This is a genomic window from Pseudomonas sp. X4, assembly GCF_040784925.1.
Classification (GTDB): Bacteria; Pseudomonadota; Gammaproteobacteria; order Pseudomonadales; family Pseudomonadaceae; genus Aquipseudomonas; species Aquipseudomonas putida_Z.
In genome coordinates, this window is the sequence record NZ_CP160798.1 from 749,731 (window position 1) to 980,416 (window position 230,686).

General features: G+C 64.0%; 186 protein-coding genes and 4 tRNA genes (2 of these 190 running past the window's edge). 71 read left to right on the forward strand and 119 right to left on the reverse strand.

Annotation, left to right across the window (positions count from 1 at the left end):
* Positions 1-1,162, forward strand: the 3' portion of a protein-coding gene (locus ABX298_RS03300) for a mechanosensitive ion channel family protein (RefSeq protein ID WP_075045985.1). It extends 140 nt beyond the left edge of the window; only the last 1,162 of its 1,302 coding nucleotides appear in the window; the start codon falls outside the window, past its left edge; its stop codon occupies positions 1,160-1,162.
* A gap of 163 nt (positions 1,163-1,325) precedes the next feature.
* Here ABX298_RS03300 and ABX298_RS03305 read toward each other — a convergent pair whose 3' ends face one another.
* The 6 genes from ABX298_RS03305 to ABX298_RS03330 form a co-directional block, all read right to left on the reverse strand.
* A complete protein-coding gene (locus ABX298_RS03305) occupies positions 1,326-1,595 on the reverse strand; it encodes a DUF3077 domain-containing protein (RefSeq protein WP_019471426.1) in 270 nt (89 codons plus the stop codon).
* A gap of 97 nt (positions 1,596-1,692) precedes the next feature.
* On the reverse strand, positions 1,693-1,935 hold the full coding sequence (locus tag ABX298_RS03310) for a hypothetical protein (protein WP_075045986.1): 243 nt from the start codon (positions 1,933-1,935) through the stop codon (positions 1,693-1,695).
* Between the two features lie 470 nt (positions 1,936-2,405).
* Positions 2,406-3,782, reverse strand: a complete 1,377-nt coding sequence (locus tag ABX298_RS03315; protein WP_085704976.1) for a cytosine permease — start codon at positions 3,780-3,782, stop codon at positions 2,406-2,408.
* A gap of 72 nt (positions 3,783-3,854) precedes the next feature.
* Complete coding sequence (locus ABX298_RS03320) at positions 3,855-4,736, reverse strand: carboxylate/amino acid/amine transporter (protein WP_085589145.1); 882 nt, start codon at positions 4,734-4,736, stop codon at positions 3,855-3,857.
* A 325-nt stretch (positions 4,737-5,061) separates the two neighbouring features.
* Complete coding sequence (locus tag ABX298_RS03325) at positions 5,062-5,661, reverse strand: FMN-dependent NADH-azoreductase (protein WP_075045988.1); 600 nt, start codon at positions 5,659-5,661, stop codon at positions 5,062-5,064.
* A 109-nt stretch (positions 5,662-5,770) separates the two neighbouring features.
* Entirely contained in the window at positions 5,771-6,085 is a 315-nt protein-coding gene (locus tag ABX298_RS03330; protein WP_012051530.1) for a hypothetical protein, read from the reverse strand.
* Between the two features lie 48 nt (positions 6,086-6,133).
* Here ABX298_RS03330 and ABX298_RS03335 point away from each other — a divergent pair, with 48 nt between their 5' ends.
* The 4 genes from ABX298_RS03335 (at position 6,134) to ABX298_RS03350 (ending at position 10,329) form a co-directional block, all read left to right on the forward strand.
* Positions 6,134-7,057 carry a LysR family transcriptional regulator gene (locus ABX298_RS03335; protein ID WP_012273620.1) on the forward strand — a complete coding sequence of 308 codons (924 nt, stop codon included), beginning with the start codon at positions 6,134-6,136 and terminating at the stop codon, positions 7,055-7,057.
* 13 nt (positions 7,058-7,070) lie between these two features.
* On the forward strand, positions 7,071-7,883 hold the full coding sequence (locus tag ABX298_RS03340; protein ID WP_367394071.1) for an alpha/beta fold hydrolase: 813 nt from the start codon (positions 7,071-7,073) through the stop codon (positions 7,881-7,883).
* Positions 7,877-8,434: a peptidylprolyl isomerase gene (locus tag ABX298_RS03345; protein WP_354317083.1), complete on the forward strand. Its 558-nt coding sequence runs from the start codon at positions 7,877-7,879 to the stop codon at positions 8,432-8,434. The genes ABX298_RS03340 and ABX298_RS03345 overlap by 7 nt, the downstream gene beginning before the upstream one ends.
* A 62-nt stretch (positions 8,435-8,496) precedes the next feature.
* Positions 8,497-10,329: an ABC transporter ATP-binding protein gene (locus ABX298_RS03350; protein WP_075045990.1), complete on the forward strand. Its 1,833-nt coding sequence runs from the start codon at positions 8,497-8,499 to the stop codon at positions 10,327-10,329.
* Positions 10,330-10,454: 125 nt separating this feature from the next.
* Here ABX298_RS03350 and ABX298_RS03355 read toward each other — a convergent pair whose 3' ends face one another.
* Positions 10,455-11,582 carry a GNAT family N-acetyltransferase gene (locus ABX298_RS03355; protein WP_085691709.1) on the reverse strand — a complete coding sequence of 376 codons (1,128 nt, stop codon included), beginning with the start codon at positions 11,580-11,582 and terminating at the stop codon, positions 10,455-10,457.
* Positions 11,583-11,845: 263 nt separating this feature from the next.
* Here ABX298_RS03355 and ABX298_RS03360 point away from each other — a divergent pair, with 263 nt between their 5' ends.
* Positions 11,846-13,090, forward strand: coding sequence for a putative porin (locus ABX298_RS03360; RefSeq protein ID WP_015271304.1), 1,245 nt, complete (start codon positions 11,846-11,848; stop codon positions 13,088-13,090).
* A gap of 200 nt (positions 13,091-13,290) precedes the next feature.
* On the opposite strand, the gene ABX298_RS03365 is transcribed toward ABX298_RS03360, so the two are convergent.
* Both ABX298_RS03365 and hrpA read right to left on the reverse strand, forming a co-directional pair.
* Positions 13,291-14,412, reverse strand: coding sequence for a beta-ketoacyl-ACP synthase III (locus tag ABX298_RS03365; protein ID WP_015271305.1), 1,122 nt, complete (start codon positions 14,410-14,412; stop codon positions 13,291-13,293).
* A gap of 237 nt (positions 14,413-14,649) precedes the next feature.
* Complete coding sequence (gene hrpA, locus ABX298_RS03370) at positions 14,650-18,555, reverse strand: ATP-dependent RNA helicase HrpA (protein ID WP_367394072.1); 3,906 nt, start codon at positions 18,553-18,555, stop codon at positions 14,650-14,652.
* A 533-nt stretch (positions 18,556-19,088) separates the two neighbouring features.
* Here hrpA and ABX298_RS03375 point away from each other — a divergent pair.
* Both ABX298_RS03375 and ABX298_RS03380 read left to right on the forward strand, forming a co-directional pair.
* On the forward strand, positions 19,089-20,453 hold the full coding sequence (locus ABX298_RS03375) for a glutamine synthetase family protein (RefSeq protein WP_075045994.1): 1,365 nt from the start codon (positions 19,089-19,091) through the stop codon (positions 20,451-20,453).
* A 24-nt stretch (positions 20,454-20,477) separates the two neighbouring features.
* Positions 20,478-21,785, forward strand: a complete 1,308-nt coding sequence (locus tag ABX298_RS03380; RefSeq protein WP_075045995.1) for an FAD-binding oxidoreductase — start codon at positions 20,478-20,480, stop codon at positions 21,783-21,785.
* Between the two features lie 149 nt (positions 21,786-21,934).
* Here ABX298_RS03380 and fadD1 read toward each other — a convergent pair whose 3' ends face one another.
* On the reverse strand, positions 21,935-23,632 hold the full coding sequence (gene fadD1 / locus ABX298_RS03385; protein ID WP_025340179.1) for a long-chain-fatty-acid--CoA ligase FadD1: 1,698 nt from the start codon (positions 23,630-23,632) through the stop codon (positions 21,935-21,937).
* Between the two features lie 360 nt (positions 23,633-23,992).
* Positions 23,993-25,681: a long-chain-fatty-acid--CoA ligase FadD2 gene (fadD2, locus tag ABX298_RS03390; RefSeq protein WP_015271310.1), complete on the reverse strand. Its 1,689-nt coding sequence runs from the start codon at positions 25,679-25,681 to the stop codon at positions 23,993-23,995.
* A gap of 219 nt (positions 25,682-25,900) precedes the next feature.
* Between fadD2 and ABX298_RS03395 the strand changes: the two genes are divergently transcribed.
* Together ABX298_RS03395 and ABX298_RS03400 are read left to right on the forward strand one after the other, a co-directional pair.
* A complete protein-coding gene (locus ABX298_RS03395) occupies positions 25,901-26,845 on the forward strand; it encodes a lysophospholipase (protein WP_367394073.1) in 945 nt (314 codons plus the stop codon).
* 34 nt (positions 26,846-26,879) lie between these two features.
* A complete protein-coding gene (locus tag ABX298_RS03400; RefSeq protein WP_012273633.1) occupies positions 26,880-27,350 on the forward strand; it encodes a MaoC family dehydratase in 471 nt (156 codons plus the stop codon).
* Between the two features lie 126 nt (positions 27,351-27,476).
* Here ABX298_RS03400 and ABX298_RS03405 read toward each other — a convergent pair whose 3' ends face one another.
* The 7 genes from ABX298_RS03405 to ABX298_RS03435 all read right to left on the reverse strand — a co-directional run bounded on the left by ABX298_RS03405 (position 27,477) and on the right by ABX298_RS03435 (position 31,173).
* Complete coding sequence (locus ABX298_RS03405; RefSeq protein ID WP_286100336.1) at positions 27,477-28,715, reverse strand: RNA polymerase sigma factor; 1,239 nt, start codon at positions 28,713-28,715, stop codon at positions 27,477-27,479.
* Positions 28,715-29,200 carry an SRPBCC family protein gene (locus ABX298_RS03410; RefSeq protein ID WP_075045996.1) on the reverse strand — a complete coding sequence of 162 codons (486 nt, stop codon included), beginning with the start codon at positions 29,198-29,200 and terminating at the stop codon, positions 28,715-28,717. Before ABX298_RS03410 ends, ABX298_RS03405 begins: the two co-directional genes overlap by 1 nt.
* Positions 29,201-29,221: 21 nt before the next feature.
* Positions 29,222-29,566 carry a YciI family protein gene (locus ABX298_RS03415; protein WP_075045997.1) on the reverse strand — a complete coding sequence of 115 codons (345 nt, stop codon included), beginning with the start codon at positions 29,564-29,566 and terminating at the stop codon, positions 29,222-29,224.
* Between the two features lie 44 nt (positions 29,567-29,610).
* Positions 29,611-30,036, reverse strand: a complete 426-nt coding sequence (locus ABX298_RS03420; protein WP_367394074.1) for a nuclear transport factor 2 family protein — start codon at positions 30,034-30,036, stop codon at positions 29,611-29,613.
* 157 nt (positions 30,037-30,193) lie between these two features.
* A complete protein-coding gene (locus ABX298_RS03425) occupies positions 30,194-30,526 on the reverse strand; it encodes a type II toxin-antitoxin system HicB family antitoxin (RefSeq protein ID WP_075045998.1) in 333 nt (110 codons plus the stop codon).
* On the reverse strand, positions 30,523-30,777 hold the full coding sequence (locus ABX298_RS03430; protein WP_075045999.1) for a type II toxin-antitoxin system HicA family toxin: 255 nt from the start codon (positions 30,775-30,777) through the stop codon (positions 30,523-30,525). Before ABX298_RS03430 ends, ABX298_RS03425 begins: the two co-directional genes overlap by 4 nt.
* Before the next feature lie 138 nt (positions 30,778-30,915).
* Positions 30,916-31,173: a DUF2790 domain-containing protein gene (locus ABX298_RS03435; protein ID WP_004375752.1), complete on the reverse strand. Its 258-nt coding sequence runs from the start codon at positions 31,171-31,173 to the stop codon at positions 30,916-30,918.
* Positions 31,174-31,527: 354 nt separating this feature from the next.
* Between ABX298_RS03435 and ABX298_RS03440 the strand changes: the two genes are divergently transcribed.
* Positions 31,528-31,896 (forward strand): GNAT family N-acetyltransferase, encoded by a 369-nt coding sequence (locus ABX298_RS03440; protein ID WP_367394075.1) that lies wholly within the window; start codon positions 31,528-31,530, stop codon positions 31,894-31,896.
* Here the strand turns inward: ABX298_RS03440 and def are convergent.
* The 3 genes from def to ABX298_RS03455 all read right to left on the reverse strand — a co-directional run bounded on the left by def (position 31,851) and on the right by ABX298_RS03455 (position 33,741).
* Positions 31,851-32,387, reverse strand: coding sequence for a peptide deformylase (def, locus tag ABX298_RS03445; protein WP_013973724.1), 537 nt, complete (start codon positions 32,385-32,387; stop codon positions 31,851-31,853). The genes ABX298_RS03440 and def overlap by 46 nt on opposite strands.
* Positions 32,384-33,343, reverse strand: a complete 960-nt coding sequence (locus ABX298_RS03450) for a YihY/virulence factor BrkB family protein (RefSeq protein ID WP_025340186.1) — start codon at positions 33,341-33,343, stop codon at positions 32,384-32,386. Before ABX298_RS03450 ends, def begins: the two co-directional genes overlap by 4 nt.
* Positions 33,344-33,561: 218 nt before the next feature.
* Positions 33,562-33,741 (reverse strand): CsbD family protein, encoded by a 180-nt coding sequence (locus ABX298_RS03455; protein WP_015271319.1) that lies wholly within the window; start codon positions 33,739-33,741, stop codon positions 33,562-33,564.
* Between the two features lie 186 nt (positions 33,742-33,927).
* On the opposite strand from ABX298_RS03455, the gene ABX298_RS03460 reads away from it, so the two are divergent.
* Entirely contained in the window at positions 33,928-34,308 is a 381-nt protein-coding gene (locus ABX298_RS03460) for a hypothetical protein (RefSeq protein WP_085663929.1), read from the forward strand.
* Here ABX298_RS03460 and ABX298_RS03465 read toward each other — a convergent pair whose 3' ends face one another.
* Positions 34,309-35,145, reverse strand: a complete 837-nt coding sequence (locus ABX298_RS03465; RefSeq protein WP_013973728.1) for a S1 RNA-binding domain-containing protein — start codon at positions 35,143-35,145, stop codon at positions 34,309-34,311. It abuts the gene before it with no gap.
* 130 nt (positions 35,146-35,275) lie between these two features.
* Here ABX298_RS03465 and ABX298_RS03470 point away from each other — a divergent pair, with 130 nt between their 5' ends.
* On the forward strand, positions 35,276-36,136 hold the full coding sequence (locus ABX298_RS03470; RefSeq protein ID WP_367394076.1) for a DUF6279 family lipoprotein: 861 nt from the start codon (positions 35,276-35,278) through the stop codon (positions 36,134-36,136).
* Between the two features lie 129 nt (positions 36,137-36,265).
* On the opposite strand, the gene aceK is transcribed toward ABX298_RS03470, so the two are convergent.
* A complete protein-coding gene (gene aceK, locus ABX298_RS03475; RefSeq protein WP_367394077.1) occupies positions 36,266-37,981 on the reverse strand; it encodes a bifunctional isocitrate dehydrogenase kinase/phosphatase in 1,716 nt (571 codons plus the stop codon).
* A gap of 248 nt (positions 37,982-38,229) precedes the next feature.
* Here aceK and ABX298_RS03480 point away from each other — a divergent pair, with 248 nt between their 5' ends.
* Both ABX298_RS03480 and ABX298_RS03485 read left to right on the forward strand, forming a co-directional pair.
* Positions 38,230-39,105, forward strand: coding sequence for a DMT family transporter (locus ABX298_RS03480; protein ID WP_367394078.1), 876 nt, complete (start codon positions 38,230-38,232; stop codon positions 39,103-39,105).
* Positions 39,106-39,120: 15 nt separating this feature from the next.
* Positions 39,121-39,579, forward strand: a complete 459-nt coding sequence (locus ABX298_RS03485; RefSeq protein WP_084785242.1) for a DUF4265 domain-containing protein — start codon at positions 39,121-39,123, stop codon at positions 39,577-39,579.
* Between the two features lie 3 nt (positions 39,580-39,582).
* Here ABX298_RS03485 and ABX298_RS03490 read toward each other — a convergent pair whose 3' ends face one another.
* Entirely contained in the window at positions 39,583-40,464 is an 882-nt protein-coding gene (locus ABX298_RS03490) for a DMT family transporter (protein ID WP_041505660.1), read from the reverse strand.
* A 669-nt stretch (positions 40,465-41,133) separates the two neighbouring features.
* On the opposite strand from ABX298_RS03490, the gene ABX298_RS03495 reads away from it, so the two are divergent.
* Positions 41,134-41,994 (forward strand): formylglycine-generating enzyme family protein, encoded by an 861-nt coding sequence (locus ABX298_RS03495; protein ID WP_075046007.1) that lies wholly within the window; start codon positions 41,134-41,136, stop codon positions 41,992-41,994.
* A gap of 126 nt (positions 41,995-42,120) precedes the next feature.
* Positions 42,121-44,571, forward strand: coding sequence for a TonB-dependent siderophore receptor (locus tag ABX298_RS03500; protein ID WP_367394079.1), 2,451 nt, complete (start codon positions 42,121-42,123; stop codon positions 44,569-44,571).
* A 157-nt stretch (positions 44,572-44,728) separates the two neighbouring features.
* On the opposite strand, the gene ABX298_RS03505 is transcribed toward ABX298_RS03500, so the two are convergent.
* From ABX298_RS03505 to ABX298_RS03520, 4 genes are all read right to left on the reverse strand, one after another.
* Entirely contained in the window at positions 44,729-53,326 is an 8,598-nt protein-coding gene (locus ABX298_RS03505) for an amino acid adenylation domain-containing protein (protein ID WP_367394080.1), read from the reverse strand.
* A gap of 22 nt (positions 53,327-53,348) precedes the next feature.
* Positions 53,349-63,005 carry an amino acid adenylation domain-containing protein gene (locus tag ABX298_RS03510; protein WP_367394081.1) on the reverse strand — a complete coding sequence of 3,219 codons (9,657 nt, stop codon included), beginning with the start codon at positions 63,003-63,005 and terminating at the stop codon, positions 53,349-53,351.
* Between the two features lie 1,494 nt (positions 63,006-64,499).
* A complete protein-coding gene (locus tag ABX298_RS03515; RefSeq protein WP_367394082.1) occupies positions 64,500-72,353 on the reverse strand; it encodes an amino acid adenylation domain-containing protein in 7,854 nt (2,617 codons plus the stop codon).
* Between the two features lies 1 nt (position 72,354).
* Positions 72,355-78,822, reverse strand: a complete 6,468-nt coding sequence (locus ABX298_RS03520) for an amino acid adenylation domain-containing protein (protein ID WP_367394083.1) — start codon at positions 78,820-78,822, stop codon at positions 72,355-72,357.
* A gap of 517 nt (positions 78,823-79,339) precedes the next feature.
* Between ABX298_RS03520 and ABX298_RS03525 the strand changes: the two genes are divergently transcribed.
* Positions 79,340-80,746: a PAAR domain-containing protein gene (locus tag ABX298_RS03525; RefSeq protein ID WP_286100345.1), complete on the forward strand. Its 1,407-nt coding sequence runs from the start codon at positions 79,340-79,342 to the stop codon at positions 80,744-80,746.
* A gap of 1,141 nt (positions 80,747-81,887) precedes the next feature.
* Here the strand turns inward: ABX298_RS03525 and ABX298_RS03530 are convergent.
* From ABX298_RS03530 to ABX298_RS03540, 3 genes are all read right to left on the reverse strand, one after another.
* Positions 81,888-82,103 (reverse strand): DUF3077 domain-containing protein, encoded by a 216-nt coding sequence (locus tag ABX298_RS03530; protein WP_286100346.1) that lies wholly within the window; start codon positions 82,101-82,103, stop codon positions 81,888-81,890.
* Complete coding sequence (locus ABX298_RS03535) at positions 82,063-82,239, reverse strand: hypothetical protein (protein WP_286100347.1); 177 nt, start codon at positions 82,237-82,239, stop codon at positions 82,063-82,065. The genes ABX298_RS03530 and ABX298_RS03535 overlap by 41 nt, the downstream gene beginning before the upstream one ends.
* Before the next feature lie 96 nt (positions 82,240-82,335).
* Positions 82,336-83,319 (reverse strand): TauD/TfdA family dioxygenase, encoded by a 984-nt coding sequence (locus tag ABX298_RS03540; protein ID WP_367394084.1) that lies wholly within the window; start codon positions 83,317-83,319, stop codon positions 82,336-82,338.
* 181 nt (positions 83,320-83,500) lie between these two features.
* Between ABX298_RS03540 and azu the strand changes: the two genes are divergently transcribed.
* From azu to ABX298_RS03555, 3 genes are all read left to right on the forward strand, one after another.
* Positions 83,501-83,950, forward strand: a complete 450-nt coding sequence (gene azu / locus ABX298_RS03545; protein ID WP_025340201.1) for an azurin — start codon at positions 83,501-83,503, stop codon at positions 83,948-83,950.
* 33 nt (positions 83,951-83,983) lie between these two features.
* Positions 83,984-85,636: a cyclic peptide export ABC transporter gene (locus ABX298_RS03550; RefSeq protein ID WP_367394085.1), complete on the forward strand. Its 1,653-nt coding sequence runs from the start codon at positions 83,984-83,986 to the stop codon at positions 85,634-85,636.
* 154 nt (positions 85,637-85,790) lie between these two features.
* The gene (locus tag ABX298_RS03555) at positions 85,791-86,948 is read left to right on the forward strand and encodes an ATP-binding protein (protein WP_137164623.1); all 1,158 of its coding nucleotides are present in this window, start codon (positions 85,791-85,793) and stop codon (positions 86,946-86,948) included.
* A gap of 135 nt (positions 86,949-87,083) precedes the next feature.
* On the opposite strand, the gene ABX298_RS03560 is transcribed toward ABX298_RS03555, so the two are convergent.
* Positions 87,084-88,019 carry an aspartyl/asparaginyl beta-hydroxylase domain-containing protein gene (locus ABX298_RS03560; RefSeq protein WP_367394086.1) on the reverse strand — a complete coding sequence of 312 codons (936 nt, stop codon included), beginning with the start codon at positions 88,017-88,019 and terminating at the stop codon, positions 87,084-87,086.
* A 172-nt stretch (positions 88,020-88,191) separates the two neighbouring features.
* A complete protein-coding gene (gene cysK / locus ABX298_RS03565; protein ID WP_367394087.1) occupies positions 88,192-89,166 on the reverse strand; it encodes a cysteine synthase A in 975 nt (324 codons plus the stop codon).
* A gap of 134 nt (positions 89,167-89,300) precedes the next feature.
* On the opposite strand from cysK, the gene ABX298_RS03570 reads away from it, so the two are divergent.
* From ABX298_RS03570 to ABX298_RS03580, 3 genes are all read left to right on the forward strand, one after another.
* Positions 89,301-90,374, forward strand: a complete 1,074-nt coding sequence (locus ABX298_RS03570) for a DUF748 domain-containing protein (protein WP_367394088.1) — start codon at positions 89,301-89,303, stop codon at positions 90,372-90,374.
* Between the two features lie 228 nt (positions 90,375-90,602).
* The gene (locus tag ABX298_RS03575; protein ID WP_013973748.1) at positions 90,603-91,448 is read left to right on the forward strand and encodes a MoxR family ATPase; all 846 of its coding nucleotides are present in this window, start codon (positions 90,603-90,605) and stop codon (positions 91,446-91,448) included.
* 13 nt (positions 91,449-91,461) lie between these two features.
* Entirely contained in the window at positions 91,462-92,640 is a 1,179-nt protein-coding gene (locus ABX298_RS03580) for a VWA domain-containing protein (protein ID WP_013973749.1), read from the forward strand.
* Positions 92,641-92,754: 114 nt separating this feature from the next.
* Here the strand turns inward: ABX298_RS03580 and ABX298_RS03585 are convergent, their stop codons facing one another.
* The 4 genes from ABX298_RS03585 to ABX298_RS03600 are packed head-to-tail and all read right to left on the reverse strand — an operon-like array spanning position 92,755 to position 96,427.
* Positions 92,755-93,672 carry a biotin-dependent carboxyltransferase family protein gene (locus ABX298_RS03585; protein ID WP_075046020.1) on the reverse strand — a complete coding sequence of 306 codons (918 nt, stop codon included), beginning with the start codon at positions 93,670-93,672 and terminating at the stop codon, positions 92,755-92,757.
* Positions 93,669-94,355, reverse strand: a complete 687-nt coding sequence (gene pxpB / locus ABX298_RS03590) for a 5-oxoprolinase subunit PxpB (protein ID WP_075046021.1) — start codon at positions 94,353-94,355, stop codon at positions 93,669-93,671. Before pxpB ends, ABX298_RS03585 begins: the two co-directional genes overlap by 4 nt.
* Positions 94,352-95,131, reverse strand: a complete 780-nt coding sequence (locus tag ABX298_RS03595; RefSeq protein WP_025340208.1) for a 5-oxoprolinase subunit PxpA — start codon at positions 95,129-95,131, stop codon at positions 94,352-94,354. Before ABX298_RS03595 ends, pxpB begins: the two co-directional genes overlap by 4 nt.
* A 9-nt stretch (positions 95,132-95,140) precedes the next feature.
* Positions 95,141-96,427, reverse strand: a complete 1,287-nt coding sequence (locus ABX298_RS03600) for an MFS transporter (RefSeq protein ID WP_013973753.1) — start codon at positions 96,425-96,427, stop codon at positions 95,141-95,143.
* A gap of 128 nt (positions 96,428-96,555) precedes the next feature.
* Here ABX298_RS03600 and ABX298_RS03605 point away from each other — a divergent pair, with 128 nt between their 5' ends.
* Positions 96,556-97,467, forward strand: coding sequence for a LysR family transcriptional regulator (locus ABX298_RS03605; protein WP_015271343.1), 912 nt, complete (start codon positions 96,556-96,558; stop codon positions 97,465-97,467).
* 134 nt (positions 97,468-97,601) lie between these two features.
* Here ABX298_RS03605 and ABX298_RS03610 read toward each other — a convergent pair whose 3' ends face one another.
* From ABX298_RS03610 to ABX298_RS03620, 3 genes are read right to left on the reverse strand one after another with little or no spacing between them, the layout of a single operon-like run.
* A complete protein-coding gene (locus ABX298_RS03610) occupies positions 97,602-98,123 on the reverse strand; it encodes a DUF2937 family protein (protein WP_367394089.1) in 522 nt (173 codons plus the stop codon).
* Between the two features lie 9 nt (positions 98,124-98,132).
* Positions 98,133-98,906, reverse strand: a complete 774-nt coding sequence (locus tag ABX298_RS03615; protein ID WP_013973756.1) for a class II glutamine amidotransferase — start codon at positions 98,904-98,906, stop codon at positions 98,133-98,135.
* Positions 98,907-98,920: 14 nt separating this feature from the next.
* Positions 98,921-99,427 (reverse strand): MFS transporter, encoded by a 507-nt coding sequence (locus tag ABX298_RS03620; RefSeq protein ID WP_075046022.1) that lies wholly within the window; start codon positions 99,425-99,427, stop codon positions 98,921-98,923.
* Between the two features lie 199 nt (positions 99,428-99,626).
* Here ABX298_RS03620 and ABX298_RS03625 point away from each other — a divergent pair, with 199 nt between their 5' ends.
* Positions 99,627-101,669 carry a S9 family peptidase gene (locus ABX298_RS03625; protein WP_075046023.1) on the forward strand — a complete coding sequence of 681 codons (2,043 nt, stop codon included), beginning with the start codon at positions 99,627-99,629 and terminating at the stop codon, positions 101,667-101,669.
* 195 nt (positions 101,670-101,864) lie between these two features.
* Here the strand turns inward: ABX298_RS03625 and ABX298_RS03630 are convergent, their stop codons facing one another.
* A complete protein-coding gene (locus tag ABX298_RS03630) occupies positions 101,865-102,143 on the reverse strand; it encodes a hypothetical protein (RefSeq protein ID WP_367394090.1) in 279 nt (92 codons plus the stop codon).
* A 131-nt stretch (positions 102,144-102,274) separates the two neighbouring features.
* On the opposite strand from ABX298_RS03630, the gene ABX298_RS03635 reads away from it, so the two are divergent.
* Together ABX298_RS03635 and ABX298_RS03640 are read left to right on the forward strand one after the other, a co-directional pair.
* The gene (locus tag ABX298_RS03635) at positions 102,275-102,646 is read left to right on the forward strand and encodes a YajD family HNH nuclease (RefSeq protein WP_003259546.1); all 372 of its coding nucleotides are present in this window, start codon (positions 102,275-102,277) and stop codon (positions 102,644-102,646) included.
* A gap of 71 nt (positions 102,647-102,717) precedes the next feature.
* On the forward strand, positions 102,718-103,188 hold the full coding sequence (locus ABX298_RS03640) for an RNA methyltransferase (RefSeq protein WP_025340213.1): 471 nt from the start codon (positions 102,718-102,720) through the stop codon (positions 103,186-103,188).
* A 168-nt stretch (positions 103,189-103,356) separates the two neighbouring features.
* Here the strand turns inward: ABX298_RS03640 and ABX298_RS03645 are convergent, their stop codons facing one another.
* The 6 genes from ABX298_RS03645 to gabP form a co-directional block, all read right to left on the reverse strand.
* On the reverse strand, positions 103,357-104,847 hold the full coding sequence (locus ABX298_RS03645; RefSeq protein ID WP_025340214.1) for an aldehyde dehydrogenase: 1,491 nt from the start codon (positions 104,845-104,847) through the stop codon (positions 103,357-103,359).
* Positions 104,848-104,849: 2 nt separating this feature from the next.
* Positions 104,850-105,752, reverse strand: coding sequence for a dihydrodipicolinate synthase family protein (locus tag ABX298_RS03650; RefSeq protein WP_075046026.1), 903 nt, complete (start codon positions 105,750-105,752; stop codon positions 104,850-104,852).
* 74 nt (positions 105,753-105,826) lie between these two features.
* A complete protein-coding gene (locus tag ABX298_RS03655; RefSeq protein WP_075046027.1) occupies positions 105,827-107,155 on the reverse strand; it encodes an MFS transporter in 1,329 nt (442 codons plus the stop codon).
* Between the two features lie 182 nt (positions 107,156-107,337).
* Positions 107,338-108,657, reverse strand: a complete 1,320-nt coding sequence (locus tag ABX298_RS03660; protein WP_367394091.1) for an NAD(P)/FAD-dependent oxidoreductase — start codon at positions 108,655-108,657, stop codon at positions 107,338-107,340.
* Positions 108,658-108,718: 61 nt separating this feature from the next.
* Positions 108,719-109,435: a GntR family transcriptional regulator gene (locus ABX298_RS03665; RefSeq protein WP_367394092.1), complete on the reverse strand. Its 717-nt coding sequence runs from the start codon at positions 109,433-109,435 to the stop codon at positions 108,719-108,721.
* Between the two features lie 379 nt (positions 109,436-109,814).
* Positions 109,815-111,212, reverse strand: coding sequence for a GABA permease (gabP, locus tag ABX298_RS03670; RefSeq protein WP_025340219.1), 1,398 nt, complete (start codon positions 111,210-111,212; stop codon positions 109,815-109,817).
* Positions 111,213-111,486: 274 nt separating this feature from the next.
* Here gabP and ABX298_RS03675 point away from each other — a divergent pair, with 274 nt between their 5' ends.
* Complete coding sequence (locus tag ABX298_RS03675; protein WP_075046031.1) at positions 111,487-111,828, forward strand: DUF2892 domain-containing protein; 342 nt, start codon at positions 111,487-111,489, stop codon at positions 111,826-111,828.
* Positions 111,829-111,960: 132 nt separating this feature from the next.
* Here ABX298_RS03675 and ABX298_RS03680 read toward each other — a convergent pair whose 3' ends face one another.
* Positions 111,961-113,169, reverse strand: a complete 1,209-nt coding sequence (locus tag ABX298_RS03680) for a hypothetical protein (protein WP_286100355.1) — start codon at positions 113,167-113,169, stop codon at positions 111,961-111,963.
* Positions 113,170-113,210: 41 nt separating this feature from the next.
* Positions 113,211-113,660 (reverse strand): YcgN family cysteine cluster protein, encoded by a 450-nt coding sequence (locus tag ABX298_RS03685; protein ID WP_025340222.1) that lies wholly within the window; start codon positions 113,658-113,660, stop codon positions 113,211-113,213.
* A 144-nt stretch (positions 113,661-113,804) separates the two neighbouring features.
* Here ABX298_RS03685 and ABX298_RS03690 point away from each other — a divergent pair, with 144 nt between their 5' ends.
* A complete protein-coding gene (locus ABX298_RS03690; protein WP_367394093.1) occupies positions 113,805-114,398 on the forward strand; it encodes a nitroreductase family protein in 594 nt (197 codons plus the stop codon).
* A 131-nt stretch (positions 114,399-114,529) separates the two neighbouring features.
* Here ABX298_RS03690 and ABX298_RS03695 read toward each other — a convergent pair whose 3' ends face one another.
* The 5 genes from ABX298_RS03695 to ABX298_RS03715 form a co-directional block, all read right to left on the reverse strand.
* Positions 114,530-115,462, reverse strand: coding sequence for a D-2-hydroxyacid dehydrogenase (locus tag ABX298_RS03695; RefSeq protein WP_025340224.1), 933 nt, complete (start codon positions 115,460-115,462; stop codon positions 114,530-114,532).
* A 2-nt stretch (positions 115,463-115,464) separates the two neighbouring features.
* On the reverse strand, positions 115,465-115,758 hold the full coding sequence (locus ABX298_RS03700) for a YcgL domain-containing protein (RefSeq protein ID WP_015271354.1): 294 nt from the start codon (positions 115,756-115,758) through the stop codon (positions 115,465-115,467).
* The gene (gene rnd / locus ABX298_RS03705) at positions 115,755-116,888 is read right to left on the reverse strand and encodes a ribonuclease D (RefSeq protein WP_317409832.1); all 1,134 of its coding nucleotides are present in this window, start codon (positions 116,886-116,888) and stop codon (positions 115,755-115,757) included. The genes ABX298_RS03700 and rnd overlap by 4 nt, the downstream gene beginning before the upstream one ends.
* Positions 116,889-117,255: 367 nt before the next feature.
* A complete protein-coding gene (locus ABX298_RS03710; protein WP_075046036.1) occupies positions 117,256-118,893 on the reverse strand; it encodes a phosphoethanolamine transferase in 1,638 nt (545 codons plus the stop codon).
* A gap of 164 nt (positions 118,894-119,057) precedes the next feature.
* Entirely contained in the window at positions 119,058-119,423 is a 366-nt protein-coding gene (locus tag ABX298_RS03715) for a 5-carboxymethyl-2-hydroxymuconate Delta-isomerase (protein ID WP_075046037.1), read from the reverse strand.
* A 116-nt stretch (positions 119,424-119,539) separates the two neighbouring features.
* Between ABX298_RS03715 and ABX298_RS03720 the strand changes: the two genes are divergently transcribed.
* Positions 119,540-119,776, forward strand: coding sequence for a YdcH family protein (locus ABX298_RS03720; RefSeq protein WP_075046038.1), 237 nt, complete (start codon positions 119,540-119,542; stop codon positions 119,774-119,776).
* Between the two features lie 123 nt (positions 119,777-119,899).
* On the opposite strand, the gene ABX298_RS03725 is transcribed toward ABX298_RS03720, so the two are convergent.
* Entirely contained in the window at positions 119,900-121,081 is a 1,182-nt protein-coding gene (locus ABX298_RS03725) for a PLP-dependent aspartate aminotransferase family protein (RefSeq protein ID WP_367394094.1), read from the reverse strand.
* A 92-nt stretch (positions 121,082-121,173) separates the two neighbouring features.
* Here ABX298_RS03725 and ABX298_RS03730 point away from each other — a divergent pair, with 92 nt between their 5' ends.
* Positions 121,174-121,635 carry an Lrp/AsnC family transcriptional regulator gene (locus ABX298_RS03730; protein ID WP_015271359.1) on the forward strand — a complete coding sequence of 154 codons (462 nt, stop codon included), beginning with the start codon at positions 121,174-121,176 and terminating at the stop codon, positions 121,633-121,635.
* A gap of 127 nt (positions 121,636-121,762) precedes the next feature.
* On the opposite strand, the gene ABX298_RS03735 is transcribed toward ABX298_RS03730, so the two are convergent.
* Positions 121,763-124,093 (reverse strand): FdhF/YdeP family oxidoreductase, encoded by a 2,331-nt coding sequence (locus ABX298_RS03735; RefSeq protein WP_075046041.1) that lies wholly within the window; start codon positions 124,091-124,093, stop codon positions 121,763-121,765.
* Between the two features lie 348 nt (positions 124,094-124,441).
* On the opposite strand from ABX298_RS03735, the gene moaA reads away from it, so the two are divergent.
* Entirely contained in the window at positions 124,442-125,446 is a 1,005-nt protein-coding gene (gene moaA, locus ABX298_RS03740; protein WP_075046042.1) for a GTP 3',8-cyclase MoaA, read from the forward strand.
* A gap of 20 nt (positions 125,447-125,466) precedes the next feature.
* Positions 125,467-126,366, forward strand: a complete 900-nt coding sequence (locus ABX298_RS03745; RefSeq protein WP_075046043.1) for a bestrophin family protein — start codon at positions 125,467-125,469, stop codon at positions 126,364-126,366.
* Positions 126,367-126,496: 130 nt separating this feature from the next.
* Here the strand turns inward: ABX298_RS03745 and moaB are convergent, their stop codons facing one another.
* On the reverse strand, positions 126,497-127,036 hold the full coding sequence (gene moaB, locus ABX298_RS03750) for a molybdenum cofactor biosynthesis protein B (protein WP_003259533.1): 540 nt from the start codon (positions 127,034-127,036) through the stop codon (positions 126,497-126,499).
* A gap of 140 nt (positions 127,037-127,176) precedes the next feature.
* On the opposite strand from moaB, the gene ABX298_RS03755 reads away from it, so the two are divergent.
* A complete protein-coding gene (locus ABX298_RS03755; RefSeq protein ID WP_075046044.1) occupies positions 127,177-128,064 on the forward strand; it encodes a LysR family transcriptional regulator in 888 nt (295 codons plus the stop codon).
* Between the two features lie 151 nt (positions 128,065-128,215).
* Positions 128,216-129,061: a DUF6216 family protein gene (locus ABX298_RS03760; RefSeq protein WP_317409829.1), complete on the forward strand. Its 846-nt coding sequence runs from the start codon at positions 128,216-128,218 to the stop codon at positions 129,059-129,061.
* Here ABX298_RS03760 and ABX298_RS03765 read toward each other — a convergent pair.
* The gene (locus ABX298_RS03765) at positions 129,051-129,821 is read right to left on the reverse strand and encodes a helix-turn-helix domain-containing protein (protein ID WP_367394095.1); all 771 of its coding nucleotides are present in this window, start codon (positions 129,819-129,821) and stop codon (positions 129,051-129,053) included. The genes ABX298_RS03760 and ABX298_RS03765 overlap by 11 nt on opposite strands.
* A gap of 379 nt (positions 129,822-130,200) precedes the next feature.
* On the opposite strand from ABX298_RS03765, the gene ABX298_RS03770 reads away from it, so the two are divergent.
* The 5 genes from ABX298_RS03770 (at position 130,201) to ABX298_RS03790 (ending at position 136,870) form a co-directional block, all read left to right on the forward strand.
* Positions 130,201-131,817 (forward strand): APC family permease, encoded by a 1,617-nt coding sequence (locus ABX298_RS03770; RefSeq protein WP_015271365.1) that lies wholly within the window; start codon positions 130,201-130,203, stop codon positions 131,815-131,817.
* 148 nt (positions 131,818-131,965) lie between these two features.
* Positions 131,966-132,892 carry a 4-hydroxyproline epimerase gene (locus tag ABX298_RS03775; protein ID WP_367394096.1) on the forward strand — a complete coding sequence of 309 codons (927 nt, stop codon included), beginning with the start codon at positions 131,966-131,968 and terminating at the stop codon, positions 132,890-132,892.
* Between the two features lie 45 nt (positions 132,893-132,937).
* Positions 132,938-133,885 (forward strand): dihydrodipicolinate synthase family protein, encoded by a 948-nt coding sequence (locus ABX298_RS03780; protein ID WP_367394097.1) that lies wholly within the window; start codon positions 132,938-132,940, stop codon positions 133,883-133,885.
* Positions 133,886-134,042: 157 nt separating this feature from the next.
* Entirely contained in the window at positions 134,043-135,620 is a 1,578-nt protein-coding gene (locus ABX298_RS03785; RefSeq protein ID WP_367394098.1) for an aldehyde dehydrogenase (NADP(+)), read from the forward strand.
* Between the two features lie 2 nt (positions 135,621-135,622).
* Entirely contained in the window at positions 135,623-136,870 is a 1,248-nt protein-coding gene (locus tag ABX298_RS03790; RefSeq protein ID WP_085692564.1) for an FAD-binding oxidoreductase, read from the forward strand.
* Positions 136,871-136,994: 124 nt separating this feature from the next.
* Here the strand turns inward: ABX298_RS03790 and xenA are convergent, their stop codons facing one another.
* Positions 136,995-138,086, reverse strand: coding sequence for a xenobiotic reductase XenA (gene xenA, locus ABX298_RS03795; protein ID WP_025340240.1), 1,092 nt, complete (start codon positions 138,084-138,086; stop codon positions 136,995-136,997).
* Positions 138,087-138,136: 50 nt separating this feature from the next.
* On the opposite strand from xenA, the gene ABX298_RS03800 reads away from it, so the two are divergent.
* Positions 138,137-138,472, forward strand: coding sequence for a helix-turn-helix transcriptional regulator (locus ABX298_RS03800; protein ID WP_003259528.1), 336 nt, complete (start codon positions 138,137-138,139; stop codon positions 138,470-138,472).
* A 119-nt stretch (positions 138,473-138,591) separates the two neighbouring features.
* On the opposite strand, the gene ABX298_RS03805 is transcribed toward ABX298_RS03800, so the two are convergent.
* The 4 genes from ABX298_RS03805 to ABX298_RS03820 all read right to left on the reverse strand — a co-directional run bounded on the left by ABX298_RS03805 (position 138,592) and on the right by ABX298_RS03820 (position 142,271).
* A complete protein-coding gene (locus ABX298_RS03805; protein ID WP_367394099.1) occupies positions 138,592-139,209 on the reverse strand; it encodes a helix-turn-helix transcriptional regulator in 618 nt (205 codons plus the stop codon).
* Entirely contained in the window at positions 139,209-139,853 is a 645-nt protein-coding gene (locus ABX298_RS03810) for a hypothetical protein (protein ID WP_367394100.1), read from the reverse strand. Before ABX298_RS03810 ends, ABX298_RS03805 begins: the two co-directional genes overlap by 1 nt.
* A 260-nt stretch (positions 139,854-140,113) precedes the next feature.
* Complete coding sequence (gene mqo, locus ABX298_RS03815) at positions 140,114-141,751, reverse strand: malate dehydrogenase (quinone) (protein ID WP_075046052.1); 1,638 nt, start codon at positions 141,749-141,751, stop codon at positions 140,114-140,116.
* 328 nt (positions 141,752-142,079) lie between these two features.
* A complete protein-coding gene (locus ABX298_RS03820; RefSeq protein ID WP_003254720.1) occupies positions 142,080-142,271 on the reverse strand; it encodes a YhfL family protein in 192 nt (63 codons plus the stop codon).
* A gap of 256 nt (positions 142,272-142,527) precedes the next feature.
* Between ABX298_RS03820 and ABX298_RS03825 the strand changes: the two genes are divergently transcribed.
* From ABX298_RS03825 to ABX298_RS03845, 5 genes are all read left to right on the forward strand, one after another.
* Positions 142,528-143,145, forward strand: coding sequence for a LysE family transporter (locus ABX298_RS03825; protein ID WP_025340245.1), 618 nt, complete (start codon positions 142,528-142,530; stop codon positions 143,143-143,145).
* 330 nt (positions 143,146-143,475) lie between these two features.
* Positions 143,476-143,739, forward strand: a complete 264-nt coding sequence (locus ABX298_RS03830) for a hypothetical protein (protein WP_025340251.1) — start codon at positions 143,476-143,478, stop codon at positions 143,737-143,739.
* A gap of 136 nt (positions 143,740-143,875) precedes the next feature.
* Positions 143,876-144,148, forward strand: coding sequence for a DUF3077 domain-containing protein (locus ABX298_RS03835; RefSeq protein ID WP_025340252.1), 273 nt, complete (start codon positions 143,876-143,878; stop codon positions 144,146-144,148).
* A gap of 340 nt (positions 144,149-144,488) precedes the next feature.
* Entirely contained in the window at positions 144,489-144,797 is a 309-nt protein-coding gene (locus ABX298_RS03840) for a type II toxin-antitoxin system RelE/ParE family toxin (protein ID WP_274079743.1), read from the forward strand.
* Positions 144,794-145,144 (forward strand): addiction module antidote protein, encoded by a 351-nt coding sequence (locus ABX298_RS03845; protein WP_274079744.1) that lies wholly within the window; start codon positions 144,794-144,796, stop codon positions 145,142-145,144. Before ABX298_RS03840 ends, ABX298_RS03845 begins: the two co-directional genes overlap by 4 nt.
* A 97-nt stretch (positions 145,145-145,241) precedes the next feature.
* On the opposite strand, the gene ABX298_RS03850 is transcribed toward ABX298_RS03845, so the two are convergent.
* The 5 genes from ABX298_RS03850 to dapA form a co-directional block, all read right to left on the reverse strand.
* A tRNA-Ser gene (locus ABX298_RS03850) sits at positions 145,242-145,331 on the reverse strand.
* A gap of 91 nt (positions 145,332-145,422) precedes the next feature.
* Positions 145,423-146,133 carry a phosphoribosylaminoimidazolesuccinocarboxamide synthase gene (gene purC / locus ABX298_RS03855; protein ID WP_004375217.1) on the reverse strand — a complete coding sequence of 237 codons (711 nt, stop codon included), beginning with the start codon at positions 146,131-146,133 and terminating at the stop codon, positions 145,423-145,425.
* Between the two features lie 30 nt (positions 146,134-146,163).
* Positions 146,164-146,922 carry an MBL fold metallo-hydrolase gene (locus tag ABX298_RS03860; RefSeq protein WP_367394101.1) on the reverse strand — a complete coding sequence of 253 codons (759 nt, stop codon included), beginning with the start codon at positions 146,920-146,922 and terminating at the stop codon, positions 146,164-146,166.
* Positions 146,923-148,044, reverse strand: coding sequence for an outer membrane protein assembly factor BamC (bamC, locus tag ABX298_RS03865; RefSeq protein WP_004375223.1), 1,122 nt, complete (start codon positions 148,042-148,044; stop codon positions 146,923-146,925).
* Between the two features lie 15 nt (positions 148,045-148,059).
* A complete protein-coding gene (dapA, locus tag ABX298_RS03870) occupies positions 148,060-148,947 on the reverse strand; it encodes a 4-hydroxy-tetrahydrodipicolinate synthase (RefSeq protein WP_025340253.1) in 888 nt (295 codons plus the stop codon).
* Between the two features lie 259 nt (positions 148,948-149,206).
* Here dapA and ABX298_RS03875 point away from each other — a divergent pair, with 259 nt between their 5' ends.
* Together ABX298_RS03875 and ABX298_RS03880 are read left to right on the forward strand one after the other, a co-directional pair.
* The gene (locus tag ABX298_RS03875) at positions 149,207-149,767 is read left to right on the forward strand and encodes a glycine cleavage system protein R (protein WP_013973793.1); all 561 of its coding nucleotides are present in this window, start codon (positions 149,207-149,209) and stop codon (positions 149,765-149,767) included.
* An 11-nt stretch (positions 149,768-149,778) separates the two neighbouring features.
* Positions 149,779-150,252: a peroxiredoxin gene (locus ABX298_RS03880; RefSeq protein ID WP_003254742.1), complete on the forward strand. Its 474-nt coding sequence runs from the start codon at positions 149,779-149,781 to the stop codon at positions 150,250-150,252.
* A 112-nt stretch (positions 150,253-150,364) separates the two neighbouring features.
* Here the strand turns inward: ABX298_RS03880 and ABX298_RS03885 are convergent, their stop codons facing one another.
* Both ABX298_RS03885 and ABX298_RS03890 read right to left on the reverse strand, forming a co-directional pair.
* The gene (locus tag ABX298_RS03885; RefSeq protein WP_367394102.1) at positions 150,365-151,435 is read right to left on the reverse strand and encodes an AI-2E family transporter; all 1,071 of its coding nucleotides are present in this window, start codon (positions 151,433-151,435) and stop codon (positions 150,365-150,367) included.
* Between the two features lie 19 nt (positions 151,436-151,454).
* Positions 151,455-151,694, reverse strand: coding sequence for a sulfurtransferase TusA family protein (locus ABX298_RS03890; RefSeq protein WP_004375233.1), 240 nt, complete (start codon positions 151,692-151,694; stop codon positions 151,455-151,457).
* A gap of 122 nt (positions 151,695-151,816) precedes the next feature.
* Between ABX298_RS03890 and ABX298_RS03895 the strand changes: the two genes are divergently transcribed.
* Entirely contained in the window at positions 151,817-153,253 is a 1,437-nt protein-coding gene (locus ABX298_RS03895) for a M48 family metalloprotease (protein ID WP_025340255.1), read from the forward strand.
* 109 nt (positions 153,254-153,362) lie between these two features.
* Here the strand turns inward: ABX298_RS03895 and nadA are convergent, their stop codons facing one another.
* Complete coding sequence (gene nadA, locus ABX298_RS03900) at positions 153,363-154,421, reverse strand: quinolinate synthase NadA (protein WP_003254747.1); 1,059 nt, start codon at positions 154,419-154,421, stop codon at positions 153,363-153,365.
* Positions 154,422-154,694: 273 nt separating this feature from the next.
* On the reverse strand, positions 154,695-156,203 hold the full coding sequence (locus tag ABX298_RS03905) for a YdgA family protein (protein ID WP_367394103.1): 1,509 nt from the start codon (positions 156,201-156,203) through the stop codon (positions 154,695-154,697).
* 445 nt (positions 156,204-156,648) lie between these two features.
* Here ABX298_RS03905 and ABX298_RS03910 point away from each other — a divergent pair, with 445 nt between their 5' ends.
* The 3 genes from ABX298_RS03910 (at position 156,649) to ABX298_RS03920 (ending at position 161,245) form a co-directional block, all read left to right on the forward strand.
* A complete protein-coding gene (locus tag ABX298_RS03910; RefSeq protein ID WP_367394104.1) occupies positions 156,649-158,001 on the forward strand; it encodes an APC family permease in 1,353 nt (450 codons plus the stop codon).
* Between the two features lie 66 nt (positions 158,002-158,067).
* Entirely contained in the window at positions 158,068-160,131 is a 2,064-nt protein-coding gene (locus tag ABX298_RS03915) for a methyl-accepting chemotaxis protein (protein WP_367394105.1), read from the forward strand.
* A 154-nt stretch (positions 160,132-160,285) separates the two neighbouring features.
* Positions 160,286-161,245 carry a cation diffusion facilitator family transporter gene (locus tag ABX298_RS03920; RefSeq protein ID WP_075046059.1) on the forward strand — a complete coding sequence of 320 codons (960 nt, stop codon included), beginning with the start codon at positions 160,286-160,288 and terminating at the stop codon, positions 161,243-161,245.
* Positions 161,246-161,423: 178 nt separating this feature from the next.
* On the opposite strand, the gene ABX298_RS03925 is transcribed toward ABX298_RS03920, so the two are convergent.
* The 18 genes from ABX298_RS03925 to ABX298_RS04010 form a co-directional block, all read right to left on the reverse strand.
* A tRNA-Lys gene (locus ABX298_RS03925) sits at positions 161,424-161,499 on the reverse strand.
* A 60-nt stretch (positions 161,500-161,559) separates the two neighbouring features.
* A complete protein-coding gene (queC, locus tag ABX298_RS03930; protein WP_013973801.1) occupies positions 161,560-162,234 on the reverse strand; it encodes a 7-cyano-7-deazaguanine synthase QueC in 675 nt (224 codons plus the stop codon).
* Positions 162,235-162,251: 17 nt separating this feature from the next.
* Complete coding sequence (queE, locus tag ABX298_RS03935) at positions 162,252-162,899, reverse strand: 7-carboxy-7-deazaguanine synthase QueE (RefSeq protein WP_015271468.1); 648 nt, start codon at positions 162,897-162,899, stop codon at positions 162,252-162,254.
* A gap of 160 nt (positions 162,900-163,059) precedes the next feature.
* Positions 163,060-163,866: a tol-pal system protein YbgF gene (gene ybgF, locus ABX298_RS03940; RefSeq protein ID WP_286100374.1), complete on the reverse strand. Its 807-nt coding sequence runs from the start codon at positions 163,864-163,866 to the stop codon at positions 163,060-163,062.
* Positions 163,867-163,872: 6 nt separating this feature from the next.
* Positions 163,873-164,373, reverse strand: a complete 501-nt coding sequence (gene pal / locus ABX298_RS03945; RefSeq protein WP_003254755.1) for a peptidoglycan-associated lipoprotein Pal — start codon at positions 164,371-164,373, stop codon at positions 163,873-163,875.
* Between the two features lie 53 nt (positions 164,374-164,426).
* Complete coding sequence (gene tolB / locus ABX298_RS03950) at positions 164,427-165,698, reverse strand: Tol-Pal system beta propeller repeat protein TolB (protein ID WP_038408273.1); 1,272 nt, start codon at positions 165,696-165,698, stop codon at positions 164,427-164,429.
* A gap of 26 nt (positions 165,699-165,724) precedes the next feature.
* Entirely contained in the window at positions 165,725-166,822 is a 1,098-nt protein-coding gene (gene tolA / locus ABX298_RS03955; RefSeq protein WP_317409818.1) for a cell envelope integrity protein TolA, read from the reverse strand.
* A complete protein-coding gene (gene tolR, locus ABX298_RS03960) occupies positions 166,822-167,274 on the reverse strand; it encodes a protein TolR (protein ID WP_003254760.1) in 453 nt (150 codons plus the stop codon). The genes tolA and tolR overlap by 1 nt, the downstream gene beginning before the upstream one ends.
* A 14-nt stretch (positions 167,275-167,288) precedes the next feature.
* Positions 167,289-167,984 (reverse strand): protein TolQ, encoded by a 696-nt coding sequence (gene tolQ, locus ABX298_RS03965; protein ID WP_139657458.1) that lies wholly within the window; start codon positions 167,982-167,984, stop codon positions 167,289-167,291.
* A gap of 2 nt (positions 167,985-167,986) precedes the next feature.
* Entirely contained in the window at positions 167,987-168,439 is a 453-nt protein-coding gene (gene ybgC / locus ABX298_RS03970; protein WP_015271472.1) for a tol-pal system-associated acyl-CoA thioesterase, read from the reverse strand.
* A 125-nt stretch (positions 168,440-168,564) separates the two neighbouring features.
* Complete coding sequence (ruvB, locus tag ABX298_RS03975; protein ID WP_004375289.1) at positions 168,565-169,611, reverse strand: Holliday junction branch migration DNA helicase RuvB; 1,047 nt, start codon at positions 169,609-169,611, stop codon at positions 168,565-168,567.
* Positions 169,608-170,225: a Holliday junction branch migration protein RuvA gene (gene ruvA, locus ABX298_RS03980; RefSeq protein WP_015271473.1), complete on the reverse strand. Its 618-nt coding sequence runs from the start codon at positions 170,223-170,225 to the stop codon at positions 169,608-169,610. Before ruvA ends, ruvB begins: the two co-directional genes overlap by 4 nt.
* Positions 170,226-170,334: 109 nt before the next feature.
* Positions 170,335-170,859: a crossover junction endodeoxyribonuclease RuvC gene (gene ruvC, locus ABX298_RS03985; RefSeq protein WP_004375291.1), complete on the reverse strand. Its 525-nt coding sequence runs from the start codon at positions 170,857-170,859 to the stop codon at positions 170,335-170,337.
* Positions 170,860-171,052: 193 nt separating this feature from the next.
* Positions 171,053-171,799 (reverse strand): YebC/PmpR family DNA-binding transcriptional regulator, encoded by a 747-nt coding sequence (locus tag ABX298_RS03990; RefSeq protein WP_013973810.1) that lies wholly within the window; start codon positions 171,797-171,799, stop codon positions 171,053-171,055.
* Between the two features lie 114 nt (positions 171,800-171,913).
* On the reverse strand, positions 171,914-173,689 hold the full coding sequence (gene aspS, locus ABX298_RS03995) for an aspartate--tRNA ligase (protein WP_025340263.1): 1,776 nt from the start codon (positions 173,687-173,689) through the stop codon (positions 171,914-171,916).
* 95 nt (positions 173,690-173,784) lie between these two features.
* On the reverse strand, positions 173,785-174,006 hold the full coding sequence (locus ABX298_RS04000; RefSeq protein WP_003254776.1) for an FmdB family zinc ribbon protein: 222 nt from the start codon (positions 174,004-174,006) through the stop codon (positions 173,785-173,787).
* Positions 174,007-174,098: 92 nt separating this feature from the next.
* Positions 174,099-174,428, reverse strand: coding sequence for a ribbon-helix-helix domain-containing protein (locus ABX298_RS04005; protein WP_024087590.1), 330 nt, complete (start codon positions 174,426-174,428; stop codon positions 174,099-174,101).
* A gap of 273 nt (positions 174,429-174,701) precedes the next feature.
* A complete protein-coding gene (locus ABX298_RS04010; protein ID WP_025340264.1) occupies positions 174,702-175,175 on the reverse strand; it encodes a Dps family protein in 474 nt (157 codons plus the stop codon).
* Between the two features lie 279 nt (positions 175,176-175,454).
* Here ABX298_RS04010 and ABX298_RS04015 point away from each other — a divergent pair, with 279 nt between their 5' ends.
* The gene (locus tag ABX298_RS04015; RefSeq protein ID WP_025340265.1) at positions 175,455-176,048 is read left to right on the forward strand and encodes a cold shock domain-containing protein; all 594 of its coding nucleotides are present in this window, start codon (positions 175,455-175,457) and stop codon (positions 176,046-176,048) included.
* A 63-nt stretch (positions 176,049-176,111) separates the two neighbouring features.
* Here the strand turns inward: ABX298_RS04015 and ABX298_RS04020 are convergent, their stop codons facing one another.
* Together ABX298_RS04020 and ABX298_RS04025 are read right to left on the reverse strand one after the other, a co-directional pair.
* On the reverse strand, positions 176,112-176,318 hold the full coding sequence (locus ABX298_RS04020; RefSeq protein ID WP_025340266.1) for a SlyX family protein: 207 nt from the start codon (positions 176,316-176,318) through the stop codon (positions 176,112-176,114).
* 1 nt (position 176,319) lies between these two features.
* The gene (locus tag ABX298_RS04025; protein ID WP_286100375.1) at positions 176,320-176,739 is read right to left on the reverse strand and encodes an HIT domain-containing protein; all 420 of its coding nucleotides are present in this window, start codon (positions 176,737-176,739) and stop codon (positions 176,320-176,322) included.
* A 692-nt stretch (positions 176,740-177,431) separates the two neighbouring features.
* On the opposite strand from ABX298_RS04025, the gene ABX298_RS04030 reads away from it, so the two are divergent.
* The 3 genes from ABX298_RS04030 to ABX298_RS04040 all read left to right on the forward strand — a co-directional run bounded on the left by ABX298_RS04030 (position 177,432) and on the right by ABX298_RS04040 (position 181,547).
* On the forward strand, positions 177,432-178,697 hold the full coding sequence (locus tag ABX298_RS04030; RefSeq protein ID WP_075046061.1) for an OprD family porin: 1,266 nt from the start codon (positions 177,432-177,434) through the stop codon (positions 178,695-178,697).
* Between the two features lie 160 nt (positions 178,698-178,857).
* Positions 178,858-180,573 (forward strand): proline--tRNA ligase, encoded by a 1,716-nt coding sequence (locus ABX298_RS04035; protein WP_075046062.1) that lies wholly within the window; start codon positions 178,858-178,860, stop codon positions 180,571-180,573.
* Between the two features lie 20 nt (positions 180,574-180,593).
* Complete coding sequence (locus ABX298_RS04040; protein ID WP_084785247.1) at positions 180,594-181,547, forward strand: hypothetical protein; 954 nt, start codon at positions 180,594-180,596, stop codon at positions 181,545-181,547.
* Positions 181,548-181,714: 167 nt separating this feature from the next.
* Here the strand turns inward: ABX298_RS04040 and dinB are convergent, their stop codons facing one another.
* Positions 181,715-182,773, reverse strand: a complete 1,059-nt coding sequence (dinB, locus tag ABX298_RS04045) for a DNA polymerase IV (protein WP_162276788.1) — start codon at positions 182,771-182,773, stop codon at positions 181,715-181,717.
* Between the two features lie 220 nt (positions 182,774-182,993).
* On the opposite strand from dinB, the gene ABX298_RS04050 reads away from it, so the two are divergent.
* The 4 genes from ABX298_RS04050 (at position 182,994) to ABX298_RS04065 (ending at position 187,476) form a co-directional block, all read left to right on the forward strand.
* A tRNA-Met gene (locus tag ABX298_RS04050) sits at positions 182,994-183,070 on the forward strand.
* Positions 183,071-183,204: 134 nt separating this feature from the next.
* Positions 183,205-183,281 (forward strand) — tRNA-Met (locus ABX298_RS04055).
* Between the two features lie 260 nt (positions 183,282-183,541).
* On the forward strand, positions 183,542-186,184 hold the full coding sequence (mprF, locus tag ABX298_RS04060; RefSeq protein WP_075046066.1) for a bifunctional lysylphosphatidylglycerol flippase/synthetase MprF: 2,643 nt from the start codon (positions 183,542-183,544) through the stop codon (positions 186,182-186,184).
* Positions 186,184-187,476, forward strand: a complete 1,293-nt coding sequence (locus ABX298_RS04065) for a virulence factor family protein (protein WP_025340272.1) — start codon at positions 186,184-186,186, stop codon at positions 187,474-187,476. Before mprF ends, ABX298_RS04065 begins: the two co-directional genes overlap by 1 nt.
* A gap of 194 nt (positions 187,477-187,670) precedes the next feature.
* Here ABX298_RS04065 and ABX298_RS04070 read toward each other — a convergent pair whose 3' ends face one another.
* The 3 genes from ABX298_RS04070 to ABX298_RS04080 all read right to left on the reverse strand — a co-directional run bounded on the left by ABX298_RS04070 (position 187,671) and on the right by ABX298_RS04080 (position 190,296).
* Positions 187,671-189,581: a potassium transporter Kup gene (locus ABX298_RS04070; protein ID WP_286100376.1), complete on the reverse strand. Its 1,911-nt coding sequence runs from the start codon at positions 189,579-189,581 to the stop codon at positions 187,671-187,673.
* Between the two features lie 150 nt (positions 189,582-189,731).
* On the reverse strand, positions 189,732-190,058 hold the full coding sequence (locus ABX298_RS04075) for a helix-turn-helix domain-containing protein (protein ID WP_075046068.1): 327 nt from the start codon (positions 190,056-190,058) through the stop codon (positions 189,732-189,734).
* Positions 190,042-190,296 carry a type II toxin-antitoxin system RelE/ParE family toxin gene (locus ABX298_RS04080; protein WP_075046069.1) on the reverse strand — a complete coding sequence of 85 codons (255 nt, stop codon included), beginning with the start codon at positions 190,294-190,296 and terminating at the stop codon, positions 190,042-190,044. The genes ABX298_RS04075 and ABX298_RS04080 overlap by 17 nt, the downstream gene beginning before the upstream one ends.
* Positions 190,297-190,606: 310 nt before the next feature.
* Here ABX298_RS04080 and rimO point away from each other — a divergent pair, with 310 nt between their 5' ends.
* Positions 190,607-191,938: a 30S ribosomal protein S12 methylthiotransferase RimO gene (gene rimO / locus ABX298_RS04085; RefSeq protein WP_013973825.1), complete on the forward strand. Its 1,332-nt coding sequence runs from the start codon at positions 190,607-190,609 to the stop codon at positions 191,936-191,938.
* A gap of 200 nt (positions 191,939-192,138) precedes the next feature.
* Here the strand turns inward: rimO and ABX298_RS04090 are convergent, their stop codons facing one another.
* The 4 genes from ABX298_RS04090 to ABX298_RS04105 form a co-directional block, all read right to left on the reverse strand.
* Positions 192,139-192,888, reverse strand: coding sequence for a hypothetical protein (locus tag ABX298_RS04090; protein WP_024087593.1), 750 nt, complete (start codon positions 192,886-192,888; stop codon positions 192,139-192,141).
* A 55-nt stretch (positions 192,889-192,943) separates the two neighbouring features.
* The gene (locus ABX298_RS04095; protein WP_286100377.1) at positions 192,944-194,626 is read right to left on the reverse strand and encodes a DUF5666 domain-containing protein; all 1,683 of its coding nucleotides are present in this window, start codon (positions 194,624-194,626) and stop codon (positions 192,944-192,946) included.
* Entirely contained in the window at positions 194,623-195,468 is an 846-nt protein-coding gene (locus tag ABX298_RS04100; protein ID WP_274121081.1) for a DUF6502 family protein, read from the reverse strand. The genes ABX298_RS04095 and ABX298_RS04100 overlap by 4 nt, the downstream gene beginning before the upstream one ends.
* Positions 195,469-195,665: 197 nt before the next feature.
* Entirely contained in the window at positions 195,666-196,436 is a 771-nt protein-coding gene (locus ABX298_RS04105; protein WP_367394106.1) for a hypothetical protein, read from the reverse strand.
* 200 nt (positions 196,437-196,636) lie between these two features.
* Between ABX298_RS04105 and ABX298_RS04110 the strand changes: the two genes are divergently transcribed.
* From ABX298_RS04110 to tsaA, 4 genes are all read left to right on the forward strand, one after another.
* The gene (locus ABX298_RS04110) at positions 196,637-197,089 is read left to right on the forward strand and encodes a GNAT family N-acetyltransferase (protein WP_367394107.1); all 453 of its coding nucleotides are present in this window, start codon (positions 196,637-196,639) and stop codon (positions 197,087-197,089) included.
* Between the two features lie 77 nt (positions 197,090-197,166).
* A complete protein-coding gene (locus ABX298_RS04115; protein ID WP_013973831.1) occupies positions 197,167-197,877 on the forward strand; it encodes an rRNA pseudouridine synthase in 711 nt (236 codons plus the stop codon).
* 48 nt (positions 197,878-197,925) lie between these two features.
* A complete protein-coding gene (locus ABX298_RS04120; RefSeq protein ID WP_075046074.1) occupies positions 197,926-198,387 on the forward strand; it encodes a DUF1456 family protein in 462 nt (153 codons plus the stop codon).
* A gap of 6 nt (positions 198,388-198,393) precedes the next feature.
* Entirely contained in the window at positions 198,394-199,086 is a 693-nt protein-coding gene (tsaA, locus tag ABX298_RS04125) for a tRNA (N6-threonylcarbamoyladenosine(37)-N6)-methyltransferase TrmO (protein WP_289514571.1), read from the forward strand.
* Between the two features lie 204 nt (positions 199,087-199,290).
* Here the strand turns inward: tsaA and ABX298_RS04130 are convergent, their stop codons facing one another.
* The 4 genes from ABX298_RS04130 to ABX298_RS04145 form a co-directional block, all read right to left on the reverse strand.
* Positions 199,291-200,613: a dicarboxylate/amino acid:cation symporter gene (locus ABX298_RS04130; protein WP_075046076.1), complete on the reverse strand. Its 1,323-nt coding sequence runs from the start codon at positions 200,611-200,613 to the stop codon at positions 199,291-199,293.
* A gap of 410 nt (positions 200,614-201,023) precedes the next feature.
* Complete coding sequence (locus ABX298_RS04135) at positions 201,024-202,370, reverse strand: ATP-binding protein (protein ID WP_075046077.1); 1,347 nt, start codon at positions 202,368-202,370, stop codon at positions 201,024-201,026.
* The gene (locus ABX298_RS04140; protein ID WP_025340281.1) at positions 202,367-203,044 is read right to left on the reverse strand and encodes a response regulator; all 678 of its coding nucleotides are present in this window, start codon (positions 203,042-203,044) and stop codon (positions 202,367-202,369) included. Before ABX298_RS04140 ends, ABX298_RS04135 begins: the two co-directional genes overlap by 4 nt.
* Before the next feature lie 150 nt (positions 203,045-203,194).
* Positions 203,195-203,800 carry an outer membrane beta-barrel protein gene (locus ABX298_RS04145; protein ID WP_013973837.1) on the reverse strand — a complete coding sequence of 202 codons (606 nt, stop codon included), beginning with the start codon at positions 203,798-203,800 and terminating at the stop codon, positions 203,195-203,197.
* Positions 203,801-203,929: 129 nt separating this feature from the next.
* Between ABX298_RS04145 and ABX298_RS04150 the strand changes: the two genes are divergently transcribed.
* Positions 203,930-204,721: a dienelactone hydrolase family protein gene (locus ABX298_RS04150; RefSeq protein WP_367394108.1), complete on the forward strand. Its 792-nt coding sequence runs from the start codon at positions 203,930-203,932 to the stop codon at positions 204,719-204,721.
* A 190-nt stretch (positions 204,722-204,911) separates the two neighbouring features.
* The gene (locus ABX298_RS04155) at positions 204,912-205,613 is read left to right on the forward strand and encodes a 4'-phosphopantetheinyl transferase (RefSeq protein WP_367394109.1); all 702 of its coding nucleotides are present in this window, start codon (positions 204,912-204,914) and stop codon (positions 205,611-205,613) included.
* 3 nt (positions 205,614-205,616) lie between these two features.
* Here the strand turns inward: ABX298_RS04155 and ABX298_RS04160 are convergent, their stop codons facing one another.
* Positions 205,617-207,224 carry an ATP-binding protein gene (locus ABX298_RS04160; RefSeq protein ID WP_367394110.1) on the reverse strand — a complete coding sequence of 536 codons (1,608 nt, stop codon included), beginning with the start codon at positions 207,222-207,224 and terminating at the stop codon, positions 205,617-205,619.
* Positions 207,221-207,919, reverse strand: a complete 699-nt coding sequence (locus tag ABX298_RS04165; protein ID WP_085590720.1) for a response regulator transcription factor — start codon at positions 207,917-207,919, stop codon at positions 207,221-207,223. Before ABX298_RS04165 ends, ABX298_RS04160 begins: the two co-directional genes overlap by 4 nt.
* Before the next feature lie 829 nt (positions 207,920-208,748).
* Here ABX298_RS04165 and ABX298_RS04170 point away from each other — a divergent pair.
* From ABX298_RS04170 to ABX298_RS04180, 3 genes are all read left to right on the forward strand, one after another.
* Positions 208,749-211,628, forward strand: a complete 2,880-nt coding sequence (locus ABX298_RS04170; protein ID WP_025340287.1) for a ribonucleoside-diphosphate reductase subunit alpha — start codon at positions 208,749-208,751, stop codon at positions 211,626-211,628.
* Positions 211,629-211,874: 246 nt separating this feature from the next.
* The gene (locus ABX298_RS04175; RefSeq protein WP_024087598.1) at positions 211,875-213,125 is read left to right on the forward strand and encodes a ribonucleotide-diphosphate reductase subunit beta; all 1,251 of its coding nucleotides are present in this window, start codon (positions 211,875-211,877) and stop codon (positions 213,123-213,125) included.
* A gap of 196 nt (positions 213,126-213,321) precedes the next feature.
* Positions 213,322-213,858, forward strand: a complete 537-nt coding sequence (locus tag ABX298_RS04180; protein WP_367394111.1) for a Bro-N domain-containing protein — start codon at positions 213,322-213,324, stop codon at positions 213,856-213,858.
* Positions 213,859-214,434: 576 nt separating this feature from the next.
* Here ABX298_RS04180 and ABX298_RS04185 read toward each other — a convergent pair.
* The 13 genes from ABX298_RS04185 to tssK all read right to left on the reverse strand — a co-directional run.
* Positions 214,435-214,896, reverse strand: a complete 462-nt coding sequence (locus ABX298_RS04185) for a hypothetical protein (RefSeq protein ID WP_317410316.1) — start codon at positions 214,894-214,896, stop codon at positions 214,435-214,437.
* A gap of 31 nt (positions 214,897-214,927) precedes the next feature.
* Positions 214,928-215,368 (reverse strand): hypothetical protein, encoded by a 441-nt coding sequence (locus ABX298_RS04190; protein WP_367394112.1) that lies wholly within the window; start codon positions 215,366-215,368, stop codon positions 214,928-214,930.
* A complete protein-coding gene (locus ABX298_RS04195) occupies positions 215,365-216,258 on the reverse strand; it encodes an NAD synthetase (RefSeq protein WP_367394113.1) in 894 nt (297 codons plus the stop codon). Before ABX298_RS04195 ends, ABX298_RS04190 begins: the two co-directional genes overlap by 4 nt.
* A gap of 126 nt (positions 216,259-216,384) precedes the next feature.
* The gene (gene tagQ / locus ABX298_RS04200; RefSeq protein ID WP_075046086.1) at positions 216,385-217,290 is read right to left on the reverse strand and encodes a type VI secretion system-associated lipoprotein TagQ; all 906 of its coding nucleotides are present in this window, start codon (positions 217,288-217,290) and stop codon (positions 216,385-216,387) included.
* Between the two features lie 71 nt (positions 217,291-217,361).
* Positions 217,362-219,158 carry an SUMF1/EgtB/PvdO family nonheme iron enzyme gene (locus tag ABX298_RS04205; RefSeq protein WP_075046087.1) on the reverse strand — a complete coding sequence of 599 codons (1,797 nt, stop codon included), beginning with the start codon at positions 219,156-219,158 and terminating at the stop codon, positions 217,362-217,364.
* On the reverse strand, positions 219,151-220,353 hold the full coding sequence (locus ABX298_RS04210) for an FtsX-like permease family protein (RefSeq protein ID WP_075046088.1): 1,203 nt from the start codon (positions 220,351-220,353) through the stop codon (positions 219,151-219,153). Before ABX298_RS04210 ends, ABX298_RS04205 begins: the two co-directional genes overlap by 8 nt.
* Positions 220,353-221,057: an ATP-binding cassette domain-containing protein gene (locus ABX298_RS04215; protein ID WP_075046089.1), complete on the reverse strand. Its 705-nt coding sequence runs from the start codon at positions 221,055-221,057 to the stop codon at positions 220,353-220,355. The genes ABX298_RS04210 and ABX298_RS04215 overlap by 1 nt, the downstream gene beginning before the upstream one ends.
* Positions 221,057-224,074: a serine/threonine-protein kinase gene (locus ABX298_RS04220; RefSeq protein ID WP_075046090.1), complete on the reverse strand. Its 3,018-nt coding sequence runs from the start codon at positions 224,072-224,074 to the stop codon at positions 221,057-221,059. The genes ABX298_RS04215 and ABX298_RS04220 overlap by 1 nt, the downstream gene beginning before the upstream one ends.
* Positions 224,071-224,790: a PP2C family serine/threonine-protein phosphatase gene (locus tag ABX298_RS04225; RefSeq protein ID WP_367394114.1), complete on the reverse strand. Its 720-nt coding sequence runs from the start codon at positions 224,788-224,790 to the stop codon at positions 224,071-224,073. Before ABX298_RS04225 ends, ABX298_RS04220 begins: the two co-directional genes overlap by 4 nt.
* Positions 224,787-225,443: a type VI secretion system-associated protein TagF gene (tagF, locus tag ABX298_RS04230; RefSeq protein ID WP_075046092.1), complete on the reverse strand. Its 657-nt coding sequence runs from the start codon at positions 225,441-225,443 to the stop codon at positions 224,787-224,789. The genes ABX298_RS04225 and tagF overlap by 4 nt, the downstream gene beginning before the upstream one ends.
* The gene (gene tssM / locus ABX298_RS04235; protein ID WP_367394115.1) at positions 225,440-228,949 is read right to left on the reverse strand and encodes a type VI secretion system membrane subunit TssM; all 3,510 of its coding nucleotides are present in this window, start codon (positions 228,947-228,949) and stop codon (positions 225,440-225,442) included. Before tssM ends, tagF begins: the two co-directional genes overlap by 4 nt.
* Positions 228,946-230,253, reverse strand: coding sequence for a DotU family type VI secretion system protein (locus ABX298_RS04240; RefSeq protein ID WP_085619145.1), 1,308 nt, complete (start codon positions 230,251-230,253; stop codon positions 228,946-228,948). The genes tssM and ABX298_RS04240 overlap by 4 nt, the downstream gene beginning before the upstream one ends.
* A gap of 6 nt (positions 230,254-230,259) precedes the next feature.
* Positions 230,260-230,686 carry the 3' end of a type VI secretion system baseplate subunit TssK gene (gene tssK, locus ABX298_RS04245; protein ID WP_317410306.1) on the reverse strand. Its footprint extends 908 nt past the window's final position, so 427 of the gene's 1,335 nt are visible here — the last part of the coding sequence; the start codon falls outside the window, past its right edge — the gene reads right to left on this strand; its stop codon occupies positions 230,260-230,262.

Here is a 230,686-nt window from a genome sequence, read left to right on the forward strand (position 1 = left end):
GCTGCACGGCGCCCGCCTGCTGGCCCGCCAGCCAGCGCTGAAATGGCTGGACGACCTGCGCAACAACAAGGTGTTCCACCGCCTGGCACAGACCACGCCGTCACTGGTGCTGCAGTTCGGCCTGAAACTGGTGCCCGAGCTGTCCGACACCGCCCAGCACTTCCTCGGCAATGTCGCCCTGGCCTTTACCCTGCTGTTCATGACCATGGCGCTGTCGTGCCTGCTGGATGCCCTGCTCGACATCTATGCCCGCACCGAACACGCCCGCACCCGCTCGATCAAGGGTTACGTGCAACTGGCCAAGATGATGCTGTGGATCTTCGCCTCCATCGTCATCGTCGCCACCCTGATCGACCGCTCGCCGCTGTTGCTACTGTCGGGCCTGGGTGCCATGTCGGCGGTGCTGCTGTTGGTGTACAAGGACACCCTGCTGTCGTTCGTCGCCAGCGTGCAGCTGACCAGCAACGACATGCTGCACGTGGGCGACTGGATCGAAATGCCCCAGGTGGGTGCCGATGGCGACGTGGTGGACATCACCCTGCACACGGTGAAGGTGCAGAACTTCGACAAGACCATCGTCTCCATCCCCACCTGGCGCCTGATGAGCGAGTCGTTCCGCAACTACCGCGGCATGCAGCAGTCCGGTGGCCGGCGCATCAAGCGCAGCCTGTTCATCGATGCGGCCGGCGTGCGGTTCCTGACTCGCGAGGAAGAACAGCGCCTCACCCAGGTCAGCCTTCTGCGCGATTACCTGGCGGGCAAGCGCCAGGAACTGCAAAGCTGGAACGAAGCCCTGGGGCCGGTGGCCGAGCTGTCTGCCAACCGCCGCAAGCTGACCAACATCGGCACCTTCCGCGCGTTTGCCCTGGCCTACCTGAAGAACCACCCCAACGTGCACCCGAACATGACCTGCATGGTGCGGCAAATGCAGACCACCGCCGAGGGTGTACCGCTGGAGATCTACTGCTTTACCACCACCACGGCGTGGGCTGAGTACGAGCGGATTCAGGGGGATATCTTCGATTATCTGCTGGCGGTGTTGCCGGAGTTTGGCTTGAGCCTGTATCAGCAGCCGAGTGGCAACGACATGCGGGCGGGGTTGAGCGGGCGTGTATCGCAAGAGCCTGTGCCGCGTCGGCTGGAAGACATGAGCGAGGCTTGATATTGCCGGGGCTGCTTCGCAGCCCATCGCCGGCAAGCCAGCTCCCACAGACTCCGCGCAAAATTCGAGACATGTGCAGTACCTGTGGGAGCTGGCTTGCCGGCGATGGGCCGCAAAGCGGCCCCAAATTGTTTGACTGACTGGCATTACGCCTGAGAGTGGTTCAAGGGGTTTTCATCATGCCCAGTTCAGCATCATCCATGAGCGCCTTGGCCAAGGCACAGAGGTAGTGCGAAGCCCAGATTAGCTGGGGTTTGTCTTCCATCAAGCCGTCCAGGGTCATGTCTCGCGCGTAGCCCATCAGCTCCGAAGCTTGTTCGCGGGCGCTCTGGCAAGGGATGCCGGCCTCGATACGGAATAGCGGATGGGTCTGGTTTTCACCTTGGTAGAAGGTGGTTTTGCCGACGGTGAATTTGGTTTCTTCTGTAGACATCGTTCAATCTCCCCCGAAATCTCTAGTGCCTGGGCTGGCCCTATCGCCGGCAAGCCGGGCTCCCACAGAGGCAGCCCCAGGCGAATCATGATGCGGATTAATGCAGCGTCTGCGGATCTGCTGGTTTTTGGACCTGAGCCAGCGCTGATTCAAGCAACTTGCGGAGGGTCTCCAGCTCGTGCATTGACGCCATCATCAATACCGAGACGGGTGATCTCGGTTGCATCAAAACCGCTTGCTGAGCAACGGCTTCGGCGCATAGCGCGTAATCCGCGGCCATCAGCAGCGTGTCTTCCAGGGAGTGGAGGTTGCAGGGTGGATCGGGGACTATCTTCAGCATGGTGTAACCCTCAATTTGTAGTTGGGGACTACCGCCATTTGCTGTCAAACAAAGGGTGGCAGCTGTGCACGGGTTGACAGACCGGTCAAATTGAGAAACCCGGCGCACCCGAAGGCGCCCCACGCACAGCCGCCATTGAAGGCAAAGCTGAGGATTGTAATTTGAGTCGGCCTGTCAAAGCCGGTCGTTGGATCGCAACGACTAGCCGAGACTAGAGGTCAACTCAGAACACCACAATGGGTGGCAGTATCTTTGGGAAATGCCCTACAAGAAAGGGGCAAAATCTGATTTTTTAACCCTCAGGGATTCTCCGATCAAGTCAGCTTGATATTGCCGGCTGCTTCGCAGCACATCGCCGGCAAGCCAGCTCCCACAGGCTCCGCGCAAAATTCGAGACGTGCGCAGTACCTGTGGGAGCTGGCTTGCCGGCGATGGGCCGCAACGCGGCCCCTTTCTGTGTCAAAGCCAAGTCAGGGGTGCGCATTCATGGTTGTCGAAAGCCGGTTGCTCTCGCGCCCATGGACCATGCAATACAGCGCACCGGCCAGGATCAACCCCATCGCCCAACTGATATCCGCCCCCAGCCACTCGGCCACGAACCCCGTGTAGAACGACAGTTTCATGAACGGGATGGTACCGATGATCGACACGGCGTACACCGCCAGGCTTCGACGATTGAAGCAGCCATAACGCCCCTTGGAGTCATACAGCGCCCCCACATCATAGTGGCCTCGGCATACCCAGTAGTAATCCACCAGGTTGATCGCGCTCCATGGGATCAACAGGTACAGCTGGCCGATCAGGATGTCGGCAAAGAACGTATCGAAATTGTATTGGGTGGCGATGGCGATCACCGTTGCCGCTGCGGTCAGCCCAGCCATCACCAAGGCCTTGGCCGTCGCGGTTACGCGCCGGATGGTCTTGAAGGCGCCAAAGATCGTGACCGACGACATGTAGGCGCTGTACAGGCACAGGACGTTGTACTGGATCACCCCCAGTGCAATCACTGCCAGCGCCAGCGGCGCCCACGGGCCGAACAACGCGGCAATGGCTGTGGCCGGGTCATGCCCCAGTGCCGAGGGCAATTCCACCGCCACCAGCGCGCCGAGCGCCATCATGGCGAAGGAGCCCAGCGCGCAACCGCAATAGGTGGCCCAGAACGTGGCGCGTGGGTTGACGTTGGCCGGCAGGTAACGCGAGTAATCGGCTACATAGGGGCCATACCCCAGCGTCCAGGAGGCCGACTGGGCCACGATCAGGTTGAAGGCGGTGAACGAGAAGCCGGTACTCACTGCCGTCGTGGTTGCCATGTCGCCGGGGTGCAGCAGGATCAACACCAGGGCGCCGGCAAAAACCAGTGTGGACAACAGGCTCATCCACGCGCCCAGGCGGTGGATCAGCTCGTAGCCGACAAAGCCGATGACAAAGGTCAGCAAGCCGACCACCACGATGGCCTGGTCATCGCTCATGGGCACCAGCGCCTGCAGGGCATTGCGCATCAGCACGCCGCTGGCGGCGAGGAACAGGACTGCGGCCGTGACCATCACCAGCAGAGGGAGCGCGGCACCATGGACACCGAACTGGGCTCGGCTCTGGATCATCTGTGGCACGCCCAGGTGAGGCCCCTGGGCAGAATGCGCGGCCATGAACACGGTGCCGATCAGGTTGCCGACCAACAGGCCCAGCAAGGTCCAGCCCAGACTTAGCCCCGAGGCAGCGCCCAGGGTGCCGACCATCAGGGCGGTTATCTGGAAATTGGAGCTGAACCAGATGGTGAACAATCGTTTAGGCGTGCCATAACGCTCGGCGTGTGGGACAAATTCGATACTTCGCGTTTCTAGCTTCACGCCGGTCTCCCGATTTTGTTTTCCGGATTATCGGGTAGGTACCGGCGGGATTTGGGTTCAGTAACGAACGCGTCATAGCTGGCTGCGCCATGGCTTGCTTGATAACGTCAGGGTACCCAGGCGGCTCATCCACACCGACGCCAGGATCACCGCCGCGCCGATGAACAGCCTGCCCAATGGCTCGTCCTGGTTCCAGATCAGCAAATTGAGCAGCAACCCTACCGGCACATGCAGGTTGTTCATCACCGCCAGCGTCCCGCCCGAAACCATGCAGGCGCCCTTGTTCCACCAGTACAGCCCCAGCGCCGTCGGGCACAGGCCCAGGAACAGCAGCACCAGCCACTGCACATCGGTGGTCGGCAGGTGCTGGGCGTTGCCAAACAGCAGGAAGGCCGGCAATACCACGATCAACGCGCCCAGGTAGAAGTAGCCAAAGCGCTTGTAGTGCGGCAGGTCGCTGGGGTGGCGTGCAACCAGGTGGCGGTACAGCACCTGGCCGGCGGCGTAGGTGAAGTTGGCCAGTTGCAGCAGCAGGAAGCCGATGAAGAACTCGCCGCTGATGGTGTCGAAGCGGATCACCGCCGCGCCGGCCACCGCCACCAGCGCTGCCAGCAGCGCCCACGGGTTGAAGCGCCGGTTCATGGCGTCTTCGATCAGCGTCACGTGCAACGGCGTGAGAATGGTGAACAGCAGCACCTCCGGCACGGTGAGCACGCGAAAGCTCAGGTACAGGCAGACATAGGTGATGCCGTACTGCAGCGCGCCGATCAGCAGCATCGAGCGCATGAAGCGCGGCTCGACCTGGCGCCAGCGGGTCAGCGGCAGGAACACCAGGCCAGCCAGCACCACGCGCGCGAGCACGGCAAAGTAGCTGTCGACATGCCCGGCCAGGTACTCGCCGATCAGGCTGAAGGAAAACGCCTGGATCAGCGCGACGATAATCAGGTAGCCCATGGTTGCCTCTCGTGGATCAAGGCCGCGACCTTAGCGGGTTGCGGGGAATGAGTTCAACCATGAGGAATGTGGGGGTGACGGCACACGCGGTCTTTGTGGGAGCGGCCTTGTGTCGCGAAAGGGGTGCGAAGCGCCCCCGGGATCTCAGCACAGCAGCACATATTGCCAGGGCTGCTTTGCAGCCCTTTCGCGACACAAGGCCGCTCCCACACAGAGCAAGAGCAGACTGCATTGTGCAGAAACATAAAAAAGCCCGGCCATGCAGGCCGGGCAGGTACACCCAAAGGAGCAACAACAGGTGTCAGGGTTGGGAATTCGCTAAGCCTCAGGCCACCGCCGCCAGCTTGGCCTTGGCCTGGTTGACGCCCTTCTCGTGGAAGTCAGGGCTCATGTTCAGGCCTTCGGCATGGATGAAGTCGACATCGTGAATGCCGATGAAGGCCATTACCTGGCGCAGGTACGGTTCCTGATGGTCGCTGGTGGCGCCGGCGTGGATGCCGCCACGGGCAGTCAGGACGATGGCGCGCTTGCCGGTCAGCAAGCCCTGCGGGCCGGTGGGGGTGTACTTGAAGGTGATGCCGGCACGCAGCACGTGGTCCAGCCAGGCCTTCAGGGTGCTGGGGATGGTGAAGTTGTACATCGGCGCAGCCATCACCAGCACGTCGGCGGCGAGCAGCTCATCGGTCAGTTCGTTGGAGCGGGCCAAGGCGTCCAGTTCGGCAGCACTGCGCTGTTCTTCGGGCTTCATCCAGCCACCCAGCAGGTTGGCGTCCAGGTGCGGCACCGGGTTCACGGCCAGGTCGCGCACACTGATCTGATCGGCCGGGTGGGCGGCCTGCCACTGCTGGATGAAATCATGGGTCAGCTGACGGGAAACGGAATCCTGCTGGCGGGCGCTGCTTTCGATGATCAGTACGCGGGACATGGGGGGCCTCCATCGGCAAAAAGGGTTGCGATTCGATGGAGGTGAGATTACGGCTTGACCTATCGATAAAAAAGCGTAAAAAGTGGGTTCAATCTATCGATTTATCAGTTTATTCTGCACTGCAGTTCAAGGCGATCCGTAATTTGATGATCTGCCGGTTGAACTTGGCAGTGACATCGACGCTTTTACCGGCCGGTACGTTCACCCGTCGCACCCGTGGTGCCTCGGGGCCATTGCGGAAAGTCACCTTGCACGCGGCCGGTACCTGCCCATAGTTGTTGAGGGTGATGGCGCCAATGTCATAGGCCGTGTCATAGGCGGTGTAGTCGAGCTTTACCCCGGTCAGTTCCTTCTCAACGTCGATGGGATAAGCCATGGCCCCGAGGGGCAGGCACATCAGTATTGCCGCACAACATTTCTTCATGGGCCGCTCTCCTTGAAAGAGCGCAGCTTAGGACAACAGGAGCGAAAGATGAAAGCGCCGCGCGTAACCCTTGACCAGTGGCGAACCCTGCAGGCAGTGGTCGATCACGGTGGGTTTGCCCAGGCCGCCGAGGCACTGCACCGCTCGCAGTCATCGGTCAGCTACACCGTGGCCCGCATGCAGGAGCAACTGGGTGTGCCGCTGCTGCGCATCGACGGCCGCAAGGCGGTGCTCACCGAGGCCGGCAATGTCCTGCTGCGCCGTTCGCGCCACCTGGTCAAGCAGGCCAGCCAGCTCGAAGACCTTGCCCACCACATGGAACAGGGCTGGGAGGCCGAGGTACGCCTGGTGGTCGATGCCGCCTACCCCAGTGCCCGCCTGGTACGCGCCCTGGCCGCGTTCATGCCGCAGAGCCGTGGCTGCCGGGTGCGCCTGCGTGAAGAAGTGCTGTCTGGCGTCGAGGAAGTGATGCACGAAGGCATCGCCGACCTGGCCATCAGCAGCTACAGCATCGGCGGCTACCTGGGCGCCGAACTGAGCGCGGTGGAGTTCGTCGCCGTCGCCCACCCCGAACACAGCCTGCACCGCCTGGGCCGCGAACTGACCTTCCAGGACCTGGAAAGCCAGTTGCAGGTGGTAATCCGCGACTCCGGCCGCGCCCAGCCGCGCGATGTCGGCTGGCTGGGTGCCGAGCAACGCTGGACCGTCGGTAGCCTGGGCACCGCCGCTACCTTCGTCAGCAGTGGCCTGGGCTTTGCCTGGCTGCCCCGCCACATGATCGAGCGCGAGCTGCGCGAAGGCGTGCTCAAGCCGTTGCCGCTGGATCAGGGTGGCAGCCGCCACCCACTGTTCTACCTTTATTCGAGCAAAGAGAAGACCTTGGGCCCGGCTACGCAGATTCTCATCGACCTGCTGCGCAATTTCGACACCGCGCCACTGGACGTGCCCTTCGCAGCCCCCCCACAAGCCTGAGAGGACCGCGCCCATGGCCTATTTCGAACACGAAGGATGCGCACTGCATTACGAGGAATATGGCCAGGGCGAACCCCTGGTATTGCTGCATGGCCTGGGCTCCAGCTGCCAGGACTGGGAGCTGCAGGTACCGGTGCTCAGCCGCCACTACCGGGTAATCCTCATGGACATCCGTGGCCACGGCCGCTCCGACAAGCCACGCGACGGTTACCAGATCGCCACCTTCAGTGCCGACCTGCTGGCCCTGCTCGAACACCTGCACACCGGCCCGGTGCACTTCGTCGGCCTGTCCATGGGTGGCATGGTCGGCTTCCAGTTCGCCGTCGATCACCCGCAGTGGCTGCGCAGCCTGTGCATCGTCAACAGCGCCCCCGAGGTCAAGCGCCGCACCCGCAGTGACTGGGCATGGTGGCTCAAGCGCTGGGGCCTGGCGCGCCTGCTCAGTGTCGAAACCGTCGGCAAGGGCCTGGCCGAGCGGCTGTTCCCCAAACCGCAGCAGGCCGAACTGCGGCACAAGATGGCCCAGCGCTGGGCACGCAACGACAAGCGCGCCTACCTCAAGAGTTTCGACGCCATCGTCGACTGGGGCGTGCAGGAACGCATCGGGCAGATCCACTGTCCTACCCTGGTGATCGCCGCCGACCACGATTACACCCCGATACAACTGAAAAAACGCTACGTCGCCCTGATGCCCCACGCCAGGCTGGTGGTCATCGACGATTCCCGGCACGCTACACCCCTCGACCAACCCAAGGTCTTCAACCAGACCCTGCTGCAGTTCCTTGCAGCCGCTTCCACCTCTCAAGGATCTTTGAGCCCATGCTGAAAAAACTCCTGCTCACCGCCTGCTCGGTCGCCTTCGCCACCAGCGTCATGGCCTCCGACAAGACCCCGCACGTACTGCTGGACACCAGCTTCGGCCAGGTCGAAATCGAACTGAATGCCGAGAAGGCGCCGGTCAGTACCAAGAACTTCCTCGAGTACGTCGACAGCGGCTTCTACAACAACACCATCTTCCACCGGGTAATTCCGGGCTTCATGGTCCAGGGCGGTGGTTTCACCGAGCAGATGGTACAGAAGCAGACCCGTGACCCGATCCAGAACGAGGCCAGCAACGGCCTGCAGAATACCCGCGGCACGCTGTCGATGGCGCGCACTTCCGACCCGAACTCGGCCACCAGCCAGTTCTTCATCAACGTTGCCGACAACGACTTCCTCAACCCGGGCCGCGACCGTGGCTACGCGGTGTTCGGCAAGGTCACCAAGGGCATGGAGGTGGTCGACCAGATCGTCAACTCGCCAACTACCATCAAGAAAGGCATGCGCGATGTCCCGGCAGACCCGGTGTTCATCAAGTCCGCCAAACGCATCGACTGACCGCAGGTTTCACAGGGATGTGAAACCTTCCGGGGTCGGGTAGCACAGGAGTCTTGTCACCCATGCTGTACCGCCGTTTCGAGCAACTGATCGACATCTTCCGCGACGCACCCAGCGAGTCGCCACCCGGCCAGGTGTGGCCGTTCTACCTCTACTACCTGCGCCAGGTGTGGCCGAGCTTTGTCGCCCTGCTGGTGGTGGGCCTGGTCGCCTCGCTGATCGAGGTGGCGATGTTCAGCTACCTCAGCCGCATCATCGACCTGGCCCAGGGCACGCCCAATGCCAGTTTCTTCAGCGAACACAGCGGCGAGCTGATCTGGATGCTGGTGGTGATCCTGCTGCTGCGGCCGGTATTCTTCGGCCTGCACGACCTGCTGGTGCACCAGACCATCAACCCCGGCATGACCAGCCTGATCCGCTGGCAGAACCACACCTATGTGCTCAAGCAGAGCCTGAACTTCTTCCAGAGCGACTTCGCCGGGCGCATCGCCCAGCGCATCATGCAGACCGGCAACTCGCTGCGCGACTCTGCGGTGCAGGCGGTGGATGCGCTATGGCATGTGCTGATCTACGCCATCACCTCGCTGGTGCTGTTCGCCGAGGCCGACTGGCGCCTGATGCTGCCGCTGCTGTTGTGGATCGCCGGCTACATCGCCGCGCTGTTCTACTTCGTCCCCCGGGTGAAGGAGCGTTCGGTGATCTCCTCCGACGCCCGCTCCAAGCTGATGGGGCGCATCGTCGACGGCTACACCAACATCGCCACCCTCAAGCTGTTCGCCCACACCGACTTCGAACAGCAGTACGCCCGCGAAGCGATCCGCGAGCAGACAGAGAAAACCCAGCTGGCCGCACGCGTGGTCACCAGCATGGATGTGGTCATCACCACCCTCAATGGCCTGCTGGTGGTCGCCACCACCGGCCTGGCGCTGTGGCTGTGGAGCCAGTCACTGATCACCGTCGGCGCCATCGCCCTGGCCACCGGCCTGGTGATCCGCATCGTCAACATGTCGGGCTGGATCATGTGGGTGGTCAACGGCATCTTCGAGAACATCGGCATGGTCCAGGACGGCCTGCAGACCATCGCCCAGCCGGTCACCGTCACCGACCGGCCCAACGCACCGGCGCTCAAGGTAAGCCGCGGTGCGGTGCGTTTCGATGACGTGGACTTCCATTACGGCAAGGCCGCCAACGTGATCGAAGGGCTCGACCTGGACATCCGCCCGGGCGAGAAGATCGGCCTGATCGGCCCGTCCGGGGCAGGCAAATCGACCCTGGTCAACCTGTTGCTGAGGCTTTATGACGTGCAGGGCGGGCGCATCCTCATCGACGGCCAGGACATTGCCGAAGTGAGCCAGGCCAGCCTGCGCGCGCAGATCGGCATGATCACCCAGGACACCTCGCTGCTGCACCGCTCGATCCGCGACAACCTGCTGTATGGTCGCCCCGGTGCCAGCGAGGCGGCGCTGCATGAAGCGGTGCGCCGGGCCCGCGCCGACGAGTTCATCCCGCAGTTGTCGGACGCCCAGGGGCGCACCGGTTTCGATGCCCATGTGGGCGAGCGCGGAGTCAAGCTGTCGGGCGGTCAGCGCCAGCGCATCGCGATTGCCCGGGTGTTGTTGAAGAATGCACCGATCCTGATCATGGACGAGGCCACTTCGGCGCTGGACTCGGAGGTGGAGGCAGCGATCCAGGAAAGCCTGGAGACGCTGATGCAGGGCAAGACAGTGATCGCCATTGCCCACCGGCTTTCCACCATTGCGCGGATGGACCGGCTGGTGGTGCTGGACAAGGGGCGGATTGTCGAGAGTGGCAGCCACAGTGAACTGCTGGAGCAGCAAGGCTTGTATGCCCGGTTGTGGCATCACCAGACCGGGGGGTTTGTCGGGGTCGACTGACTCCTGTACTGGCCTCTTCGCGGGTAAACCCGCTCCCACAGGGACCGCACAAATTTCACGGTCTGTGCAGTACCTGTGGGAGCGGGTTCACCCGCGAAAGGGCCGGCACAGGCAATATGAATGGATCAGTCCCGGCGATAGGGCAACATCCCCCTGGCCTCCTCGGCATAGGCCCGTACCCCTTCTCGCTCCTGCGCCAGAAAATCCTCCACCGCCCGCCGCAGCCCCGGGTGCAGCAGGTAGTGCCACGACCGCGTCAGCACCGGCTCGAAGCCGCGAATCAGCTTGTGCTCCCCCTGCGCCCCGGCATCGAAACGCTGCAGCCCTTCGGCGATGGCAAAGTCCATGCCCTGGTAGAAACAGGTTTCGAAATGCAGCCGGTCGAATTCGTCCAGGCAGCCCCAGTAGCGGCCAAACAGGCTGTCGCCCCCCACCAGGCTCAGGGCCATGGCCACATCACGACCACCCTGCCGCGCCATCACCACGCGCAAGGCCTCGGGCATGCGCTCGGCCAGCAGGCTGAAGAACTCGCGTGTCAGGTAGGGCGCACGGCGGCGCACCGCGTAGGTATTGGCGTAGCAGCGGTAGACGAAATCCCACTGCGCCTCATCCAGTTCACCCCCACGGTACCAGCGGAATTCAATACCGTGCCCGGCCACCTGTTCACGCTCCTTGCGCATCTGCTTGCGCTTGCGCGAACTCAGGCTGTCGAGAAAATCCTGGAAGTCACGGTAGCCGTGGTTGCGCCAATGAAACTGGCAGCCCAGGCGCTCCATCCAGCCCGGCTGGCCGGCCAGCTGTTCGTCCAGCGCCGGCTCGGTGAAATTGATGTGCGCACCAGACAGCCCGCCCTTGCCCAGGTACTCCGGTAACGCCTGCAGTACCAGCAGGCCATCAGCTGGGTCGGCGGCGAGCAGGCGCGGGCCGCTGACCGGGCTGAACGGCACGGCACCGAGCAGCTTGGGGTAGTAGGCAATGCCGGCCCGCTCACAGGCATCGGCCCAGCCATGGTCGAACACGTACTCGCCAAACGAGTGCCATTTGCGGTACGCCGGCAGCAGCGCCCGTACCTGCCCGTCACGTTCCAGCACCAGGTGCTCGGCGGCCCAGCCGGTGTTGCGCGCGACGCTGCCGCTGTCCTCCATGGCGCTGAGAAACGCATGGCGCAGGAACGGTTGGCCGGCTGGCACCAGGGCATCCCAGGTGGCCGCCGGTAAATCACGCAGATGGGCAAGGCTGTACAGGCTGGTCACGGTTTCGGCTCGCTGTTTCAAGGTACCCAGTATCCCCAAGGAAGGCCCGCCACTCAAATCACGATAGCCGGGACAGATCCTTTTATTCTCAATTACTTAACCGCAGTGCCACTAATTCGACATTAATCTGTCATTCGCCCCCGCAATACTTGCGCCTGTTTTCCGGAACCCCAGAACCTGTCTATTCAGGCCCTTTCCGAAGACATGCCAACACAGGGGCGGGCGCTTGAGCCTCCCCCATCTTATTCAACAGGGAGAACCTTATGCGTCTTGTTTCTACACTTACCGGAGTGAGCCTCACCGGCATGATGCTGGCTCTGAGTACTCCGGCCAGTGCAGCTGTCGACGCCAAGCTGCTCGAAATGCTCCGCGCCAATGGCTCGATCAACCAGGCGCAGTACAACGAACTGCAGGCGGACCTGGCTCAAGAAACCAAGGAAAAGGCCGCTCAGAAAGCCCAGTCCGAACGGATGAGCTCCTTTGAACAGAAAGTGGCATGGGCCGCCAAGACCCAAGTCAAGGGTGATGTGCGCCTGCGTTACGAAGACGTCAACGTCGACGACCCGAACAGCAGCAGCGGCAACCAGGACCGCCAGCGCGTGCGTGCCCGTGTCGGCTTCTACAGCGAAATCAACCCGCAGGTGGACGCGGGCATCCGTATCGCCACCGGCAGCAGTGCCGACCGCCGTTCGACCAACCAGAGCTTCGACAACTACTTCGACAAGAAGTCGCTGTGGGTCGACCAGGCCTACCTCGACTGGCACCCGACTGCAGTTCCCAACCTGCACCTGATTGGCGGCAAGATGGCGCAGCCATGGGTGAGCATGGGCGACATCATCTGGGATAGCGACATCAACCCGGAAGGCGTGGCAGCGACCTACAAGACCGACCTGGGCGGGGCCGAAGTGTTCGCCAGCGCCGGTCAGTACACCCTCAAGGACAACGTCGATGGCGACGGCGTGCAATACAAGCATGACGCACAGGTCTATCACGGCCAGTTGGGCGCCAAGTTCGCCCCGGCAGACGTGCTCAAGCTGACCGTAGGTGCCAGTATCTATGGCTATGACAACGACAAGGAAGCTACCATCCTGCAGTCGTTCGGCAACACCACCAACGAGTTCAACCTCGTGGAAGGCTTCGGCCAGCTGGACTTCACCGGCTTTGCCATCCCACTCTCTGCTTACGGCCAGTATGTGAAAAACACCGAAAGCACCGATGGGGAAGACCAGGCCTGGTTGGCGGGCCTGAAAACCAAGGTCGGCGCCTGGAGCCTGGACTACAACTACCGCGACGTGCAGCGCAACGCCGTGGTCAGCCTGTTCACCGACTCCGACTTTGGCAACGGCTTTACCGGTTCGCGCGGGCACAAGTTCAAGGTCGGTTATGAAATCGACAAGAACTTCTCCCTGGGCGCTGCCTACCTGATGGCCAAGACCGACCTGTCGCAATTGCCCAACAGCGATGCCGATGTAGATACCCTGCAGGTCGATCTGGAAGCCAAGTTCTAAGCGAAACCCTGCACTGCTTCACCTGAAGCGGGAAATGCCGACCCCATCCGGCATTTCCCGCTTTTTTTTGCCTGGTAGAAATGCGCCGGCCTTTTCGCGGGTAAACCCGCTCCCACAGGGCCCCCACAGATCTCAGGGCCTGTGGAGTACCTGTGGGAGCGGGTTCACCCGCGAAGAGGCCGGTACTGGCTTGCGCTCAATCAGCGCTTGCGCAGGATCACGCTACCAATCGAGTACCCCGCACCGAACGAGCTCAACACGCCCAGCGAGCCCTTGGCCAGGTCGTCCTGGTAAAGGTGGAAGGCAATCACCGACCCCGCCGAACTGGTGTTGGCATAACGGTCGAGAATCACCGGTGCATCTTCCTCGGCCACTTCACGCCCCAGCAGTTTCTTGACGATCAGGTGGTTCATGCTGAGGTTGGCCTGGTGCAGCCAGAAGCGTTTCACATCGCTTGGTTGCAGCCCGTTTTCCTGCAGGTGCTCACCGATCAGTTCTGCCACCTTCGGGCACACCTCGCGGAACACCTTGCGGCCTTCCTGGATGAACAGCTTGTCCGCCGCGCCCTCGCCCTCTTCCGCCGCGCGGTTGAGGAAACCGAAGTTGTTACGGATGTTGTTGGAGAACTCGGTCCACAGCTTGCTGCTGACGATGTCGAACTGGTGCGCCGAGGTGGCCTTGTCGGCACGCTCGAGCAGCACCGCAGTGGCAGCATCACCAAAGATGAAGTGGCTGTCGCGGTCACGGAAGTTCAGGTGGCCGGTGCACACCTCCGGGTTGACCATCAGCACCGCGCGCGCCTGGCCCAGGGCCACGCTGTTGGCGGCGGTCTGGATGCCGAACGTGGCCGACGAGCAGGCCACGTTCATGTCGAAGGCAAAGCCCTGGATGCCCAGCGCCTGCTGCACTTCGATGGCGATGGCCGGGTACGGGCGCTGCAGGTTGGAGCAGGCGACGATCACCCCGTCGACATCGGCCGCCGTGCGACCGGCGCGCTCCAGGGCCTGGCGGGCAGCGGCCACGGCCATTTCGCAGAGCACCGACGGTTCGTCGTTGGAGCGCTCGGGCAGGCGCGGTTTCATGCGCTGCGGGTCGAGGATGCCGGCCTTGTCCATGACGAAGCGGCTCTTGATGCCCGAGGCCTTTTCGATGAACGCGGCATCGGACAGCGGCGCCGCCTCGACTTCACCGCGCTCGATGGCGGCGGCGTTGTCCTGGTTGAACTGCTGCGACCAGGTGTTGAAGGACGCCACCAGTTCTTCGTTGGAAATGCTCTGGGCCGGGGTGTACAGGCCGGTGCCGCTAATCACGACGTTATGCACGGTCGTTCCTCTGGTCAAAGGCCATCGCCACGGGGCGCTGGCTGGAAACATGACAGGTTAATGGCACTTTAGTACCAATTTATAGGCGAGGGCTGCGCCCTCGTTCGCGGGCACGCCCGCTCCCACAGGGGTTGCGCCGCTCCCGAGGACACTGCTGTACCTGTGGGAGCGGGTTTACCCGCGAAGGGGCCGCCAGGCGGCCCCAAATTGCATCAATATTGCCACAACTGTGGAAGTTTAGCCCTCCACCTGGCTCCATTGCTTGCTCAATCGCTTGTCGGAAATCGGCACCTTGGTCCCCAACTGCTGGGCAAACAGCGAAACCCGATATTCCTCCAGCCACCAGCGGTACACCGTCAGTTGCTCATCACGCTTGCCTTCCTGGGCATGCTTGTCGGCACGGGCCTTGTACTGCGCCCACAGGTTGGCCAGCTCACCGCTCCACACCCGGTCCTTCTGCACCTGCGAACCCAGCTTCTCCAGGCGCAGTTCCACCGCCTTGAGGTAACGCGGCAGCTCCTTGAACCAGCCCCCAGGGGTTTCGCGCACGAAGCCTGGGTACACCAGGTTGCCGAGCTGTTGCTTGATGTCGTTCAGCGCCACCGCCTGGCTCAGGTCGATCTTGCCCTTGAAGCGCTTCTGCAGCCCATGCCACAGCTTCAGCACTTCCAACGTCTGCCGTGCCAGGCGCTCGGCATGCTCGGCCCAGCTGCCGCGCTTGCGCTCGGCCAGGCCAGCCAGGGCCGCACCATCGCGTGGCAGCGGCTGTTCGCCTTCGAGGATGCAGCTGTCCAGGCTGGCCAGCAGAATGTCCTCGACCAGCGCCTCGACCCGGCCCATTTCACGGTACAGCAGGCCCAGCTCGGTCAGCCCCGGCAGCTTGCCGCGCAGGTACTTGGCCGGCTCGGCCAGCTGCTGCAGCAACAGGCGCTGCAACGCGCGGCGGTGCTGGAACTCGGCCTCGGCCTGGGTCGAGAAGCGCCCTTCGCGTACGGTGCCGCCCTCTTCCACCAGCGCCGGGTACACGGTCATCGACAGGCCGGCGATCTTCTGCTGCGCGGTCTGCTTCACCTCGCTGAAAGCCTTGGCCTGCACCGGCTGCTCGCTCTTGGCGTCACGCGGCACGGCCAACGCTGCCTGGCTGGCTGCTGCAAAGCGCGCGGTCAGCTCGGCCAGGTCGCGGCCTTCACCCAGGAACTTGCCCTGGCCATCGACCACTTCGATGTTCATGCGCAGGTGGCCTTCAACCAGGTTGACCGACTCGTCCCAGGCCTCGTCGGGCACACGGGCGCCGGTCATGCGCAGCAGTTCCTGGCCCAGGGCCTGCGGCAATGCCCCTTGGCCGAAGCTCATGCGCGCCAGCGAGGCCTTGACGAAGTCCGGCACCGGCACGAAGTTCTTGCGCAGGGCCTTGGGCAGGTTGCGCACCAGCGCCACGCACTTGGCCTCCAGCAGGCCGGGTACCAGCCACTCCAGGCGCTCGCCCGGCAGGCTCGGCAACAGCGGTGCCGGCACCCGCACGGTCACGCCATCGCGAGGGTGGCCGGGCTCGAAGTGGTAACTCAGCGGCAGGCGCAGCTCGCCCACCTGCATGCTGTCGGGGTACTGCGCAGCGGTGACTTCGCTGGCCTCGCGGGCCAGCACGTCTTCCTCGCGCATGATCAGCAGGTTGGCGTCCTTCTGGCTGCCCATGCGGTACCAGCTGTCGAAGGTCGCGGTCTGGTGGATTTCCGCCGGCAGACGCGCTTCGTAGAAGGCGTAAAGCGTCTCTTCGTCGGCAAGGATGTCACGGCGGCGGGCCTTGGCCTCCAGCTCGTCGAGCTCCTCCAGCAGGCGCTTGTTGGCCGCCAGGCACTTGGCCCGCGACTGGATTTCGCCACCCACCAGGCCTTCGCGGATGAACAGCTCGCGCGAGGTGACCGGGTCGATCGGGCCGAAATGCACCGGCCGACGGCCGACCAGGATCAGGCCGTACAGGGTGATCTGCTCGTAGGCCACCACCTGCCCGCGCTTCTTCTCCCAGTGCGGCTCGAAGTGGTTCTTCTTGACCAGGTGGCCGGCCAGCGGCTCGATCCAGTCCGGCTCGATCCTGGCCACCATGCGTGCGTACAGCTTGGTGGTTTCAACCAGTTCGGCCGCCATCACCCACTGCGGGCGCTTGCGCCCCAGGCCCGACGACGGGTGCACCCAGAAGCGCCGCTGACGGGCGCCCTGGTAGTCGCCCTCTTCGGTCTTCTGGCCGATCTGGCTGAGCAGGCCACTGAGAATGGCCTTGTGCATTTTCTGGTAGTCGGACGGTTCCTTGTTCACTGTCAGCTGCAGGTCACGGCAGATCAGTGCCAGCTGGCGATGGGCATCGCGCCATTCGCGCAGGCGCAGGTAGTTCAGGAAGTTCTTGCGGCACCAGTTGCGCAGCGGGTTGGCAGTCAACGCCTGGCGCTGCTCCTCGAAGCCACGCCACAGGTTGACCAGCGCGGCGAAGTCGGAATCCACGTCCTTCCATTGCGCGTGCGCCTGGTCGGCGGCCTGCTGGCGCTCCGGCGGGCGCTCGCGCGGGTCTTGCACCGACAGCGCACTGGTGACGATCAGCACTTCCTGCAGGCTGCCCAGGCGGGCGCCTTCGAGCAGCATGCGGCCCAGCCGCGGGTCGATCGGCAGGCGCGCCAACTGGCGGCCGATCGGCGTCAGCTGGTTTTCGCGGTTGACCGCCGACAGCTCCTGCAGCAGGTTGAAACCATCGCTGATGGCCTTGCCATCCGGCGGCTCGATGAACGGGAAGGCGTCGATTGCGCCCAAGCGCAGGTGCAGCATCTGCAGGATCACTGCCGCCAGGTTGGTGCGCAGGATCTCCGGGTCGGTGAACGCCGGTCGGCTGTTGAAATCCTCTTCGCTGTACAGGCGCACGCAGATGCCCGGCTCGACCCGGCCGCAGCGGCCCTTGCGCTGGTTGGCACTGGCCTGCGACACGGCCTCGATGGGCAGGCGCTGCACCTTGGCGCGGTAGCTGTAGCGGCTGATGCGCGCGGTACCGGTGTCGATCACATAGCGGATGCCCGGCACGGTCAGCGAGGTTTCCGCAACGTTGGTGGCCAGCACCACACGGCGTCCGGTGTGTGGCTGGAAGATGCGCTGCTGCTCGGCCGGCGACAGGCGCGCGTACAACGGCAGAATCTCGGTGTGGCGCAGTTGCGCCTTGCGCAGGATCTCGGCGGCATCACGGATCTCGCGCTCGCCTGGCAGGAAGATCAGCACATCGCCGGGGCCCTTGCCCTCGCTTCGTTCGTGGTGCGCAAGCTCGTCCAGCGTGGCGAGGATGGCCTGGTCGACGGTGAGGTCGTCCTCGATCTGGTTGCCCTCCTCGTCCTGCTCGCTGGTCAGTGGGCGGTACCAGGTTTCCACCGGGAAGGTACGCCCGGACACCTCGATGATCGGCGCGCCGTCGAAGTGTTTGGAGAAGCGCTCCAGGTCAATGGTCGCCGAGGTGATGATCAGCTTCAGGTCCGGGCGGCGGTGCAGCAGGGTCTTCAGGTAGCCGAGCAGGAAGTCGATGTTCAGGCTGCGTTCGTGGGCTTCGTCGACGATGATCGTGTCGTAGCGCTCGAGGAAGCGGTCGTGCTGGGTTTCGGCCAGCAGGATGCCGTCGGTCATCAGCTTGACCAAGGTGTTGGCGTCGCTCTGGTCCTCGAAGCGCACCTGGTAGCCGACCAGCCCGCCCAGGGGCGTGCCCAGCTCTTCGGCAACCCGCGCGGCAACGCTGCGGGCGGCGATCCGGCGTGGCTGGGTGTGGGCGATCAAGCCATGGCTGCCACGGCCCAGTTCAAGGCAGATTTTCGGCAACTGTGTGGTCTTGCCCGAGCCGGTTTCGCCGGCGATCACCAGCACCTGGTGCTCGGCCAGGGCCTTCTTGATTTCGTCACGCTTGGCAGCGATGGGCAGGCTGTCGTCGTAGCGCACGGTCGGCACGCTCTGCTGGCGCGCGGTGACCTGGGCGCAGGACGCCTGGACCTTTTCCACCCACTGCGCCAGCTTCGCCTCGTCGGGGCGCTTGCGCAGTTCGTGCAATTGCCGGCGCAGGCGATGGCGGTCGGCGATCATGGCGTGGTCGAGGTTTTGCAGCAGTTTGTCGATGGCGTGGTCAGTCATGGGGCTTTTTAGTGATGCAGGTGGGCCTGCTTTTTCATGATCGGCATTCGAAGGATGCGCGATTGTCGCAGATTTGCCGGTTCTCTGCTGCCTGTGCCGGCCTCTTCGCGGGTAAACCCGCTCCCACAGGGACCGCACAACACCCAGCCTTGATGCAATCCTGTGGGAGCGGGTTTACCCGCGAAGAGGCCAGGTGCAACGGCACAAATGTTTAGCCAGGTGCGATGTAAAGGTTGCCATTCACTGCTTTAATCAACCTTACGCCGCATGTGAGTATCAAAGGCATGACTCCCGTCCAGCCCATCGCCCCACCGTCGTCCCGCCCTTCGCAAGCGAAGGCCCGGCGCCGTGCCGGTGAGAATCCGCTGGTCCACATCATCCTCGCTTTCTGGGCCCTGTGGCACTGCCGTCACGCACGCCCACCGGATTTCTCGCTCACGCCGTTGTGACCAGACCCGGCCCTCTTCCGGCCGTTTGACTCAGCCGGGCCGCCTGCATGCGCGGTGGCCCGTGCGCCCGTGAGCGAATCCATCATGCACTTTGCACCTGTAGAGCAGGCCAGCCGTTTTCTGGCCGACAACCCCGATATCGAACTGTTCGAACTGTTCATCCTCGACGCCAACGGCGTACCGCGCGGCAAGCTGCTGCACCGCGAGGAACTGCTGGCCGTGTACCAGACCGGCCGGCCGCTGCCCAGCACCATTCTCGGCCTGACCCTGAACGGCGACGACGTGGAAAACTCCGGCCTGGTGTGGGACGTGGGCGATATCGACTGCCGCGCCTACCCGCTTGAAGGCAGCCTGGTGCGCCTGCCCTGGCGCCGGGTGCCGACTGCCGCGGTGCAGGTGAGCATGCACCCGAACGAGGGCCTGCCGGCCAGCATCGCCGACCCGCGCCATGTGCTGCTGCGTACCATCGAGGCGTTGAAGGCCGACGGCTACCATCCGGTGATGGCCTGCGAGCTGGAGTTCTACCTGCTCGACCAGCAACGTGATGCCCAGGGCCGCCCGCAACCGGCGCTGGACAACGACGGCGGCCGCCCACGCACCACCCAGGTGTATGGCCTGCGCGAACTGGAGCAGATCGAGCCGTTCCTTGCCGACCTCTACGCCGCCTGCAAGGCCCAGGGCATCCCGGCGCGCACGGCGATTTCGGAATACGCCCCCGGCCAGGTGGAAATCACCCTCGAGCACGGCGACGCCCTGCAGGCGATGGACCAGGCCGTGCGCTACAAGCGCCTGGTCAAAGGCATTGCCCACGCCCATGGCATGCAGGCCTGCTTCATGGCCAAGCCGTTCGCGCAACTGGCCGGTACCGGCATGCACATGCACCTGAGCCTGGCCGACAGCGCCGGCAACAACCTGTTCGCCAGTGAGGACAAGGCCGGCACCCCGCTGCTACGCCAGGCCGTGGCCGGCATGCTGCGCCACCTGCGCGACTCGCTGTTGCTGTTCTGCCCCAACGCCAACTCGTTCCGCCGCTTCCAGGCCAACAGCTATGCCCCGCTGGCGCCAACCTGGGGCGTCGACAACCGCACCGTGAGCCTGCGCATACCGGGCGGCCCGGCCAACAGCCGGCATGTGGAGCACCGCATCTGCGGCGCCGACGCCAACCCCTACCTGGCCGCTGCGGCGATCCTTGCCGCCAGCCACCGGGGCATCCGCGAACAGCTGGACCCGGGGGCACCGGTGGAAGGCAACGGCTATGCCCAGGCCACCGAACACCTGCCCACCGACTGGCTGACTGCCCTCGACGCCCTGCAGCATTCCAGCTGGGCTCGCGAAGCACTGGGCGAGGACTTCCTTGGCGTGTACCTGAAGGTCAAGCGCGCCGAGTACCGCCAGTTCATGGCCGAAGTCAGCGAGCAGGACTGGCGCTGGTACCTGCACCAGGCCTGAGCCCCCAGATAACAAGGAACCCCCATGAACGCAGCATTGAACAAGGGCCCGGCGCAGCGCGCGCCGTCCTATTACAGCGCCACCCTCAACGACCACACCGAGTACCCGCAGCTCAAGGGCAGGGTACAGGTGGATGTGGCGATCATCGGCGGAGGCTTCACCGGCGTGGCCACGGCGGTGGAACTGGCCGAGCGTGGCCTGAAGGTGGCCATCGTCGAAACCAACCGCATCGGCTGGGGTGCCAGCGGGCGCAACGGCGGCCAGGTCACCGGCAGCCTGTCGGGTGACGAAGCCATGCGCACGCAGATGCGCAACCGCCTGGGTGCCGAGGTCGATGACTTCATCTGGCACTTGCGCTGGCGCGGCCACCAGGTGATCGAGCAGCGCGTGGCGCGCTACGGCATCGACTGCGACCTCAAGCGCGGCCACCTGCACGCGGCCATGAAGTCCTCGCACATGGACGAGCTGCGCGCATTCGAAGCCGAGGCCCGGCGGCGCGGCATGGGCGAGCAGGTGCAATTGCTGGACCGCGAAGCCATGGCCGAGCACCTGCAAAGCCCGCTGTACCTGGGCGCGCTGAAGAACCTGCGCAACCTGCACCTGCACCCGCTCAACCTGTGCCTGGGCGAGGCCCGTGCCGCCCATGGCCTGGGGGCGCTGATTTTCGAAAACTCCGAAGTGCTGGACATCGTCCACGGCCCGCGCCCGGCGGTGGTCACCGCCCACGGGCGGGTCGAGGCGCGCCAGGTGATGCTGGCCGGCGATGTGTACCACAAACTGGAAAAGCGCCAGCTCAAGGGCAAGATCTTCCCGGCAATGGGTGGCATCGTCACCACCGCACCGCTGGGGGAACTGGCCGAACAGATCAACCCGCAGGACCTGGCGGTGTACGACTGCCGCTTCGTCCTCGACTACTACCGCCTGACCGCCGACAAGCGCCTGTTGTTCGGCGGTGGCGCCAACTATTCCGGCCGTGATTCACGGGATATCGAAGGCGAACTGCGCCCGTGTATCGAGCGCACCTTCCCGGCGTTGAAAGGCGTGCCGATCGAGTTCCAGTGGAGCTGCGCCATGGGCATCGTGGTCAACCGCATCCCGCAGCTGGGCAAGCTGTCGGACAACGTGTGGTATTGCCAGGGTTATTCGGGGCACGGCATTGCCACCAGCCACATCATGGGCGAGATCATGGCCGAGGCGTTGACCGGGACGCTGGAGAAGTTCGACACCTTTGCCCAGTGCAAGCATGTGCGGGTGCCGATGGGGGACTTGCTGGGCAACCCGCTGCTGGCGGCGGGGATGTGGTACTACCAGATGCTGGAGAAACTGCGCTGATTACGCGGTCTCTGTGGGAGCGGCCTTGTGTCGCGAAAGGGCCGCAAAGCGGCCCCAGCAATTTCAGCATCACAGCTGAGACCCTGGGGCCGCTTCGCGGCCCTTTCGCGACACAAGGCCGCTCCCACACTGAGCGTGCAGGGCTCTGATCAGGCGATCTTCTTCAAACCCTGTTTCTTCAGCTCTTCATCGCGCAGCTCGCGGCGCAGGATCTTGCCCACGTTGGTGGTCGGCAGCGCGTCGCGGAACTCGATCTGGCGCGGGACCTTGTAGCCGGTGACGTTGGCGCGCATGTGCTCCATCACCTGTTCCTTGGTCACGGTCATGCCCGGCTTGACCACGATGAACACCTTGATCACTTCACCGGACTTCTCGTCCGGCACACCGATGGCCGCGCATTGCAGCACGCCCGGCAGGGCCGCCAGCACATCTTCCAGCTCGTTGGGGTACACGTTGAAGCCGGAGACCAGGATCATGTCCTTCTTGCGGTCGACAATGCGCATGTAGCCGTCCGGCTGGATCACGGCGATGTCACCGGTCTTCAGCCAACCATTGCTGTCGAGGATCTCGGCAGTGGCCTCTTCGCGCTGCCAGTAGCCCTTCATCACCTGCGGGCCCTTGACGCACAACTCGCCCACCTCGCCCAACGGCAGCTCGTTGCCATTGTCGTCGATGACCTTGCACAGGGTGGACGGCACCGGAATACCGATGGTGCCGACCTGGTTGGCCTCCGCCGGGTTCACCGCAGCCACCGGGCTGGTCTCGGTCATGCCATAGCCTTCGCAGATGGCGCAGCCGGTCACGGCCTTCCAGCGCTCGGCCACGCTCAGTTGCAGGGCCATGCCGCCGGACAGGGTGATCTTCAGCGCCGAGAAGTCCAGGGCACGGAACGCCTCGTTGTTGCACAAGGCAACGAACAGGGTGTTGAGGCCAACGAAGCCGCTGAACTTCCACTTACCCAGCTCCTTGACCATGGCCGGCAGGTCACGCGGGTTGCTGATCAGCACGTTGTGGTTGCCGATCAGCATCATTGCCATGCAATGGAAGGTAAAGGCGTAGATGTGATACAGCGGCAGCGGGGTGATGAGGATTTCGCAGCCTTCGTGCAGGTTGGAGCCCATCAGCGCCCGGCACTGCAGCATGTTGGCCACCAGGTTGCGGTGGGTCAGCATCGCGCCCTTGGCCACGCCGGTGGTACCACCGGTGTATTGCAGCACCGCCACATCGTTGGCCTGCGGGTTGGCCTCGGTCACCGGCTGGCCCTTGCCCAGCGCCAGTGCGTCGTTGAAGCGTACGGCACGCGGCAGGTTGTAGGCCGGCACCATCTTCTTCACGTACTTGATCACGCTGTTGATCAGCAGGCGCTTGAGCGGCGGCAGCAGGTCGGCCACTTCGGTGACGATGACGTGCCTGACCTGAGTCTTGGGCACCACCTTCTCGGCCAGGTGGGCCATGTTGGCCAGGCACACCAGGGCCTTGGCGCCGGAGTCGTTGAACTGGTGTTCCATTTCCCGTGCGGTGTACAGCGGGTTGGTGTTGACCACGATCAGCCCGGCACGCATGGCACCGAATACCGCCACCGGGTATTGCAGTACGTTAGGCAGCTGCACGGCAATGCGGTCACCCGGCTTGAGGTCGGTATGCTGCTGCAACCAGGCGGCAAACGCCCCCGACAGCGCATACAGCTCGCCATAAGTGATAGTCTTGCCCAGGTTGCTAAAGGCCGGTTTGTCGGCAAAGCGTTGGCAGGATTGCTTGAGTACCGCCTGGATATTGGGGAATTCGTCAGGATTGATTTCCGCCGTAATCCCGGCTGGGTACTTATCCTTCCAAAAATGTTCGATCATGGAAGCCCACTCCTTCAGCAACAGCGAAGTTCGATTCACGCGTCGATGCGCTTATTATTGATATGAGATGACGGCTCGTTGCAAACCGGATCATCTGAAAGCGGGCCGAGAGTAACAGCTTTGCCTGGGGTCGCCTAGAGGCCAAAACAGGCCTCACGGTCACAAAAATGACTCAATGAACAATACAGGTCATTTTTAGAGTAATTATCCAAAACGTCGCAGATCGGGCTGTAAACAGCCTGCTAGAGCGGTTTGAAAGCATTCGCGGGTGAACCCGCTCCCACACAGGTACTGCACAGGCCTTGAGAACTGCAAGACCCCTGTGGGAGCGGGTTCACCCGCGAAGAATCCAACTCGGTCTCAAGCGATATCCCGCAGCTCCCGCCGCAGGATCTTGCCCACCGGCGTCATCGGCAACGACTCGCGCAGCACGATGTGCTTGGGTACCTTGTAGCCGGTGAAGTTGGCCTTGCAGTAGGCCTTCAGCTCATCCACGCTCAGCCCGCCCTCGCGCGGCACCACGAACAGCTTCACCGCCTCGCCGGAGCGCTCGTCCGGCACACCGATGGCCGCGCAGTTGGCAACCTTGGGATGCCCCATCACCACATCCTCGATCTCGTTGGGGTACACGTTGAAACCCGAGACGATGATCATGTCCTTCTTGCGGTCGACGATGCGGGTGAAGCCGTCCGGGTCGATCACCGCGATGTCGCCGGTCTTGAACCAGCCTTCCGCATCCAGGGCCTGGGCCGTGGCCTCGGGCTGCTGCCAGTAGCCTTTCATCACCTGCGGGCCCTTGATGCACAGCTCGCCCCGCTCGCCCAGCGGCAGCTCGTTGCCGTCATCGTCGATCACCTTGAATGCAGTGCCGGCCACCGGGATGCCCACCGTGCCCAGGCGCGCCAGCTGGCCATAGGGGTTGGTGCTGGCCACTGGCGAGGTTTCGGTCAGGCCGTAGCCTTCGACGATGCGGCAACCGGTAAGCGCCTCCCAGCGCTCGGCCGTGGCCTTGACCAGTGCGGTGCCGCCGGAGTTGGTGACCTTCAGCGCCGAAAAGTCGAGCTGGCGGAAGCCCGGGTGGTCCATCAGTGCGACGAACAGCGTGTTCAGGCCCAGCAAGGCGGAGAAACGCCATTTGCCCAGCTCCTTGATGAAGCCGGAAATATCCCGCGGGTTGGTGATCAGCACGTTGTGGTTGCCGGTGACCATCATGCACATGCAGTTCGCGGTAAAGGCATAGATGTGGTACAGCGGCAGCGGCGCGATCATCACTTCCTGGCCGTCCTTGATCAGCTTCTGCCCGTCCGGCCCGTGCTGCGAGAAGCAGGCCAGCACCTGCAGCATGTTGGCTACCAGGTTGCCGTGGGTGAGCATGGCGCCCTTGGCCAGGCCGGTGGTGCCACCGGTGTATTGCAGCACCGCAGTATCGTCCAGGCTGAGCGGCACCGGCTTGTGCGACAGCTCGCGCCCCTGGCGCAACACCTGCTTGAACGACACCGCCTGTGGCAGCTGATAGGCCGGGACCATCTTCTTCACCTTGTCGACCACGGTGTTGACCAGCCAGCCCTTGGCGGTGGGCAGCATGTCGCCCATCCTGGCCTCGATCAGGTACTCGATGCCTGTATCGGGCAACACCTCCTGCACGCGCTTGCCGAACATGTTCAGGTACACCAGCGCACGCGCGCCGCTGTCCTTGAACTGGTGGCGCATCTCGCGCTCGGTATACAGCGGGTTGGTGTTGACCACGATCAGGCCTGCGCGCAGGGCACCGAACACGGCGATGGGGTATTGCAGCACGTTGGGCATCTGCACCGCGATGCGGTCGCCCGGCTTGAGGTCTGTGTGCTGCTGCAACCAGGCGGCGAAGGCCGCCGAGTGGCGCTCCAGCTCCGCGTAGGTCAGGGTCACGCCCAGGTTGCTGAAGGCCGGGCGGTCGGCGAAACGTTTGCAGGAGCGCTCGAACACCTCGACGACCGAGGTGTAGGCATTGATGTCGATGGTGGACGGCACGCCCGCCGGGCGCTTGTCATTCCAGAAGTCGGCTTGCATTTATTATTGTTCCTCTGCCTGGACCTGCTGTAAGTCCTGTAGTCCTTTCACCTGCCCGCTTGAAAGCGAAAAGGCGTTGATCCGACGTTAGCAGGTAAGCCCAAGGCGGCATATACGCCAAGTGCCGCCATTAACATTGTGAATCTTATTTGTGCCCTTCCTGCAATCCGGTCGGTTGTGCATACACTGTTCGGGTACCTGTGCGCACAAGGACCCGCCATGCCTCACGACGCCTTCTGGCTGCCCGCCAGCGAGCACTGCAGCCTGTACGTGCACCAATGGTTGCCGGCCACACCGGTAAAAGCCGTGGTGTTGCTGGCCCATGGCATGGCCGAGCATGCCGGGCGCTACCAGCACCTGGGCCATGCCTTGAGCGAGGCCGGCTTCGCCCTGTTCGCCGCCGACCAGCGCGGCCATGGGCGCACCGCCGAACTGGGCAACCTCGGCCTGTTCGCCCGCCATCATGGCTGGAATGCCGTGGTCAACGACATCGGGCTGCTGGCCCAGCACATCGGCCAGCAATACCCGTGCACGCCGCTGTTCCTGTTCGGCCACAGCATGGGCAGCTACATCGCCCAGGCCTACCTGCTGCACCACAGTGGCAGCCTGCATGGGGCGATCCTCAGCGGCTCCAACTACCAGCCGGCGGCGCTGTACCACGTGGCGCGGCTGATTGCCCGGCTGGAAGCCTGGCGCCAGGGGCCGCTGGGCAAGAGCGCACTGATCGAGTGGTTGTCGTTCGGCTCGTTCAACAAGGCCTTCAAGCCCAACCGCACGGCGTTCGACTGGCTCAGCCGCGACCCGGCGCAGGTCGACCTGTACGTCAACGACCCGCTTTGCGGCTTTCGCTGCAGCAACCAGTTGTGGCTCGACCTGCTGCAAGGCTTGGCGCAGATCAGCCAGCCGAGTAACCTCGCGCAGATCGATCCGAACCTGCCGCTGCTGGTAATCGGTGGTGAATGTGATCCGGTCAGTGCCGGCAAGCGTCTCACCCACCTGGCCGACGCCCTGCGCGCGACCGGCAATCGACATGTACAGCTGCGCATCTATCCTGAGGCGCGGCACGAAGTACTCAACGAAACCAACCGTGACGAGGTCACCGCCGATATTCTCGGCTGGCTTGAACAGGCGCTTGCCCTTGGCCGCCCTGTGCGCAGTGAATGACAGCCGCCCTCGCCTACCGCTTAAGGAAGCCCCGATGTCCCAGGTCACCAACACGCCTTACGAAGCCCTCGAAGTCGGCCAGAAGGCCGAGTACAAGAAGTCCGTCGAAGAACGCGACATCCAGTTGTTCGCCGCGATGTCCGGTGACCACAACCCGGTACACCTGGACGCCGAGTTCGCTGCCAAGAGCATGTTCCGCGAGCGCATTGCCCACGGCATGTTCAGCGGCGCGCTGATCAGTGCTGCAGTGGCCTGCACCCTGCCTGGCCCTGGCACCATCTACCTGGGCCAGCAGATGAGCTTCCAGAAGCCGGTGAAAATTGGCGATACCCTGACCGTGCGCCTGGAAATCCTGGAGAAGCTGCCCAAGTTCAAGGTGCGCATCGCCACCAATGTGTACAACCAGAATGATGAGCTGGTGGTCCAGGGCGAGGCCGAGATCCTCGCACCGCGCAAGCAGCAGACCGTCGAGCTGGTGTCGCCGCCGAATTTTGTGGCTAGCTGAAGATTGATGCAGGCAGTACCGGCCCTTTCGCGGGTAAACCCGCTCCCACATGGACCTCACAGCATCAAGCCGTGACGCAATCCTGTGGGAGCGGGTTTACCCGCGAAGAGGCCGGCGCAGCCAACATCATTCGATAGCCTGCAACCGCCGCTCGATATGCCTGCGCTCCGGCTCCTGCCGGGTCAGCGCCAGCGCCTGCCGCCAGGCCGCCCGGGCCTCTTCCATATGCCCCAGCTGGTAATGCAGCTCGCCCCGCGTCGCATGCGCCAGGTGATAGTCCAGCAACTCTCCCCTCGCCAGAATCCCTTCGACTTCCCGCAGCCCAACCTCCGGCCCATCCCGCTTCGCCAGCGCCACGGCCCTGTTCAGTTCTACCACTGCTGACGGCCAATGCCGCTGCAGCACGTCATACAGCCCGACGATCTCCGCCCAGTCGGTCGCTTCGGCCGTAACCGCTTCGGCATGCACCGCCGCAATCGCCGCCTGCACGGTATAGGCACCGAACGCCCGGCTTTGCAGGGCCTGGCGCACCAGTTCGCAGCCTTCGGCAATGCGTTGCCGGTCCCACAGGCTACGGTCCTGCTGCTCGAGCAATACCAGGTTGCCCCGGCCATCGGTACGCGCGCGCTGCCGGGACGCCTGCAGCAACATCAGGGCCAGCAGGCCGACCGCCTCCGGGTCGGGCAGCAACTGCACCAGCAGGCGCGCCAGGCGAATGGCTTCATCGCTCAGCTCCTGCTGCAACAACGCCTCGCCCGACGACGCCGAATAGCCCTCGTTGAACACCAGGTAGATCACCCGCAGCACACTCTCCAGGCGCTCGGGCAGTTCGTTCAGCTCCGGCACCTGATAAGGGATGCCGGCATCGCGGATCTTGGCCTTGGCGCGCACGATACGCTGGGCGATGGTGGCCGGACTCTGCAGGAAAGCACGGGCGATCTGCTCGGTGGTCAGGTCGCAGACTTCACGCAGGGTCAGCGGCACCTGGGCATCGGCGGACAAGGCCGGGTGGCAGCAGGTGAAGATCAGCCGCAGGCGGTCGTCGGCCAGCAGTTCTTCCTCGCTGGGGTCCTGCGCCTGGCCGTCGAGCAGCATGCTCAGGTCCGCCTGGGAACGGTCGAAACGGGCGCGCCGGCGCAGCGCATCGATGGCCTTGAAGCGGCCGGTGGACACCAGCCACGCCCGCGGGTTATCGGGGATACCGTCGCGCTGCCAGCGCTCGACGGCGATGAAGAAGGCATCGTGCATGGCCTCCTCGGCCAGGTCGAAATCACCCAGCAGGCGGATCAGCGTCGCCAGGATACGCCGTGACTCGCTCCGGTAGACCGCCTCGACCTCGGCGCGCACCTGCGCCAGTGCCTTCATCAGTCGGGCATCCGCTGGGTCACCACCTCCACCAGGCGGTCCAGGCTTTCTCCCCACCCCTGGTGGAAGCCCATTTCCTCATGGGCGCGGCAGTCGGCGGCATTCCAGTGCCAGGCGCGGGCGGTGTAGCGGGTTTTGCCCTGCTCCTCGTCAAAACTGATCACGGCAGTCATGAAGGCCTTGTCCGAAGGTACCCAACCTGGGCCGAAGGCATCGGTGAACACCAGCCGCCGCGGCGCGGCGATTTCCAGGAACACGCCCTGGTTCGGGTACTCGCTGCCATCCGGCGCCCGCATCAGGGTGCGGAACAGGCCACCGACCCACAGCTGCATCTCGCACTCCGGGGTGGTCATGCCCTGCGGCCCCCACCATTGCATCAGCCACTGGGGCTCGGTCCAGGCGCGGAACACCTTGGCCGGTGGCGCGTCGATCAGGCGGCTGATGGACAACTCGTGTTGCGCTTGCGCGGGGTGTGCAAGGCTCATGCTGGTAGGTCTCCATTGCTGTCAGGGTTGCAGTTCGCGCACCGGCCGCACCTCGACACTGCCGACCCGCGCGGCGGGGATGCCCTTGGCGATGTTCAGCGCCTCGTTCAGGTCGCGGGCTTCCACCAGGTAGAAGCCCGCCAGTTGCTCCTTGGTCTCGGCGAACGGGCCGTCGGTCAGGCTCATGTGCCCGTTGCGCATGCGCACTGTGGTGGCGGTCTGCACCGGCTTCAGCGCCTCGGCCGCCAGCATTCGCCCGGAGCCTTGGATGGATTCGGCATACGCCCTGCATTCGGCGTCTTCCGGGCTGTCGGGCAGGCTGTGCAGCAGCCCCTCGTCACAATAGACCAGGCACAGGTATTTCATGGTCGCCTCCAGGGCATTGGCAAAGTGCGTTTGGCGATAACGGCTCAGGGCTTGAGATCGAACAGGGCTTTCTGGGTTTCCATGTCGAATGGCGCCGACCAGTGTTCGTGGATTACCTGCCACTGGCCACCTTGACGACGATAGCCCACGGTGGCGCGCATGAAGCCGCACTGGCTCTCGTTGTCCGCGGGGCCACAGCGGTTAAGCCAGTGCGCCAGGGCCAGGTCGCCAGCGGCATGCACGGTAAGTTCGGCGAATTCGAAAACCATCGGGCCGGGGCACATGCCCATGCACATTTCCCAGTGCGCCTGGTAGGTTGCCTTGCCTTTGAATTGCAGGGCCTGGATGGCATCGAAGGCGACGATGTCGTCGGCATAGGGAGCGACGATGTTGGGGATGTCGCGGTCGCGCACGGCCTGCATCCAGCGCGCGATCAATTGGCGGATCTCGGTTTCGGCTGCGGTGCTCATCGGGGGTTCCTCCGACAGGTCATGGGTGATTGGGCACGGGGTGCAACGTGCTCTCACCTATTGGTCGAACGGGAACTGGAGGAATCGACAGGCAACGGAAACTATTCTGCATGGGTAATTGGAGAATACCCGCGAGAAACAACGAAAGCAGGCTTGTTCAGGCCATTGCGGCTTGTTCGAAGACCTCGTCGGCCCACTGGTTGAGGCTTTTGCCGGCAGCACGGGCAGCAACACTCGCGGCAGCATGAACTTCGGGCCGGATACGCAGCATTACTTTGCCCGAGGCAGGCTTTTCCGGCGCAATGCCCTGCTCTGCGCAATCGGCCAGGTAATCTTCCAGCGCATTGCGAAACGCCTCATGCAACTCGGGCACCGAGCTTGCGTGAAAACTGATGATGTCACGCATACCAAGCACACGGCCGACGAAGATATCGTCACGCGCGTCGTACTCGATACGGGCGGCGTAGCCTTTGTAGCGCATGCAACTCATATCCTGACTCCTGCCCGCAAGAGGAATTCACGGGCTTCTTCAATCTGATACCGCTTGGCTTCCTTGCCTGGATGAGGCCGATGGCATCTCCAGCATTGGCCACCCAGCACCAGCTTGACCCTGGAGCCTTGCCGCTCCAGCACCTCACCGCCCAGATGGAGTACCAATGCCTCGATCTCGGAGAAAGCCAACGACGCCGTGGTCGGCGTTCGGAAAATTGCGTCGAGGACTTTGCGGTATCGAGTGTTCATCAAAAAATGCTATCAAATTAAGATAGCACTTTTTCCTCGATATTCATTCAGGATTTTTCTGTTGCTCGAACTGCAAGACGGTTGATGGCCCCGTCACCCGCAGGCCGGCGAAAGGGCCATCAACACCAGGCAAGCCGATCAACCCTGCTGGCACCCCTCACCCATGGCCCGGTACTGGATGGTGTGCACCTGGCCCTGGTGGTCTTCGTAGGTCATGGTCGCAGGCACCACTTCGCAGACGTTGGGGATGGTCGACAGGTTGATCACCCGCTTGATGTCCAGGTTCATGGAGTAGTCGTACTGCTGGGCGACGGGCTCGCTGGAGACGGGTCTGGCCTCATCGGCGAGGGCGAACGAGGACATACCGACCAATGCAAGAATCAGTAATGGTTTCATGTGAGTTTGCCTTTTAAGCATTCAAGCTGATCGATTGACTTCTATTGCCGTGCCCGGCGCGGAGAAGTTGCCATCTGCGGTGAAGATGGCACGAAGTACCGATCCCGCTTCGTACTGCCAGTGGGGATGGCTAAAAGTCTACTCCCGGCCTGGAATAGTTGAACCCCGAACTCGGACATTCACCCTTGCCAGATATGCAACAATCTGCGACAAGTTCACCGCAAAACATCAGGCCAGAGCCTCTGGCCACCTTTCAGGGCAGGGCGCGCAATTTCTGAAAATTTGTACTGTTCGATACTTTCGGCCCCGGAACGCCGGCTGCTGGACCACTTTTACCGCCAGCACGGCTCACGCATGCGTGCTGCGGGCGATGCTGAGCTGTGGGTGGCGCGGGGCCCCGGCATCATCGCGGGCTTGAGCCTGAGCCCGGTGGGCGATGGCTTCTGGCTGACCGGGTTGTTCGTCGACCCGCAGCGGCGCAGCCAAGGGGTGGCCGGGCGGTTGGTCGAGGTGGCGCTGGCGCAGGCTGGCGGGCCCACCTGGCTGTTCTGCCACCCGGACCTTGCGCCCTTCTACCAGCGCCTGGGCTTCGACATGGCCCAGCAGCTGCCGGAAGCCCTGGCTGGCCGCCTGCAGCGCTACCAGCGCAGCAAGCGGCTGGTGGCACTGCAACGAGGTCAGTCGTCGCTGGCGTCGAGCCCGGGGAACAGCACCTCGGTGTAACCGAACCGGGAAAAGTCCTGGATGCGTGACGGGTACAGCCGACCAATCAGGTGGTCACATTCATGCTGCACCACCCGCGCATGGAAGCCGTCGGCAAAGCGGTTGATCGGGTTGCCCTGGGGGTCGATGCCTTCATAGCAGATGTGCTTGAAACGCGGCACCACGCCGCGCAGGCCGGGTACCGACAGGCAGCCTTCCCAACCGTCCTCGATCTCGCTGGACGTCGGCGTGATGACCGGGTTGAGCAGGATGGTCTGCGGCACCGGTTCGGCATCCGGGTAACGCTCGCTGCGCTCGAAGCCGAAGATCACCAGCTGCAGGTCGATACCGATCTGTGGCGCGGCCAGGCCCACGCCGCCCACATGGCGCATGGTTTCGAACATGTCATCGATCAGTTGCTGCAGTTCGGCACTGCCGAGCATGTGCTCGGGCACTGGCGGGGCGATGCGCAGCAGGCGTTCGTCGCCCATCTTGAGAATGTCACGGATCATCGGGGGTTCGGCTCGGAAGATTGCTGCTCGCTCGGTACAGGGTGCTCATGGCCCAGCACGGTAATGGTTTCGCGGGCCTTGTGCTCATCGGCGTCCTTCTCGCCAGGGTTCTTGCCCTCGCTCGACATGTGCTCGATCACTGCGTTCATCTCCGCGCCCAGCAGCAAAACGGCGGCGGAGATATAGAAATACAGCAATAGCACGATGATTGCACCGATACTGCCGTACATGGCGTTGTAGTCGGCAAAGGTCTTCACATAGTAGGCAAAGCCCAGCGAGGCCAAGATCCACACCACCACCGCCAGCACCGAGCCCGGGGTGATGAAGCGGAACTGCTGCTTCACATCGGGCATCACGTAGTAGATCAGCGCCACCGCCACCATCATCAGGATGATGATCGCCGGCCAGCGCAGGATGGTCCACACCGTGACGATCACCTCCTGCATGCCGACCTGGGCGGCAATCCACTCCATCACCTGCGGCCCCAGCACCATCAGCGCCGCAGCCACCAGCAACATGCCGGCAATGCCCACGGTGTAGATGATCGACAACGGAATGCGCTTCCACACCGGGCGGCCCTCGGGCACATCGTAGGCGGCGTTCATCGCGCTCATCATCAGGCGCACACCGGCCGATGCGGTCCACAAGGCAATCACGATACCCACCGACAACAGCCCGCCCTTGGACTGCTGCAACTGGTCGATCACCGGGTTCACCTGCTCCAGCGCCTGGGGTGGCAGCACCAGTTCCGATTGCAGGCGCAGCCAGGAGAAGAAGTCCGGCAGGTGCAGGAAGCCGATCAGGGCGATCAGGAACAGCAGGAACGGGAACAACGAGAACAGCATCTGGTAGGCCAGTGCGGAAGCGTAGGTCGACATCTCGTCGTCGAGGAATTCCTTGACGGTGCGTACCAGCACGCGGTGCAGGGGCAGGCCGCGCAGGTCGGGGAAAATCATAGCGTCTCCTTTCGCCGCTTGATTCGTGTGTACCACGGTAAGTCTAATAGACCATGCCGCTGCTGTGCTGATCCCGGCCATGCTGCAAGAATTTGCTTACGCCAGTAGCGGCCTCTTCGCGGGCACGCCCGCTCCCACAGGTACTGCACAGTGCTTGAAATCTGTTCGGTACCTGTGGGAGCGGGCGTGCCCGCGAGAAGGCCGGGACAGGCCTCACATCAAGGCTTTTTCACCGCGTCCTTCACGTTGCCCTTGATCTGTTGCCCCTCGCCCTTGAGCTCCTGCGCTTCCCCCTCGGCCCGCAGCCGCTCGTTGTCGGTCACTTTGCCGACACCCTGCTTGACGTTGCCGATCGCTTCGTTGGCCAGGCCTTTCGCTTTGTCTTTGGTACCGCTCATGGCAAAACTCCTGCAATTGGGGGCACGTGGACCGTGCCGACAGTCGGTGGACCCGACGCCTTCGCCAAGCGTTCCAAGAGTTTTTTCGCCCTCGAGCCGAACGGCAAGGCGGTTGGCAAACCTTGCCCCGCTACCCGCCACCCCTCACAATGCAGGCCTTCATAGCGTCAACCCGCAGGAACCTGCATGAAACTCGACAAACCCGCCGCCATCGCCCGGCGTAACGAAGTACTGGCCCGCCCGGTGCTGACCAGCAGCAACACCCTGTTCGCCATCCTCGATCGCAAGCGCAACCTGTGGTGGTTCGAGGTGCCGGTGGCGCTGCTGCGCAAGGGCCAGCCCGACTGGGTCAACCTGCTGCTGCACACCCCGGAAAGCGACGAGCTGCAGCACCTGAAGGTGCCGACCAACTTCCTGCGCGCTCACCAGGAACAGATGGAAGTGCGCAACCCCGGCAAGCGCCGCTCGACCATCAGCCTGGCCCTCAGCGCCGACCGCGACTCGCTGCTGCGCGACACCCGCCCGGGTGGCGAGCAGCTGGACTTCCGTACCTTCGTGCAGGCCTGATCAGGCCTTCTCGATGCGATCGTCATGGATGACGATGCGGCCCTGCTTGAACAAACCGCCAATGGCCTTCTTGAAGTTGCCCTTGCTGACGTTGAACAGCTTGCTGATCAGCGCCGGGTCGCTCTTGTCGCACACCCCCAGCACCCCGCCTTCGGCCTCCAGGCGCGCCATGATCTGCTCCTGCAGGCTGTCGGCCAGGGCCGCACCCACCGGTTGCAGGCTCAAGGCGATCTTGCCGTCCGCGCGCACTTCCTTGATGAAGCCCTTCTCGTGCATGCCCGAGCGCAGGAACTTGAACACCTCGTTCTTGTGGATCAGGCCCCAGTGGCGGTTGTTGATGATCGCCTTGAAGCCCATCGGCGTCTCGCCGGCCACCAGCAGCTCGACCGGCTGGCCTACCTGGTAGTCCGCCGGGGTGCGGTCCAGGTAACGGTCCAGGCGTGAGGTGGCGGTGATGCGGCGGGTGCGCTTGTCGAGGTACACGTGCACCACGCAGTAGTCGCCGATCTTCAGCGGCCGCGCCTCTTCCGAGTACGGCATCAGCAGGTCCTTGGACAGGCCCCAGTCGAGGAAGATGCCGGCACCGTTGATGTCCTTGACCTTGAGGCTGGCGAACTCGCCAACCTGCACCTTGGGTTTCTCGGTGGTGGCGATCAGCTGGTCTTCGCTGTCCAGGTAGATGAACACGTTCAGCCAGTCATCCACTTCGGTTTCGGCGTTTTTCGGGATGTAGCGCCCGGGCAGCAGGATCTCGCCGTCGGCGCCGCCGTCCAGGTACAGGCCGAAGTCCACGTGTTTCACGATTTGCAAACTGTTGTAACGCCCAAGCAGAGCCATTTCCGATGTTCCTCAAGACAAGGCGGCTATTCTACACCTGAAGCCAGCGCGCCGCCCGACCGCTGATGCAGTGGAACCGTCAGCGTCCCTCTTGCGTCTACCGTCTGGCCAGCACCGCAAGGAACAGCCCATGCCGCTACGCCTGTCCAAAGCCCTGCTCGTCGCCATCGGCTGCGCCCTGGCCCTGGCCGCCTGCAGCCGTATCGACCTGGCCTACCGCAACCTCGACCGCCTGGTGCCGTGGTCGCTGGGCGACTACCTGGCCATGAACAGCGAGCAGAAGGCCATGCTAGACGACCGCCTGCGGGAGCACCTGGCCTGGCATTGCAAGACCCAGCTGCCTGGTTACCTCGACTGGCTGGACCGGGTACGCGGCATGGTCGCCGACGACCAGGTGACCGACCAATCCCTGCAGCAGCGTACCCGCGAAGCCCGCGAGGCGATTGGCCGGGTAGCCGAGGAAATCACCCCTTCGGCCACCGAGTTGCTGCGCGGCATGAGCGATAGCCAGGTGGCGGAGATGCGCGAGGCGTTCCGCGAGGACATCAGCGAACGGCAGAAGAAGTATGTGGATACGCCGTTGGACAAGCAGATCGCCCGCCGTTCCGAACGCATGGAGAAACGCCTGACGCCGTGGTTTGGCGAGCTGACCGCGGTACAGAAGCAGCGCGTGCAGGCCTGGTCCCAGGCGCTGGGCGACCAGAACCGCGAATGGATCGCCAACCGCGCGCACTGGCAGCAGCAATTGCTGCTGGCGATGAACCAGCGCAACGACGCCAGCTTCGAGCCGCGTTTGGCGACGTTGTTGCAGCGCAAGGAGAGTTTGTGGACGCCGGAGTACCGGGCGGCGTATCAGAATACCGAGCAGCAGGCGCGCAGCTTGTTGGTGGACCTGGTGCACCAGAGTACCCCGCAGCAGCGGCGGTACCTGCAGGAGCGGCTGGGCAAGGTGCGTACCGATTTCAGTGAGTTGAAGTGTTTGAAGGGGTAATTGGGAAAAGCAGGCCCGGCCTCTTCGCGGGTAAACCCGCTCCCACAGGGCCCCCACTGGTTTCGAATCCTGTGCCGTACCTGTGGGAGCGGGTTTACCCGCGAAGGGGCCAGGCCTGCCAAAGCACAGTCACCGCCCCTTGCGCCGATACGGAAACACATCGATCACCTTCCCTTCACGAATCGCCGCCTGCAGCCCCTTCCAGTAATCCGCGTCGTACAACTCCCCATGCAGCCGGCTGAACAAGCGCCGCTGGCCGATATCGGCAAACAGGAACGGCGGAAACTCCTCGGGGAACACGTCATGCGGCCCGATCGAGTACCACGGCTCGCCCGACATCTCGTCTTCCGGGTAACGCGGCGGCGGGATATGGCGGAAGTTCACCTCGGTCAGGAAGCTGATCTCGTCATAGTCATAGAACACCACCCGCCCATGGCGGGTAACGCCAAAGTTCTTCAGCAGCATGTCGCCAGGGAAGATATTCGCCGCCGCCAGCTGCTTGATGGCCAGGCCGTAATCCTCCAGCGCTTGCAGCACCTGGCCCTCGCTGGCGTGTTCCAGGTACAGGTTCAGCGGCGTCATGCGCCGCTCGGTCCAGCAGTGGCGGATCAGCACCGTGTCACCCTCCAGCGCCACGGTCGATGGCGCCACCTCCAGCAGTTCGGCCAGGCATTCCGGCTCGAACTTGCTACGCGGGAAGCGAAAATCGGCGAACTCCTGGGTATCGGCCATGCGCCCGACGCGGTCGACGCTTTTCACCAGCCGGTACTTGTCGATCACCGTGGCCCGGTCGACCGTCTTCGACGGTGAAAAGCGGTCCTTGATGATCTTGAACACGGTGTTGAAGCCCGGCAGGGTGAACACGCTCATGACCATGCCGCGTACCCCGGGCGCCATGACGAAGCGGTCGTCGCTGCTGGCCAGGTGGTTGATCAGCGCCCTGTAGAACTCCGACTTGCCGTGCTTGTAGAAACCGATGGAGGTGTACAGCTCGGCCACGTGCTTGCCCGGCAAGATGCGCTTGAGGAAGTTGACGAACTCCGCCGGCACCGGCACATCGACCATGAAGTACGAGCGGGTGAAGGAAAAGATGATCGACACCTCGGCCTCGTCGGTGATCAGCGCATCGGCCTCGATACCGTGCCCTTCGCGGTGCAGCAGCGGGATTACCAGCGGCCACTGCTCGTCGCTGTTGAACAGCCGGCCGACCAGGTAGGCGCCCTTGTTGCGGTACAGCACCGGCACAAATAGCTCCAACGCCAGGGTCGGGTCCTTGCATACCCAGTCCGGCAGGCACTCGCGCAGCTGATCCTCCAGGCGCACCAAGTCGCCTTCCAGGTTGCTGTACGGCACTTCGAACGGGTAATCGCTGAACACTGCCCGCAGCAGGCTCTTGAGCCCAGCATCAGGCCGATAGGTACGGGTTTGCGCGGCGCGCTCACGGCTGCGCATGGACGGTCGGGTGGTGTGGATGAACATGCAGCCGTCGCTGATCAGGTCGTGGCTGAACAGGCTGCAGAACAGCGAGTTGTACCAGGTCTCGGACAGCTCGTCGTCCAGCCTTGGGTCGATCAGGTGGATATAGGCGTTCTTCACCAGCGGCCATTGTTCCACATCCAGCAGCACGTCCTCGGCAAAGCCCTGGCGCAGCCAGCCGTTGACCTCGGCGACCTTCTCTTCATAGAGATTGATGCGGGCGGCGGAGGCACGCTGGATATCTTGCCAGCGCGCCTGCTCGAAGCGCTTGCGGGCACCGAGGGTGATGCGCTGGAAGTGGTCGCGGTAGTTGTCGAAGCCGGCGAGGATCATTCGGGCGATTTCGACAGCGGGCCAGGGCTGGGGCATGCGAAGACCTCGGTGCGGTGTTGAGTTACAGAGCTTAGTCGCCTCTTGGTTTTTGCGGAGCCTGTGCCGGCCTCTTCGCGGGCTCGCCCGCTCCCACAGGTTCTGTGCAATGCTCGGCCCTGTGGTAATCCTGTGGGAGCGGGTTTACCCGCGAAGAGGCCGGCACAGGTTTACACCGCAAGAAAGCACAAGAATCCCCAGCCCCCCTGGCGTACACTCGCGCCCCTGCCCTGCCTCCGGAGACCGTTGTGAGCCCCATCGCCCTAGCCCGCCTGCTGACCCTTGCCGCCGTCTGGGGGGCGAGCTTCCTGTTCATGCGCATCATCGCCCCCGAATTGGGCACGGTGCCAACGGCGTTCTTCCGTGTGTCCATCGCCTGCCTGGGCCTGGTTGCACTGCTCGCCGCCGCCCGCGTGCGCTGGGACTTCCAGGGCAAGCTCGGCGCCTGCCTGGTGCTGGGCATGATCAACTCCGGTATCCCCGCCACGTTCTACTCCGTGGCCGCCCAGGTGCTGCCCGCCGGCTACTCGGCAATCTTCAACGCCACCACGCCGCTGATGGGTGTGCTGATCGGCGTGCTGTTCTTCCGCGAACCGATGACCCTGGCCAAGCTCTGCGGCATCTTCCTGGGCCTGTTCGGCGTCGGCATCCTCAGCGGCGCCGGCCCGGTGGCCCTGGACCTGGCCCTGCTGCAAGGCGCCCTCGCCTGCCTGGCGGCCACCACCTGCTACGGCTTTGCCGGCTTCCTCGCCCGCCGCTGGGTCAGCGGCCTGGACAGCCGCCTGTCGGCACTGGGCAGCATGCTCGGCGCCACCCTGATGCTGAGCCCGCTGTTCGCCTGGAGCGCGCTGAGCCAGCCACCTGCCAGCTGGGGCGGCTGGCAGGTGTGGCTGTCGCTGCTGGGCCTGGGCCTGCTGTGCACAGCGTTCGCCTACATCCTGTACTTCCGCCTGCTGGAGGAGATCGGCCCGGTCAAGGCCAGCACCGTGACCTTCCTGATCCCGGTATTCGGCGTATTGTGGGGGGCGTGGCTGCTGGGCGAACCGTTGTCGATGGCGCACCTGTACGGCGGCCTGCTGATTGGCCTGGCATTGTGGCTGGTGCTGCGCCCGGCACGCAGCTGAAGCGGGGGGTACAGGATGAACGACGCGTACAAGAAGGTCCTGTTCCGCCTGGAGCAGGACGAAAACGGCTACCCGCCCGCCTCGGTCGAGGGCCTGTGGGCCAAGGCCGTGGAAGGCGGCTATGCCGTCGACAACATTCCCTTCCATGTCTACGGCATCGCCCCGGGCGACGTGATCGGCACCCGTGAGGAAGCCGGCGAAACCTGGTTCGCCGAACTGCGCCACAGCAGCGGCAGCTCGGTGTTCCGGGTTATCGTCAAGCCCCCGGAAACCCTGGACCAGGTACGCGCGGCCGTGCACGACTTCGGCTGCAACTGCGAAACCGAGCAGGCGGTGAAGATGCTGGCGGTCGAGGTCCCGCCGCAGCGCTCGCTCGACACCTTGCTCTACTACCTGCTGACCCAGCGCGAAGCCGGCCTGCTGGACTTCGAGGAAGGCGTATTGCGCCACGCCATCCCCGAAGAATTCCGCTAGGGCCTACGCCTCGGCCAGGCGCGCGGCGGGCTTGCGGAACACGAACAGCAAGCCCACCACGATCAGCCCCATGCCCAGCAGGCTGAGCGGCGCCAGGCGGTTGCCGAAGATCAGCAGGTCCATCACCGCGGTCACTGCCGGCACCAGGTAGAACAGGCTGGTGACATTGACCAGGTTACCCTTGGCGATCAGCCGGTACAGCAGCAGGGTCGCCAGTAGCGAGACCACCAGCCCCATCCACAGCAGCGCGCCGACGAAACCGCCAGTCCACTCCACATGCAGCGGCTGCAGCGGCGCGAACAATGCGCACATGGCAAAGCCGGCCAGGTACTGCAGCGGCAGCGTGCCCATTGGGTTGTCGGTGATGCGCTTCTGCAGGATCGAGCCGAAGGTCATGCTGGCCAGCGCCAGCAAGGCGAACAGCATCCCCGCCAGCGACACCCCGCCCAGGTTGATGCCCTGGTAGACCACCATGATCAACCCGCCAAGCCCCAACCCCAGGCCGAACAAGCGGCTCCAGGAGCGCTGGCGCTCCATCAGCACCACGGTCAGGATCGGTTGTACCCCCATCACCGTGGCCATGATGCCGGGGGTGACATGGGTATCGAGCGCCAGCAGGTAGAAGATCTGGTAGGCGCCGAGCAGCACACAGCCGGTGCCCAGGGCCCGCAGGATGGCCCCGCGACTGCGCGGCCAGCGCAGCCCCAGCAATGGGCCGATCAGCAGCAGGCCGGCCAGGGCCAGCGCCGAGCGCAACAGCAGGAAGGCAAACGGGCTGGCATGCGCCAGGCCGAGTTTGGAGACGATCGCCCCGCTGCTCCACAGCAGGACGAACAGGCTGGTAGTGGCCGCCGAGGCCACGGATGCTTTGCTAAAGACAGACATGTATTGCCACCTGATTCAAGGCGAATAAGCCAGACGGACGGCGTGCGCTTCAGTGAGGGAAGTCGCCGACCGTGTTCAGTAGGTTGCGTGTGCGAAGGGATGCGGCCAGAAGCCGATCAGCCCAGCACGACCACGCAAGGAGGCGGAGCTACGCCGCCTACGACGCCACTGACAGGTGGTGGTGGATAGTGACTGATCATCGCCGGCTGCTGGCAGCCACGCACGACCATGCCCGCGACTGGCGCGATGGCAAAGCTTGTGGTGGATGGGCTGGCTGGCATGAACAGGTCTTCGGGAAGAGAACAGTGGGCTGGACTATAGCCCGGTGTTTCCTGGCTGGCAACTACCCCGCCGGCCACAATCCCGTGTAGGAGCGGCCTTGTGTCGCGAGGGGGCGCGAAGCGGCCCCGGTTCTTTGCATCCACGCCGATATTGCCGGGGCCGCTTTGCGGCCCATCGCCGGCAAGCCGGGCTCCCACAAGTACGGCGTAGAACTCAAGATTTTCGCGGTCCCTGTGGGAGCCTGGCTTGCCGGCGATGGGCTGCGCAGCAGCCCCAGTGACGTTAACTGGCTGGTAAGGGGTCGCGTGTGTATTGGTTAATTTCTCACCACCCCGATTCGTCTGAATGCGAAACGCAGCCCGCATTCACCCGTTTCGAGGACCACCGATGAACGTATCCGCCTGGCTCTACCGGCCAGCCCAGATCACCTGCCTGCTGCTGGTCAGCGCCTACGCCCACGCCGCCAAGCCCGGCGACGTGTTCAAAGACTGCAAGGACTGCCCCGAGATGGTCGTGCTGCCCGCCGGCAGCTACGTGATGGGGGCCCCCGACGATGAAGTCGGCCGCCAGCCCGACGAGGGCCCGCTGCACACCGTGACCTTCGCCAAGCCCTTCGCCATGAGCCGCTACCAGGTCACCGCCGGCGAACTGGACGCCTACATCAAGGCCACCGGCACCGTCATCAAGAGCGGCGACGACCGCCCCGGCCGCTGGTGCGAAGCCAGCAAGCCCAGCTACAAGCAAGGCCCCCGCCAGCCGGCGGTGTGCGTCGACTACGACGAAGTGCAGGCCTACACCCGATGGCTGGCGAAAACCACCGGCAAGCCATACCGCATGGTCAGCGAAGCCGAACGCGAATATGCCGCCCGTGCCGGTTCCAGCGGCCCGTTCCCGTTCCCCTTCGACGAACCGGGCAAGTACGAGATCAGCAAGCACGCCAACACCTATGGCCCCAAGGACGGGCATACCTTCACCGCCCCGGTGGGCAGCTACCCGCCCAATGCCTTCGGCATGTATGACATGCACGGCAACGTCTACGAATGGGTCGCCGACTGCTACCACGACAGCTACGAAGGCGCCCCCACCGACGGCAGCGCCTGGATCCAGGACCCCAAGTGCATCCGCGCGCACATGCGCGGCAACGACTGGGGCGAGCCGCCGATCTTCTCCCGCTCGGCCAACCGCAATGACCGCCTCAAGACCACCCGCGGGGATTTCCTCGGCTTTCGCGTAGCACGCGAACTGTGAAGTTGTGACGCGGTTAACGCAGCACTGGCCAAAAAAATCGCCAATAAGAATCGTTCCGGTTTTTCACAGGTGCTGCGTCCTATAGCTGACATAGAAAAAAACCCTCTGCCAACGAGACCGCAATAGATGTCCAAGTCCCTCCCCGGCCCGCTCAACCCGCTTGCCAAAGCATTACTGATCCGTCATTCCCTTCGTCCCCAGCGCGCGTTCACCCGCATCGGCCTGGGCCTGGCGATATCCGCTGCGATGGTTGCCCAGGTGCAGGCACAGGAGTGGACCCTGGATATTCCCGCGCAGTCGATGAACTCGGCGTTGCAGGCACTGGCCAAGCAGACCGATACCCAGTTGCTGTACAGCCCGGAGGACATCAGTGGGCTGCGCTCCACGGCCCTCAAGGGCCGGCATGACCTGCAGTCTTCGTTGCGGACATTGCTGCAAGGTACCGGGCTGCGTTACCAGATCGATGGCAACACCGTGACGGTGACGGCCAGTTCGGGCGCACAGGCCGGCCAGGTCGAGCTTTCGGCGACCAACGTCAATAGCGTGGGCCTTGGTGCCACTACCGAAGGCACGGGCTCCTACACCACCGGTGTGACCAACACCGCGACCAAGATGAACCTGTCGATCCGTGAAACGCCCCAGTCGATCAGCGTAGTCACCCGCCAGCGCATGGACGACCAGCAGCTCAACAGCGTGACCCAGGTGCTCAACCAGACACCCGGCATCACCATGTCCCAGGACGGTGGCCTGCGCTACAACATCTATTCCCGCGGCAGTGCCATCAACACCTACCAGCTTGACGGCGTGACCACCACCCAGGAAAACCAGACCCGCAACATGCCCAGCACATTGCTGGACATGACCATTTACGACCGCGTCGAAATCGTCCGCGGCGCCACCGGCCTGATGACCGGTGCGGGTGAACCCGGCGGTGTGGTCAACCTCATTCGCAAACGCCCGACCCGCGAATTCCAGTCGCATATCCAGGGCACTGTCGGCTCCTGGGACTCCTACCGCAGCGAAGTCGATGTTTCCGGCCCCTTGACCGAGGGTGGCAACCTGCGCGGGCGCATGGTGGCGGCCAAGCAGAAAAGCGGCAGTTTTCGTGACTGGTACAAGGAAGACAAGGACATCCTCTACGGCGTTCTCGAAGCGGACCTGAACGACGACACCCTGGTACGTTTCGGCGTCGACTACCAGAAGTTCAAAGCCACCGGTTCACCGGGTGTACCGCTGTTGTTCACCAACGGCAAGCAGACCAACTTCTCCCGCTCGACCAGTTCCGGCGCCCGCTGGATGTACGACGAGCTGGAAACCACCAACTATTTCATGGCCGCCGAGCACACTTTTGCCAATGACTGGCAAATCAAGCTGGCCGCGAACTACATGGATTCCAATCGCGATAACTACAACGGCTCTTATCAGACCTCTTCGGGCCGAGCGTGGATCAATGAAGAAACCGGCGCTGCGCGAATGCTGCGTTACAACGCTGAGGCCGACCAGACCCAGCGCGGCCTGGACCTGACACTGCAAGGGCCTTTTTCCCTGTTCGGGCGCACTCACGAGTTCATCACCGGCTTCAACTACCAGGATTACAAGAACGATCACACCGGTTATGACGTTGGCACCACAACCGTCAACTTCTATGACTGGGACAACTACCTGCCTCGGCCAACCGAGACTGGCGCACTTGGGGAAATTCTCAACATCAAGAGCAGCCAGCGCGGCACCTACGCGGCATTCAAATTCAACCTGATGGATGACCTCAACGTAATCGTGGGCGCGCGCACCTCCGACTATGACTACGACTATTACTACTGGCCTACTTCGACCGTCAAAATGCACGAACGGGGTGAAGTAACACCGTACGCGGGCATCATCTATGACCTGACCCCCGAGCAATCGGTGTATGCCAGCTATACCGATATCTTCAAGCCACAATCCAACCTCGATCGTAACGGTTCGGTCATTGGCCCTGTCATAGGCAGCAACTACGAAATAGGCTGGAAAGGGGCGTTCTACGACGGGCGCCTGAACGCCAGTACGGCATTGTTCCTGGTCAAGCGTGACAACCTGGCGGTGCAGGATGGCGACGCGATCGTGCCAGGCACGCTCGACCAACAAGCCTACAAGGCTGCAAAGGGTACCGAGACCAAGGGTATCGACCTGGAACTGTCGGGAGAGGTTTTGCCTGGTTGGCAAGTCATGACCAGCTACAGCCATGCCCGCACGGAAGACGCCGAGGGCGAGCGCCAGCTGACGCAGTACTCCATGGACACTTTCCGCTTCTGGAACACCTATCGCTTCCAGGGTGACTGGAACAGGCTGACCGTGGGTGGCGGGGTGTCCTGGAACTCCAGCATGTCGCTCTACTACAACAGCCTCAAAGCCCGAGCCACCCAGGATGACTACACGGTTGCCAGCCTGATGGCGCGCTATCAGGTCACCGACCATCTGGCCGCCACTCTGAACCTGAACAACATCTTCGACGAGAAGTACTACTCGGGTATCGGCGGCAGTGTTGGCCATTACGGTGACCCGCGTAATGCCACCATGAGCCTGCGCTACGACTTCTAGGCCGACAGCCACCTGTACCGTTGTAATCGAAGCGGCGTCATCCACACAGGATGACGCCGCTTTTTTTCGTCTCGGTGGCGACACTGCCGACATGAAAAAACCTGTGGGGCCCACGTTGAACGTGGGCCCCACAGGTCATTCAGCCGGCCTTGCCGGGTCAACCCATGACCGGCTCCGCCACCAGCCTGGCCGCAAGCCCCTCGATCACGTCCGGATGCTTGAGGATGTCATAGTGACCCGCTGCAACCGCGTGGTTCTCACCGCTCCCGTGAACCGCGAAGCGTTGGCCATGGTCACCTGCCCACCAGCACAAGGCAGCGGCGCGGGTTGCCGGCAATGCCGGCAACCGTTCCGACAACGCCTTGAGCCGCATCGCCACGGCAAAGGTGTGGGCCAGTTCGGCGCTTTCGACACTGGCGAAGGCCGACGCTACCTGCAGCCCCGAGCGTGCCTCTTCGATCAGCCGCTCAAGCAGCGGCACACCACTGCCCGCCGCGATGGCAGGCAGCACCAGCTGCTCCTTGGCCAGCCCCAGCAGCACACTCAGGAAGCTGCCAAGGTCGGCACTCCAGTCCGCTGCCGGCGTTGCCGGCGCACCGGTGGGGATGAAACTGTCGACCAGGCCAAGCAACGATACTTGCTGGCCCTGGGCTTCCAGCTCCTGGGCCACCAGCACCGCCAGCGTGCCACCCAGCGACCAGCCGGCAAGCTGGTATGGCCCTTCGGGCTGCTTCTGGCGAATGTACTGGGCATAGTCGATCGCCATGGCCTGCAACGAATCATCCTGCCAGTTGCGATCGAGCAGCATGCGGCATTGCACGCCGTAGACGCTGCAATGCCCTTCCAGCCGGCGCGCCAGCGGCTCGTAGTCGAACACCGTGCCAAAGCCGGCATGCAGGCAGAACAGAGGCCTGGCCCCGGCTACCCGGCTGTTGAGCAGCAACAGCGGGTCAAGGGCGACGTCGGCATCGGTATAGCCTGAAAGCTCGCCAATGGTGGGCCTGGCCATGACATCGCGCAGTTTCAGCTCGATCGACAGGTCGGGCCGAGCTCGTACCTTCGACAGCATCTTCAGCACGCGCAGCGAATCGCCCCCCAACTCGAAGAAGTTGTCATCGACACCAACTTCATCCACCTCCAGCACTTCCTGCCAGATCGCCGCCAGCGCCTTTTCCGTGTCATCGCGCGGAGCCACCCGCACCGGGCGCCCGGCCAACTCCGGAGCCGGCAGCGCATTGCGATCGATCTTGCCATTGGGCGTGAGTGGAAACGCCGGCAGCAACACCCACTGGGTCGGCACCATGTAGTCCGGCAGGTCGGCCCGCAAGGCGTCACGCATTGGCGTAGCGGAAGTCGCCCCATTGCCGGTGACCAGATACGCCACCAGTTGCTTGCCGGTAGCGCCCTCCCGGGCGACCACCACAGCATCCCGCACATCCGCCAGATTCCGTAGCCGTGCTTCGACTTCCCCAGGTTCGATGCGGAAACCGCGAACCTTCAACTGGTTGTCCAGGCGGCCGATGAAATCGATCACGCCATCCGCCCGACGACGCACCCGGTCACCGGTGCGGTACAGCCGCCCGCCCTGGGCAAACGGGTCGGCGACAAAGCGCTCGGCGGTCAGGGACGGACGCTGGTGATACCCGCGCGCCACACCCTCGCCACCAATGTAGAGCTCCCCGGCCACGCCATCGGGCACCGGGTTCAGGCCCTGGTCCAGCACATGCAGCGTGCGCTGGCCAACCCGCTCACCGATCGGCGCATATACCGCCTGGCATGACTGCTGTGCCGATACTTTCCACAACAGGGGGGTCACGACCGTTTCGGTAGGCCCGTAGCCATTGGTCAGGAACTGCGGGCGCAAGGTCCGCTTGACCAGTTCGAACAGCGCATCGGGCACCGCGTCACCGCCAAAGCAATAGATGCGCACCGGCGGTGCGGCCTCCTGCCGGGTTTGCGCGAACTCGGCCAGTTGCTGCAGATACGCCGGCGGGAAGCAGGCAATGTCGATGCACTCGGCATGCAGTACCTGCCAGGTTTGCTCGGCAGTCCACAGCTGGCTACCGCGCACCACCAGGCAGCCGCCGGACGACAGGGTCGACAGCCAACGCTCCTGGGCACCGTCGAAAGCGAACGACATGAACAACAGCTCGCGAGTGCTTTCATCCATCTCGTAAAGGCGGGCGATTGCCTGGCAGTGCATGCCGATCTGCCCATGGCTGACCGCCACGCCCTTGGGCTTGCCGGTAGAGCCAGAGGTATAGATCAGGTACGCCAGGTTGGTGTCGTGCACCATCACCTGAGGGGCATCGGACGGCAAGCTGGCGATAGCCAGAAGGTCCAGCTCCACGCAGTGCTCCACCCCGGCAAAACGCTGGCGCAAGCCGCTGCTGGTCACCAGCAGGTGCATGGCCGAATCCTCGACAATCCACTGCAAGCGGTCCTGCGGGTAGTCGATATCCAGCGGCACATAGGCGGCGCCGGTTTTCATCACCGCCAGGAATGCCACGATCACCTCCACCGAGCGTTCCAGGGCGATGCCCACCGTAACCTCCGGGCGCGCTCCCAAGGCAATCAGGTGGTGTGCCAGGCGGTTGGCACGCTCATCCAGTTGGGCGTAGCTCAACTGTCGCTCGCCACAGGCCACCGCAATTGCCTCTGGCCGCGCCTGGGCATGCCGGGCAATCAGCTCGGCCAGCCTTGGCATGGCCTGCTCGCATGGCTGCAAGCCGTTGCGAGCCTGGGCCTGCTGCGCTTGCGCCGGGGTCAGCATGTCCAGGCTGCCCACGGTGGCGTGAGGGTTGTCGAGCATGCCCTCGAGCAGCCGTTCGAAACTGCCACGAATGCTGTCGGTGGCTTGCTCCGTGAAGCGGTTGCGCAAGTAGAGGAACTCGACCGAGAGCGTCTCGCCCAGATGCACCGCCAGGTCCATGGCGTAGTTGGTCACGTCGCGGTTGCTCACCTCACCGAACTGCAGCGAGCCACCACCACCTTCCTGCAGGCGTTCGTCCACCGGGTAGTTCTCGAACACCACGATGCTGTCGAACAACGCTTGCCCGGCCTGCCCTGCCCAGCGTTGCACATCAGCCAAGGCTGCATGTTCGTGGTCGCGCAGTTCCAGGTTGCAGGCCTGCAGTTGCTGCAGCCAGTCGACAATCCGCTGCTGCGGTTGGAGCGTCTGCACCACCGGCAAGGTGTTGATGAACAACCCCAGCATTTCGTCGGCACCGGGCAAGCCGGCTGGCCGGCCCGCCACGGTGGCGCCGAAGCACACCGTGGCTTGCCCGGTATAGCGCTGCAGCAGCAGCAGCCAGGTCGCTTGGATCAAGGTGTTTGGGGTGATGCGCAAGCGCTGGGCCTGCTCGCGCAGTTGCCGGGTACGCGAGGCATCCCAACGCAGGTACAGCGCGGCGTGCCCCTGCAGGTCTGCCGCCGGGCGAGCCGCCAGGCTGTCCGCCAGCCAGGTGGGGCTTTCCAGCTCTTGCAGCTTGCCTCGCCAGAACTGCTCCAGCGCCGCCTTGGGCTGCCCGGCAAGCCAGCGGATGTAATCGCCAAACCGCCCTGCCGGCGCTCGCGCGGGGTGGCCATGGTAAGTCTGCAACACCTCGCCAAGCAGCCGCGAGGTACTCCAGCCGTCCATCAGTATGTGATGACGGGTCCACAGCAGGTGCAAACGTTCGTCGTCCAGCCGCACCAGGGTCAGGCGCATCAACGGTGCGACACTCAGGTCCAGGCCTTGTGCGGCATCGGCTTCGGCCAGCGCCTGCAGCATCTGCGCACTTACCGAGCGGTCGCGCCAGTCATGCACGACCACCGGCAATTCGACCTTGCGGTAGACAAGCTGCAAAGGTTCGGCCAAGTGGGGCGCCGACCAGAAGGCACTGCGCAGGATATCGTGGCAGTCGATCACCTGCCGCCAGGCTGCCACGAACCGTTCGATTTCCAGGCCTTTGACTTCCACCGAAGTCTGGTTGATGTAAAGCGCGCCTTCAGGCCCCTGCAGCGAATGGAACAGCATGCCCTGCTGCATCGGCGACAGCGGGTAGATATCGGCCACCTGCCGTGCAACTGCCGGCAGCTCATCCAGCTGTTGTTGGCGCAGCGCGGCCAGTGGGAAGTCCGAAGGCGTTACACCACGGTTGCCAGGCTCGCAGCAATGAGCGATCAGCGCGCCAAGCTCCGCGGCATAGTCATCTGCCAACTTTTGCATGACCGCTGTGTCGTAGCGCTGCGCACTGAAGGTCCAGCCAAGTTTCAGCTCGCCGCCGTATACCTGGCCGTTCAGGGCGATCTGGCTATCGAGTGGCGCATCGGCTGGTTTGGCCGCACCGCCGTATTCCCGCGCGGGTGCGAACAAGCCCGACTGCTCGTCGAAGCTACCGTCGAACTGCCCGAGGTAGTTGAACACGATCTCGCCCTGAGGCAACGCAGCCAGGGCCTCACGCGCACCAGCCGGCCCCATGTACTTCAGCGCGCCATAGCCAAGGCCTTTGTTCGGCACGGCCCGCAGTTGCTCCTTGATCGCCTTGATCGATTCGGCGATCCCACCCAGCGGGCTCAGTTTCACTGGGTACATGCTGGTGAACCAGCCCACCGTGCGGCTCAGGTCAATGTCGTCGAACAGGTCTTCCCGGCCATGGCCTTCCAGCCTGACCAGCACCTCCGGCCGCTCGGTCCAGCGGGCGATCACCCGAGCCAGGGCTGTCAGCAGCAGGTCATTGATCTGCGTGCGATAGGCCGCCGGCGCATCGTGCAACAACTGTCGGGTGGTTTCGCGGCCCAGCCGCGTACTGACCGACGCAGCGTGCTGCTGCTGGTTGCCGCCCTGCGCATTGGCGCACGGCAGGTGGTCGCTGGTGCCCTGCAACTGCGCTTGCCAGTAGGCAAGTTCCGCTTGCAGCGCCTCGCTCTGGGCATAGGCCTGCAGGTGCTGCGCCCAGGTCTTGTAGGCGCTGGTCTTGGCTGGCAATTGCACCGGCTGTCGGTTGCCCAGGGCCTGGTAGGCCTGTTGCAGGTCCTCCAGCAACAGGCGCCACGACACACCATCTACCGCCAGGTGATGAATGACCAGCAGCAGACGCTGGCTGCCATCGGGCAGGCTGGCCAGCAGCGCACGGACCAGCAAGCCTTGCTGCAGGTTCAGGCTGCGTTGGGCCTGGTCAGCGAGTGCGGACAACGCCTCCTCGTCCGCGCACGCATGCTCCCAGAGTATCCTGGCCTGGTGCTGTGGCTTGTACTCGGCTTGCCAGGCCCCCGCCTGCTGCTCGAAGCCCAGGCGCAGTGCATCATGATGGGCGACCAGTGCCAGCAACGCATCGTGCAGGCGGTCCGCTTGCAGGGGTTCGCTGGGTGTCAGCAGAATCGACTGGTTCCAATGCCCACGCTCACCAATGTCGGCCTCGAAGAACCATTGCTGAATCGGGGTCAGCGGTGTGCTGCCCGTGATCGGCCCTTGCTCGCCAATACCTTCGACAACACGCCGCGCCACCGTGGCCAGGCCTTGTACGGTCTGATGCTGGAACAGTTGCTTGGGGTTGAACTGCACGCCGGCCTGGCGGGCCTTGCCCACAACCTGAAGGGAAACGATGGAGTCGCCACCCAGTTCGAAGAAGTTGTCGTCCAGGCCAACCCGCTCCAGCTTCAGCACATCGGCCCAGATCGCCGCGATCTGTTGTTCCAGTTCACTCTGCGGGGCCACGTATGCCGCTTGCAGCAGGCTGGCATCCGGTTGCGGCAATGCACGGCGGTCCAGCTTGCCGTTGGCGGTCAACGGCAGTTTGGCCAGGAACAGCAGGTGGGCCGGCACCATGTAGTCCGGCAGGTTCGCCTTCAGCGCAGTGCGCAGCGCCTCGCGCTCGGCAGCCTGGGCCTCGGTGCTGGCCATCACGGCCTCATTGGCAGGCACCACATAACCCACCAGCTGCTTGCCGCCGGGACCGTCCTGGGCCAGTACCACGCCCTGGGCCACGCTGGCTTGCGCCTGCAGCCGCGCCTCGATCTCGCCCAGTTCGATGCGAAAACCTCGAATCTTCACCTGATGGTCGATCCGCCCCAGGTACTCCACCACCCCCGCGCCGCCGTAGCGGGCCAGGTCGCCCGAGCGGTACAGGCGACCACCCTGGCTGTCGAACGGGTTCGGCACGAAGCGTTCGGCGGTCAGCCCCGGGCGCCCGTGATACCCCCGCGCCAGGCCGGCCTGGCCGATCACCAGTTCGCCGTGGCTGCCCGGGGCCACCGGGTTCAGCGCGGCATCCAGCAGGTACCACGACAGGTCCGGGATCACCTCGCCGATCGGGCTGCTTGCGCCCTTGGCCAGGTCGGCCTGGGTGATCGGCCGGTAGGTCACGTGCACCGTGGTTTCGGTGATGCCGTACATGTTGATCAGCCGTGGCTGCTGGTCGCCGAACACCTCGAACCAGGGCTCGAGGCTGCTCACGTCCAGCGCTTCGCCGCCGAACACCACATGCCGCAGGGCCAGGCCCTGCCCCTGGCGCGCTGCCGCGCAGGCCACCGGGATCAACTGACGGAACGCCGACGGCGTCTGGTTCAGCACCGTCACCTGCTCGCGCTGCAGCAGCGCATGGAAGTCCTCGGTGGAACGTGCCACATCCTTGGCCACCATCACCGCCCGGCCGCCATACAACAGCGCGCCGAACAGCTCCCATACCGAGAAGTCGAAGGCATAGGAGTGGAACACCGTCCACACGTCACTGGCATCGAAACGGAACCAGCCCTGGGTCGCCGCGAACAGCCGGACCACGTTCTGGTGCGGCAGCAGCGTGCCCTTGGGCTTGCCGGTGGAGCCGGAGGTGTAGATCACGTAGGCCAGGTTCTGCGGGGCTACTTCGATGTTCGGGTTGGCATCGCTGTAGGCGACCAGAGCTTGTTCATCCAGCTCCAGGCACTCGATGGCGGCTGGAATTGGCAGCACCTCTCGCAGGTGTGCCTGGGTCAGCAATAAAGTGATGCCGCTGTCGGCGAACATGTAGCTGAGGCGGTCCTCCGGGTACTCCGGGTCCAGCGGCACATAGGCACCACCGGCCTTGAGAATGCCCAGCAGGCCGACCACCATGTCCAGGCTGCGCTCCATGGCGATGCCCACCAGCACATCCGGGCCAACGCCGCGCTCGATCAACTTGTGGGCCAGCTGGTTGGCCCGGCGATTCAGTTCGCCGTAGCTCAGGGTCTGCTCGCCGAAGGTGACTGCCGGGGCCTCGGGGGCGGTGGCCACCTGGGCCTCGATCAGCTCATGAATGGTTCGCTCATCCGGGAAGGCGACGGTGTTGCGGTTCCAGTCACGCAGCACCGCCTGCTGCTCGTCCTCGCCCAGCAGCGGCAGCTCACTGATGCGCTGGCCCGGTTGGCGCACGATGGCTTCGAGCAGGTTGAGCCAATGCCGCGCCATGCGCTCGATGGTGCTGGTGTCGAACAGGTCGGTGGCGTACGTCAACGAAGCCCCGATGCCCTTTTCGTGCTCGGAGGTGTCCAAAGCCAGGTCGAACTTGGCGGTGTGGTTGTCCCAGGCCAACTCCTCCATCTCCAGCCCCGCTATACGTCGGGGCTCGCCCTTGGCCTGAGTCTGGTGGTTGTACAACACCTGGAACAGCGGATTGTGGCTCAGGTTGCGCTCCGGTTGCAGCGCATCGACCAGTTGTTCGAACGGCAGGTCCTGATGGGCCTGGGCGCCCAAGGCACGTTGCCTGACCTGTTGCAGCAGCTCGCTGAACGTCAGTTGCACATCGAACTCGGCACGCAGCACCTGGGTGTTGACGAAGAAGCCGATCAGGCGCTCGGTCTCGACCCGGTTACGGTTGGCAATCGGTACCCCAACGCGGATATCAGCCTGGCCCGAGTAGCGATGCAGCAGGGTCTGGAAGCTGGCCAGCAGCAGCATGAACGGCGTCACGCCCTGCTGCTGGGCAACCCGTTTCAGGTTGGTGGCCAGCTCATCGCCCAGCACGATCGGCAACCGTCCCCCTCTGTGGCTCGGCATGGCCGGGCGCGGATGGTCCAGCGGCAGCTCCAGCACCGGTTGCTCATCGCCCAACTGTTCGGTCCAGTAGGCCAGTTGCCGTGCCTGCTCGCCGGTTTCCATCCAGCTACGCTGCCAAATGGCATAGTCGGCATACTGGATCGGCAGGGCCGGCAGTTGCGTTACCTGGCCCTGGCTGAAACCTTGATAGAACTGCACCAGCTCATTGACCATCACCGGCATCGACCAGCCGTCGGCGACGATATGGTGCAGGGTCAGCACCAGCACGTGCTGGTCCGCCGCCAGGCGCAGCAGCCGGGCCCGCAGCAGCGGCCCCTGCTCCAGGTCGAAGGGTTGCCCTGCTTCGGTCTCGACCCAGGCCCGCACAGCGTCCTCGTCGGCGTTTGCCTGCTCTTCGATGACCAGCTCGAACGGCACTTGAGCATGAATGACCTGCACCGCCTGCTCACCGTCGCGACGGAACGTGGTACGCAGGGTTTCATGTCGCTCGGTCAAGGCCTCGAAGGCCAGTTGCAGCGCTGTGGTATCCAGATTCCCCTTGAATTTCAAGGCAGCCGGGATGTTGTAGGTGGCACTGGCAGGCTCCCATTGCCACAGGAACCACTGCCGTTGCTGGGCGTATGAAAGCGCCGGCAACGGATGCTCGCCGCGCACCTCGGGGATTGGCAACTGGGCCAGGCTCATGCCCTTCGCCGCCAGTTTCTCGAGGAAGAGTTTGCGCTGTGGCAGCGGCAGGCCGATGAAGCGCTGCACCAGGGCCATGTTTCTGTTATCCGTTTGCATTTCAGACTGCCTCAAGCTCGCTCATGAAGTCCTGGAGTTCATCCAGGTCTGCATCGCTATGGGTATTCAAGCCATTGATCATTGCTGCGTAGTCCTGCAGCGTTTGCGCCTGGAACAACAACGCCAGGGGCAGGCTCGTGCCAAGCTCGACCTGTAGCCGCGCCATGACCTGGGTAGCCAGCAAGGAGTGCCCACCCAGTTCGAAGAAGTTGTCGCCCAGGCCTACCCGCTCCAGCTTCAGCACATCGGCCCAGATTGCCGCGATCCGTTGCTCCAGTTCGCTTTGCGGCGCGAGGTACTCGCGCTGCAACTGGCTGGCATCCGGTTGCGGCAGCGCACGGCGGTCCAGCTTGCCGTTGGCGGTCAACGGCAGTTTGGCCAGGAACAGCAGGTGGGCCGGCACCATGTAGTCCGGCAGGCTCGCCTTCAGCGCAGTGCGCAGCGCCTCACGCTCGGCAGCCTGGGCCTCGGTGCTGGCCATCACGGCCGCATCGGCAGGCACCACATAACCCACCAGCTGCTTGCCGCCCGGGCCGTCCTGGGCCAGCACCACGCCCTGGGCCACGTTGGCTTGCGCCTGCAGCCGCGCCTCGATCTCGCCCAGTTCGATGCGAAAACCTCGAATCTTCACCTGATGGTCGATCCGCCCCAGGTACTCCACCACCCCCGCGCCGCCGTAGCGGGCCAGGTCGCCCGAGCGGTACAGGCGACCACCCTGGCTGTCGAACGGGTTCGGCACGAAGCGTTCGGCGGTCAGCCCCGGGCGCCCGTGATACCCCCGCGCCAGGCCGGCCTGGCCGATCACCAGTTCGCCGTGGCTGCCCGGGGCCACCGGGTTCAGCGCGGCATCCAGCAGGTACCACGACAGGTCCGGGATCACCTCGCCGATCGGGCTGCTCGCACCCTTGGCCAGGTCGGCCTGGGTGATCGGCCGGTAGGTCACGTGCACCGTGGTTTCGGTGATGCCGTACATGTTGATCAGCCGTGGCTGCCGGTCACCGAACACCTCGAACCAGGGCTCGAGGCTGCTCACGTCCAGCGCTTCGCCGCCGAACACCACATGCCGCAAGGCCAGGCCCTGCCCCTGCCGCGCTGCCGCGCAGGCCACCGGGATCAACTGGCGGAACGCCGACGGCGTCTGGTTCAGCACCGTGACCTGCTCACGCTGCAGCAGCGCATGGAAGTCCTCGGTGGAACGCGCCACATCCTTGGCCACCATCACCGCCCGGCCGCCATACAACAGCGCGCCGAACAGCTCCCATACCGAGAAGTCGAAGGCGTAAGAGTGGAACACCGTCCACACGTCACTGGCATCGAAACGGAACCAGTCCTGGGTCGCCGCGAACAACCGGACCACGTTCTGGTGCGGCAGCAGCGTGCCCTTGGGCTTGCCGGTGGAGCCGGAGGTGTAGATCACGTAGGCCAGGTTCTGCGGGGCTACTTCGATATTCGGGTTGGCATCGCTGTAGCCGACCAGAGTTTGTTCATCCAGCTCCAGGCACTCGATAGCGGCCGGAATTGGCAGTGCCTCACGCAGATGTGCCTGGGTCAGCAATAAAGTGATGCCGCTATCAGCAAACATGTAGGCCAGGCGGTCTTCCGGGTACTCCGGGTCCAGCGGCACATAAGCACCACCGGCCTTGAGAATGCCCAACAGGCCAACCACCATGTCCAGGCTGCGCTCCATGGCGATGCCTACCAGCACATCAGGGCCGACACCGCGCTCGATCAGCTTGTGCGCCAACTGGTTGGCCCGGCGGTTCAGTTCGCCGTAGCTCAGGGTCTGCTCGCCGAAGGTGGCTGCCGGGGCCTCGGGGGCGGTGGCCACCTGGGCCTCGATCAGCTCATGAATGGTTCGCTCATCCGGGAAGGCGGCGGTATTGCGGTTCCAGTCACGCAGCACGGCCTGCTGCTCGTCCTCGCCCAGCAACGGCAGCTCGCTGATGCGTTGCCCGGGCTGGCGCACGATGGCTGCGAGCAGGTTGACCCAATGCCGCGCCATGCGCTCGATGGTGCTGGCGTCGAACAGGTCGGTGGCGTACGTCAACGAAGCCCCGATGCCCTGTTCATGCTCGAATGTGTCCAGGGACAGGTCGAACTTGGCCGTATTCGTGCTCCACTCCAAGCCCGACATTTCCAGGCCCGGCAAGCGGTGCTGGCTGCCCTTGAGCTCGGTCTGGTGGTTGTACAGCACCTGGAACAACGGGTTGTGCCCAAGGTTGCGCTCAGGCTGCAAGGCTTCGACCAGTTGCTCGAATGGCAGGTCCTGGTGGGCCTGCGCGCCCAACGTGCGCTGGCGCACCTGTTGCAGCAGCTCGCCGAACGTCAGCTGCACATCGAACTCAGCACGCAGCACCTGGGTGTTGACGAAGAAGCCGATCAGGCGCTCGGTCTCGACCCGGTTGCGGTTGGCCGTGGGCACACCAACACGGATGTCGGCCTGGCCCGAGTAGCGATGCAGCAAGGTCTGGAAGCTGGCCAGCAACAGCATGAACGGCGTCACGCCCTGCTGCTGGGCAACGCGCTTGAGGTTGGCCGCCAGCTCATTGCCCAACTCAATCGGCCACCGCGCGCCTTGGTGGCTCGGTACAGCCGGGCGCGGATGGTCCAACGGCAGCTCCAGCACCGGTTGCTCATCACCCAACTGTTCGGTCCAGTAGGCCAGCTGCCGCGCCTGCTCACCGGCCTCCATCCAGTTGCGCTGCCACACGGCAAAGTCCGCGTACTGGATCGGCAAGGGCGGCAACTGCGGCACCTGGCCCTGGCTGTAGCCGGCATACAGTTGCACCAGTTCGTCGACCAGCACCGGCATCGACCAGCCGTCGGCGACGATATGGTGCAGGGTCAGCACCAGCACGTGCTGGTCCGCCGCCAGGCGCAGCAGCCCGGCCCGCAGCAGCGGCCCCTGCTCCAGGTCGAACGGTTGCCCTGCTTCGGCTTCGACCCAGGCCCGCACAGCGGCCTCGTCGGCGTTTGCCTGCTCCTCGATGGCCAGCTTGAATGGTACCTGGGCATGAATGACCTGCACCGCCTGCTCGCCGTCCAGGCGGAAGGTGGTGCGCAGGGTTTCGTGGCGCTCGATCAAGGCGCCGAAGGCTTGTTGCAGAGCAGCGATATCCAGCGCCCCGGCCAGCTTCAGTGCGGCCGGAATGTTGTAAGTGGCGCTGTGCGGTGCCCATTGCCACAAGAACCACTGCCGTTGCTGGGCATAGGAAAGCGCCAGCGGCTGCTCCCGGGAAACCCGCCCAATGACGCTGGAGCAAGCCTGCTCGCCTTGCGCTGCAAGCCTGGCGAAGTCGGCCAGGCTCGACGTTTCGAACAGCGCGCGCAACTGCAGCTCCACGCCCAGGCTCTGACGTACCCGGGAGATCACCTGGACGGCGAGCAGGGAATGCCCACCCAGTTCGAAGAAGTTGTCGCCAAGGCCTACCCGCTCCAGTTTCAGCACATCGGCCCAGATCGCCGCGATCTGTTGTTCCAGTTCACTCTGCGGGGCCACGTATGCCGCTTGCAGCAGGCTGGCGTCCGGTTGCGGCAATGCACGGCGGTCCAGCTTGCCGTTGGCGGTCAACGGCAGCCTCGCCAGGAACAGCAAGTGGGCCGGCACCATGTAGTCCGGCAGGCTCGCCTTCAACGCAGTGCGCAGCGCCTCGCGCTCGGTAGCCTGGGCCTCGGTGCTGGCCATCACGGCCGCATCGGCAGGCACCACATAACCCACCAGCTGCTTGCCGCCCGGGCCGTCCTGGGCCAGCACCACGCCCTGGGCCACGCTGGCCTGCGCCTGCAGCCGCGCCTCGATCTCGCCCAGTTCGATGCGAAAACCTCGAATCTTCACTTGATGGTCGATCCGCCCCAGGTACTCCACCACCCCCGCGCCGCCGTAGCGGGCCAGGTCGCCCGAGCGGTACAGGCGACCACCCTGGCTGTCGAACGGGTTCGGCACGAAGCGTTCGGCGGTCAGCCCCGGGCGCCCGTGATACCCCCGCGCCAGGCCGGCCTGGCCGATCACCAGTTCGCCGTGGCTGCCCGGGGCCACCGGGTTCAGCGCGGCATCCAGCAGGTACCACGACAGGTCCGGGATCACCTCGCCGATCGGGCTGCTCGCGCCCTTGGCCAGGTCGGCCTGGGTGATCGGCCGGTAGGTCACGTGCACCGTGGTTTCGGTGATGCCGTACATGTTGATCAGCCGTGGCTGCTGGTCGCCGAACACCTCGAACCAGGGCTCGAGGCTGCTCACATCCAGCGCTTCACCGCCGAACACCACATGCCGCAGGGCCAGGCCCTGTCCCTGCCGCGCTGCCGCGCAGGCCACCGGGATCAACTGACGGAACGCCGACGGCGTCTGGTTCAGCACCGTCACCTGCTCGCGCTGCAGCAGCGCATGGAAGTCCTCGGTGGAACGTGCCACATCCTTGGCCACCATCACCGCCCGGCCGCCATACAACAGCGCGCCGAACAGCTCCCATACCGAGAAGTCGAAGGCATAGGAGTGGAACACCGTCCACACGTCACTGGCATCGAAACGGAACCAGCCCTGGGGCGCTGCGAACAGCCGGACCACGTTCTGGTGCGGCAGCAGCGTGCCCTTGGGCTTGCCGGTGGAGCCGGAGGTGTAGATCACGTAGGCCAGGTTCTGCGGGGCTACGTCGATAGTCGGGTTGGCATCGCTGTAGCCGGTCAGGTCTTCGACATCCAGATCCAGGCTGTGCAGGCCAACCGGGATCGGCAGGGCTTCACGCAGGTGCGACTGGGTCAGCAGCAAGGCAATGCCACTGTCGGCGAACATGTAGCTGAGGCGGTCTTCCGGGTACTCCGGATCCAGCGGCACATAGGCACCACCGGCCTTGAGAATGCCCAGCAGGCCGACCACCATGTCCAGGCTGCGCTCCATGGCGATGCCCACCAGCACATCCGGGCCGACACCGCGCTCGATCAGCTTGTGCGCCAGCTGGTTGGCCCGGCGGTTCAGTTCGCCGTAGCTCAGGGTCTGCTCGCCGAAGGTGACTGCCGGGGCTTCGGGGGCGGCGACCACCTGGGCCTCGATCAGCTCATGAATGGTTCGCTCATCCGGGAAGGCGACGGTGTTGCGGTTCCAGTCACGCAGCACCGCTCGCTGCTCGTCCTCGCCCAGCAATGGCAGCTCGCTGATGCGCTGGCTCGGTTGGCGCACGATGGCTTCCAGCAGGTTGACCCAGTGCCGCGCCATGCGCTCGATGGTGCTGGTGTCGAACAGGTCGGTGGCATAGGTCAGCGAAGCCCCGATGCCCTTTTCGTGCTCGAATGTATCCAGGGACAGGTCGAACTTGGCTGTATTCGTGCTCCACTCCAAGCCGGACATTTCCAGGCCCGGCAAGCGGTGCTGGCTGCCCTTGAGCTCGGTCTGGTGGTTGTACAGCACCTGGAACAACGGGTTGTGGCCAAGGTTGCGCTCAGGCTGCAAGGCTTCGACCAGTTGCTCGAATGGCAGGTCCTGGTGGGCCTGCGCGCCCAACGTGCGCTGGCGCACCTGTTGCAGCAGCCCGCTGAACGTCAGCTGCACATCGAACTCGGCCCGCAGCACCTGGGTGTTGACGAAGAAGCCGATCAGGCGCTCGGTCTCGACCCGGTTGCGGTTGGCCGTGGGCACACCAACACGGATGTCGGCCTGGCCCGAGTAGCGATGCAGCAAGGTCTGGAAGCTGGCCAGCAACAGCATGAACGGCGTCACGCCCTGCTGCTGGGCAACGCGCTTGAGGTTGGCCGCCAGCTCATTGCCCAGCTCAATCGGCCAACGCGCGCCTTGGTGGCTCGGTACTGCCGGGCGCGGATAGTCCAACGGCAGCTCCAGCACCGGTTGCTCATCACCCAATTGGTCGGTCCAGTAGGCCAGCTGCCGCGCCTGCTCGCCGGCCTCCATCCAGTTGCGCTGCCACACGGCAAAGTCCGCGTACTGGATCGGCAGGGCCGGCAGCGTCGGCACCTGGCCTTGGCTGTAGCCCGCATACAGTTGCACCAGCTCATTGACCAGCACCGGCATCGACCAGCCATCGGCGACGATATGGTGCAGGGTCAGCACCAGCACGTGCTGGTCCGCCGCCAGGCGCAGCAGCCGGGCCCGCAGCAGCGGCCCCTGCTCCAGGTCGAACGGTTGCCCTGCTTCGGCTTCGACCCAGGCCCGCACAGCGGCCTCGTCGGCGTGCGCCTGCTCCTCGATGGCCAGCTCGAACGGCACTTGATCATGAATGACCTGCACTGCCTGCTCGCCATCCAGGCGGAAAGTGGTGCGCAAAGTTTCGTGACGCTCGATCAAGGCGCCGAAGGCCTGTTGCAGGGCGGCGATATCCAGCGCCCCGGCCAGCTTCAGTGCGGCCGGAATGTTGTAGGTGGCACTGTGCGGTGCCCATTGCCACAAGAACCATTGCCGTTGCTGGGCGTAGGAAAGCGCTAGCGGCTGAACCCTGCTCACGCATTCGATGACAGCAGCCTGTGCCCGTTCACCGTGCTCGGCACGTTTGGCAAAGTCCCTCAACACCGGAGCCTCGAACAGGGTAAGCAACTGCACGTCTAGCCCCAGGTGCTGACGAATTCGGGCAATCACCGAAACTGCCAGCAGAGAATGCCCGCCCTGCAGGAAGAAGTGGTCGCCGAGGCCGACCCTCTCCACCTTCAGCACATCCGCCCAGATCGCCGCGATCTGCTGCTCCAGATTGCTCTGCGGCGCGATGTAATCGCCCTGCGACTGGCTGGCATCCGGCTGCGGCAGGGCCTTGCGGTCCAGCTTGCCGTTCGGCGTCACCGGCAGCTTGCCGAGCAGCAGCAGGTGCGCCGGTACCATGTAGTCCGGCAAACCGGCCTTCAGCGCCTCGCGCAGGCTGTCGCGCAATGCGCCTTCGTCTTGCGTGCTGTCGGCAGGCACCACATAGCCCACCAGCTGCTTGCCGCTTGGCCCGTCCTGGGCCAGCACCACGGCTTCCTGCACACTCGGCAGTTCCAATAGACGCGCCTCGATCTCACCCAGTTCGATACGCAGGCCACGGATTTTCACTTGGTGGTCGATGCGCCCGGCGTAGTCGATCACGCCATCGGCGCGGTAGCGCGCCAGGTCGCCGGTGCGGTACAGGCGGCCGCCGTTGTCGCTGAACGGGTCCGACACGAAGCGTTCGGCGGTCAGCGCCGGGCGTTGGTGGTAACCACGGGCCAGGCCGACACCACCGAGGTACAGCTCGCCAGCACTGCCGCGCACCGCCGGTTGCAGGCTGCCTTCGAGGATGTGGGTCTTGAGGTTGTCGATCGGCTGGCCGATCGGCACGCTGATGCTTTCGTCCGGCTGGCAGGTCCAATGGGTCACGTCGATCGCCGCTTCGGTCGGGCCGTACAGGTTGTACAGGCCCGCCGCTGGCAGGCGTTGCAGGGTCTGGCGCGCCAGCTCGGCCGGCAACGCTTCACCGCTGCACACCACGCGCTTGAGGCTGACGCAGCTCTCGACCGCTTCGTGGGTCATGAACGCCTGCAGCATCGACGGCACGAAGTGCAGCGTGCTGATGCCGTAATGATTGATGGTTTCGACCAGCAACTGCGGGTCGCGGTGCGCGCCGGGCTGGGCCATGACCAGGCGCGCGCCGGTCATCAGCGGCCAGAAGAACTCCCACACCGACACGTCGAAGCTGAACGGGGTTTTCTGCAACACGCTGTCGCTGGCGTCCAGGCGGTAGGCCTTCTGCATCCAGCACAGCCGGTTGACCAGCGCCTGATGGCTGTTGCCAGCGCCCTTCGGGCGACCGGTGGAGCCGGAGGTGTAGATCACGTAGGCGAGGTTCAGCGGGGCCACGTCGATGTTCGGGTTGGCATCGCTGTAGCCGTCGAAGTTCTCGGTATCCAGGTCCAGGCTGCGCAGGCCGGCCGGGATCGGCAGGGTCTCGCGCAAGTGCGACTGGGTCAGCAGCAAGGCGATGCCGCTGTCCTCGAACATGTAGCTCAGACGGTCCTGGGGATATTCCGGGTCCAGCGGCACATAGGCGCCACCGGCCTTCACGATACCCAGCAGGCCGACGACCATCTCCAGGCTGCGCTCCATGGCGATGCCCACCAGCACGTCCGGGCCCACGCCCTGCTCGCGTAGCTTGTGCGCCAGCTGGTTGCTACGGCGGTTGAGCTCGGCATAGCTCAGGGTCTGCTCGCCAAAGGCCAGCGCCGGGGCATCCGGGGTGGCGAACACCTGGGCTTCGATCAGCTGATGGATGCTTTGCCCTGCCGGGAAGTCCGCTTCGGTTGCGTTCCAGTCGCGCACGATGATGTGCCGCTCAGGCACATCCAGCAGCGGCAGGTCGGCAACCCGCTGCCCAGGCTCGCATACGATCCCCTGCAGCAGGTTCAGCCAATGCCGGGCCATGCCCTCGATGGTCGCCGCGTCGAACAGGTCGGTGGCGTAGGTCAGTGCCGCGCCAATGCCCTGCTCGTGCTCGAAGGTATCCAGGGTCAGGTCGAACTTGGCGGTGTGGCTGTCCCAGACCAGCTCTTCCATCTGCAGCCCTTGCAGGCTACGGCGCTCGCCCTTGGCCTGGGTCTGGTGGTTGTACATCACCTGGAACAGCGGGCTGTGGCCCAGGTTGCGCTCGACCTGCAAGGCCTCGACCAACTGCTCGAATGGCAGGTCCTGATGGGCCTGGGCACCCAGTGCGCGTTGCTTCACCTGCTGCAGCAGGTCAATGAAGGTCATCTGCAGGTCGAACTCGGCCCGTAGCACCTGGGTGTTGACGAAAAAGCCGATCAGGCGCTCGGTCTCGACCCGGTTGCGGTTGGCAACCGGTACACCGACGCGGATGTCTGGCTGGCCGCTGTAGCGGTGCAGCAGCGCCTGGAAGCTGGCCAGCAACAGCATGAACGGCGTCACGCCCTGCTGCTGGGCCAGCTGCTTGAGCGCCCCGGCCAGTTGCTGGTCCAGAGCGACCTTTACCCGTGCGCCCTGATGGCTGCTCACGGCGGGCCGCGGGCGGTCGGTGGGCAGCTCCAGCACGGGCTGCTCTTCCCCCAGTTGCGCGGTCCAGTAGGCCAGTTGCCTTTCCTGCTCGCCGGCCTCCATCCAGTTGCGCTGCCAGGTGGCGTAATCGGCGTACTGCACCGGCAGTGTCGGCAACGCCACGGGTTGGCCCTGGCTGTGGCCGTGGTAGAACTGCACCAGCTCGTTGACCATTACCGGCATCGACCAGCCGTCGGAGACGATGTGGTGCAGGGTCAGCACCAGCACATGTTCGTCTGCTGCCAGGCGCAACAGGCACACACGCAGCAGCGGGCCCTGCTGCAGGTCGAAAGGCAGGTGGGCTTCGGCCTCGACACGCTGACGCAGGTGGCTGTCATCGGCCTGCGCCAGCACTTCAACGGCCAGTTCGAAAGGGACACGTGGGTGGATCACCTGAACCGCCTGCTCCCCTTCCAGGTGGAAGGTGGTACGCAGCGTTTCGTGGCGCTCGATCAGGGCCTCGAAACTGCGCTGCAGGGCTTGGGTATCCAGGTGGCCTTTGAAACGCAAGACGGACGAGAGGTTGTACGCGCTGCCCACCTCGCCCAATTGCGACAGTATCCACAGGCGCTGCTGAGCGTAGGAAAGCAGCACCGGCTCTGCAGGATCCCTCGGGAAGATCGGCGTGACACCGTACAGGTTCACGCCTTGTTTCTTGAGCAAGGCTGCCAACGCCTTACGTTTTTGGGTGGACAACGATACGACCGTATCGAGCAGCTCTTGCACAGGGAATCTCCTAAGAAATCAGCTCATCAATTTCCTCCGTAGTTAGACGGTTGAGTGGTGGCATGGATTTAGATGGAAATTCGGGGGAGGCAGCGCCCGGTGCATGTACAGCGTCAGCCTGATACCTGCACCGAACCCACTTCCCATGGCACTGCACATAACTCATTGGCAGGGCCTCTGTGGGACTCGGAAACCTGCGCCGTACCCGTGGGAGCGGGCGCGCCCGCGAACACCGGCGAAGCCGGTGCCATCCACCGCGTCGCCTGCTTCGCGGGTGAACCCGCTCCCACAAGGGCCCCACCAGCTGAAGGAAAACGCCATACCTGTGGGAGCGGGCGCGCCCGCGAACACCGGCACAGCCGGTGCCATCCACCGCGTCGCCTGCTTCGCGGGCATGCCCGCTCCCACAGGCCCCCCCACCAGCTGAAGGAATGCGCCATACCTGTGGGAGCGGGCGCGCCCGCGAACACCGGCGTAGCCGGTGCCATCCACCGCGTCGCCTGCTTCGCGGGCATGCCCGCTCCCACAGGGACCTCACCAACTGAAGGAATGCGCCGTACCTGTGGGAGCGGGCGCGCCCGTGAACACCGGCGCAGCCGGTGCCATCCACCGCGTCGCCTGCTTCGCGGGCATGCCCGCTCCCACAGGGACCCCACCAGCTGAAGGAATGCGCTGTACCTGTGGGAGCGGGCGCGCCCGCGAACACCGGTGCAGCCGGTGCCATCCACCGCGTCGCCTGCTTCGCGGGTGAACCCGCTCCCACAGGGACCCCACCAGCTGAAGGAATGCGCTGTACCTGTGGGAGCGGGCGCGCCCGCGAACACCGGCGCAGCCGGTGCCATCCACCGCGTCGCCTGCTTCGCGGGTGAACCCGCTCCCACAGGGACCCCACCAGCTGAAGGAATGCGCTGTACCTGTGGGAGCGGGCGCGCCCGCGAACACCGGCGAAGCCGGTGCCATCCACCGCGTCGCCTGCTTCGCGGGCATGCCCGCTCCCACAGGGACCCCACCAGCTGAAGGAATGCGCTGTACCTGTGGGAGCGGGCGCGCCCGCGAACACCGGCGAAGCCGGTGCCATCCACCGCGTCGCCTGCTTCGCGGGCATGCCCGCTCCCACAGGGACCCCACCAGCTGAAGGAATGCGCTGTACCTGTGGGAGCGGGCGCGCCCGCGAACACCGGCGAAGCCGGTGCCATCCACCGCGTCGCCTGCTTCGCGGGTGAACCCGCTCCCACAGGGACCCCACCAGCTGAAGGAATGCGCTGTACCTGTGGGAGCGGGCGCGCCCGCGAACACCGGCGCAGCCGGTGCCATCCACCGCGTCGCCTGCTTCGCGGGTGAACCCGCTCCCACAAGGACCCCACCAGCTGAAGGAATGCCTCCATATCTGTGGGAAAGGGTTTACCCACATGCACGGATTACATCAGGGCCTCAGGAAATCAGCTCATCGAGCTCTTCCATGCTCAGGCTATCGAGCAGCGCCAGGGATCTGGCCAGCTGGTCCTGGGTGGAGTCGACCAGGGGCGTCCTGGCTTCCAGTTGACGACTGAAGTCAGCCAGCACCGGGAACTCGAAGAGTTCTTTCAATTCAGTCACTAGCCCCGCTTGCTCCCGGATGCGCACGATCACCGAGGTGGCCAGCAAGGAGTGCCCGCCAATCTCGAAGAAGTTGTCACCCAGGCCAACCCTCTCCAGCTTCAGCACATCCGCCCAGATCGCCGCGATCTGCTGCTCCAGATCGCTCCGCGGGGCGATGTACTCGCCCTGCGACTGGCTGGCATCCGGCTGCGGCAGGGCCTTGCGGTCCAGCTTGCCGTTCGGCGTCACCGGCAGCTTGCCGAGCAGCAGCAGGTGCGCCGGCACCATGTAGTCCGGCAAACCGGCCTTCAGCGCCTCGCGCAGGCTGTCGCGCAATGCGCCTTCGTCTTGCGTGCTGTCGGTAGGCACCACATAGCCCACCAGCTGCTTGCCGCTTGGCCCGTCCTGGGCCAGCACCACGGCTTCCTGCACACTCGGCAGCTCCAATAGACGCGCCTCGATCTCGCCCAGTTCGATGCGCAGGCCGCGGACCTTCACCTGGTGGTCGATGCGCCCGGCATAGTCGATCACACCATCGGCGCGGTAGCGCGCCAGGTCGCCGGTGCGGTACAGGCGCCCGCCGTTGTCGCTGAACGGGTCCGGCACGAAGCGTTCGGCGGTCAGCGCCGGGCGCTGGTGGTAACCACGGGCCAGGCCGACACCACCGAGGTACAGCTCGCCAGCACTGCCGCGCACCGACGGTTGCAGGCTGCCTTCGAGGATGTGGGTCTTGAGGTTGTCGATCGGCTGGCCGATCGGCACGCTGATGCTTTCGTCCGGCTGGCAGGTCCAGTGGGTCACATCGATCGCCGCTTCGGTCGGGCCGTACAGGTTGTACAGGCCCGCCGCCGGCAGGCGTTGCAGGGTCTGGCGGGCCAGTTCGGCCGGCAACGCCTCACCACTGCACACCACGCGCTTGAGGCTGACGCAGCTCTCGACCGCTTCGTGGGTCATGAACGCCTGCAGCATCGACGGCACGAAGTGCAGCGTGCTGATGCCGTAATGGTTGATGGTTTCGACCAGCAACTGCGGGTCGCGGTGCGCGCCGGGCTGGGCCATGACCAGGCGCGCGCCGGTCATCAGCGGCCAGAAGAACTCCCATACCGACACATCGAAGCTGAACGGGGTTTTCTGCAACACGCTGTCGCTGGCGTCCAGCCCGTAGGCCTTCTGCATCCAGCACAGGCGGTTGACCAGCGCCTGATGGCTGTTGCCAGCGCCCTTCGGGCGACCGGTGGAGCCGGAGGTGTAGATCACGTAGGCGAGGTTCAGCGGGGCCACGTCGACATTCGGGTTGGCATCGCTGTAGCCGTCGAAGTTCTCGGTATCCAGGTCCAGGCTGCGCAGGCCGGCCGGGATCGGCAGGGTCTCGCGCAAGTGCGACTGGGTCAGCAGCAAGGCGATGCCGCTGTCCTCGAACATGTAGCTCAGACGGTCCTGGGGATATTCCGGGTCCAGCGGCACATAGGCGCCGCCGGCCTTCACGATACCCAGCAAGCCGATGACCATCTCCAGGCTGCGCTCCATGGCGATGCCCACCAGCACATCCGGGCCCACGCCCTGCTCGCGCAGCTTGTGCGCCAGCTGGTTGCTGCGGCGGTTGAGCTCGGCATAGCTCAGGGTCTGCTCGCCAAAGGCCAGCGCCGGTGCGTCCGGGGTGGCGAACACCTGGGCCTCGATCAGCTGATGGATGCTGCGCTCGTCCGGGTACGTCGCCTGGGTTTCGTTCCAGCCTTCGACCATCTGTCGCTGTTCTGGCAGCCCCAGCATTGGCAGCTCGCCAATCACCGCGTCAGCATTCTCCGTCAGCGCCTGCAGCAGGTTGGCAAAGTAGCCAGCCAGGCGGCCAACGCTCTCGTCGCTCCACAGCGCACGGTCGTGGCTGTACTGCATCGACAGCGTGGTGCCCAGTTCCACCACCAGGGTCAGCGGGTAGTTGGTCTGCTCCTGCACGGCCACGTCGCCGAAGCGCAGGCCACCGGGCGCGCCCTGTTGCAGCGCCTCGGCCACCGGGTAGTTCTCGAACACCAGGATGCTGTCGAACAAGGCGTCACCGCCCTGCCCCGCCCAGCGCTGCACATCGTACAGAGGGGTGTGCTCGAACTCGCGCACGGCCAGGTTGCCGGCCTGCACCTGGCCGATCCACTCGGCCACGGTCTGCTCGGCACGCGGGGTGCCGATCACCGGCAAGGTGTTGATGAACAGGCCGATCTGTTCCTCCACCCCCGGCAGGTCTGCCGGGCGGCCGGCGACCGTGGCGCCGAAGCACACGCTGGTCTGGCCGGTGCAGCGCTGCAACAGCAGCAGCCAGGCCGATTGCACCAAGGTGTTGACCGTGACCCGGTTGGCCCGGGCGAAGGCTTCGATGCGTGCGGTCTGCTCAGGGTCGAAGGCCAGGCGGTGGTCGCCATGACCGCTACCGCTTGTGCCTGCACTGCCGGCGATGGCCTGGGCCAGGCGGGTCGGCTCGTCCAGGCCCGCAAGCTGGGCTTTCCAGAAGGCTTCGGCAACGGCCCCGTCCTGACCCTGCAGCCAGGCGATGTAGTCGCGGTAGTGCGTGGCCGGTGCCTGCGGCGCCAGGCCGGCATAGCGCTGGAGCACTTCGCCCAACAGGCGCGAGGTGCTCCAGCCGTCCATCAGGATGTGGTGGTTGGTGTAGATCAGGTGGTGGCGGGTATCGCCCGTGCGTACCAGTACCAGGCGCAGCAGCGGCGCGGCAGCAAGGTCGAAGCCGCGCTGGCGCTCACCCTCGGCCAGGGCCTGCAATGCCTGCTCCAGCGCCGGCTGGCCACGCCAGTCATGCTCGCTGCACGGCAATTCGACAGCCTTGCGTACCACCTGTACGGCCTGCTCCAGTTCGCCCTGCAGGATGAAACCGCTGCGCAGGATGTCGTGGGCATCGAGTGTGGCCTGCCAGGCCTGCTGGAAACGCTGCACATCCAGCCCATCCACATCCACGCGCAGCTGGTTGATGTAGTTGCCGGCCTGCTGGTCGTAAAGGGTGTGGAACAACATGCCCTGCTGCATGGGTGACAGCGGGTACACATCGGCGATCTGCCCGGCCTCCAGCGGCAGGCTGTCCAGTTGCGCCTGGGTCAGCTCAGCCAGCGGGAAGTCCGACGGCGTCACGCCCTGGTGCCGCGCATCGCAGCAGTGCTCGACCAGCTCTGCCAAGGCCTGCCCGTAGGCCTGGGCCAGCTTCTCGATGGTGGCCGGGTGATGAACGTCGGCGCTGTAGGTCCACTCCAGGAACAGCTCGCCGCCGTACACCTGGCCGGTGATGCTCAGCCAGTTGCCCAGTTGTGCGCCGGCACATTGGGTACGGCCTGCGCTTTCCCCGCTCGGGGTGAACAGGGCGCCGGCCTCGGCATCGAAGCTGGCATCGAACTGGCCCAGGTAGTTGAAGGTGACACGGGCCTGGGCGGCACGCTCGAGCCGGTCACGCACTTCAGCGTCGCCGAAGTAACGCAGCAAGCCGTAGCCGAGGCCTTTGTCCGGCACGCCGCGCAGTTGCTCCTTGATCGCCTTGATCGACTGGCCAAGGTCCTGGCCGGGTGTGAGGCGCACCGGGAACAGGCTGGTGAACCAGCCCACGGTTCGGCTGAGGTCGAGGTCGTCGAACAGGTCTTCGCGGCCATGGCCCTCCAGCAGTACCTGCACGTTGTCCTGTGCGCTCCACTGGCACAGGGTGCGCGCCAGCGCGGTCAGCAGCAGGTCGTTGATCTGCGTGCGGTAGGCCGCCGGGGCCTGCTTCAGCAGCTTGGCGGTGCGCTCGGCATCCAGCCGTGTGGCGGCGGTACGGGCATGGGTGTTGGCCAGGCTGCCCTGCGGGTTGTCACGCGGCAGTTCGGCGTGGTCGCCGGCCAGCGCCTGCAGCCAGTAGTCGTGCTGTGCTTGCAATGCGGGGCTGCCGGCATGGCTGGCCAGGCGCTCGGCCCAGGTCTTCACCGAGGTGGTCTTGGCGGGCAGGCTCACGGCCTGGCCGTTCAGCAATTGCCGGTAGGCCGCTTGCAGGTCTTCCAGCAACACCCGCCACGACACACCGTCGACCACCAGGTGATGGACCACCAGCAGCAGGCGCTGCTGGCCATCGGCGAAATCGAACAGTTCGGCACGCAGCAGCGGCCCGTGCTCCAGGTTCAGGCTGGCCTGCACCTGGTTGCCGGCGGCGTCCAGCTCATTCAGTGCGGCCAGGTTGCGCTGGCGCAGCAGTGGTGCATTGTCCAGCGGCTGGAAGCGCGCCTGCCACTGGCTTTCGCCACGGCTGAAGCGCTGGCGCAGGGCATCGTGCTGCTCGACCACGGCGCGCAGGGCTGCCTCCAGGTGTTGCACCTGCACCGGGCTGGCCGGCTTGAGCAGCACCGATTGGTTCCAATGCGCCGGCTGGGCGATCTCCATCTCGAAGAAACGCGCCTGGGCCGGCAGCAACGCCACCTCGCCGCTGGTGGCGGTGTCCACGGCTGCGGCCGCAACCGCTTGCTTGGCCTCGATGCGCTTGGCTACCTGGGCCAGCTGGGCGATGGTCTGTTGTTCGAACAACTGCTTGGGGGTGATCCTGATGCCCTGGCGTTTGGCCCGGGCGATGATCTGCAGACTGAGGATCGAGTCGCCGCCCAGTTCGAAGAAGTTGTCGGTGCTGCCGACCTGCTCCAGCTTGAGCACATCGGCCCACACTGCGGCCAGCTTCTCCTCGATATCGCCTTGCGGCGCCACATAGCCACGGCTGACCGCGCCTGGTGCCGGCAAGGCACGCTTGTCGAGCTTGCCGTTGGCGGTCAGTGGCAGGCGCTCCAGCAGCAGTATCTGCGCCGGCACCATGTAGTCCGGCAGGCGTGCCTGCAATTGCGCCTGCAGTTGCTGCACGGTCACGCCTGCGTCGGCCACACCGTAGGCCACCAGCTGCAAGCGCTCGGCGTCACCTTCCAGTGGCAAGGCCAGCACCACGGCCTCGCTGACACGGGGCAGGCCGGCCAGCACCCGGCCGACTTCACCTGGCTCCACGCGATAGCCACGAATCTTCACCTGGTCGTCGGCACGGCCGATGAACTCGACCAGGCCATCGGCAGTCAGCCGCGCGCGATCACCGGTGCGGTACAGGCGGGCACCACCCTCGGTCGGCACGAAGCGTTCGGCGGTCAACGCTGGCTGGCCCAGGTAGCCCTGGGCGACGCCTTGCCCGCCCAGGTAAAGCTCACCGGGCACCTGCGCCGCCAACGGGTTGAGGTAGCCATCCAGCACCTGGGCGCAGGCGTTGCCCAGCGGGCGCCCGACCGGCACCGTGCGGCAACCTGGCAGCGGCTGCCCCGGCTCGAAGGTGAGCACGCCGACAGTGGTTTCGGTCGGGCCGTAGTGGTTGATGACCCGGCAGGCCGGGCGCAGTTCGCGGATTTTTTCCAACAGGCCCCAGCTGCATGCCTCACCACCCAGGATCAATGCCTCGGCGGGCAGCACATCGGCGGCGCGGGCCGCTTGCAACAAGCCTTGCAGGTGGCTCGGCACCAGCTTGAGCACGCCGACCTGGTGCTGCGCCATGTAGCTGGCGAAGCCATCCGGGTCGAACGCCAGTTCCTGTGGCAACAGGTGCAGCAGGCGGCCCGAGGCCAAGGCACCGAACAGCACGGTGTGGCCCAGGTCGGCCGCGGTGGTGGACACCATCGCCATGCTCGCCGCGGCCGGCAGTTGCAGGCGCTCCAGCACCGCCTGGGTGTAGCTGGCCAGCGCCCCGTGGCTGACTACCACGCCTTTCGGCTGGCCGGTCGAGCCCGAGGTGTAGATCAGATAGGCCGGTTGTTCGGCGGCGATGGCCACCTCGACCGGGCTGTCGCTGCAGGTTGCCCAGGCGGTGTGATCGCAGGCAATCAGCTGCACGCCGTCCAGGCCGGCGAAGCGCTGGTCGCCCGGCTCATGCAGGAGTACGGCGGCGCCACTGTCGGCAATCAGTTGCTGCAGGCGCTCCGGCGGTTGCTGGGTGTCCAGCGGCAGATAGGCGGCGCCGGTCTTGAGCACCGCGAGCAAGGCGCCGACCCACTCGATGGAGCGCGGCAGGCACAGGGCGACGATGCTGCCGGCACCGACGCCGTGCTGACGCAGGTAGTCGGCCAGGCGGTTGGACGCCGCCTCCAGCCCGGCCTGGGTCATGAACCGGTCACCGGCACGCACACCGCCGTGGGCCTGGCCTTGCGCCATTGCCTGGCGCCACAAAGCGAGGAAGTTGCCGTGCGGGTAGGCCTGCGTGGCTGCCGGCAGCAGCGTCGCCACTTGCGGGCTGTCGACGATCGCCTGCTGAGGGTCACGGATCAGCGCATCCAGCACCTGGCGCAGCGAAGCGGCCATGCGTTCGATGGTGGCCTGCTCGAACAGGTCGGTGGCGTAAGTGAAGTAGCCTTCGATGCCGTCGGCCTTGTCGGAGAAGTCGAACGCCAGGTCGAAGCGGGCATCGCCACCGTCACGGGCAAAGCCTTCCACCTCCAGCGCGCCCAAGCGTTTGCGCCCTGCATCGCTGGCGGCCACGTGCTGGTTGATCTTGAACTGGAACAGTGGGTTGTGGGCCAGGTTGCGCTCGGGCAGCAAGGCATCGACCAGGTGCTCGAACGGCAGTTCCTGGTGCGACTGGGCGCCGCCGATCACGTCTTTGACCTGCTCCAGCAGCGCGGCGAAGGTGGCGCGCTCGTCCACCTGCACGCGCAGCACCTGGGTGTTGATGAAGAAGCCGATCAGGCCTTCCAGCTCCTTGCGGTTGCGCCCGGCGTTCGGGGCGCCGATGCGGATGTCGGCCTGGCCGCTGTAGCGCGACAGCACCACCGCCATGGCCGTCAGTACCAGCACGAACAACGTGTGGCCACCCTTGCGCGCCTGGCTGCGCAGGGCCTCGGCCTGTTCGGCGCCGATGTCCACGCGCACCACCGCGCCACGCTGGCTGGGCGTGGCCGGGCGCTCGAAGTCCAGCGGCAGGCTCAGCACCGGCTGCTCGTCGCCCAACTGGGCCTGCCAGTAGGCCAGCTGGCGCTGCGCTTCACCGGCCTCGAGCCAGGCGCGCTGCCAGATGGCGTAGTCGGCGTACTGGATCGGCAAGGCCGGCAACTCGGCCTGCCGGCCTTCGGCCAGGGCGCTGTACAGCTGGATGAATTCCTGCACCAGCACATCGCTGGACCAACCGTCGGAGATGATGTGGTGCATGCTCAGCGCCAGCACGTGGTGATCGGCGGCCACGCGCAGCAGGGTCACCCGCAGCAGCGGGCCGGCCAGCAGGTCGAAGGGCTGCTTGAGGGCGGCGTCCACGGCCACGCTCAGCGCTGCCTCGTCGGCGGCACCGTCGAACATCACCCGTTCCAGCGCCAGCGGGCAGTGCTCGAGGATTTCCTGGTAGAACTCGCCCTCCTCCGAGGCGAAGCGCGTGCGCAGCGACTCGTGGCGTTGCACCAGCGCATCCAGCGCCTGCTGCAGCACCGCCTGGTCCAGCGCGCCCTTCAGGCGTACTGCCATCGGCACGTTGTAGGCCGGGCTGTCGGGCTCCAGCTGCCAGAGAAACAGCAGGCGTTGCTGGGCGTACGACAGCGGAATACGCGCCAGGCCCTGGCGCGCGGGTACGATGGGCAGCAGGCGGAAGCTCTGCCCGGTGGCCTGCATCTTTTCCAGGATCTGCTGGCGTTGCTCCACAGGGAGGCCAACGAAACGTTGGGCGATGCGTTGTGCGGCAGTGAGTTCCATGTCAGGCCTCTGTGAATGCATTCATCATTTGTTCGATATCGCTCAGGCCATCGTCGGAGAGCGACAGGCCCTGCTCGTCCAGTGCCTGGGCGAACGCGCGCAGTTCGGGGTGGCTGAAGATCAGCCGCAGGGGTATGTCCAGCCCCAGTTCGACGTTGATCCGCGACACTGCCTGGGCCGCCAGCAAGGAGTGGCCGCCCAGCTCGAAGAAGTTGTCGTTCAGGCCGACCCGGGCAACGTTCAGCAACTGCGCCCAGATGTTCGCCAGTTGCTGCTGCCGCTCGCTCTGCGGCGCCTGGTAGTCATGCTGTGGCTGGTTCGGGTCGGGCAGTGGCAGGGCCTTGCGGTCGAGTTTGCCGCTGGGGGTCAGCGGCATGCTCGCCAGGGTCACCAGGTAGGCCGGGATCATGTAGTCCGGCAGGCTGGCCTTGAGGTACTGCTTCAGGGCCTGGCGCAGATCGCCGCGGTAACCTTCGGCGGGCACCGCATAGGCGCACAGCTGCTTGCCACTGGGCAGGTCGATGGCCAGCACGGTGGCTTCGCGAACGTCCGGGTGCGCCCGCAGGTACTGCTCGATCTCGCCCAGCTCGATACGGAAGCCGCGCACCTTCACCTGGTGGTCGACCCGGCCGCGATAGGCCAGCTGGCCGTTTTCGTCGTAGCAGCCGAGGTCGCCGGTGCGGTACAGGCGGCCACCGCCAACCGGGTCGAACGGGTCGGGGATGAAACGCTCGGCGGTGAGTGACGGACGCTGGTGATAACCGCGCGCCAGGCACCCTGCCCCGCCGATGAACAGCTCGCCGGGCACGCCCACCGGCGTCGGCGCCAGGCCATCGTCCAAGGCATGCAGGGTACGCCCCGGCAAGGCACGGCCGATCGGCACGCCGCCCTGGCTGATCTGCTCCACGGTCATCTGCGAGCAGTCGTAGGTGGTGGCGACCACGGTAGCTTCGGTCGGGCCGTAGGTGTTCAGCAGGCGCACCGCTGGCGGGCCGTCGGCCAGCCAGGCGCGCAGGGCATCTTCCGGTACCGCCTCTCCCCCCACGTGAATCTGCTTAAGCCGGCCGTAGGCCTCGGGGGCGCGGCGCTCCAGCGCCAGCAGGCGCCAGTAGGCCGCCGGCAGGTCGGCCACGGTCACGCCGTGGCGGTTGATCTCATCCAGCAGGGTGGCGGTGTCCCACAGCCGCAGGTCGCGCAGCACCACACAGGCGCCCTGGGCCAGCGGCGGGAAGAACTGCTCGATGAAGCCATCGAAGCTGATGGTGGCGAACTGCAGCACGCGATCGCCCGGGCTGAGGCGCGAATAGTCGCCGGCCACCTGGCAGAACAGCGACAGGGCCTGGTGGTCGATGGCCACGCCCTTGGGCATGCCGGTGGAGCCGGAGGTGTAGATGACGTAGGCGAGGTTGTGCGGTGCCGCCAGGTTGGCCAGCGGTTCGGCGGGCCAGGCGTGCAGCCACTCGGTGCCCGGCTCCAGTACCACGCAGGGCAGTTGCTTGCCCAGTTGCAGGCGCTCACGCGAGGGCGCGTCGGCCAGCAGCAGGCCAATATTGCTGTCCTCGACCATGTAGGCCAGGCGTTCTTGCGGGTAGTCCGGGTCCAGCGGCACATAGGCGCCACCCGCCTTGTGAATGGCGATCAGCGCCAGGGCCATGCCCAGGCCGCGCTCGACAGCCACGCCAACCAGGCAGTCCGGCCCCACGCCCAGCGCCCGCAGGCGGTGGGCCAGCTGGTTGCTACTGCGGTCCAGTTCGGCGTAGGTCATCTGCTGGTCGTCGAAGATCAGCGCCAGCGCATCCGGCCGCTCGTGGGCCTGGAGTGACAGCAGCTGGTGCGCACACAAGCCGCTGCCAGCCTGGGGCGCCGGGTTCCAGCCGTGGGTCAGCTGCTGGCGTTCGGCACTGCCAAGGAAGTCCAGCTCGGCAATGCAGCGCTGTGGCTCGGCGCAAATGGCTTCCAGCAGTGCTTGCCAATGCCCGGCCATGCGCTCGATACGTGCGGCATCGAACAGGTCGGTGGAATAGTTGAACGAGGCAGTCACGCCGTCGGAGCGCTCCAGGGTATTGAGCGAAATGTCGTACTGCGCGCCCGGCTCCAGCAGGTCCACTTCCTTGACCTGCAGGCCGTGCAGGGCATCGCTGGATACCTGCTCGCCAAGATCGCGCAGGTGGTTGTACAGCACCTGGAAGAACGGGTTCACACCTTGGCCACGGTCGGGGTACAGCGCCTCGGCTACCTCGAGGAACGGCACGTCCTTGTTGGCCTGGGCCTGCAAGGTGGTTTCCTTGATTGCCGCCAGCAACTGCGCGAAAGGCTGGCTACCATCGACACTGATACGGGCCACCACCACGTTGATGAAGAAGCCGATCAGCCCTTCCAGCTCCAGGCGGTTGCGGTTGGTGACCGGCACGCCGATGTTGAGCGTGCCCTTGCGGCTGTAGCGCGACAGCACGATGGCATAGGCCGCCAGGAACACATGGAACAGCGTGGCGTTGGATGCCACCGCCAGTGCTCGCAGGCGCTCGGTGAGGGCCTGTGGCAGGCGCACGTCGAAGCGGCTGCCCTGGTAGCTTTTGACCTGCGGGCGAATGCGGTCGGCAGGCAGTTCCAGCACTTCGAAGTCATCTTCCAGGCGGGCCTTCCAGTAGTCGATCTGCGCCTGCATCTGCCCCTCGGCCAGCCACTTGCGCTGCCAGGCGGCGAAGTCGGCGTACTGCACCGGCAGTGGCTCGATGGTTTGCGCCTGGCCCGTGGCGGCGGCGTTGTAGGCGGCGGCGAACTCCCGCACCAGCAGGCTCATCGACCAGCCATCGGAGACAATATGGTGCAAGGTCAGCGACAGCAGGTGCTCCTGCGCATGCACCTTGAACAGCCGTGCACGCAGCAGCGGGCCGCGCTCCAGATCGAACGGGACGAAGGCTTCGGCTTCCAGCTTGCGCATCTGCGCGGCGTGGTCCTGGCCAGTGAGGTCTTCGAAGCCGATCGCTACCGTGGCAGCCGGCAGGATGCGCTGCCAAGGCAGGCCGTCGGCCTCGACGAACACCGTGCGCAACGATTCGTGGCGGATTACCAAGGCATCCAGCGCAGCCTGCACGGCGCAGTGGTCGAGGTGGCCCTGCATGCGCACGGCCATCGGCGTGTTGTAGGCCAGGCTTTCGGGGTTGAGCTTCCAGAACAGCCACTGGCGGTTTTGCGAGCGGGACACCGGCAGCGGTTGCTGGCGGTCGAGGATCTCGATGTCCAGGCCTGCGCCCTGCTCCCCTTCGGCCACTGCCTGGGCAAAGGCCTGCAGGTCGACGGTGTCGAACAGGCTGCGCAGCGGAATATCCACGCCCAGCTGCTTGCGTATCCGCGATACCGCCTGGGTGGCCAGCAGCGAATGGCCGCCAAGGGCAAAGAAGTTGTCGCCCAGGCCTACCTGCGGTACTTGCAGGACTTGCGCCCAGATCTGCGCCAATTGCGTTTGCAGCGGGGTCTGCGGCGCTTGATAGGCCACTTGGGTGGCGACGGGCTCCGGCAGCGCCTTGACGTCGACCTTGCCGTTGACCGTGACCGGCAGGTGCTCCAGCACTATCAGGTGGGTCGGCACCATGTGCTCGGGCAGCAGGCTCTTGAGGCTGGCGCGGATCGATTCCTGCCAGGCCAGGCTGTCGGCCGGCATCTGGCTGGGCACCAGCCAGGCAGCCAGCTGCAGTTGCGGCGCCTGGCCATGCACGCGCACCAGGGCATTGGCGACACCGCCCAGGGCACGCAGCTGGTTTTCGATTTCGGCCAGTTCCACGCGATAGCCACGGATCTTCACCTGGCCATCCATGCGCCCGGCGAACTGCAGGTCGCTGCCTTGGCGAACCCAGTCACCGCTGCGGTACAGGCGCTGGCCGTGGCTGCCGTTCGGGTCGGGGACGAAGCGCTCGGCGGTGAGTGCCGGGCGGTTCAGGTAGCCACGGGCCAGGCCGGCGCCACCGATGTACAGCTCGCCCTTGGCTTGGGCCGGCAGGGGTTGCAGGCAGCGGTCGAGCACCGCGACGCGGGTGTTGGCCAGGGGCTGGCCGAGGCTGGCCTGCTCGTTCAGTTCGGCGACCAGCACACCGACGGTGGTTTCGGTCGGGCCGTAGTGGTTGAACACCTTGAGCGCCGGGGCCAGGTTGCGGACCTTGCCCAGCAGGCTCGGGCTGATGGCCTCGCCGCCGAGCACCAGGCACTGTGCCGGCAGCGCCGAGCGGCCAGCCACCAACATGGCTTCCAGGTGCGACGGTACGATCTTCAGCGCGTCTACCTGGTGCTCGGCCAGGTAGGCCGCAAAGCCTTCGGCATCCAGCACCTGCTCGCGTAGCAGCAAATGCAGGGTATGGCCGCCGCACAAGGCACCGAACAGCATGGTGTGGCCGAGGTCGGCAGCCGGGGTCGAGACCTGGGCCATGCTTCGGATACGCTCGAGCGGCAGGCGCGCGGCGATGCCTTCTACGTAATTGGCCAGGGCGCCGTGGCTGATCGCCACGCCCTTGGGCTGGCCGGTGGTGCCGGAGGTGTAGATCACGTAGGCCAGGTTGGCCGGCGCCGGGGCGATGCGGGCGGCGCTGCCGTTGCCGGCTTGCGCCCAGTCCAGGCGCTGCACGCCCTCGGGCAGTTCGGCCTGCCAGTTACCGGGCGCCAGTACCAGACGCGTGCCGCTGTCGGCAAGCATGTAGGCCAAGCGCTCGGCTGGCTGCTCGGGCTCCAGTGGCAGGTAGGCGCCACCGGCCTTGAGCACGCCGAGGATACTGGCGAGCATGCCGACACTGCGGTCGGCCAGCACGCCGACCAGTGTGTCCGGCCCTGCTCCGGCTTCCACCAGCCGGCCTGCAATGGCCTCGGCGCGGGCATCGAGTTCGGCGAAGCTGGCCTGCTCGCCCGCAGCCATCACCGCCGTGCGTTCGGGGTGGCGGCTGACGGCGGCGGCAAAGCGCTGGTGGACCAGCAGCGTTGCGTCAGCCTGCGCAGGCGCGCCAATGGCAGGGGCCAGGCCTGGCAATGGCAACTCGCCGACTGCGCCACCCGCTTCGTCGGCCAATGCCTGCACCAGCGCCAGCCACTGCTCGCCAAGGGCTTCGACGGTGGCCGTATCGAACACGTCGGTCGCATAGGTGAACGCTGCGTGCAGCTGCCCCGCTCGCTCATGGGTGTCCAGCGCCAGGTCGAAGCGGGCGCTGTGCTTTGCCAGCACGACAGGCGCCAGGCTCAGGCCGGAGCGGGTCTCGATGGCTTGCACATCCGCCACCTGCGCCTGGTGGTTGAACAGCACGCGGAACAGCGGGCTCTCGCTGCTGCGCGGCAGGTCCAGGGCTTCGACCAGTTGCTCGAACGGCAGGTCCTGGTGGCTTTGCGCGCCTACGGCGGTTTCGCGCACGCGCTGGAGCAGGCCGGTGATGTCCAGCAGTGGGTCGATTTCGGTGTGCAGTACCTGGGTATTGATGAAGCAGCCGATCAGCCCTTGGCTTTCGGAGCGGTTGCGGTTGGCGATGGGCACGCCGACACGGATCGCCGACTGGCCGCTGTAACGCTGCAGCAGCAGCTTGAAGGCGGCCAGCAGGACCATGAACAGGGTGACGTTATGCTTGCGTGCCAGGCCGCGCAGGCGTTCGGCGACATCTGCTGCGATAGGGAACTCGTGACGTGCGCCGCGATAGCTGGGGCGGCCCTGGCGGCTGCGGTCCAGTGGCAGCTCCAGCGGCGAATGGTCATCGCCCAGGCGCGCCTGCCAGTAGGCCAGCTGGCGCTCCTGCTCACCGGCCTGGAGCCAGCTGCGCTGCCACAGGGCGTAGTCGCGGTACTGGATCGCCAGGGGTTCCAGGCGGGCTTCGCTGCCGGCCACGGCGGCGTCGTACAGGTGCAGGAATTCGTCGATCAGCACGTTCATCGACCAGCCGTCGGCGACGATGTGGTGCAGGGTGAGCAGCAGGATGTGCTCCTGTGCCGCCAGTTGCAGCAGGCGCACACGCAGCAGCGGGCCGCTGGCCAGGTCGAAGGGGGCCAGGGCTTCGGCTTCGGCGATGGTTTCGATGGCGGCCTGACGGGCGCCTTCGTCCAGGCCGGCCAGGGCATCCTGGTGCAGCTGCAACGGGGCGGCACTGGCATCGACCTGCTGGCGCACGTCATCGCCGTCTGCGACGAAGCGGGTACGCAGGGTTTCGTGGCGGGCCACCAGGGCATCGAAGGCGTGCTGCAGGGCTGCCAGGTCCAGCGGGCCATTCAGGCGCACGGCCATGGGCAGGTTGTACGCCGCACCTTGCGGGTCGAGCTGCCAGAGGAACCACATGCGCCGCTGGGCGTACGACAGCTGGTCACGCTCGGCCACCTCCACCCCGGGCGCAATCGGCAGCACGGAAAAATCCATGCCCTCGCCCTGCAGCGCCTTGAGGAACAGGCGGCGCTTGTCGGGGCTGAGTTCGATGAAGCGGCGGGCGAGCTTGAGCGTTTGGTCGGCATTCATGTCGAGCGGTGTCCTGGCAGTCGAGCGGTAACTGTCAGACGAAGGTGCGGGGGGGTGATTTAGTGGCGCCAACCTTAGGCCCAGCACCATCCCTGTGGGAGCGGGCGTGCCCGCGAATCAGGCGACGCGGTGTATGGCACCGGCTGCGCCGGTGATCGCCGGCAAGCCAGCTCCCACACCGACCGCGCAGGGAGATTGCATAGAGAACAAGGTTCGAGAGCGTGTCACATTCTCTGTGGGAGCGGGCGCGCCCGCGAAGGGCCTAACGCGGTGTATGGCACCGGCTACGCCGGTGTTCGCGGGCGCGCCCGCTCCCACAGAGCCCTGCTAAATCGATGATTTATGTGTTGTTCTATGAGAGCGGGCATGCCCGCGAAGAGGCCGGCATTGCCATCAATAAAATAACGTAGTCCAAATCTCTATTCCTTGTAGGACCTTTCCTAAACCCCCGCCACCCCGAAAATACCCGCCAGCCGCCTGCTAGGTTCCTGGCTTCCACCTGAAAAAGAGGCGAGCCATGAGCATGCGCATGAACATCTTCGGCCGATACCAAGGCCTGGACGGCGACGAAACCACCACAGGCGCCATCTGCATTGCCAGCCAAGCCAGGGGCCGTGTGCATGGCCGCAACTGGCTACTTCAAGGCGACCCGACCACACCCTGCCCGCTATGTGGACAAGCGGGCACCATCGTCGAGGGCGAAGTCCGCTGGCGGCAGGATGGTATTCCCACAGCTCTGGACGGAGCACTGGTGCAATGCGGGTGCCCACAGGGCAGCAATCGCCTGGTTGCAAGTGGGTACGCACCTCCGGCTTCGCGCGGGGCACCCGCATCTGAGCCTGTTCGTGAGGCACCAGCACAGGCCCAGACGGGTAACCCGATAAGAAGTACCTATCAGCCTGAGGTGGTTCAGCCCTCGCCCACTCCTCAAGGCATGGAGCCCGGCTTCTACATCGTTCCGCGCTGTATGTCATACCAGGAAGTCCTGGCAGAGCTGGGCGCGCCGCAGGCCAACCTGCCTCGGTCAATTCTGGAGCGGCTGAACCCGACGTATCAGCGTGGTTTCAAGGCAGGTGAGATCTTTGTCATTGGTGATGGCTTGAGGCGCCCGGCGTGCACTCGGGAAGAGCATTTTGCGATGAGTGCGGCGAAACAGGCGCGGGAGGACTTGGCAGATCTCACAGCGGAAGAAGCTGACTTCTTGATGCGCCATCAGGCCGAAATTGCCGGATTACTCAGCGATGTGAGCTTGGCGATGGGGGTGACTGAGGCGATGGTTGCCAAATCGTTGGATGAAATCAGCGTCACATTGCAAAAAATTGAAGACCTGCATAGACAGCAATTCATCAAGCATGGGCATCTTCGCCATCCAGAGTTTTTTTCGGAACGTCAAAAACTGTTCAAAAAATTAAGCACAAACCTGAATGCGACTGTTCTGAACAAACACCTCAACCTTGGCAACTATGAAAGCCTACGACGGGACTTGGGAATCTCCTCGAGAAGCTTGGTGCACCATTGGAGCAAAGCTGGCGCCCCAGGACATATCCCTGGCTACTCGACACACTTAAACAAGCTGGCCAAAATGGCTAAATACTTGAAACACGGAGGGCGCATCGGTATTGCTGTTGGCGGAATTGGCTCAGCAATAAAAGTCTCCGAAGTATGCCAGGCTGGCAATACAAAGGCCTGTGAAAAAGTCCGAGTTACTGAAGCGGGAAATTTTTCTGGCGGCTTAGCCGGGGGATGGTTTGGCGCAAAGATGGGAGGAAAGGCCGCAACCCAAGTTTGTTGGAGAGCAGGTCCTGCGAGCTTGGTATGCGGAATAGTTATCACTGGCGGAGGAGCATTGGCGGGAAGCCTTGCAGGCATGAAAGGCGGTGAAAAAATCGGTGAAATAATTTTCGAGGCTTTTCAAGATGATTGATCATCTCGACATCAAGCTAAAACTATTTTTAGTCGCTTCCCCTTTCTGCCTCTGCCTAACCGCACTCGCGATGGATCTTCATATCGCATGCTCTCGTCAATATGAAGTAATGACCGCAGCACTCCACCGAAGCCCATGCCTCTCATATTCCGTCAGACTTTGGGGAGAGAAAAGTGTACGTTCAAGAATGCTGGTAACGTTCATGATAGCGGGTGCTATCACACTACCAAACTCCAGCATTCGAAAAGGCTCGCTTGATGCCCGGGATTTTGAGCAGCTCCCTAAACATCTGAAAGCCAAAATCACTATCGCATCATGGCTTAACACCGCCGGTTTTAGCTGGCTAATCATAAACTACTTCATAATATAACCACAACAGAGCTTCGAGATTTTCAAAATGATTGAGCATCTTGATGTAAAACTAAGACTATTTCTGTTAGGCACTCCTATCTGCCTCGCCTTAATCGGGCTTGTATCTGACCTTCACATTGCGTGCTCTCGCCAATATAAAGAAATGACCTCAGCACTCCAACGGAGCGCGTGCCTTCCATTTGCGACCGGCATGTGGGGAGAGAAAAAGATAGGTTCCAGAGTTCTAGTTATTTCTGTAATCGCTGGCGCCATTGGGTCCCCCGCCTCAAGCATTCGCAGCGGGCTATTGGATGAGCAAGACCATTTACAATTCCCTGAGAAGTTAAGAAGAAAAATTCTTATTGCATCATCACTAAACACCATTGGCATCGCTTGGATAGCCATCTATTACCTGACGAAACTGCTAGACTGAGAGACAAAACAGATGAACTCAAATCTTTCATATAACACCGAACCTCAAGCAAACCAGCGCACTCAAAAACACCGACTTCACGTAGTCTCTATATCGAAGCTGATCACCATTACCTAATTATCAGCTGGTCGCCCTCCGCCGCTCTACTTGCACTAATTTCTCATTATGCCAACCACTAAATGACGTAAAGATCGGTTTGCCACTGATTGTATGGTACCGGCTGCGCCGGTGTTCGCGGGCACGCCCGCTCCCACAGGAGTTGTGCACAGCCTGAGGCATTCTGCATAACCTGAGGCATGCACAATCCCTGTAGGAGCGGCTTTAGCCGCGAAAGGGCCAGCCCAGCCAATACAAGGATCAGCGCGGCAAACCCAACTCGGCATCATCCAGCAGCGCCTTGGCCATGGCTGCAAAGTAATGCGAAGCCCAGAGCATCTGCTGATCGCCATCCATCAAACCGGTCAGTGACAAGTCGAGTGCATAGCCCATCAACTCCGAGGCTTGCTCCCGGGCGCTGCGGCAGGGGATGCCCTCAGCTTCGCCTGGGAATGGGCGGTGGTTCCAGCGGGCCATGCAGCGCCTTGAGGAACAGGCAGCGCTTGTCGGGGCTGAGTTCGATGAAACGGCGGGCGATGTCCTGGCCGCGGTCCTTGTAGGAGCGGCCTTGTGTCGCGAAAGGGCTGCACAGCAGCCCCGGCGATTCATGCATCGAGGCTGAGATCCTTGGGCCGCGCTGCGGCCCTTTCGCGACACAAGGCCGCTCCTACAAAAACAGCGCAGCTTTCGAGGGCTTGGCCACGCCCTGTCAGCGCGACAACTCGGAATGCCCCTGCGCCATCGCCACCACCACCTTGCGCTTGCCGGTAAACGGCGACCGCGCATGCGCCGCAAGCATGTTGTCCAGCATCAGCACATCGTTTGCCTGCCACGGAAAGCTGATGGTGCATTCGTCCAGCACCCCGCGCACTTCATCGAGCAGCGAATCCTCGATGGTCGTACCGTCGCCGTAGTACACGTTACGCGGCAGGTCCTCTTCCTCGACGATGTCCATCAACGACTCGCGCACTTCTGGCTGCAGGTTCGACACATGGAACAGGTGCGCCTGGTTGAACCACACATCCTCCCCGGTCACCGGGTGGCGCGCCACCACCTGGCAGCGCTGGCGGGTGCGCAATTCGCCGTCATCCTTCCAGATGCACTCGATGGCATGCGCCCGGCAATAGGCCTCGACCTGGCGCGGGTCTTCAGTGTTGAACACCTGCGACCATTCCACATCAAGGCCGTTGCCGTAGTTGCGCACGTACATCAGCCCCTTCTCCACCAGCCGCTCACGAATGCGCGCCGGCATGCGTCGGTACACCTCGCGGCTGTCGGCAATCGGCGTCTCGCCACCGGTCTCGGCGGGGATCACGCTGTAGAACCAGATCTTCATCGGCCATTCCAGGGTATAGGCCTGCTCGTTGTGCAGGGGGATGCTCTGGTGCGCCGGGTACTCGGTGGAGGTGTACACGCCCTTGGTCACGTTGCTGCGCGGGGTGGAGCCAAACTCGTAGTTGAGCAGCGGGTGGCCGAAGGAAGCGGCGAACTGGCGGAAAGCTTCGGCACCACCCACCTCGAAGCCGCGAAACAGGATGCCGCCAGCCTGCAGCAGGTGCCGGTCCACCAGCGGCTGCAACTCGGCAAAGGCTTCCAGCAGGTCGATACCCGGCTCTGGCGCGCGCACCAGCAGCGGCAGGTTGCCGCGCGCGGCGTCCAGGGGTTCGATCGCAAAGCTCAGCAGTTCACTCATGTCCGGTCACCTCAGGCCAGGGCCGCATAGGCGGCGAAATCGGGATGTGCGCCATGTCGGCGCCTGACTGAATGAACGAGCGGGCGATGGGGAAATTCACCTGGCCCGCACACACAGGTAAAGCCGGCGCGCGCCGGTTCGTCTGAACGATGTGCACCCTTCTATCGCCCAGGAACCGTACATGACTCGCCAGCTTCTGCTCCTCGCCCTGCTCGCCGTGGCCCCTGCCGCGTGGTCGGCAGAGCCATGCGCCGTGGAAATCCATGGCACCGACCAGATGACCTTCGACAAGGCCGCCATCACCGTGCCCAAGGCCTGCGCCGTGTTCACCGTCACGCTCACCCACCCTGGCGACATGCCGAAGAACGTGATGGGCCACAACTGGGTGCTTAGTACCCAGGCCGACATGCAAGGCGTGCTCGACGACGGCCAGAAAGCCGGCGAGGCACTGGACTACGTGAAGCCCGGCGACACCCGGGTGATCGCCCACACCCGCCTGATCGGCGGCGGTGAAACAGACAGCATCAGCCTCGACGTCCGGTCGCTGAAGGCAGGTACCGCGTACAGCTTCTACTGCTCGTTCCCGTTCCACGGCACCTTGATGAAAGGCTCCCTGACCCTAGGCAGCTGACCCGCCCCCACCTCACCAGCGAGATCATGCTTCATGAAAACCTCCTCCCCCGGGGCCATCCGCGAACTGCTGGGCCTGCTGAAACCCTACCGCCCGGCGGTAATCGTCTCGGTGCTGCTGGGCATGCTCGGCGGCCTGGCCGTAACCGCCCTGCTGGCTACCGTCAACCAGGGCCTGCATGCCGCTGGCGGCATGAGCCAGGGCGTGATCCTGGCCTTCGCCGGCCTGTGCGTGCTGGCCCTGGTCAGCAGCGTCGCGGCCGACAGCGGCACCAACTACGTCGGGCAGAAAGTCATCGCCAGGCTGCGCAAGGACCTCGGCGCCAAGGTGCTGTCGGCGCCGATCGAGCAGATCGAGCGCTACCGCACCCATCGCCTGATCCCGGTGCTGACCCGCGACGTCGACACCATCAGCGACTTTGCCTTCGCCTTCGCCCCGCTGGCCATCTCGCTCACCACCGTGACTGGCTGCATGGCCTACCTGGCCTGGCTGTCGTGGCCGATCTTCCTCATCACCCTGGCGGCCATCGGCATTGGCAGTGGCATTCAGTACGTGGCCAGGCAGAAAGGCGTGGCCGGCTTCAACGCCGCCCGCGATGCCGAAGACAACCTGCAGAAGCACTACTCGGCCATCGCCGAGGGCGCCAAGGAGCTGCGCATCGACCGCCGCCGCCGCCATGCCATGCTGACCCGCAACATCCAGGGCACCGCCGACTTCATCGCCAACACCCATATCCGCGCCATCAACATCTTCGTCGCGGCCAAGAGCCTGGGGTCGATGCTGTTCTTCGTGGTCATCGGCCTGACCCTGGCCCTGCAATCGCTATGGCCGAGCAACGACCCGGCGGTGATGAGCGGCTTCGTGCTGGTGCTGCTGTACATGAAAGGCCCGCTGGAAACCTTGATCGGCAACCTGCCTATCCTCGGCCGCGCCCAGGTGGCGTTCCGCCGCATTGCCGACCTGTCCGAGCGCTTCTCCTCGCCCGAGCCGCACCTGCTGCTGGAGCCGCCGGTCAAGCGCGCCGCCCCGGCCAGCGCGCATCTGGAACTGCACGACGTCGAGTACGCCTACCCGCCGGTGGACGGCAACGAGCCGTTCCGCGTGGGGCCGGTGAACCTGAGCATCGAACCGGGCGAGATCCTGTTCATCGTCGGCGAGAACGGCTGCGGCAAGACTTCGCTGATCAAGCTGCTGCTGGGCCTGTACACCCCGCAACACGGCGAAGTGCGCCTGAACGGCAAGGCCGTCGGCCCGGAGGGGCTGGATGACTATCGCCAGCTGTTCACCACGGTATTCGCCGACTACTACCTGTTCGACGACCTGCCCGAGCATGAACACAGCCTGCCCAGCGATGCCACGCGCTACCTGGAGCGGCTGGAGATCGCCCACAAGGTGAGCGTGCGCGATGGGGCCTTTACCACCACCGACCTGTCGACCGGCCAGCGCAAGCGCCTGGCACTGGTCAATGCCTGGCTGGACGGGCGGCCGGTGCTGGTGTTCGACGAATGGGCAGCGGACCAGGACCCGACCTTCCGCCGGGTGTTCTACACCGAGCTGCTGCCGGACCTGAAGCGTTTGGGCAAGACCATCATCGTGATTTCGCATGATGACCGGTACTTCGATACGGCTGACAAGGTGGTGCACCTTAGCCGGGGGAAAGTGGTCGAGGCGTTGGAGCCGGCTTGAGACAGCAAAGGGGGCTGCGCGCCCCCTCATCAACCACGATCTATAATCGCTCTATAGTCTGTCTATAATTCCCTATAAACACCGCCCCTGTCAGATCTATAATGCCTCTATAATCAATCTATAATCGACTATAAATTGAAACGGAGGGGCCGAGATGCCTGAAACTGTCTATCACCGCCCGGCGCTTGCGTCCCGCCTGTCGAAATTGATCCTGCAAGTCGCCGTGGGCAGCGCAGCAAGCTCTGGTGTGTTTCTCGCTGCGCCACGACGTACCGGCAAATCCACCTTCGCCCGCGAAGACCTGCGCCCTGCCCTCGAAACAGCCGGGGCCATTGTGCTGTATGCCGATCTGTGGAAAGACCTGACCAAAGATCCCGGGCAAGTCATCGTCGAAGCGGTGCGTGAGGCGGTCGGGCGTAACGAAGGCTTCATCACGCGGCTGGCAAAGTCATCTGGCATGGAGAAGGTCACTGTCGGCGGCCTGAATTTCAGCGTGGACAAGATCGGGCTGGGGCAAGATGTCGACCTGACCACTGCCCTGGCGGCGCTCTCCGATGAGTCCCGCAAGATCATCGTGCTGATCATCGACGAAGCACAGCATGCAATCACGACCGAGCAAGGAATAGCGGCGCTGTTCGCCCTCAAGGCAGCCAGAGACGAACTCAACAGTTCGAAGCACCATGGCTTGCGCATCGTCTGCACCGGTTCAAACCGGGACAAGCTGGCCATGCTGCGCAACAGCAAGGACCAGGCGTTCTTCGGCGCCTCCATGGTGCAGTTCCCGACCCTGGACCAGGACTTCATCGACTGGCTGTGCGCCAATATCGACCTGCCATGCGCACTCGATACAACGGAGGTGTTTCAGCTCTTCAAGGAAAGCGGCTATCGCCCAGAGCTATTGGGTGCGGCCGCGGATGAAATCCGCTTCGACTTCGGCATTGAACCCGAGGCCATTCCGGCACGGTTCCGAGAGCTTGTTCAGGCACAAGCCAATGACTTGAACGCAAACCTGAAAAAGGTGATCCACAGCCTCACACCTATCCAGGCTGCGGTTCTACGTGTCATGTGCGCAAAGGGGAACGACTACGCGCCGTTCGAGGCCCCGACCCTGGCACTGTACGCCAAAGCGATGGAACAGGCTGGCGTGGATGCGAGCGAAGTGAAGGCCGAGGTACCGGGGGTGCAGCAAGCGCTTATCGCCTTGCAGGACAAGAACCTGGTGTGGAAAGCATCGCGGGGGGTGTACGCGGTAGATGAACAGGTGATAGTCGATATCGTGCGAGCGGACGGTTTGCTGGAAGGTCTTGCCTGAGTGGTTTGCTGAGAGGGCGCCGGGGGCGCTTTGCGCCCCTATCGCGACACAAGGCCGCTCCTACAGGAGTACGCAATCACCTGTAGGAGCGGCCTTGTGTCGCGATGGGCTGCAAGGCAGCCCCAACAGGCAGAATCAGAACAACCAGTGATACAACAGGTACACCACCACCGCCGCCAGCACCGGCCGCAGCACGCGGTAGGCCTTGGGGTTGGCGCGCTTGAACTGCTTGATCTTGCTACTGATACGGTTGCTGAAGCGCTTGCTCCAGGCGTAGGCCTGGTTGATCCCGCCCACACGCTCGTCGTCGGTGTTCTGTGGCGCGGTGGCACGGCCGAGGAAGGCGCTGACCTGGCGGTTGATGCGGGTCATCAGTGGGCTGCTCAGCGGGCGTTCGATGTCGCAGAACAGGATCACCCGGGTAACGTCGGTCTCGTTCTTGACCCAGTGCACGTAGGTTTCATCGAACATCACATCCTCACCGTCACGCCAGGCATATTCCTCGCCATCGACGTAGATGCGGCAAGCATCGGAGTTGGGGGTGGACAGGCCCAGGTGGTAGCGCAGGGAACCGGCGAACGGGTCGCGATGCGGGTTCAGGTGGCTGCCGCCGGGCAGCAGGGCGAACATCGCACCCTTGACGTTGGGGATGCTGCTGACCAGCTCGACGGTACGCGGGCACAGGGTTTCGGCAGAAGGCAACGGTTTGTCGTACCACTTCAGGTAAAAGCGCTTCCAGCCTTTCTTGAAGAACGAACCGAAGCCTGCGTCGTTATCCTTCTCGGCGGCGCGGATGTAGCCCTCGTCGAACAGGCGCATGGCCTCTTCGCGGATTTCCTGCCAGTTGTCCTTCAGCACGTCCAGCTCGGGGAAGCGCTGGCGGTCCAGGTAGGGCTTGGACGGTACGCCGGAAAACAGGTACATCAGGCTGTTATAAGGGGCGAACAGCGCCGAATGGTTGACGAACTGGCGCAACACCGGCAAACGAGCCTTGCCGCGCAGGTGCACGAACAGCACGCTGCCAAAAAACACCAGCAAGACACCCGCCTTGGCTGCAAAGGAAAAGGTCATGCTTTCACTCCTTGAGGAAGAAACAGGGCTGCGCGCCCTGCACTCCGATAAATCATCCTGCCATCATAAACTGATGCCGCCAGGGTAAAAACAGCCCGGGCAGCAACTCAATCATGAAGATTTTGCAATAAACCAAGCCGCCGAACGTTGCGCGGGATCAGCGGCAAGGCCTTTACTGCTGGTTTTCCTGCTCGCTGAACATGTCGCTGAACAGCATGCTCGACAGGTAGCGCTCGCCGGAGTCCGGCAGAATCACGACGATGGTCTTACCCTGCATTTCCGGCTTTTCGGCCAAGCGCACGGCCGCTGCCATCGCCGCACCACAGGAAATGCCACAGAGAATGCCCTCTTCCTGCATCAGGCGGATGGCCATGGCCTTGGACTCTTCGTCGGTCACCGTTTCCACCTGGTCGACGATCGACAGGTCGAGGTTCTTCGGCACAAAGCCTGCGCCGATGCCCTGGATCTTGTGCGGGCTGGGCTTGAGCTCTTCGCCGGCCAGGGTCTGGCTGATCAGCGGCGATGCCACTGGTTCCACCGCCACCGACAGGATCGCCTTGCCCTGCGTATGCTTGATGTAGCGCGAAACACCGGTGATGGTGCCGCCGGTGCCGACGCCCGCCACCAGCACGTCGACCGCGCCGTCAGTGTCGTTCCAGATTTCCGGGCCGGTGGTTTTTTCGTGGATCGCCGGGTTGGCCGGGTTTTCGAACTGGCCCGGCAGGAAGTACTGGGCCGGGTTGGAGGCGACGATTTCGTTGGCTTTCTCGATGGCGCCCTTCATGCCCTTGGCCGGGTCGGTCAGCACCAGCTCGGCACCCAGCGCCTTCAGCACCTTGCGGCGCTCCAGGCTCATGGAGGCGGGCATGGTCAGCATCAGCTTGTAGCCACGGGCGGCGGCGACGAAGGCCAGGCCGATGCCGGTGTTGCCCGAGGTGGGTTCGACGATGGTCATGCCCGGCTTGAGCTTGCCGCTGCTTTCGGCGTCCCAGACCATGTTTGCGCCGATGCGGCATTTGACCGAATAGCCCGGGTTACGCCCTTCGATCTTGGCCAGGATGGTCACGCCGCGCGGGGCAATGCGGTTGATCTGCACCAGCGGTGTGTTACCGATGGAGTGGGCGTTGTCTGCAAAGATACGGCTCATGGCAGGGGTCCTTGGCATGAAAAAAAGCAGGGAAAGACCTCAAGGGTAAGCCCGGGCCGGTGGCCCGTAAAGCCTGTTCGAACTCACGCGGACTCGTTGCGGTCAACCGCATATCCTGCGTTGGAGACACTTCGATGAGAGCCCGTTATCGCTGGCCGCTGATCGGCCTGGCCAGCCTGATCGTGCTGTTGGTGGCGCTGCACCTGGCCCTGCCCTACCTGGTGCGCGACTACCTCAACGACAAACTGGCCGACATGGGCGACTACCGTGGCCAGGTGACCGATGTGGACCTGGCCTGGTGGCGCGGCGCATACCAGATCAATGGGCTGAAGATCGTCAAGACCACCGGCAAGGTGCCGGTGCCGTTTCTCGACGCGCCGCTGATCGACCTGTCGGTGAGCTGGCACGCCCTGTGGTACGACCGCGCAGTGGTTGCCGAAGTGGTGTTCGACCGGCCGGAGCTCAACTTCGTCGATGGCGGCAACAAACAGAACTCGCAGACCGGTCAGGGCACCGACTGGCGCCAGCAACTGGAAAAACTGCTGCCGATCACCCTTAACGAGGTTCGCATCGACAAAGGCGTGCTGACTTTCCGCAACTTCAACTCCAAGCCACCCGTCAACCTGAAGGCCACTCAGCTCGATGCCAGTATTCGCAACCTCACCAACATCCGTGACGAAAAGGGCCGACGTGATGCCAGCTTTGATGGCACGGCGCTGATCGTCGGCGATGCCAAGGTGGAAAGTCGCGCCACCTTCGACCCGTTCAGCGATTTTGACGACTTCGAGTTCCGCCTGCGCGCCACGGGTATCGAGTTGCGCAAGCTCAACGACTTCGCCAGCGCATATGGCAAGTTCGACTTCAATGCCGGGCACGGCGATGTGGTGATAGAGGCCGAGGCGACCAACGGCCGATTGAATGGGTACATCAAGCCACTGTTGCGGGATGTGGATGTGTTCGACTGGCAGCAGGATGTGCAGGAAAAGGACAAAGACTTCTTCCGCTCAGTCTGGGAAGCGCTGGTGGGCGCGACCGAGACGGTATTGAAGAACCAGCCGAAGAACCAGTTCGCGACCCGGGTAGAGCTCAGCGGTAGCGTGCACAAGCAGGATATCAGCGCCTTCGAGGCGTTTCTGCAGATCCTGCGCAACGGGTTCATTCAGGCGTTCAATGCGCGGTATGAGCGTGACGCGCCGGATTCCGACTAGGATCGAGTGACGGGGCATTCAGGGACTGAATACCTGGTCTGCGTTTCCAGTCGGCGAACCCCGCGTTATAGTCGGTGACAAATCAAAATATGTGCTGCCTGTTCCGGCCCTATCGCCGGCAAGCCAGCTCCCACAGGATCCCCACAGTTCTCAAGAGCTGTGCTGTACCTGTGGGAGCTGGCTTGCCGGCGATAGGGCCAGTACAGGCTACCCTCAGAGGACAGACCCATGAAGTTCGAAGGCACCCGCGACTACGTCGCCACAGACGACCTGAAACTGGCGGTAAACGCGGCCATCACCCTCGAACGCCCCTTGCTGGTCAAGGGCGAACCCGGCACCGGCAAGACCATGCTCGCCGAGCAGCTGGCAGCTTCGTTCGGTGCGCGCCTGATCACCTGGCACATCAAGTCCACCACCAAGGCCCACCAGGGCCTCTACGAGTACGACGCGGTCAGCCGCCTGCGTGACTCGCAGCTGGGCGTGGACAAAGTCCACGATGTGCGCAACTACCTGAAGAAGGGCAAGCTGTGGGAGGCCTTCGAGGCCGAGGAACGGGTCATCCTGCTGATCGACGAAATCGACAAGGCCGACATCGAGTTCCCCAACGACCTGCTGCAAGAACTCGACAAGATGGAGTTCTACGTCTACGAAATCGACGAGACCATCAAGGCCAGACAGCGCCCGATCATCATCATCACCTCCAACAACGAAAAAGAGCTGCCGGACGCCTTCCTGCGCCGCTGCTTCTTCCACTACATCGCCTTCCCCGACCGCACTACCCTGCAGCAAATCGTCGACGTGCACTACCCGAACATCAGCCAGTCTCTGGTCAGCGAGGCGTTGGACGTGTTCTTCGACGTGCGCAAGGTACCAGGCCTGAAGAAAAAGCCGTCCACCTCCGAACTGGTCGATTGGCTCAAGCTGCTGATGGCCGACAACATCGGTGAAGCGGTGCTGCGCGAACGCGACCCGACCAAGGCCATTCCACCGCTGGCCGGGGCGCTGGTGAAGAACGAGCAGGACGTACAACTGCTCGAGCGCCTGGCCTTCATGAGCCGGCGCGGCAACCGCTGACAGGAGCCGGGCCATGCTGCTCAACCTGTTCAATGAAATGCGCGCGGCCAAGGTGCCGGTGTCGGTACGCGAACTGCTCGACCTGCACCAGGCCCTGCAAAAGCGCGTGGTGTTCGCCGACATGGACGAGTTCTACTACCTCGCCCGCGCCATCCTGGTGAAGGACGAGCGCCACTTCGACAAGTTCGACCGCGCCTTCGCTGCCTACTTCAAGGGCCTGGAAAACCTCGACCGGCATATCGAGGCGTTGATTCCCGAAGACTGGCTGCGCAAGGAGTTCGAGCGTTCGCTGACCGATGAGGAGCGCGCGCAGATCCAGTCGCTGGGTGGCCTGGACAAGCTGATCGAAGAGTTCAAGAAGCGCCTCGAGGAGCAGAAGGAGCGTCACGCAGGCGGCAACAAGTGGATCGGCACCGGCGGCACCAGCCCGTTCGGCTCGGGCGGCTTCAACCCCGAGGGCATCCGCGTGGGCGAGGCCGGCAAGCGCCAGGGCAAGGCGGTGAAGGTGTGGGACCAGCGCGAATACAAGAACCTGGACGACCAGGTGGAGCTGGGCACGCGCAACATCAAGCTGGCCTTGCGCCGGCTGCGCAAGTTCGCCCGTGAAGGCGCCGCCGAAGAGCTGGACATCGACGGCACCATCGACCACACCGCGCGGGATGCCGGGCTGCTGAACATCCAGATGCGCCCCGAGCGGCGCAACACGGTGAAGCTGCTGTTGCTGTTCGACATCGGTGGCTCGATGGACGCCCACGTCAAGGTCTGCGAAGAACTGTTCTCGGCGTGCAAGACCGAGTTCAAGCACCTGGAGTACTACTACTTCCACAACTTCGTGTACGAGTCGGTGTGGAAGAACAACCTGCGCCGCACCTCGGAGCGCTATTCCACCTTCGACCTGCTGCACAAGTACGGCGATGACTACAAGGTTGTGTTCGTCGGCGACGCGGCCATGGCGCCCTACGAGATTACCCAGCCGGGTGGCAGCGTGGAGCACTGGAACGAAGAAGCCGGGTATGTGTGGATGCAGCGTTTCATGGAGAAATTCAGGAAGATCATCTGGATCAACCCGTACCCGAAGCAGGCCTGGGACTACACCGCATCGACCCACCTGGTGCGGGACTTGATCGAAGACAAGATGTACCCGCTGACCTTGCAGGGGTTGGAGGAAGGGATGCGTTACCTGTCCAAGTGATTTTGCCGGTACCGGCCCTTTCGCGGGTGAACCCGCTCCCACAGGTATTGCGCAAGCCTTGAGGCCTGTGGGGTACTTGTGGGAGCGGGTTCACCCGCGAAGAGGCCGGCAGCCTTAACGCCAACGGTCCAGATATACCTGCTGCTCCCGCCACGCCTCATCCTGCACCACCGCCCGGAACCGCACCACCGCCCCCGGCATGCACTGCGCCAGTTGCGCCAGCGCCAACGGCGTCAATGCCCCCAGCCGCGGATAGCCGCCAATGGTCTGCCGGTCATTGAGCAACACGATCGGCTGCCCATCCGGCGGCACCTGCACCGCCCCCAGCGGAATCCCCTCGGAAATCATCGGCGCGCCCTGGTAGACCAGCTGCGGCCCCAGCAGGCGGATGCCCATGCGGTCGGCACGGCTGTCCAGCGTCCACTCGCGGTTGAACGCCTCGAACAGGCTGGTACCGCTGAAGTCACCGATCTGTGCGCCGATCACCAGGTCGAGCACTGGCTTTTGTGCGTACTGTGGCCGCAGCGCTGCCGGTACCTCACGCAAGGTCGCTGAAGCGCTGGAAAATGCCAGCAGCTGGCCTTTGCCAAGCGCAGAGCCCTGGCCATCGATACCGCCCAGTTCCTCCCGCACGACCGTGGCACGGCTGCCCAGCACATCCTCGCCCAGGAACCCGCCAGGTGCTGCCAGGTAGGCCCGCACGCCCTGCTTCGGCTGTTTCAGGGTCAACCGCTGCCCCTTGGCCAATGCAAAGCTGCGCCAGGGCGCCAGCGGCTGATCATCGACCCGCGCATCCAGGTCGGCACCGGCCAGGGCCAGCACACAATCCTGCTCTGCGACCACACAGAAACCACCTAGCGCCACCTCGACCACCGGCGCCGCCAACGGGTTGCCCAGCAGCCAGTTGGCCCAGTGCATCGCCACCCAGTCCAGCGCCCCGCCTTGGGTCACGCCCAGGTGGCGTACGCCGAAGCGCCCGGCATCCTGCAACTGGCACAGCGGCGTACTGGCCTCGATCTTCAACTGCTTCATGCTTGTGCCTCCACATCACCGCCCAACGCCACGAACTCGCTGCGCGAAACCGGCACGAAGCGCACCCGGTCACCGGGTTGCAACAGGCTGTAGCCCTCGCGTTCACGGTCGAACAGGCGCACCGGGGTACGCCCGATCAGGTTCCAGCCACCCGGCGATACCGCCGGATAGGCCGCCGTCTGGCGCTCGGCAATGCCGACGCTGCCGGCCGCCACGCGCTTGCGCGGGGTGCTAAGGCGCGGGCTGGCCAGGCGTTCGTCCACCAGGCCCATGAAGCCGAAACCGGGGGCGAAACCCAGGGCGAACACCGGGTACTCGCGCTCGCTGTGCAAGCGGATCACCTCTGCTTCACTCAAGCCACTGCGGGCCGCCAACACCGGCAGTTCCGGGCCGACGCTGGCGTCGTACCACACCGGGATCTCATGGCGGCGGCCACCGCTGCCCGTGTCTGGCTGCAAGCCCTCCAGCGCACGGATGATCAGTGCCCTCGCCTCACCCGGTGGCAGGTCGAACTGCACCATCAGCGTGGTGTAGGACGGCACCAGGTCCAGCAAGTGCTCGCCGAACGCCGCACGCAAGCGCTGGCTGGCGGCAAGCATCCACGGCATGTTGCCCTCGTCGATGGAATCGAACAGGCGCACCATCAGGCTGTCGATGGCCACAATTTCAATACGCGGCTTCATCGCGACTCCAGGGCATCGAGGGCCTGGCGAATCTGCCGTACCGCCGCCACCGAACTGTCGTTGTCGCCGTGCACGCACAGGGTGCTGGCCACCAGCCTCAACGCACTGCCATCGTCCGCCACCAGCGTGTCGCCACGGGCCAGGCGCACGGCCTGCTCCACCACCAGCGCCGGGTCGTGGTGCACCGCACCGGGCAGGCGCCGCGACACCAGGTGCCCGCTCGCGGTATAGGCGCGGTCGGCGAATGCTTCGAACCACAGCGGCACGCCAATTTCATCGCCCAAGGCCTGGGCGGCGCGGTTGTCGGCGGTAGCCATCAGCATCAGCGGCAGGCCGCCGCCATAGGCCGCCACAGCCTCCAGTACGGTACGCAGCTTGAGCGGGTCGGCCATCATGTCGTTGTACAGCGCGCCATGGGGTTTCACGTAGGCCACACGGCCGCCCAACACTTTGCAGATGCCGTCCAGCGCACCGATCTGGTAATGCAGCAGGTCGCGGATTTCCTCCGGGCTGCAGGCCATGGAGCGGCGGCCAAAGCCGACCAGGTCCGGGTAGGCCGGGTGCGCGCCGATGGTCACGCCGTGCTCCAGCGCCAGGGCCACGGTGCGGCGCATGATGCTGGGGTCGCCGGCGTGGTAGCCGCAGGCGATGTTGGCGCAGTCGATGTAGGGCATGACTTCGGCATCCAGGCCCATGCGCCAGCTGCCGAAACTCTCGCCCATGTCGCAATTGAGTAGCAGGCGTTCCACCGCACGGCCTCCGTTGTCGTTGTTCATATGCCTACCTTAACGCGCCTGCAGCTGTTTGCCGCGGGTTTCCGGCAGGCTCAGCGCCGCCACGATCACCACCCCGTAGGACACGGCGGAGAACACGCCGATACCCAGGCCCAGCGGTACCTTCTGGCCGAGCACGCCGATCAGCAGCGGGAACAGTGCCGCGATGACCTTGCCGATGTTGTAGCAGAAGCCCTGCCCCGAACCGCGGATACGCGTGGGGAACAGTTCGGTGAGGAACGCGCCCATGCCGCTGAAGATGCCCGAGGCGAAGAAGCCCAGCGGGAAGCCCAGCCACAGCATCACGCCGTCGCTGACCTGCATTTGCGTGTACAGCAGCACGATGACGAACGAGCCCACGGCGAACAGGATGAAGTTCTTCTTGCGCCCCAGCAGGTCGGACAGGTACGCACTGACCACATAGCCGACGTAGGAGCCGACGATCACCATGGCCAGGTAGCCACCGGTACCCAGCACGCTCAGGCCGCGCTCGTTCTTGAGGAAGGTCGGCAGCCACGAGGTAATGGCGTAGTAGCCGCCCAGTGCGCCGGTGGTCAGCAGGGACGCACGCACGGTGGTCCAGAGCATGCCCGGGGCGAAGATTTCGTAGAACTGCGCAGGTGCCTCGGCGTTTTCCACCGCCTTGGCCTCGCGGTATACCTCGGGGTCCTTGACCAGGCGGCGGACGAAGATCACGAAGATCGCCGGTACCAGGCCCAGCAGGAACAGCGCGCGCCAGGCCTGCTCGGCCGGCAGCCAGGAGAACAGCAGTGCGTAGAGGATGGCGGTGAGGCCCCAGCCAAGGGCCCAGCCGGACTGCACCATGCCCACCGCCTTGCCACGGTCCTGGGCGCGGATCACCTCGCCGATCAGCACCGCGCCGGCGGTCCACTCACCGCCAAAGCCGAAGCCCATCAGGGTGCGGGCGATCAGCAGCTGTTCGTAGTTCTGGGCGAAGCCGCAGAGGAAGGTGAAGAAGGCAAACCACAGCACCGTCAGTTGCAGGGTGCGCACGCGGCCAATGCGGTCGGAGAGAATGCCGGCCACCCAGCCACCCACGGCCGAGGCGATCAAGGTGCTGGTGTGGATCAACCCGGCTTCGGTGGTGGTGATGCCCCACAGCATGATCAGCGTCGGAATGACGAAGCTGAGCATCTGTGTGTCCATGCCGTCCAGGCCATAGCCGATCTTGCAGCTCCAGAACGTCCGGCGCTGCTGTGAGTCGATGTCGCGATACCAGGCGAAAGGCCCGGACGAAGATGGGGAACTGACCTGCTGCTGCACGCCGGTGGGGTTCATGCTTGCCTCGGCTTGTTGGTATTGTTTTATGGGCGACAATGAGTCGCGGCCTGGCTGCCATTGTTCAGAGGCCGCGCCATTTGCGTCCAACGAGAAAAACCGCCGGTCTGGAACAAGAAAAACTGATCATGAACCTTCGCTTCCTCGAAACCTTCGTCTGGGTCGCCCGGCTCAAGAGCTTCCGCCTGACCGCGGAAAAGCTGTTCACTACCCAGGCCTCGGTTTCCAGCCGCATCGCCGCGTTGGAGGCCGACCTGGGCGTGAAGCTGCTGCTGCGCGATTCACGTGGCGTCAGCCTGACCCCGGAAGGCGGCAAGGTGCTGGAATATGCCGAGCGCATGCTGGAAACCGCCAAGGCCATGAAGCAGTCGCTGGACAGCGACCGGGCCAAGGTCGGGCGCATCCGTATCGGGGTGATGGACACGGTGATCCACACCTGGATGAGCGCGCTGGTGGCGGAGCTGACCGAGCGTTACCCGCAGGTGGAAATCGAACTGGTGGCCGACACTGCACTGAACCTTCGCGAGCAATTGCAGAAGGGCTTTCTCGACGTGATCCTGCAGACCGACCTGCTGCGCGAGCAGTCGATCCGCAGCCTGGACCTGGCGCGCTACCCGATGGGTTGGGTGGTGGCCGCCGGCTCGCACCAGCACCGCGACTACGCTTCGCTGGCCGAGCTTGGGCGTGAGCGCATCATCACCTTCTCGAAGAACTCGCGGCCGCACCAGGAAGTGCTGAGCCTGCTGCTGAGTGCCGGGGCCGAAACGCCGCGGCTGAACTGCGTGAACTCGGTGGCGGCGATTACCCGGCTGTTGCGCGACGGGTTTGGCATTGGTGCGTTGCCGCCGGCGCTGGTGGATGCCGAGTTGAGCCGGGGTGAACTGGTATTGCTGCAGGGGCTGCAACCGCCGCCGAGCCTGGAGCTGGTGGTGGCCTGGCAGACCGGGGTGGCGTTGGTGGATGAAGTGGTCGGGGTTTGCCGGCAGGTGCTGGAGCGGTATGCGCGGGATGTGGGTGGGCAGCGGATTGTGTTGGTCTGACAGATTTGCAGTGCCTGTGCTGGCCTCTTCGCGGGTGAACCCGCTCCCACAGAGTCACCACAGGTCTTGAGGGCTGCGCAGTACCTGTGGGAGCGGGTTCACCCGCGAAGAGACCAGCACAGGCACTGCAAAAATCAGCGCCAGCTCTCTTTCACCGCCCCACGCCGCCCGCCCAGGATCACCCAGCCAATCGCCAGCAACAGGCTCTCGACCACGAAGGCCAGCACAAACCCTGCACCAAGCCCCCAGCCAACCGCCTCGGGCACCAGCAGGATCTGGTAGCTGTAGCCATTGAGGGTTTCTTCGCGCAACTGCGGGTCGGCCTGTACCAGCACGTGCCAGGTACGCTGCGCCCATGGCCCTTGCAGCGCCTGCCATTCGTTTTCCAGCAGTTCGTTGCGGATCATCAGGCTTTCGATGCTGTTGGCATCACTGTTGAACACCGGGTCGTCGCTGCTGCGGTAATGCCGCAGCAGCGCCTGCAGGTCACCATTGAAGAAGCGTTCGGCGGTCTGCCGGAAGCCGTCGAGCGCCTCGCGTGATTCGAACAGGTGCGCCTCGACCCGCTGGCTGTAGTCCTTCACCAGCCCCGGGACCTGGATACCGGCCAGCAGGCCGAAGGTAAACAGCAGCAACCGCAGGTAACTTCTGAACATGCCGCGTCCTTAGCTCTGGCCGTGCGCCACGCACTCGCCGTGCCGCCACAGGGCCCACTGACCCGGCTCGTAGCGCTGCCAGGTCTCGTTCTCGGTCAAGGCCTCGGTGGCGATCACCGTGACCACGTCGTTAGGGGTGGTTTCGGTGTGAAAATCGACGATCAGGTCGACATCCTTCAACCGCGCCGCACCAAAAGGTGCCCGGCGGGTAATGTGCACCAGCTTGGTCGAACAGAAGCAGAACAGCCAATCGCCGTCGCTGAGCATGCAATTGAACACGCCCTGGCCGCGGTAGCCGGCACAGGCTTCGACCAGCACCGGCAGCAGCTGTTCCACCGGCACAGGCTCTGGGAAGGCGCTGCGGATGCGGTTGAGCAGGTCGCAGAAGGCCGCCTCGCTGTCGGTATCGCCCACCGGCCGGTAGAAACTGGCCTGGCCCTTGAAGTCGCCCAGCTGGCCGTTGTGCGCGAAGCACCAGTTGCGGCCCCACATTTCCCGCACGAAGGGGTGGGTGTTGGACAGGCACACCTTGCCCACGTTGGCCTGGCGGATGTGGCCGATGACCACTTCGCTCTTGATCGGGTAACGCTGCACCAAGTTGGCCACTTCCGACTCGCTGCTCGCGGCCGGGTCCTGGAACAGGCGCAGGCCACGGCCTTCGTAGAAGCCGATGCCCCAGCCGTCACGGTGCGGGCCGGTACGGCCGCCGCGCTGCATCAGGCCGGTGAAGCTGAAGACGATGTCGGTGGGGACGTTGGCACTCATGCCCAGCAGTTCGCACATAGGCGTGTCTCCGCTTACAGACGTGGCTCGACCCGGCCGCCGCCTCGGGAGACGGCTGGGGCGGCAGGGGGTGGCGCATCACGGTAACGGTCGCGGCGCTCTGCGGCCAGCGAGCCCTGGGCGCCAAGCTGATCATCTTCGGCAGCCTGGCGCTGGGCAGCGGCCTCGGCCTGCGCGCGGCGCTCGCGGGCGCGCTTTTCCAGCGGCAAGCGCAGCAGTACGAAAAGGAAATACAGGGAAAACGCGCCCATGCCGTACATGGCGAAGTCGGATACCGCGCGCCAGGCGTTGTTGCCGACCTTGAAGGCGACATCCAGGGCGGTGATAGCAATGGCCGGGGCGAAACTGTCCTTGACCGGGTCGACGATGGTCGGGGTCAGCAGCAGCACCGCCAGCACCACCCGCAGCGGTTCGCGCAGCCAGCGCCACATCCAGCCGGTGAGCTTGAAGCCCACCATCAGGCAGCCCAGGGCGGCAACGGCGTAAAGGCCCCAGGCGAGGGTGTAGTCGTTCTCGGTCATGGTGTTCGTGCAAGCCAGGCAAAGAGATGCCTATGATAAACACTTTTCCGGGCGCAGACAGTGTTTGCCTGTACCGGCCTCTTCGCGGGCTTGCCCGCTCCCACAGGCACCGCACAGTTTCAAGATCTGTGGTGAACCTGTGGGAGCGGGCAAGCCCGCGAAGAGGCCGGCACAGGCAACCCCAATCAAGAGATCCTCAATGCCAACCAAGCCCCAACCCCCGATTGCCCACCAGGCCCAGGCCAGCGACCCGTACGCCTGGCTGCAACAGCGTGACACCCCCGAGGTGCTTGCCTACCTGCAGGCCGAGAACGCCTACCAGGAAGCCTGCCTGGCCGACCAAGCGCCGCTGCGCGAACAACTGTTCGAAGAGATCAAGGGCCGCATCCTGGAAACCGACCTGTCGCTGCCGGCGCCCTGGGGCCCCTACCTGTACTACACCCGTACCACCGCAGGCGACGAGTACCCGCGCCACTACCGCTGCCCGCGCCCGGCCGACGACTCCAACACGGTCGACGAAAGCCAGGAGCAACTGCTGCTCGACCCCAACGCCCTGGCTAATGGCGGCTTCCTGTCCCTCGGCGCGTTCAACGTCAGCCCCGACCACCGCCTGCTGGCCTACAGCCTGGACACCAGCGGCGACGAAATCTTCACCCTGTACGTGAAGGACCTGGCCAGTGGCAGCGTCACTACCCTGCCCTTCGACGACTGCGACGGCAGCCTGACCTGGGCCAACGACAGCCAGACGCTGTTCTTCGCCGAACTGGACGACACCCACCGCCCGTGGCGCCTGCGTCGCCACACCCTGGGCAACGAAGGCGCGCAGACCGTGTTCGAGGAGCCCGACGGGCGCTTCTTCCTGCACTGCTACCGCACCAGCTCCGAACGCCAGCTGGTGCTGCTGCTCAACAGCAAGACCACCAGCGAAGCCTGGGTACTGGACGCAGAAACCCCGCAGGCACCGTTCACCTGCCTGGCGCCACGGGTCGAAGGCCACGAGTACTTTCCCGACCACGGCCAGCTTGACGGCCAGTGGCGCTGGTTCATCCGCACCAACCAGGACGGCATCAACTTCGCCTTGTACCACGCCCCAGTCGCACCGGTGCCCAGCCGTGAGCAATGGCAGGTGCTGGTAGCGCACCGCGACGCGATCATGCTCGAAGGCCTCAGCCTGAATGCCGGCGCGCTGACCCTGAGCCTGCGCGAAGGCGGCCTGCCGATCATCGAGGTACGCCCACAGGGGCTGGCGGCCTACCGCGTCGAACTGCCCGACGCGGCCTACAGCCTGTACGTGCAGGACAGCCTGGAGTTCGCCAGCCCACGCCTGCGCCTGCGCTACGAAGCACTCAACCGCCCGGCCCAGGTACGCCAGCTGGAGCTGGCCAGCGGTGCCCAGGCGGTGCTCAAGCAAACCCCGGTGTTGGGGCCGTTCGATGCCGACGACTATGTCAGCGAGCGCCTGTGGGCTACCGCAGCGGACGGCACCCGGGTGCCGATCAGCCTGGTGCGCCGCCGCCAGGACCTGGGCCAGACCGTGCCGCTGTACCTATATGGCTACGGCGCCTATGGCGAAAGCCTCGACCCGTGGTTCTCGCACGCGCGCCTGAGCCTGCTGGAGCGCGGCGTGGCCTTTGCCATCGCCCATGTGCGTGGCGGCGGTGAACTGGGCGAAGCCTGGTACCGCGCCGGCAAGCAGGAGCACAAGCACAACACCTTCAGCGACTTCATCGCCTGTGCCGAACACCTGATCGCCGAGGGTGTCACGGCTGCCGACCGCCTGGCCATCAGTGGCGGCAGCGCCGGTGGCCTACTGATGGGCGCGGTGCTCAACCTGCGCCCCGAGCTGTTCCGCTGTGCGATTGCCGAAGTGCCGTTCGTCGACGTGCTCAACACCATGCTCGACCCCGAGCTGCCGCTGACCGTGACCGAGTACGACGAATGGGGCAACCCTGAGGAGCCGGAGGTGTATGAGCGGATCAAGGCCTACGCACCGTACGAGAACGTGAAGGCACAGGCCTACCCGGCGATGCTGGTGGTGGCGGGCTACAACGACAGCCGCGTGCAGTACTGGGAAGCGGCCAAATGGGTGGCGCGGCTGCGTACGCACAAGACCGACGACAACCTGCTGCTGCTCAAGACCGAGATGGGGGCTGGGCATGGCGGGATGAGCGGGCGGTATCAGGGGCTCAAGGATGTGGCCCTTGAGTATGCGTTCGTGTTCGGCGAGCTAGGTCTGGCTTGAGAAAGCCGGGGGCGCTTTGCGCCCCTTTCGCGACACAAGGCCGCTCCCACAGGGATCGCGCATGTCCTGAATCCTGCGCGATCCCTGTGGGAGCGGGTTTACCCGCGAACACGGGCGAAGCCCGTGCCATCCACCGCAGCGCCTGCTTCGCGGGTAAACCCGCTCCCACAGAAAACCGGGGCAGGCCGGCTGAATTCAATCATCCTGCACCGGCTGCTTCGGCGGGTCCTGGCGCAACCCCGGCAATGGCTGGTCCTTCGGCGGCCCGGGCACCGGCATCGGCGGCAACAGGGGCGCCCCCGGCTGGCTGTCATAGGCCTTGGGCGGCGTACTCGGGGTAATCTGCGGATATGGCGTAGGCGTAGGGGTACCCGGTGCACCGGGCACCGGCGTGCTCAACCGGGGTGGTGTGCTGGCAGCTTCGGCCATGGACAGGCCGGCGAACAACAGCACAACGAGGATCGCGCGAAACATCAGCAACCTCCTGTCGGGAACCTTCCTACAGGCTACGCCTAAATCAAAGCTTTCGCCTGTCCGCATGCCCCTCAAGCGCGCTAGACTCAATGCATAACCGTCATTTGCCTGATCAGAACAAAGGAAACACCATGAGCTCCACCTCTTCCGCCGCCGCCACCGCGCGCCTGGACCGCATCCTGGCCGATGCCAAGCGCGACAAGGAAATGGGTTACCGCGACAAGGCCCTGAAAATGTACCCGCACGTCTGCGGCCGCTGCGCCCGCGAGTTCTCCGGCAAGCGCCTGAGCGAGCTGACCGTGCACCACCGCGACCACAACCACGACAACAACCCGCAGGACGGCTCCAACTGGGAGCTGCTGTGCCTGTACTGCCACGACAACGAGCACTCGCGCTACACCGACCAGCAGTACTTCAGCGAAGGCTCCACCAGCACCCCGAGCATCGCCAAGGCCACCCACAACCCGTTCGCCGGGCTGGCGGGCATGCTGAAGAAAGACTGACCATCGATTCGCCCCCCGCTGCTACCGGGCAGCCCGTATAATCGCGCTTTTTTCGCGAAGGGCCCCGGTACGTGGCAAACAAACGATACAGCTGCATCGGCCTGTTCAACCCCAAGTCGGCAGAAAACGTCGGCTCGGTGATGCGCGCCGCGGGTTGCTACGGCGTCAATTCGGTGTTCTACACCGGCAAACGCTACGAGCGTGCCCGTGACTTCGTCACCGACACCAAGCGCGTGCACTACGACATCCCGCTGATCGGCATCGACGACCTGCAGCGCATCATCCCGCTGGGCTGCACGCCGGTGGCTGTGGAATTGGTGGAAGGCGCGCGGCCATTGCCGGAATACACCCACCCGGACCGGGCCATCTACATCTTCGGGCCGGAAGACGGCAGCCTCAGTGCCGATGTGCGGGCGTGGTGCGAAGAGACCATCTACATTCCGACCGAGGGCTGCATGAACCTGGCAGCGACGGTGAATGTGGTGCTGTATGACCGCATGGCCAAGGGGCTGAATACCCGTTCGGGGCCCAAGTTCAAGTAGTAAAAAGGCCGCCACTGCGGCAGCAGGACCGGCCCTTTCGCGGGTAAACCCGCTCCCACAGACTGTGCACTCCCTGTGGGAGCGGGTTTACCCGCGAAGAGGCCAGCCCGGACAACACAGGGCGGCCAGGTGCCGAACTCCGTCAGAACAGCACCGGTCTTGCTCAGGTCACGAAGCGTTGATCCAGATGGTCTTCAGCTCCGTGTACTGGTCATGGGCCCAGATGGACTTGTCGCGCCCACCGAAGCCGGACTCCTTGTAGCCACCGAACGGCGTGGTGACATCCCCTTCGCCGAAGCAGTTGACCGTAACCACGCCCGCGCGGATTTCACGCGACAGGCGCAGCGCATTGCGCAGGCTGCCGGTGTAGGCCGAGGCCGCCAGGCCGTAGACGGTGTCGTTGGCCAACTCGATCGCCTCGTCGATGGTCTCGAAGCTGGTCACGCTCAGCACCGGGCCGAAGATTTCCTCGACGAACAACTTGTTGTCGCGGCCAACGTTGTCGACGATGGTCGGCTGCACGAACACGCCGTCCTCGGTCTCGCCACCCTGGACGATACTGAGCTTGTGCTCGGCGGCGTATTCCAGGTACGACTTGACCTTCTCGAAGTGCGACTTGCTGACCATGGCGCCCAGGCGGTTGTCCGGGTCCAGCGGGTCGCCCAGCTTCCAGTCCTTCAGGTGCTTGGCGATCAGGCCCAGCAGCTGGTCCTTCACATCCTTGTGCACGATCAGGCGCGAAGAAGCGGAGCAGTTTTCGCCCATGTTCCAGAACGCACCGGCGGTGACGAACTGGGCCACTTCGTCCAGGTCCTCGCAGTCGTTCATGACCACGGCCGGGTTCTTGCCACCCAGCTCCAGGACGATGCGCTTGAGGTTGGACTCGGCGGCGTACTTCAGGAACAGGCGGCCGGTGTCGGTGGAGCCGGTGAAGCTGACCATCGGGATGTCCATGTGGCGGCCAATGGCCTCGCCCACTTCACGGCCACCGCCAGGCACCAGGTTGAACACGCCTGCAGGAATACCCGCCTCGTGGGCCAGTTCGGCCACGCGCAGGGCGCTGAGGGTGGTTTCCTTGGCTGGCTTGACCACGATCGAGCAACCGGCGGCCAGCGACGGGGCAATCTTCCAGGCCAGCATCAGCAGCGGGAAGTTCCACGGCAGCACCAGGCCGACCACGCCGATGGCCTCGCGCACCACCATGGTCACGGCGGCATTGCCGGTCGGGGCCGTGGCGTCGTAGATCTTGTCGATCAGCTCGGCGTGCCAGCGGATGGTGTGGATGGTTTCCGGCACGTCTACGTTCTGGCACTCGCTGACCGGCTTGCCGCTGTCCAGCGCTTCCAGCACGGCCAGTTCGTGGGCGTTGTCTTCCAGCAGCTGGGCGAACTTCAGCAGCACGTGCTTGCGGTCGTTCGGCTGCATCTTCGACCAGGTGCCCTGTTCGAACACGCGCTTGGCGGCGGCCACGGCCACGTTCACGTCGTTGACATCGCAGGCGGCGACTTCGGCCAGCTGCTTGCCGGTGGCCGGGTTGGTGGTGACGAAGGTGTTGCCCGAGATGGCATCGCGGAACTCACCGTCGATGAACGCCTGGGTACGCAGTTGCAGTTCGGCGGCGAGGGCCGCGTATTGTTCCTTGCTCAGCAAATCGGCCATTTTCAGGCTCCTCCGATGATCTGTGCGATGTTGCGCTTGAGTTCGGTGACCACGCGCTGCAGTTCCTGCTTCTCGGCCGCATCCAGGTCATACAGCGGCTTGCGTACGCCACCGGTGCTCAGGCCGTTGAGGGCGCAGCCGTACTTGATCGACTGGACGAACTTGCCGCCTTCGAGGAAGTCCATCAGCGGCATCATGGCGCCCATGATCTTGCGGCCTTTGTCGAAGTCCTTCTCGATCACACAGGCCTCGTACAAGGCCACGTGCTCGCGCGGGATGAAGTTGGAACCGGCGCAGACCCAGCTCTTGGCACCCCAGGCAAAGAACTCCAGGGCCTGGTCGTCCCAGCCGCACGACAGCTGGATGTTCGGGCGCTGGATGGCCAGGCGGTGCAGCTGGCCCATGTCACCGGAGCTTTCCTTGATGGCGACGATGTTCTTCACGTCGGCCACGGCGTCGAAGAACTCTTCGCCCATGCTCACGCTCATGCGGCCCGGGTAGTTGTAGAGCATGATCGGCAGGCCGGCGGCGGCGTCGACGGCTTTGACGTGCAGGGCGATTTCCTGCTGGGTCGGCAGTGCGTACGGCGGGGTGCCCACCAGCAGTGCGTCGGCCTTGATTTCCTTGGCGTGCTGGGCGAAAGCCACGGCGTCTTCGGTGCGGATGCCACCGGTGCCGACGATCAGTGGCAGGCGACCGGCCAGCACATCCTTGGCCTGCGCGGCCAGGTCGATGCGCTCCTGGGTGGTGTGGGCGTAGTACTCGCCGGTGGAGCCACCAATGATGACGCCGTGGATTTTCGACTCGACCAGGTATTCGAGGACCTCGGCGAACGCCGCCTTGTCGATCGAGCCGTCCGCAGCCAGCGGAGTGATTGCCGGGGTGTAGATGCCTTCGAATTTCACGGTAGGTTCTCCAGTGCGTTGCTCAGTGTTGTAAAGGCCGCAGCGGATCGACGCTGCGGCGGGTCGTCATGAATTCAGCTCAGCGAAGCCGCTTGTTGCAGGTTGAGCGAGCGGGTTTCCGGGGCCAGGGCAACGGAGAAGGCCAGGCCGACGAAGGTCACCGCGGCGGCGGCATACATGGTGGCGCCGATGCCATAGCTATCGAGGGCGATGGGCACCAGCCAGGTGCCGACCGCAGCACCGACCCGCGACATCGAGGTGCCCACGCCAACGGCACCGGCACGGATTTCGGTAGGGAACAGTTCGTTGGGGTACACCAGCTGCAACACCTGGGCGCCACCGATGAACAAAGCGTAGGCACCGAACAGAGCGAGGATCAGCATCTCGTTGCCGTTGCTGAAAGCGCCCAGGCCCAGCAACGCCAGCCCCGACCAGAAGAAGCTGTGCAGCAGCGTGGTGCGGCGGCCGATGGTGTTCAGCAGGCGGGTGCCGATGATGCAACCGACCACGAACAGGCAGGTGATGGCGACCGAGCCGATGGCGGCCCAGTCCCCTTTCAGGTTCAGTGCACCCAACACTTTCGGAGCGAAGGCGTAGACGGCGAACACCGGGATCACCGAGCAGGTCCAGAACATGGTGACGAACAGCATGCGCTTGCCGTAGCCGGAGTGCAGCAGGCTGAAGAACGACAGCTTGCGGGTCTTGGGCTCTTCCGGCAGGTTCTTCAGCGAGAAATCTCTGCCGTAGACGCGCTTGATCACCTGCTCGGCTTCGGCCGATCGGCCTTTGCTGATCAGCCAGCGCGGTGATTCGGGGGTGCCTATACGGATCGCGAACAGCAGCGCGCCGATCACCGAGGCACTGGCCAGCACCAGGCGCCAGGCATCGTCGCCACCGTGGCGCAGGATCGCTTCACCGACCATGTAGGCGCAGGCGGCACCGGCGAACCAAAGCACGGTCAGGGTAGCAAGGCGTGGGCCACGGTTCTTCTTGGGCAGGAACTCCACCAGCAGCGAGGTGGCCACCGGGTATTCGATGCCCACCGCGATGCCGATGGCGAAGCGCAGCAGGAACAGGACCATCGCCGATTCCACCCAGAACTGCGCGATCGAGGCCAGGATGAACAGGGTCGGGCCGACGAAGAACACGCGCTTGCGGCCGAAGCGGTCGGTCAACCAGCCGCCGAAGAAGCCACCGAAGAAAATGCCGATCAGCGCCGAAGCGGCGATCATGCCCTGCCAGAAACTGGTCAGGTTGAGGCCTGCCGACATCTGCACCATGGCAACGCCGATGATGCTCAATACATAGCCATCGACGAACGAGCCGCCACCGGAACGCAGGGTCAGCAACTGGTGAAAGTTGTTGATCGGTACATCTTCAATCGAAACATTTGGACTTGTCATTGTTGTTCCTGCCACTTCTGTTACATGCACAAATTCAAGGCGAGCGTGCCCGCGAAACTGAAAACAGCGTTCAGCCCCGGGTGACCGGCCTGTTGGCCAATCATCAATTTCGGGCAAAGGGTGCCCGTGCCGGCTAAATCGCCACCGGCATCAAGTGTTCAAAGTTGCAACGCGGTCAGCGGTCAGCTTTCTTTGCCAGCGCGGAACTGCCCCCACATCAGGTTGGCGTTCAAGCCCATGGAAACCAGGGGCTGCGGCGGGTTTGCACAAGGCCCGGGAGCATTGAGCAAGAACTCGATCAGTTCGTTCTTGTCGCCGGCCAGCCAGTCGGCCAGCAACTTGCCGGTGACAGTGCCACGGGTAACACCCAGGCCGTTGCAGCACAGTGCGCCGACAACATTGGGCGCCAACTTGCCAAAGAACCCCATGTGGTTGCGCGACAGTGCCAGTGCACCACCCCAGGTATATTCGAAGTTCACCCCGGGCAGCATCGGGAAACGCCGGGCGAACGATTCGCGGTGGCGCTGGACGAAGCGGTCCAGGTATTTGCGGTTGCTGCGCCCGTCGGGGTTGTAGCTGAAGCTGTTGCGGATCAGCAGGCGGTTGTCGACGGTGCGGCGCATGGTGGTGCCGAACGGGTCGGCCGGGATCACGCCCCAGTAGGGTTTGCCGCCCAGGCGCGCCTGCTCTTCCTCGGTCAGCGGGCGGGTGATGCTGCCGTAGGTGAACACCGGCAGCATGCGGCCCTTGAGGAAACCGAAGCTCATGCCGAAGGCGTTGGTGGTGAGCACCAGCTTGTCGGCGGTGATCGAACCGTTGGCATGACGCAGCACTACCTTGTCGCCGTAGTCGACCTCGGTGATGGGCGTGCGTTCATACAGCGAAACGTTGGACGGCAGGCTGTCGGCCAGGCCTTTGACCAGCGCCGACGGCTGCAGCAAGGCGGTGCCGGGGGTGAAGAGGCCCTTGCGGTAGAAATGCGTGCCGATGTGCTCGGGCAGGTCGCGGCCTTCGATCACTTCATAGGGCTGGCCGAGCTTGTCCAGGCCGCGGCGGTAGGCATCCAGCACGGCGATGCCACGGTCTTCGACGGCCGCCTGGTACTTGCCGCAGTGGCGGAACTGGCACTCGATGTCGTAGCGCTCGATCAGCTCCTTGAGGTAGGACTGGCCACCCAGGTTGAGCTTGAGGATGGTCTTGGCGATGTCGATGTCGCCGATGTAGTCCTCGGCGCCGATGTCGTGCGGCAGGTCGATGGCAAAGCCGGCGTTGCGCCCGGAGGTGCCAAAGCCGACCTCCTGGGCCTCGATCAGCACGATCTCGTCATCCGGGAAGTTCGTTGCCAGCTGCCGTGCGGCAGCCAGGCCGGTGAAACCGGCGCCGACCACCACCCAGCGCGCCTGGCTGTGGCCACTGTGGGCCGGCCTTGGCGTGCGGGGCTTGCTCAGGTGATACCAGCCACAGGTGGCATCATCGGCAGGTAACGAACTAATTCTTGTCATGTCACTAACCTGGTTCTTGTTGTCGACGGGTGGTCAGCGCCAGTTGCCTGACCTTGGTAACTCATATCTGAATCGGTACATCCAGCCCTTGCGGCGCGGCGTACTCGGCCATGCGCCGGCGCGACAGCTCGAAGTGCTCGCGCACCAGCTGGCCGGCAGCTTGCGGGTCGCGGCGCTCGATGGCCTGAATCATCTGCTCGTGCTGCTCGCAGGCCATCTCGAGGTCGTGCTGCATGTCATCGGTGGTCGGGTGGCGGTAGAAAATCTTGCCCAGCCGGGTGTGGTCGATCAGCAGGCGACGCAGGCTTGGCAGCAGGTAGTCGTTGTGCGCCATCTTGCCGATTTCCAGGTGGAAGGCGTCGTTGTAGAGCACACGGTTTTCCACGTCGCGCTCTTCGATGGCCTGGCGGAACAGGGCCTGGATACCTTTGAGCACTTCGATCTCGGCGGCGCTGGCATAGGTGGCGGCCAGCTGGGTGGTGGCGATGTAGATCAGCGGGGCGGCGACGAAGAAGCTGTGCAGCGACTCGTGGTTCATGGCAGCGACACGTGGCGCGCGGTTGGCTTCCAGTTCGATGTAGCCTTCGGCGGCGATCTGGCGCAGCAGCTCACGCACTGGCGGGCGCGACAGGCCGAACTCGTCGCACAGGGCCAGTTCGTCCACCACCGCGCCCGGGGCCAGTTCCATGCTGAGGATCCGGCGGCGCAGCGCTTCGGCGAGGACGGCCTTGCGGTCCTGCGGCACTTCTGCACTGAGTGGTTGGACAGTGGCTTTCATGGCGGCCTTCTTTGTTGTCATAGAGCTGTGTCTACTATTTGTATAACGACTATAGGGCACTGTTAGACAATATGTCTACAGCATTTTCGATGAACGGTGAAATCTGTCTGGGCCTTTGTTTTCAGGGGGTCCAGCGGGTTCAAGGGTGAGATTAAACACCCCTTGGGGCTGCATTGCCAAACCGGGCAGAAAATTATCCATATCAGACAAATGGGCAAAATTTGCCGGCCCTTTCGCGGGTAAACCCGCTCCCACAGGATCACCACAGGACTTGAGCACAGTGGTACCCCTGTGGGAGCGGGTTTACCCGCGAAAGGGCCGGCACAAACAAAAAAGCCACCTGCAGGCAGGTGGCTCTCTTCCATTCATACAAATCCCTTCACGCGGTTGCCAAGGCCTCCCGCCGCGCATGCCGCTTGCTGGTAATCACCCCCAGCACCAGGATCACCAGGGCCAGCGCCAGGGTCAGCGATACCTCCATGCGGTGCTTAGGCATGACGAACATGGTGCCCAGGGCAAAGATGATGAAACCGATCACTGCATAGGTCAGCCATGGGTACAGCCACATGCGGAAGGCAATCTCGACATTCTGCCGCTGCAGGATGGCGCGCATGCGCAGTTGCGAGAAGGCAATCGCCAGGTACACCAGCAACGCGATCGATCCGGAACTGGCCAGCAGGAAGGCAAACACCTCGGCCGGGGCAAAGTAGTTGACGATCGTCGCCAGCATGCCGATCAGCGTGCTGCCGATCACCGCCGCACGTGGTACGCCCACCTTCGAGGTGCGCTGGATGAAGCCTGGCGCATCACCGCGCTTGCTCAGCGAGTAGAGCATCCGCGACGAAATGTAGATCGACGAGTTCAGGCAGCTGGCCACCGCCACCAGTACCACGATGTCCACCAGTTGCTTGGCGTAAGGAATGTTCATGATTTCCAGCGCCCGCTGGTACGAACCCTGTACTGGCAGCAGCGGGTCGTTCCACGCCACCACCGAGATGATCACGAAGATCGACAGCAGGTAGAACACGCTGATACGCCAGATCACCGAACGGGTGGCCTTGGCGATGTTGCGCGCCGGGTCTTTCGATTCGGAGGCGGCGATGGTGACCGCTTCGGTGCCCAGGTAGCTGAACATGGTGGTCAGCAAGGCACCGATGATCGCGGTCCAGCCATTGGGCATGAAGCCGCCCTGCTGCTCCAGCAGAAGTGGCAGGCCACTGACTTCACGCCCCGGCAATACGCCGGCCAGGGCTGCGGCGCCCAGGGCGATGAAGGCGACGATGGCGATGACCTTGAGCATGGCGAACCAGAACTCGAACTCGCCGTATTTGGCCACGCTGAACAGGTTGGTGGCGGTCAGCAGCACGGTCATGCTCAGGGCGAAGAACCAGGCATCGATGTGCGGGAACCAGTTGTTGAGCACCACGCCGGCGGCAATGGCTTCGATGGGAATCACCAGCACCCAGAACCACCAGTACAGCCAGCCGATGGTAAAGCCGGCCCAGCGGCCGATGGCGCGGTCTGCGTAGGTGGAGAACGAGCCGGTATCGGGGCTGGCGACGGCCATTTCCCCGAGCATGCGCATCACCAGCACCACCAGCGCGCCGGCCAGTGCATAGGCGACGATGGCTGAAGGGCCGGCCGCCGCAATGGCGTGCCCGGAGCCGATGAACAACCCGGCACCGATCACCCCGGCGATGGAGAGCATGGTCACATGGCGTTGCTTGAAGCCTTGCGCCAGCTGATTGCTGGCGCCACTCGCGCTTGTCATTGTCATCCTGATCCCTGCTTTTGTTTTCTTTGTGGGGGGGACGTGAAGCTCCTGGATCGAAACCCAGCGTGGATGAGCTTCGCGCCCGGTCACGGTACGCCAGCGAGGGGGCGGTCAAGTTGCCTGGATCCGCCACGGACTTGACCATAAGGGACATCGGCTCCTTTGAAAGGCGCATGGCAGAGCCTTCTATGCGACAGGGGATGTCGTTCGGCATACCGAGTGAACGATGACAGCGGCCAGCGGGTCAGCTGCTTACACTTCACGAGGAGGCCTTGCCATGCTCGATATCCATTCCGCGACGGCATCGTCGCAGCACAATGTTCATGGGCTGGAACGGGTCAGCTCGCTGGCCGGGGGGGCGCTGATGTTCAGCAAGGGGATGCGCCATGGCGGCCTGGTCGGCTTGCTGCAGATGGTGGTGGGAGGTTTGGCGGTGGCCCGAGGGGTCAGCGGGCATTGTTCGACCAAGGCCTGGTGGCAGCGGCATCGCCAGGAATACCAGCGGTTGCGTGCGGACATCGAGCGCAGCGCGGCGGAGCTGGAGGCGTTGCGGGCCAGTGCCGACGCGGCGACGCAGGGGGTGACGGTGACCGGGAAGGATCCGTTGGCTGGCAGTTGAGTTTTGCACTGCCTGTGCCGGCCCTTTCGCGGGTGAACCCGCTCCCACAGGGACCGCACCGTCTTGAGGGCAATACATTACCTGTGGGAGCGGGTTCACCCGCGAAGAGGCCGGTACGGGCGAAAGAGGTGCTCAGTGCAACGCCTTGCTCTGCAACACCTCGGAGCGCCGCCCCAGCACGTTCTCGCTGATCTGTATGAAGTCTTCGGTGCTGACGCTGGGCAGGCGCATCAGCCCGCGCGCCACATCGTCCAGCGAGCGTTTGGCCTGGGTGTGGATGCGGATTTCCTTGTCCAGCGCCTGCAGCAACATCACCCCCCGCGCCACCTGCGCCGGGGTGGCATGCTCGCCTTTGAGCCGGGTGACCTTGGCGCCCTGCTTGCTCAGGCGCGCCTGCCAGGCCTGGTAACGGTCGTCACTCACCCCGCCCGAGCGGCGCAGCAACTCGCTGGCGTAGTAGTCGGTCAGGCTTTCCACCAGCCAGTCACTGCCGTCACGCCCATGGATCTGCGCAAACAGTTGCACCACTTCGCGCAGCAACGGGCTGCTGCCGTTCTCGCTGACCATAGGCCGGGCACTGTGCAGGTACAACGAGCCCTGCGCGGCCATCGCCCCGCGCCACATGCCGTCGCGGGCACCGACCAACAGCAGCTTAGGCGGGTTGCGCGGGAACACCGCCTGCAATTGCGGCCAGACAAAGGTCAGCAAGGTCAGGTTGTCCATGCGCCGCATACCCTGCCCCACCGGTGCGGCCACGGTGACCTCGGTTTCGCCCAGGCGGGCGCGGCGGCTACCCAGGTCGCCGGCGAGCATCCAGCCGGTAGGGCGGTCGAACAGGCGCGAAACGTTATCGATGCGGAACTTGTCCTTGCCGATGCGCGGCCAGGAGGTCTCGATGCTCTTCCAGCCTTCGGGCAGGTCGAACGCCAGCCGCGCCACCAGCTCGGTGCCATCCTGTTGGTCGAGGCGCGCAGGCGGTACCAGCTGGTCGCCGAGGAACAGCGCCCAATGCGGGGTGATGCGCGACGAATAGGCGCCGCTGCCGCGTTTCTGGTCCAGCTGCACGCGGTAGCTGAGGCTGGTCTTGCCGGCCGCCGGTTGCCACACGCCGCGCTGGCCCTGCAGTTGCCATTGGCCATCAGCCTGGAAGCCGCTGTAGGCCCCGGCCTTGCCCAGGTCGAAGTCCAGGCTGCGCACGGCACTGCCTTCGGCCAAGGTGAGGCGAACCTCCGCCTGGCCACTGGCCGGCAACAGGCGCACCTGGTAGTCGAGGTCGACCTTTTTCGCCCAGGCCGGCGAACTGGCCATCAGGCCAAACAGCAACAACAGCTGGCAACGCATACAGAAACTCCTTGTTTCCCCGTGGCAGCGGGCCGCGCCGGTCAGCTGGCGCGGAAGATCAGGTGGTCTTCCCAGTCGTCTTCGTGCACATCGTGTTCACTGAGCATGCGCCCCGACTGGGAAATGCGCTGTTCATGGACCTGCTGGCGATCGCCGCAGACCAGGTGGTGCCAGGCCGGCAGGTCCTTGCCCTCGCTGACCAGGCGGTAGCCGCAGGTGCTCGGCAGCCACTTGAACTGGTCGGCCTTGCCCGGGGTGAGCTGGATGCAGTCAGGTACCTGGGCGAAGCGGTTGGGGTAATCGCTGCACTGGCAGGTGTGCAGATCCAGCAGTTTGCAGGCGATGCGCGTGTAATAGACGCTGTTGTCGTCCTCGTCCTCGAGCTTTTGCAGGCAGCACAGGCCGCAGCCGTCGCACAGCGACTCCCACTCTTGCGGGCTGAGTTGTTCGAGGGTCTTGCGCCGCCAGAACGGCGCGTTTTCAGCGATCATGACACGGGTTTCCTGCATTCATCTTGGGGCCACGGCGCGCGGCGGCGCCAGTCTAGAGCCTGGCCTTCGGCAAAGCCAGACCGCTTGTCAGTCGCGACGCGACGCAGTAGCGTGCGCGTTTCCCGTCCTTTTGCAGGAGCAGCCATGAGCGCCCCCCCCCGCATTGCCGATTACGCCATCAACGAGCAATTCATCAACCGCTGGTCGCCACGTGCCTTCACCGCCGAGCCGATCAGCGAAGAAACCCTGCTGAGCTTCCTCGAAGCCGCACGCTGGGCACCGTCGGCGTACAACTCGCAGCCTTGGCGCTTCCTGTATGCCCGCCGCGACACGCCGAACTGGGAGCGCTACCTGAACCTGCTGGTGCCGTTCAACCGCAGCTGGGCGCAACAGGCTTCGGCGCTGGTGCTGGTCATTTCCAAGACCACCTTCGCGGCACCCGGTGCCACTGAAGAAAAGCCGGCGCTGTGGCACACCTTCGACACAGGTTCCGCCTGGGGGCACCTGGCCCTGCAAGCCAGCATCAGCGGCTGGCACACCCATGGCATGGCCGGCTTCGACCAGGAACTGGCGCGTCAGGAGTTGAAGATTCCGGAAGGCTACGTGCTGCATGCCATGGTGGCGATTGGCAAGCTGGGTGACAAGGCTAGCCTGGACGAAGCCCTGCAGGCGCGTGAAGTACCGAGCCCGCGCAAGCCACTGAGCGAGCTGGCTGCCGAGGGTGATTTCAGCCTGTAAGCCTTGCATTGGCTGTACCGGCCTTTTCGCGGGCTCGCCCGCTCCCACAGGTACAACACACCCTTCGAGGGCGGTGCAATACCTGTGGGAGCGGGCAAGCCCGCGAAGAGGCCGGTACAGGCACTATAAAATCAATAGCCCCGGGCGAAGTCCACTTCACCTCGCAACCCCTGCCCCGCCACATACGCCCGCACATTCTCGACAAACAACCGCACCATCGCCGCCGGCGAGGTGGGCGCCGAGCTGTGCCCGGTCAGCAGCAAGCCCCACGCCGTCCAGAACGGGTGCTGCCTGGGCAACGGCTCCTGCCGGCAGACATCGATCACCGCCCCAGCCAGGTGCCCTTCCTTCAGCGCCTCGACCAGGTCAGCGTCGACCACCGCCGCCCCACGCCCGGCATTGATGAACAGCGCCGTGGGCTGGAAGCACTTGAACAGTGCCGCGTCATACAGGTCGTGGGTGGCCGGGGTATCCGGCAGCAGGTTGAGCACGTAGTCGACCTGGCCAACCATGCGCGGCAGGTCGGCCAACGCCGCTACCTCGACGAACGGCGCCTGCTCGCGGGCGCTGCTGGCAACGCCATACAGCACCACGCCAAACGCCTGCAGGAACTCGGCCACCCGCTGGCCAATGTCGCCAGTGCCGACGATCAGCACCTTGCGCCCTTCCAGGGTACGCCCCGGGCGGTCGTCCCAACGCCGTTCGACCTGGCTGACCAGGCGCGACAGCACCTCGCGCTCATGGCCGAGCATGTAGGTGAGCATGTACTCGGCCATCACCTGGCCAAAGATGCCCACGGCGCGGGTCAGGCGATAGTCGCGCGGCAGGCCCTCGGCCAGCAGCGGGGTGATACCGGCCCAGGTGGACTGCATCCAGGCCGGCTTGTGGCCCTGGCGCAGCAGGCTTGCCAGCAGGTCCGGCTGGCCCAGCCACACCGGGCACTGTGGCGCCTGGCCGGCCAGTTCGGCGGAGTCGCCGCTGGTCAGGATCTCCAGCTCTGGCGCGGCTGCGCGCAAAATCTCGGCGTATCGAGCATGATCATGCTCAGCAATCAGTACTCGCATGATCAGGCAGGGTCGTTACGGCGCAGCAACTCTTCGGGCAGATGCTCGATGTAGTCGTCTTCCGGCGGCGGCATCTGCAGGTGGTAACCCTGGTTGTCGAGGTTTTCCAGCACCTTGGCGATATCCTCGCGGGCCAGCTTGCGCTCGGGGGTAAGCACCAGGTCGAAGGCGTGCACGGGGGTGCCGAAGAACGGCAGCAGGCCTTCGGGCACGCGCTCCAGGCCGTCGGCCTTGAGCACGTACAGGTACATTTCGTTCTTGCGGGGGCTCTTGTAGATAGAGCAAATGCGTTTCATCGGGTCTCTCCGGCGCCTGCCAGGCTGTCCAGCAGGGCCTGGCCCATGCGCTCACGGCGCCAGCCGCGCAGCGAATCGGGCAATTGATAGGGGCCATTGGGATAGCCGCTCTTGAGCAGCGCTTCCAGGGCTTTCTTGCGCAGCATCAGCTCGGGGGCAATGCCCAGGCGCTCACCTTCGGCCTGGCCGATGGCACGCAGCTGCTTGAGGATGCCGCTGGCCTCGATCGGCAAAGGCTCGGGCAAGGCCTGTGGCCATTGTTCGGCTGGCAGGCTGGCGGCACGCTTGATCAGCTGGATGAGGAACTCACCGTCCTGACGAATGGTGCGCGGATGCATCTCGTCGATCTTGGCCAGCGCCGACAGGTTGTTCGGCTGGCTCTTGGCCATGGGCCACAGCGAGTGCTCCTTGAGAATGCGGTTGCGCGGCACGTCGCGGTTGCGCGCTTCACGCTCGCGCCAGGCGCACAGCTCACGCAGCACTGCCAGTTGCTGGGGGGCCAGCTTCCAGGCCAGCTTGACGTCGCGGTACAGGCTTTCGGGCTCGACTTCGCGGCGCAATGCGGCCACCAGCTCGGCGCCGTCCTCCAGCACCCAGGCGTACTTGTCGTCATTCAGGCGCGGGCGCAACACGGTGAACAGCTCGGCCAGGTGCACGGCATCCTCGGCGGCATAGCTGACCTGGGTTTCCGAGAGCGGGCGTTGCAGCCAGTCGGAACGGGTTTCGCCCTTGGGCAGGTCGATCCCCAGCACTTCCTGCACCAGGCGCGAATAGCCCATGGAGAAGCCCAGGTTCAGGTAGCCGGCGGCCAGTTGGGTGTCGAACAGCGGCTGTGGCAGCTTGCCGGTCAGGCGCAGCAGCACTTCGAGGTCTTCGCTGCAGGCGTGCAGCACCTTGACCACGCCGCTGTCATCCAGCAGTTCGGCCAGGGGTTGCCAGTTACCGATCAGCAACGGGTCGATCAGGAAGGCACGCTGGCCATCGCCGATCTGGATCAGCCCGGCTTTCGGGTAGAAGGTGTCGACCCGCATGAATTCGGTGTCGACGGCGACAAAGGGCAGCTGATGCCAGTCGCGGCAGTGTTCGGCCAGGCTCTGGTCGTCACGGATCCAGTGTATTTCGATGGCCACGAGGCTCTCCCACTAACATTGGCGCGCAGTATATACGGCGCGGGCACTGCTGGTGAAACCCGGGCCATCCTTGATATCGATCAGCGGTGCTGTTGTGCGTGTTCAGTGCGCAATATCCGCAAGCTTCGCGATCCCTGTGGGAGATTGCCCAGCTCTTTGGGCCGCGCTGTCGCACAGATAACTGAATTCGCAAGCGATCCTCGTACCCTGTGGGAGCGGCTTTAGCCGCGAAGAATCCAACGCGGTGCATGGCACCGGCTGCGCCGGTGTTCGCGGCTAAAGCCGCTCCCACAGGGCTCTGCTAATTCAATGAGTTATGTGCAGTTCTATGAGAGCGGGCAAGCACAAGTATGGAACGCGCTTCGCCTCAGCGCTTGGCTGCCAGCCAAGGCCGGCAGCTGGCGAACATGTCCAGCGACTGCTGGTAGACCTCGGTGTGCACCTGCAACAGGCCGAGCATCGAGTGGAACAGGTTGTCCTGCGACAGCGGTGCATCGCTGAGCTTGGCCAGGCAGTCGGTGTCGACGCCGAAGTCCTCCTTGTAGCTGTCGGAGAACCAGGTCAGCAGCGGCACGTGCTTCTGCTGCTCGGGAGCGATTGCGTAAGGCGTGCCGTGCAGGAACAGGTTGTACTCACCCAGCGACTCGCCATGGTCGGACAGGTAGATCATCGCCGTGTCGACCTTGTCCTGCTTGCTGCGCAGGGTGTCGATCAACGAGGCCAGCACCTTGTCGGTATAGGCCAGGGTGTTGTCGTAGCCGTTGATAATTTCCTGCTCGCTGCACTGGTCCAGCGCGTTGCTCTGGCACACCGGGGCAAAGCGCTGGTCGGCGCCGGGGTAGCGCTTGAAGTATTCAGGCCCGTGGCTGCCCATCTGGTGCAGCACCAGCACGGTGTCCTTGTCGAGGTTGTCGATCAGCTCACCCAGGCCCTGCAGCAGGATCTGGTCATGGCATTCACCATCAGCGCACAACTGCGGGTCCTGGAGTTTGCTGACATCGATGAACTGCACGCGGTCGCAGGTGCCCTTGCAGCCCGACTGGTTGTCACGCCACTGCACCGCCAGGCCGGTACGCTGGAGGATGTCCAGCAACCCTTCGCGGTTCTTCGCCACGCGGGCATCGTAGTCCTTGCGCTTCATGCCAGAGAACATGCACGGCACCGAAACGGCGGTTTCCGTGCCGCAGGAGTGCACATCGGTGAACGCCAGCAGGCCCTGTTCCCTGGCAAGGTTCGGTGTGGTATCGCGGTTGTAGCCAAGCACGCCGAAATGGTCTGCCCGCGCACTTTCGCCCACCACCAGCACGGTCAGCGACTTGCGTTCGTGCTTTTGCCAGGCAGCATCACGCTTGGCATCTTCGCCATAATGCTGGAAGGGCCGCGATGCGGTACCGACGCGCTCGCTGACATAACCGATGGAGGCACCCACGATATTGCTGGGGGTGAGCATCAGCCGCAGTTCGTGGTGGTTGCGAAACAGCGACGACAGGCCCTGGTAGTTGACCAGTGCCACCGAGCCCAGGGCCACCACGCAGGCACCGCCAACCACCAGCTTGCCGAGCAGTTCACGGTGCCAGGCGCGATAGGCGATCGGCGCCTTCCACAACAGCACCGAAGGCACTACACCGAGGCCCAGGATATACAAGGCAAACTTCAACGAAAGCAGGTCACGCACTTCCGCCACGTTGGTTTCCGCGATATTGCGGAACATGCCCGCGTCAATAAGTACGCCGTACTGGTTCATGAAGTAAGCCACGCCCGCGCCACTCATGAACAACACGACAAGTATTGGCTTCAATACATAACGGAAGGCGAACAACGTAAGGATCAGGTTGAACGCGAACAGCATCAGCACGGCAAACGCCAGGCTCAGCCAAAGCCCCGGCAAACCGGGCGGCACGACCTGTTCAAGATGCTGCCAGAGGAAGACATTGAAGCCGATCAGCAGGTAAAGGCTGGCCAGCAGCGTGACCCATTCAGTCCGCAGGGATTTGAAGTTGAGCATCAGTGTTCGCAATCAAGAGTGATTATCAGCCCGAGGGCCTGCGCGGCACCGGGAAACTTGGCTGAACTCTAGAAAGCGTGCCATCAATATTTTGTGAAAAAGACGCCAACAAATTCGTGAGCAGGCGCCTTTTCTACATTAAAAGAAGTTCACTCAGCGCTTGTTCAGCCTGGCAGGCGTGCCTTGGCATACGGCTCGCGGTCGATGTCCAGCACTTCCACGCATAGCTGGATATCCAGCCCCGGTTGCTCGGGGATGGCCTCACGCAGCACATCCAGCAGGCTGGCGGACAGTTGCGTCTTCACCTCGGGCGAGCGCCCGCTGAGGATGGCCAGGCGCACATGGGCAAAGGCACGCTCGCCGGGCGCGGTGCCCACGCGAAACTGGCCGAAGGCCTGGGCGCGGCTCTTGATGTCGGCCTCGTCGGCGAACTGGCCACTGCCGACCAGGGCATGGTTCAGGCGCAGCAGCAGGACGTCGACGTTCAGCTCGCGCAGGTTTTCGCTGTATTCCAGGTTCAGGTGAGGCATGGCGCAGGTTCCGGGTCACGGGGAGATGCGACAGCCTACCCCAGTCCCCTACCTGCGCAAAGACGACTATCCTCAAAGGTCAGAACCATCCGCCAACCCCCGACAGAGGTGAAGAAATGCCAGTTCCGCATGATCTGCTCGCTGACCTGCACGTTACCGCTGATGCATTCCAGGCGCTCATGGACAAGGACCAGACGCTGCACTCACTGCACAAGGAATACAACGCCAAAGACAAAGAGGTGGTCGCCGCCGAAGGCAACGGCACCAACGACGAAGCCGTCAACCGCCTGCGCAAGGAACGGTTGCTGATCAAGGACAAGATCGAACGGATCATTCATCCGCCCAAATCCTGACAGGAATTCATTGAATCCACCGGCCTCTTCGCGGGTGAACCCGCTCCCACAGGTACAGCGCCAGACCTGAAGGCAGCGGAGCCCCTGTGGGAGCGGGTTTACCCGCGAAGAGGCCAGCAGCCCTCACATACCAGCCGCAGCCTTCAACGCCCCATCCAGGTCCTCGACCAGGTCGCGGTAATCCTCGATCCCCACCGACAACCGCAGCAGGTTCTCGCTGATCCCCATCACGCCCTTCTGCTCCGGGCTCAGCGAGCAGTGCGACATGCTCCAGGAGTGGTTGATCATGCTTTCCACCCCGCCCAGCGAGTCGGCCAGCACGAAGATCTGCAGCGCCTCCACCAGGCGGTTGAGCGCGGCGCGGTCGCCCTTGACCTTCATCGCCACCACCGCCCCGCCATTGCGCATCTGCCGTTTGCACAGCTCATGCTGCGGGTGGCTCTCCAGCCCCGGGTAATACACCTGCTCGATCTGCGCGTGGCTTTCGAGGAAGCGCGCCACCTGCAGGGCATTGGCACACTGGCGCTCCATGCGCACATCCAGGGTCTTCAGACCGCGCAGGGCCAGGTAGCAGTCGAACGGCCCCTGCACCGCGCCAATCGCCATGCTGATGCGGCGCAGGCGCGCCAACAACGCATCATTGGCAGCTACCACCACGCCACCGGTGAGGTCGGAGTGGCCGCCGATGTACTTGCTGGCCGAGTGCATCACCAGGTCCACGCCCAGGGTGATCGGGCGCTGGTTCCACGGCGAGCAGAAGGTGTTGTCGATGCAGGTGAGGATGCCCCGCGCCTTGGCCAGGTCGCACACCGCCTTGATGTCGACCAGGTGCAGCAACGGGTTGGTCGGCGATTCGATCCAGATCAGCTGGGTTTCCGGCTTGATGGCGGCGGCCACCGCCTCGAGGTCGTTGAGGTCGACGTAGGTGGTGGTCAGGCCCGAGGTGCGGCTGCGGTAGTCTTCCATGATGCGGAAGGTGCCGCCGTACACGCCGTTCATCACCACCACGTGGGCATCCTTGGGCAGCAGCTCCAGCACGGTGGCGGTGGCGTTCACACCCGAGGCGCAGGCGACCGCGCCAACGCCCTCTTCCAGGGCGGCGACACAGGTTTCATAGGCATGCCGGGTGGGGTTGCCGACGCGGCTGTAGGAGTATTCCGGCTTGTCGTCCAGGCTGCGCTTGGTGAACGAGCTGGCGGTGACGATCGCCGGGAAAATAGCGTTATCGGCGACGCTGAACTGCTCACCGGCGTGAATGGTACGGGTGGCGAAATTGCGCGGCTTGTCGGACATGGTCAGGCCCATTGGCAGAGTGAAAGCTGCAACTATCGCACAACCCAAATCTTCTGGCCTTGGGGTAATCTGTGAAATATTTTTCTCCACGGCCCACGCGCGATATGGACAGCTTCGACCAGCACATTCTCACCCTGCTTCAGCGCGACGCCTCGATCTCGCTCAAGGACCTGGCCGAGGCCGTAAACCTGTCTACCACGCCGTGCTGGAAGCGGGTCAAACGCCTGGAGGAAGACGGCTACATTGTCGGCCGTGTCGCCCTGCTCGACCCGGAACGGCTGGGGTTGGGGCTGACGGTGTTCGTCCAGCTCAAGACCCAGCGCCACGACAGCGCCTGGCTGGAGCAGTTTGCCGCGACCGTGACCGGGTTCGAGGAAGTGATGGAGTTCTACCGCATGTCGGGGGACTGGGATTACATGCTGCGGGTTGTGGTGGGGGATATTGCGGCGTATGACCGGTTTTACAAAAAGCTGATCACCAGTACTGATGGGCTGTCGAACATCACTTCCAGTTTTGCCATGGAGCAGATGAAGTACACCACGGCTTACCCGGTGAACCGTTCCTGATTCCTGTATGGCAGTACCGGCCCTATCGCCGGCAAGCCAGCTCCCACAGGTACGTCACAGGTTCTGAAATCTGTGCGGTCCCTGTGGGAGCTGGCTTGCCGGCGATAGGGCCCTTGCAGGCTACCTGTCAATCCGCGGCCAGCACCGCCGCAATCCGGTTCCCGGCCTTGGCTTTCTCGACCTTGATCGCCACGAACTTCGAGGTCGGGGTATAGGTCCCCTCGCCATAGCTTTCCAGCGGCACCAGCGGGTTGGTCTCCGGGTAATAGGCCGCCGCCTGCCCCTCGGGCACGTCATACGCCACCAGGCGGAAGCCCGACACCCGCCGCTCCACGCCATCCTCCCACAGCGACACCAGGTCCACATGCTCGCCCGGCTCGAAGCCCATCCGGCGGATGTCCACCTCGTTGACGAACACCACTTCACGCAGGCCGAACACCCCGCGATAACGGTCGTCCAGGCCATACAGGGTGGTGTTGTACTGGTCGTGCGAGCGCAGGGTCTGCAGGATCAGGTCGGGCTTGTCACCGCGCGCCAGTACCTTGGCATTCACCAGTTGCTCCGGCAGCTGGTGCGGGCTGAAGCGCGCCTTGCCTGTGGCCGTGCGCCAGGTACGGTCGGCGGCATTGTTGCCCAGGTGGAAGCCGCCCGGGTGCTGCAGGCGCTCGTTGAAATCGGTAAAGCCGGGGATCACATCGGCAATCATGCTGCGGATACGCCCATAGTCGGCAACTGCGTATTCCCAGTCGATTGGCTGCTTGCCCAGGGTCGCCTGGGCCATGCCGGCGATGATCCACGGCTCCGAGCGCAGGTGCGGCGAGCGCGGGCGCAGCTGGCCGTGGGAGATGTGCACCATGCTGAAGGTGTCCTCCACGGTCACGCCTTGCGGCCCGCTGGCCTGCATGTCGATTTCGGTACGGCCCAGGCACGGCAGGATCAACGCATCGCGGCCGGTGACCAGGTGCGAGCGGTTGAGCTTGGTGGAAATCTGCACGGTCAGCGCGCAATTGCGCATGGCCGCATGGGTGCGCGGCGTATCCGGCGTGGCCTGGGCAAAGTTGCCACCCAGGCCGATGAACACCTTGGCCCGCCCTTCTTCCATGGCCTTGATCGCCAGCACCGCGTTGTGCCCGTGGGCACGCGGCACGCGGAACTGGAAGCGTTTTTCGATGGCATCGAGCAGGGCCGCCCCGGGCTTCTCGTCGATGCCCATGGTGCGGTCGCCCTGCACGTTGCTGTGGCCACGCACCGGTGACAGGCCAGCACCGGGCTTGCCGACGTTGCCGCGCAGCAGCTGCAGGTTGACGATTTCCTGAACGGTCGGCACCGAGTGGCGGTGCTGGGTGACGCCCATGGCCCAGCACATGATTACCCGTTCGGCCTTGCGGTACATGCGCGCGGCCAGTTCGATCTCGGCCTGGGTCAGGCCCGATTGCTCGACGATGTGCGCCCAGGGCGTGGCATCCACGGTTTCCAGGTATGCGTCGATGCCACTGGTGTGCTCGGCGATGAAGGCATGGTCGAACACCGCCGGTTCGCCATTGGCCTGGGCTTCGCGTTCCCACTGCAGCAGGTACTTGGCAATGCCGCGCATCACTGCCATGTCGCCGCCCAGGGCCGGGCGGAAGTAGGCCGTGTTGGTTGGTTCGGATCCATTGCTGAGCATCTCGAACGGGTGCTGCGGGTGCTGGAAGCGCTCCAGGCCGCGCTCCTTGAGCGGGTTGAAACAAACCACCTGGGCACCACGCTTCACCGCTTCACGCAGCGGCTCGAGCATGCGCGGGTGGTTGGTGCCGGGGTTCTGGCCGATGACGAAGATGGCGTCGGCCAGCTCCAGGTCGTGGAACACCACGGTGCCCTTGCCCACGCCGAGGGTTTCCGACATGCCCACGCCGCTGGCTTCATGGCACATGTTCGAGCAGTCGGGGAAGTTGTTGGTGCCGAAGGCGCGGACGAACAGCTGGTAGAGGAACGCCGCCTCGTTGCTGGCCCGGCCCGAGGTGTAGAACTCGGCCTGGTCGGGCGATTCGAGTGCGCGCAAGTGTTGGGCAACCAGCGCAAAGGCTTCTTCCCAGCTGGTTTCCACATAGTGGTCGGTGGCCGCGTCGTAGCGCATCGGGTGGGTCAGGCGGCCCTGGTACTCCAGCCAGTAGTCGGTCTGCTCGGCCAGCGCACTGACGCTGTACCTGGCGAAGAATGCCGGGTCCACCGAGCGGCCGGTGGCTTCCCAGTTGACTGCCTTGGCGCCGTTCTCGCAGAACTTGACCATGTCGTTTTCCGGCGACTCGCCCCAGGCGCAGCCGGGGCAGTCGAAGCCGCCGTTCTGGTTGGTCTTGAGCATGGCCCGCAGGTTCTTGAAGGCATTGTCGCTGCCCAGCCAGCTCTTGGTCACGCTCTTGAGCGCCCCCCAGCCGGCGGCGGCGCCCTTGTAGTCCCTGATGTGTTGGTCCTGGCTCATGCGATGAATCCTCACGCTTCGATGCTTTTTTTCAGCCTATGGAGCGTGGGGTAGAGCCGTCCAATCGAAAGATCTTACGGGGTGATAGGCGGTTTCGATCACGGGCTGGAACCGCGCCGCGGCCTTCGCGGGTGAACCCGCTCCCACAGGGCCACCACAGGTTTCGAGCCCTGCGCTTTACCTGTGGGAGCGGGTTTACCCGCGAATTGGGCGACGCGGTCAACACTTTGAAATACGTGGCCTGCAGCCATGATAGAGGCTATCGATCAATCGGTCGGACAAAGCAATTTGACGGCCCTGCGCCCAAGTTATAGCTTGAATCGAGTCCCTACCCATTCGAGCGCGAACGTGGAACAGAACAGCCGGGCCCTGATCGACGGCTTCAACCGGAAAATCGACTACCTGCGGATGTCGGTCACCGACCGCTGCGACTTCCGTTGCGTGTACTGCATGGCCGAAGACATGCAGTTCCTGCCGCGCCAGCAAATCCTCAGCCTCGAGGAACTGTTCCAGGTGGCCGAGCGCTTCGTCGCCCTCGGCACCCGCAAGATCCGCCTGACCGGCGGCGAGCCGCTGGTGCGCCAGGGCATCGTCGACCTGTGCGGGCGCATCGCCGCCCTGCCCGGCCTGCGTGAATTGTGCCTGACCAGCAACGGCTCGCAACTCGGGCGCCTGGCCCAGCCGCTGTTCGACGCCGGTGTCACGCGCCTGAACATCAGCCTCGACAGCCTGGACGCCGAGCGCTTCAAGCAACTGACCCGCACCGGCGACCTGCACCAGGTGATCGCCGGCATCGACGCCGCCCGCCAGGCCGGCTTCAAGCGCACCAAGCTCAACTGTGTGGTCCTCAAGGGCCGCAACGATCATGAACTGGTCGACCTGGTGCGCTTTGCCATCGACCGCGAACTGGACATCACCTTCATCGAAGAAATGCCCTTGGGCGTGATCAGCGAACATGAACGCGGCGAGTCGTTCTGCTCCAGCGATGAAGTACGTGCGCTGCTGGCCGAGCAGTTCACCCTGGTCGAATCGACCGAGTCGTCCCAGGGCCCGGCCCGCTACTGGCGCCTGGCCGAAGCCGCCAACACTCGGGTCGGCTTCATTTCGCCACACAGCCACAACTTCTGCGCCACCTGCAACCGCGTACGCCTCACCGTCGAAGGCCGCCTGCTGCTGTGCCTGGGCAATGAACACTCGGTGGACCTGAAGCAGGTGCTGCGCGCCCACCCCGGCAACCCCGAACGCCTGGAAAAGGCCATTCGTGACTCGCTGCACCTCAAGCCCTACCGCCATCATTTCGAAGTCGGTGGCGACGTGCAGATCCTGCGCTTCATGAACATGACCGGCGGCTAGGCAGCCGTCTCTGGATTTCCATGATCGTCCACCCCACCCCCGATGTGCTGCGTGTGCTGTTCACCCTCAAGGGTTCGATCGTCAAACGCATTGCCCTGCGGTGCCTGACGGTCACCCTGCTGGCCGCGCTGATCGTGTTGGTCGAGCGGCATTTCCCGGCGTTTTTCTACCCGGTCAGCGCCACCCCGTTCACCTTGCTGGGCCTGTCGCTGTCGATTTTCATGAGTTTTCGCAACAATGCCTGCTATGACCGCTGGTGGGAGGGGCGCAAGGCCTGGGGCAAGCTGATCATCGAAACCCGTTCGTTCGTGCGCGAAAGCCTGGTAATTACCGACGAAACCCTGCGTGCCGAACTGTTGCGCAGCCTGTGCGGCTTTGCCCATGCGCTGAATGCACGGCTGCGCAGCGAGGACGAACTGGCCGCCGCCCGGCCCTGGCTGGCCCGGCCCGAAGCGATCAGCCCGCATAACGTGTGCGACGCCATCCTGCGCGAAATCGGCGGGCACTGCTCGCGGTTGGCCGAACAGCAGCAGATCAGTGACTGGCGCTACAGCCTGCTGGAGCAGCGGTTGGTGGGCCTGACCGAAGTGCAGGCCACCTGCGAGCGGATCAAGGGCACACCGTTGCCGTTCCCCTACACGCTGTTGCTGCACCGCACCATCTACATCTTCTGCCTGCTGCTGCCGTTTGCCCTGGCCGAGCCGCTGGGCTGGCTGGCGCCGCTGTTCACCACCATCGTGGGGTACACGTTCTTCGGGCTGGATGCGATTGGCAACGAACTGGAAGACCCGTTCGGGCGCGATGAGAATGACCTGCCGACCGATGCCATGGTGCGGACCGTGGAGCGCGATGTGCTGGCGGGGTTGGGGGAACAACAGCTACCGCCGGCGTTGTTGCCGGTGGACCATGTATTGAGCTGACTGAATGCAGTGGCCTGCGCCGGCCCTTTCGCGGGTAAACCCGCTCCCACAGGGACCCCACAGGTTTCGAACCCTGCGCGGTACCTGTGGGAGCGGGTTTACCCGCGAAGAGGCCGGTACAGGAGAAAACTCAGCCCCGGCTTGCACAGGCCTCGATCGGCTTCAGGTGCTTGACGAAGTTGCACGGCCGGTGCCGCGCATCCAGCTGCTCCGCCAGGATGCCCTCCCACGCCGTACGGCAGGCCCCGGTGGAGCCCGGCAGGCAGCACACCAACGTGCGGTTGGACAGCCCGGCCAGCGCCCGGCTCTGCACGGTCGAGGTGCCGATATCGAGAATCGACAGGGCCCGGAACAGTTCGCCAAAGCCATCGATGCGCTTGTCCAGCAGGCACTCGACCGCTTCCGGCGTGCTGTCACGGCCGGTAAAACCGGTACCGCCGGTGATCAGCACCACCTGCACCTGCTCGTCGGCAATCCAGGTGGCGACCTGGGCGCGGATCTTGTAAAGGTCGTCCTTGAGCAACGCCCGCGCCACCAGGCGGTGGCCGATCTCCACCGAGCGGCTGGCCAGCAGCTCACCGGAGGTGTCGTTGTCGTAGGTACGGGTGTCGCTGACAGTCAGCACGGCGATGTTGAGCGGTACGAAGACCGCGTCGGGTTGGACGCGCACGGTGGGGCTCCTCGAGTGGCAGTGCCGCCACGCTAGTGGCATGGCCCGGGGGCGTCCAATCGATATGGCGTACCGACTGATCAATGACATCTATCGCAGACGTGGGTTAAGGTCTGCATAACCCGATACCAGGCACTTCCATGGACATCAAGCAGCTCAAATTCCTCATCGCGCTCGACCAGACACGCCACTTCGGCCAGGCGGCGGCGCTATGCCATATCACCCAGCCGACGCTGTCCATGCGCCTGCGCAACCTGGAGGACGAGCTGGACCTGGTGCTGGTCAAGCGCGGCCAGCGCTTCGAAGGTTTCACCGAGGCCGGCGAGCGCATCCTGGCCTGGGCCCGTACGCTGCTCGCCGCCCACGACGGCCTGCAGGCCGAGGCCGCCAGCTGCCGCGGCCAGGTGGTCGGCAGCCTGCGCCTTGGCACGGTGCCGCTGGCCAGCTTCAACCCCATGCACCTGCTGCTGCCGCTGCGTGAAAAATACCCCGAGCTGCACTTCCAGATCAGCTCGCTCAGCTCGGAACAGGTCATCGACGGGCTCAGCCGCAACCAGCTCGACCTGGGCATCTGCTACCTGGACCAGGTCAACACCAGCTTCTTCGAAGTGATCGAACTTGGCACCACCACCATGGGCCTGCTGCACGATACCCGGCACTTCAAGTTCACCAGCGACACCCTGCGCTGGGACGAGCTGGGCGACATTCCGCTGGGCCTGCTGAGCAAGGGCATGCACTACCGCCAGTCGCTGGACCTGAGTTTCCGCAGCCGTGGCCTGGAGCCGAATGCGGTACTGGAAAGCGACTCGAGCTTCCAGCTGATCCAGGCCATCAATACCGGCATGTGCTGCGCGGTCATGCCGCTGGGCTGCGGCCTGGAAGACCTGAGCGAGCACCTGCGCATCCTGCCGGTGGCCGACGCCGCCATCCACAGCCCTGTCGGCCTGCTGCTACGCCGCAGCGAACCGCGTTCGGCAATTGCCGAGCAGTGCTTCGATGAGGCGCGGGTATTGTTCACCAACGCCTGAGCCCGGCCCAGCAAGCAGAAAATTCCCACAAGCAACACAGAAGCTTCGCTAACGACAGTTCGGATTAAGCGCCTTTATCATCATCGCTTCATCGGACCCGCCGGCCGGCAGCGTATGCACAAGGCCTGCTTACTTCGTTAAAGGAGCTGACATGAACACTTCCACCAACCTGGCCTCATCGTTCTGGAGCATAGAAAACCTGGTGCCCTTGGCCGGCGTCGGCGCGCCAGTACTGCTTGGGCTGCTTTTGTGGTTTATCTACAGGCGAGCCGGTTCGCTGTACTTTCTTCGAGACCTCATCTGGCGCATCTTCGGTGGCACCACCGAATTCGACAACCAATCGCAGTTCGACACCCTGCGCAAGGAGCTACGGGAAATCGAGTACTTTCGCTATGAGTTCAACATCCCAGCGAAAAACCTGCACGAGGCCAACCTTGCCCATCGCTGGATCGTCGACAACGGCTTGGCCCCCGGCGACCTGAGCCGCAACCGCGCTTACATCGACTGGAGCGATTTCAACGCCCCCAGGTTCGCCACCGACAAATTTTCACCGAAGCGCTTCAGGTGTTTCATTGCACTGCTGGCCATACTGGGAGTACTGCTGGCCCCCTTGCCGATGGCAAACCAATCGCCGTACATGATGGTATGGCTGAAAAACGATCCGGACTCGCCTGCATTCTACCTGTCGCAACAGGACATCAAGTTTGAGATGTGGTTGCCGGATGACAAGCTGACGCTGGACCAGTGCCGGTCTTCGGAAAAACTGGCGCCCTTTACCCGCTACATGCCGGAAGAAAATCTGGACACAATCTGCTCGTTCTTCATGGCCCCCGACTACGCATTGGAAGTTGAAAAAGGCCTTAAGGGCCAGCGTTGGTTTCTGGCGGTTGTGTCCGCGATACTGTTTCTTGGCCTGGTGCTGGTGGTACTGAAGCTGTCACGAATGCAGCGCGCGCAAACCGTTTATAACCGCTTCACCGCGTCTACTACGCCGTAGCCTGGCGGTACTGGCGCGGGGTGAAGCCGGTCAGTTGCTTGAACTGGCGGCTGAAGGCGCTGTGGTCGGTATAGCCGCAGCACATCGCCACTTCAGTGATCGGCAGTTCCGAGTGCAGCAAACGGTGGGCGTGCTCCAGGCGCGCCTTGTGGATCATCTGCCGTGGCGTGAGGTGGAACACCCGCTTGCAGTAGCGCTCCAGCTGGGCCACGGAAATGCCGGCGATACGGGTCAGCTCGCCCATGCTGATCGGCTGGTGGAAATGCCGGCGGATATGCTCGTCCACCGCCGCCAGGCGCTGGTAGGCGGGGTGGCTGTCGGCGGCTGACTGCAAGTCGACCGAGATGCCTACCAGGCCGATGATCTCGCCGGCCTGGTTGTACAGCGGGCGCTTGTGGGTCAGGCACCAGCCAGGCTCGCGGCTGCCGTACAGGTGCAGCTCCAGCTGGTCTTCCAGCACCAGGCCTTCCTTGAGAACGCGACGGTCCTGCTCGGTGTAGCCGGGGCCCAGCTGTGCCGGGAACACTTCGGCACTGGTCTTGCCCAGCAGCGGTTGCAAGCGCTTGAGGCCACAGCGCTGGACCAGGGTGTTGTTGGCCAGCACATAGCGGGCGGCCGGGTCCTTGATGAAGATCGCGGCGTTGGGGATGGCGTCGAGGATCGGCAGCAGCAGGGACACACCGGCGAGCAGGGCCTCGAGGTTAGCGGGGCGGTGCTGGTCGAGGGACTGGTACAGGGTTGCCAGGGGGGTGTTGGCCATCTGCTCTATCTCGGTTTGCTGTGCCGGCCTCTTCGCGGGTAAACCCGCTCCCACAGGTATCTCCGCAGCTTTCGAGGGCTGCGCAGTACATGTGGGAGCGGGTTTACCCGCGAAGAGGCCGGCACAGCGAGTAAATGTCTACAACCCTTATGCGGTATGGCTTACAGCCTATCCACCGCCCTTCCATCCCACCACTGTTTTTTTGCAACTGTGCCGATTTCGTCATCCCCCCTGCAGAAAACCATCAAGAACCGCCGCCCCGATCGGTCCACTCTATGCCCCACGCAAGCCGCCCCAAGTCCTACAAGAGCGCGGCCCAAAAAGCCGCATCTCGTGACATCAGACCTGCCTATCCAATAACCAACAAAAAGGCGAACCCATGTCAGGCAAATTCAAAAAACAGTTGTCATTGCTGGACCTCACCTTCATCGGCCTAGGTGCCATCTTCGGCTCCGGCTGGCTGTTCGCCGCCAGCCACGTCTCGGCCATCGCCGGCCCGGCCGGCATCCTGTCCTGGTTCCTTGGCGGCTTCGCCGTACTGTTGCTGGGCATCGTCTATTGCGAACTGGGCGCCGCCCTGCCGCGTGCCGGGGGCGTGGTGCGCTACCCGGTGTACTCCCACGGCCCGCTGCTGGGCTACTTGATGGGCTTCATCACCCTGATCGCCTTTTCCAGCCTGATCGCCATCGAAGTGGTCGCTTCGCGCCAATACGCCGCCGCCTGGTTCCCCGGGCTGACCAAGGCCGGCTCCAGCGACCCGACGGTACTCGGCTGGCTGGTGCAGTTCGCCCTGCTGGGGCTGTTCTTCTTCCTCAACTACCGCAGCGTGAAAACTTTCGCCAAGGCCAACAACCTGGTCAGTGTGTTCAAGTTCATCGTACCGCTGCTGGTGATCGGCGTGCTGTTCACCTTCTTCAAACCGGAAAACTTCGAGGTCCAGGGCTTTGCCCCGTTCGGTCTGTCCGGCGTTGAAATGGCGGTATCGGCCGGTGGCATCATCTTCGCCTACCTGGGCCTGACGCCGATCATTTCGGTGGCCAGCGAGGTGAAGAACCCGCAACGCACCATCCCCATCGCGCTGATCCTCTCGGTGCTGCTGTCCACCGCGATCTACGCCCTGCTGCAACTGGCCTTCCTCGGCAGCGTGCCGACCGAAATGCTGAGCAACGGCTGGGCCGCGGTGACCAAGGAACTGGCCCTGCCCTATCGCGACATTGCCCTGGCCCTGGGTGTGGGCTGGCTGGCCTACCTGGTGGTGGCCGACGCGGTGATCTCGCCCAGCGGCTGCGGCAACATCTACATGAACGCCACCCCGCGGGTGGTCTATGGCTGGGCGCAGACCGGCACCTTCTTCAAGTACTTCACCCGTATCGACGCCGAGTCCGGCATCCCGCGCCCGGCGCTGTGGCTGACCTTTGGCCTGTCGGTGTTCTGGACCCTGCCGTTCCCGTCCTGGGAAGCGTTGATCAACGTGGTTTCCGCCGCCCTGGTACTGAGCTACGCCGTGGCCCCGGTCACCGTCGCCGCCCTGCGCCGCAACGCCCCCGACATGCCGCGCCCGTTCCGGGTCAAGGGCATGGGCGTGCTCGGCCCGCTGTCGTTCATCATCGCCGCGCTGATCGTGTACTGGTCGGGCTGGAAGACCGTGTCGTGGCTGCTGGCCCTGCAGATCGTGATGTTCGTGCTGTACCTGCTGTGCGGCCGCTTCGTGCCGACCCAGCACCTGTCGCTGGCCCAGCAAGTGCGCTCGTCGGCGTGGCTGATCGGCTTCTACGCGGTGACCATCCTGCTGTCGTGGCTGGGCAGCTTCGGCGGCCTGGGAGTACTCGGCCACCCGTTCGACACCGTGGTCGTGGCCGCTTGTGCGCTGGGCATCTACTACTGGGGCGCTGCCACCGGCGTGCCTGCCCACCTGGTGCGCCTGGAAGGTGAGGACGAAAGCGAAGCCAGCCATGAACCTCTGGTAGGCCAGCGTCCGGCTGCACTGGCTCCGTAACGGCTACTGGCCCTATCGCCGGCAAGCCGGCTCCCACAGGGTCCGCGCTGACCCAGAGGCCGATGCAATACCTGTGGGAGCTGGCTTGCCGGCGATGAGGCCCGCACAAACAGCACAAGACTTGGCTGATCAAAGAATGGACAAGCTCATGAAACAGATTCACGTCATCGACTCGCACACCGGCGGGGAACCGACTCGCCTGGTGATGAAAGGCTTCCCGCAACTGCATGGCCGCAGCATGGCCGAGCAGCGCGACGAGCTGCGCGAGCTGCACGACCAGTGGCGCCGCGCCTGCCTGCTGGAACCACGTGGCAACGATGTGCTGGTCGGTGCGCTGTACTGCCCACCGGTATCGGCCGACGCCACGTGCGGGGTGATCTTCTTCAACAACGCTGGCTACCTGAACATGTGCGGCCACGGCACCATCGGCCTGGTCGCCTCGCTGCAGCACCTGGGCCTGATCGCACCGGGCGTGCACAAGATCGATACCCCGGTCGGCCAGGTCAGCGCCACCCTGCATGAAGACGGCGCCATAACCGTCGGCAACGTGCCGTCCTACCGCTACCGCCGGCAGGTGCTGGTGGACGTGCCCGGCCATGGCCTGGTGCGTGGCGACATCGCCTGGGGCGGCAACTGGTTTTTCCTCGTCTCCGACCACGGCCAGCGCATCGAGCTGGACAACCGCGAGGCGCTGACCGAGTACACCTGGGCGATGCTCAAGGCCCTCGAAGCCCAGGGCATCACCGGTGAAAACGGTGCCCCCATCGACCACGTCGAACTGTTCGCCGACGACGCCAACGCCAACAGCCGCAACTTCGTGATGTGCCCCGGCAAGGCCTACGACCGCTCGCCCTGCGGCACGGGCACCAGCGCCAAGCTGGCCTGCCTGGCCGCCGACGGCAAGCTCGACGAAGGCCAGACCTGGGTACAGGCCAGTATCACCGGCAGCCAGTTCCAGGGCCGCTACGAGCGCGACGGCGAACGCATTCGCCCGTTCATCACCGGCCGCGCCTACATGACCGCCGACAGCACACTGCTGATCGACGAACAGGACCCGTTCGCCTGGGGCATCTGACCCCGGCTTTTTCCAAAAAATCGAATATCGCGAGGAGTGACAACAATGACCAACAACATCTTCACCGGCACCATGCCCGCCCTGATGACCCCCTGCACCGCCGAGCGCAAGCCGGACTTCGACGCCCTGGTGCGCAAGGGCCGCGAGCTGATCGAGGCCGGCATGAGCGCCGTGGTGTACTGCGGCTCGATGGGCGACTGGCCGCTGCTGACCGAAGCCGAGCGCCAGGAAGGTGTAGCGCGCCTGGTGGCCGCCGGCATCCCGACCATCGTCGGTACCGGCGCGGTGAACACCCGTGAGGCGGTATCCCACGCCGCTCATGCGGCCAAGGTTGGCGCCGCCGGCCTGATGGTCATCCCCCGCGTGCTCAGCCGCGGCGCCTCGCTGATTGCCCAGAAGCACCACTTCTCGGCCATCCTTGCAGCCGCGCCGAAGCTGCCGGCGGTTATCTACAACAGCCCGTACTACGGCTTCGCCACCCGCGCCGACCTGTTCTTCGAACTGCGCAGCGAGTTCCCCAACCTGATCGGCTTCAAGGAGTTCGGCGGTGGCGCCGACCTGCGCTACGCCGCCGAGCACATCACCTCCAAGGATGACGACGTGACCCTGATGGTCGGCGTCGACACCCAGGTGGTGCATGGATTCGTCAATTGCAACGCCACCGGCGCCATCACCGGCATCGGCAACGCCCTGCCGCGTGAGGTGCTGCACCTGGTGAGCCTGAGCAAACAGGCGGCCAAGGGTGATGCCAAGGCCCGCCGCCTGGCGCGTGAGCTGGAGGCGGCGCTGGCGGTGCTGTCGTCGTTCGATGAAGGCTGCGACCTGGTGCTCTACTACAAGCACCTGATGGTGCTGAACGGTGACAGCGAATACAGCCTGCACTTCAACGAGACCGACGTGCTGACCGACGCCCAGCGCAACTATGCCGAGCAGCAGTACGCGCTGTTCCGCAACTGGTACGCCAGCTGGTCGGCTGAGCAGAACCTGGCCTGATCACCTGATTCCAGGCCGAGCCGCAGCCCCTGTGGGAGCGGGTTCACCCGCGAACACCGGCGAAGCCGGTGCCAGGCACCGAGTCGCCTGCTTCGCGGGTAAACCCGCTCCCACAAGGGCCGCGGTCTCCCTTGATATTGATTCCAAAGGAGGCTCCATGACCCTCACAGGCAACCTGCTGATCGGCCAGACGCCGGTAACCGGCAGCCGCGAAGCCATCCGTGCCATCGACCCGGCCACCGGCCAGGCGCTGGAACCGACCTACCTCGGCGGCACCGGCGAACACGTGGCCCAGGCCTGCGCCCTCGCCTGGGCGGCGTTCGATGCCTACCGCGAAACCTCGCTCGAGCAACGGGCACAATTCCTCGAAACCATCGCCACGCAGATCGAAGCGCTGGGCGATGCCCTGATCGATCGCGCCGTGGCCGAAAGCGGCCTGCCCAAGGCGCGCATCCAGGGCGAACGTGGCCGCACCTGCACCCAGCTGCGCACCTTCGCCCGTGTGGTGCGGGCCGGCGAATGGCTGGATGTGCGGGTCGACAACGCCCTGCCCGAGCGCCAGCCCCTGCCGCGTGCCGACCTGCGCCAGCGCCAGGTGGCCCTGGGGCCGGTGGCGGTATTCGGCGCCAGCAATTTCCCATTGGCCTTCTCGGTGGCCGGTGGCGACACCGCCTCGGCCCTGGCCGCCGGTTGCCCGGTGGTGGTCAAGGCCCACGGTGCCCACCCGGGCACCAGCGAGCTGGTCGGCCAGGCAGTGGCAAAGGCCGTGAAGCAGTGCGGCTTGCCGGCCGGTGTGTTTTCGCTGTTGTACGGCTCAGGTCGTGAAGTGGGCATTGCGCTGGTCAGCGACCCGCGCATCAAGGCCGTTGGCTTTACCGGCTCGCGCAGCGGCGGCATTGCGCTGTGCCAGGCGGCCCAGGCCCGCCCGGAGCCGATCCCGGTGTACGCCGAAATGAGCTCGATCAACCCGGTGTTCCTGTTCGACACCGCTCTGCAGACCCGCGCCGAGGCACTGGCACAAGGCTTCGTCGCCTCGCTGACCCAGGGCGCCGGCCAGTTCTGCACCAACCCCGGCCTGGTGATTGCCCGCCAGGGGCCGGCGTTGCAGCGTTTCATCGACGCCGCCAGCGAACACGTGCGCCAGGCTACGGCGCAGACCATGCTTACCCCGGGCATCTTCAGTGCCTACCAGGCCGGTGTCGGCGCCCTGGCCGCAAACGCCAATGCCCAGGCCGCCGCCAGTGGCCAGGCCGGGCAAGGCCCCAACCAGTGCCAGGCGCAGCTGTTCGTGACCCAGGCCGAAGCGTTCCTCGCCGACCCGGCGTTGCAGGCCGAAGTCTTCGGTGCGGCGTCGCTGGTGGTGGCCTGCGCCAACGCTGAGCAAGTGCGCCAGGTGGCCGAGCATCTGGAAGGCCAACTGACCGCCACCCTGCAACTGGACGAAGCAGACATCGCCAGCGCCCGCGCCCTGCTGCCAACCCTTGAGCGCAAGGCTGGCCGCATCCTGGTCAATGGCTGGCCGACCGGTGTAGAGGTATGCGACGCGATGGTCCACGGCGGGCCGTTCCCGGCCACCTCCGACGCCCGCACCACTTCGGTGGGCACGGCGGCGATCCTGCGCTTCCTGCGCCCGGTGTGCTACCAGGACTTCCCCGATGCCCTGCTGCCGCAGGCGCTGAAACACGGCAACCCGCTGCAACTGCGGCGCCTGCTCGACGGTAAACGGGAAGGCTGAGCATGGTCGAAACCGCTGAAACCGATATCGCCGTGGTCGGCGCCGGCATTGTCGGCGTCGCCTGTGCCCTGCAACTGGCCCGCCAGGGCCGCCGGGTAACCCTGGTGGACCGCCAGGCACCCGGCCAGGGCGCGTCCTACGGCAACGCCGGGCACCTGGCCACCGAGCAGGTATTCCCGATTGCCGACCTGTCGATTCTCAAACGCCTGCCGCGCATGCTGCTGGACCCGATGGGCCCGCTGCGCCTGGACTGGAAGTACCTGCCCAAGGCCATGCCGTGGTTCACCCGCCTGCTGCTCAACCTGCGCCCGGGCCCGTTTCAGCGCAGCGTGGCCGGCATCCGCACGTTGAACGAAGGCAGCCTGGGTGCCTGGCAGCGGCTGCTGGGTTCGATCGGGCGCAGCGAGCTGTTCCAGGAAGATGGCTCGTTGCTGGTGTTCGAGCGGCCAGAGTCGCGCCAGGCCCTGGAGGCCTTGCGCGCACGCATGCAACAGCAGGCGGTGCCGGTGGACTTCTGGTCGGCCGACACCGTGCGCGAGGCGGCGCCGCAACTGAGCCCATCGTTGCAGGGTGGGCTGTTCTTCCCACGTACCGGGCACTTCATCGACCCCTACCGGGTGGTGTGCGAACTGTTCGAAGCGGCCAAGGCCAGTGGCGTGCGCTTTGTACAGGCGCAGGTCGATGGCGGGCGGCTGCACAGCGGCGGGGTAAGCCTGGCCAGCGACCAGGGCACCCTCGATGCCCGCCAGGTGCTGATCAGCTGTGGCGCGCATTCTGCGCGGTTGACCGGCGCGCTGACCGGCAAGCAGGTGCCGCTGGACACCGAGCGCGGCTACCACCTGATGTTGCCTGGCGAGCATCAGCGTTTGCCGTTTGCAGTCACATCGCTGGAGCGCAAGTTCATCATGACGCCCATGGCCGAGGGCTTGCGCCTGGCCGGCACGGTGGAATTCGCCGGGCTGGACGCGCCGCCGAGCATGCAGCGGGCGTGGCAGTTGCACCGCTTGAGCAAGGGGTTGTTCCGGAGGGACCTGAGTGTTGAGGGAGCGACGCCGTGGATGGGCTTCCGGCCTTCGTTGCCAGATTCGTTGCCGGTGATCGACCGGGTGTGTGATGGGCGGGTGCTGTTGGCGTTCGGGCATCAGCACCTGGGGTTGACCCAGGCGGCGGTGACTGCGGAATGGGTGGGGCGGTTGGCTGACAGGGAGAGTGGGGCTGATATGGCGGCTTACCGGTTGGATCGGTTTTAGCCTGTGCTGGCCTCTTCGCGGGTGAACCCGCTCCCACAGGGATCGCGCAGGCCTTGAGGGCAGTGGAGATCCTGTGGGAGCGGGTTTACCCGCGAATGGGCTGCAAGGCAGCCCCTTTCATGCCTCAGCGATAACGCTCGAGCCAGTGCGCATACGGTGCCGGCAAGGTCCAGGAGGCTTTCTCCACGCCCAACTCCTTGGCCGCAAAGTAAGCCCAGTGCGGGTCTGCCAGGTGCGCGCGCCCTACCGATACCAGGTCCAGCTGGTTGGCCTGCAGCGCAGCTTCCGCCAGTTGCGGCGTACCAAACCCCCACGCCGAGGTCACCGGCAGCTTCGCCTCACGACGCACGCGCTCGGCAATCGGCCCCATGAACGCCGGGCCCCATGGGATCTTGGTGTCGGGAATGGTGAAGCCGACACTCACGCTCAGCAGGTCGAGGCCGCCAGCCTTGAAGCGGCGCGCCAGTTCGATCGACTCTTCCAGGGTCTGCTCATCGCGGCCGTCGTATTCCAGCACACCAAAACGCGCGGTCAGGGGCAGATTCTCTGGCCATACCTCACGCACCGCTGCCAGGGTTTCCAGCAGGAAGCGGCTGCGGTTGTCGAAGCTGCCACCGTAGGCGTCGGTACGCTTGTTGGAGTGTTCGGAGAAGAAGCTCTGGCCCAGGTAGCCATGGGCAAAGTGCAGTTCGATCCACTCGAAACCGGCATCGCGCGCACGGCGGGCGGCATCGACGAAGTCCTGCTTGACCCGGGCGATGTCGTCCAGGGTCATCTCGCGCGGCACTTGTGGCAGGTGCGCACCGAAGGCGATGGCGGACGGGGCGATGGTTTCCCAGCCGCGGGCGTCGTCGGCGGCAATGTGGTCGTCACCCTCCCACGGGCGGTTGGCGCTGGCCTTGCGCCCGGCGTGGGCAATCTGAATACCCGGCACGGAACCGGCGGCCTTGATTGCCTGCACCACCGGCACGAAAGCCTGGGCGTGGGCATCGCTCCAGATACCGGCGCAACCGGGGGTGATGCGCCCTTCCGGTGCCACGGCAGTGGCCTCGACCACCAACAGGCCGGCACCGCCACGGGCCAGGCCGGCCAGGTGCACGTGGTGCCAGTCGTTGATCATGCCGTCCTCGGCCATGTACTGGCACATCGGCGGAATGGCAATGCGGTTGCGCAGGGTGACGTCCTTGAGGGTATAGGGTTCGAACAAAGCGGACATGAGCAAGCTCCCGGGCTGTCTGATTACGATAGTTCGATCATAATCGAACTATGGCAATTAATGATAGCCCCGTTATCATGACGACCATGCGAGCCTATCAACATCCCAATTCTGAAGACCTTACCCTGGAACGCCTGCTCTATGCCCTGAGCGACCCGGTGCGCCTGGGTATCGTGCGCCACCTGGCGGGCGTGGCCGAAGCCAGCTGCGGCGAGCTGGACGGTGGCCGGCCGAAGTCGAGCATGTCCCACCATTTTCGCGTGCTGCGTGATGCGGGGTTGGTGCATACCCGCAATGTGGGGACTACCCATATGAATTCGTTGCGTAGCGAGATGCTGGGGGAGCGGTTTCCTGGGTTGCTGGACTGCATTCTGCGGCAGCAGTGATTTTCCTGTGCCGGCCTCTTCGCGGGTAAACCCGCTCCCACAGGATAATCACTGCCTTCCAGACCTGTACGATCTCTGTGGGAGCGGGTTTACCCGCGAAGAGGCCAGAACAGGCAACATCAATCTTCTTTCTTGCCCAGGGCAAACCGGCACACCTGCCCTCCCCTGAGCATGCACTCCTCATGGCTGACCTCGGCCCCACCCAAGGCCCCGATCAGCGCCAGGTCCAGCTCGCACACCACCGGGTGCGCCTTGGCCAGGTGATGGAATACGCAATTGTGCGCAACGATCTGCGGCTCGCCCCCCGAGCGGAAGAACACCTGCGCCTCGTACCCGGCATTGTTCATGTGCTCGACGATACGTGCTTCATCCACCACTTGATGCTCCAGGTCCGCCGCCAGCTTGCGCCCCAGCTGGCGCATCAGCGCCAGCAACGCCTCCTGCCCCAGCAAGCCGGCCACTTCCGCAATCAGCAGGTTGGCCAGCAACGGATACTGCCGCGGGAACAGTTCGCGGGCCTGTTCGGTCAGCTCGTGCAACTGCTCCGGGCGGCGCCCGGTGGGCCGGGTAGCGCCACGCTTGACCAGGCCGTCGCGCTCCAGCGCCGCCAGGTGCTGGCGCACCGCCGTGCGGGTGATGGCCAGGGCCTGCGCCAGGTCGTCGATGCTCATGCCGGCCGACTGGAGCAGCAACGCATGGAGCAGGTCCTGTTGGGTACGGCCCAAGCCTTCGAGCATCAGAATTTGTCCGGGAACTGTTTGACCAACGCCGCAGCCAGGGCGTCGGACAGGGTCAGGATATGCTCGCGCATCATCGCCCAGGTGCGCGCCTCGCCCACGTAGTCAGCGGCCGCCAGCTGGTCGATCTGGGCCACGTGGTGCCCGCCGTGGGCGCTGAGCAGCGTCAGCAGGGTCGGTTCGGGCAGGTTCGGGTTGGCCTTGGCCAGGAACGCAGCGATGGCCTTGGCATTGCTGGTCAGCTCATTGACTGCGGCTTGCTGGCCTTTTTTGTCCTTGCCCACGGTGGCGTCGCTGTAGTGCTTGATGGCGCCCCAGTGGCCGGCCAGCAGTTTCAGCAACTGATCGGCGGCGGGCTGGCCGTACAGCGGGGCAATGCTATTGGCGATCCTGGTAGCGTCGGTAACCACTTCCTTGGCGGCGACTTCAGCCTCCTTGGCGTTGCCGGCCTGGTTGGCCACAGCATAGTTGCGCACCCAGAAGATGTGCTCGACCCAAAGGTCGCGCAGGGCCATGCGCGTGGTCATTGCAGCAGATTCGGGGGGTTTGGCGGCGGGGGTTTCGCTGGAGTAGGAGTAGCTTTGGCTCCATGCCGGCTGGGCGCACAGGGCGAGCAGCAGTAAGGCGGCAATCTTGATGTTCATGACGGCACCCTCCTGGAGGGGATCGACTGACAAGATTAATTTAAGCATCAAAATATGTTTTTATTAGGTTCAGCCCAGATTTCAGATCAGTGGTTCTCCTGTACCGGCCTCTTCGCGGGCTAGGCCGCTCCCACAGGTACACCACAGCTTTCGAGACCTGTGATGTACCTGTGGGAGCGGCCAAGCCCGCGAAAGGGCCGGAACAGGCAACAAAAAAGCCACGAGGTCTCCCCCGTGGCTTCTGTCACAACAATGGCCGCTTACAGCGCCATGTCATTCTCAGGCTTGCTCTCGACCGGCTGGCTCGGTGCAACCGTGGTGCCGACGCTTTCGTCGATCACCGGTGGCTTCTCGAGTTGCAGCACTTCAGCGGTGTAGTTCCACTCTTTCTGGGTGGCCGCCGCCGAGTCGTTCAGCTTGGTGCCGTAGCTTGGCACGATCTGCTTGATCTTGGCCTGCCACTCAGGGGTAGCGACCTTCTCCTTGAACACGGTTTCCAGCACGTTCAGCATGATCGGTGCCGCAGTCGAAGCACCTGGCGACGCACCCAGCAGGCCGGCGATGGTGCGGTCTTCGGAAGCGACCACCTCGGTGCCCAGCTTCAGCACGCCGCCCTTCTCGGCATCACGCTTGATGATCTGCACGCGCTGACCGGCCTGCCACAGGCGCCAGTCTTCCTTCTTGGCGTTCGGGAAGTAGGTGCGCAGGGCTTCGAAACGGTCGTCGTCAGACAGCATCAGCTGGCCAGCGAGGTATTCCACCAGCGGATACTGATCGATGCCGACCTTGGTCATCGGCCACACGTTGTGGGTGGTGGTGCTGCTCAGCAGGTCCAGGTACGAGCCGTTCTTCAGGAACTTGGTCGAGAAGGTGGCGAATGGGCCAAACAGGATCACGCGCTTGCCATCCAGTACGCGGGTGTCCAGGTGCGGAACCGACATGGGTGGCGCACCGGTCGAGGCGATGCCGTAGGCCTTGGCCATGTGCTGCATGGCCACGGTCGGGTTCTCGGTCACCAGGAACGAGCCGCCCACCGGGAAGCCTGCGTATTCCTTGGCTTCAGGAATGCCCGACTTCTGCAGCAGCTTCAGTGCGCCGCCGCCGGCACCGATGAACAGGAACTTGGCGTCGGTGGCCGATTCGCTACCGTCCTTCAGGTTCTTGTACTCGACGTGCCACGAGCCGTCCTTGTTGCGGGTGATGTCCTGCACTTCGCTGGACAGCTTCAGGTCGAAGTTTTCCTGGGTTTTCAGGTGGCCGACGAACTGGCGGGTGATCTCGCCGAAGTTGACGTCGGTGCCGATTGGCGTCCAGGTCACGGCCAGCTTCTGGTTAGGGTCGCGGCCTTCCATCATCAGCGGGACCCACTTGGCGATCTGCGCGTGGTCCTCGGAGTACTGCATCGGGCGGAACAGCGGGCTGGCCTGCAGTGCGTCGTAACGCTTCTTCAGGAACTTGATGTTGTCATCGCCCCACACGAAGCTCATGTGCGGCGTGGTGTTGATGAACGAGTGCGGGTTCTTCAGCACGCCCTGGCGGACCTGCCACGACCAGAACTGGCGGGAGATCTGGAAGGCCTCGTTGATTTCGATGGCCTTGGTGATATTGACGTTGCCGTCCTTGTCTTCCGGGGTGTAGTTCAGCTCGGCCAGCGCGGAGTGGCCGGTACCGGCGTTGTTCCAGCCGTTGGAGCTTTCTTCGGCCACGCCATCCAGGCGCTCGACCATTTCCATCGACCAGCTTGGCTCCAGCTCGTGCAACCACACGGCCAGGGTCGAGCTCATGATGCCGCCGCCGACCAGCAGCACATCTACTTTCTTGGTTTCTGCGGCGTGCGCTTGCATGACGCTTGCAGCGACAGCCAGACCCAGCAAGGTCTTGCCAGCTTTCTTGAACATTGATCGATTCCAGTCAGGAGAACAGGGGGTGGGCCTGTGGCTGGCCCAAGTAAAGCATGTTCTGCAGCGCAGGCTTGTTGTTGATCATTGTTCAGCAGCCAGAGAACCAGAAAACGACTCGGCCTTTTGTCGAATTGACCGACAAGGCTGAATCGTTTTTCCGATTGTAGCTCAAATGCCAGCACAAACAAATTGCCACCCGGAGCGTCAAGGCGACGGGTTGCCTCAGTGGCAGATTGTCACGCGGAAAAACAAAAACCCCCGATCACGTAAATGACCGGGGGCCTTGGATCACGCCGCAAGCGTCGCGATCAGGGTACCGCCAAGATTACTGCTGCTGAGGCAGTTTATCGATCGGGCCGCAGCCACCGATGATCTTGGAGATGGAAACCGAAGGGTGGAACAGGTAGTCGTAGGTGCAGTTTTTCGGCTGGTTGTAAACCTGGCCAGTGCAACCCGACAGCAGGGCAACACCCGAAACGACAGCAACGGCTACGGTAGCCTTGAACAGCTTTTTCATACTAAGTCCTTTAAATGAATCATCTTCGGCCATCATTCTGATGGCGGCGGGATGATACAGAACCTAGGCATTGGATCCAAGCTGCGAAGTGCAGTTGCTGGTTGCACGTGTGCAACAACAGGTTGCCCTTGTAGGAAATTTCTCGCACTTCTGAAAAATCAGAGCTTGTTTCCAATTCCTGGTAGACGGTTGAAAAGCGGGCCGGTGGCGACGATAGTCTTGAGCTCTGCCTACGCACCACCAACAGGAGTTCCCCATGCTCGGCGTCACCGACTACGGCGCGTTCGTCATCGCCTTCATCATCGTCCTGGCCATCCCCGGCCCGGGCAACTTCGCCCTGATCACCGCCACCGGCAAGGGCGGGATCAAGGCCGGCATGGCCGCGACCTGCGGGGTGATCCTGGGTGACCAGGTGCTGCTGTGGCTGGCGGTGGCCGGCGTTGCCACCCTGCTGGCGGCCTACCCTGCCGCCTTCCACGTGGTGCAGTGGGCCGGTGCTGCGTACCTGGCCTACCTGGGCCTGCGCATGCTGCTGAGCAAACCCGGTGGCGCGCCGCGGGCCAGCCGCATGGACAACGGCCAGTACCTGCGCCAGACCATGATGATCACCCTGCTCAACCCCAAGGCGATCATGTTCTACATGGCGTTCTTCCCGCTGTTCGTCGACCCGGTGAAGCACCAGGGGCTGGTGACCTTCGGCTTCCTCGCGGCGACAGTGGCGGTGGTGACCTTCCTGTACGGGTTGATTGCCGTGGTGCTGACGCACCAGTTGGCCGAGCGCATGCGCGCCAATCCGCGGATTGCCAATATGTTCGAGCGGTTGGCGGGGGCTTGCCTGGTGGGGTTCGGCATCAAACTGGCGGCAATGCGCTGAAGGCCCTGGGGGCGCATTGCGCCCCCAGTCCTACAGCTGAAACTCAGAATTATCCCCTTCCCTGTAGGCCATTTCCCAAACATACTGCCAACCCGCTCAAACTGTTGCGACGGATTGGGTCGCGCTCTAGTCTCGGCTTGTCGTTGCAAAATCAACGACCGGCTTTGACAGGCCGACTACTCAAGTTTCCGTTGCAGCGTTATGGCAGCTGTGCATGGGGCACATTCGTGTGCGCCGGGTCTTGGGTAACCGGTCTGTCAACCCATGTATAGCTGCCCCCATTCGTTTGACAGCGTTGCCAGGCGGCTCCACTTACCCAAGGAGCTTTACATGCGCAAGATGGTCCCCGATCCACCCCACTCCCTCGATTCCACCCAGGCTCTGCAAGACACCCTGGTCCAGTCCTCAGAGTACGTACTCTGCGCCCTGTTCGTGGCCCGCCAATCCGTGCAACTCAAACCCACAGCCCCGAGTTCGATCGTGATGCAGGCCGTGATCCATGAAATGGAGGCGGTACAGGGCCTGGTCGAGTCGGCATTGATGCAATTGCAGATGCAGGCCCATTTACCGGCTGAGCCACGAACTTTGCACTAGCAGGCCTGGCCTCTTCGCGGGCACGCCCGCTCCCACAAGGGTAATCATTGCCCTCAAGTACTGCGCCGTACCTGTGGGAGCGGGCGCGCCCGCGAAGAGGCCGGCCCAGACACCCAAGATTCCAGGGAGAAAAACAATGCCCACCGACGACACAAAGCAACCCACCACAGTCGGCAAGACCTGCTTCTACCAAGGCGAAAACAACACCCACCCGCTGTTCCGCATCGAACCCGGCATCCCCTGCCAGGACGCCCGCGAACAGGCATCCGAACTGATGGGCTACGTCCGCGACCTGATCATCACCGGTTTGATGGATGGCGACCAGAAGCTGATCTGGGCCTCGCATTACCTAAGTGCCATGGCTAAGGCGCTGCTGGATGATGCTGAATTGGGGATGATGAAAAAATAAGAAATAAAGAAGCCCTTGGAAACGCAAAACACCCAGGGGCTTCATTCATCGCATCTCGTCGCGATCACACCCAAATACGCTCCGGCCCCATGCGGTAATACGACCTCTTCCATCGCGATGTAGTCCATTTCCCAAACAAACAGCAAACCCGCTGTATTCGTTGCCAGTGCACAGCCCACACCTTAGCCTCGTCTCTTCATCGCCATTCAGACCAACGCAGGAAGGCGATCGTCGGGCTAGGCGCAACCAACCATTGCGTAATGGCCTCCACCTCGTTTCCGCAGGACCACTCGGTCACTCATTCATCGACAAGGAGTAGCCACTAGGCTACATTTAATGCATGCCGAATCAGATCGACACAACGTCTGAATTTGAAGATTGGCTGGATGGCGTAAAAGACCCAATCGGCAGAGGTGCTGTCACCTCAAGGATTGCCAGAGCCGAAAATGGCAGCTTCGGTGATACCGAATCGGTTGGCGATGGTGTCAGTGAGATGCGCGTGTTTGTCGGCCCCGGATATCGAATCTACTTCGTACGAACGGGCCCAACCCGCTACCTGATGCTCTATGGCAGCGATAAAACGGATCAACACAGAGCCATCAAACGAGCCAAGGAAATCCTTGATGCAATACGAGGTAAAAAACGATGAGCTACAAGTCCACCCCTGAAGACATGCCAATCCTTGATCTGGACTTGAGCAATACCAAACGATTCGAGGCATCCCGGTTTCTCGACAGCCCAGAAACCATCGCAGCATTTCTGGCAGAGGCTATGAAGGCTAACGATGCTCAAATCCTGATGCATGCCCTGGGTGAAGTGGCAAAAGCCAAGGGCGTGAACCAGTTTGCGCAAGACGCTGGCGTCAATCGCGAGTCTCTCTACAAAACTTTGAAGGGCGGCGATAAAACCCGATTTTCTACAATTCAGAAGCTGATGCTTGCCTTGGGCGTAGAACTCACCGTCAGGCCGCTCAAGAAGCTCCCCGCGTCTTCATAGGCTCGCCCGCGCAATTGGGATGTTCGCTACAAACAACTTCGCGCCACACAACGAAAAAGCCCCTGGAAACTTTCGCTCCCAGGGGCTTCATCTTGTATGGCGGAGAGATAGGGATTTGAACCCTAGGTACTGTTGCCAGTACAACGGATTTCGAATCCGTCCCGTTCGACCACTCCGGCATCTCTCCAATGCCGCGCATCATACCAGCGTTCTTTTAAAACGCAAACCTTTTTTAAAAAAAAATCGCGTGGTATCAGGCGCTTGCGTGAACGTACCGCTTACAGCGGCACGCCCAGGCGCTTGGCAACTTCTTCGTAGGCTTCGATCACGTCGCCCAGGCCCTGGCGGAAGCGGTCCTTGTCCATTTTCTTGCGGGTCTCTTTGTCCCACAGGCGGCAGCCGTCCGGGCTGAACTCGTCGCCCAACACGATCTGGCCGTGGAATACGCCGAACTCCAGCTTGAAGTCGACCAGCAGCAGGCCGGCGTCATCGAACAGCTTGCTCAGCACTTCGTTGACCTTCAGCGACAGCTTTTTCATTTCGGCCAACTGCTCGGCGGTGCCCCAGCCGAACGCGACAACGTGGGATTCGTTGATGAAGGGGTCGCCCTTCTCGTCGTTCTTCAGGAACAGCTCGAAGGTGGACGGCTCCAGCTTGATGCCCTCCTCCACGCCCAGGCGCTTGACCAGGCTGCCGGCGGCGTAGTTGCGCACCACGCACTCGACCGGGATCATGTCCAGCTTCTTCACCAGGCACTCGTTGTCGCCCAGCAGCTTGTCGAACTGGGTCGGCACGCCGGCTTCTTCCAGTTTCTGCATGATGAAGGCGTTGAACTTGTTGTTCACCATGCCTTTGCGGTCGAGTTGTTCGATACGCTTGCCGTCGAACGCCGAAGTGTCGTTACGGAACAGCAGGATCAAGCGGTCGGCGTCGTCGGTCTTGTAAACCGATTTGGCCTTGCCGCGGTAGAGTTCGTCGCGTTTTTCCATGATTGGGCTCCGCTTGCTTGAGGTGTTGGGCTAGGCGATTTCGCGCCAGTCGAGCCCGTGTTCCTGATTCGCCACCTGGAGCCAGTCCGGGTCGCACCCAAGGGTGTCGACGAAGCACTGGCGAGCCAAGTGTGGCAGGTTGTTCTTGCTGCTGAGGTGGGCCAGCACCAGGTGTTGCAGGTTGCTCCAGCCCAACTCGTGCACCAGGCGCGCGGCCTGGTGATTGTTCAAATGCCCTTGCATGCCACCCACCCGCTGCTTCAGGAAGGCCGGGTAGTGACCGCGTGCCAGCAGGTCGCGGCAGTGGTTGGCCTCGATCAGCAGTGCATCCAGGCTCTGGTAACGCTCCAGCAGCAGCGCGTCGTACGAGCCCAGGTCGGTCAGCATGCCGAAGCGCCGCTGGCCGTCGCTGACCACGTACTGCAGCGGCTCGTAGGCGTCGTGCTCGACCCGCGCCGCGGTCACTTCCAGGCTGCCGATACGCAGGCTTTCGCCACAAGCGAGAAAACCGGCCACCTCCACCGGCTTGCGCATGCCGCGCAAGGTCCCCTGGCTGAGGTAGACCGGTACATTGTAGCGCCGTGACAGCAAGCCGACTCCATGCACGTGGTCCGCATGTTCGTGGGTGACCAGTACCGCACTGAGCTGGGCCGCCGACACGCCGAGCAGCGCCAGGCGCCGCTCGGTCTCGCGCAGGGAAAACCCGCAATCGACCAGGATGAACGTGTCACCACTGGCGATCAGCGTGCCGTTTCCCTGGCTGCCGCTTCCGAGTACCGCGAAGCGCACTTAGCCCAGGTGGTCCTGAATGGCGCTCAGCACGCGGCGGGCGACATCGGCCGGGGCCACGGTGTTGATGTTCTTCTCGACCGTGACCTGCACGCTCTCACCCACCTTGCTCAGGCGAACCTGGTAGCGCTCGGCACGGGCTTCACGCTCTTCCTTGGTAGGCTCGCTGCCGAACATGCGGCCGAAGAAGCCAGGCTGGTTCTGCTTGTCTTCAGGCTTTTCAGACAGGTTGATGTAGTACAGGCCCAGGCTGCGGTTGATGTCCTCGACACGCCACTCGCCACCCTGCTCCAGGGCACGGCCCACGCTGGACCAGGCGCGGTCCAGGTCGGCGCCCAGGTACAGCACCGGGTTGCCGCTGCCGTCTTCGCTCAGGCTGACGCGGCTTGGCGCGTCGAAATCGCGCGCGGCCAGCAGCGATACCGAACCGCCCTTCTCGGCGCTGCGGTTCATGCTGGCAAGCATTTCGTCGACCAGCAGGGCATCGGCACCGGTGTTGCTGGAGGTGGACGGGAAATCGGGCTCGGCTGTGCTGCCGGCCGGGCGCTCGACGCTGACCACATACACCTCGGAGGTGTTGCGCTGCACGCCAGGCTCCATGCGTACACGCACGCGCACTTCGCTGTCAGCGCTGCTGGCAGTGCTGGCCAGGCGCTGGCCGAGCGAAGCCGACAGTTCGTCGAAACGCTGCCAGGTGGTGTTGAATTCACCGGTCTGCGGGCGCTCTTCGGCGATGCGGAAACCGTTGTCCTCGAAGAACTGGCGAGCCACCGGCCATACCTCGGCCGGCGAATGCTGGGCCAGCACCCAACGGCTGCTGCCGCTGCGCTGCAGGCTGTAGTCGGTAACCTGGGCGGCGCCACCGGTCATCGGTTGCGGGCGCGGCACCTCGAACTCGCCGGTGGCGCTGTCGTCGGCGACGTTGCGCGGGATCGGCAGCAGCGGGTCAAGGCGCTTGACGTTGCTGGCGTCCGGCGGCAGCTGCATCGGCGCAGTCGGGCGCGCCTGCAGGTAATCGCTGCCGCGGTCGCGGAAATAGCCATCCTCGCCCCACAGCCAGCCACACCCACTGGTGCTGGAGATGATCAGGGCAAGGGCGGAAAGACCAGCCAGTCGCTTCATGCGGTGTACTTCCTCTTAAACCAGTACGCCGGACTGGCGCAAGGCAGTACGGACTTTTTCGTGGCAGCCTTCGCTCAGCCAGGTCAGCGGCAGGCGAATGCCTTTGTGCATCAGGCCCATTTCGACGAGTGCCCATTTCACCGGGATCGGGTTGGACTCGCAGAACAGGTCTTTGTGCAGCGGCATGAGTTTTTCGTTGATTGCGCGGGCCTTCTCGGCATTGCCCTCAAGGGCGGCCTCGCACAGGTCGGCCATTTCGCGCGGTGCGACGTTGGCGGTGACGGAAATGTTGCCCTTGCCGCCCATCAGGATCAGCTCGACGGCGGTCGGGTCGTCGCCGGACATGACGATGAAGTCTTTGTCGACGCCATCGAGGATGGCCTTGGCGCGTACCAGGTCGCCGGTGGCTTCCTTGATACCGATGATGTTCTTGACCTTCGACAGGCGGATCACGGTATCGGCCTGCATGTCGCAGGAGGTGCGGCCGGGTACGTTGTAGAGGATCTGCGGGATGTCGACGGCTTCGGCGATGTGCTTGAAGTGCTGGTACAGGCCTTCTTGGGTCGGCTTGTTGTAGTACGGCACTACCAGCAGGCAGGCGTCGGCGCCGGCGCTCTTGGCGTTCTGGGTCAGGTGCACGGCTTCGGCAGTGGAGTTGGCACCGGTACCGGCGATGACCGGAATGCGGCGGGTGCTGCGCTTGACGCGCTCGACCACGTGCTTGATGACCAGGATGTGTTCTTCGACATCCAGCGTGGCGGACTCACCGGTGGTGCCGACAGCGACGATCGCATGGGTGCCGTTTTCCAGGTGGAAGTCTACAAGTTTGTCGAGGCTTTCCCAGTCGAGACGCCCTTGTGCATCCATGGGAGTGACCAATGCCACCATACTGCCCGCAATCATGTAACTGCTCCTGCCGGAAAAAGAGAGCGGTAATGGTACTGGGGGCATCGGCCTTGCACAAGCGAAGCAGGCGGGCGGAGCATTCCCCTCGGCGCCTTATTTCGCTACCCTTGATGCTTTGATCGGTGCAGCGCGGCCCGCCGGGCCGTCGACCTTGCTCCCCGCCAGCGTCCACGACCTCGCATGCGAGCCCCGGGCCCTGCCGACAGGAGGCTTTCGCCCGTCCTGTGCCGACCGCTCATCGCTTTAGGAATGCTGCATGTCCACCCCCACCGTCCGCGAACAATTCCTTGTCATCAGTGCCCTGGGGCCCAACCCCATGGAGCTGGCCAACGTCCTCAGCCGCGCTGCCTTCGAAAACCGCTGCGCGGTGGTCACCTCGCGCCTGAGCCGCCACGGCGAGACCAGCGCCCTGGTACTGCAGGTAGGCGGCAGCTGGGACGCCCTGGCGCGCCTCGAAGCCATGCTACCGGGCCTGGGCAAGAAGCACGGCCTGACCCTGGACGTGGTGCGCAGCGCCGACCAGGAAGTGCGCCCGCAGGCCCTGCCCTACGTGGCCTACGTCAGCGCCGCCTACCGGCCGGACATCATCAACGAGCTGTGCCAGTTCTTCCTCGACCACCGCGTCGAGCTGGAAGCCATGACCTGCGATACCTACCTGGCACCGCAGACCGGCAGCAGCATGCTCAATGCCCAGTTCACCGTGATTCTGCCGGCCGGCACCCAGATCAGCTGGCTGCGTGACCAGTTCCTGGACTTTGCCGATGCCCTGAACCTCGATGCGCTGATCGAGCCATGGCGTCCACAGAACCCAATGTAAGGAAACCGACCATGGCCGTAGCACTCGACCAACCCGTTGCCGACTTCCAGGCCCAGGCCACCAGCGGGCAAACCGTCAGCCTGGCCGAGCTCAAGGGCCAGCAAGTGGTGGTGTACTTCTACCCGAAGGACAGCACGCCAGGCTGCACCACCGAAGGCCAGGGTTTCCGTGACCAGCACGATGCCTTTGCCGCAGCCAACACCGTGGTGTTCGGCGTGTCGCGCGATGGCATCAAGTCGCACGAGAACTTCAAGGCCAAGCAAGGCTTCCCGTTCGAGCTGATCAGCGACAAGGACGAAGCCCTGTGCCAGCTGTTCGATGTGATCAAGCTGAAGAAGCTGTATGGCAAGGAATACATGGGCGTTGACCGCAGCACCTTCCTGATCGACAAGGACGGTGTGCTGCGCCAGGAATGGCGCGGGGTGAAGGTGCCCGGGCATGTAGATGCAGTACTGGCTGCTGCCCAGGCCCTGAACAAGGCTTGAGATCGTCGGGGGCGCTTTGCGCCCCTTTCGCGACACAAGGCCGCTCCCACAAGGTCCCGCGTGTGGGAGCGGGCGCGCCCGCGAATGGGCCGCAAAGCGGCCCCTATTGCATTCAGAGCATCGGCGAAACGCTAGGCTCCTGCCGCGGCCAGGCATCCAGCACGGCCTTGATCAAGGTCGCCAGCGGGATGGCAAAGAAGATTCCCCAGAACCCCCACAACCCGCCAAACAGCAACACCGCGCAGATGATCGCCACCGGGTGCAGGCTCACCGCCTCGGAGAACAGCAGCGGCACCAGCACGTTGCCGTCCAGCGCCTGGATGATCGCGTACACCGTCATCAGGTAGATGAACTGGTCACCCCAGCCCCACTGGAACAGTGCAATCAACGTCACCGGCACGGTCACCACCACCGCGCCTACGTAAGGCACCACCACCGACAGCCCCACCAGCAACGCCAGCAACGCGGCGTAGTTGAGCCCCAGACTGATGAAGGCGATGTAGGTGGCAATGCCGCAGATCAGGATCTCGATGCCCTTGCCGCGGATGTAGTTGGCGATCTGCCGGTTCATATCGCTGCCCACCCGGTTCAGCAGGCTGCGTTGGCGTGGCAGGTAGCCGCTGACCCAACGGCCGATCAGTTCGCGGTCCTTGAGAAAGAAAAACACCAGGATCGGCACCAGCACCAGGTAGATCATGGCGTTGACCAGCAGCGGCAGGCTCGATAGCGAGAAGGTCAGCGCCCACTGGCCGAACTTGCCGATTTCCCCGCGCACCGACTCGATGGCATGCAGCACCTGCTCGTCCGACACCAGGTGCGGGTAGCGCTCGGGCAACAGCAACAACAGCGACTGCCACTTGCCGAGCATGCCCGGCAGTTCGTTGAACAGGGTGATCAACTGGTGCCACAGCAGCGGCACCAGCACCAGCATGAACACCGCCAGCGCGCCCATGAACAGGGCGAACACCAGCATCACCGCCAACCGGGTGGGTACCCGCAAGCGCTCCAGGGCATTGACCAGCCCCTGCATCAGAAACGCCAGCACCATGCCCGCCAGCACCGGCGCAAGCATGCCACCCAGGGTGAGTACCGCACTAAAAGCCAGGAACAACAGGACCGCCAGCACCACCGCTTCCTCATCGGAGAAGTAGCGCTGCATCCAGTCGCGAAGCACTTTGAACATTGACGATCCTTGGAAAGACTCAGGCCTTGCGCAGCCAGTAAGTGTAGGTACCGGCCTCGGCCGTTTCCCGCAGCAGGGTATGACCGGCCAACTGGGCGAAAGTGCGGAAGTCGCGCTGGGAGCCGGCGTCGGTGGCGATTACCTTGAGCACCGCGCCGCTGGCCAGGCGGTTGAGCTCCATCTTGGCCTTCAGCAGCGGCAAAGGGCAATTCAGCCCGCTGGCGTCCAGTTCGGCGTCACAGGTCAGGGTTTCACTCATTGCGGGGCTCTCCAAAGGCATTGCCAGGCTGTATCTGGATTTGGCCGGCTAGGATAGCGCCACTGGTCGCCAACGTGTGAGCCCGCTACAGTAGGTATCTTTGACCGACGCGAGCTTCATGCATGAATCTACTGCGCCCTACCCTGCTGACGCTGGCCTGCCTGTTGGCCCTTCCCGGCCATGCTGACGACCTGCCATCACTGGGCGACGCCAGTTCCGCGATCGTCTCGCCACAACAGGAGCACCAGCTCGGCCGTGCCTGGCTGAGCCTGCTGCGCGGCCAGGTCAACCAGCTCAACGACCCGCAGCTGAAGGACTACGTCGAAACCAGCGTGTACCGCCTGGCCGAAACCAGCCAGCTGCAGGACCGCCGCCTGGAATTCATCCTCATCGATAGCCGCGAGCTCAACGCCTTTGCCGCCCCCGGCGGCATCGTCGGGGTCAACGGCGGGCTGTTCCTCAACGCCCAGACCGAAGGCGAGTACGCTTCGGTACTGGCCCACGAACTGGCGCACTTGTCGCAGCGCCACTTCGCCCGCGGCGTCGAGGCCCAGCAGCGCATGCAACTGCCGATGATGGCAGCGCTGCTGGCCGGTATCGTGCTGGCGGCCGGTGGCGGCGGTGATGCCGGTATCGGTGTGATCGCCGGCACCCAGGCGGCGGCGATCCAGGAACAGCGGCGCTTCTCGCGGCAGAACGAACAGGAAGCCGACCGCATCGGCATCCAGAACCTGGAAAAGGCCGGCTACGACCCGCGCAACATGCCGACCATGTTCGAGCGCCTGGCCCGGCAGTACCGCTACGACGCCAAGCCGCCGGAGTTCCTGCTGACCCACCCGGTAACCGAATCGCGTATTGCCGACACCCGCAACCGCGCCGAGCAGGCCCCCAAGGGCGGCGTCGAGGACAGCATGCGCTACCAGCTGATCCGTGCCCGGGTGGCGCTGACCTACGAAGGCACCCCGGGGCTGGCGGCCAAACGCTTCCGCGCCCAGCTGGACGAAGACCCCAAGCTGGACGCCGCGCGTTACGGCCTGGCCCTGGCGCAGATCAAGGGCGGCCAGCTGAACGAGGCGCGTGAACTGCTCAAGCCGCTGCTGGCCAAGGCGCCCAACGACATTACCTACAACCTGGCGCAGATCGACCTGGACATCACCAACAACCGCCTGGCCGACGCGCAGCAGCGCGCCGAACGCATGCAGGGGTTGTACCCGGGCAACTACCCGCTGAAGCAGGTGCGTGCCGATCTGCTGGTGAAGCTGAACAAGCCCGCCGAGGCGGAAAAGGTGCTGAACGAACTGGTGAAGAGCCGGCCGGATGACCCGGACGTGTGGTACGACATGGCCGAAGTGCGGGGCCTTTCGGGCAATACCATTGGCTTGCACCGGGCGCGGGCCGAGTACTTCACCCTGGTGGGCGACTTCGACCAGGCCATCCAGCAGCTGGATTACGCCAAGCGCCGGTCGGGTGGGAACTTCCCGCTGGCAGCACAGATTGACCAGCGCCAGCGCGAGATCATGGAGCAGCAGCGCATGGTTCAGGAAATGATGGGGCGTTGAGGACCTTTTCGCGGGTAAACCCGCTCCCACAGGGACCGCACCGCCCGTGAGCGCTGCGCTGTACCTGTGGGAGCGGGTTTACCCGCGAAGAAAGCGACGCGGTCTGGCGTCAGGCGTTACCAGACAACTTCAGGCGCGCTGCCTGGGTAAAGTCCAGCATCCGGTTCAGCGGCTTGATCGCCTTCGGCACCAGCGCCGGGTCAACAAAGATCTCGTTCGTGCCATTACGCAGGCAATCCAGCACACGCTCCAGGGTGTTCATCGCCATCCACGGGCAGTGCGCGCAGCTGCGGCATGCCGCGCCGTTACCGGCGGTGGGGGCTTCGACGAACTCCTTGTCCGGGCACAGCTGCTGCATCTTGTAGAAGATGCCGCGGTCGGTGGCGACGATGAAGGTCTTGTTCGGCAGGGTCTGGGCAGCCTTGATCAGCTGGCTGGTGGAGCCCACCGCGTCGGCCAGCTCGATCACCGCTTCCGGCGACTCGGGGTGCACCAGAATCGCCGCATCCGGGTACAGCGCCTTCATGTCGGCCAACTGGCGCGACTTGAACTCTTCGTGAACGATGCAGGCACCGTCCCACAGCAGCATGTCGGCACCGGTTTGCTTCTGGATGTAACGCCCCAGGTGCTGGTCCGGGCCCCAGATGATGGTTTCGCCGTTGTCCATCAGGCTTTCGACGATTTCCAGTGCACAGCTCGAGGTCACCACCCAGTCGGCGCGGGCCTTCACGGCAGCGGAGGTGTTGGCGTAGACCACCACGGTACGCTCGGGGTGCTGGTCGCAGAAGGCCGAGAACTCTTCTACCGGGCAACCCAGGTCTAGCGAGCAGGTAGCCTCCAGGGTCGGCATCAGCACGCGCTTTTCCGGGGTGAGGATTTTCGCTGTTTCGCCCATGAAGCGCACACCGGCAACGATCACGGTTTCGGCCGGGTGGTTCTTGCCGAAGCGGGCCATTTCCAGCGAGTCGGACACGCAGCCGCCGGTTTCTTCGGCCAGCGCCTGGATGACCGGGTCGCAGTAATAGTGGGCGACCAGCACGGCGTTCTGGGCCTTGAGCTCGGCAGCGATGGCCGCACGGTATTCGGCCTCCTGCTCGGCTGTCAGCGGGTTTGGCTGCTTGGCGTCGAGGTGGGCCTGAACCAACAGGCGTTCGGAAATCTGGGTCATGATCGCTGGACCTGCAGGCGCGTGCGCGCGTCAAATCGAGTGTATCACCCGGCCCTGACAGATCGGCTAAGGGTGCCGGACGGCACGAAGGCCGCCACGGCCCTCTGCGGGCGCGGATTATTATCGGAGGCCGAAGGCTACAGACAATCCAGCGATTTCTAAAGTGGTTTTTGTGTTGCCTGTGCTGGCCTCTTCGCGGGCACGCCCGCTCCCACAGGTACAGCGCTGCCCTCGGGGGCAAAGAGTAACCTGTGGGAGGAACAGGAGAAACGATCAGCCCTGCGGCGAAAGGGCCGCCAGCTGCGCCGCCATGAGCATGGCGAACTCTTCCACGGTCATCTTCTTGCCGTTGAAGTCGACCATGCCGTCGGCATAGTGCAGGCTGCTCACCACATCATTGCCCTGCACGGTGGCCATGCCACTCTGCAGCGCCATCATGCCGACCATTTCCCCGGCCTGGCTCGATTGCATGGCAATTGCCTGGGCGTCGGTCTGGCCATCCAGCAGTGCCTGCAAGGTTGCCAGGTCACCGATCATCGGCTTGGACAACGACAGCTTGCTCTTCACCTCGGTGATCAGTTGCTTGCTCAACTGGTCTGGCGGCAGGTCGAAGCTCGCCGGGGCGGCGAAGCCCATCGACAGGTCAAAGCGGCTTTCGCCATTGGCGGTCCTGAACGACAGGTTTTCCACCGCCACCCGGGGCTTGGCAGCCAGCAGTTTCTGCAGCTCGCCCTGGAACCTGGCCTTCTCCTCATCGTCCATCTGGATTTCCGGCACCGGCTGGCCAGCGGCAGCGGCGGCCTCGAATTCCGGCAGGTGCGCCTGGTACCACGTCGACAGCGCCTGTAGCGCCGGCGCGTTGACCGACGTGATGCTCACCGCCATCTGCGCCTTGCCCACCGCACGACCATCCCAGGTGATATCCCCGACCTTGTACTCCACGCGGCCACCCACGGTATCCGGGCCGTCAAGGGTTTGCAGGGCATTCTGCTCCAGCCCCTTGACCACCAGCACCTGCTGTTTGGGCCCCAGGGTGACCTTGGTTTCGGCCAGCGCCAGGTCGACATTGCCCACGTAGATGGCCTGGTGCGCGGTGGCCGCCAGCTGGCCGCCGACCGTCAGGCCATTGAGCTCGAAGGTGGCAGGCGGCTGGTCATCGCGTACCAGTTTCATCACGAACCGATCGGCCTGGCCGTGGAAGCTCGAGGCCTTGCCTTCCTGGTCACCACTGACTTGCAGTTGCATGCCCGAGAAATCGAGGCTGTTGCCATCCGCTTCGTCGAGCTTGACCGGTGCCAGCTGCACCTGGCTGACCACATTGCCGTCGTAGCCCAGGCTGGTCTGTGCGCTGACCGGGGCCTGCTCGCCCGCTGCGGCGAACCACGGCGCGGTGGCGTCGTCCTTCTGCAGCGTGCTGTTGCTGACTGCCAGCACCGGCATCAGCTTCAGTGCCTTTACCCGCGACCAGGGGAACGGGCCGTGCTCGATCTGGTCGGTCACGCCAACGTCGAAATTCAACACTTCGCCTTCGCCCAGGTTGATATCGCGGGCCTTGAGCCGGTACTGGGCGGTACTGCTGAAGAAATGCTGCTCCAGCGACACGCGTTCGATGCTCATGCTGCCACCGGTACTCACCAGGGCCTTCTTGAGTTCCGCGTTGCTGCGGACCAGGGCGTTGTCCAGCTCCGCAGGCAGCTGCTTGCCGGTGTACCAGGCGCCAGCGGTGGTTGCGACGGCGATGGCGATAGCCAGGCCGGAAAGGATGCCAACTGATTTCTTCATGAATAGAACCGATTGCTGTCCATATGGGCTTCGTAGGCGGCCAAGGGCCACACAGGACGCCAAGAGTACCACTGCAGCCCAGCCCTGGCGCTGGCCAGGCTCGAGAAATCCGGTTTTTGGGAAACGCCTGACAGACCTTCCAAGGGAAACCGGCATTCGTTAATTTTTGCGAACACCAGAATTGATCATAACCGCAAAAAAACGCGCAAAAACCGAACAAAACCCCACTTTAATCGATAAATATTTCAATCCAGCAACATCTTGTCATGTTTAACTTGACACTAAGCTACCCATCGTTTTTTATTTTCACCACTTTGCGCGCTCCCCCGCGTCCCCGCTGCTCCAACAATAAAGGTGAACAACATGGAGCCCACCCGCTCGCCCTTGCCGCATGCGCAGTACACCGTGCCCGCCGTTTACGCCCAGCCGCAGGAGCCATGCCAGCATGCAGCCTGACCACAGCGCTTCCGGCAACGGCCAACTCCGTAAAACCCTGCGTCTCTGGCACGTGATCATCATCGGTCTGGCCTACCTGACCCCGATGACCGTGTTCGACACCTTCGGTATCGTTTCCGGGATTACTGCCGGTCACGTACCCAGCGCCTACATCCTGGCACTGGCCGGGATCCTGTTCACCGCCGTGAGCTACGGCACCCTGGTAAGGCGCTTCCCGCAGTCGGGCTCGGCCTATACCTACACCCAGCGCGCGATCAACCCGCACGTCGGCTTCCTGGTCGGCTGGTCGTCGTTGCTGGACTACCTGCTGCTGCCAATGGTCAACGCCTTGCTGGCCAAGCTGTACCTTTCGGCCATGTTCCCGGAAGTACCGGAGTGGATGTGGGTGGCCGGCTTCGTCACCCTGATCAGCCTGATCAACATGCGCAGCGTGAACCTGGTGGCGCACTTCAACCTGCTGTTCGTGGCCGTGCAGGTGGCGATCATCGCCGTGTTCATCTACCTGTGCGTGCGCGGCCTGGACCAGGGTGAAGGGCTGGGTACCGCCTGGAGCCTGCTGCCGTTCGCCGACGACCAGACCCAGCTCAGCGCCCTGGCCGCCGGTGCGACCATCCTGTGCTTCTCGTTCCTCGGCTTCGACGCGGTCACCTGCCTGTCCGAAGAAACCCGCGACCCGGGCAAGACCATCCCTCGCGCGATCTTCCTCACCGCCCTGATTGGCGGCCTGGTGTTCATCACCGTGTCGTACTTCATCCAGGCCTACTTCCCGTCCATGTCCCGCTTCCACGACCAGGAAGCGGCACTGCCGGAAATCGCCCTGTACGTCGGCGGCAAGCTGTTCCAGTCGATCTTCATCGCCTGCACCGTGATCAACACCATCGCCTCGGGCCTGGCCTCGCAGACCAGCGTGTCGCGCCTGCTGTACGTGATGGGCCGCGACAACGTGATCCCGGCCAGCCTGTTCGCCCGCCTGCACTCGCGCTACAAGACGCCAGTGCTGAACATCGCGGTGGTGGGGCTGATTTCGCTGTCGGCTATCTTCTTCGACCTGGTCACCGCCACCTCGATCATCAACTTCGGTGCGCTGGTCGCGTTCAGCTTCGTCAACCTGTCGGTGATCAACCACTGCTACCTGCGCGAAGGCAAGCGCCAGGGCCTGGCCAACCAGCTGACATACCTGGTGGCACCCACCATCGGCTTCTGCATCATCGTCTCGCTGTGGCTGGACCTGAACGCACACTCGCTGCTGTTCGGTGGCGTCTGGGCACTGCTCGGCCTGCTGTACCTGGCCTGGCTGACCAAAGCCTTCAGGGACTCCCCGCCCAACTACATCGCTGAATGACCCATGCTGCCGACAACGCCCGCGCCTGATCGCGGGCGTTGCATTTGATCGAAAAGGAAAGCCCTCATGCCGCTGCGTCGCCTCTCCATCCAGTGGAAGATCACCCTGCTCGCCGGCCTGTGCCTGCTGGCCATTGTCGCCCTGCTGGTAACCACATCGCTGGCCCAGGCGCGGCGCAGCGCGGCATTGGTCAACCAGGCCAACACCGAAATGCTCGACAGCAGCGCACGCCTGCGCCTGCAGGCCCATGCCGAAACCCAGGCCCTGCGCATCCAGCGCTATTTCATGGACGCCTACCAGTACGGCAATGGCTTTGCCCGCCTGGTGCAGGTGCTCAAGGCCCGTGGCGGCAACGACCTGCGCGCCGAACTGACGCGCCAGGCCCGCGCCAGCCTGGCCGGCAACCCGGATGTGATCGGCCTGTACCTGGTGTTCCAGCCCAACGCCCTGGACCCGGACAGCCAGTACCTTGGCCAGGATGCAATGGGCAGCAATGAGAGCGGGCGCTTTTCGCTGTACTGGTCACAACCCCGCCCCGGCACCCTGGAGCTTGAAGCCATGCCGGAATCGATGCTCGGTGACGCCAGCATCGGCAGCAACGGCGTGGCGAAGAACCGCTGGCTGACCTGCCCGCAGGATACCGCCAGAACCTGCATGCTCGAGCCATACCTCGACGAAGTGAATGGCCGCCAGGTGCTGATGACCAGCATCGCCCTGCCGCTGCTGGAGCACGGCAAGGTGGTCGGCGTGGTCGGCCTGGACATCGGCCTGGCCAACCTGCAACAGCTGAGCCTGGACGGGCGCCGGGAGCTGTTCGACGGCCAGGGCCAGGTCGGTATCGCCAGCGCAGCCGGCCTGCTGGCCGGCAACAGCCGCGACGACAGCAAGCTCGGCGAGCCCATGGACGAGGCGGTAGCCGACGGCCTGCTGCGTGTTGCCCACCCGTTCACGCCAATCCCTGATGCCGCCCCTTGGCAGGTATTGCTGGAACTGCCGGAAAGCGTGCTGCAGGCGCCTGCCGTCGCCCTCAACCAGCGCCTGGATGCGCACAACCACAGCGCCAACCTCACCAGCCTGCTGGTTGGCCTGGGCGCTGCGGTAGTCGGTTTGCTGCTGGTGTGGCTGACCGCGCGCGGGGTGACCCGGCCAATCCTGGCCGTGGCCGCGCGCCTGGAAGACATCGCCAGCGGCGAAGGCGACCTCACCCGCCGCCTGGACTATGCCCGCCAGGACGAACTGGGCCAACTCACCGGTTGGTTCAACCGTTTTCTCGACAAACTGCAGCCGGTCATAGCCCAGGTCAAAGGCTCACTGCAGGAAGCCCGCGGCACCGCCGACCAGTCGGCAGCCATCGCCAGCCAGACCAGCAACGGCATGCAGCAACAGCACCGTGAGATCGAACAGGTGGCCACCGCCGCCAATGAAATGAGCGCCACCGCTCTGGATGTCGCCCATAACGCTTCGCAGGCGGCCCAGGCCGCGCGCGCTGCCGACCAAGCCAGCCGCGAGGGCCTGCAACTGATCGACAGCACCCGCCAGGGCATCGACCAACTGGCCGCCGGCATGAACACCGCCATGGGCGAGGCACGCGCGCTGGAAGGCCGCAGCGGGCAGATCGGTTCGGTGCTGGAAGTGATCCGCACCATTGCCGAGCAGACCAACCTGCTGGCACTCAACGCCGCCATCGAAGCTGCCCGCGCAGGCGAAGCCGGGCGTGGTTTTGCCGTGGTGGCCGATGAAGTGCGTGGCCTGGCCCAGCGCACCCAGGTGTCGGTGGAGGAAATTCGCCAGGTCATCGAAGGCTTGCAGCAAGGCACCCAGGATGTGGTGGGTGCCATGCACGAAGGCCAGCGCCAGGCCCAGGACAGCGCCGCGCGGATGGAACAGGCGCTGCCGGCGCTACAACGTATTGGCGAGGCAGTGGCGGTGATCAGCGACATGAACCTGCAGATTGCCTCGGCGGCTGAAGAGCAGAGCGCCGTAGCCGAAGAGGTGAACCGTAATGTGGCCGGCATTCGCGATGTGACCGAATCGCTGGCAGGCCAGGCCGATGAGTCAGCGCGGATCAGCCAGGCCCTGAACCGGCTGGCCAACCAGCAGCAGGCGCTGATGGAGCAGTTCCGCGTCTAACCTGTCAGGGCCGGTGCGCCTTCTTCGCGGGCATGCCCGCTCCCACAGGAAATGCCCAGCCCTTCGGGGTGCACCATACCCAGTGGGAGCGGGCGAGCCCGCGAAGAGGCCCCAACAGGCAATACAGCATTATTGATTTTATCGAGCACAACCTATGCAAAACCCAACCCGCCCCACCTTCTTCGACATCACCAGCGAACAGGGCCTGTTACGCACCTCGATCGCCGTCACCCTGTTCATCGCCATCATCGGCATCGCCTTCGGCCTGGCCTCCGGCTCGTTCTCCATCGTGTTCGACGGCGTCTATTCGCTGGTCGATGCCAGCATGAGCGGGCTGTCGCTGGTGGTGGTCAGGCTGATTACCGCGCACACCACCAGCGTGCAGATGTCACGCAAGTTGCGCGAGCGCTTCACCATGGGCTTCTGGCACCTGGAGCCGATGGTGCTGGCGCTCAACGGCATCCTGCTCAGCGGCGTGGCCATCTATGCGCTGATCAACGCCGTCAGCAGCCTGCTGCAAGGCGGGCGTCACCTGGAGTTCGGCATCGCCATGGTCTACGCGGTACTGACCGTGATCGCCTGCGTGACCATCGCCATTGTCGAGGCCCGCGCCAACCGCAAGCTGGGCTCGGATTTCGTGCGCATGGACGTCAAGGGCTGGGTAATGTCGGCCAGCATCACCGCCGCGCTGCTGATCGCCTTCTGCTTTGGCTATGCGGTGCAGGGCACATCGCTGGAGTGGGTGTCGCCGTATATCGACCCGGCGGTGCTGGCGCTGGTCTGCCTGGTGATCGTGCCGTTGCCGATGTCGGTGGTGCGCCAGGCCCTTTCGGAAATTTTCCTGGTGACCCCTGGCGACCTCAAGCTGCACGTGGATGAAGTCGCCAAGGCCTTCGTCGCACGCCATGGGTTGCAGTCGTACCGCGCCTATGTGGCCAAGGTCGGGCGCTCGCGGGAGATCGAACTGTATTTCATCGTGCCGAAGGCCATGGCCGCGAAAACCATCGATGAATGGGATGCGTGGCGTAACGAGATCGGTGATGCCGTGGGTGGTGAAGGGCCGGACCGCTGGCTAACCGTGGTATTTACCGGGGATCCAGAGTGGGCTGAATAAGCCTGGGGGCGCTTTGCGCCCCTTTCGCCGGCAAGCCAGCTCCCACCTCGACCGCATTAGCCTCGAGTCATGCGCAAGCCCTGTGGGAGCTGGCTTGCCGGCGATGAGGCCAGTACAAGCAGCCGAAAACGAAAAAGCCCGCCACCGTTGCCGGTAGCGGGCTTTGACGTACTGCGTATGGTGGGTCGTGTAGGATTCGAACCTACGACCAATTGGTTAAAAGCCAACTGCTCTACCAACTGAGCTAACGACCCGTTGGATGGCGCGTATAATACTGATTTCTAACGGGAAATCAACACCCCATCAAACTTTTTTCAAAAATACCGCGTCGGATCTTCGACTCCGGCGGCCTTGAAGCCGTCGGCACGCAGGCGGCAACTGTCGCATTTGCCGCAGGCGCGGCCGTCATCGTCGGCCTGGTAGCAGGAAACGGTCAGGCTGTAGTCCACGCCGCGAGCCATACCGGCCTGCACGATCTGCGCCTTGCTCATGTTCTGCAGCGGCGCCTGGATGCGGAAGCCCTGCCCTTCGACGCCAGCCTTGGTCGCCAGGTTGGCCATGCGTTCGAAGGCTTCGACGAACTCGGGGCGGCAATCGGGGTAGCCGGAGTAATCCACGGCATTCACACCAATGAAGATGTCACGGGCTTCCAGCACCTCTGCCCAGCCCAGGGCCAGGGACAGGAACACGGTGTTGCGCGCCGGCACGTAGGTGACCGGGATGCCTTCACCCGGGGTTTCCGGCACGTCGATGCTGCTGTCGGTCAATGCCGAGCCGCCGATGCCATCCAGGTTCAGGCCAATAACCTTGTGCTCGACCACGCCCAGGTCGCGGGCAACGCGGGCGGCGGCGTTCAGTTCGGCGCGGTGGCGCTGGCCGTAGTCGAAACTCATGGTGTAGCAGCTGTAGCCTTCGGCCTTGGCCATGGCAACCACTGTGGCCGAGTCCAGGCCACCGGACAACAGGATTACTGCGCGTTTGTCGGTCATGTGTGCTTGCTCCTCAATCAACGTCCGGGTTCGTCGTTCCACAGCAGCTTGTGCAGCTGCAGCTGGAAGCGTACGGGCAGGTTGTCGGCGACGATCCAGTCCGCCAGCTCGCTGGCGTTCACCTGGTGGTGGCTGGGCGAGAACAACACCTCGCCGGCACGCTCGGCCAGGTTGTACTGGATCAGCTTGGAGACCGCCCAGTCGTAGTCCTCGCGGGAACAGATGACGAACTTGACCTGGTCGTTGCGGGTCAGCTGCTCGATGTTCTCGTAGCGGTTACGGTGCGACTCTTCGGAGCCAGGGGTCTTCAGGTCGACCACGCGGCTGACGCGGGTGTCGGTGCCGGCAATATCCAGCGCGCCGCTGGTTTCCAGCGACACCTCGTAACCGGCGTCACACAGGCGCTGCAACAGCGGCAAGGCGTTGGGCTGGGCCAATGGCTCGCCACCGGTGACGCAGACATAGCGCGGCTTGAAGCCGGCGACCTGCTCAAGGATCGAATCGAGGGTGCGTACGGTACCGCCACTGAAGGCATAGGCACTGTCACAGTACTGGCAGCGCAGGGGGCAACCGGTGAGGCGCACGAATACCGTGGGCAACCCAGCCGTTCGCGTTTCACCCTGCAAGGAGTAAAAGACTTCGGTGATGCGTAATGTGTCTTGCATGCTCGCCACGGGCGTGACAGCTAAACAGGCTGCCCGCCTCCGTCAGGCACTGTCGCGGACTCGACATAGCGTTATCCGCAGCAGCGTGTTTACGAAAAAAGGGCAGTGATTCTAACGAAAAAACCCGCGACTGGCGCGGGTTTCTTTCAAGCGGTACTGCTTAGAGCTTCTGCAGGTCACGCTGGGCCAGTTGCGCGGCCGAGGTGCCGGGGTACTGGGTGATGACCTGCTGCAGGATACCCTTGACCTTGTCGGTGTGGCCCATGCGGCGCTCGACGTCGGCCAGCTTGTATAGCGAATCCGGCACCTTGCTGTGCTTCGGATACTTCTGGCTGACCTGGGCGAAGGCCTGGCTGGCAGCCGGCAGGTCGCCCTTCGCCAGGTTCACTTCACCCAACCAGTACTGGGCATTGCCGGCGTACTGGCTGTTGGGGTACTTGCGCAGGAAGGCGTTGAACGCCTGGCTGGCCTTGTCGAAGTCTTTCTGCTTGATCAGGTCGAAAGCGGCATCGTAGTAGAGCTTTTCTTTCGCCGGATCACCGGGCTCGCTAGTGGCGGCCGGTTGTTGCGCAGCAGCACCTGCTGCTGCATCGGGGGCGGCATTGGATGCACCACCACCGGAGGAATTGTCAGGGGTCGCGGCAGGCGCGGCGCCACTGTTGATGCGACGGTCCAGGTCCTGGTAACGCTCCAGGTTTTCCTGCTTCATGCGCGACACATCGTTCTGCAGCTCTTCGATGATGCCTTGCTGGCGGGAAAGCTGATCCTGCATCTGTTGCAGCTGCATGAACAGCTGGCCCTGTGCAGAGGCAGGGGCCGAAGCCCCTGACCCGGCATAGGCGCCGCTCGTGCCATAACCCGCAGGCGGATAGCTGCCCGCGTTGTCATCAACTACAGGGACCTCAGCCCAGGCCGCGAGCGGCAGGCTGAGTGCGAGGACGGTTACTACACGGCGGCACATACGCATAAGAACTTACTTACGCAGTTCTACGCGACGGTTCTGAGCCCAGGACTGCTCGTCGTTGCCAGTGGCAACCGGACGCTCTTCACCGTAGGAGACCAGTTCCAGCTGAGCAGGGGAAACGCCCTGCAGAACCAGGTAGCGCTGAACGGCCTTGGCACGACGCTCACCCAGAGCCATGTTGTACTCGCGGGTGCCGCGCTCGTCGGTGTTGCCTTCCAGGACAACGCGGTTGCCGTTGGCTTTCAGGTCCTTGGCGTGAACGTCCAGAGCGCGCATGGCTTCTGGCTTCAGGTCCGAGCTGTCGTATTCGAAGTAGAAGGTGGTGATTGCGCGCAGGGCAGCTTCTTCGCTCAGGGAGCCGTCAACAGCGCCAGTGTTGGCACCGTAGCCAGCGTTCGGATCTACGGCAGCGCCTTCGCCTGCGTTGTCACCGCCCTTCGAGGAGCAACCTACAGCTACGGCCATGGCCAGAGCCAGCGCAGCAAATTTACCAAACTTCAGCATTTCCATCGTGAAACTCCTAATGAAACCCCAGTGTGTTAAGCAAAAGTATTACGCCGCAATCAGTTCAGGTAAGGGGACCAGGACGGTTCTCTGACTTCGCCTTGAGCGGTAGGAAGTGGGAGCCTCACGCGGCCATTAAGCGACACGAGCATCAAGACTCCCCGGCCCTGCTGGCGGGTGGCGTAGATTAGCATGGTGCCGTTTGGCGCAACAGTGGGAGACTCATCAAGACTCGTTTCCGAGAGAATCTTTACACTTCCGCGTTGCAAATCCTGGGCCGCAACTTTGAAGTTGGTGAAGCCCTGCTGGCGATGGATCATCACCAGGGTCTTTTCGTCCGCCGACAGTTTCGGGTTGGCGTTGTAGTTACCCACGAAAGTTACACGCTCGGCACCACCGCCACCGACCGACTGCTTGTAGATCTGCGGCTTGCCGCCACGGTCGGAGGTGAAGTACAGGGTGTTGCCATCCTTGCCCCAGAACGGCTCGGTGTTGATGCCCGGGCCGGCGGTGACACGGCTGATCTGGCGCGAAGCCACGTTCATCACGTAGATGTCCGGGTTGCCGTCCTTCGACAGCACGAACGCCAGGCGCGTGCCATCCGGCGACCAGGCTGGCGCACCGTTCAGGCCTTCGAAGTTGGTGACCTGCTCGCGGCGACCGGTATCGATGTGCTGGACGAAGATGCGCGGGCGCTTCTGCTCGAACGAAACATAGGCGATGCGCTTGCCATCCGGAGCAAAGCGTGGCGACAGGATCGGTTCACGCGATTGCAGCAGGGTAACCGCACGTGCACCGTCGTAATCCGAACGCTGCAGGGTATAGCGGGTGTTGTTGGTGGAGAAGCGCTCGGCCGTCACGTACAGCATGCGGGTGGAGAACGCACCCTTGATGCCGGTGAGCTTCTCGAACGACTGGTCGGCAATGTAGTGCGCCATGTCGCGCAGCTGGTCGACGCTGCCCGCCACGCTACCGGTCAGCACCTGCTGCTCGGTGGCGACGTTGAACAGCGCGTACTGCACCTGCAGGCGACCGCCCGACGGCACGATGCTGCCGACCATCACGTACTGCGCACCCAGCGCCTTCCAGTCACGGAAGATCACTTCGCTGGCCTGCGACGGCTGGCTGATCATGTTCTGCCGCGGAATCGGCGAGTAGTAGCCGGAGTTGCGCAGGTCGTTGCCGATGATGTCGGCCATGTCTTCCGGCAGCACGCTGCCGCCCTGCAGACCGAACGGCACTACCGCGATGGGCGTGGCCCGGTCGCTGCCGCTGGTGACCAGGATGTTCTTTTCCTCTGCCACGGCCATGCCTGCCACGCAGCACAGCATGACCAGCAGTCCTCTCAGACGTTTAATCACAACGCTAGATCCTCAGGTGTAAATGTCATCTTGAACGAACGATATTGGTTGAAATCGCTCGGCTTCATACCCTGCATCTCGGTCAGACGACCGATGTTCTTCACTGCTGCCACCGCCGAGCTGTCGTACGGGCCGTCACCACTGGACCGGGCCACGCTGACGCTGGTGATGGTACCGTCCGGCAACATGTTGATCTGCAGGACCACCGTCATGCCCTTGCGCGCGGAAGGCGGACGTGCCCAGCCCTCGGCCGCGCGCATGCGGATCAGGTCGTCGAAGTCGCCGGCCACCTGGTCACCCTGCTCGTCGGCCAGCGCCTGCTGCCGTTCGGTAGTGTCGGACAACAGCTCGGCCAGGGCCTGGGCTTTCTTGTCTTCCGCCGCCTTGCGGGCCGCTTCCTGTGCCTTTTTCTTCTGGGCATCTGCAGCGGCCTTTTTCTTGGCCTCTTCAGCTGCCTTCTTCTTCGCTTCCTCGGCTACCGCTTTCTTCTTGGCGTCCTCGGCTGCTTTCTTCTTGGCCTCTTCGGCCGCCTTTTTCTTGGCGTCCTCGGCGGCTTGTTTCTTCGCCTCTTCAGCGGCCTCTTTCTTGGCCTCTTCTTCGGCTTTTTTCTTTTCTTCCTCGGCCTTCTTCTTGGCGATGTCGGCCTGCTGCTTCTCGGCAGCCTTCTTCGCCTCTTCGGCCTTCTTGGCTTCGGCGGCTTTCTTGGCCTCGGCGGCTTCGGCAGCTGCCTCGGCTTTCTTGGCTTCGGCGGCCTCGCGAGCCTCTTCGGCCTTTTGAGCGGCGTCGGCTTTCTTTTGTTCCGCGGCCTTCACGGCATCCTGCTCGACCTTCTTCTGTTCCAGCTGCTCGACCTCGGTCTGGCGCGAAGCGGTTTTCTTCGCTTCCCCGGCAATCTTCTGATTGGTCTGGGTGGTCGCCTGGCTCTTGGACTTGAGCTGGTACAGGGTAGCCTGGACGATCGGCTTGGATGGCGGCAGCTCAGGCGTCATGGCAAAACTGACGAACAGCAGGGCGAACACCAGCACATGCAGGCCGATGGCCCAGATACTGGGCCAGAAGTAGCTTTCCGAGGCGGATGGCTCTCGCTGTTGCATCAGGGCGCCTCGGTAATCAGGCCAACGTTACCGACACCGGCCTTCTGCAACCCGCCCATGGCACCCATGACCGCGCCATAGTCGACAGCCTTGTCGCCACGAATGAACACCTGGGTCTGCTTGCCCTGGTCACGGCCGGCGGCAATGATCTTGGTCACCGCGTCGGTCATGGCAGGCAAGGTCATGGCCTTGTCCATCTGCTTGTCGGTATCGACTTCGCTGCCGAGGTTCCAGTAGTAGGTCTTGTCGGCCTTGATGGAGATGGTGAGGATCTGGACGTTGTTGTCCTGCGGCAAGGCTTCACTGGAAACCTTGGGCAGGTCTACCTTCACGCCCTGGTTGAGCATGGGCGCCGTCACCATGAAGATGACCAGCAGTACCAGCATCACGTCGATGTAGGGCACCACGTTCATCTCGGCGACGGGCTTGCGTTTGTGGCGAACTCGGGCCATGGGCTTCTACCTGATTACTCTTCGCTGGTGTGCACTTTGCGGTGCAGGATCGCCTGGAACTCGTCGGCGAAGGTGTAGTAACGGCCGATCAGCACTTCGCTGCGGGCCGAGAAGCGGTTGTAGGCGATGACCGCCGGGATTGCCGCGAACAGGCCGATGGCGGTGGCGATCAGCGCTTCGGCGATACCCGGGGCAACCGTGGCCAGGGTGGCCTGCTGGGCGCTGGCCAGGCCGCGGAAGGAGTTCATGATGCCCCATACGGTACCGAACAGGCCGATGTACGGGCTGGTCGAACCGACGGTGGCCAGGAACGGCAGGCTCTGCTCGAGTTTTTCTTCCTCGCGCGAGATGGCTACGCGCATGGCACGGGCAACACCCTCCATGACCGCGTCCGGGTCAACGCCCGGCTGCTGGCGCAGGCGCGAGAATTCCTTGAAGCCGGCACGGAAGACCTGCTCGACACCGGAATCCGGGTCTGGGTTGCTGCCTGCCTGACGGTACAGCTTGGACAGGTCGATGCCCGACCAGAAGCGCTCCTCGAAGGCATCCAGCGCACGACGACCGGCGCGCAGCATGGTGCTGCGCTGGAAGATCATGATCCATGAGGTGACCGAGGCGGCCACCAGGGTCAGCATTACCAGCTGTACCAGCACACTGGCATTGCTGACCAGACTCCACATGGAGGTATGGTCGACGACGTTAGCTTCCACGCTTATTCTCCTGCATTCGATTGAGTACCCGAGCCGTCCGCCGCAAAGGCGTCACGCAGCTCCGGGGGTATGGCTCGGGGTTTGAAAGTGTCGGCGCGCACGGCGGCCACCAGGAACTGCCCTTCGCAGAGCAGCGTTTCATCCTTTTCCCGCCAGACCTGCTGCACGAAGCGCAGGCTGGCGCGATTGAGTTCAAGTACTTGCGCGGTGACCCGCAGCTCGTCGTCCAGCCGCGCCGGCGCGTGATAGCGCGCTTCGCTGGAGTGGACCACGAACAGCAGGTTGTCTTCGGCCAGCTGCGCCTGGGAAAAGCCCAGGTGCCGCAGCCGCTCGGTACGCGCGCGCTCCATGAATTTCAGGTAATTGACGTAATACACCACGCCACCGGCATCGGTATCTTCGTAATAGACACGACAACGGTGTGCGAACGGTTCCAGGCCATTTTGCGCGCGCATACTCTAGTGCTTACTCCTCAGCTTGCCAATCCGCTGTGGCAACTGTTTTTTCTTCATTAATGTCTTATTGCCAGCGCACCCTCGGCATGCCAGCGGTAGGACCACGAAAAGCCGTTTTCGATCTGTCACTCATCGCCCGTTTCGGAAAAATCCCCACCCTCCCCCAGGCGCCCGGGCACGTTCAAGCCAAAGTGCAGGTAGGCATGCCGGGTGACCACGCGGCCGCGCGGCGTGCGCATGATGTAGCCTTGCTGGATCAGGTACGGCTCGAGCACATCCTCGATGGTGTGGCGCTCTTCACTGATGGCCGCGGCCAGGTTGTCCACGCCGACCGGGCCACCGTCGAACTTCTCGATCATGGTCAGCAGCAGGCGGCGGTCGGAGTGGTCGAAACCGCGCTCGTCGACGTCCAGCAGGTTGAGCGCCATGTCGGCAACGGCCTTGGTGATCTGGCCCTTGCCGCGCACTTCGGCGTAGTCGCGCACGCGGCGCAGCAGGCGGTTGGCGATACGTGGCGTGCCACGGGCGCGGCGGGCGATCTCGTAGGCACCCTGGTCTTCGATGGCCAGGCCGAGGATGCCGGCGGAACGGCTGACGATGGTGGCCAGGTCCTTGTCGCTGTAGAACTCCAGGCGTTGGACGATACCGAAACGGTCCCGCAGCGGGTTGGTGAGCATGCCGGCACGGGTGGTGGCACCGACCAGGGTGAACGGCGGCAGGTCAAGCTTGATCGAGCGGGCCGCAGGCCCTTCGCCGATCATGATGTCGAGCTGGAAGTCCTCCATCGCCGGGTACAGCACCTCTTCGACGACCGGTGACAACCGATGGATCTCGTCGATGAACAGCACATCGTGCGGTTCGAGGTTGGTCAGCATGGCCGCGAGGTCGCCCGGGCGCTCGAGGATGGGCCCCGAGGTACTCTTGACCGACACGCCCATTTCCTGGGCAATGATGTTGGCCAGGGTGGTCTTGCCCAGGCCGGGCGGGCCGAAGATCAGCGTATGATCGAGCGACTCGCTGCGGCCACGGGCGGCCTGGATGAACAGCGCCATCTGCTCGCGCACCACAGGCTGGCCGATGTACTCGTCCAGCCGCAGCGGGCGGATCGCACGGTCCTGGACTTCTTCACGGTCGCGGCCACTGGCGGCGATCAGGCGGTCGGCTTCGATCACTTGGTAATCATCCCTTTCAGGCTGCGGCGGATCAGCTCCTCACTGCTCAGGCCGGCCTTGTCCTTGATCGCGGCGATCGCCTTGCTGGCTTCCTGCGGCTTGTAGCCCAGCGAAACCAGGGCGCTGACGGCATCGGCTTCGGCCGTGGATGCGCTGGCGACCGGCAGCGGCCCGTCGGAGACCAGGGTGAACATGGCCGGGGACGTTTCCCAAGCCTTGAAGCGGTCCTTGAGCTCGACCAGCAGGCGTTCGGCGGTTTTCTTGCCAACACCGGGCACGCGCACCAAGGCCGAGGTGTCCTGAGCCTGCACGCAGCGCACCAGCTCGTCCACTTCCAGCCCGGACATCAGCGCCAGGGCCAGCTTCGGCCCTACGCCATTCAGGCGGATGAGTTCGCGGAACAGTTCGCGCTCGCGCTTTTCGGCAAAACCGTAGAGCAGGTGAGCATCCTCGCGCACCACCAGGTGGGTGTGCACGGTTACGGGTTCGCCCACCTTGGGCAGACGGTACAGCGTGGTCATGGGAACTTCCAGTTCGTAACCTACGCCGTTGACGTCGATAATCAGGTGCGGCGGCTGTTTTTCCGCCAGGGTGCCGCGCAAACGTCCAATCACGTTCCGATCCTTCCTCTCGGGGAGCCGGTCAAAGACCGCTCAACCCTATCAGCAAATGCAGCGGGTGAACGCATCACCCGAACAAAATGTGTATCAGCGCATGAAGCGCCTACAGACGCAAGCGCCCGCCGCGTCGCCTTGCCGTGGCCAGGCCATGCGGCACCAGGCTGGAGCGGGTATGGGCATGGCACAGGGCGATGGCCAGGGCGTCGGAGGCGTCGATCTGCGGCTTTTGCGTCAGTTTCAGCAGGTGCATGACCATCATCATCACCTGCTCCTTGTTGGCCCCACCGGTACCGGCTACCGCCTGTTTGACCTGGGTGGCGCTGTACTCGGCGATTTCCAGGCCGGCTTCGGCGGCGGCGACGATGGCTGCGCCACGGGCCTGGCCGAGCTTGAGCGCCGAGTCGGCGTTACGAGCCATGAACACCCGTTCGATGCCCATGGTTACCGGGCCGTGCTGGGCGATGATTTCACCCACGCCACGAAAAACGATCTGCAACCGCTCGTGCAGCTCGCCGCTGCCGGTGCGGATGCAGCCCGACGCCACGTACTCGCAACCACGGGCGGTCTGGCGTACCACGCCATAGCCGGTGATGCGCGAGCCGGGGTCGATACCAAGAATCAGAGTCATAGTGCCCGTCGTACAAAGCTCATGTTTTAACACCATTGGGGCCGCTGCGCGGCCCATCGCCGGCAAGCCAGCTCCCACAGGTACAGTGCAAGACTTGAGGGTGGCACTGTACCTGTGGGAGCTGGCTTGCCGGCGATGGGCTGCACAGCAGCCCCAATAAAGCTACCTGCCTGGCCCGAATGCTCAGGACACCTTAGCCGAGGTTTTCCATGATCTCATCGGAAATCTGGGCATTGGAGTAGACGTTCTGCACGTCATCCAGGTCTTCGAGCATGTCGATCAGCTTGAGTACTTTCTCGGCACCGTCCTGGTCGAGTTCGGCGCTGGTGGTCGGCTGCATGACGATTTCCGCGTCAGCGGCCTTGAAGCCCGCCTCTTCCAGGGCATTGCGCACGGCGTAGAAGCTGTTGAACGAGGTGAACACGTCGAACGAGCCGTCGTCGTTGGCCACCACGTCATCGGCATCGGCTTCCATCGCCGCTTCCATCAGCGCGTCTTCTTCCACGCCCGGGGCAAAGCTGATCTGCCCCTTGCGCTCGAACAGGTAGGCCACCGAACCGTCGGTGCCCAGGTTGCCACCACACTTGGTGAAGGCATGACGCACGGCAGCGGCGGTACGGTTGCGGTTGTCGGTCATGGCCTCGACCATGATCGCCACGCCACCCGGGCCGTAACCTTCGTAGCTGAGCTCTTCGACGTTGTCGCTTTCGTTGGTGCCGGCACCACGGGCCACGGCACGATCGATGATGTCGCGGCTCATGTTGGCGCCCAGGGCCTTGTCCAGCGCCAAACGCAGGCGCGGGTTGGATGCCGGGTCAGCACCACCCTGCTTGGCAGCGACCGTCAGTTCGCGGATCCACTTGGTGAAGATCTTGCCTCTCTTGGCATCCTGGCGCTCTTTGCGGTGCTTGATGTTCGCCCACTTGGAATGACCAGCCATAACGACTCCGAATCCTTTGAATCACAAACAGCCCCGCCCCTGTACGGGGCGGGACGGGAAATTGCCTGCGCCGAAACGCAAAGGCGCATCCATGTGGATGCGCCCGGGGACTGCTTACTCGACCTTGGTCTGTTCGCGCAGTCGGATGTGCAGCTCGCGCAGGGCCTTGGCGTCGACCATGCCAGGGGCCTGGGTCATGACGCACGCGGCGCTCTGGGTTTTCGGGAAGGCGATCACTTCACGGATCGACTGGGCGCCGGTCATCAGCATGACCAGGCGGTCCAGGCCGAAGGCCAGGCCACCGTGAGGCGGTGCACCGAACTTCAGGGCGTCGAGCAGGAAGCCGAACTTCTCTTCCTGTTCTGCCGCCTCGATGCCCAGCAGGCGGAACACGGCCTGCTGCATCTCTTTACGGTGGATACGGATCGAACCACCACCCAGCTCGGTACCGTTCAGGACCATGTCGTAGGCACGGGACAGGGCCACGGCCGGGTTGGCCTCGAGCTCTTCCGGGGTGCACTTCGGCGCGGTGAACGGGTGGTGCAGCGCGGTGAAGCTGCCGTCTTCGTTCTCTTCGAACATCGGGAAGTCGACCACCCACATCGGTGCCCACTCGCAGGTCAGCAGCTCGAAGTCGTGACCCAGGCGGATACGCAGCGCGCCCAGGGCTTCGCTGACCACCTTGAACTTGTCGGCACCGAAGAACACGATGTCGCCGTCAACGGCGCCAACGCGGTCGAGGATGGTGTTGAGGTTGGCCTCGGGGATGTTCTTGACGATCGGCGACTGCAGGCCTTCGACGCCCTTGGCGCGCTCGTTGACCTTGATGTAGGCCAGGCCCTTGGCACCGTAGATGCCGACGAACTTGGTGTACTCGTCGATCTTGCTGCGCGGCATGCTGGCGCCGCCTGGCAGGCGCAGGGCGGTAACGCGGCACTTCGGATCGTTGGCCGGGCCGGCGAACACCTTGAAGTCGACATCCTTGAGCTGGTCGGCAACGTCGACCAGTTCCAGCGGAATACGCAGGTCCGGCTTGTCGGAACCGTAGCGGCGCATGGCCTCTTCGAAGGTCATGTGCGGGAATTCGCCGAATTCCAGGTCCAGCACTTCCTTGAACAGCTTGCGGATCATGCTTTCGGTCAGGCCCATGATCTCGCTTTCATCGAGGAAGCTGGTCTCGATGTCGATCTGGGTGAATTCCGGCTGGCGGTCGGCACGCAGGTCTTCGTCACGGAAGCACTTGGCGATCTGGTAGTAGCGGTCGAAGCCGGCGACCATCAACAGCTGCTTGAACAGCTGCGGCGACTGCGGCAGGGCGAAGAAGCTACCGGCGTGGGTACGGCTAGGCACCAGGTAGTCACGGGCGCCTTCCGGGGTGGCACGGGTCAGGATCGGCGTCTCGACGTCGAGGAAGCCATTCTCGTCGAGGAAGCGACGGATGCTGCTGGTGATGCGCGAACGCAGGCGCAGCTTGTCGGCCATTTCCGGGCGACGCAGGTCGATGAAGCGGTAGCGCAGGCGGGTTTCCTCGCCGACGTCGGAGTATTCGTTCAGCGGGAACGGCGGGGTTTCCGCTTCGTTGAGCACGTTCAGCTGGTAGCCGAGGATCTCGATGGCGCCGGAAGCCATGTTGGCATTCACCGCACCTTCAGGGCGCTTGCGGACCTTGCCGGTGATCTGCACGACGTATTCGCTGCGCACGCGGTCGGCAGCGGCGAAGGTTTCGGCGCGATCCGGGTCGAACACGACCTGGGCCATGCCTTCGCGGTCACGGATGTCGAGGAAGATCACCCCGCCGTGGTCGCGGCGACGATGGACCCAGCCGCAAAGGGTGACTTCCTGGCCGTCCAGGCTCTCGTTCAGTTGGCCGCAATAATGGCTGCGCATCATGATGGTGGTTTCGCTTCTCGTGATTCGTGTATTCGGTGGAGGCCTTGGCCGCCCGCAGAGGGCTAATACTGCAAGACCCGGTCACAGCATTCAACTCAGTCGGCCTTGTCGCCGCCTGCCAGATTCTTTTTCGCCCCGGTCTTGAAGTCGGTTTCGTACCAACCGTTACCGCTCAGGCGGAAGCCTGGCACCGACAGCAGCTTCTTCAGCGCCGGCGCCTGGCAGGCCGGGCAATCGGTCAGCGGCGCGGCGCTGATCTTCTGCAGCACTTCCATGCGGTGCTCGCAGGATGCACATTGATAGTCATAAAGGGGCATGGGTGTCTCTCGTCAACCACAACGCTGGCTGCCGGGGCAGCAAAAAGCGGGATTATATATGGTTAGCAAGCACTGCGCAGCCCGCCAGGCGATCAGCGCACACTTGGCGGGTCCAGCAGCCAGGCGACGCAGATCACCCTGATCAGCCCGCTGAAGTTGCGCACCCCACCCTGGCGCAGGTGTACCTCGCGGTCGACGTAGGACAGCACCGCGCTGACCGAGCAGCGGTTGGCCGCGGCGATGCGCTCCAGGATGCCCCAGTAGACGGCTTCCAGCCGCAGGCAGGTGGAAAAGCCGTTGAGCCGCACCGAGCGTGACACCGGCTGGGTCTGCAACATGTCGAAATCCGCCTTGAACGGGTCGATGCACTGTTTACCCGGCCAACGCCCCTGGCCAGCCACACGTTTGCTTGCTTGCATCATGCGCCACACTTCCTCGTCACAGGTACCAGGTGGCCTATGAAGCGCTGATGGGCGAGCTTAAAGCAGCGGCAAAATCTTCCTGCGCAAACACTCGATGGGTAAGCGTGACGGAAAACCTGTGGGAGCGGGCGAGCCCGCGAAGCAGGCGACGCGGTGGATGGCACCGGCCTTGCCGGTGTTCGCGGGCATGCCCGCTCCCACAAGGTTTGTGCAAGCTTTCGGATTTTGAACAAGAAAGCTGCATTCAAATTGCCATGTGACAGCCCTGGTCAATTACTTGCCGTCGAGCAGCACCCGCAGCATCCAGGCGGTTTTCTCGTGCACCTGCATGCGCTGGGTCAGCAGGTCGGCGGTCGGCTCGTCACTGACCTTGTCCACCACCGGGAAGATGCTGCGCGCGGTACGCACCACGGCTTCCTGGCCCTGGACCAGCTGGCGGATCATCTCGTCGGCAGGCGGCACCCCTTCTTCCTCCTTGATCGAGGAGTGCCGCGCATAGAATGCATAAGCCCCCGGCGCCGGAAAGCCCAGAGCGCGAATGCGCTCGGCGATCGAGTCGACCGCCAGCGCCAGTTCGTTGTACTGCTCTTCGAACATCAGGTGCAGCGTGCGGAACGACGGACCGGTGACGTTCCAGTGGAAGTTATGGGTTTTCAGATACAGCACGTAGGTATCCGACAACAGGCGGGACAGCCCATCGACGATGGACTTGCGATCTTCTTCACTGATACCGATATCGATTGCCATGAAGTTCCCCTTTCCATAAGGCTTGAGACCCAAGCAGGTGACGACCACTGTAGCAACACTTGGTACACGCCGCATGTGACATGGCGCAACACATCGCCCGTCGCGGCCTGCGGTTTGAGTAGCCTGCGGCTTTACTGTTAAATAGGCATGGTGCCACCCGTGCGGATTGTCATTGCCGGGTGCATAGGCTGGCCTGCCACGTGTTCGCGCTCTACACCTCATGCGCACCGTGCTGCCAGCTCTTCCTGTGATCGGCCTTATCAACTGTGAGCCAACCCCATGTTCAAGATCGTCCATCTGGTGACGGGCGTGGCAGCCTTGCTGCTATCGCTCATACCCAGCCTGAAAACCGATGCGACACCCTTCCTGCAACAACCCGACGCGGTCTACCTTGCCCTGCTCGGCCTGCTCAACCTGGTGCTGGCCCCGGTCGTGCCACTGTACTACCGCGGCGCGCGGCAGCAGTTGCAGCACCTGGCCTGTGCCCTGCTGGTGGTGGCCGTGGTGCTGCAGACCCTGACACTGCTGGCCCGCCCGGAAATGGGCAACCTGGCCGCACTGGTCTGCGCGGCGCTGGCCGTGGCCGTGCACCTGGCCGTGGGCTTTGCCCGCATCCCGCGCAAGGCACGCGCCAGCCAGCACGCGGCGCAGGATGCCGGCAATCGTGATACCGGTACCGTGAAGTGGTTCAACACGTCCAAAGGCTTCGGCTTCATCTCCCGCGACTCGGGCGATGATATCTTCGTGCACTTTCGCGCCATTCGCGGCGAAGGCCACCGCATCCTGGTGGAAGGCCAGCGCGTGGAGTTTTCCGTGATGCACCGCGACAAGGGCCTGCAGGCCGAGGATGTGGTTGCGGTAACCCGCCGCTGATCCAACTTGCAGAAACCACCCCCTGCAGGAGCGGGCATGCCCGCTCCTGCAGGGGTTCAGGTATCAATAATGAGGCGGTGGCGCCTCGTCCCCTTCGCTGCCGTACTGGCCAACCATCTCTTCGTAACGCTTGATCAGCTCGGCCATCTGCAACTGCAGCCGCTCGATCACCCGCCCCTGCTCGACCACCACGTCATTCAGCGCCTGGATGGTGTCATCCTGGAACGCCTGGCGTGTTTCCAGTTCGACCACTCGCGATTCAAGCGACATGTCAGGCCTCCTGGTAGCCGGCGAGCTGCAGCCCGCGCAGGCGCTGGCGAATGGCTTGCACCTGGTCGTCGGTGTAGGCCACCGCCGGGCACTTGCCCCACACCGGTGCCGGCCAGGCGGCGTCGTCGCGCTGGCGCACGATCACGTGCATGTGCAACTGGCTGACCACATTGCCCAGGGTGGCCACGTTCATCTTGTCGGCGCTGTAGCTGGCTTTCAGCGCTCCGGCCAGGCTGGTGGTTTCCTGCCACAACTGCTGCTGCTCCGCAGCATCGAGCTCGAACAGTTCGCTGATGCCGGCGCGCTTGGGCACCAGGATGAACCATGGATAGTTGGCATCCTTGCTCAGCAGCAACTGGCACAGCGCAAACTCCCCCAGCACCAGCGAATCCTGCTGCAAACGCGAATCGAGGACGAACACGGCAAATCTCCTTCAGGCAGAACCAACCCGCGTCACGCGGAAAACAGGCCTGCAAGGATACCCTGCACGTTCCCGGTAACACAGCGCTACTTTTCGCACCAAAATGAGGCCACCCGTACACCTCGCACCACACTTGCCACCCCAAAGGTGACGCTGCATGAACAAGTTGCGGTAACACATTGACTTTCATGACAGCTTTTCAAATTTTAATGATTCTCGACTGTGACACCCCGTCAGGCGGCTCCCGCCCCGTGTTTACGGCACTTTCCGACCCCCGGTAGCAGGTTTTGTGAAAATTTCATGAAGCGTTGCGAATTTTGAGCACGCTTGTTGCATTCCTTTCACGCCAAGTCGGCACGACATCTGCATCGACAGGTGTACGCGACAAATAACAACAGCGGCATTGGTTACCAGGGAGTTTCCCCAACCGGAATCGGTAGTTACAGGTTCGTTACGGTGAAAGAAACAGCGCTGGTGTTGTACGGCCCTTAAACCGGGGCGTGATTTGCGACATGGAAATACTCAAAAGCGACATGGTGAAAAAGTTCCGAAAAGGATGTTTATACCCATATCGCCAACAACAGTCAGCGTGCTATACATTTTCGCCGACATAACAAGAAAGAGCTGCCCCATATAACTAAAACACTTGGACGCAGCGGTACTCTTCCTAAAAACCAAAGGAGCAAATCACGATGCGCGTGATGAAGTGGAGCATGATCGCCCTGGCCGTTGCGGCAGGGACCTCGCAGTTGGCATTGGCCTCTTCCCAGGACGAGTCCAAAGGTTTCATCGAAGACAGCAAGCTGAACGTCAAGACCCGCATGCTGTACTTCAGCCGTGACTTCCGTAACAACGAAGGCGGCCAGAGCCGTCGCGAAGAAACCGGCCTGGGCTTCCTCGGCACCTTCGAGTCCGGCTTCACCCAGGGCACCGTGGGTGTGGGTGTGGATGCCATCGGCATGCTCGGCCTGAAACTGGACAGCGGCAGGGGCCGCGTCAATACCGGCCTGTTCCCGAACGACTCCGACGGTCGTGCGCAGGATGAATATTCCAAGGGCGGCGGCGCGGTCAAGTTCCGCATCTCCGACACCGTGCTGAAAGTGGGTGACCAGTTCACCGCTCTGCCGGTCTTCGCCACTGACGACAGCCGCCTGCTGCCAGAAATCGCTCAGGGCACCCTGATCACCAGCAACGAGATCGAGGGCCTGACCCTGCATGCTGGTCACTTCACCAGCCTGACCGCCCAGGAGCAGACCAACCGGGACAGCTTCGGCCTGAAGGAAGCCAACGTGGTCGGTGGTACCTACGCCTTCACCGACAACCTCAGCACCAGCCTGTACTACTCGAAGGTTGAAGACTACTGGCGCAAGTACTACGCCAACGTCAACTGGGCACTGCCGATCTCGGACAAACAAGGCCTGGTGTTCGACTTCAACATCTATGACACCAAGAGCGAAGGCTCGGCCGATTACCTCGCATTCGATGGCGACAAGCTGGACAACCGCGCGTTCAGCCTGTCGGGCGCCTACAATATCGGCGCTCACACCTTCACCCTGGCCTACCAGAAAGTCACCGGCGACGGCGACTATGGCTATGGCATCGACGGTGGCGGCACCATCTTCCTGGCCAACTCCGTGGCCCGTTCCGACTTCAACGCCGAAGACGAGAAATCCTGGCAGGCTCGCTACGACCTGAACTTCGCCGAATACGGCATCCCGGGCCTGACCTTCATGACCCGTTATGTACGCGGTACCGACGCCAACGTCGCCGGCACCAGCAACGGCAAGGAATGGGAACGCGACGTCGATATCAAGTACGTACTGCAGAGCGGCCCGGCGAAAGACCTGAGCTTCCGCGTACGTCAGGCCACCTACCGCTCTTCCGATGGCGTTTACTACGATTCCCCATCGATCGACGAACTGCGCCTGATCGTGGAGTACCCGCTGAGCATCCTGTAAGCCTGGCTTGCAGTGCCCCGCACCTGAAAAAGCCCGGCGATCACGCCGGGCTTTTTCTTGGCTGACAAGCGTCACGCCCTGGGGCATCCTGTACGCCTTCGTTTCGCCCCCGTACAATGCGGGGTCATTTCAATGTCTTAGGCAATCGACACGGCTCACCATGCGCACCAGTCAATATTTGCTCGCCACCCAGAAAGAAACCCCTGCCGACGCAGTGGTCATCAGCCATCAGCTCATGCTGCGTGCCGGCATGATCCGCAAACTGGCCTCCGGCCTGTACACCTGGCTGCCGATGGGCTTGCGGGTGATGCGCAAGGTCGAGGCCGTGGTGCGTGAGGAAATGAACGCCGCCGGCGCCCTGGAAGTGCTGATGCCCAGCATCCAACCAGCCGAACTGTGGCAGGAATCCGGCCGCTGGGAACAGTACGGCCCCGAGCTGCTGCGCCTGAAGGACCGCCACCAGCGCGACTTCTGCGTCGGCCCGACCCACGAAGAAGTGATCACCGACCTGGCCCGCAACGAGCTGTCCAGCTATAAACAGCTGCCGCTCAACATGTACCAGATCCAGACCAAGTTCCGTGACGAGATCCGCCCGCGCTTCGGCCTGATGCGCGGCCGCGAGTTCATCATGAAGGACGCCTACTCGTTCCATGCCGACCAGGCTTCCCTGCAGGAAACCTACGACCGCATGCACCAGGCGTACAGCAACGTGTTCACCCGCCTGGGCCTGGACTTCCGCCCAGTGCAGGCCGACACCGGCTCTATCGGTGGCAGCTACTCGCACGAATTCCACGTACTGGCCGAGTCCGGCGAAGACGACGTGATCTTCAGCGACAGCTCCGACTACGCCGCCAACATCGAGAAGGCCGAGGCCATCCCGCGTGAAACCGTGCGCCCGGCCCCTACCGAGGAGCTGCGCCTGGTCGACACGCCGAACGCCAAGACCATCGCCCAGCTGGTGGAAAACTTCGGCCTGCCGATCGAGAAGACCGTCAAGACCCTGATCGTGCGTGGTGCCGAGGAAGGCAAGCTGGTAGCACTGATCGTGCGTGGCGACCATGAGCTCAACGAAATCAAGGCGGCCAAGCTGGAACAGGTTGCCGACCCGCTGGTCATGGCCACCGACGCCGAACTGCGCGAGGCCATCGGTGCCGGCGCCGGCTCGCTCGGCCCGCTGAACCTGCCGCTGGAAATCGTTATCGACCGCTCGGTTGCCCTGATGAGCGACTTCGGCATTGGCGCCAACATCGACGACAAGCACTACTTCGGCGTGAACTGGGAGCGCGACCTGCCGGTTCCACAGGTCGCCGACCTGCGTAACGTGGTCGAAGGCGACCCGAGCCCGGACGGCCAGGGTACCCTGGTGATCAAGCGCGGTATCGAAGTGGGCCACATCTTCCAGCTCGGCACCAAGTACAGCGAGGCGCTGAAGTGCCAGGTACTGGGCGAGAACGGCAAGCCGGTAACCCTGTCCATGGGCTGCTACGGTATCGGTGTGTCCCGCGTGGTGGCCGCTGCCATCGAGCAGAGCTACGACGACAAGGGCATCATCTGGAACGACGCCCTGGCCCCGTTCCAGATCGCCCTGGTACCGCTGCGCTACGAAACCGAGGTAGTTCGCGAGGCGACCGACAAGCTGTACGCCGAGCTGACTGCTGCCGGCTACGAAGTGCTGCTGGACGACCGTGACAAGAAGACCAGCCCAGGCATCAAGTTTGCCGACATGGAGCTGATCGGCATCCCGCACCGCATCGTCGTCAGCGATCGCGGCCTGGCCGAAGGCAACCTGGAGTACAAGCACCGCACCGAGCAGGACGCCCAGTCGTTGCCGCTCAATGAAGTGCTGACCTTCCTGCAGGCCCGCGTTCGCCGCTGATAACCAATGCACGAGTGATCATGTTCAAGCGAAGTACCTTTCCCCTGGGGGGCGCCGCACTGTGCGGCGCCCTGCTCGTCAGCGGCTGCGCCAATCAGATGTCCCAGCGCAGCGACCATGAGGAGCGCGTCGAGCGCAAACTGCTCGAGCACACCCTGCAGATCGATGTCGGCGAGCCGAAGGTGATGGAGCTTCCGCAACGACGTGTGCGCGTGCATGAGCAGAAGCGCTTCGAAGTCACCGAATTCGAAGTCACCCGCAGCTATGACCGCTATACGCCTTACCAACCCTGGCGGGAGATCTACGAGATCCCGCTGGGTGCGGTGGCCGTGGTGGCAGGCGTGGGTGCCAACGTGGTCAATGTCTTCGCCCTGGGCAACCTGCCGGACAGCATCACCCACGACTGGCTCAGCTATGGCGTGGACGGGCTCAACCCGTTCATGAACGTGCCGTCCAACGGCCGTGCCCAGCAGAACCTGGCCAGGATCAGCGAAGTGCAGAAAGGCAAGCGCGAGGAATCTACCAGCGTGCCCTGGAGCGAGCGCCTGGTCGAGGTCAAGGCCGGCAAGATGACACACGAGCTGACCACCGACAGGAACGGCGTGCTGCGCCTGAACCTGCTCGACAGCCCGTTCTCCGAGCAGAACCTCAACCACATCGGCACCCTGCACCTGCAGGTGCTGGACGAGGACAACGCGGTACGTGGCGATGCCAGCCTGCTGGTCAGCGCCACCCTGCGTAACAAGCTGCTCGAGGCCCATGAACTGATCTTCGATGACCTCGAAGATGACGATGTCGGCCAATGGGTACACCGGGTCAAGCGCTTGTCCGAACTGGGCCTGGAAGAGGAAGCCAGTGAAATGGAACAGAGCCTGATCGAACTGACCCGCAACGACCCGGAGTTGCAGCAGGAGTTTCTGCAGTCGCTGACCAAGGCCACTGGCCGGTTGGTGGCCGACCCGGGCGCGCAGTAACTGCTGCGGCAACGCATCCCCCTGTGGGAGCGGCCTTGTGTCGCGAAAGGGCTGCAGAGCAGTCCCGACAATTGATGCATCACTGCTGAAATCCTGGGGCCGCTGCGCGGCCCTTTCGCGACACAAGGCTGCTCCCACAGGGGGCCATGCAGCCAGGCCCAGGCCATTTATTGAGGCGGGAACAGCTCCAGCTGCTCATGCGCCCCGCGCAAGTCGCGCAACCTCACGCCTACCCCCAGCAAGCGCACCGGCTTGCCACCACGGGCAAACGCCTGACCCAGCAATTGTCGATAACTTTCCAGGTCCCTGCCCGCCCCCGCCTGCTCCATGGTGGTCTGGCTGAAGTCATGGAACTTGACCTTGACGAAGGGTTTTTCCGGCCGGTAACTGCTGTCCATGCGGGCGATACGCTCGTTCAGGCTTTCCAGCAGGTCGGGCAGCCGTGCCAGGCAACTGGCCAGGTCCGGCAGATCGGTGTCGTAGGTGTTTTCCACGCTGACCGACTGCCGGCGACTGTCATTGTGCACCGCACGTTCATCGATACCCCGCGCCAGCCCCCACAAACGCTCGCCAAAGCTGCCGAACTCGCGCACCAGCGCCAGGCGCGACCATTCGCGCAATTCCAGGCAGGTTTCGATACCCAACCGCGCCAGCTTGTCTGCCGTTACCTTGCCCACCCCGTGCAGCCTGGCCACCGGCAGGGCGGCGACGAATGCCTCCACTTCGCCCGGGGTAATCACGAACAGGCCATTGGGCTTGCGCCAGTCACTGGCGATCTTGGCCAGGAACTTGTTCGGCGCCACACCGGCCGAGACAGTGATATGCAGGGTGCGGGCGACGCGCCGGCGGATATCCTCGGCAATGCGCGTGGCGCTGCCCGAATACCACTGGCTGTCGCTCACATCCAGGTATGCCTCGTCCAGCGACAGTGGCTCGATCAACTCGGTGTAGTCGCGGAAGATTGTGTGGATCTCCCGCGAGGCCTCACGGTAGGCCTCGAAGCGCGGCTTGACGATCAGCAGGTCCGGGCACAGCTTCAGGGCGTGCCGCGACGACATGGCCGAACGCACGCCGTAGGCACGCGCTTCATAGTTGCAGGTGGCGATCACCCCACGGTGGTCGGCCGACCCACCCACCGCCATGGGCCGCCCGGCCAGGCGCGGGTCGTCACGCATTTCGATCGCGGCATAAAAGCAATCGCAGTCGACGTGGATGATCTTGCGCAAGGACATGGATGACCGTCAGCACTGTAAATTCATACAGATAGTATCGCATGTGCCTTCGGGGCATGCAGCCTGTGCGCGGCATTGGTCGATAATCGGCCTGAAAGCCCCGTCGCGCCTGAGCTGCGCGCTATATTCAAACGCTAAGAGTTTGAACAGGAAAGGTTTTTTCAGAAAATAGCTTGACACCCACGGGTAAATCCGTAGAATTCGATCTCACAGGCGCGGGATGGAGCAGCCTGGTAGCTCGTCGGGCTCATAACCCGAAGGTCGTCGGTTCAAATCCGGCTCCCGCAACCAGATTCGAGAAAAGGCCACTGTTCACACAGTGGCCTTTTTCTTTTGCGTCAAATAATGCGTTGAAAGAAATTTCAAAAAAATCAACGAGTAGCGCTTGACACCCATTCTGGAAACTGTAGAATGCGCCCCACTGACGCGGGATGGAGCAGCCTGGTAGCTCGTCGGGCTCATAACCCGAAGGTCGTCGGTTCAAATCCGGCTCCCGCAACCATATTCGTCAGAACAAACCCCGCCTGTGTAACAGCAGCGCGGGGTTTGTTGCTTTTCCCCTCCTGATTTTCGTCTCCCCCCATTTTCCCGCCCTCCAGCCAACCCGCAGGCTTGAAAGGTCGCTCCCAGCATGAACTATCTTTAACCCTGCCAGGCGGCTGAAAACGCTTGAGGCCGGAGTAACATTGGATACGTTTTCCTAAGGGACTTTCACTTGGCCACACCTCTCCCTCACCTCGCGCTGCAAGCCCGGGGCAATCCATGACTTCGCACAACCCCGAACCCCCGGTGCCGCTTGCCTCGGCGCTACCCGGCGCGGTGCAACGCCTGCCCTTGCTCGAACGCTTGAGCCGCTACCGCCAGCCCATCGGCCTGGTAGTGACCCTGGTGTTGTTCACCATGGCCTTGGTCGCCTGCCGCCACCTGTTAAGCGAATTGGACATCTATGCCTTGCACGATGCCATGCTCAGCGTGCCGACCCAGTCGTTACTTGGCGCCTTGCTGGCTACCGTGCTCGGTTTCGTTGTCCTGCTGGGCTACGAGTGGTCTGCCAGCCGCTATGCCGGCGTGAAGCTGCCGGCGAGCAGCCTGGTGATGGGCGGCTTCAGCGCCTTTGCCATCGGCAACGCCATCGGCCTGTCGATGCTTTCGGGCGGTTCGGTGCGCTACCGCCTGTATGCACGCCAGGGGGTTGGCGCAGGTGAAGTTGCACGGATGACTGTTTTTGCCAGCCTGTCACTGGGCTGCGCGCTGCCGCCCCTGGCCGCCTTGGCGACCTTGAGCGACCTGCCGGCAGCCTCGGCCGCACTGGGTTTGGCGCCTGGCTTGCTGGCGGGTGTCGCAATAGCCGTGCTGCTGGTATGCAGCGTGCTGGTGTTCGGCTTGTACCGCCGGCGCCTGGCTGAGCAACCACTGGCCAACAGCCTGCTGGTACAACTGGGCCGCCGCACGCTGCGCCTGCCGGGCGCACGCCTGGCAGCCCTGCAATTGCTGATCACCGCACTGGATGTCGCCGCTGCCGCCACCGTGCTGTATCTGCTGCTGCCCGAAGCACCGCCGTTCGGTGCCTTTGTGCTGGTGTACCTGCTGGCCTTGGCCGCAGGTGTGCTCAGCCACGTACCGGGCGGCGTCGGGGTATTCGAAGCGATCCTGCTGGCAGCTTTTGCCGACCAACTCGGCGCCGCGCCGCTGGCAGCGGCCCTGCTGCTGTATCGGCTGATCTACGTGGTGCTGCCGCTGCTGCTGGCCTGCGTGCTGCTGCTGGCCAACGAGGCCCGGCGCCTGCTGTTCGCGCAACAGGCTATCAAGGCCGCTTCCGGGCTGGCCGCGCCGATCCTGTCGATCCTGGTGTTCCTGTCCGGGGTGGTGCTGCTGTTCTCCGGGGCCACGCCCGAGATCGACACCCGCCTGGAGCACATGGGTTTCCTGGTTCCGCACCGCCTGATCGACGCCTCGCACTTCGGCGCCAGCCTGATCGGCGTACTGTGCCTGCTGCTGGCCCAGGGCCTGCGCCGGCGCCTGTCCGCCGCCTGGCTGCTGACCACCGTGCTGTTGCTGGTCGGCGCCCTGCTGTCGCTGCTCAAGGGCTTCGATTGGGAAGAGGCCTGCCTGCTGACCCTCACTGCCGCCCTGCTCGCCTTGTTCCGCCGCTCCTTCTACCGCCCCAGCCGTTTGCTCGAGTTGCCATTCTCGCCGGTGTTTCTGGTGGCCAGCGCCTGTGTGGTAGGCGCATCGGTGTGGTTGTTGCTGTTCGCCTACCAGGATGTGCCCTACAGCCATCAGCTGTGGTGGCAGTTCACCCTCGATGCCGATGCCCCGCGTGGCCTGCGCGCCGCCATGGGCAGCGCAGTGCTGCTGGCGGCCGTGGCCCTGACCTGGCTGCTGCGCACTGCACCACCGGTGATCCACCTGCCTGACGAAGAAGAGCTGCTGCGTGCCAACCGCATTCTGCTGGCCTCCGACCAGCCCGATGGCGGCCTGGCCCTGACCGGTGACAAGGCGCTGCTGTTCCACCCTCGCGACAACGCCTTCCTCATGTACGCCCGTCGCGGCCGCAGCCTGGTGGCGCTGTACGACCCGATCGGCCCGGCCCAAGAGCGCGCCGAAATGATCTGGCAGTTCCGCGACCTGTGCGACCTGCACCATGCCCGCCCGGTGTTCTATCAGGTGCGCGCCGAGAACCTGCCGTTCTACATGGACATCGGCCTGACCGCGCTGAAGCTGGGTGAAGAAGCCCGGGTCGACTTGCGCCGCTTCGACCTCGAAGCCAAGGGCAAGGAGATGAAGGACCTGCGCTACACCTGGAACCGTGGCGGCCGTGACGGCCTGAGCCTGGAAATCCACGAACCCGGGCATGCCCCGCTGGCAGAGCTGAAGGAAATATCCGACGCCTGGCTTGGCGGCAAGAACGTGCGCGAGAAAGGCTTCTCGCTGGGGCGCTTCAGCCCTGAATACCTGCAGCATTTTCGCATTGCCCTGATCCGCTTCCAGGGCCGCCCGGTGGCTTTCGCCAACCTGCTGGAAACCCATGGCAACGAACTGGCCAGCCTCGACCTGATGCGTGCGCACCCCGAGGCCCCGAAGCTGACCATGGAATTCATGATGATCGGTCTGATCTTGCACTACAAAAGCCATGACTACGCCCGCTTCAGCCTGGGCATGGTGCCGCTTTCCGGCCTGCAGCCGCGGCGTGGCGCGCCCTTGACCCAGCGCCTGGGCTCGATGGTGTTCCGCCGAGGCGAGCAGCTGTACAACTTCCAGGGGCTTCGACGCTTCAAGGACAAGTTCCAACCGGACTGGGAACCCCGCTACATGGCCGTGCCGGCCGGGCTCGACCCGCTGGTGGCACTGGCCGACACCGCCGCCCTGATCGCAGGCGGCCTGACTGGATTGGTGAAACGTTGATGACCCGACGCTTTTGGCTGTACCTGCTGGTTCCCCTGCTGTTGGCCGCCCTGGGAGGCGCGCTGGCGTTCTGGCTATGGACCCGCCCTGCCCCCGAGGCACGCCTGGAACAACTGAGCATCAATGACACCCGCATCACCCGTGTGACCCCGGGCGTGCACCCCAAGGCCCGAGTGGCCATCGGTGTACCCCAGGACCAGGCGCTGACCGACAGACAGCTGCTGGACCTGGCCCAGGCTGGCGAAGCGCAACTGGTGCAGGTGATCCTGCCGCCCAACGACTGCAGCAAGCAGCAACAGGCCTTGGACCAGGCCATGGGCCAGCTGCCGGAGAAACCGACCCTGGTCGCCGGTATCGGCCCTGGCGCCTCTCAGGCGTGGCGCTGGCTGGCCAGCCAGAACAACGACAAGGCGCGGGCGATTTCCGTGGACTTCAGCCTGGAACAGCCCGGCTGCCAGGCAGCGCTGCCGAAGTCGGCCGCCCACGGCCACTGGAACGTCGCCTGGAACGACAACCCGGATGACGCCAGCGCCGCCTTCGTGCGCGACCAGGCCAATGCCGAAACCAGCATCAGCGACTACGACATTCACCTGCCACAAGTGCTCAAGGCCCAGCTGACCCAGGCCCTGGTCGGCCACGACGGCAACGCCCTGGCCATCCCGGTAGTCGAGGTGCCAGCCGGGCAGACCACCGACACGGTCACCCTGTTCCTTTCCGGTGATGGCGGCTGGCGGGACCTGGACCGCGACGTGGCCGGGGAAATGGCCAAGCTTGGCTACCCGGTGGTCGGCATCGACACGCTGCGCTACTACTGGCAGCACAAGACCCCGGAACAAAGCGCCGCCGACTTGTCCGAGCTGATGCAGCACTACCGGCAGAAATGGGGCACCAAGCGCTTCGTGCTGACCGGTTATTCGTTCGGTGCCGACGTGCTGCCGGCGATCTACAACCGCCTGCCGGCCGAGGACCAGCAGCGTATCGACGCGGTGATGCTGCTGGCCTTTGCCCGCAGCGGCAGCTTCGAGATCGAAGTCGAGGGCTGGCTGGGCAAGGAAGGCCAGGAAGCGCCAACCGGGCCGGAAATGGCCAGGCTGCCGGCCTCCAAGGTGGTGTGCGTGTATGGTGTGGAAGAAACCGACGAGAGCGGTTGCACCGACAAGACTGCGGTGGGTGAACGCCTGAAGCTGCCGGGGGGCCACCACTTCGACGAAAACTACCCGGCACTGGCCAAGCGCTTGATCGGCGAGATCGAGACGCGCCAGGGCAAGTCCAGCGTGGCTGAGCAGAACTGATAAGCCTTGCGGCCCATTCGCGGGTAAACCCGCTCCCACAGGTACAGCGCAAGCTTTGAAAGCTATGCGCTCCATGTGGGAGCGGGCGTGCCCGCGAAGCCGGCAACTCGGTGTAGGGCACCGGCTTCGCCGGTGTTCGCGGGCATGCCCGCTCCCACATGGGATGGGTACTGCCTTGAAATCTGTGTTGCACCTCAGATCTCGACCTGGGTCCCCAGCTCGATCACCCGGTTCAGCGGCAGGTTGAAGAAGCGCAAGTTGCCGTTGGCATTCTTCAGCAGGAACGCGAACAGGTTGCCCCGCCAGCGCGACATTCCCTCCAGCCGTGAGGCGATCACGGTCTCGCGGCTGAGGAAGAAGGTGGTGCGCATCGGGCTGAAATCCAGGTCTTCCAGGTGGCACAGCTTCAACGCGGCCGGCACGTCCGGTTCGTCCATGAAGCCGAAGTGCAGCAACACGCGGAAGAACCCGTCGCCATAGGCTTCCACCTCAAAGCGCTCCTGCTCCGGCACCCGTGGCCGATCCTCGCTGACCACCGTCAGCAGCACCACCTGGCTGTGCAGCACCTGGTTATGCAGCATGTTGTGCAACAGCGCATGGGGTACCGCATCGGAGCGCGCCGTGAGGAACACCGCCGTGCCTTCGACCCGGTGCGGCGGCTGAATGCGGATACTGCTGATGAACAGCTGCAGCGGCAGCGCGCCTTCGTCGATACGCTCCATCAGGATCTGCTTGCCGCGCTTCCAGGTGCTCATCAACAGGAACAGCACAGCGCCGGCCAGGACCGGGAAGGCCCCACCCTGGATGATCTTCGGCACGTTGGCGGCAAAGAACAGCCCATCCACAAACAGGAAACCCAGCAGGATCGGCACCGCCAGCACCGGTGGCCACTTCCACAGCAGCAACATCACCGCCGAGACCAGGAGGGTGGTCATCAGCATGGTACCGGTCACCGCCACGCCGTAGGCCGCCGCCAGGGCGCCGGACGACCCGAAGCCGATCACCAGCAGCACCACGCCAACCATCAGCGCCCAGTTCACCGCACCGATGTAGATCTGCCCCTGCTCGTCGCTGGAGGTGTGCTGGATCTGCATGCGTGGAATGTAGCCCAGCTGGATGGCCTGGCGGGTCAGGGAGAAGGCCCCCGAGATCACCGCCTGCGAGGCGATCACCGTGGCCATGGTGGCCAACCCGACCAGCGGCAGCAGTGCCCAGCCCGGCGCCAGCAGGTAGAAGGGGTTGCGTGCCGCCTCCGGGTCCTGCAGCAGTATCGCGCCCTGGCCAAAGTAGTTGAGCACCAGCGCCGGCAGCACCAGGACGAACCAGGCGCGGGCGATCGGCTTGCGGCCAAAGTGGCCCATGTCGGCGTACAGCGCCTCGGCACCGGTCAGCGCCAGCACCACCGCGCCGAGGATGGCCACGCCCATGCCGGGGTGAACCACGAAGAAGTTCACCGCCCAGACCGGGTTGAATGCCTTGAGCACTTCCGGGCTCTGCGAGATGCCATGCGCTCCCAGCGCGCCCAGCGCCACGAACCAGGTGACCATGATCGGGCCGAACAGCTTGCCGATCTTCTCGGTGCCGTGCTTCTGCACCAGGAACAGCGCCACCAGCACCACCAGCGAAATCGGCACAACCCAGTGGTCGATGCCTTCGAAGGCCAGCCCCATGCCCTCCACCGCCGACAGCACCGACACCGCCGGGGTGATCATGCTGTCGCCATAGAACAGCGAAGCGCCGATCAACCCGCACACCACCATCAGCGTACGCAACCTCGGGTAGGCCGCCGTGGCCCGCCGCGCCAGTGCAGTCAGTGCCATGGTGCCACCCTCGCCCTGGTTGTCGGCGCGCAGGATGAACATCACGTACTTGAACGACACTACCCACAGCAGCGACCACAGGATCAGCGACAGGATCCCCAGCACGCCGTCATGGTTGACCGGCACTCCGTACCCGCCGCTGAAGACTTCCTTGAGGGTATACAACGGGCTGGTACCGATATCGCCATAAACCACCCCGACCGCCGCCACGAGCAGGCTCAACGACCGCGTCGCGCCCTGCTTCCCCTCGTGCCCGCCCTCGGCGTGACTGCTTGCCTGAACCATCGACCACTCCCGCAGACGGCCTTGCAAGGCCAGTAGAATTCCCCATGCGCCAGGTGATACTGATCCCCCCGACACAATGGCGCGAAGCATAGCGCAGCGTTCGTGGATTTTCTGCTGGTGCGCCTCTGGCGAGTCCCCTGGCGGTTACAACTAAAGGTCCAGAAACTGCATGGGTATGCCCAACGCTGCAGCAATCTTTTCGCGAGTGGCCTTGCGTGGGCGCTCGGCAGCTTCCTGCTGGGCATACGCCGACTGCGAGACGCCCAGGCGCTGGGCAACTTCAGCCTGAGTCAGGTCCAGATGCCTGCGCCAGGCAGCAATGGCGGTCATACCGTCCTTCACCATATAGCCAACGACTTCATTGGGTACCAGGTCCGGTTGCGGATGGCTGGCGATATAATCGGCATACGGCAGCACGACGAAGGCAGGACGCCCGTCAGCATCATTGATGATCTGTACGTTAGTAGGTGTGTTCATCGCGCTTCTTGACCTCCTCGATGCTGACAATTTTGACGCTACCGTCCCAGTCGAAAAGTATCCGGTAGTTACCCACCCTGAGACGGTAACCGTAATGGTGATTGACCAGCGCCCTGATGTTTTGAACGTGCGGCATGTGCATCAATGCCTGAACAGCATCGTAGACCTTTGACTGATCAATCCTGTCGATTTTCCTGAGTTGCTTCACAGCTTTGCGTGACCAGTTGATCGTATTCATTTCCACGCCAGTCTTATAAGAAAACTATAAGAATCGAATAAGCTCAAGAAAAGGTTTCATCGGCGCAGACGAGGGTGACGGGCGGGGTCTATTGATTCAAGGGGAACCATTGCCAGGCTGTGTTTCGAGGTTTTGCCGAGCAAGCAGCTTACGGTTGGCTGGCATAGCGCAGCGTTCGTCGCATTTCTGCTGGTCAAGCGACCCTGCGCTCGCTAGAATTGCGCACTTTTTGATCAGAGGCGCCAAAAGCGCCCGTCAAGATCGCCCCCGATTCCGGTCGGGCGACCTGCATTCAATACCGAGGTTAGTCATGTCCACCACGCCCGCCACCCCCAAGGTAGGTTTCGTAAGCCTGGGTTGCCCAAAAGCCCTGGTCGATTCCGAGCGCATCCTGACCCAGCTGCGCATGGAAGGCTATGAAGTCGTGCCCACCTACGAGGACGCCGACGTGGTGGTGGTCAACACCTGCGGCTTCATCGACAGCGCCAAGGCCGAGTCGCTGGAAGTGATCGGCGAAGCGATCAAGGAAAACGGCAAGGTCATCGTCACCGGCTGCATGGGTGTCGAGGAAGGCAGCATCCGTGACGTGCACCCGAGCGTGCTGTCGGTCACCGGCCCGCAGCAGTACGAGCAGGTGGTCAACGCCGTGCACGAAGTAGTGCCGCCACGCCAGGACCACAACCCGCTGATCGACCTGGTACCGCCGCAGGGCGTCAAGCTGACCCCGCGCCACTATGCGTACCTGAAGATTTCCGAAGGCTGCAACCACAGCTGCAGCTTCTGCATCATCCCGTCGATGCGCGGCAAGCTGGTCAGCCGCCCGGTCGGCGAAGTGCTGAGCGAGGCCGAGCGCCTGGTCAAGGCCGGGGTCAAGGAGATCCTGGTGATTTCCCAGGACACCAGCGCCTACGGCGTCGACGTCAAGTACAAGACCGACTTCTGGAACGGCCGCCCGGTCAAGACCCGCATGCTCGAGCTGTGCGAAGCCCTGAGCAGCCTGGGTGCCTGGGTACGCCTGCACTACGTGTACCCGTACCCGAACGTCGACGACGTGATCCCGCTGATGGCCGCCGGCAAGATCCTGCCGTACCTGGACATCCCGTTCCAGCACGCCAGCCCGAAAGTGCTCAAGGCCATGAAGCGCCCGGCCTTCGAAGACCGCACCCTGGCACGTATCAAGAACTGGCGCGAGCAGTGCCCGGAGCTGGTGATTCGCTCCACCTTCATCGTCGGCTTCCCGGGCGAGACCGAGGAAGACTTCCAGTACCTGCTGGACTGGCTGACCGAAGCCCAGCTGGACCGCGTGGGCTGCTTCCAGTACTCGCCGGTGGAAGGCGCCCCGGCCAACGACCTGGGCCTGGAAGAAGTGCCGGACGACGTCAAGCAGGACCGCTGGGACCGCTTCATGGCCCACCAGCAGGCCATCAGCGCCGCCCGCCTGCAACTGCGCATCGGCAAGGAAATCGACGTGCTGATCGATGAAGTGGAAGAGCAAGGTTCGGTTGGCCGCAGCTTCTTCGATGCCCCGGAAATCGACGGCAGCGTGTTCATCGATGGCGACCACGGCTTCAAGCCGGGTGACAAGGTGCGTTGCCGCGTGGTGGATGCCGACGAATACGACATGTGGGCTGAACCCATTTAATCGCGCTGGAACATAATGCCTGTCAGTTATGTAATTTGGGGCCGCTTCGCGGCCCATCGCCGGCAAGCCAGCTCCCACAGGGGATCGCGCAATTCCTGAATTCTGCGCGGTACCTGTGGGAGCTGGCTTGCCGGCGATGGGCTGCGTAGCAGCCCCATTGACGCTATCTGACAGGCATTACCCGGTCTGGGGCTTTTTCGTCAGAACGCGTGAAAAAGCATCAGGCCGCCCTCTGCATCCGGGCTGGCATCCGAGAAGCCTTTGACTGCATAGAGTTGCACTTTCCACTGCTGGTTGAGCTTGTGTGTCAGGAACAGGGTAAGTTCCTTGATCTGCGCGCCCGTCGAGACGACCTTCTGCCGCCAGTCGTAGGAGGCGCCCGCGGAAGTGCCTGCAGCCACGGGCATGGCGAAGCCGAGACTGGCAAATATCGGGTCGTCGAAATCGCTGTCGGGCGGGTCGCCGAACTTCTTCCAGCCCAGGGTCGCGAAGCCGGTCACCGGGCCAAAGGCCTTGGCGATGTCGACCTGGCCGGTGTAGTCGTATTCACCGGTGCCCAGGCACTGGTCTTCATCGGCAGTGGGGAATTTGACCTTGCCGATCAGGTCCAGCATCAGGCCGCCGTCACTGCCATCGAGCAGGGCGTAACCGGCGCTGGCAACCGTGTCCCCCAGCCCGCTTTCCACATCCCGGCAGCCACCGGGCAAGGGGTCACCATTCGGGCCCACTTCAGGGTTGGTGATGCGCAGCCAGGGCACGGTGACCTTGTAGGTCATTGGGCCGGTTTCATACTTGCCGACCACGGGGACGTACCAGATTTCCGAGGTTGTACCCGTGCCATAGTCGCCACTTGAATAGTCCATGCCTATGGCGGCGCTGAAGGTATCGCCCAGCACCGACGCGCTGGCGCATGACAGCAAGCAGGCGAAAAGAGGAAGCGTGGGTCTCATCTGCACCTCGGTTTCCCGGACGGGAAGGGTGATAGCACTTACCCAGCCTAGTTGCCTAATGCCCGGATCGCTCTGGATGCTCCACTTTTTCGACTTTCTCTACTGTCTCGGGCCTTTCGACCTTTTCGACCCTCTCTACTTTCTCGACCTTCTCTACTTTCTCGACCTTCTCTACTTTTTCTACCTTCTCGACTTTCTCAGGTTTTTCGATCTTCTCGACCTTTTCGGGCTTCTCGGCTTTCTCGATCTTCTCGACTTTTTCTACTTTCTCTACCTTTTCAACCTTCTCCGCTTTTTCGATCTTTTCCACCTTTTCAAGCTCGACCTTCTCTACCCGGTCAGAGCTGCCACTATTGCTGCTCTCGGGTTGCTCCACGGTGTCGACATGTTCCGACCTTCCGGACTTGTCCACGCTTTCAGTACTGTCCCGACCACTGGAATCGTCAACACCGCCGTGCCCGCTGTGGTCATCGCTGCTTTCAATGCGATCACTGGTCGCATCGCGTCCGCCATGCCCGCTATTGCTGGAAGCTTCAGCGTCACGGGTGCCGTGCTCGCTGCCACGCCCCGAATGCCCTCTGTCCGGGTTGTCGGCACGGTCGTCATCGAACTCCACGCGGGTTGCCCGCAGCTCGTGCCTGCCATTGAATACCCCGCTCACCCGCACACGTTGGTCGAGCGCCAATGCCGCGGGCTGCTTGCCGACGATCACGGTGCCCTGCCCCAGCGTCACCTTGATGCCTGCCACCACCAGTTGTTGAGCGTGGCTGCGCTGTACCAGCCCCTCGATCACCGCCGTCTGCACACGGCCAGCAAAAGGCAGGCTCGGGTCTGGGCGGGTTTGCGCCACTTCCAGCTGGCGTCCGGTCCACTGCCCACGTACCAGCACTTCCCGCGCAGGTGCCACACGGGTTCCCAGCTTCAGCCCCTGGAGGCTGCCGGCACGGTCAACCGCACCGATGGCACTGGCTTCCCTGAGCCCCGGCGCTCGTTCGATACGGCTGGCTACCACTTCGCCCCTGGCATCGCGCAGGCCACTGACCCTGACCGGCTCGCCCGGGCGCAGCCCTTCAGCCACCCGCGCCCCTGCAGCAAGCCGCACAGGTTGGCCCATGACCCGCAGGGGGGCCGAAGCATTGGGCAGTGCCGTCAGCGGCCCTTCGTAAACGTTGAGGATCGAGATGCGCCCTGCTTGCAGGCCGCGTTTGCCGGCAAATGCCTCCACCGCGACAACCTGGCCGATTGCCAGGTGAGCGCTACTGGCAGGCGCACCGTTTTCACTCACCGGCACATCCTTGCCAAAGTGCACTTCCAGGCCATTGACGCAGATCGAGGCGAACCCGGTGATGGTGCCGACGATGCCCGTGCCACCGGTACCGCCGGGGCGCAGGATCGGTGCGCCGGTACCGCCTACCCCGCCGTGATCGATGAAGGTGCCGTCCACACCGTCAGCCACCGCACCGGTCCCGCCCGTGCCACCGGGACGCTGCGGCAGCGGCGCACCGGTGCCACCCACTCCGCCGTTTTCGCTGCGTACACCGGTACCACCGACCCCGCCCGTCCTGGCCCCGGTACCACCAATACCGCCCGGAACCTGCAAGCCCGCCGCCCCCGCCATACCCACTTCGTCACGGCTGACACATACCGGTGCTGCGGCCACCTCGGCAGGCGCCACCAGGTTCAGCCCGAAACCCAGGACCAGTGTGACGACACTGAGGCAGCGCGCGAGGGAAGTCATGGGTCGGGTGTCTTCGACAAATCGGGGTCGGTAGTTTCAGTGTAGAAATAAAGCCCGACCGTGATGCGCTGACGTTGCTCGGCGCTGGGCACATCGGCATCTTCCAGGCCTGATGCGAGCCGGCTGAAGGCAAGCAGCATCTGCATGCCGTCCTTGTCCACCGCCGCACGCAGATGGTCGACGCTGGCCGGGCTCAAGGCGTCGTAGTGCACACTGCGTTCAAAGAACGGCTGGCCGTCCCCACTCAGGTTGTGCACTGCCGCGCAGGCATGGTCATGCAGGTTGTGGCCAAAGTAAGCGGCCTTTTCGTCGAAGCCCTTCTGCGGCACGAATGCCTGGGCCTCCAGGTGAACACAGTCCTGGTCGTCGAGCCGGACGATACCCAGGCGCAACCACTCATCCAGCACCACCCGCCCGCGGATGTCGGTGCTGATCTTCGCCACCAGGGCATCGAAGGAACAATCGCCACCAACACTCGCCAGGCGCGGCAACGGCAGCGCCTGGCCAGGCGCCGAGCAGAACGGCTTGCCAGTGGTCCACATATTGACCAACTGTGCACCTAACGTGATGTTTTCCGGCAGCGCGGCGAGCAATGCGCCCCCCTCGCTGCGCAAACGCCGGACATCCTTGCGATGCACGCCCGTGAGCAGGCTGATGCGGCTGTCGGTCGGCACTGTACCGTCCAGGCGAAACTCGCGATGGGCCACGTCGACGAACACTTCCTTGAGCAGGTCGGCGAACATCGTGTAGGTGACCCCTTTGCGCAGCATCAGGCGCACCAGAGGACGCATGACACGCCGCAGTGCGCTTAACATCGAAGGGGGGATGGTAGGCGATTGCATTGAGCGCATTCCTTGACAGATGAACCCAGTATACGACGCGGGAAAAGATCCCACACCAACTGTGACCATATCCCGGACGAGATGAGGGATAGTCGTCGGCGCTCATTGCATTCGCGTTGAGTGGGGCTGCCGTGTATCCGAACCTGGCCTCATGCAGGCCCGCCCCGTGGGAGCTGCATGAGACCGTTCAGAGCCAGTCAGCTCCTGCTGTTGTCATCACCCGGTTCGCCTGCGGCATGCTCACCGCGGTCATCACCCGGTTCGCCACCCAGATGGTCGCCACGATCATCACCAGGTTCACCACCAGCGTGATTGCCGTGGTCATCGCCAGGCTCACCGCCAACATGATTGCCATGGTCGTCCCCGGGCTCACCGCCAACGTGATTGCCATGATCGTCACCGGGTTCACCGCCAACGTGATTGCCGTGATCGTCCCCAGGCTCACCGCCAACGTGATTGCCATGATCATCACCTGCTTCAGCGTGGTTGCCGCTGCGCCCAGAGTTCGAGGAGCCGTCATGGCCGCGCCCACTGTTGCCGGCATGGCCATCTCCATCCCCGCCAGCGCCGTGGCCGCCGCCTTCACCGCCTTCACCGCCATGGCCGCCACCACCACCGCCGTGACCACCGCCGTGACCACCGCCGCCACCGCCATGGCCACCACCGCTACCGCCGTGACCACCGCCGCCACCGCCATGGCCACCACCGCCACCACCGTGACCACCGCCGCCACCACCGTGGCCGCCACCGCCGCCACCGTGACCACCGCCACCACCACCGTGACCACCTCCACCACCACCGTGGCCACCGCCGCCCCCACCTCCGTGACCACCACCGCCACCACCATCCTTGGCGTAGGCGCTGGAGCCATTGGATATCGAGTCTGGGATCAGAACGATGGAAGTCGACAGCACGCCAGCAACGGCAACCGCCAATAGCGCCTTTTTGAACAGCACATGTATTTGCATATTTCGTCTCCAGGTCGTCGCCATGAGAAACGCCAAATCAAGCCGGGAATCCTGTGTTCGGTTCTTGCTTTTCATTGCGTGGGAATTTTTCCCACGACAAAGTAATAGACCGCCAAACCCCGAGGTTCAAGCAGCGCACCGGGAAGCCGACCGACGGTTGCCCTGCTATGTTTGCCTTATCGTCATGGAGGAACACCGGCATGCATTCGGTACTGACGCTGCAAACCCCGCGCTTGAGTGACTACGGCGAACTGGTACAGGTGTGGGAGGACTCGGTACGCGCCACCCACGACTTCCTGGCGGATTGCTACATCGTCTTGCTGCGCGACCAGGTGCTGCGTCGCTACCTCGATGCAGTGATGCTGATCTGCTGCAAGGACCGCCAGCGCATCTGCGGCTTCGCCGGGGTCGCCAACGGGCGCGTGGACATGCTGTTCGTCGCACCGAAGTACCGTGGCAAAGGGGTTGGCAAGCGCCTGCTGCACTATGCGATCGACGAACTGAATGCCGAGCGCCTGGACGTCAACGAACAGAACCCGCAAGCCTTGGGCTTCTACCTGCACGAGGGCTTCGAGGTGATCGGCCGTTCGGAAACCGACGGCCTGGGGCAACCCTACCCGCTGCTGCACATGCGCCTGCGCAAAACGGCGTAAATGACACAGATTCCCAGCCCCTCTGCCGCGCGGGCAGGTACAATGCAGGTCTTTCCCTGCCTTTGCGAATTGCCGTCATGTCCGAACCCGTCCGCCTGTCCAAACGCCTTATCGAGCAGCTTGGCTGCTCCCGCCGCGAGGCCGAGCTGTATATCGAGGGCGGCTGGGTCACGGTCGATGGCGTGGTGGTCGAGCAACCGCAGTTCAAGGTCGAGCAGCAGCGCGTCGAACTGCTGCCGGGTGCCCGTGCCGAAACGCTGGAACCGGTAACCCTGCTGCTGAACCAGCCGGCCAGCGTGGACAGCGAAACCGCCCGCGCCAGCATGAACATGAGCAACCTCAGCGAAGCCCACCGCGAAGGCGTGCGCGCACTGCACGGGCATTTTGCCCGGCAGGCCTGCGTGGCGCCGCTGGAGCGCGGTGCCAGCGGCCTGCAGGTATTCACCCAGGACTGGCGGGTAACCCGCAAGATCGACGCCGACCTGCGCCGCCTGGAACAGGAATTCATCGTTGAAGTGCGCGGCGAGACCACGCCCCAGGCGCTGGAACGCCTGGCGCGCGGTGCCACCCGCAATGACCGCGAGCTGCCTAAAGCCAAGGCCAGCTGGCAGAACGAAACCCACCTGCGCATGGCCCTGAAAAACCCGCAGCCAGGGCAGATCGCCGAGCTGTGCGCCTACCTGCGCCTGGAGCTGGTAGGCATGCGCCGCATTCGCCTGGGTGGCGTATCGATGGGCAAGCTGCCCCTGGGCCAGTGGCGCTACCTGGCCACTACCGAACGTTTCTAAGCAATACGCCGCGCCACAGGTGCGGCACCTGAACAGGATTCTGCAACAATGAACCACAACGACGTCCTGCGCAGCCTGCGCTACATGCTCAAGGTGAATGACGCCAAGATGGCCGAAATCATCGGGCTATCCGGCCTCGACGTGCATCCCCTGGTGCTGGCCACCTACCTGAAGAAGGACGACGAGGAAGGCTTCGTGCGGTGCCCGGAACGGGTCATGGCGCACTTTCTCGACGGCCTGGTGATCCACCGCCGCGGCAAGGATGACAGCCGCCCGCCGCAGCCGATCGAACTGCCGGTTACCAACAACCTCATCCTCAAGAAGCTGCGGGTGGCCTTCGAGCTCAAGGAAGATGACCTGCATGCGATCCTCAAGTCGGTCAACTTCCCGGTCAGCAAACCCGAGCTCAGCGCGCTGTTCCGCAAGGCCGGCCATGACAACTACCGCCCTTGCGGCGACCAGCTGCTGCGCAACTTCCTCAAGGGCCTGACCCTGCGCGTGCGCGGCTGATTGGCCATGCAGCATACGGTTACCCCGGTCGGCATCATCCGCTCCTGCTTCAAGGAGAAGTTCGCCATCCCGCGCCAGCCGCAACTGGCGCCCGCCGCACGCGGCGTGCTCGAGCTGCTGCCGCCGTTCGACCAGGGCGATGCGGTCGAGGGGCTGGAGCAGGTCAGCCATGTCTGGCTGCTGTTCCTGTTCCACCAGGCACTGGAAGACAAACCCCGCCTGAAAGTGCGGCCACCGCGCCTGGGCGGCAACAAGAGCATGGGTGTGTTCGCCACCCGCGCCACTCACCGGCCCAATGGCATCGGCCAGTCGGTGGTACGCCTGGAAGGCGTGGAGCCAGGGCGCCTGCTGTTGTCTGGCATCGACCTGCTCGACGGTACGCCGGTGCTGGACATCAAGCCGTATGTGCCATACGCCGATAGCATCGCTGGCGCCAGCAACCAGATGGCCAGCCAAGCACCCGCCGCGATCGCCGTGCAGTGGGCCGACAACGCCCTGCCCCAGGCCCGCGAACATGCACTGCGCCTGGGTGAACCGCTGGTGGAGCTGATCCAGCAGTGCCTGGCGCAGGACCCACGGCCGGCCTACCAGGTGCCGCCGGCCGAGCGGGTGTATGGGGTGAAGTTCTGGGATGTGCAGGTGCGCTGGCACTACCCGCAACCGGACGTGATCCGGGTGCTGGAGGTGGTGCTGGCCTGAAGGCTGCGCACTGGCCTTGTGGGAGCGGCCTTGTGTCGCGAAAGGGCTGCGCAGCAGCCCCGGCAACCTTGCAGGATGGCTGAGATCCTGGGGCCGCTACGCGCCCCTTTCGCGACACAAGGCCGCTCCCACAAGGAACCGTGCGCCGCACAGACATGAAAAAGGCGACCCTGAGGTCGCCTTTTTCTTTTCACCCTCCCGCGATCAGCGAGCCGGGCCTTCAGCCACGCCCAGGTCGTCGGTCGGACGGGTATCGACCAGCGGCGCACCACCGGAGGCCAGCTCCGCTGCCAGCTTGTCGTTGTCCATTTCCTTCACCCACTTGGCCACGACCACGGTGGCAACGGCGTTGCCAACCAGGTTGGTCAGGGCGCGGGCTTCGGACATGAAGCGGTCGATGCCGAGGATCAGCGCCAGGCCGGCAACCGGCAGGTGGCCAACGGCCGACAGGGTGGCGGCCAGTACGATGAAGCCCGAACCGGTAACACCGGCAGCACCCTTGGAAGCCACCAGCAGCACCAGCAGCAAGGTGATCTGGTGAGTGATGTCCATGGTGGTGTCAGTGGCCTGGGCGATGAACACCGCAGCCATGGTCAGGTAGATCGAGGTGCCATCGAGGTTGAACGAGTAACCGGTCGGGATCACCAGGCCAACCACCGACTTCTTCGCACCCAGGCGCTCCATCTTGGCCAGCATGCGTGGCAGGGCCGACTCCGAGGAGGAAGTACCCAGCACGATCAGCAGTTCTTCACGGATGTAGCGGATCAGCTTGAGGACACTGAAACCGTGGGCGCGGCAGATACCGCCCAGCACCACCAGCACGAACAGCAGGCAGGTGATGTAGAAGCAGGCCATCAGGTAGCCCAGTTGCACCAGCGAGCCAACGCCGTACTGGCCGATGGTGAAGGCCATTGCACCGAAGGCACCGACCGGGGCCAGTTTCATGATCATGTTGATGATGTTGAACATGACATGGGCGAAGCGGTCGATCATGTCCAGCACCGGCTTGCCGTAGCTGCCCAGGCGGTGCAGGGCGAAGCCGAACAGCACGGAGAACATCAGCACTTGCAGGATGTCGCCGTTGGCGAAGGCGCCGACCACGGTGTTGGGGATGACGTTGAGCAGGAAGCCGACAGTGGTCTGCTGTGCGCCGGCGGCGGCGTAGGCAGCCACGCTGCTGGCGTTCAGGGTGCTGACGTCGATGTGCATGCCAGCGCCCGGCTTGACCACGTTGACGACGACCAGGCCGATGATCAGGGCGATGGTGGAGACGATTTCAAAGTACAGCAGCGCGTAGCCGCCGGTCTTGCCGACCGACTTCATGCTCTGCATGCCGGCGATGCCGCTGACCACGGTACAGAAGATGATCGGGGCGATGACCATCTTGATCAGTTTGACGAAGCCGTCACCCAAGGGTTTGAGGGCGACGCCCGTCTCCGGGTAGTAGTGGCCGAGCAGGATGCCGATGGTGATGGCGACCAACACCTGGACATACAGGGATTTGTACAGCGGCTGACGTGTCGTCATGGCTAATTTTCCTCAAGTGTGCCGGTTCACCCTTCCCAGGGCGATGGGGCACCTGAATCGCTAACCCTCCTGCACCCGGAGGGATTTGTCGTTGTGTTCGAGCTGCCTGGGCAGGCCTCTGCGAGGATCAATAGCAAGGGGGGTGCCAAAATGCCCACCAAGGGTGCAAAGGCTGTATTTGCGAGGGATAAACGCCCAACGACGGGGCGGTTTGCCTGAGGAAGGCTGGCGGATTTCCGCCCGGTGGCGGGATTTGTACAGGGGCATTGGCGGAAATCCGCCCATTGTAGTTGCCTGTGCCGGCCTCTTCGCGGGTAAACCCGCTCCCACAGGTACTGCACAGGCCTCGAGTGCAGTGCGCCCCCTGTGGGAGCGGGTTTACCCGCGAAGAGGCCAGCCAACCCAGCAAATCACTCGAGGTTGAAGGTGATCCTGAACGCAGCGCCCCCCAGAGGAGAATCCCCCAGGCTCAGCTCGGCGTCATAGCTGTCGACGATATCCTTGACCACCGCCAGCCCGATCCCCTGCCCTGGGTGCTGGCTGTCCAGCCGCTCCCCACGCTCCAGAATCCGCTCACGCTGGTGCGCCGGCACCCCCGGCCCGTCGTCCTCGATGCACAAGGTCAACTGCCCAGGCGCCTGCTCCAGGCTCACGCGCACCTGGCCCAGGCTCAGGCGGTAGGCGTTCTCCAGCAGGTTGCCCAGCAGCTCCAGCAACGCGCCCTGCTCCATCGGCACCTGCGCCGCATCGGGCAGTTGCAGCGTCACATCCACCCGCTTGTCCCGGTACACCTTGGCCAAGGTGCTGCACAGGCTTTCGAGCAACGGCCGCAGCAACACGCTGTGGCGTACCAGGCCGCTCTTGCGCAGGCTGGCGCGTTGCAGCTGGTAGTCGATCTGCTGGCTCATGCGCTCGATCTGGCTCTGCAGCACGCGCGCCTGCTCGCGCTCGCCGCTACGCTGCTGCAGGCTTTCGCCCACCCCCTGCAACACCGCCAGCGGCGTCTTCAGGCTGTGCGCCAGGTCATCGAGCGAATCACGGTAGCGCTGACGCTGCTCGCGCTCGCTGCGCAACAGGCGGTTCAGCGAGCCGGTCAGGCGCAGCAGCTCCCGTGGGTGTTCGCCACTCAGGCCATCCCGCACGCCCGACTCCACGTCGTCCAGCTCGCGGCTGAGCCGGCGCAACGAACGCAGGCCCCAGGTCAGGCCGGCCCACAGCAGCACCAGCAGCGCCAGCAAGGCCGCGCCAAAGCCCAGGTAGAGCTTTTCGCGCAGGCCATCGAGGGTGTGCTGGTATTCGCGCACCGGTTGCAGGGCAACGATGCTGTAGGCGGCGCTCTGGCCACCCAGCAGCTTGATCTCGACGTCATAGACGAAGAACTCTTCGCCATCGGCCTGGTGAATGCGGGCGAATTCGTTGCCGCGGCCGTCGTAGCGCGGGCGGTAGTTGACGTTCTGCGCGGCGGTTGCCCGCGACTGCCAGACCAGCTTGCCGTCGCGGTCGAAGATATAGCCGAGCAGGCCGGTGTACGGCAGGTTGTAACGCTCGTCCGGCAGCAGCGTCGGCATCTGCAGTTGACCATGTTCGATGCGCGCAGCGGAAATCAGGGTGGTCACATCCGAGGCCAGGCGTTGTTCGATCGACTCCTGCAGGGCCAGGCTGAAGGCCTTCTGCAAGGCCGGCAGCAGCGCCAGCATGAACAGCAGCGCCAGCACCGCGGCCGCCAGCATCAGGCGCACCCGCAGCGAACGGATCATCGGCAGCGCTCGGTGAACAGGTAGCCCAGGCCGCGCACGGTGTCGATCGGTTTGAAGCCGTGCTCGCCCTCGAGCTTGCGCCGCAGGCGGCCGACCAGCACTTCGATGACATTGGGGTCGCGTTCCTCGTCACCCGGGTACAGCTGCTCCATCAGGCGGTCCTTGGCCACCACCTGCTGGTGATGGCGCATGAGGTATTCGAGGATGCGGTATTCGTAGGCGGTCAGGGCCAGGGGCTGCTCGTCCAGCGTCGCCTGCTTGCGGTTGAGGTCGAGCACCAGCGGGCCGGCGGCAATGGTCGACTGGGTAAAGCCGCTGGAACGGCGCAGCAGGGCGTTCAGGCGTGCCTCGAGTTCTTCGAACTGGAACGGCTTGACCAGGTAGTCGTCGGCACCGGCGGCCAGGCCCTCGACCTTGTCCTGCCAGTTGCCGCGGGCGGTGAGGATGAGAATGGGGAAGGTCTTGTCCTGGCTGCGCAGGCGCGTGATCAGCTCCAGCCCGCTGATGCCGGGCAGGCCCAGGTCGATGATGGCCAGGTCGAAGTGGTATTGCCCGGCTTGGTACAGCGCCTCCTCGGCATCGGCGACCGCCTCGACCACATGGCCGCTTTCGCCCAGGCGGGTGTAGAGGTGATGGCGAAGCAGGGCTTCGTCCTCGACCACCAGCAGTTTCATGTGCAGCTCCTTGATATGTATTGCCTGTACCGGCCCTTTCGCGGGTAAACCCGCTCCCACAGGTACTGCACAGGTTTGAAGAACTGCGCGATCCCTGTGGGAGCGGGTTTACCCGCGAAAGGGCCGGTACAGGATAACCCGGCTCGCCCGTCAGAACTTGTAGCTTGCAGCCAGGTAGGTCTGCGCGCTGCTGGTCAGGCGCAGGGTGCCGTCCTTCGGCCCGCCGTGCGCACCCACTTCGGTGGCGGCGTTGGTACGCAGGTAACGGTAGCCCAGTTCCACCGAAGCCTTGTCGGTAATGTCCTGGATCACACCGGCCTGCAGGCCATACGCGTAACCGTAGTCGGTATCCCGGCTGGCACCCGGCGAGTCCTGGGTCAGCTTGGTCACGCCCAGGCTGCCGCCGCCGAACAGCTTGGTGGTGTCACCCACCGGCAGGAACAGGTCGTAGCTGCCCAGCAGGTTTTCCTGGCGCAGCTTCAGGCCGCTGTGGTCGCCCGAGACATTGTCGTAAGTCATGTAGTAGCGGCCCTGGTCATTGATCTTGCCCACGCGCACGCCCCAGGTGTCGTCCTTGCCGATGATGCCGTCGGCGTTGAGGTGGTCGGTGTTGCGCTGCAGCAGGCCGGACTTGCGAACCTTGTCGCTGGTCTGGCCGTAGGTCAGGCTGGCGAAGTTGTCGTCAGCGGCCTGGGCAGTGGTGATGCCAGCGGCGCAGACGGCCATGGCGGCAAGCAGGGTGTTGAAGGTTTTCATGGCTGGATACTCCAGTTGAGTGCGCTGTTTCGGTCTGGAAGCTAGAGTAAGCAGGGCACCCTGAACCGCGACTGAACCCTGGCTGAACCTCGGCTGAACGAACCGTTTGCAGAACAAGGAGTAGTGACCATGCGCGCCCTGCTGGCCTTGACCCTGATGTGCAGCGCCGCCCTCGCCCAAGCGGCGGTACAAACCCGCGAAATCCCCTACCAGGACGCCGACGGCAACCGCCTGGTCGGCTACTACGCCTATGATGACGCCATCGAAGGCAAGCGCCCCGGCATTGTCGTAGTGCATGAATGGTGGGGGCTGAACGACTACGTCAAGCGCCGCGCCCGCGAGCTTGCGGCGCTGGGCTACAACGCGCTGGCCATCGACATGTATGGCGACGGCAAGCAAACCGAACACCCTGCCGACGCCAAGGCGTTCATGACAGCGGCGACGAAAGACCCCAAGGCCGCGGAGCGGCGCTTCGATGCCGGCCTGGAGCTGCTCAAGCTGCAGCCCAATACCAACAAGCACCAGTTGGGGGCAGTGGGTTACTGCTTTGGCGGCAAGGTGGCGCTGGATGCCGCGCGGCGAGGGGAAAAGCTCGATGGCGTGGTGAGCTTCCACGCCCCGCTGGGCACGCAGACACCGGCCAGGCCGGGCGTGGTGCGGGCCGATATCCTGGTGGAGCATGGTGCGGCGGACTCCCTGGTGACCGAGCAGCAGGTGGAAGCGTTCAAGAAGGAAATGGATGCAGCCAAGGTCAACTACCAGTTCGTCAGTATTCCCGGGGCCAAGCACGGGTTCAGCAACCCGAATTCGGACCGCATGGGGCACGGTGAACATGGCGGGCCGGATATTGCCTACAGCAAGGCGGCGGATGAGAGCTCCTGGGCGGATATGCAGGCGTTCTTCAAGAAGGTGTTCAAGTAAGGATTGCCGGGGCCGATGTGGGAGCGGCCTTGCGTCGCGAAAGGGGCGCGAAGCGGCCCCAGGATCTCAGCAGTTCTGCAAAATCGCCGGGGGGCGCTGCGCGCCCCTTTCGCGACGCAAGGCCGCTCCCACAAGGATGCATTGCCACGCTGGCTCCCTTAGTGCCCGTACAGCTGGCACAATACCCCCCATGAACACACTCCCCGCCTGCTGCGCCCCGCTCCAGCACCACTGGCCCCTGCCTCGCCCACTACCCGGCGCGGTGTTGGTCAGTTGTTACTTCGACCCCGCCCGCCTGGCACCCGACGACTTTCAGCGCGCCGGCGTCGTGCCAGGCGCCAGCCTGCAGCGCTCGGTGGCCAAGCGTCAGGCCGAGTACCTGGCCGGCCGGGTATGTGCCCGCGCCGCGCTGCAGCGCCTGGACGGCCGTGACTACGTGCCCGGTACCCACGAGGACCGTTCGCCCATCTGGCCCGCCGGCATCCACGGCTCGATCACCCACGGCAAAGGCTGGGCTGCCGCCGTGGTTGCTGCCGAGGGCAGTTGCCAGGGCCTGGGCCTGGATCAGGAAGCACTGCTGGATGACCAGCGTGCCGAGCGGCTGATGGGTGAAATCCTCACCCCGCCCGAACTCGAGCGCCTGGACCGCCGCCAGCTCGGCCTTGCCGTCACCCTGACCTTCTCGCTGAAGGAAAGCCTGTTCAAGACGCTCTACCCGCTGACCCGCCAGCGCTTCTACTTCGAGCACGCCGAAGTGCTGGACTGGTCCGCCGAAGGCCTGGCCCGCCTGCGCCTGCTCACCGACCTGTCGCCGCAGTGGCGGAATGGCGCCGAACTGCAGGGCCAGTTCTGCCTGCAGGACGGCCACCTGCTCAGCCTGGTCAGCGTCTGACCGTCACAACGGTGCCTGCTGCCGTGGCCAGTTCAGGCTGAAGCAGGCACCGCCCAGCGCGGCGCTGCGCCCCACCGTGGCCCGCCCCGCGTGCCAGTAGATGATCCGCCGCACGATAGACAGGCCCAGGCCATGCCCGCCCGAAGCGCGGGTACGGCTGTCGTCGAGGCGGGTGAACGGTGTGAAGATACGGTCCCAGACGCCCTCGGGGATGCCCGGGCCGTCATCCTCCACGTCGATGCGGCAGCGTTGCTGCCCCAACTGGTAGCTCAGGCGCACCTCGGCCTCTGCGTGGCGCATGGCGTTGCCCACCAGGTTCTGCAGGGCCCGGTGCAGGTAGCGCGGTTCGGCCTCGACCCAGGCGCCTTCGCCATCGGCGCCGTGGCACTCACCGCGCACCACCCGTACCTCGGCACGCAGCGGCGCGAGCTCTTCGATCACCCGGTCGAGCAAGGCATCCAGGTCTACCCGCTCGAACTTCAGCGCCGGTGCGCCCTGCTCCAGGCGGGCGTAGGTGAGCATCTCGTCGACCAACTTGTCGAGGTCCTGGATATCGCCGTCCATGCCCGCCAGGTGCTTGGCCCGGGCCTGCTCGGTGGTGGCACTTTCGATCATCTCCAGGCCAAAGCGCAGGCGTGCCACCGGCGTGCGCAGCTCGTGGGAAACCGCCCGCACCAGCTCGCGCTGCATGGTCAGCGAGCGCTGCAGGTGCTCGGCCATGCCGTTGAAGGCCGCGGCCAGGCGCCCCACCGAGTCGGCGTCGCCGGCCGGCACACGGGTGTCCAGGCTGCCCTGGGCGATGCGCGTGGCGGCAATCTCCAGCCCCGACACACGCCGCTCCAGTTGGCGCACCAGCAGGTAGACCACCAGGCCGATCAGGCACAGGCCAAGAAAGGTGATCAGGATCAGCAACTGCGGAGGATACGGGTTGAGCTGGTACAGCGGGCCGATTTCCAGCACCCAGGGCGAACCCGCCAGCCCGGCGAACACGCGGATCGAGTCACCATCCTTGCCCAGGGCCATGACCGTGTCGCCCTCCTCGACCCGGCGCCGCTGGTCATCGTCCAGGCTCACCCGCTCGATGCGCTGCAGGGCCACGCCAAAGCCGAAGCCCTTTTCTTGCTTGATCTGTGCCAGGCGCTGCTGCTGTTCGGTCACCGGGTAGCGCACCAGTTCGTCGGCCAACAGATAGAGGGTGGCCCGCGCCAGTTGCTCGCTGATCTGTTTGATCTGCGCTACCAGCATCAGGTCTTCCTGGCCGACCTTGCGCAGCACCTGGGCCGCATGCGGGCCGGTCTTCTCGACCACCACCAGGCCGCGGTACAGGCGCGCCCGCTGGCCGCCATCGAGTGTGCGCGCGGTCATCGGTTGCAGCGCCAGCGGCACGCCGAGCAGGCGCTCCCAGATCAGCAGCGAGCGCTTGCGCTCGGTGTCGTTCTGCAGCGCCAGGTTGTCGGCCATCAGGCTGAAGGTACCCTGGGCCAGGCCCTCGCGGTGCTGGGCGGCACGCACTTCGTTGACCAGGTGCAGGCTGAGCACCCCGAGCAGGGCCACCAGCACCAGCACGGCCAGCATGCCGCCATAGATGCGCAGGAAGATCGAGTTGTTCATGGGGCCTCGCCGACGAACAGGTAGCCCTTGCTGCGCAGGGTCTTGATCAGCCTTGGCTGGAGCGGGTCGTCGCCGATCTTGGGGCGGATCCTGGAGATGCGTATGTCGATGGAGCGGTCCTGGCCGTCGTAGCCGACGCCACGTAGTGCAGTGAAGATCTGTTCGCGCGTCAGCACCCGGCCGGCGTTGCTGGCCAACAGCCAGAGCAGGTCGAATTCGGCGCCGGTCAGTTCGATCAGCTGTTCACCCAAACGCGCCTCCCGCAGGCGATTGTCGATGCGCAGCGCGCCGAAGGCCAGGTCCTGGCGCTTGCTGTCCGGTGCTTCGCTGCGGCGCAGCAGGGCCTGAATGCGTGCCAGCAGCAGGCGTGGGCGTACGGGTTTGCAGACGTAGTCGTCGGCCCCCAGGTCCAGGCCCTGGACCTGGTCGAGTTCATCGCTGCGGGCGGTCAGCATGAGGATCGGGCCGGGGTACTGGCTGCGCACCCGGCGGCAGATGCTCAGGCCGTCCTCGCCGGGCAGCATCAGGTCGAGAATGACCAGGTCGGGCTGGCTGTCGACGATGCGCCGCGCGGCGCGGGCGCCATCGCCCTCGACGCTGACTTCGTAGCCGTTGGCCTGCAGGTACTCGGCGGTGAGCTCGGCCAGGCGCTGGTCGTCTTCGACGATGAGGATGCGGGGTGCGGGGTGGTCCATGGCTTGTGCCTATGTTTGTTGTTTTTCTATGGCCTGTGCCGGCCCCTTCGCGGGTGAACCCGCTCCCACAGGGACCGAGCCGCTTTCGAAGCCTGTGCAATACCTGTGGGAGCGGGTTCACCCGCGAAAGGGCCAGCACAGGCAACATAACCCTTTAACCAAAAAGCAACATCCCCTCGGAATACTACGGCTGCCATCCGGTACTGCCAACCTGCCAGCAGCCCCTCGACTGAACCGTTTTTTGTGATAGGGTTCGCGCCCGAAAAATTCTGCCCCGGGGCAGCAAGGCGCAGAAAAATACTGCAAACCACTTGGCACAAGGCCTACAGCGAATACCCACCATTCACTCACAAAGTACGCACAAGTTATCCACAGGCGCTCGCCTTGCAAAGCCCCCAATACCGCATTATCTTGTATCCCGATCGCAGCGAACCACTAGATATAGGGGTTCGTGCAAAATCACACACAAAAGTCAACCCGCAAAATCAAGCGATTTTTTCGGGTGAACTTCAAGTGATTCCAGCAGCCAAACCGCTCCTGCGGAGGCGACCGAGGCAAGCCCTTCCAGGGCCTTGTTCGGGCATGGGTGTTACAGGCCAGGCCTGGCATCCATCAGCAACAGTTTTTGGGCCCGGCCCAGAACCTTTGACTTCGGCCAGGGAGCGGCGAGCCAATTGCCCTTATTCCTGAGTCTGTCCCGAAGTTGGTACGCCCGCGCGGGCGGATGCGCATGCATTGCCCATCCCCGCCGGGCCATCGAGCAAGTGGACGGAACGGTGGGCGCCCAAAAGGCGCCTGAACAATATAGAAACTGTGGAGACACCCACCCATGCAAACCGACACAACTCGCGAGAACCCGCAGGCCAAGGTGCCGCAGGCCGCCGATTCCAACCAGGATCTGGCCGCCACCGCTCCCGGCCAACTGCGTGTGATCAAGCGTAACGGCACTGTCGTCCCCTACACCGACGACAAGATCACCGTGGCCATCACCAAGGCGTTCCTCGCAGTTGAAGGCGGCACCGCCGCCGCTTCGTCGCGCATCCACGACACCGTCGCGCGCCTGACCGAGCAGGTCACCGCCACGTTCAAGCGTCGCATGCCATCGGGTGGCACCATCCACATCGAAGAAATCCAGGACCAGGTCGAACTGGCCCTGATGCGCGCCGGCGAGCAGAAGGTCGCCCGTGACTACGTGATCTACCGCGAGCAGCGCGCCAAGGAGCGTGCCACCCGCGTCAACACCGAGTCCGTGGTCGAGCCGCACCCAAGCATCCGCATCACCCTGGCCGACGGCAGCCTGGCGCCGCTCGACATGGCCCGCCTGAACACCATCATCAGCGAAGCCTGCGAAGGCCTGGCCGAAGTCGATGGCGACCTGATCCAGCGCGACACCCTGAAGAACCTGTACGACGGCGTGGCCATCAAGGACGTCAACACCGCCCTGGTGATGACCGCCCGTACCCTGGTCGAGCGCGAGCCGAACTACTCGTTCGTTACCGCCCGCCTGCTGATGGACACCCTGCGCGCCGAAGGCCTGGGCTTCCTGAACGTGGCCGAGAGCGCCACCCACCACGAAATGGCCGACCTGTACGCCAAGGCCCTGCCGGCCTACATCGACAAAGGCGTCGAGTTCGAGCTGCTGGACCCGGCCCTGAAAGGCTACGACCTGGACCGCCTGGGCAAGGCCATCGACCACGAGCGTGACCAGCAATTCACCTACCTGGGCCTGCAGACCCTGTACGACCGCTACTTCATCCACAAGGATGGCGTGCGCTTCGAGCTGCCACAGGTGTTCTTCATGCGTGTGGCCATGGGCCTGGCGCTGGAAGAGAAAGACAAAGAAGCCCGTGCCATCGAGTTCTACAACCTGTTGTCGTCCTTCGACTACATGGCCTCGACCCCGACCCTGTTCAACGCCGGTACCCTGCGCCCGCAGCTGTCCAGCTGCTACCTGACCACCGTGCCGGACGACCTGTCGGGCATCTACCACGCGATCCACGACAACGCCATGCTGTCGAAATTCGCCGGTGGCCTGGGCAACGACTGGACCCCTGTGCGTGCACTGGGCTCCTACATCAAGGGCACCAACGGCAAGTCGCAGGGCGTGGTTCCGTTCCTGAAAGTGGTCAACGACACCGCCGTTGCCGTCAACCAGGGTGGCAAGCGCAAGGGCGCCGTGTGTGCCTACCTGGAAACCTGGCACCTGGACATCGAAGAATTCATCGAGCTGCGCAAGAACACCGGTGATGACCGTCGTCGTACCCACGACATGAACACCGCCAACTGGATCCCTGACCTGTTCATGAAGCGTGTCTTCGATGACGGCAAGTGGACCCTGTTCTCGCCTTCGGAAGTGCCAGACCTGCACGACCTGACCGGCAAGGCCTTCGAAGAGCGCTACGAGTACTACGAAGCCCTGACCGAGTACAACAAGATCAAGGTGTTCAAGACCATCCAGGCCAAAGACCTGTGGCGCAAGATGCTGTCGATGCTGTTCGAGACCGGCCACCCGTGGCTGACCTTCAAGGACCCGTGCAACCTGCGTTCGCCGCAGCAGCACGTGGGCGTGGTCCACAGCTCGAACCTGTGCACCGAGATCACCCTGAACACCAACAAGGACGAGATCGCGGTCTGCAACCTGGGCTCGATCAACCTGCCGAACCACATCGTCGACGGCAAGCTGGACACCGCCAAGCTGCAACGCACCGTGAACACCGCCGTGCGCATGCTCGACAACGTGATCGACATCAACTACTACTCGGTGCCGCAAGCGCGTAACTCGAACTTCAAGCACCGCCCGGTCGGCCTGGGCATCATGGGCTTCCAGGATGCGCTGTACCTGCAGCACATTCCGTACGGCTCCGATGCTGCCGTCGAGTTCGCCGACAAGTCGATGGAAGCGGTCAGCTTCTACGCCATCCAGGCGTCCTGCGACCTGGCCGACGAGCGCGGTGCGTACGAGACCTTCCAGGGTTCGCTGTGGTCCAAGGGCATCCTGCCGCTGGATTCGCAACAGATCCTGATCGAGGCCCGTGGCGCCAAGTACATCGACGTCAACCTGGAAGAGTCCCTGGACTGGGCCCCGGTGCGCGAGCGCGTCAAGAAAGGTATTCGTAACTCGAACATCATGGCCATCGCGCCGACCGCGACCATCGCCAACATCACCGGCGTGTCGCAGTCCATCGAGCCGACCTACCAGAACCTGTACGTGAAATCGAACCTGTCGGGCGAGTTCACCGTGATCAACCCGTACCTGGTCCGCGACCTGAAGGCCCGTGGCCTGTGGGACTCGGTAATGATCAACGACCTCAAGTACTACGACGGTTCGGTGCAGCAGATCGAGCGTATTCCGCAAGAGCTGAAGGACCTGTACGCCACCGCGTTCGAAGTCGAGACCAAGTGGATCGTCGATGCCGCCTCGCGTCGCCAGAAGTGGATCGACCAGGCCCAGTCGCTGAACCTGTACATCGCCGGCGCCTCGGGCAAGAAGCTGGACGTGACCTACCGCATGGCCTGGTACCGTGGTCTGAAGACCACCTACTACCTCCGTGCCCTGGCCGCGACCAGCACCGAGAAGTCGACCATCAACACCGGCAAGCTCAACGCCGTTTCCAGCGGTGGCGACAGCGCCCCGGTCCAGGCAGCCGGCCCTGCGCCAGTGCCGAAGGCCTGCGCGATCGACGAGCCTGACTGCGAAGCCTGCCAGTAAGGCCAGGCCGAGGCTTCCTGCGGGAAGCCTCAACGCGTTTTCCGCACCACTGCGGACCCTGTGGGAGCGGGTTCACCCGCGATGAGGCCGGCACTCCCGCCGCCTCTCCACAGCCAGACACAACAAGCCGTGGCTACAAAGCCGCGGCCAGCCCTTTTCGGGCACCTCAGATTTGCGTGCACCGCACCGCAACCAAGATCCACCGGCCATACTTGATAGATGGCCCTCAAGCAGGAGAATCTCACCATGCTGAGTTGGGACGAATTCGATAAAGAAGACGGCGAAGTAGCCGCCAAAGGCAACACCCCTGCGCAGGCCGCTGCCGCCGCCACCCTCGACAAGCTCGACAGCGCCGGTGGTGCCGCCGCCCTGGAAGCCCGTGCCGCCACCGCCGACGACTCCGACGCCGTCAAGCGCGCCAAGGCTGCCCTGAACGACCTCGACATCGCCGAAGGCCTGGCCGAGCTGGAAGGCTCCGGCGCCCGCGTGCGTGTTGACGAAAAGCGCATGATCAACTGCCGCGCCGACCTCAACCAGCTGGTACCGTTCAAGTACGACTGGGCCTGGCAGAAGTACCTGGACGGCTGCGCCAACCACTGGATGCCGCAAGAGGTCAACATGACCGCCGACATCGCCCTGTGGAAGAGCATGGACGGCCTGACCGAAGACGAGCGTCGCATCGTCATGCGCAACCTCGGCTTCTTCTCCACTGCCGACTCGCTGGTAGCCAACAACCTGGCCCTGGCCGTGTACCGCCTGATCACCAACCCGGAGTGCCGCCAGTACATCCTGCGCCAGGCCTTCGAAGAGGCGATCCACACCCACGCCTACCAGTACTGCATCGAGTCGCTGGGCATGGATGAAGGCGAGATCTTCAACATGTACCACGAGATCCCATCGGTAGCGAAGAAAGCCGCCTGGGGCCTGAAGTACACCCGCGCCATCTCCGATCCGGAATTCAACACCGGCACCGTCGAAACCGACAAAGAGCTGCTGCGCAACCTGATCGCCTACTACTGCGTGCTGGAAGGCATCTTCTTCTACTGCGGCTTCACCCAGATCCTGTCCATGGGCCGCCGCAACAAGATGACCGGCGTGGCCGAGCAGTTCCAGTACATCCTGCGTGACGAGTCGATGCACCTGAACTTCGGTATCGACGTGATCAACCAGATCAAGATCGAGAACCCGCACCTGTGGGATGCGGCGATGAAGGAAGAAGCGACCCAGATGATCCTGCAAGGGACCCAGCTGGAGATCGAATACGCCCGTGACACCATGCCACGCGGCGTGCTGGGCATGAACGCAGCGATGATGGAGGACTACCTCAAGTTCATCGCCAACCGTCGCCTGACCCAGATTGGTCTGAAGGAAGAGTACCCAGGGACTACCAACCCATTCCCGTGGATGAGCGAGATCATGGACTTGAAGAAAGAGAAGAACTTCTTCGAGACCCGCGTGATTGAGTATCAGACTGGTGGGGCGTTGAGCTGGGATTGATATCCGAGCGAGCATAGAGAAGGCTGCCGATTGGCAGCCTTTTTTATTGGCCGGGAAAAACCGAAGAGGAAGCTTCCTACAAGGTTCTCATTGTGACTTTTGTAGCGTCGCGATAACGTCTGCCGGCGCTTAAGAACGCTCACGCAGCGGTATTCCGTTCCCGTTAGCAGCGGCTCTCCAAATCAGGATGGCCAAGATGGACAGTTTCAATGCACCTACCCTTTTCACCCGCCACAACCGCCCCCTCCACACCCTCTGGCTCGAATCCCAAGCCTGGTTCTGCGCCCACGAACTCGGCCGGCTGAGTGGTCACTTCTACGACGAACACTGCATGCGCAAGCTCGACCCGGATCAGTACCGCTCCGTGCAGTTGCTGCGCTATGGCAAGTACCAGGAAACCACGATGGTCAGCGAATCCGGGGCCTATACCTTGTTGGCGCATCACCATGTGCCGGAGAACCGGTATTTGCGCTGGTGGCTGACGCATGAGGTAGTGGCGGTGCTGCGTGATCGGCAGGCGGACGGGGTGGAGGATGTCCCGCGACTGGGGCAGATGTGCTGGCCTGGGGGGCGGAGCGCGACGTTGTTGTATTGGCAGAGTGAGCCTTGGGTGAGGATGCGGGATATGCCGGTGGTGCTGGCTGGGGAAGTGCAACAGCTGCCGCCGGTAGAGAAGCCGAAGTTGAGTTGGCGGGAGTGTGCGCAGCGGGCGCTGCGGTTGCATGGGGTTTAAGCGGCGGTTTTGCCTGGGCGGGCCTCTTCGCGGGTGAACCCGCTCCCACAGGTACTGCGCTGGCTTCGGGATCACGCTGTACCTGTGGGAGCGGCCGTGGCCGCGAACACCGGCGCAGCCGGTGCCATGCACCGCGTCGCCTGATTCGCGGGCTTGCCCGCTCCCACAGGTACTGCGCTGGCTTCAGGATCACGCTGTACCTGTGGGAGCGGCCGTGGCCGCGAACACCGGCGCAGCCGGTGCCATGCACCGCTTCGCCTGCTTCGCGGGCTTGCCCGCTCCCACAGGTATTGCGCTGGCTTCGGGATCACGCTGTACCTGTGGGAGCGGCCGTGGCCGCGAACACCGGCGCAGCCGGTGCCATCCACCGCGTCGCCTGATTCGCGGGCTTGCCCGCTCCCACAGGTACTGCGCTGGCTTCAGGTTAACGCTGTACCTGTGGGAGCGGCTTTAGCCGCGAACACCGGCGCAGCCGGTGCCATCCACCAAGGCGCGCTTCGCGGGCTTGCCCGCTCCCACAAATGCCGGTGACATCCACAGCTAGTTCATTTGCTTGCCTACAACACCACTGCCCTGCTACTTCCCCTCCCCACCCGGCTCCACTCGCTGCACCACGATCTGCATATGGCTCGCCATGTCGCTCAGTATCACCTCCCCTTCCTTGTACTCCGGGGTGATCATCAGCGAGCGGACAAAATGCTCGTTGCCACCTTCGCGCTTTTGCACGTTCTCGAACGCCACGATGATCGTGTCGTTGCGCCAGTTGCTGATGTCGAAACCGCCCGCAGCAACGAACTCACTAATGTCGCGCTCGTCGTTGAACACATTGGCAGGCAGGATCAGCAGGCGGTCCTTGAGAAACACCTGATAATACTGGCGAGGCCCCACCGGCCAGTTCTGCTCCACCACGTGTTCGATGCGCCAGTGATGGACGTTATTCTCATAGACCACGACACGCTCGACCTTATGGCCATTGCAAGCAACGAGCAAGGGCAATAGCAAACCACCGAGCCAGGTACGCTTTCGGCGCAGATTCATCCCGATCCCCTCGTTACATCAGAGAAAGGTGTCATTTAGAGGTTTTAGCCGCGCGACGGTTGAATTTACGGATGTCCCGATACTCCACCAGGCGCACGCGCATCTCGCGGTAACGCTGGCTGTTGATGATCAGCAGAGCCAGCAAACCGAACACCAGGACGGAAATGTACGCCCCCATGTGCGGGCGATAACCGTAGCTGGGCAATGCGGCGAGCAAGGCAACCACGAGGATGCCGATCACACCGCGCACGCCCCAGGCAAAGCCACGCACCATGGCGATATGCGAGGCGACGCTCAGTACACCGGCTGCCGCCAGCACCATCACCGAGAGTTCAGGGTCTGAGCTGCGCATATAGGTGGAGAACACCAGCGAGACGGTGCCGCCCAGCGCCATGCAGGAAAGGAAAAACTCGGCAATGAACACGCCGAAATAACGGGAAAGAAACGCTTGCAGCTCCTGGTCACGGGTCACTCGGTAATCTCCTCGTAAAGCCCCACTGCAACCGATTGCACGAAGCTACTGCTGCCAAAGCCCGACAAGCCGCCTATCGAGTCTTTGATCAAGGTACGCGTGGCATGCTGAATTTCGGTAGGGGTAAAACGTTTGATCGCAGTACCCGCCGCTTGCTTCAGCTTGAGCTGCTTGGCGGTGAGCGACGGATGCTTGATGAGCAGAAGCTCCTCGGCCAGCGCCTTGCGTTGCTGCCGCGACAGGCTATGGAACAGCTCCCTCCAGCCCTTGCCGGTCGCCGCTTTGCGAGCCTGCAGGAACCGCACGGTGTTCAGGCTCGATGCGCCCACACCTGCCAGCGCGACGCCGTCCAGTATGCTCATCACGGTCTGGACCGTGTCGTTACTGTCGAGCCAGTCGTTCTGCCCTGGGTCGAACACTTCGTTGAACACTCGGTACCCGCCCATCATGCACTGCCCGGTACCCGCAGCCGCGGCGGCATAACCGACCGCCGTCAACACCATGCTGGCGCCGCCAGTGAACGGTACGGCAATGGTGCCACTGAACATGACGACCCAACCAAGATAGGCCGAGAGGCAACCCAGACTGGCGTTCACGGCCTCTGCCATCACCTTGCGCTCACGCGCGCCGGTTTGCAGCTGGGTCATGAACTGTTCAGGTGACTTGTAAGGTGCTGCCTCCTGCAGAATCACACGCTTGGGCGCAATGCTGCAGATAGGCTTGAATTCGCGAAGCACGATCACGTTGTACTGGGCATCGATATAGACAACACCAGCACCCACGATACCCGGGTCGGCATCGATGGCCCTGAACAGCTTCTGCTGGTCGACGGTCAGCAGCAGCCGCTGACGCGCCATTTGCTGCCGGTAGCCGCCCAGGGCGCCGGACATCAGATCAGTCACGACAACTCTCCTTGATTACAAAAGCCGCTGCGCCGGCCCACGCACGCCCCGTGCAGGTCAGGCGACCTGCCAGGGGGCTGCACGTGCACCGGCGCGAGCGCAACGGAGCGTGGGTTACACGTTCGGGCAAGGCACCGGCGCCCAGTCACCCATGTCGGGGCTGCGGCACATCTTGTTGACCTGGTCGACGCCAGCATTGGCCACCTGCTGGGCTTCGGCTTTCTTGGTAGTGGCCTTCTGCAGGGTCTTCTCGGTGGCGACCGCCTCTTGCGGCACGTTCTTGTTCACCTTGACGGCCTGGGTTTTCTTCTTGCCAGTGGTGGTCTTTGGCGGCTCAGCCACGGTTGCCACATCGGTACGGGCCACGCCAACCTGCTTGAGGTCCTGCTCGTAGGCCTGGGTGTAGTTGTCGAGGTTTTCCGCAACACGGCCATTGACGGTGGCCAGCAGCTTGTTCGACTCCTGCAGGCCCGAGACGATCTCGGCCAGGCGTTTGCGCCCTTCGGTGTCGTTGATGCGGTTGGCCTTGCGGCCGTCGATCAGGCTGGTGAACTCACGCTGGTAGCAGCTCTGCGAAGCCTTGGCATAGGCCGTGGTGCGGTCCAGGTCGGCAGCGCTCTTGTCGATATCGGTGGCGTACGAGGCAATGCGCTGCTTGTCGTCACTGATCTGCTTCTGGCGCTCGGTGTAGTAACCGGCCGCACCGCCCACCAGGGCACCACCCGCCGCACCGATGGCTGCGTTGCGGCCGCGGTTGTCGCCGTCGACCAGGGCGCCGGTCAAGGCACCGCCGAGGGCCCCAATGACGGCGCCTGTGGCAACCGAGCGGGTCATGTCACCGTCGGTGGAGCGCAGGTGCTGCACGGGCTCGTAGCAGCTCGGGTAGTACTCGACCTTGGTCGTGGCACCAACCTTGGACACCGGAGAGCTGGAGCAGCCCGCCAGCAGGACAGTGCTGAAACCGGCGGCGAGCAGCAGGGCGGAACGGGCATGGGTAGCCGTGAAGATGGTCTTGAACATGTCACTTTCTCACGTGGGTGGTTAAAACGGGGGGCTTCATGCCACCCCGCGGTTGCGTCAGGCAGAAGCCACTACGAAGGCCGCGCGGCGGCCGATGCCAGGAGCTCCTTGAGGATCGTTGCCGGGTCGGCCCGCCGGTTCTGGCGGTACTCCCCAACATGGCGAACGAACAGGGTCGCGCGGCTCACCAGGCTCTTGCCAAGGACCGGCTTGCGATTGAGTTCTTCCTTGACCCGCTGGAACTGCGCCTGGATCACCGCATCGGTGTAGCGCGTACCACTGGCCAGGTTGTCGATGTAGATCGCCACGGCGCCATCGAGGGCGGCGCGGCCGTTGGCGATGGCTGCGGCGTACATGCTCACGGTGGTCTGGTCGCCACGCGCCTTGGCCTCGGCCTGGGTGTTGCGCAGGTTGGTCAGGCGAATGTTGTAGTTGTTGATGGTCTCGGCCACCAGCGCGGCGGACTGGATCAGGTTGCCGGCAGCCTCTTCGCGCTGGCGGCCGATCAGCGAAACGCTGCGCTTGAGTTCTTCGTTGACCAGCCCCAGCTCGGCCTGCTGGCGCGGGTCGGCGGTGGCGGCGATGATGCTGTCCAGGCGCTTGGTCGGGTCCTGCACGGCATCAATATCGTCGGTCAGGCTGGCCAGGCGCCCTTCCTTTTGCCACTGCTCGAACAGTTCCTGGTAACGCGAACGGGGCGCCGACAGGGCGCCGATGGCCACCCGGAAGCCCGTGGTCTCGTTGCGCTGCTCGGTACCGTCAGCGCCGAACAGCGGGTACTCGCGGCGCATGCCGGTAAACAGCGTGCCCTCGCCTTCCAGGTAGTTGCCGCCCTTGACCACGAAGCCGCCATAGGCGCCTTGCAAGCGGCCGGCATGCACCAGCTGGAACGACTCCTGAACCATTTCGGCGGCATTGCCGATCACATCGAACAGCCCCAGCGGGTTCGGCAGCCGGGTACCGATCGGCATCAGGCGTGCGGCCTGCCCGGTGCCGCCAGCCACCTGGTTGAACACCGCCCAGTCGCCAAGCGGCCCGTCGCTGTCACTGCCCTGGACCTTACGCGGGAACAGCCGCCCTTCCAGTTCCTGGCGGCTTACTGCAGAGCCGCCACGGGCAGCGAACTCCCACTCCACTTCGGTGGGCAGGCGCACAAAACCGACCCCGCCGTCCTCGGCCTTGCTGCCCCGGCCACTGACCGGCAGCAGGTCACGGTGATGCTTGAGCAGCCAGGCACTGTAGACCGCGGCAAAGCGCTCGGCCTCGAAGCGCGACAGCTTGACCTTGGGCAGGCGCCCGGCCGCCGTGGTATCGGGCTGGCAGGCCGGCGCCGCCTCGCCGCTGGCCAGCGACTGGGCCTGAGCCATCACCTGGGCATACTGCCGGGCGCTGACCTCGTACTTGCCGATGAAATACATCATCGGCTTGAGCGGGCCAGCCTGGTCGAGTTCGGGCAGGTTGGGGGCGACAGCCTTCTGCCATGCGGGCGAAAGGTCCTGGAGGCTGAACTGGCCATTGATGAAGTCACGCCGATAACCGGAAATGAACGACTGCTGGTAGCCGGCCTCGCCCTCGCTGAACGGGTAGCCGAGGTTGACCTCGCGGTCGTCCAGGCTGCCCTGGGCCAGCACGTAGACGCTGCGCAGTACCAGTTCGCCGCCGCATGGCAGCGGCAGGCTGACGTCGCCCGGCAAGGGCTTGGGGTTGTCCAGCTTGCTGGTGTCGACCGGCTGTGCCGGGGCGCTGGCGGCAGCGGCGTTGGCCGGCTTGGCCGACTTGGCAGGCGGCTCGTCGGTACCCGGCGAACAGGCCGCCAGGCCCAGCGTGGTCAGAAGCAGGGCCGTAGCCCCGAGGCGAAGTTCAGACATCACGAATTCCTTGACTGGCATCGATGCGCGTCACCCGCCAGCCACCAAGGGCAGCAGCGGCTGTGCTGGCCAGCAGCACCGCAGACAACGCAACGAAGTAATGCATGGGCAACAGATGGCTGGCGTATTCGCCTGGCACCTGCGTGAAGATCCGGTTGAGGCCCTGCTCGGCCAGTAAATACAGGCCGCCGGCAACTGCGGCCGCCAGCACGCCGCTGTACAGCGCCTGCAGCACCACGAACAGCAGCAGCGCGGCCGTGCCGAACCCCAGCAGGCGCAGCACCGCCAGCTCACGCTGCTTGCGCTGTACCGCCGCCACCGCGCCAGCGGCGATGGCTGCCACGGCACCGGCCACGGCCAGGCTGGTGATGATCCAGAACACCAGGTCAAGGTTGCGGCTCAGGGCCTGCACCTGGGCGATCTGCGCTGCCTGGGTCGATACCAGCCACTTGCGTTCGGCAAAGTAGGCGCGCAGCTTCTCGACATCAGCCAGCCCACGGGCATACAGGCGAAACGCCGGGTATATCCGCTGCGCATCATTGCCTGCGGCCTCCCCCGGCCAGCCCAGCGCCGGCACGCCGCGCCCGTCGCGGTAGTCCTCGACCGCTTCGAGCAGGGCCAGGGAAGCAAACAGGCCATCGCGCTCGAATGCCGCCAACGGCAGCACGGCAGCTACCTGCAGGCGCGTCTGGCGCCACTGCACCTGGCCGGCCTGCTGCCGGCTGAAGCTGGCCTGCAGCTCATCACCGGCAGCGGCACCGAGCTTCTCGGCAGCGGTAAAGCTCAGTACCACCTGCTGCAGGCCCTGCGGCGGCGGCACCTGTTGCAACAAGGGGTCACCGGCAGCGGTCGGCAGCATCTCGACGGTTACCGCACGCCCCTTGGCAGGCAGCAGCAGCTCTGCAGTGGCGGCGATCTGCCGGGTCCGCGCGATGGCGAAGGCGACGTCCGGTCGCTGCCCCAGGGCATCGATGAAATCGGCGCGGAAACGGCCACCGCCCAAGGGAATGATCTCGCGTACGCTCGGGTCGCGTTGCAGCCGCTCGGTCAGGCTGCCGACCAGGCCGAACTTGAGCCCGAACAGCACCAGCAAGGGCGCGATCACCGCGACCAGCGCCAACACGCTGCACGCCGACAGCCGCGCATCGTTGCGGTAGTCCTGCCAGGCCAGGCCGGCGATCAGCCACGGGCGCATCAGACGGCCTGCGCCAAGGTGGCGGTGACGCCGCCGTCGGCATCGCGCCGGCAGGCCATGCGCAGCACGCTCAACCCGGCCCGGCGCGCCAGCGCTTCATCATGGGTGGCGAGCACGCAGGTCACCTGGCGCGCCTGTGCCTCGCGCAGCAGCAACTGCATGACCCGCTCGGCGTTCACCGGGTCCAGCGCTGCGGTAGGCTCGTCGGCCAGCAACAATGCCGGCGCATGCGCCAGGGCCCGGGCGCAGCTGACCCGCTGACGTTGCCCCAGCGACAACGCGGCAGGTTTTTTGGCCAGCTGGTCATGCACATCCAGCGCCTCGGCCAGGCGTTCGACGCTGCCGTCCTCGCCCAGCCCCAACAGCTGCCGTGGCAGGCTGATATTGCCGCGCACATCGAGGAAACCGAGCAATCCGCCGGCCTGCAGCACATAGCCCAGCTGGCGACTGCGCAGCGCCGCCAACTGGTCGAGGCGGCGCTGGCGCCACAGGCCAGCCACATCGGTGCCGGCGAAGACGAAGCCCTCGGCGGCATCCGGCGCCAGCACCAGCGCCAGCAGGTCGAGCAAGGTACTCTTGCCGCAGCCGCTGGGGCCGACCAGGGCCACCCGTGCCCCTGCCGCCAGCTGCAGCCGGTCGATCTGCAGGCTGTAGCGCTGGGCCCCCTGGCCGCGCGTCTTGTGCACCGCGTGCAGGCTGATCATCACGGCAGCGTCGACAGCGGTACACGGTACAGGGCATCGCCCGGCTCGGCCTTGCCGAAGCGCACCCAGTTGGCCATGTCGTTGTGGAAGGTTTCGTACAGGCGGATCTTCGAGTCCAGCTCGTCGATGAAATCCTCCTGTTCGGCCACCGACAGCGACAGCCACAGGTCCTCGGTCATGCTCAGGGACTTGCTGCGGTACGGCAGGCCTTCGAGGTATTCGCCCAGTACCCCGCCCTGGGCCAGGTTTGCGCCCTTGCGCAGGGCACCCGGATCGCGGCTCATGTAGGCACTCGCGCTGGCGATCTCGTTGAAGAAATCACCCGGTGAACTGCGGGTCTTGCGCGCGGCATCGACGATCAGCTTCAGCGACTGCTGCAGGTCATTGAGCTGCAGCTTGGTCAGCATCACGCACACCTGCAGGCTCGGCAACGCCGGGTTGGCCAGGTCATGGTCGGCGGCCCAGGCGCTGACCAGTTGCGGCGCCTGGCTGGCGCCGTTACGGCCGAGGAAGTCCATGTGCATGGCATAACCGATCGCCTGGGACTTCGCCGCCAGGCTCGCGCCCGAGCCCAACTGGGGCAACGGCTGTGGCTGCTGTTCACGCACCTGGTGCACCAGTTCGGCGAACGTCGAGCCGATCTCGCGTACGCGCTCGCCAAAGGCGCCCACATCACCGCCCGGCACAGCCACGTAAAGGTCACCGATCTGCGGGTTGCTGTCGGCGGTAAGCACGCGGTACTGGCTTTCGGCAGCGCCATGGTTTTTCGCACCGGCCGGGGTGCGCAGGTGCAGGGCGTAGATCCTGATCTGCTTGCTCAACGCAGCCTGGCGAACCTCGGCCTCGTTCATCTGTGTGCTGCTGTAGGGGTCGTTCTTGCGCAGGGCACCGGCATCGCTGACCAGCAGGACGATACGCCCGCCATAGCCCGACCAGTCCATGCCCTCCACGGCCTGCATCACGCCGGCAAAGGCATCTTCGTTGAACGAATGGCTGGAGACGCTGGTGGCCTTGACCTGCGCGGCAGCCTTGAGGAAGCGCGCCGGGTCGCGGCCCTCCTCCAGGCTGACCAGGGTCTTGCTCAGGTAGTCCAGGCCCGGGGTGCGCTTGACGCTGTTGCGAAAGCCCACCAGGCCGAAGCTGACATTGCCCAGCTCGCCCCGTGCAGCCAGTTGCGCCTGCAGTTCGCTGACCACCTGGCGCACGCGGTCGATGTAGGGTTGCATCGACACGGACGTGTCGACCACCAGGACGATGCCGGTACGGAAGCGGTTGTCCGTTGCCACGGCCGCACCGGCAGCCGTGGCCGCCTGGCTGCGAACGCTGCTGCCGGGGTCGATGGAGGCGACGTTGAGCAACTGCACCGGCTGGCCGTCGGCGCCGAAGCTTTCGCGGTAGTCGAAGATCGGCATCAGGTAGAACTGGTTCTGCGGCACCGCGCTGGCGGCGGGCTCCAGGGCCAGCACCTGGGGCACCTGGTCGGGCTCGTTCTGCGCCTTGAGCAGGTCGGCGCGGGCCTTGCCGGTGTCGTCGAGCAGCTGCTGCAGGTCATCGGCCTGGCGCATGAACATCACCGGCGAACGGCCGGAACGCTCGGTAAACTTCAGCACCAGGCTTTGCTTCCAGTCGCTGGTTTGTGCCGCAGGCAACCAGCCGTCGCGCTGGCCGCTGCTGGAGGCGCCAACTTCCAGCCAGGGCTGGCCGTCGATGTCCTTGCGCTGGTACACGTACAGCACCGAGAACGCCGGCAGCGGTTCACCCGCGCTGTTACCGGGCCCTGCGCGCAGTTGCGCTTCGGGCTTGCTCAGCACGCGTTGGAACAGGGTTTTCTTGCCCGGCATCAACAAAGGCCGGCCGTCTTCGCTGGCCGCTGGCGGTGGAGCGGTTGGCGTCAGCGGTTCGCTCGCGGTTTGCGCCACGGGTGGCTGCACATCCGGTTGGTCGCTGCCACTGCGCAACCAGAACAAGGTCGCGCCCAGGCCCAGTGCCGCGGCTATGGCCACGGCCAGCATGGCCTTGGCCGGCATGCCCGAGGCTGGTTTCGGCGGCGCATTGGGCCTGGGCCGAGACGGCTCCTTTGCAGGCGCGGTTGAGGCCACCGGCTCGGCCGTGGCCTGCGGAATTTCGATGGATACCGGCGTCAGGCCACCAAGGTCTGCCTTGCCCGGCATCGCGACCGGCAACGGCCGGATCACTGTGCTGTCCTGGTCATCGGCAGGCAAGCGGTCGAGTGCGGCCAGCAACGCGTCGGCATCGGCGAAGCGTTGATCGGGGTCCTTGGCCAGCAGCCCGCGCAGGATGTCCTGGTAGCGCCCGTGCTCGATGGGCAGCTCCGGTAGTGGCTCGGTCAGGTGGGCCAGTGCGGTCGACAACGCATCGGTGCCACGGTAGGGCAGCTCGCCGACAAGGATCTCGTACAGCACCACCCCAAGCGCATACAGGTCGGCGCGGCCGTCGATGTCCATGCCCCGCGCCTGCTCCGGGCTCATGTAGCTCGGGGTGCCGACGGCGAAGCCAGCCTGGGTGAACTGGGTGCGGTCATCCAGCGACTTGGCGATGCCAAAGTCCGAGAGCACCGCCGTGCCGTCGGCGCGGAACAGGATGTTGGCCGGTTTCACGTCGCGGTGCACCAACCCCTGGCCGTGGGCATAACCCAGCGCCTGGGCGATCTGCCGCACGTACAGCAAGCCCTGCTCGGGTGCAAGCCCGGCGGCGATGCGCTCCTTGAGGGTGCCGCTGGGCAGGTACTCCATGGCCATGTAGTACAGCTCGCCGACGTTGCCGATGTCATGGATGGTGGCGATGTGCGGGTGCGCCAGCCGCGCCAGGGTGCGCCCTTCGCGCAGGAAGCGCTCGCAGAAGGTAGGGTCGGCGGCAAGGCTCGCGGCCATCACCTTCAGCGCCACCTTGCGCTGCAGCGAGCGCTGGGTGGCCAGGTAGACGCTGGCCATGGCGCCCTGGCCAATCTCGCTGTCGATGTCGAATCCGGGAATCTGCATGTTCGGGGTGCTCTTCATTTCGCCTTCACCACCACGGCGGTGATGTTGTCAGGGGCGCCACGGGTCAGCCCCAGGTGCACCAGGCTGCGGACCACCTGATAGGGGTCGGCGTGGCCGAGCACGTCGGCGATCTCGTGGTCTTCGGCGGTCTTGTTCAAGCCGTCGCTGCACAACAGGTAGGTATCGCCCGGCTGTACCTGCACATCCACCGCCTGGAGTTCGAGCTGGTCCTCGACGCCGATGGCGCGGGTGACGATGTTGCCGCGCGGATGCACGCGGGCTTCGGCCTCGTTGAGCAGGCCGCTGTCCTGCAGTTCCTGGACATAGCTGTGGTCATGCGACAGGCGCTCGATGCGGCCATCGCGCAGCCGATACAGCCGGCTGTCACCGGCCCACAGGCCTACCGCCCGGTCGCCGCGTGCGGCCAGGACCACCACCGTGCTGCCCATCATCGCCACGCCCCGGCGCAAGGTCTCCTCGCGTACCGCGCGGTTGACCCGGGCCAAGGTGTCGCGCAAGGCCTGGGTGAAATCGTCCAACCCATCGATGAGCGGCAACTGGCGCAGGCTGTCCACGGCCAGGCTGCTCACATAGTCGCCGGCGGCATGCCCACCCATGCCGTCGGCAACGGCCCACAGGCCATCCCAGGTCAGCTCCAGGCAGGCGTCTTCGTTGATCTTGCGGACCATGCCTACATGGCTGTAGCTGGCCGCGCTGTAGTGCACGCGGCTCATGCTGGTCTCGCCTCGCTGCCCAGCAGGAACGCGGCGAACTGCTCGCTGCGCGGCAGGCCCTGGCTACGCAGCAGGCCAGGTGCGATCCGCTCGCTGCCCAGGCCCCACCACAGGCTCATGCCTTCGCAGGCACATTCGGCCAGGGCCAACGCCCTGCCCTGCGGCGTGCTGCCGTCCAGCCGCTGCAACCCGCCCACGGCCACACGTGGCCCCTGCAGCAGCGGCCGGGGTTGGTCGAAAGGCTGCAAGGCTGCCTCGAAATGCTCGAAAGCCGCATCCGCTTCAAGCGTGCCCAGCAACGCCGCCTCGACACCTTCGAACCACTCATCGGCCCCACCAACGATGCCTGCGATCGCCACCCCGGGCTCCAGCACCTGCGCCACGCTCAGCGGAAAATACCGCCCCACCCGGTCGATGCTCGGCATCAGCACGCCGACCACCGCGTCCGGGCCACACACCCCTGGCGCCAGGGCAAAGCGCCACAACGGGCTGACCAGGTAGGCCTGCAGCCAGGCCTCGCCAAGCGCCTGCTGGCTGGCCTGGATACCGGCGGCCAGCCACTGGTCCCAGGGCTGGATGAAGGTCTGCGGCAAGCCCCGGCTGACGAAGTCGCCGCGGCAGGCCAGTTTTCCGTAGAAACCCACGTCGTTCACAGATGCTCCGGCAGGCTGAAACCGCTGACCACTCGGCTGCGGAACGGGTTGAAGGCGCTGCTGGCACGCAGCTCGTACGACACGCTGGCGCCATCCACGCGCAAACGCAGGTTGAAACGCTCCGGCGAGCTGCCAGCCACCAGGTCGGCCTGGTCGAGCAGGCGGAACCACGCCCATGGGCCCTCCACGGTCAGCCCCGAACGGCCGCTGGCCGATGGCGGCGCGATCGACAGGCGAACCACGCCGATGCTGTTCGGGTTGGGCCACTGCAACGCCACCGGGCGGCTCGGGCCGTGGTCGTAGCTGACTTGCTGGCCGTCGAGATCGAGCAGGAACTGGGTGATGCTCGCGTCCATCGCCACCGGCTTGAGCTCGAAACGCACGCTTGGCTGCAGGCCGTTACCGCTGCGGAAGAACGCATCGCGGATGGTCGCCGCGCGCTGGAAGGTGTACAGCACATTGCCGCTGATCCCGAGCTTTTGCGCAGCGCCCGGCTGCCAGCTCCAGGGCGTGCTGGAAGTATTGACGTAGGGCTGCAGGTACTTGCGGAAGTAGTTGTCCATCACCCCACCGACCCCGAAGAACTGGCCGAAGTCTTCCAGGGTGGCGTCGCGCGAACTGCCGGCCACCAGCGGGTAGCGGCCGCTGAGCGACTGGCGGTAGACATTCAGCACTTCGCTGGCCCAGGCGGCATTGAGCTGGTTGCGCACCCCGCCCATGACGATGCCATGGGTCGAGCCGAGTACCGAACTGACCAGGTTCTGCACCACCCTGGGCTGGCGCGCCGCGCCCAGGGCTACCCGTTGCGCCGCAGCCTGGGCCTGGTTCTTGGCCTCGCCGAGCAAGGCGTCGCCGCTTGCACCGACCATGGCGCTGACCTGCACGTAGAGCGCATTGAGGTCGGTGAGCAAGCCGTCGATGGCGGCGGGCTGGCCTTCACCGCTGCCGACCAGCGTGGCCAGCTCGGCGAAGTGCGCGGTTACCGGGTCCTGCGTGCGGGCTGCGGGGCTGTCGACGGGCAGCGGCGCGTCGCCGAGCAGCCCGCCAAGGCGCTGGCGCAGCTGGTCGACACCGGCCTGCTCGGCCCTGTCCTGGACCTTGTCGAGCGTGGTCGGCTGCGCCAGGTTGGTTTCACGGGCCACCGCCTGCAGCAGCTGCTTCATCGGCGAGGTCGGCCCGGACAGCACCCGCAGCACGTCGGCGGCTTGGCCAACGCTGGTGACAGGCACGACGTCCAGGTCGTCGAGCAGGGCATCCCAGTGACGGATGTAATCCTGGTAGTAGAGTTGCTGCACATCGTCGGCCAGGCGTTTGGCATCGCCCGCTTCGCCCGGCGCGCGGCCCAGTACCCAGCGTTCCTCGGCCAGCGTGGTGCTTTGCGCCAGGCTTGCGGCGAGAAATGCCTGGCGGTAGCCCTGCACGGTGAACAGCCCCGGCAGTGGCTCGCTCAGCGGCTTGCCGCTCTTGAAGCGAAACACCAGAGCGGCATCACGCCCGGCAGCGTCGCTGACGCGGAAGTCTTCGACCCCGCGTGGCAGCTTCTGGCGCTTGACCCGGTCGTAAACACGCTGGGCCACCGGCAACTGCTGCAGCTGGCGACGGGTGTCGTCGATCAGGCGCTGGTCCAGGCGTGCGTTCGGCGGACGTTTCTCGAACAGCGCCGCCAGGTGCTGCCCCAGGGCTTGACGCAGGTCGGGCGCAAGGTCGCGGGGTAACTGACGCTCCCAGTCGAGGGTGATCCAGGCCTTGATGAAGTCTGGGTCGTAGTGCTCGGCATCGGCCAGCATCAGGTAGGCCTTGAGCCCTTCGTAGAGGTAATCGGATGGCCCCCCGGCATACAGCTGTTCCTCGATGCGGGTGACCAGGCGCGGGGCGAAAATGGCGATCAGCAGCTTGCGGTACAGGCTCTGCGATTCGCTTTCGAGCATGTCGCCCTGGTACAGGCCCAGGCCCTCGGCCCAATTAGGAGGGTCGTCGGCCAGGTGGCGGACGGCGTTCAGCAGCGGCAGCACGTCGACCACGTTGCGCTGCGCAGGGCTCAGGCCTTGCACGCTTTTGCCCAGTGGCTGAAGGCGGCTGTCGACTTCGGCGATGTATTGCTGGTTGGCCCGATAACTGAGGGCCCACAAGGTCCCGACCAGCAGCACCAAGGCCACGCTCAGGGCCAGCGCACCACGGGCGATCCACCGGCGCCGCCGCTCCACCTTGGGGTTGCTGCCAACCAGGCCGCGCTCGGCGAAGGCCACGGCAGTGAACAACCGCTCGATGAAATAGCTGCGCCCGCTACCGCTCTGGCGTGCCAGGTGCGCCCGGTCCAGGCCCATGCTCTGGGCCATGCTGCCGATCAGCCGGTCGATGGGGCTGCCTTCCTGGGTGCCGCTGGTGAAGTACACACCACGCAGCAACGCCCGTGCCTCGAAGGCATTGGGCTTGAAGATGCCGTCGAGGAAGGTTTTAAGGTTGCCACGCAGGGCGGCGAACTGTTGCACGAAGCCGTAGATCAGGTCGCGCCGGGCCGGGTCGCGCTCCTGTTGCAGGCGCTCGACCAGGCGCTCGCCGAGCCGCCGTTCGAGCAATGCGAACTCGTTGTCGAACTGCGCCAACGGGCCGTCAGCGCCCTGCTCCAAGGTATCCAGCGGGAAGGTCATGCCCCACACCTGGGCGCGCTCGTCCTTGCCCAGGTTGTCGAAGAACTCCATGAAGCCCGGCACCAGGTCGAGCTTGGTCAGCATCAGGTACACCGGGAAGCGCACGCCCAGCTGGCTGTACAGTTCCTGGATGCGCGCACGGATCGCCACGGCGTGGGCGGCGCGCTCGGCGTCGCTGCCCAGCAGCAGGTCGGACAGGCTGATGGCGATGAATGCACCGTCGATGGGGCGGCGCGAGCGCTGGGTTTTGAGCAGGTCGAGAAAGCCCAGCCAGGCCGCCTTGTCGACCTGGGCGTGGCTGTCCTGGGTGGTGTAGCGGCCGGCAGTGTCGAGCAGTACCGCCTGGTCGGTGAACCACCAGTCGCAGTTGCGCGTGCCGCCCACACCGCGGATGGCGCCCTCGCCCAGTTGCGCGGCCAGCGGGAAGTGCAGGCCGGAGTTGACCAGCGCGGTGGTCTTGCCAGAGCCGGGCGGGCCGATGATCACGTACCACGGCAGCTCGTAAAGATTGCGACGCTCGTCACCGCCCAGGCGGGCCTTCTTCAACAGGGCCAGGGCCTCGTCCATGCGCTGGCGCAGCGCCGCCAGCTCTTCGGTGGTGGCCACGCTGGCAGGGTCCGGGGCGGTTTCTGCGGCCAGGCTCTGCATGACCTTGGCCGCCTGCCGGCGCGCCTGCACGATGCGCCAGGCGCGGTAGCCGCCCCACAGGGCGAACAGCAGGACGATCAGCAGCCAGCGTGGCGTGGGCGACGCCAGCATTTCCAGCAACGGCCCGACGAACCAGATGATCAGGCTCAGGGCGATCAGGCCCAGCAGCGGGATCACCCAGCGAATGACAAAACTGAAAAACGCCTTCACTCGACGCCCTCCGCCAGAACGGTAATTTCAACCCGGCGATTCTTCGCCCGGCCCTGCGCGGTGTCGTTCGACGCCAGTGGTTCGGTGTCGCTCAGCCCTTGGGCGCTGAAGCGCTCGGGTTGCCCGGTGCGCGCGGCGAGGATGCCCTTGACCTCTTCGGCGCGCGCTTGCGACAACGCCCAGTTGGACGGGAAGCGCAACGTCGCGATGCGCTGGTTGTCGCTGTGCCCGGTGACCCGGACATTGCCCTTGACCTTGGCCACTGCCTCGGCGATGCGCAGCATCAGCGGCTGGAAATCGCCCTTGATGCTGGCGCTGGCGCTGGCGAACAGCTCGTCACCGCGAATGGTCACCACCGAGCGGTCGACCGCGTCTTCGACGGAAACCCGGCCGGCCTTGATGTCATCGGCGAGGAACCCGGCCAGGCGCGGGCGCTCCACGGGCTTGGGCTGCAGCACCGGGCGGTCCATGGCTTGCACCGGGATTTCGCCCAGCGCGTGGATACCCCGGAACACCGGCTCGGCATCGGCGGCCAGCTTCAGGCGCAGGCCGAACAACAGCAGCAACAGCAATGCCGCGGCCACCGCCAGGCCCACCCATGGCGGCACGAACTGGGCCAGGCGGTCACGGCTGACAGCCACCCCACGCCAGTGTGGCGAGAGTTCGCGCTCACGCTCGCCACGGGCACTGCGAATTGCCGCAGCGGTACGCTCGCGCAGCGCTTCGAGCTGGGCGCGGCCATCGTTCATGACCCGGTAGCGGCCCTCGAAGCCGAGGCTGGTGCACAGGTACAACAGCTCCAGCAGGTTGAGGCGTTCGCGCGGGCTCTGCAGGCAATGCTCCATCAGCTGGAACACCTTCTCACCGCCCCAGGCCTCGTTGTGCACCGTGATCAGCAAGCTCTGGCGGCTCCAGTCGCTGGCACTGCCCCACGGCGTGCTGAGCACTGCTTCGTCCAGCGCGGTGCACAGCGCATAGCGCGCCAGCAGCACCTCGTTGCGCACCACACCGGCGGCTTCGGCACGGGTCTCGAACTGGCGCAGATAGGCCAGCAACTGCGCCCGCAGGCTGGCCGGCGCCGAATGAGCGATGGTGTTGCGCAGGCGGGTAAGCAAGGCCAGCAACGGCCCGGCCGCCTGCTCGAGCGGGTTGACACCCACGCCCTGGCCAGGCGCCAGGGGCTCGGCCGGTACCTGCAACGGCGGCGGCTGCGGCGCTGGCGCGGCGGGTTGCGGGGCAGCACGGCCACCGGGGCGCGGCATGAACTGGGTACGGTCGTTGGCCTGCGGATCTTCCGGGTGCATCGCGGGTTATCCTCGAATGGCCCAGAAGGCCAGGCTCAGGCCGGGGAACTCGCCGGCGACGTAGAAGGCAAAGCCACCGGAGTGTTGCAACTGCTTCCAGTGCTCGCTGCCCCGGTCGAGCTCGAAGTAGGTGGAGCCGGCATGGAACGGGATCTGCCGGGGCGCCACCGGCAACGGCAGCAGGCCGATGCCCGGCAGTTGCAGGTTGACCAGGTCGCGGATGTGCTCCACCGAGCCGATCTTGCTCTGTTGGCCAAAGCGGCTACGCAGCGTCTCGCTGGGCACATCGGCACGCACCACCAGGACGAAACTGGCGCTGTCGAGCAGGCTGCGGTCGGCAAGCATGCCAACGTGGATGCCGTAGGCCTTCTCGACGATGGGAATGGCCACCGCCTTGCTGTCGATCAGCGTCGACAAGGCCTCGCGCAAGGCG

What these genes read in the sequence shown, in the direction of transcription:
- ybgC (WP_015271472.1), bottom strand. Translation starts at nt 168,439, where the DNA reads ATGCGCGCGCAAAATGGCCTGGAACCGTTCGCACACCGTTGTCGTGTC.
- ABX298_RS03720 (WP_075046038.1), top strand. Translation starts at nt 119,540, where the DNA reads ATGCCAGTTCCGCATGATCTGCTCGCTGACCTGCACGTTACCGCTGAT.
- ABX298_RS03585 (WP_075046020.1), bottom strand. Translation starts at nt 93,672, where the DNA reads ATGAAGCAGTTGAAGATCGAGGCCAGTACGCCGCTGTGCCAGTTGCAG.
- ABX298_RS03905 (WP_367394103.1), bottom strand. Translation starts at nt 156,203, where the DNA reads ATGAAGAAATCAGTTGGCATCCTTTCCGGCCTGGCTATCGCCATCGCC.
- ABX298_RS04155 (WP_367394109.1), top strand. Translation starts at nt 204,912, where the DNA reads ATGAACACACTCCCCGCCTGCTGCGCCCCGCTCCAGCACCACTGGCCC.
- ABX298_RS03915 (WP_367394105.1), top strand. Translation starts at nt 158,068, where the DNA reads ATGCCGCTGCGTCGCCTCTCCATCCAGTGGAAGATCACCCTGCTCGCC.
- ABX298_RS04040 (WP_084785247.1), top strand. Translation starts at nt 180,594, where the DNA reads ATGTTCAAGCGAAGTACCTTTCCCCTGGGGGGCGCCGCACTGTGCGGC.
- dapA (WP_025340253.1), bottom strand. Translation starts at nt 148,947, where the DNA reads ATGATTGCGGGCAGTATGGTGGCATTGGTCACTCCCATGGATGCACAA.
- ABX298_RS04240 (WP_085619145.1), bottom strand. Translation starts at nt 230,253, where the DNA reads ATGCACCCGGAAGATCCGCAGGCCAACGACCGTACCCAGTTCATGCCG.
- ABX298_RS03655 (WP_075046027.1), bottom strand. Translation starts at nt 107,155, where the DNA reads ATGACAAGTCCAAATGTTTCGATTGAAGATGTACCGATCAACAACTTT.
- ABX298_RS03825 (WP_025340245.1), top strand. Translation starts at nt 142,528, where the DNA reads ATGCTCGGCGTCACCGACTACGGCGCGTTCGTCATCGCCTTCATCATC.
- ABX298_RS03375 (WP_075045994.1), top strand. Translation starts at nt 19,089, where the DNA reads ATGCACTTTGCACCTGTAGAGCAGGCCAGCCGTTTTCTGGCCGACAAC.
- ABX298_RS03350 (WP_075045990.1), top strand. Translation starts at nt 8,497, where the DNA reads ATGCTGTACCGCCGTTTCGAGCAACTGATCGACATCTTCCGCGACGCA.
- ABX298_RS03570 (WP_367394088.1), top strand. Translation starts at nt 89,301, where the DNA reads ATGAGAGCCCGTTATCGCTGGCCGCTGATCGGCCTGGCCAGCCTGATC.
- tsaA (WP_289514571.1), top strand. Translation starts at nt 198,394, where the DNA reads ATGCAGCATACGGTTACCCCGGTCGGCATCATCCGCTCCTGCTTCAAG.
- pxpB (WP_075046021.1), bottom strand. Translation starts at nt 94,355, where the DNA reads ATGAAGCCGCGTATTGAAATTGTGGCCATCGACAGCCTGATGGTGCGC.
- ABX298_RS03455 (WP_015271319.1), bottom strand. Translation starts at nt 33,741, where the DNA reads ATGAGCGGTACCAAAGACAAAGCGAAAGGCCTGGCCAACGAAGCGATC.
- ABX298_RS03530 (WP_286100346.1), bottom strand. Translation starts at nt 82,103, where the DNA reads ATGGCCCGCTGGAACCACCGCCCATTCCCAGGCGAAGCTGAGGGCATC.
- ABX298_RS03755 (WP_075046044.1), top strand. Translation starts at nt 127,177, where the DNA reads ATGGACATCAAGCAGCTCAAATTCCTCATCGCGCTCGACCAGACACGC.
- ABX298_RS04205 (WP_075046087.1), bottom strand. Translation starts at nt 219,158, where the DNA reads ATGTCTGAACTTCGCCTCGGGGCTACGGCCCTGCTTCTGACCACGCTG.
- ABX298_RS03460 (WP_085663929.1), top strand. Translation starts at nt 33,928, where the DNA reads ATGAAACTCGACAAACCCGCCGCCATCGCCCGGCGTAACGAAGTACTG.
- ABX298_RS03440 (WP_367394075.1), top strand. Translation starts at nt 31,528, where the DNA reads ATGCGTGCTGCGGGCGATGCTGAGCTGTGGGTGGCGCGGGGCCCCGGC.
- ABX298_RS04130 (WP_075046076.1), bottom strand. Translation starts at nt 200,613, where the DNA reads ATGACGACACGTCAGCCGCTGTACAAATCCCTGTATGTCCAGGTGTTG.
- ABX298_RS03520 (WP_367394083.1), bottom strand. Translation starts at nt 78,822, where the DNA reads ATGAATGCCGACCAAACGCTCAAGCTCGCCCGCCGCTTCATCGAACTC.
- ABX298_RS03910 (WP_367394104.1), top strand. Translation starts at nt 156,649, where the DNA reads ATGCAGCCTGACCACAGCGCTTCCGGCAACGGCCAACTCCGTAAAACC.
- ABX298_RS03715 (WP_075046037.1), bottom strand. Translation starts at nt 119,423, where the DNA reads ATGCCTCACCTGAACCTGGAATACAGCGAAAACCTGCGCGAGCTGAAC.
- ABX298_RS04220 (WP_075046090.1), bottom strand. Translation starts at nt 224,074, where the DNA reads ATGAAGAGCACCCCGAACATGCAGATTCCCGGATTCGACATCGACAGC.
- ABX298_RS03625 (WP_075046023.1), top strand. Translation starts at nt 99,627, where the DNA reads ATGCCAACCAAGCCCCAACCCCCGATTGCCCACCAGGCCCAGGCCAGC.
- ABX298_RS04195 (WP_367394113.1), bottom strand. Translation starts at nt 216,258, where the DNA reads ATGTCCGGCGCCCTGGGCGGCTACCGGCAGCAAATGGCGCGTCAGCGG.
- ABX298_RS03760 (WP_317409829.1), top strand. Translation starts at nt 128,216, where the DNA reads ATGAACACTTCCACCAACCTGGCCTCATCGTTCTGGAGCATAGAAAAC.
- ABX298_RS03580 (WP_013973749.1), top strand. Translation starts at nt 91,462, where the DNA reads ATGCTGCTCAACCTGTTCAATGAAATGCGCGCGGCCAAGGTGCCGGTG.
- gabP (WP_025340219.1), bottom strand. Translation starts at nt 111,212, where the DNA reads ATGACAATGACAAGCGCGAGTGGCGCCAGCAATCAGCTGGCGCAAGGC.
- ABX298_RS03690 (WP_367394093.1), top strand. Translation starts at nt 113,805, where the DNA reads ATGAGCGCCCCCCCCCGCATTGCCGATTACGCCATCAACGAGCAATTC.
- ABX298_RS03470 (WP_367394076.1), top strand. Translation starts at nt 35,276, where the DNA reads ATGCCGCTACGCCTGTCCAAAGCCCTGCTCGTCGCCATCGGCTGCGCC.
- ABX298_RS03680 (WP_286100355.1), bottom strand. Translation starts at nt 113,169, where the DNA reads ATGCGTTGCCAGCTGTTGTTGCTGTTTGGCCTGATGGCCAGTTCGCCG.
- ABX298_RS04210 (WP_075046088.1), bottom strand. Translation starts at nt 220,353, where the DNA reads ATGCGCCCGTGGCTGATCGCCGGCCTGGCCTGGCAGGACTACCGCAAC.
- ABX298_RS04110 (WP_367394107.1), top strand. Translation starts at nt 196,637, where the DNA reads ATGCATTCGGTACTGACGCTGCAAACCCCGCGCTTGAGTGACTACGGC.
- ABX298_RS03785 (WP_367394098.1), top strand. Translation starts at nt 134,043, where the DNA reads ATGACCCTCACAGGCAACCTGCTGATCGGCCAGACGCCGGTAACCGGC.
- ABX298_RS03800 (WP_003259528.1), top strand. Translation starts at nt 138,137, where the DNA reads ATGGCAATTAATGATAGCCCCGTTATCATGACGACCATGCGAGCCTAT.
- ABX298_RS03810 (WP_367394100.1), bottom strand. Translation starts at nt 139,853, where the DNA reads ATGAACATCAAGATTGCCGCCTTACTGCTGCTCGCCCTGTGCGCCCAG.
- ybgF (WP_286100374.1), bottom strand. Translation starts at nt 163,866, where the DNA reads ATGCGTATGTGCCGCCGTGTAGTAACCGTCCTCGCACTCAGCCTGCCG.
- ABX298_RS03330 (WP_012051530.1), bottom strand. Translation starts at nt 6,085, where the DNA reads ATGAAGAAATGTTGTGCGGCAATACTGATGTGCCTGCCCCTCGGGGCC.
- ABX298_RS03775 (WP_367394096.1), top strand. Translation starts at nt 131,966, where the DNA reads ATGAAACAGATTCACGTCATCGACTCGCACACCGGCGGGGAACCGACT.
- ABX298_RS04225 (WP_367394114.1), bottom strand. Translation starts at nt 224,790, where the DNA reads ATGAGCCGCGTGCACTACAGCGCGGCCAGCTACAGCCATGTAGGCATG.
- ABX298_RS04030 (WP_075046061.1), top strand. Translation starts at nt 177,432, where the DNA reads ATGCGCGTGATGAAGTGGAGCATGATCGCCCTGGCCGTTGCGGCAGGG.
- ABX298_RS04095 (WP_286100377.1), bottom strand. Translation starts at nt 194,626, where the DNA reads ATGACTTCCCTCGCGCGCTGCCTCAGTGTCGTCACACTGGTCCTGGGT.
- ABX298_RS04090 (WP_024087593.1), bottom strand. Translation starts at nt 192,888, where the DNA reads ATGAGACCCACGCTTCCTCTTTTCGCCTGCTTGCTGTCATGCGCCAGC.
- ABX298_RS03515 (WP_367394082.1), bottom strand. Translation starts at nt 72,353, where the DNA reads ATGGAACTCACTGCCGCACAACGCATCGCCCAACGTTTCGTTGGCCTC.
- ABX298_RS03645 (WP_025340214.1), bottom strand. Translation starts at nt 104,847, where the DNA reads ATGGCCGATTTGCTGAGCAAGGAACAATACGCGGCCCTCGCCGCCGAA.
- ABX298_RS04215 (WP_075046089.1), bottom strand. Translation starts at nt 221,057, where the DNA reads ATGATCAGCCTGCACGCGGTGCACAAGACGCGCGGCCAGGGGGCCCAG.
- ABX298_RS03380 (WP_075045995.1), top strand. Translation starts at nt 20,478, where the DNA reads ATGAACGCAGCATTGAACAAGGGCCCGGCGCAGCGCGCGCCGTCCTAT.
- mqo (WP_075046052.1), bottom strand. Translation starts at nt 141,751, where the DNA reads ATGTTCAAGAAAGCTGGCAAGACCTTGCTGGGTCTGGCTGTCGCTGCA.
- cysK (WP_367394087.1), bottom strand. Translation starts at nt 89,166, where the DNA reads ATGAGCCGTATCTTTGCAGACAACGCCCACTCCATCGGTAACACACCG.
- ABX298_RS04005 (WP_024087590.1), bottom strand. Translation starts at nt 174,428, where the DNA reads ATGATGCAAGCAAGCAAACGTGTGGCTGGCCAGGGGCGTTGGCCGGGT.
- queC (WP_013973801.1), bottom strand. Translation starts at nt 162,234, where the DNA reads ATGACCGACAAACGCGCAGTAATCCTGTTGTCCGGTGGCCTGGACTCG.
- ABX298_RS03395 (WP_367394073.1), top strand. Translation starts at nt 25,901, where the DNA reads ATGCCTCACGACGCCTTCTGGCTGCCCGCCAGCGAGCACTGCAGCCTG.
- ruvC (WP_004375291.1), bottom strand. Translation starts at nt 170,859, where the DNA reads ATGACTCTGATTCTTGGTATCGACCCCGGCTCGCGCATCACCGGCTAT.
- ABX298_RS03665 (WP_367394092.1), bottom strand. Translation starts at nt 109,435, where the DNA reads ATGAAAGCCACTGTCCAACCACTCAGTGCAGAAGTGCCGCAGGACCGC.
- ABX298_RS04015 (WP_025340265.1), top strand. Translation starts at nt 175,455, where the DNA reads ATGTTCAAGATCGTCCATCTGGTGACGGGCGTGGCAGCCTTGCTGCTA.
- ABX298_RS03310 (WP_075045986.1), bottom strand. Translation starts at nt 1,935, where the DNA reads ATGCTGAAGATAGTCCCCGATCCACCCTGCAACCTCCACTCCCTGGAA.
- ABX298_RS03360 (WP_015271304.1), top strand. Translation starts at nt 11,846, where the DNA reads ATGCGTCTTGTTTCTACACTTACCGGAGTGAGCCTCACCGGCATGATG.
- aspS (WP_025340263.1), bottom strand. Translation starts at nt 173,689, where the DNA reads ATGATGCGCAGCCATTATTGCGGCCAACTGAACGAGAGCCTGGACGGC.
- ABX298_RS03500 (WP_367394079.1), top strand. Translation starts at nt 42,121, where the DNA reads ATGTCCAAGTCCCTCCCCGGCCCGCTCAACCCGCTTGCCAAAGCATTA.
- ABX298_RS03535 (WP_286100347.1), bottom strand. Translation starts at nt 82,239, where the DNA reads ATGCATGAATCGCCGGGGCTGCTGTGCAGCCCTTTCGCGACACAAGGC.
- ABX298_RS03745 (WP_075046043.1), top strand. Translation starts at nt 125,467, where the DNA reads ATGATCGTCCACCCCACCCCCGATGTGCTGCGTGTGCTGTTCACCCTC.
- ABX298_RS03920 (WP_075046059.1), top strand. Translation starts at nt 160,286, where the DNA reads ATGCAAAACCCAACCCGCCCCACCTTCTTCGACATCACCAGCGAACAG.
- ABX298_RS03525 (WP_286100345.1), top strand. Translation starts at nt 79,340, where the DNA reads ATGAGCATGCGCATGAACATCTTCGGCCGATACCAAGGCCTGGACGGC.
- ABX298_RS03820 (WP_003254720.1), bottom strand. Translation starts at nt 142,271, where the DNA reads ATGAAAAAGCTGTTCAAGGCTACCGTAGCCGTTGCTGTCGTTTCGGGT.
- ABX298_RS03335 (WP_012273620.1), top strand. Translation starts at nt 6,134, where the DNA reads ATGAAAGCGCCGCGCGTAACCCTTGACCAGTGGCGAACCCTGCAGGCA.
- mprF (WP_075046066.1), top strand. Translation starts at nt 183,542, where the DNA reads ATGACTTCGCACAACCCCGAACCCCCGGTGCCGCTTGCCTCGGCGCTA.
- ABX298_RS04185 (WP_317410316.1), bottom strand. Translation starts at nt 214,896, where the DNA reads ATGAATCTGCGCCGAAAGCGTACCTGGCTCGGTGGTTTGCTATTGCCC.
- ABX298_RS04080 (WP_075046069.1), bottom strand. Translation starts at nt 190,296, where the DNA reads ATGAATACGATCAACTGGTCACGCAAAGCTGTGAAGCAACTCAGGAAA.
- ABX298_RS03765 (WP_367394095.1), bottom strand. Translation starts at nt 129,821, where the DNA reads ATGGCCAACACCCCCCTGGCAACCCTGTACCAGTCCCTCGACCAGCAC.
- ABX298_RS04160 (WP_367394110.1), bottom strand. Translation starts at nt 207,224, where the DNA reads ATGAACAACTCGATCTTCCTGCGCATCTATGGCGGCATGCTGGCCGTG.
- ABX298_RS03790 (WP_085692564.1), top strand. Translation starts at nt 135,623, where the DNA reads ATGGTCGAAACCGCTGAAACCGATATCGCCGTGGTCGGCGCCGGCATT.
- ABX298_RS03325 (WP_075045988.1), bottom strand. Translation starts at nt 5,661, where the DNA reads ATGTCCCGCGTACTGATCATCGAAAGCAGCGCCCGCCAGCAGGATTCC.
- fadD1 (WP_025340179.1), bottom strand. Translation starts at nt 23,632, where the DNA reads ATGATCGAACATTTTTGGAAGGATAAGTACCCAGCCGGGATTACGGCG.
- ABX298_RS03320 (WP_085589145.1), bottom strand. Translation starts at nt 4,736, where the DNA reads ATGGGCTACCTGATTATCGTCGCGCTGATCCAGGCGTTTTCCTTCAGC.
- ABX298_RS03630 (WP_367394090.1), bottom strand. Translation starts at nt 102,143, where the DNA reads ATGTTTCGCGCGATCCTCGTTGTGCTGTTGTTCGCCGGCCTGTCCATG.
- ABX298_RS03465 (WP_013973728.1), bottom strand. Translation starts at nt 35,145, where the DNA reads ATGGCTCTGCTTGGGCGTTACAACAGTTTGCAAATCGTGAAACACGTG.
- bamC (WP_004375223.1), bottom strand. Translation starts at nt 148,044, where the DNA reads ATGAAGCGACTGGCTGGTCTTTCCGCCCTTGCCCTGATCATCTCCAGC.
- ABX298_RS03610 (WP_367394089.1), bottom strand. Translation starts at nt 98,123, where the DNA reads ATGTTCAGAAGTTACCTGCGGTTGCTGCTGTTTACCTTCGGCCTGCTG.
- ABX298_RS03575 (WP_013973748.1), top strand. Translation starts at nt 90,603, where the DNA reads ATGAAGTTCGAAGGCACCCGCGACTACGTCGCCACAGACGACCTGAAA.
- ABX298_RS03405 (WP_286100336.1), bottom strand. Translation starts at nt 28,715, where the DNA reads ATGAAGGCACTGGCGCAGGTGCGCGCCGAGGTCGAGGCGGTCTACCGG.
- ABX298_RS03880 (WP_003254742.1), top strand. Translation starts at nt 149,779, where the DNA reads ATGGCCGTAGCACTCGACCAACCCGTTGCCGACTTCCAGGCCCAGGCC.
- ABX298_RS03605 (WP_015271343.1), top strand. Translation starts at nt 96,556, where the DNA reads ATGAACCTTCGCTTCCTCGAAACCTTCGTCTGGGTCGCCCGGCTCAAG.
- ABX298_RS03550 (WP_367394085.1), top strand. Translation starts at nt 83,984, where the DNA reads ATGAAAACCTCCTCCCCCGGGGCCATCCGCGAACTGCTGGGCCTGCTG.
- ABX298_RS03340 (WP_367394071.1), top strand. Translation starts at nt 7,071, where the DNA reads ATGGCCTATTTCGAACACGAAGGATGCGCACTGCATTACGAGGAATAT.
- ABX298_RS03660 (WP_367394091.1), bottom strand. Translation starts at nt 108,657, where the DNA reads ATGACAAGAATTAGTTCGTTACCTGCCGATGATGCCACCTGTGGCTGG.
- ABX298_RS03780 (WP_367394097.1), top strand. Translation starts at nt 132,938, where the DNA reads ATGACCAACAACATCTTCACCGGCACCATGCCCGCCCTGATGACCCCC.
- ABX298_RS03890 (WP_004375233.1), bottom strand. Translation starts at nt 151,694, where the DNA reads ATGAGTGAAACCCTGACCTGTGACGCCGAACTGGACGCCAGCGGGCTG.
- tolR (WP_003254760.1), bottom strand. Translation starts at nt 167,274, where the DNA reads ATGGCCCGAGTTCGCCACAAACGCAAGCCCGTCGCCGAGATGAACGTG.
- fadD2 (WP_015271310.1), bottom strand. Translation starts at nt 25,681, where the DNA reads ATGCAAGCCGACTTCTGGAATGACAAGCGCCCGGCGGGCGTGCCGTCC.
- ABX298_RS03735 (WP_075046041.1), bottom strand. Translation starts at nt 124,093, where the DNA reads ATGAGCCAGGACCAACACATCAGGGACTACAAGGGCGCCGCCGCCGGC.
- ABX298_RS04165 (WP_085590720.1), bottom strand. Translation starts at nt 207,919, where the DNA reads ATGGACCACCCCGCACCCCGCATCCTCATCGTCGAAGACGACCAGCGC.
- ABX298_RS04170 (WP_025340287.1), top strand. Translation starts at nt 208,749, where the DNA reads ATGCAAACCGACACAACTCGCGAGAACCCGCAGGCCAAGGTGCCGCAG.
- ABX298_RS04100 (WP_274121081.1), bottom strand. Translation starts at nt 195,468, where the DNA reads ATGCAATCGCCTACCATCCCCCCTTCGATGTTAAGCGCACTGCGGCGT.
- ABX298_RS04000 (WP_003254776.1), bottom strand. Translation starts at nt 174,006, where the DNA reads ATGCCCCTTTATGACTATCAATGTGCATCCTGCGAGCACCGCATGGAA.
- ABX298_RS03450 (WP_025340186.1), bottom strand. Translation starts at nt 33,343, where the DNA reads ATGATTTTCCCCGACCTGCGCGGCCTGCCCCTGCACCGCGTGCTGGTA.
- ABX298_RS03620 (WP_075046022.1), bottom strand. Translation starts at nt 99,427, where the DNA reads ATGACCGAGAACGACTACACCCTCGCCTGGGGCCTTTACGCCGTTGCC.
- tolB (WP_038408273.1), bottom strand. Translation starts at nt 165,698, where the DNA reads ATGCTGTGCTGCGTGGCAGGCATGGCCGTGGCAGAGGAAAAGAACATC.
- ABX298_RS03595 (WP_025340208.1), bottom strand. Translation starts at nt 95,131, where the DNA reads ATGAACAACGACAACGGAGGCCGTGCGGTGGAACGCCTGCTACTCAAT.
- ABX298_RS03770 (WP_015271365.1), top strand. Translation starts at nt 130,201, where the DNA reads ATGTCAGGCAAATTCAAAAAACAGTTGTCATTGCTGGACCTCACCTTC.
- ABX298_RS03840 (WP_274079743.1), top strand. Translation starts at nt 144,489, where the DNA reads ATGCCGAATCAGATCGACACAACGTCTGAATTTGAAGATTGGCTGGAT.
- ABX298_RS04150 (WP_367394108.1), top strand. Translation starts at nt 203,930, where the DNA reads ATGCGCGCCCTGCTGGCCTTGACCCTGATGTGCAGCGCCGCCCTCGCC.
- ABX298_RS03420 (WP_367394074.1), bottom strand. Translation starts at nt 30,036, where the DNA reads ATGAGCACCGCAGCCGAAACCGAGATCCGCCAATTGATCGCGCGCTGG.
- ABX298_RS03490 (WP_041505660.1), bottom strand. Translation starts at nt 40,464, where the DNA reads ATGTCTGTCTTTAGCAAAGCATCCGTGGCCTCGGCGGCCACTACCAGC.
- ABX298_RS03685 (WP_025340222.1), bottom strand. Translation starts at nt 113,660, where the DNA reads ATGATCGCTGAAAACGCGCCGTTCTGGCGGCGCAAGACCCTCGAACAA.
- rimO (WP_013973825.1), top strand. Translation starts at nt 190,607, where the DNA reads ATGTCCACCACGCCCGCCACCCCCAAGGTAGGTTTCGTAAGCCTGGGT.
- azu (WP_025340201.1), top strand. Translation starts at nt 83,501, where the DNA reads ATGACTCGCCAGCTTCTGCTCCTCGCCCTGCTCGCCGTGGCCCCTGCC.
- ABX298_RS03805 (WP_367394099.1), bottom strand. Translation starts at nt 139,209, where the DNA reads ATGCTCGAAGGCTTGGGCCGTACCCAACAGGACCTGCTCCATGCGTTG.
- ABX298_RS03555 (WP_137164623.1), top strand. Translation starts at nt 85,791, where the DNA reads ATGCCTGAAACTGTCTATCACCGCCCGGCGCTTGCGTCCCGCCTGTCG.
- ABX298_RS04020 (WP_025340266.1), bottom strand. Translation starts at nt 176,318, where the DNA reads ATGTCGCTTGAATCGCGAGTGGTCGAACTGGAAACACGCCAGGCGTTC.
- queE (WP_015271468.1), bottom strand. Translation starts at nt 162,899, where the DNA reads ATGCAAGACACATTACGCATCACCGAAGTCTTTTACTCCTTGCAGGGT.
- tagQ (WP_075046086.1), bottom strand. Translation starts at nt 217,290, where the DNA reads ATGTTCAAGACCATCTTCACGGCTACCCATGCCCGTTCCGCCCTGCTG.
- ABX298_RS04065 (WP_025340272.1), top strand. Translation starts at nt 186,184, where the DNA reads ATGACCCGACGCTTTTGGCTGTACCTGCTGGTTCCCCTGCTGTTGGCC.
- ABX298_RS03885 (WP_367394102.1), bottom strand. Translation starts at nt 151,435, where the DNA reads ATGTTCAAAGTGCTTCGCGACTGGATGCAGCGCTACTTCTCCGATGAG.
- ABX298_RS04075 (WP_075046068.1), bottom strand. Translation starts at nt 190,058, where the DNA reads ATGAACACACCTACTAACGTACAGATCATCAATGATGCTGACGGGCGT.
- ABX298_RS03895 (WP_025340255.1), top strand. Translation starts at nt 151,817, where the DNA reads ATGAATCTACTGCGCCCTACCCTGCTGACGCTGGCCTGCCTGTTGGCC.
- ABX298_RS03600 (WP_013973753.1), bottom strand. Translation starts at nt 96,427, where the DNA reads ATGAACCCCACCGGCGTGCAGCAGCAGGTCAGTTCCCCATCTTCGTCC.
- ABX298_RS03700 (WP_015271354.1), bottom strand. Translation starts at nt 115,758, where the DNA reads ATGAAACGCATTTGCTCTATCTACAAGAGCCCCCGCAAGAACGAAATG.
- purC (WP_004375217.1), bottom strand. Translation starts at nt 146,133, where the DNA reads ATGGAAAAACGCGACGAACTCTACCGCGGCAAGGCCAAATCGGTTTAC.
- ABX298_RS04115 (WP_013973831.1), top strand. Translation starts at nt 197,167, where the DNA reads ATGTCCGAACCCGTCCGCCTGTCCAAACGCCTTATCGAGCAGCTTGGC.
- ABX298_RS04010 (WP_025340264.1), bottom strand. Translation starts at nt 175,175, where the DNA reads ATGGCAATCGATATCGGTATCAGTGAAGAAGATCGCAAGTCCATCGTC.
- ABX298_RS03710 (WP_075046036.1), bottom strand. Translation starts at nt 118,893, where the DNA reads ATGCTCAACTTCAAATCCCTGCGGACTGAATGGGTCACGCTGCTGGCC.
- ABX298_RS03830 (WP_025340251.1), top strand. Translation starts at nt 143,476, where the DNA reads ATGCGCAAGATGGTCCCCGATCCACCCCACTCCCTCGATTCCACCCAG.
- ABX298_RS03725 (WP_367394094.1), bottom strand. Translation starts at nt 121,081, where the DNA reads ATGGGCCTGACCATGTCCGACAAGCCGCGCAATTTCGCCACCCGTACC.
- ABX298_RS03410 (WP_075045996.1), bottom strand. Translation starts at nt 29,200, where the DNA reads ATGAGCCTTGCACACCCCGCGCAAGCGCAACACGAGTTGTCCATCAGC.
- ABX298_RS03345 (WP_354317083.1), top strand. Translation starts at nt 7,877, where the DNA reads ATGCTGAAAAAACTCCTGCTCACCGCCTGCTCGGTCGCCTTCGCCACC.
- ABX298_RS03435 (WP_004375752.1), bottom strand. Translation starts at nt 31,173, where the DNA reads ATGAAACCATTACTGATTCTTGCATTGGTCGGTATGTCCTCGTTCGCC.
- ABX298_RS04140 (WP_025340281.1), bottom strand. Translation starts at nt 203,044, where the DNA reads ATGAAACTGCTGGTGGTCGAGGACGAAGCCCTGCTTCGCCATCACCTC.
- ABX298_RS03540 (WP_367394084.1), bottom strand. Translation starts at nt 83,319, where the DNA reads ATGAGTGAACTGCTGAGCTTTGCGATCGAACCCCTGGACGCCGCGCGC.
- tolA (WP_317409818.1), bottom strand. Translation starts at nt 166,822, where the DNA reads ATGCAACAGCGAGAGCCATCCGCCTCGGAAAGCTACTTCTGGCCCAGT.
- ABX298_RS03400 (WP_012273633.1), top strand. Translation starts at nt 26,880, where the DNA reads ATGTCCCAGGTCACCAACACGCCTTACGAAGCCCTCGAAGTCGGCCAG.
- ABX298_RS03675 (WP_075046031.1), top strand. Translation starts at nt 111,487, where the DNA reads ATGCTCGATATCCATTCCGCGACGGCATCGTCGCAGCACAATGTTCAT.
- ABX298_RS04120 (WP_075046074.1), top strand. Translation starts at nt 197,926, where the DNA reads ATGAACCACAACGACGTCCTGCGCAGCCTGCGCTACATGCTCAAGGTG.
- ABX298_RS03875 (WP_013973793.1), top strand. Translation starts at nt 149,207, where the DNA reads ATGTCCACCCCCACCGTCCGCGAACAATTCCTTGTCATCAGTGCCCTG.
- nadA (WP_003254747.1), bottom strand. Translation starts at nt 154,421, where the DNA reads ATGACCCAGATTTCCGAACGCCTGTTGGTTCAGGCCCACCTCGACGCC.
- xenA (WP_025340240.1), bottom strand. Translation starts at nt 138,086, where the DNA reads ATGTCCGCTTTGTTCGAACCCTATACCCTCAAGGACGTCACCCTGCGC.
- ABX298_RS04105 (WP_367394106.1), bottom strand. Translation starts at nt 196,436, where the DNA reads ATGCAAATACATGTGCTGTTCAAAAAGGCGCTATTGGCGGTTGCCGTT.
- pal (WP_003254755.1), bottom strand. Translation starts at nt 164,373, where the DNA reads ATGGAAATGCTGAAGTTTGGTAAATTTGCTGCGCTGGCTCTGGCCATG.
- ABX298_RS03495 (WP_075046007.1), top strand. Translation starts at nt 41,134, where the DNA reads ATGAACGTATCCGCCTGGCTCTACCGGCCAGCCCAGATCACCTGCCTG.
- ABX298_RS04175 (WP_024087598.1), top strand. Translation starts at nt 211,875, where the DNA reads ATGCTGAGTTGGGACGAATTCGATAAAGAAGACGGCGAAGTAGCCGCC.
- ABX298_RS03560 (WP_367394086.1), bottom strand. Translation starts at nt 88,019, where the DNA reads ATGACCTTTTCCTTTGCAGCCAAGGCGGGTGTCTTGCTGGTGTTTTTT.
- ABX298_RS03430 (WP_075045999.1), bottom strand. Translation starts at nt 30,777, where the DNA reads ATGAACACTCGATACCGCAAAGTCCTCGACGCAATTTTCCGAACGCCG.
- ABX298_RS04180 (WP_367394111.1), top strand. Translation starts at nt 213,322, where the DNA reads ATGGACAGTTTCAATGCACCTACCCTTTTCACCCGCCACAACCGCCCC.
- ABX298_RS04145 (WP_013973837.1), bottom strand. Translation starts at nt 203,800, where the DNA reads ATGAAAACCTTCAACACCCTGCTTGCCGCCATGGCCGTCTGCGCCGCT.
- ABX298_RS03415 (WP_075045997.1), bottom strand. Translation starts at nt 29,566, where the DNA reads ATGAAATACCTGTGCCTGGTCTATTGTGACGAGGGGCTGCTGCACAGC.
- ABX298_RS03485 (WP_084785242.1), top strand. Translation starts at nt 39,121, where the DNA reads ATGAACGACGCGTACAAGAAGGTCCTGTTCCGCCTGGAGCAGGACGAA.
- ABX298_RS03305 (WP_019471426.1), bottom strand. Translation starts at nt 1,595, where the DNA reads ATGTCTACAGAAGAAACCAAATTCACCGTCGGCAAAACCACCTTCTAC.
- ABX298_RS04070 (WP_286100376.1), bottom strand. Translation starts at nt 189,581, where the DNA reads ATGGTTCAGGCAAGCAGTCACGCCGAGGGCGGGCACGAGGGGAAGCAG.
- def (WP_013973724.1), bottom strand. Translation starts at nt 32,387, where the DNA reads ATGATCCGTGACATTCTCAAGATGGGCGACGAACGCCTGCTGCGCATC.
- ABX298_RS03615 (WP_013973756.1), bottom strand. Translation starts at nt 98,906, where the DNA reads ATGTGCGAACTGCTGGGCATGAGTGCCAACGTCCCCACCGACATCGTC.
- aceK (WP_367394077.1), bottom strand. Translation starts at nt 37,981, where the DNA reads ATGCCCCAGCCCTGGCCCGCTGTCGAAATCGCCCGAATGATCCTCGCC.
- ABX298_RS03835 (WP_025340252.1), top strand. Translation starts at nt 143,876, where the DNA reads ATGCCCACCGACGACACAAAGCAACCCACCACAGTCGGCAAGACCTGC.
- ABX298_RS04035 (WP_075046062.1), top strand. Translation starts at nt 178,858, where the DNA reads ATGCGCACCAGTCAATATTTGCTCGCCACCCAGAAAGAAACCCCTGCC.
- hrpA (WP_367394072.1), bottom strand. Translation starts at nt 18,555, where the DNA reads ATGACTGACCACGCCATCGACAAACTGCTGCAAAACCTCGACCACGCC.
- ABX298_RS03695 (WP_025340224.1), bottom strand. Translation starts at nt 115,462, where the DNA reads ATGCGAGTACTGATTGCTGAGCATGATCATGCTCGATACGCCGAGATT.
- ABX298_RS03845 (WP_274079744.1), top strand. Translation starts at nt 144,794, where the DNA reads ATGAGCTACAAGTCCACCCCTGAAGACATGCCAATCCTTGATCTGGAC.
- ABX298_RS04135 (WP_075046077.1), bottom strand. Translation starts at nt 202,370, where the DNA reads ATGATCCGTTCGCTGCGGGTGCGCCTGATGCTGGCGGCCGCGGTGCTG.
- ABX298_RS03635 (WP_003259546.1), top strand. Translation starts at nt 102,275, where the DNA reads ATGAGCTCCACCTCTTCCGCCGCCGCCACCGCGCGCCTGGACCGCATC.
- ABX298_RS03505 (WP_367394080.1), bottom strand. Translation starts at nt 53,326, where the DNA reads ATGGCCCTGGTGCAGCGCTTCATCGGCCTGCCGCTGCCACAGCGCAAA.
- ABX298_RS03990 (WP_013973810.1), bottom strand. Translation starts at nt 171,799, where the DNA reads ATGGCTGGTCATTCCAAGTGGGCGAACATCAAGCACCGCAAAGAGCGC.
- ABX298_RS03730 (WP_015271359.1), top strand. Translation starts at nt 121,174, where the DNA reads ATGGACAGCTTCGACCAGCACATTCTCACCCTGCTTCAGCGCGACGCC.
- ABX298_RS03425 (WP_075045998.1), bottom strand. Translation starts at nt 30,526, where the DNA reads ATGAGTTGCATGCGCTACAAAGGCTACGCCGCCCGTATCGAGTACGAC.